This is a genomic window from Pseudomonas sp. LBUM1649, from assembly GCF_059716155.1.
In genome coordinates this window covers 1,817,725-2,048,410 of the sequence record NZ_CP166807.1, presented here as the reverse complement: position 1 = coordinate 2,048,410, position 230,686 = coordinate 1,817,725, and the positions used below count along the sequence as shown (strand labels likewise).

Genomic DNA, 230,686 nt, shown 5'->3' with positions numbered 1-230,686 from the left:
CGCCGGATGCGATTGTGCTGGGTTTTCTCACCGCTTCGCGTCTGGCTGCTGTGCAGGGTCAGGCCCATCGTAGCCACGATCTGCTGGAGGCGCTGTTCGCCCTTGGCGAGGAGCGAGGCATCGCGCGTTTCTGTCTGGTGGCCCTGGGAGAACAGATCCGCCTCAACGCGCTGCATGGCCGGGGGGAGACCTGCCAGGCACTCTGGCGTCGACTGGATCAGCTATTGCCGGATGTCGCCCGCCAGCAACACGGCTTACTGGGACCCGAGTTGAGCCTGGTAGCCGGGCTGGCGAACGCCTACGTCGCCCTCGTACAGCGCGACTGGCAGACTGTGCTGGACGTATTGGTTGTCGTCAACGAAACGGCCGAGCGCCTGCGACGCGGTCGCGAGATTGTCCAGGTCATGTTGCTCAAGGCCCTGGCGCTCAAGGTGTCGGGGGGCGATGGCTTGCCTTGCCTGCTCGAGGCGATCAGCCTGGCTGAGGAATTCGGTCTGCAGCGCATCCTTCAGGATACTCATCCCGATCTCGTCAAGTGGGCGCAGACTGCCCGGCATGAACCTGCGCGGTCATTGACGCCGGCCACCCCCCTTCCCGACTCGAAGCCACGGCCGCAATCGCCGGCAAGTGCTTCACCCAGCCGGCTGTTGACCCCCAAAGAACGTGAGGTGCTGCAGTTGCTGGCACGCAACCTGTCAAACAAGCAGATTGCCCTGACAATGAATGTCGGTGAGCAAGCCGTAAAATGGCACCTGAAAAATCTGTTCGGCAAATTCCAGGCCGGCACGCGCAAGCACGTGGTGGACCGTGCCTACATGCTGGGTATCCTCGAATCAGGGGGTTAGCGATACAGCCCCCCATTGCCTATGTTCGCTACCGAACAGACTTTCCCTGCCTAAATAACCCACACTCGTCGGTGGAATGCTGCGCCCGGCGGCGCAATGCCCGCACACCTAGCCTGGCGTAGAACCGCCTTCATTCCACATGCGACCTGCACTGCGCGGGTCGTACGAAGGATTTCATGCAAAATATCCTGACTCGCACACTGTCCAGCATTTGGCGCTCACCGGCCATCTGGCTCAGGTGGAGTGCAGCGCGGCACAAGTTCGAGTACGAGCCCATCCTGCGTTCCGACCTGTTCAATGCGCAGCAGATGGCAGACCACGGTATCGTACTGGCCCGCCAACATGTGCTCGGGCGCCTTTCAAGAAAGGACGCCTTGCTGGGCCGCCTGACTGACAATCAACTGTTGCTGGAGCGTAGCTGCGCAGCGCTCAAGACCGTGCAACTGTCCAGCCGACGCGCCACCCCTGCGGCGGAATGGCTGCTGGATAACTTCTACCTCATCGAAGAAAACATCCGTACCGCCAGGACCCACCTGCCCGACGGCTATAGTCGCGAGCTGCCACGCCTGGCCGAAGGTCCTTCGGCAGGCCTGCCGCGGGTCTACGACATCGCCCTGGAAACCATCGCTCACGGCGATGGCCGGGTCGACGCGCCAAGCCTGGATTGTTTCATCGCCTCTTATCAGACCATCACCCCGCTGACCTTGGGCGAGCTTTGGGCAATCCCGATCATGCTGCGCCTGGCGCTGATCGAGAACTTGCGGCGCGTGGCATCCCGGGTAATGGCCAACCGGGATGACCGTAACCTTGCCGATGACTGGGCCGATCGATTGATCGAAATGGCCGAGCGCGACGCCAAGAGCGTGGTATTGACCGTAGCCGACATGGCGCGATCGGCACCGCCGATGACGCCATCATTCGTTGCAGAACTGGCGCGCCGCCTGCACGGGCAAAGCGCCGCGCTGATATTGCCCATGGCGTGGATAGAACAAACGCTCGGTGAGTCCGGGCTGACCGTCGAACGCCTGGTGCAGATGGATGCCCAGCAGCAATCCGGTGACCAGGTGTCCATCAGCAACAGCATCGCCAGCCTGCGCTTGCTGGCGGCGACCGACTGGCGCGAGTTCGTCGAGCTGCTCAGTCATGTCGAACAGGTCTTGTGCACGGACCCTGCAGGCGTCTACACGAACATGGACTTTGCCACCCGCGATCGTTACCGCCATGTGGTCGAACGCCTCGCCCGGCATTGCGTGCAGTCTGAAACCAAGGTGGCACAGGCTGCCATCGAACTGGCCGGGACCGCACAGCCCACGGCCCGTGTGACCGGGCATGTGGGCTATTACCTGGTGGCTGACGGGTTGCTCAACCTGGAGCAGGCACTGCAAGCCAGCGTACCGCTGCTGCAACGCTGGAAGCGGCTGCTGCAGAGCGCCCCGTTGAAGTTCTACCTGTGCCCTGCACTGCTGCTGACACTGCTGTTGGCCTGGCCATTTCTCAGCAGCGCTTATCACAGCGGCACGCCAATCTGGTGCCTGGTGCTGCTCGCCGTGCCCGCGCTCTTGATGACCAGCCGCCTGGCGATCGGGCTGGTCAACTGGCTGGTGACCCTCACGGTAGCCCCGTCGCTACTGCCGCGCCTGGACTACAGCAAGGGCATACCGGCCGAGGCGCGTACGCTGGTGGCGGTGCCTACGCTGTTTGCCAACACCGGCGACATCGAGGCACTGGCGGAAGGCCTGGAAGTGCGATTCCTGGCCAATCGCGATGCCAACCTGCATTTTGCGCTGCTCAGCGACTTCATGGACGCCCCTGCCGAAGTGATGCCCGAGGACGCCGAACTGCTCGCCCTGGCGCGCCAACTGATCGAGGCGCTCAACCACAAATATGCCGATGGCCAGGTCGACCGGTTCTTCCTGCTGCACCGGCCCAGGCACTGGAGCTCGACCGAGCGGGTATGGATGGGGCATGAGCGCAAGCGTGGCAAACTTGCCGAGCTCAACGCGTTGCTGCGTGGCAAAGGGCAGGAGCGCTTTGCATTGATCGTCGGGGATATCGCGCCGCTGAGTGCGGTGCGCTTCGTCATCACCCTGGACACCGATACCTTGCTGCCACGGGATGTCGCGCGTCAGTGCATCGGTACCATGATGCACCCGCTGAACCATCCGGTATTCGATGAACAGACGGGCAAGATCGTCAGCGGCTACGCCATCCTCCAGCCACGCGTGGGGATCAGCCTGCCCAGCACGGCACGCTCGACCTACGCCCGCCTGTTTGGCAGCGATGCGGGTATCGACCCCTATACCCGCGCCGTCTCCGATGTTTACCAAGACCTGTTCCGAAATGGTTCCTTCATCGGCAAGGGCATCTATGCCGTCGACGCCTTCGAACAGGCACTCGAAGGCTGCCTGCCCGACAACCGCATCCTCAGCCATGACTTGATCGAAGGCTGCTACGCCCGCTGCGGGCTGCTCAGCGATGTACAACTGTATGAGGAATACCCGTCGCGCTACAGCGCCGACGCCAAACGCCGTCACCGCTGGATTCGCGGAGACTGGCAAGTGCTGTACTGGGCCTTACCGTGGGCACCGAAACCCCAGGGAGGATTCGCCCCCAACCTTCTGAGCAACCTGGCCCGCTGGAAGATTTTTGACAATCTGCGTCGCAGCCTGGAGCCAGGTGCCTTCCTGGTCATGCTGGCCTGGGGCTGGTTGGGTACGAACGAGGCCGCCTCCTGGACATTGGCGGTGGTCATCCTGGTATTTCTCCAACCCTTACTGCAGTCGGTACTGGCGCTGGTACAGAAAGCTGCCGATATTCCCCTGGGGCAACACCTGAGCGCGGCATTACGGACCTCGGGCCAGCATTTCATGCGAGCGCTGTTGTCGATTGTCTGGTTGCCGTCCGATGCGTTGTTGAGCTTCGATGCGATTGGCCGCTCACTGTGGCGCATGCTGATCAGCAAACGCCGCCTGCTGCAATGGCAACCTTCCCGTGAGGTGGAGCGGTCCAGTGGCAACGATCTGGCCGGCATGTATAAAAGCATGTGGATTGCCCCTGCGCTGGCGCTGCTTCTATTCGCGGCCCTGCTCCCCTCCCTCGCCGTACTCGCACTGGCGGCTCCCTTGCTGCTGGTGTGGCTGGCGAGCCCGGCGATTGCCTGGTGGATCAGCCTGCCGACAACACCGGCGGCGTTTAACCCGTCAGTGCAAGACCTGCGCTTCCTGCGCATGTTGGCACGCCAGACCTGGGCGTTCTTCGATCGCTATATCGGCCCTGAGGACAACTGGTTGCCGCCGGACAACGTCCAGGAAATACCCACGCCAGCCATTGCCCATCGGACCTCACCGACCAACATGGGCATGGCCTTGCTTTCTCACCTGGCGGCCCACGATTTCGGTTATCTGAGCAGCGGGCGCTTGCTCGAACGCATCACTGCCACGCTTGAATGCATGGCCGGCCTCAAGCGTTACAATGGGCACTTCTACAACTGGTACGACACCGGGACACTGCAGCCGCTGGCGCCTCGGTATGTGTCCACCGTGGACAGCGGCAACCTGGCGGGCATGCTGCTCACCCTGCGGCCGGGGCTGCTGGGATTGATCGACACGCCCCTGTTCGACCGACGCACCCTTGGCGGCCTGGGCGACACCCTTGATGTGCTGCAGCAGGCGCTACAGGGCGCAAACCTCGATGACCGTGGCGTGCTTGAACTGCGCGCGCAGGTGGAATCGGCGCTTGTCCAGGACACCCCGGACAGCTTCCTGCAATTACTCGATCTGGCGCAGGCCTTGGCGATCGACAGTCCGGCCAACTCCGCTGAAGAAGCACATTACTGGCTGCAGGCATTACAGGCGCAGTGTGCGGATCTGCGGGCAGAACGACTGCGCTTCGCGCTGCCGCTGGCACCTGCCCAGGCCAAGGCGCAGGCACCGACACCAAAATTCAGCCTGCGACAAATGGCCGAGCTCGATTGCACGCTATGGCTGCCCGCCGATCAGGCGCAAGTACAGGCAGTACAACGCCTGGCTCGCGCACGAATCAGCCACCTTGAGCGCCTGGCCGAATTGTCCGCGTCACTGGCCAGCATGGACTTCACCTTCCTCTACGATGCTCAGCGTGACCTGTTCTCGATAGGCTACAACGCCGACGAACGCAGGCTGGACAACGGCTACTACGACCTGCTCGCTTCAGAGGTGCGCCTGACCAATTTCGTGGTCATCGCCCAGGGCCAGCTGCCGCAACAGGCCTGGTTCACCCTTGGACGCCTGCTCAGCAACAATCGAGGGGTGCCGGTACTGCTTTCCTGGTCCGGATCCATGTTCGAGTACCTGATGCCCAACCTGGTCATGCCCAACTATGAAGGTACCCTGCTGGAGCAGACATGCCGCGCGGCCGTCGCCTTGCAGATCGAGCATGGCAACCAGTTGGGCATCCCCTGGGGCGTGTCCGAGTCGGGATACAACACCCTCGATGCTCACTTCAATTATCAGTATCGGGCATTCGGTGTTCCAGGCCTTGGCCTCAAGCGCGGGCTGGCCGAGGATACCGTGATTGCGCCGTACGCCAGCGCCCTGGCGCTGATGGTCGAGCCGCAAGCGGCCTGTCGCAACCTGCAACGCCTGGCGGCCCAGGGGTCGGCGGGTCGCTATGGCCTGTACGAAGCGGTCGACTACACCGAGGCACGCCTGCCACGCGGCCAGCGCTATGCAGTCGTGCGCTCGTTCATGGCGCACCATCAGGGCATGAGCCTGCTGGCCTTGACCAGCCTGCTGCTGGACCGGCCCATGCAGCGACGTTTCGAGTCGATCCCGGCATTCCAGGCGACCGTCTTGCTACTGCAGGAACGCGTACCGAAAACCGCCGCGCCTTATCTGCATGCAGCCCAGGCGCTTGCCACTGCGCAAGACGGACAAACGCAGGAAACCAGGCTTCGCGTGTTCGCCGATCCCGGGCGCAAACGCCCTGCCGTCCAACTGCTCTCCAACGGCCATTACCACGTCATGGTCAGCAGTGCCGGCGGCGGCTACAGCCGCTGCAACGACATCGCCGTGACCCGCTGGCATGAAGACGCAACCCGCGACAACTGGGGCATGTTCTGCTACCTGCGCGATGTCAGCAGCGGCGTATTCTGGTCCTCGGCCCACCAGCCGACCCTGCACCGGCCAGAAAGCCATGAGGCGATTTTCAGCGATGCCCGGGCCGAGTTTCGTGTTCGCGAGCTCGACTTCGATACGCACACCGAGATCGTCGTGTCTCCCGAAGACGATATGGAACTGCGCAGGCTGCACATCACCAACCGCGGCCGCGTACGCCGTAGCGTGGAGATCACCACCTACGCCGAGGTGGTGCTGGCGCCGGCAATCAGTGATGCCCTTCACCCGGCCTTCAGCAACCTGTTCGTGCAGACCGAACTGCTGCCGGCGCTGCAGGCCATCGTCTGCACCCGCAGGCGGCGCTCCAGTGAGGAAGCCGTCCCCTGGATGTGCCATCTGTTGGCCGCCCATGGCGCGGACATCGACGCCATTTCCTACGAGACCGATCGAGCGCGATTCATCGGCCGAGGACGCAACGTTGCAGCACCGGCGGCGCTCGATGGCCATGTCGAGCAGTTGTCCGGCACCGCAGGTTCGGTGCTTGACCCGATCGTGGCCATCCGCTGCCGTATTGCCCTGGAACCCGGGCAAACGGCGACCATCGACCTGGTGACCGGCATCGCGGACAGCCGTGAGGGCTGTCTGTACCTGATCAATAAATACCGCGACCGGCACCTCGCCGATCGCGTCTTCGACCTGGCATGGACCCACAGCCAGGTGTTGCTGCGCCAACTCAATGCATCGCAGGAAGATGCCCGCCTGTTTGAACAGATGGCCGCTTCGATCCTCTACGCCAATGCCTCGTTGCGCGCGGAAAACAGCGTATTGATGGCCAATCGACGTAATCAATCGAGCCTCTGGGGCCAGGCGATCTCCGGCGACCTGCCCATCGTCCTGCTGCAGATCGCCACCGTCGACAACATCGAGCTCGTGCACCAGATGGTCAAGGCCCATGCCTATTGGCGGCAAAAGGGGCTGATGGTGGACCTGGTCATCTGGAACGAAGACCAGGCCGGCTATCGCCAGCAACTCCAGGACTTGATCATGGGTGTGGTGACATCCGGCAGCGAAGCCTTGCTGATCGACCATCCCGGGGGCATTTTCGTGCGTCCGGCACAGCAGTTGTCGAACGAGGATCGGACGCTGATCCTGTCGGTGGCACGCCTGGTACTGAGCGAAGGCAACGGCGGCATTGCCGAGCAGGTTCATCGGCGTCACGCCAGCCCGGTATACCCGGCGTTGGTCCCCACCCTCAAGCGGCAGGCAAAGGCAACGGCGGCCGCTACCCTGCCCGCCGTCGAAGGTATGCTGCTGGGCAACGCCTATGGCGGCTTCAGTGCCGATGGCAGCGAGTATGTCATGACCTTGCAGCCTGGCAGGCCGACGCCGGCGCCATGGGCCAACATATTGGCCAACCCGCACTTCGGCACGGTGATTTCCGAAAGTGGCGGCGCTTACACCTGGATGGAAAACGCTCACGAATTTCGCCTGAGCCCCTGGCATAACGACCCGATCACCGACGCCAGCGGCGAGGCGATCTATGTGCGTGATGAAGAAACCGGGCATTTCTGGTCGGTGACGCCACAGCCTTGTCCCGGTACTGGCGCGTACCGCACCCGGCACGGCTTCGGCTACAGCGTCTTCGAGCACGACGAAGACGGTATCCACACCGAGTTGTGGGTGTATGTGGCGCTGGATGCTTCGATCAAATTCTCGCACTTGCAGATTCGCAATCGCTCGGGCCGTGCCCGACGCCTGTCGACGACCTGCTATGTCGAGTGGGTGTTGGGCGACTTGCGCAGCAAATCAGCGATGCATGTGGTGACGGAAGCCGACCCCAGCAGCGGCGCATTGTTCGCCAGGAACGCCTATTCGATCGAGTTTTGCGAACGGGTGGCGTTCCTCGATACCGACTCGACCGACACCAGCATCAGCGGCGATCGCTCTGAGTTCGTCGGCCGCAACGGCAGTCTCAAGACACCTGCAGGATTACAGCAGGCACGCCTGTCGGGCCGTACCGGTGGCGGCTTCGATCCTTGTGCGGCCATTCAGGTTGCCCTCGATCTCGATAACGGTGAAGACCAGGACGTGGTCTTCCGGCTCGGTGCAGCCAGGGATACGGCGTCAGCCCTGCGCCTGGTCCAACAGTACCGCGGCCTGGGAGCGGCCACCGCGCAACTGGAGGCGGTACGCGAGCATTGGCGTTCGCAGCTGGACGTGATTCAGGTCCAGACCCCCGACCCGAGCATCGATGTCATGGTCAATGGCTGGCTGATGTACCAGGTGATCGCCTGTCGCTTCCAGGCCCGCAGTGGCTACTACCAGTCCGGCGGGGCCATCGGCTTTCGCGATCAACTGCAAGACAGCATGGCGATGATCCATGCCGATCCCGCCAGCGTGCGTGGCCATTTGTTGCTGTGTGCAGCCCATCAATATGCCGAAGGCGACGTGCAACACTGGTGGCACCCGCCGCTGGATCGGGGTGTGCGCAGTGGCTGTTCGGACGACTATCTGTGGCTGGCGCTGGCGACCAGCCATTATGTCAACGTCACCGCCGACCTCAGCGTATTGGCCGAACCCGCGGGTTACCTTGAAGGCCGCCCACTCAATGTCGGGGAAGAGTCCTATTACGACCTGCCGGGCAAATCGCACCTCGAAGAAAGCCTCTATCAGCATTGTGTACGCGCCATCGAACACAGCCTGCAGCGCGGCAGCCACGGCCTGCCGTTGATAGGCACGGGCGACTGGAACGACGGGATGAACCGGGTCGGCCGCCTGGGCCGTGGGGAAAGCGTGTGGCTGGGCTTCTTCGGCTTTGAAGTTCTGCAGCAGTTTGCCATCACGGCCCAATTGCATGGCGACCCTGTTTTCGCACAACGTTGTTCCCAGCAGGCCGCCTTGCTGCAGGCCAGTCTGGAGGAGCATGCCTGGGACGGCTCATGGTACCGGCGCGCCTGGTTTGACGACGGCCAGGTCCTGGGCTCGGCCAACAATGACGAATGCCGCATCGACTCGATCTCGCAAAGCTGGTCGGTACTGTCGGGTGCCGCCTCGCAAACCCGGCGCCGCACGGCCATGGCCTCAGTCGAGAAACACTTGGTACGACCCGACACAGGCGCAGTATTGCTGCTCGATCCGCCCTTCGACGCAGGCGTGCTCGAGCCCGGCTATATCAAGGGCTATGTGCCGGGCGTACGGGAAAATGGTGGTCAGTACACCCATGCCGCAGTCTGGGCCGGCATGGCGTTCGCCGAGCTTGGCGACAACGTCAGGGCCTGGCGGTTGCTCAACATGATCAACCCCGCGGGCCATGAAGTCGCCAAGCGGATCGAAACCTATAAGGTCGAGCCCTATGTCATGGCTGCCGACGTCTATGGCACGCCGCCCCATGCGGGCCGTGGAGGTTGGACCTGGTACACCGGGTCGGCCGGCTGGACGTATCGGTTCATCGTCGAGTCATTGCTCGGCTTGCAACGTGTCGGCACTTCACTGCACATCGAACCGCTGCTGGCGCAGGGCTGGCCTGGTTACACGCTGCACTACCGCTATGGGGCGACGACTTACCATATCGATGTGCGCCCAGGCACGACCACGACGCTTTCGATCATGCTGGACGGCGAGCTGCTAAGCCAGGACGCGCTGCAATTGTCGGATGACGGCAGGGAACATCAGGTGCTGGTGACATGCCCGGTAAAAGCGCATCAGCCAGAAACCCCAGGGCACGATAGAACCGTCGAAGCCGATCTTGAGCGCTGAGATACAGCGCTCTTGATGGGTCAGGGTTCAGGCATGCAGACCCGGGCCCTGAGGGTGTGGCTTCACGGGCTCACCCAGCTTGGTGTGTACAGGTTGGTTGGCCGCCTGCCCTGGCTTGGCATGCAGGGGTAGCGGCGTGCTTTGTGGCTGTTTCGCAGTGGGCTTGCCAGGGCCCTGGCGAAGATTCGGGTCAATGTGCTTGCTCATGACAATCTCCAACGTTCGGCGCTGCAGATACAGCGACGGTCCCTTGAGCATCGCAGATCGCGGCGGCGGGTTCGGTGCGTTGTCCCGCATAGTGCGCTTTGGAGTAATCTGTCCCCCTCAAGGAATTCCCTCGAAGGGTGGCTGATATGTTTGTTATACCCAAGCCACAACAGAACTACCTCCTGGCCGCGCTACCGGCGCCAGCGCTGGAGCGCCTGCTCCCCCACCTCGAACCGGTCGAACTGCCACTGGGCAAAGTCCTCTATGAATCCGGTGGCGCCCTGCGGCATGTGTACTTCCCCACCGACGCCATCGTGTCGCTGTTGTACGTGATGGAGAACGGCGCCTCGGCCGAGATTTCGGTGGTCGGCAACGAAGGCCTGATCGGTGTTGCAGTCTTCATGGGCGGCGAAAGCACACCCAGTCGTGCCGTTGTGCAAAGTGCCGGGCATGCTTACCGGTTACCCGGCCAGCAACTCAAGGACGAGTTCAACCGCCATGAAGAGATGCTGCTGCTGATGCTTCGCTACACCCAGGCACTGATCACGCAAATGGCCCAGACGGCAGTGTGCAACCGCCACCACTCCATCGATCAGCAGCTGTGCCGCTGGTTGCTGTTGTCGCTCGATCGCCTGTCAGGCAATGAACTGACCATGACCCAGGAATTGATCGCCAACATGCTGGGTGTACGCCGCGAAGGCGTGACCGACGCCGCCGGCAAGCTACAGCGCCTGGGGGTCATCGAATATACTCGGGGACACATCAAGGTCCTGGACAGGGCTCGTCTCGAGGAGCTGAGTTGCGAATGCTACGCCGTGGTCAAAAGAGAAACCGAACGCTTGCTGCCCTACTTTCCAACGCGGCGCGACAATCGAATGGAGTGATACCTGTGACGGACCCAATCAATCTCGGCAGATTGAAGATTTTAGCCGTTGGTGCAGCGATGCTGGCGGCAGGCCAGGCTATCGCGCAGGATCACCTCGAATCGATCGTCAGCGACGCCGTGCGCCCCGTCATGCACGCGCAAGGCATTGCCGGCATGGCCGTGGCCGTCACCTTCAACGGCAAACAGCAATATTTCAACTATGGCGTGGCGTCAAAAGAGACCGGCAACCCGGTTACGCAAGACACCCTGTTCGAGATTGGCTCGGTCAGCAAAACCTACACCGCCACCCTCGTCGCCTACACCCAGGCCACCGGCAAACTGGCATTGACCGACAAGGCCAGCAAGGTGCTGCCGGCCTTGCGTGGCAGCGCGTTCGACAATATCAGTGTGTTGCAGCTGGCTACCTACAGCGCCGGCGGCTTGCCCCTGCAATTTCCGGCCGAGGCGGATTCGGCGGATAAAATGCTCGGCTACTTCCAGCAGTGGAAACCGATATATCCCGCTGGCAGCCACCGACTGTATTCGAATCCCAGTATTGGGTTGTCCGGCTACCTCGCTGCCCAAAGCATGGGCCAGCCGTTTGATGACGTAATGGAAAACACCCTGCTGCCAAAACTCGGCTTGAAACACACCTGGCTCAAGGTACCGCAGGAGCAGATGGCGCTGTATGCCCAGGGCTACGACAAGGCGGACAAACCCGTGCGGGTCGGGCCGGGGGCGCTGGACGCCGAAGCCTATGGTGTGAAAACCAGCGCTGCGGATTTGATTGGTTTTGTTCAAGCCAACATCAAACCGGTAAGCCTGGACACTCCGCTGCAACAGGCGATCGCCTTGACCCATACCGGTTACTACAGCGTCGGTGATATGACTCAGGGGCTGGGTTGGGAGATGTATCGCTATCCGGTCACTCTTGATCGTCTGCTGGCGGGGAACTCGACGGAGATGGCTATGGAGGCGCACAAAGTCCAGTGGCTGAATCCGCCACAACCACAGACTGAGAATGTGCTGCTCAACAAGACTGGTTCAACCGGGGGGTTCGGGGCTTACGTTGCGTATGTGCCGTCGAAGGATATGGGGGTCGTGATTCTGGCCAATAAAAACTATCCGAATGCGGAGCGGATAAAAATCGCCCACCAGATTCTGAGCGCGTTAAGCGACTGAGAAGCAGACGTCAAAATCAAAAGATCGCAGCCTGCGATCTTTTGAACTCATCCATACAGCATGGAGTAGGCGAACCTACTATCCCCCGTTTCGCGCCACCGCCGCAACACCTTCCCCCAGGTAAATCTGCGTCGGCAACTTGAAGTCGCGCAGCTTGAGCAGCGCCAACGGCCCCGCCCCCAGTTCGGTGCGCAGGTACCAGGTCAGGCCGATGCCGTCGGGCGTCTTGAGCACCAGGCGAAATCAGGTTGCGCGGCACCGGAAGGCTGGGAATTCGGGGTGGTGCGCACCAGCACTGCGCCGTTCTCGCCATACAGCGCATCAGGCGCGGGAGTTGTCGACCTGATCGTCGAACAGTGCGCGCAACAACCCTTCGGGATGCGTGGTGTTGCGGCTTTCGTCGACATTGCCGCGCCGGGTTTCACTTTGATGATTGATTTCGCGCAACGGCGGCGGAAAAAGCTGGCTGACCCTGCTCCGCCCCGCCGCCTTCATACGTACGCGTTCGGCCCCAGGCTCCAGCGGCATGTTCGGTTCAGGCTCAAAGACTCGCGAGCCCGCTGTTGCTTTCGGCGTTTCACGGCCTCTGCCTGCAAACGGCCCTCGACCGGAAACGCTGGCGGGTACCAAAGAGGAGCGTGTTTCACTTCGGACATGACTGGGGCTCCGGCAATTGCAGTGGGGTCTTGATCGGGTATTCGGAGCTGCCGTAGGCGTAGCAGGAAGTGGTGACTTGCAGTTCTTCGCAGGGCAGAAAGTGCACTGTGAGGCCGCAGACTTTTTGACCGGTGTAGTCAGGGACTGATACGACTTTGCTGTGTTGCCGTTTTTGCGCATCGATTTTGTCGAGCCAGGCGTAGTACTTGTCCCTTTCAGCAAAGCCGGGAAAGCCTGCGGAACTTCCTTCTCCAGTCTCCCAATCAACACGTACAGTCATCCCCGCTTGCCAACGTGCCGGCGCGAAATAGCAACAACCGCCCCCACCGCCCTGGTAAGGCCCGATGATGTCGATGCCCGAACGGCCGTCGACACTGAAATGATTGATCGCCCAGTGGGTATGGTTGATTGCGTCGAGAGTGCTGGCCTGAGCCTGTTGTGTGAGCAGACTGCCGATCAGAACGCCCCAGATAACAACCCGTTCGCGCCATTGGCTAGGCTTGATCCCGGGCTCGCAGCCCTGTACCGCACCCGGAAAAGCCGATTCAGGCCGACGCATTTTTCACCTCGTCAGCTTGGGCATAAAACGCTTTCCACAACGCTTCGATGTCTTGCATGGCCTGGGCCAGACGCTCGGCATTCGGCATCGCAGGTTGTGCGGCACCGGCAGGCTCGGCATTCGGGGTGGTGCGCGCCAGCACTGCGCCGTTCTCGCCATACAGCGCCAGGTCGCGACGGCCGGCCTCGCCGAAAAACACCATGCGTTCGCCGAAGTAACTGCCGAACCACTCACGTCTCAGTGTGTACATAAACCAGGCGCGGGAGTCGTGGACCTGATCGTCGAACAGTGCGCGCAACAGTCCTTCGGGTTGCGTGGCGTTACGGCTTTCGTCGACATTGCCGCGTCGGTTTTCACTTTGATGATTGATTTCGCGCAACGGCGGCGGAAAGAGCTGGCTGACCTTGCTCCGCCCCGCCGCCTTCATGCGTACGCGTTCGATCCCAGGCTCCGGCGCCATACTCGGATCTCGGCTCAGAGACTCGCGAGCCCCTGTTGCTTGCGGCGTTTCACGGCCTCTGTCTGCAAACGGCCGTCGACCGGAAACGCTGGCGGGTACCAAAGTGGAGCGTGTTTCTCTTCGGACATGACTGGGGCTCCGGCAATTGCAACGGGGTCTTGATCGGGTATTCGGGGCTGCCGTAGGCGTAGCAGGAGGTGGTGACTTGCAGTTCTTCGCAGGGCATGAAGTGCACGGTGAGGCCGCAGACTTTTTGACCGGTGTAGTCAGGGACTGGTACGACTTTGCTGTGTTGGCGTTTTTGAGCTCGAATATTATTTCTCCAAGCCAAATACTTCGTCTCATCTGCAAACCCAGGAAATCCCTCTGAACTACCGATCCCAGTTTCCCATTCGACAAGTACTGTCATCCCCGGCTGCCAACGTGCCGGCGCGATATAGCAACAGCCGCCTCCGCCCCCCTGAAAAGGCCCGATAATGTCGATCCCCGAACGGCCGTCGACACTGAAATGATTGATCGCCCAGTGGGTATGATTGATTGCGTCGAGGGTGCTGGCTTGAGCAGGTTGTGCGAGCAGGCTACCGAGCAAAGCGCTGAAGACGACCCGTTCGCGCCATAAGCTGGGCTTGCTCCCGGGTTCGCAGCCCTGTGTCGTGCCCCGACAAACAGGTTCAGACCGACGCATTCTTCACCTCGTCAGCCTGGGCATAAAACGCTTCCCACAACGCGTCGATGTCTTGCATGGCCTGGGCCAGGCGCTCGGCATCCGACACCACAGGTTGCGCGGCACCGGCAGGCTCAGCATTTGGAGTGGTGCGCGCCAGCACTTCACCGCTCTCGCCATACAGCGCCAGGTCGCGACGGCCGGCCTCGCCGAAAAACACCATGCGTTCGCCGAAGTAGCTGCCAAACCACTCACGTCCCCGGCTGTACATAAACCAGGCGCGGGAGTCGTGGACCTGATCGTCGAACAGTGCGCGCAATACTGCTCCGCCCCGCCGCCTTCATGCGTACGCGTTCGATCCCAGGCTCCGGCGGCATATTCGGTTCTCGGCTCAGAGACTCGCGAGCCCGCTGTTGCTTGCGACGTTCCACGGTCTCTGTCTGCAAATGGCCCTCTACCGGAAACGCTAGCGGGTACCAAAACGAAGCGTGTTTTACTTCGGACATGATTGGGGCTCCGGCAATTGCAACGGCATCTTGATCGGGTATTCAGGGCTGCCGTAGGCGTAGCAGGAGGTGGTGACTTGCAGTTCTTCGCAGGGCATGAAGTGCACGGTGAGGCCGCAGACTTTTTGACCGGTGTAGTCAGGGACTGGTACGACTTTGCTGTGTTGGCGTTTTTGAGCTCGAATATTATTTCTCCAAGCCAAATACTTCGTCTCATCTGCAAACCCAGGAAATCCCTCTGAACTACCGATCCCAGTTTCCCATTCGACAAGTACTGTCATCCCCGGCTGCCAACGTGCCGGCGCGATATAGCAACAGCCGCCTCCGCCCCCCTGAAAAGGCCCGATAATGTCGATCCCCGAACGGCCGTCGACACTGAAATGATTGATCGCCCAGTGGGTATGATTGATTGCGTCGAGGGTGCTGGCTTGAGCAGGTTGTGCGAGCAGGCTACTGACCAAAGCGCCAATGACGACCCATTCGCGCCATGGGCTGGGCTTGATCCCGGGTTCGCAGCCCTGTACCTCGCCGCGAAAAACAGGTTCAGACCGATGCATTTTTCACCTCGTCAGCCTGGGCATAAAACGCTTCCCACAACGCATCGATGTCTCGCATGGCCTGGGCTAGGCGCTCGGCATCCAACACCACAGGTTGCACGGCCCCGGCAGGCTCAGCATTCGGGGTGGTGCGCGCCAGCACTGCGCCGTTCTCGCCATACAGCGCCAGGTCGCGCCGGCCGGCCTCGCCGAAAAACACCATGCGTTCGCCGAAGTAACTGCCGAACCACTCACGTCTCAGTGTGTACATAAACCAGGCGCGGGAGTCGTGGACCTGATCGTCGAACAGTGCGCGCAATAGCCCTTCGGGCTGCGAGGCGTTGCGGCTTTCGTCGACATTGCCGCGCCGGGTTTCATTTTGATGATTGATTTCGCGCAACGGCGGTGGGAATAGTCGACCGACCCTAGCCTGTCCATCCACTTTCATTCGCTGTCGCTCGCGCTGCACCTCGGCGGTCAATTTCTGATAAAGAATCGACGATGCGCTGCCCATCGGTCCCGCGAGCTTCAAGGCCTGTGGAAAGCGATCGGGGCCGCGATAGGCCTCGCCGAACTCCTCGGCCGCTTCGCGCAACTGGGTTTGCGCCATGTCGGCGTCGAAATCCTTGACCCCGGGCTCCAACGGCATGCTCGGCTGGCGGCTCAGTGACTCGCGAGCCCGCTGCTGCTTGCGACGTTTTACGACCTCTGCCTGTTTCTGGTCGCGCTTGGCTTCGGCGCGCGCTCGGTCACCTTTGTCTGCTTCGATGTCGCTCGCATGAAGGTAGAACGGGGTGTGCTTGAGGCTGGCGAAGGCGTAGCGGTCGATGCGCCAGGCGGTGATCCAGCTCATCTGCTCGCGTAGGACCTGTTCCAGGTAAGTGGTGGCGGGAATTGGCTGGTAATGGTCAACCTGTTCAGCGGGCAGCGGTTGTTGGGTTGGAGGCAAGTCCAGGGTTAGCTGACGCCAGGCATTGAAGCGGGTTACCAGGGTCGATGCGACACCAAACTCTTCCAGCGTCTCTGGTTCCAACGCTCGCCAGAGCTCAACACGTAACTCGACTGGCAAGGTATCCCTTGGCACTTTCAAGGGGGCGCCATGAGCATACGCATCTGAGTACAGATCGTTCAGGGCGATCTGCGATAACAGTAAACGGTCATCATCGCCGATAGCCTTACCCTGATCTCCAGGCGGATACCCCCCACCCTGATCCGAGTGCACACCGGGATAAATCACCTCCACACTATTCGCCGGGTAACCACCCTTCTCACGGCGAATGGACTCCAACGGAAAACTCAACCGTTGCTCGTGACTGGCAACGATGTGCAGGCAACGCTTGACCAGACCGCTGGCGGGCAGTTCTTGATTGCCATCAGCCCAACTCATATGGCCGTTGGCTACTGGCACAATATCAGCGAGACCGACCGAGGCCACGGTGTCCAGCAGCCCCAGGTACTCGACGCTGATGGGCAGCCGCAAATCGGACAGTCGCAACGCCAGCACCGGCTCAGACCGGGTCAACAGCTGGTTCAACCAGCTGACAAAGGCCCGCGCCGCCGCCGCGCCACGGGAAAACCCATACACGTACAACTTGATTCCCAGCAGTTTGACCTGGCCGGGTTGCGGTTGGGTCAAGGCGATGCGCAGCGGCTTCTCTAGGGCCCAAAGCTGTCTGTTGAGTTCGCGGCTGCGGGCGGCATAACCGTCCATCGACTCCAGACCCGGCCAGGTTCCCATGGCCTTGACTGCCGCGAGCTGGGCCGTGTTGTCCAGCCTTGGCAGTCCCAGTGTGCGGCGCAGGGCATCGAGGATCATCAACAGCCCCCAGTTGATCCGCTCCTCGCCATACCAGGCACCCCCCAGCCCCAGAAGGCTGTAGTCCAGATCGCCAACTTCGGTGAACGGCGTGCCCACACCGGGCATGTAGTACTTGAAGTACTGGCCGTTGCCGGTGCCCGCCGCATCAGTCAAACCCTTGGCCTTGGGGCTGTGGGCGGTGCCGCCGGCATGACCGTCGCCAATGCTGGCGCGGAACATCCGGGCGATATTGGTCGGGTGCCGGGGATTCGACAGGTAGAGGTCGTTGTTGAGGTTATTGCCGGTGCCGTCGAAAAACAGACTGATGTGCAACGTCTTGCAGCAAGGCGGCATAAGCCGGCGCCCGGCCGCCACGCACAAGGCATCGTGGTACTCCGACTCCAGCTGACACTGGCGCTGATTATTTTGATAGACCTGCGCAGCGCTACGAGGCAAACGGCCCTCGACCGGAAACGCTGGCGGGTACCACATAGAAGCGTGTTTCACTTCGGACATGACTGGGGCTCCGGCAATTGCAGTGGGGTCTTGATCGGGTAAGAGAGCTTGGGCGGCGGGGGTACAGGCTGAAACGGGCGTCCTTGTTGAGCATCTGCTCGGCGCTGAGGTCCTGCTCGCTGCAGGTGAATTCGATGCGGTAGCTGAAGGGTTGGCTGAGGTGTTCTTCGCCTTCGAAGGCCAGGACGTCGAACTTGGCGTTGAATCGGTGGATCGTGAATTTATGGCGGTGGTGATCGAAAAAAATATGTGATTGGGTACTCATGGTCAGTCCATCCTGGTCTGCGGGGGGAACGTGCAGGAAGGGTTTGGCGTTCACCCGGGTCCTGATGGGTGAAAGCTTTGGTGAATTTGAAGGAGGCTGAAAATAGGACGTTTCTGAGAATGGCGTAGGGTTTTTCCGTATTGGAATACCGGGTTAACCGTGTCAGATAACCCTGTAGGAGCGAGCATGCTCGCGATGGTCGTGAACGATAACGCGTAAAATCAGATGCCCCGCGGCGCCCTCGAGTTTTTCGCGAGCATGCTCGCTCCTACAGAGGGTTAGCACTATTGCGGTGGATCGATGTTGTCCAGCGCCCGATTCACCAATAACTCCCCCACCACTGCCAATTGCTGCATCGACAGCGCCACATTGCGCTTGGAGCTTTCCAGCTCACAGGCCAGATCGGTGATAAGGACGTTCAGGGAGGCGAGGGTTTCGCAGGCGTGGCAAAGCAAGGTTGCGGTGTCGACGCCGGGGACGATGGTGAAGATATGGCTGACCGGATCGGTTTGACTGGGGTTACGCAGACGAGCGCTGATGGCGGGTTCGGTGATGTCGGAGAGTGGAGCGGGATCGAGGGGATCTGAATCGTTAGAGGATTCAGAGGGATTCGGACTAACTTTTTTTTTCATATGTGAAGTTCCTTTTTTAAGTTCAGGGAACTACCCATCTCACTTCCACATGAGGGTGGCAGCTGTACGCAGGTGTGGAAGACCGGGGAAAAAGAAGAAAACCCGATGCACTCGGAAGTGCCCCGCGCACAGCCGCCATAACGGGGCAGTGTTGGCATAAAACAAACCGACATGCGCCCTATGGACACTGCTTCCTTCTTTTAAGAACCCGGACTTCCACATCCGCCCGCTGACTTTGCAGCGGCCGGAGAAGGTTATCGGCGCACTCCCCTGCGCACCAGTTCACCAATGCCGCTACGTTTCGCAGGAAATTTCCGAAGCAGATGAAGGTCCTTGCCTACGCAGCCCTGGGCGGTGACGGTGGGTTATCGCTACCAGTGGTAAGCTGTTTCAGTAGCAGGCTGACTCAATCATCCGGCATTTCCGGTGGCTTGGCCGGTTTTGCCGGTTTGCCGTTTTTTGCTGCTTTGGCGGCCCCTTTGGGCGGTGGTGTTTCGGCAACCGGAGGTAGCGTTGGCGCTGCGGCTTCCTTCTCAGTCGCCGGCAAGGCATCGACGGTGGCGAAGATTTTCTTCAGGTCGACCGACTTGGATTCCTCTCCCGAGCTTTCGAGTTTCTTCTCGCCGTCCTTGCCCACCAGGATCACTTTGGGTAACGCGCCGGCACCCAGTTTCAGCGCGCGGATCAAGGCCATGGTGTCCTGTTGGCCCAGATCCTTGCCGTCCAGTTGGCCAGACATGTTCAGCACGCTGTACACCCTGATGTTGCGCTCGGCGACACCCTGCTTGTTGGCGGGATCTTCCAGGGACTTTTTCAGGTTGACCCAGACGGGGTCAACGGTGCTCGGTGCAATCACGATCAGTGGCCGGGCCCTGCCCTTGTCGATATCCAGAGGTGAATCGCCATCGGCGGCGAACAAGGGTCCGGCGATCGCCAGCAAGGTAGCCAGGGTCAGTGACCTGATGAGCATGCGCATCTCCTTTTGATATCCACGCTCTAATGATTGCGCATCGCGGCGTTCGTTCCGGTGACGCTTGGCAAATGTGTTTCGCCTTGCTCCAAGCTTAGGTCAGGGCGGTCATTGCGCAACAGGCTGGGCTAATCTGAAAACATAATCCGACTCGTCGTGAGGGGCCCTGCATGAGTGCTCAGTTGAACCACACCATTGTCTGGTGCCGCGACAAACACAGGTCGGCACATTTTCTGGTCGAACTCCTCGGCCTGCCGCCTGCGGAACCCTTCGGGCCGATGCTGATCGTCAGGCTCGACAACCAGGTGTCGCTGGACTTCTACGACAACGACCCGCCGATTGCCTCGCAGCATTACGCGTTCCTGCTCGGCGACGACGATTTCGACCGGGCCTTCACCCGCCTGCAGGCAAACGGGCAGCCGTGGTGGGCCGATCCGGGCAAGCTGCGACCCAGGGAAATCAATAAGCATGGCGGAGGACGGCGAGTGTATTTCGACGACCCGGACGGGCATCTGCTGGAGATATTCACCCGCGAATGACGCCATTTCTCCATCAGCAACTCACCCCTGCATCAGGAGGGCGCCTGCCGGAACCCGTTTTCGCATCTTCTTGCAGCTGCCGGAGGGGGGCTGATGCCCGGCCGGGCGATCAGGAAACCAGATGCGGCATTGACCCGGCGGCGGCCAGTGGCCGCGGGGAATCGTTACCTCATCGTTCACGGGCTCTGGCTCGACCGAAGCCACCTTAAATTGTCCTTCGGGCTGAGGCCTGGCAGTCGCCGCAGAATCCGCTACGCGAGCGAAGTTGCCAGCGTCCGGAGTGGCTTGTTCAGCAGCCGCCATTTCTGCTTCGCGGCGACTTCGGGCTTCCTCTTCGCGAGCCTTCTGTACTGCAATCAGATTCTCTTGGGCATTGGGTGGGGTACCCGAAGCCTGGGCCTGCTGCGCCGCCTGGATCAATTGGAAGTTGCGGTTGCGCAACTCGACGTTGCGCCCAACCCGCATGTTCGAGCGCGCCGCTAACATTTCAGCCTGCTGATACTGCCCCTGCTGAAGACGCAGCACACCGAGGTAATGCAGGGTCGCGGGATTGTTCGGCTGGATATGCAGGGCACGCTCCAGCGTGGCAGCGGCCTGGTCCAACTGGCCATTTTCATACTGGCGCGAGGCGGTCTCGATCAGGGTGGTGGATGCGCTGTTGCTTTGCGCGGGCGCGCTTCGCTCGGCAGCCACCGAGTACAGCGACGCGACGGCGCAGCACGCCAGGATGAGGTTCGGCAGAAAACGCTTGGTTGGCATCAGGGGCAGACTCGGCTGATCTCGGACGGCAACTGCCATGAAAGCAGGCCACCAGCGCTGCTCGGAATCTCCGATGCAGGGCTCCTACTGACCCGGCCAGGACCCTGAAGTTCCCGTTCCATAGGTCACTTCAGACAGCGGTCGACCTGTGCCCGTCGATCAGCCAGGTCCAGGGTTCAGAACGCCAGTTTGTAGCCGATCAATACCAGCATCGTCGCCAGGCAAGGGCGCAACCATTCATCGGAGATGCGCCCGGTCAGGTGGCTGCCAAGGTAAATCCCCGGCAACGAACCAACCAGCAAATAGCCGAGCACCTGCCAGTCCATATTGCCCATGCTCGCATGGCCAAGGCCGGCGACCAGGGTCAGGGGCACTGCGTGGGCGATTTCCGTGCCTACCAGACGGCGGGTCGGCAGCAACGGATAGAGGATAAACAACGCCACGGTGCCCAAGGCACCCGCGCCGATGGAGGTCAACGCGACCATGGTGCCCAGGACCAGGCCGGTGATCACGGTCAGGACATTCAGACGCGCACCGCTGGGATTGTAGTTGCCGCCCGCGCGCTTGTGGGCGAAATCGAGCAGGCGTTTCTTGAACAGGATCGCCAGCGCCGTGGCGAACAGGACAAAGCCCAATGCCTGTTTAATGATCGCGTTCATCGCGTCGGGTGCTTCGGTCAGACTGCTCAGGAACCACAACGTCAACGCCACCGCCGGCACGCTGCCGAGGGTCAACCAACCGGTAATCGACCAGTCGATATTGTTGTTCTTCCTGTGGACCAGGACCCCACTGGATTTGGTAATGGCCGCGTACAGCAAATCGGTGCCGACCGCGGTTGCCGGGTTGATACCGAACCACAGCAGGATGGGCGTCATCAACGACCCGCCACCGACGCCAGTCATGCCGACGATAAAGCCGACCACCAGCCCGGCCACGACCAACCCGATATTCACTAAATCCATTGATACGTCCACTAAACCGCAGGGAAAAACTGGCCCGCAGCATAGCGACATTTCTTATAACCAGTTATATCGATACGATCTATCTTTATATCCTGATCGCATCCCGCCCCTATCGGAACAATGTCACTGCACTGGCAGGAAATTCAGGAACAGCAGGCTCTGGGCATAATTCAAGCCGATCCGCCGGTAGCGTTCGTCGAGCATCTGGGTCAGCAGGTCCAGCCGCGCGACGATCTTGCCGAACTCCACGGCAAAACTCAGGTTGCTGCCCTCCTCCGAGATTTCATTGGAGAACAACATGGGCTGGCCGTCCTTGTTCTGCCGCTGGCTCAGGATCCAGGTGGCGATTTCGATGTTGCGCGCGGCATTGCTGACGAACGTCGGGTTGATCGCGTCCGTCATGTAGAACTCCAGGCGATTGCCGTGGGCGGTGACCAGCATGCTGCCGATGGCATAGATGAACGCACCGACCCGATCACCGAGAAACTCCGGGCTCATGGCAAACCGCAGCGCCGCCAGATCTTTCTTGCCCCCCAGTGTGGGCAACGGCTGCTGCTGTTCAATGGCCATGCGCACCTGTTTACCCGCGGCACGGGCATCCAGGAAGCCGGATTTTTTCAACTCGTCGGGGTTGCGCAGGTACAGCTTGCTCATCAGCAGGTAAAGGCTGTCGAGGTTGTCACGCATGGCCAGCGTCGCCATGCGGTCGACGCTGGTTTGCAGGAACTCCTGGGGTTTGCCTTCGCGTATCTGGGTGAACAGGTCGTTGCCTTGCTGATGGCTGCAACCGCTGACCAGCAACAGCGACAGGCCGGCCAGCAGCAGGCGATGGCGACGGATTGAGCGATTGATGTGGGGTGAAACTCGAGCCATGGATGTTGAACTTGGGCATGGGCCGACGGTGGGGATCGCCGTCGGCTGGCAATGGATAGAGCCGCAAGTTGCGCAAAAGTGCGGTGGCGAGCGTCGCCAATCGATCACCGGCACCTGTAGGAGCGAGCCTGCTCGCGATGAACCTGAGAGCGCCGCGGGGTGTCAGGTTTCCCACGTCATCGTTGACGTCCATCGCGAGCAGGCTCGCTCCTACAGTGGATCGGCGACATCCGGATGGAACCCGAGGGACTATCCTGATGCCAACCGCAATAATGACCACAAGGAACCAAGCATGCGCACCCAGCAACTGGCCGGCACCCAGGTACCCGTCATCGGCCAAGGCACCTGGCAAATGGGCGAGGACCCCACCCGCCATCAAGAGGAAGTTGCCGCGCTGCGCCTGGGCATCGAACTGGGCATGACCCTGATCGACACCGCTGAAATGTACGGCGAAGGCGGCGCCGAGCTCGTGGTGGGTGACGCCATCGCCGGCCAGCGCGACCGGGTCTTCCTCGTCAGCAAGGTCTACCCGCACAACGCCAGCCGCCAGGGCATCCCCCAGGCGTGCGAGCGCAGCCTGCGACGGTTGAAGACCGATGCGATCGATCTGTACCTGTTGCATTGGCGTGGCCAGTATCCCCTGGAAGAAACGGTGGAGGCCTTCGAACGCCTGCGTGAAGCCGGCAAGATAGGCCGTTGGGGCGTGTCCAATCTTGATCTCGACGACCTGCAGGAACTGAACGCAACGGCCTGCGCCACCAATCAAGTGCTCTACAACCTGGAGGAACGCGGCATAGAATTTGACCTCTTGCCCTGGTGCAAGGAGCAGAGGATGCCGGTCATGGCCTACTGCCCGATCGGCCAGGCAGGGAACATGTTGGCCAATGCTACGCTCAAACAAGTAGCTGCCCGCCACGACGCCACGCCTGCCCAGGTCTCGCTGGCATGGCTGCTGCGCCAGGACGGCGTGATTGCCATCCCCAAGGCCGTCCGTCCCGAACACGTGCAACTCAATGCGCAAGCGGCGCAATTGAAGCTGGAGGCTGGGGATCTGGAGGCGCTGGACCAAGCGTTTCAGGCGCCCACACGCAAGCAGCGGTTGGCCATGGTCTAAGCCATCGCGGTGACAGAGGGCTTCGACATGAGAAGCACCGATCAACCGGACGTCTTTAACCTGCAACGATTTGTCCAGGCGCAAAGCCCGGTGTTCGACCGGGTTCAGGCCGAACTGGACGCCGGCCACAAGCGCAGTCATTGGATGTGGTTCATTTTTCCGCAATTTGCCGGGCTGGGTGACAGCGACATGTCGCGCCGCTTCGCGATACGCTCCCGGCAAGAAGCACAGGCCTACCTCGAACACCCGCTGCTGGGTGCCCGGCTAAGGAGCTGTACACAGCAAGTGCTGAACATCCAGAAGAGCTCGGTGGCAGCGATTTTTGGCCACCCCGATGACCTGAAATTTCGCTCCTCGATGACCTTGTTCGCCCAGGTCGCGGCCGCCGACAGCCTCTTTCATCAAGCCTTGAACCAGTACTTTCACGGCATTGTGGATGACTGGACCTTGTCGCTGATGGACTCAAAACAAGCCCAGTTGCCCCCCCACCAGGGTTGAGAAATCGTCATCGACAAACGGCAGGATGGCGTCCGCCACCGGTTGCAGTTGCCGGGTGATGTAGTGGTCGTAGTCGATGGGCGCACTGCGGATTTCCAGCGGCTCGGGGCCGGCATTGGTAATCACGTAGCTGATCCAGCCGCCATTCTGGTACTGCCGCGGGCGGCCCTGGCGATCGTTGTAATCGTCGGCAATGCGCGCCGCCCGTACATGGGGCGGGACGTTGCGCTGGTAGTCGTCAAGTGTGCGGCGCAGGCGCTTGCGGTAAATCAGGCGGTCGTCGAACTCACCGGCCAGGGTCTTGCGCACGTACTCACGCACATAGTCCTGATAGGGTTTGCGGTGGAAGATCAGCGAATACAGCTCCTGCTGGAACTGCCGGGCCAGCAGCGACCAGTCGGTGCGCACGGTTTCCAGGCCCTTGTAGACCATTTCGTCGCTGCCGTCGGCGCGCGTGACCAATCCCGCGTAACGCTTCTTGCTGCCCTCCTCAGCGCCGCGAATGGTCGGCATCAGGAAGCGTTTGTAGTGGGTTTCGAATTGCAGCTCCAGCACGCTCTCCAGGCCGTACTCCTGGCGTACATGCTCGCGCCACCACTGGTTGACGTGATCGACCAGCGCGCGGCCGATCTGCGCGGCTTCCTGCTGGCCGTGGGCACGCCGCAGCCAGACGAAGGTCGAGTCGGTGTCGCCGTAGATCACCGTGTGGCCCTGGGCTTCGATCAGCTGACGGGTGCGCAGCATGATCTCGTGGCCACGCAAGGTAATCGATGACGCCAGGCGCGTATCGAAGAAGCGACAACCACTGGAACCGAGCACGCCGTAGAACGCGTTCATGATGATCTTCAGCGCCTGGGACAGCGGCGCGTTGTGCTCGCGCTTGGCGGTTTCCCGGCCTTCGGCGACTCGGGCGACGATGGCGGGCAGGCAGTGCCGGGTGCGGGAAAACCGCGCTCCGCGAAAACCCGGCACCGAATCCTGATCATCGGGGTGCTTGAGCCCTTCGATCAGGCCCACCGGGTCAATGAGGAAGGTGCGGATGATCGACGGGTAGAGGCTTTTGTAGTCGAACACCAGCACCGACTCGTACAGCCCCGGTTGCGAGTCCATGACAAAACCGCCGGGGCTGGCTTGCGCCGGTTTGCTGCCAAGGTTGGGCGCGACGAAGCCCTGGCGGTGCATCAGCGGCATGTAGAGGTGGGTGAACGCCGCCACCGAGCCGCCCATGCGATCGGCCGGCAAGCCGGTGACACTGGCCCGCTCCAGCAGGAACTTGAGCAGCTCGGTCTTGGCGAAGATCCGCGTGACCAGCTCGCAGTCCTTCAGGTTGTACTTGGCCAGCGCCGGTTTGTCCTCGGCGAACATGCGGTTGATTTCATCCATGCGCTGGTACGGGTTATCAATCGACTTGCCTTCGCCCAGCAGGGTTTGCGCGACGCTTTCCAGGCTGAACGAGGGGAAGCTCCAGGTCGCCGAGCGCAAGGATTCGATGCCGTCGATGATCAGCCGGCCGGCGGCGGATGCAAAGTAATGGTTGCCGCTGCCGTGTTCGCGCCATTGCATTTCCTCGCCGCCACGCCCCAGCTTCAGCGGCACGGCCAGACGCCGGGCGTGTTCATGCAGGACCCGCAGGTCGAACTGCACGACGTTCCAGCCGATAATCGCGTCGGGGTCGTGGCGGGCGAACCATTCATTGAGTTTTTTCAGCAGCAGGGTGCGCGACTCGCAGTATTCGAGCTGGAAATCCACCACGCTGTGGTCGCCATTGGGCGGGCCGAGCATATAGACCTGACGCTCGCCGCAGCCTTCCAGGGCAATGGAATACAACTCGGCCTGAGCGGTGGTTTCGATGTCCAGGGACACCAGTTTCAGGCTGGGTCGGTAGTCGGGGTCGGGTTTCATCTGCGCATCCAGCAGCAGGCCGTCGGCCCCCGGTGTGCCGCCAAAGCGTACTGGCGCGGTGATGAACCGTTCCATCATGTAGCGCTCCGGCGGGCGCACATCGGCCTCGTACACCTCGATGCCCGCCCTGCGCAGCACAGTTTCCAGGCGCATCAGTTGTCCATGCTGCCGGCAATACAGGCCGAGCACCGGACGATGTTCGAAGTCCTGCAGGGCCAGGGGCTTGAGCTCGACGTTTTTTTCGTCACGCAACAGCGCCTCGGCCTGCTCGCGCTGATCAGCCGGGATGAACGCCACCGACGGCTGATGAGGCAGGCGGATGCGCCGGGGACCGCTATCGGTCGCCAGCCAGAACTCGACTTCGGTGCCCGCCGGTGTGTCGCGCCAATGCCGGGTCAGGACGAAGCCCTGCGGTAAATCCACCACTGCAAACCTCGACGCTGATTCAGAGGGTGATTCTACCCGTCATCTACGGTGATAGCGCGTAGGTTTCTGGCGAACATCAACCCTGTGGGAGCGAGCCTGCTCGCGATAGCGGACTGACATTCACCCTTTATGTCGACTGACACGCGCCTTCGCGAGCAGGCTCGCTCCCACAGGTTTTTTTGCCGACCTGGAATATGGGGTTTACCGAAGAAAAACCGCCCAATGACGTTTTTTGTGTGCTATCTGCCGCTTTTGTCCTTGCCCTGAACGCTTGGGTCTAGGATTCTTCAAGGACAACGACAACACCCGGAAAACCGTCATGAAAACCGTCGCGCAACTGCTCAAGATGAAAGATCAGAAGAACCAGGAAGTGCACCAGATCAAACCTGATCACATGGTGCTCGAAGCGCTGATGAAGATGGCCGAAAAAAACGTCGGTGCCTTGCTGGTGGTGGACAATGACGAGGTGCTGGGCATCATCAGTGAACGCGACTACGCGCGCAAACTGGTGCTGCATGGCCGCTCCTCCGTTGGCACGCCGGTACGCGACATCATGGTATCGCCCGTCATCACCGTGGACACCCATCAAACCGTCGACACCTGCCTGGGCATCATGTCCGACAGACGCTTGCGCCACCTGCCGGTGGTGGAAAACGGCAAGTTGATCGGCTTGCTGTCGATCGGCGACCTGGTCAAGGAAGCCATCGCCGAGCAAGCCGAACTGATTCGCCAGCTGGAACAGTACATCCGCGGCGAATGATGCGAACCCTTTTGTAGGAGCGAGCTTGCTCCTACGAAGGCCAATGCCTGGCAAACACCGGCGCCAATATCGGATGCCGGTCAATCCGTTCCAGCCAGGCGAAAAAACCCGGCCGGGTTCGGCGCAAATGTTCGCGGCTGCCCGCCCACCGCGTGATCACCGCCGCCAGCACATCCAGCGCTCCGGGTGTTTCGTCACCTAGATACAACTCAGCGGAAAACTGGTCGGCAAACACCTCCCAACTCCAGTGAAGACGCTGCCGGGCACCGGCCATGAGGTTTTGCCGCGACGCTTCATCCGCACCGGCCAGCCAGCGCTCCGGGTAATCGATGATGCCAATGGCCGCATAACAATTGCTGACAACGAACACCAGGCCCCGAATGGCCTGATCACGGTCGGCAGGGTCAGCCGGCAACAGGTTCGACTTGGGAAACGTCAACCCGAGATGAATCAGGATCGCCGCGCTCTCGGTGAGGATGCCGCCGTCGGGCAGTTGCAGCGTCGGAATCTGCTTGAGCGGATTGAGCTTCTCCAGTGCCTGGGCGGCCTCCGGGGAGGTCTCGACATCGATGAAGCGATAGGCAATCTCACACAGCTCCAGTGCGGCCTCGATCGCTGCCGCGCCCGAGTTCTGATGTCCGTAGAGTTGATACATACACACCCCCTGGTTGGCCGCGATCAGCACCAGCTATCCAGTGTAGAAGGCGCCATCGACCACGGCTCGACCGTCCGACGACTGTAACATCACGCCCACGAACGCGAGCCACCCGTTTGTGGCGAGGGGATTTATCCCCGTTCGGCTGCGCAGCAGTCGCAATCCTTTTGCATGCGGTGTACCTGAGGAATGAGGTAGCAAGTTTTAGGGGCGCTGCGCACCCCAACGGGGATAAATCCCCTCACCACAGGGGGCCTTTTTCCAGGGCAGCTCAACGCGCCATGCAGCGCTGGTAACGCTCGTCGACCCGTTTGGCAAACCAGGCGGTGGTGAGTTTGCGGGTGATTTTCGGGCTTTGCAGCACGATCCCCGGCAGTACCGCACGCGGCAGGGCACGACCTTCGGCCTGTTCGGCCAAGGCGAAGACCCGCTGATAGAGCTCGCTGTCCTCGAACGCCAGGGTGTTGCCCTCCTCCAGTTGATCCCTGATCGTCGGATTGCGCAGGCCCAACTGTTTGCCCAGGGTGCGCACCGCCAGTTCGGTGCTGCCAGGCATGATCGAACCGTAGCGGACCAGGTCGCCATCCAGCGCCAGCGGGATGCCCGAGGCCCGGCTCACGGCATTCTGGAACGCGGCATTGCGACTGGCATACCAACCGGCATTGAAATCGGCGAAGCGATACAACGGCTGCTTGTAGCTCACCGGATAACCGAGCAGATGCGCGATGCCGAAGTACATACCGCCGCGACGGGTAAAGACTTCACGCCGTATCGAACCGTCCACCGGATACGGATAGTCTTTGGCCTGCTGTTCGGCAAAGTCGATGCTGACCTGCATCGGCCCGCCGGTGTGCACCGGGTTGAAGCCTGCGAACAGGGTCTTGCCCATGGGCACCATGCCGATGAAGTCATCGAAAATCGCGCTCAGTTCCTTTTCGCTGCGCGCCGCATTCAGCCGATCGCTGTAGGTTTTGCCGTTGGGCGAACTCACCCGCAGAGCACCGCTGACCAACAGTTCGGGGATGTGCACCTTGTCCGCACGGCGATCGATCTCGTCCCGGGCGATCTTGCCCAGCCCCGGCACGCCGGGATCCACCTGGAAGGTCGATTCCTGCTCGGTGACCGCCAGCACCGAACAGAGGTTTTGCGTGGTCGGTGCAATGTTTTGCGCGGCAAACGCGGCATAGATGTCCGTGGCCCAACCCTGGCGGTCGACGGTCTTGGCCGGCAGCAGGCGCACGATTTGCGCCTTGACCTCGGCGGGCTTGCGCGCCACGGGTTCCTGGGTTCGCTGACTGCTGCAACCGGCCAGTACCAGTAACGCGGTGATGCTCATGATCAATCGATGGGCTTGCATGTTTTTCCAGGGCGTCCGTTGAGCCGGGTTAACCATACGACCAATGGTATGGCGCAGGCTATGACCGTGACGCGAACCCGGCTGTTCCATTCAGCGGTCAGCCGGGCCGCTACGCAAGGCTGGACCATACTTGCTGCACACTGCAACAAGGACTGGCTTATGCACCGCAGCGATGTGTTGATCATCGGCGCCGGCCCGACCGGGCTGGTCCTGGCGCTATGGCTGAGCAAACTGGGGGTCCGCGTGCGGATCATCGACAAGGCCTCTGCACCGGGTACCACTTCACGGGCACTGGCGGTGCAGGCGCGCACGCTGGAGCTGTATCGCCAGCTGGACCTGGCCGACGCCATCGTGCGCGACGGTCATCGGGTCGCGGCCGCCAATTTCTGGGTAAAAGGCCAGCCCGTGGCCCGCCTGCCGTTGAGCCGCGTCGGCGAGGGCCTGACGCCCTACGCCTTCCTCGAAATCTTCCCGCAGGACGAACACGAACGGCTGCTGATCGACCGCCTGCACACCTTCGGCATCACGGTGGAGCGCAACACCGAACTGGAAGGTTTCGAGCAAACCGATGACGGCATCACCGCCACGCTGCGCCTGCCCGACGGCCAACAGGAAACCTGCCAGGCCTGCTACCTGGCCGGTTGCGACGGCGCCCGTTCGATCGTGCGCAAGACCCTGGACACCGGTTTTCCAGGCGGTACGTACCAGCAGATTTTCTACGTCGCCGACGTGCAAGCCAGCGGCCCGGCGTTCAATGGCGAACTGCATGTGGATCTTGATGAGGCGGATTTCCTCGCGGTATTCCCGCTGGCCGGCAGCGGTCGAGCGCGTTTGATCGGCACCGTGCGCGACGAGCGCGCCGAACAGGCGCAAACCCTGCGATTCGAAGACGTGAGCAGTCGTGCCATCGAGCATATGCAGGTCAAGGTCGAACAACTGAACTGGTTCTCGACCTACCGCGTGCATCATCGGGTGGCGGATCACTTTCGCAACGCACGGGCATTCCTGTTGGGCGACGCCGCCCATGTGCACAGCCCCGCAGGAGGCCAGGGCATGAATACCGGGATTGGCGACGCCATCAACCTGGCCTGGAAACTCGCGGCGGTACTGAGCGGCGGCGCCGAGGCGAAACTGCTCGACACCTATGAAACCGAACGCATCGCCTTCGCCCGCAAACTGGTGGCCACCACCGACCGGGTGTTCACGTTCGTCACCGCCGAAGGGCCCATGGCGGATTTGTTGCGCACGCGGCTGGCGCCCTTCCTGATTCCGAAAATGGCCTCGTTTGAAACCACCCGCGAGTTCCTGTTCCGCACGGTGTCGCAAATCACCCTGAACTATCGCGCCATGTCCTTGAGCACGGGCGTTGCCGGGCACGTGCATGGCGGCGACCGCCTGCCTTGGGCGCACGACGGTGAAGGGGACAATTTTGAATCGCTCAGATGCCCGACCTGGCAGGTGCATGTGTATGGCGACACCAGCGACGAGATGATCGCCTGGTGCCACGAGCACCATCTGCCGCTGCATGTGTTCGGCTGGCGCCCGGCATTCGAAGCGGCCGGCCTTGGGCGTAACGGTTTTTACCTGCTACGGCCGGATACGTATGTGGCGATTGCCGAAACCTGTTCGGACCCGAAGGTCATCGAACGGTATTTTCGCGACCACGGGATCCGGCCGTATTTTGGCGCTCCATGACTCGATACCCCCCTGTAGGAGCGAATCAAAGGGCCAGCGTACCGTCGATACAGGTCACCACCGCCCCGCCGATCCAGATTTCATCCCCCAGCTGTTCCACCTGGATGCGCCCGGCGCGGCCCATGGTCAGGCCCTGGCTGACCACGTAGCGGGCCGGCGCCAGCCCTTCGCCGAGCAGCCATTGGGCAATCCCGGCGTTGAGGCTGCCCGTGGCCGGATCTTCAGGCATACCGTCACCGGAAATGAATGCCCGGACTTCGAACTGCGCGTCATCGCCATCGCGTTCCGGATGCCACGGCGCGATGACACCCACGGCGAGGCCGAGCATGTGCGAATGATCCGGTTGCAAGTCCAGCACTTGCTGGCGATCCCCGATCATCACCGCCAACCAGCCCGCACCGTTATCGACCCACTGTGCGCGGACAATCGCCTGCGGTTCCAGCCCCAGGCCCAAGCGCACACGCGTCATCAGACTGTCATCCACCGGCCCGGTCTTGAGCAGTGGCGGAGCGAGAAACGCCAGTTCCGCGCCCTGCCGACGGACCCGCACCAGGCCGACACCGCACTCCTGAATGATCTCTTCCCCCTTGGGCACACCACCGGCTTCAAGCCAGGCATGGCAAGTGCCCAACGTCGGATGCCCGGCGAACGGCAACTCCTTGAGGGTCGTGAAGATTCGCACCCGATAATCAGCACGGGGATCCTGTGGCTCCAGAATGAACGTGGTTTCGCTGAGATTGGTCCAGGTCGCGAACGCCGCCATGCGCTCATCGCTCAGCTTGTCAGCGCTAAACACCACCGCCAGCGGATTGCCTTTGAGCGGCACGTGACTGAAGACATCGACTTGCTTGAAATTGAATGAATGCATGGCCGTCCCTGGTCCTGATCAGATCGAATCGTTTGGCTTGGGAATTTCCAGCCCGCGCTTGACCGCCGGCCGCGCCAGAAAACGCTCCAGCACGCGTGTGACGTTCGGGAAATTGTCGATGCCGACCAGATCGCCGGCTTCATAGAAACCGATCAGGTTGCGCACCCACGGGAAGGTCGCGATATCGGCGATGGTATAGCGCTCGCCCATGATCCAGTCGCGCCCTTGCAGGCGTGCATCGAGGACGCTGAGCAGGCGTCGGCTCTCCTCGACGTAGCGGTCACGCGGACGCTTGTCTTCGTAGTCCTTGCCGGCGAATTTATTGAAGAAACCCAACTGACCGAACATCGGGCCGACGCCACCCATCTGAAACATCAGCCACTGAATGGTCTCGTAACGCGCTGCCGTTTCCTGGGCCAGCAATTGCCCGCTCTTGTCGGCGAGGTAGATCAGGATCGCCCCGGACTCGAACAGCGGCAACGGCTGGTCGTCCGGACCGTGGGGGTCGAGAATGGCCGGGATCTTGTTGTTGGGGTTCAGCGACAGGAACTCGGGCGACATCTGATCAAAGGTGTCGAAGCCGACGCGATGGGGCTCATAGGGTAGGCCGATCTCTTCAAGCATGATCGAAACCTTGACGCCGTTGGGGGTCGGCAAGGAGTACAGCTGAATCCACTCCGGGTACCGGGCCGGCCATTTGCGGGTGATGGGGAACGCAGACAAATCGGTCATGGAGCCTCCACGAGAAATTGAGAATGCCGATCATAATGGAGATGACCCGGGCTGCGGTGCGTGGCGCCATGAATAATGCTGATGGTCGAGATCAAGCAAGATCACTGCGCCTGCCTGCCGGCTCGTGTAGGGTGTCCATAATTTCGCAACATCCTGTCGATAACCTTTGCTCCAACCCGTTCAAGGTTATCGGTAAAGTGCTGCGCGCTCGGCCGAAATCGAACCAAATGGGCTTCAGAGGACTCTGAGTTGCGTCCCTTTGATACGGAACGGCTCCACGACATGGAAAACACCCGACGCAGGAAAGTCGCGGTGCAAAGGTTTGTCAGCCTTAACCCAATGCGCTGAAGAACCTTTTATTCAATGATCAATCCCTTGAAATTCACCCGACACTTTAAACATCGTGCGTATTTGCTCCTGCCCGCCTTGCTGGCGGCCAGTGCGTTGTTTTTGGCGCTGGAGTCCAGCGAAAGCCGCGCCCAGCCGGTGGATGGTACCCAGACCCTGGTGTTCCTGCGCCATGCGGAAAAGCCCGAGGGCGGCCTGGGCCAGCTCAATTGCCAGGGCTTGAACCGCGCCATCGACCTGGCCACCCTGCTGCCGGAAAAATTCGGCAAGGCCGACTACGTGTTTGCCGCCAACCCGACGCGCAACGTCGAGGAAGGCGAACTGGACAACTCCTACAGCTACATCCGCCCCTTGATGACCATCAGCCCCAGCGCGATCAAGCTCGGTTTGCCGGTGAACATCAACTTCTCGGCCAACGACACCAGCGACCTGGCCGATGAACTGCTCCACGACAAGTACCACAACTCGGTCATCTACACCGCCTGGTCCCACGGCTATTTGCCGGAACTGATCAACAAGGTCGCCGGTGAAGCCGTCGGCAAGAAACAGAAGATCACTGAGGACTGGGAATCCAGCGACTATGACTCGCTGTACGTGCTGACCCTGACCTGGCACAACGGCAAGGCCAGCCTGCAGAGCCACACCTACAAACAGGGGCTGGATAATGGGCAGGAGACTTGCCCGACCTGATTGTGCAGTGCCTGATATGGCGCCTTCGACTGTAGGAGCGAGCATGCTCGCGAAAAACCTGAGAGCACCGCGGGGTGCCAGGCTCCCCGCGTCATCGTTGACCTCAATCGCGAGCATGCTCGCTCCTACAGACCGCCCCGCTCCCGCAAATACGCCAACACCGCCCCCCGCTCCCCGGAGAACTCGATCCGCGGCCCTTTCTTCTCCCGCTGAAAGGCATACATCGGATCGTAATATTCCGTCAGCAACCCTTCGATCCAGCTGCGGTGCAAATCCACCGCACCACTGCGCCCCTGCTCGGCCAACGCCTCTTCCATCAGGATCAGCATCCGCCGATGCCGCTCGCCGCCCAGGCGTTTGTGCACATTGTTCAGACTTTCCAGCATGCGCTCTGAAAACAGCACAAAACCATCCTCGCCATGCACGGCGATGAACTCGGCACACAAGTCCACCACATAATCGCGCAGGATCCTCTCGACCCGCCCTTCCAAGCTGTCTTCAAGCCAGACCATCGGAAACTGCTGCATGCCCTGATACAGCGGCAACGGCAAGGCGCAACTGCCAACCGCGCGGCTCTCGTCTTCCAGCACGAACTGTTCGATACCGCAGGCGCGCTTTTTCAGCACGTCCACCGCCAGGCGGTTTTCAAAGTCGATGTTGGACGGCTGGCCCGTAACGCGTTTGCCGAAACTGGAACCGCGATGGTTGGCATGTCCCTCAAGGTCCAGCCCGTTGTCCAGTTGCGTGAGCACCTCGGTTTTACCGGTGCCGGTCATGCCGCCCAACAAAACGAAATCGCACTGGGCCACGGCCTGGTCCATGGTGTCCAGCAAGAAGGTCCGCATGGCCTTGTAGCCACCGCCAACCCGCGCATAGTCGATGCCCGCCTCGTCCTTGAGCCATTGCTGGACGATCTGCGAGCGCAGGCCGCCACGAAAGCAATACAAAAGGCCATCAGGATGGGCCCGGGCAAAATCCGCCCAGGCCTGGATGCGCTCGGTCTTGATGGCGCCGGACACCAATTGATGGCCCAGTTCAAGCGCCGCCCGCTGCCCGTGTTGCTTGTAACAGGTGCCAACCCGTTGCCGTTCGTGATCATTCATCAGCGGCAGGTTGACCACGCCGGGAAACGAGCCCTTGAGAAATTCGACCGGCGCACGGGCGTCCATCATTGGCCGGTCGTTGAAAAAAATGTCGCGGTAATCGCTGCAGTCGACAGGCATCAGGACACCTCGACCGCGTGGCTCTGTCGCTCGACCAGTTCGCCGATTGGCGCCAGGTTCAGCCCCAGTTCGGCAGCGACCGCGAGAAACCCGGCGTTACCCTCGGGCGTCACGGCGACCAGCAGGCCACCGCTGGTTTGCGGGTCGCACAGCACCCGCTTGTGCAGCTCCTGAAGACGCCCGAGCTTGCTCGCGTAGCTGTCGTAATTGCGCAATGTGCCGCCCGGCACACAGCCCTGATCGAGGTAATACTCGACGCCCGGCAAGCGCGGCACCCGGTCATAGTTGATGCGTGCGGTGAGGCCGCTGCCATCGGCCATTTCCACCAGGTGCCCGAGCAGGCCGAAACCGGTGACATCGGTCATCGCCGCCACGCCCTCGAGCTTGCCGAAACGGCTGCCGGGTTTGTTCAGGGTGCACATCCAGTCGCGGGCCAGGCCCACATCGGCGCTGCGCAACTTGCCCTGCTTTTCGGCCGTGGTGAGGATGCCGATGCCCAAGGGTTTGGTCAGGTACAATAAGCAGCCGGCCGTGGCCGTGTCGTTGCGCTTCATGTGGCGCTTTTCCACCAGCCCGGTAACGGCCAGGCCGAAGATCGGCTCCGGTGCGTCGATGGAATGCCCACCGGCCAGGGGAATCCCGGCCTCATCGCACACCGAGCGCCCGCCGCGAATCACTTCCCGGGCAATCTCCGGCGCCAGCACATTGACCGGCCAGCCGAGAATCGCGATCGCCATCAACGGGTCGCCTCCCATGGCGTAGATGTCGCTGATGGCATTGGTGGCGGCAATACGGCCGAAATCGAAAGGATCGTCGACGATCGGCATGAAAAAGTCCGTGGTCGACACCACGCCACGCTCGTCATCGATGGAGTACACCGCCGCGTCATCGCGCGAGGCATTGCCGACCCACAGTTTCGGATCAAGATTCTGCGCCCCGCTGCCGGCCAGAATCACCTCCAGCACCTGGGGGGAAATCTTGCAGCCACAACCAGCGCCATGGCTGTATTGGGTCAGGCGGATCGGCTCGCTCATCGGGGGCTCCTCATTGGGTCATGGGCCGATTCTAGCAGAGCGTCCACTGACTCTGTGGGAGCGCGCCTGCTCGCGAAGGGGCCATGACATTCACCGTCCGCCAATCCGAATGAATTTTCCGCACGCCCAGCGATCCCTCTATGTACACAGGGAGGAACAAAGGCTCTATGAACAACGCAAAACTGTTCGTCATTGAATACACTCTTCATGGCGCCCCCAAGTCGTTCATCATCCGTTTGGACAAAATGGACAACGCGGAGGCTTGGCATTGGGCAAGCTGCGACGCGGGGGTCGGACGCATTCCTCGCTTTGGCCGCGAAAAAGTGCAGAAGACCAGCAAACCGATGGCGGAAAAATTCGGCGTGGAAAACGTCAAGTGGCGCCCGGCCGGTTAGCCTGGCAGCGATCAGGATTGGGGGGAAGGAAATGACTTCGACACTCGTCAGCAGCCCTGCACATCTGGACTACGGTCTGGATACGTTGTTAGGCCGTATCACCAAGAGCACCGAATGCCGGGTCGGCCTGGAGCAGGTCGAAGATGATCCGACGCGCTTCGCGGTGCGCGTTCCAGCGCCATTGCCCGAAGACCTGGAACAGGCCAAGACCGTGGTGTTACGGGTCGATGGACGACGCCTGGCGGGCACCGTGCGCCACAGCGAGCGACTCGACGACGACAGCCTGAAACTGGAAGTGGAGCCCGACTAGGCCCCACGTTCCGGTGCGTGGCAAGTGTCAGTGGGCACACTTGCAGCCTTGATGGGCGCACTCTTCGCCGTGCTCGTGGTGCTTGGCGCAGGCTTCACAGCAGAAATGCTTGCCGTGACGCACGATCGGATGTTCACCGAGCTTGCAGTTGCATTTCGGACAGTCACAGATACTTTTTTTATCGGTCATGGAAGCTGACTCCTTTTGCAGTGGTCGTCGGCGGGCTGGATGAGCAACCCGTTGTACCAGTGTAGGAGTTGATGAGGGGGCACAAGCGGGCAATTAACCGTTCGCCCCGTCCGTCGAGACATGTGCATAGCCGATTAGCATGGCTAGTCTTTTGTTGGATTTTTGTCCTCGGCGTCCTGGAGAACGCTGGGGAGCTGCGTCAACAACTCCGGCAACGCCGTTTTAACCGTCTCCCACACGAGATCCAAGTTGATATCGAAGTAACCGTGAGCAATTCGGTTGCGCATCCCACGCATGCTGCGCCATGGCACTTGGGTGTGTACCTGGATGAACTCGGCGTAACCGTCCATTACCTTTGTCGCGGCCTCTCCTATGATGATGAGGCTCATAATGACGGCTTGCTGCGTACGCTTGTCTTCATGAAACTCGACTTTATCCAAACCCTCTATGAAACCACAGGCATCCACTGCGGCCTGTTGCATGTGTCCGAGGTAATCAGCCAGGCATTCTCATTCATACCGGCTTGGCCTCTGCGAGGACTTGGCCTCGGAACTTCGACGGCAAATCGGTCGGGGTCAACAGGTCAACATGGATGCCAAGAAGTGACTCCAATTCGACTTGCAAACCGCCCAGATCAAACAGTGTTGTGCCGGGTAGCGCATCGACCAGTAGATCGAGGTCACTGCCATCCAGGTCGGTACCGCGGAGCACCGAACCGAAGATACGTGGATTAGTCACGCGAAAGCGGCTTACCGTTTCACGAACGGCACTTCGCTTGAGATCCAGAGCGAGTGAAGGGCGCATAGGGCTTTTCCTTATGGAAACTCATTGAAAGGCTAGGAGATCGAGAACAGCGTTTCAAGAGCTATTTTCGAGAACCAGTAAGCCTCGATTGTCCGTGTGCCATTTGCGTCGAGTTTCTGAGATTGAATCGCCAGCCAATGCGAAATCAGAGCACCATCGCCGCCATCCAGCCAAACACCAGCAACGGCAGGTTGTAGTGCAGGAAGGTCGGGACCACGGTGTCCCAGATGTGGTGATGCTGGCCGTCGATGTTCAGGCCGGAGGTCGGCCCCAGGGTCGAATCCGAAGCCGGCGACCCGGCGTCGCCCAATGCACCCGCGGTCCCGACGATACAAACTATGGCGATCGGGCTGAAGCCCAACTGGACGCACAAAGGTACGAAAATCACCGCCAGGATCGGCACGGTGGAAAACGACGAACCGATGCCCATGGTCACCAACAGGCCGACCAGCAACATCAGCAAAGCGCCGACGGCTTTGCTGTGGCCAATCCACGAGGCCGAGGTTTCGACCAGCGTCTGCACCTGCCCAGTGGCCTTGATCACTTCGCCAAAGCCGGACGCGGCGATCATGATGAAGCCGATCATCGCCATCATCTTCATGCCTTCGGTGAACAGGTCATCGGTGTCACGCCACTTGACGATGCCCGACACCGAAAAAATCAGGAAGCCTATCAACGCGCCGATGATCATTGAATCCAGCAGCAGCTGAATGATGAACGCCGCGGCAATGGCCACGCCGGCGACCATCAGGCTCAGGGGGTTGTACTGCACCGCGACCTGCTCGACCTGTTCGATCTTTTCCAGGTCGTAGACGCGCTTCTTGCGGTAACTGACAAACGCGATCAGCAGGCCCACCACCATGCCCAGTGCCGGGATACCCATGGCGTGAGTCACGTTGATGCCGCTGATATCGACGCCGCTGCGGGCGACGTTGGCCAGCAGGATTTCATTCAGGAAGATGTTGCCGAAGCCCACCGGCAAGAACATGTACGGGGTGATCAGGCCGAAGGTCATGACGCAGGCGATCAATCGGCGATCCAGTTGCAGCCGGGTCAACACATACAACAGCGGCGGCACCAGCAACGGAATGAACGCGATATGAATCGGCAGGATGTTCTGGGACGCGATGGCCACGATCCACAACAGGCCGATCAGCAGCCATTTGACCTGGCCACCGCCACTGGCATGCTGCCTGTCGACCATCGCCAGGGCCTTGTCGGCCAAGGCATGGGCCAGGCCGGACTTGGCAATCGCCACCGCAAACGCGCCGAGCAACGCATAGGACAACGCCACCGTCGCCCCACCGCCCAGGCCGCTGTTGAACGCCTTGAGGGTCGCGTCGATGCCAAGGCCACCGGTCAGGCCACCCACCAGCGCCCCCACGATCAGCGCGATCACCACATGCACGCGGGACAGGCTGAGTATCAGCATGATGCCGACCGCGGCAATTACTGCATTCATTGTCGTTACCTCTGGGCAAGCGAAAAGAGTCCGGCCGGCAGTCTGCGAGAGCCGCCAACGGATAAAGGAATGGGTTTTATTAGAGGGCGCGCACTGTGAAGCAAGCCGCTTCAAGCTGCAAGCCTCAAGCGACAAGATTTGCCTCAAGAAAGCCGCTTGATGGCCGCTACAGAGCAAAGTCGCAGATATTTATCGAATAAGGACGCGTCCATGTCGCTCAGACAACTTTCCATTCAATGGAAAATCACCCTGTTGGCCGGCCTGTGCCTGGCGGGCATCGTGACCCTGCTGGTGGGTCTTTCGCTGTATCGCATGGAGCACAGCTCCGCGCTGGTGAAAGCCTCGAGCATGGAGATGCTGACCGAAGCCGCCCAGGCCCGGATCGAGTCGCAGGGTGAAAACCAGGCGCTGATGATCCGCCAGCAGTTCATGGACGCTTATCAATATGGCCACGGTTTTTCGCGCCAGGTGCTGTTTCTGCGCGACCAGGCCGAAAAACGCTTCCTCGATGCCTTCGACCTGCGCGAAGACCTGACCCGCCAGGTCAAGTCGGCCCTGCAAGCCAACCCCGAGCTGCTCGGCCTGTCCCTGGTATTCGAACCCAACGCACTGGACGGCAAGGACGAACTGTTCAGCGGCCAGGCCGAACTGGGGAGCAACGACAAGGGACGTTTCGCCCTTTATTGGTCGCAGCCGACACCGGGCAAGTTGACCGCCATGGCGCTGCCCGAAAGCGACTTGGCCGACACCCGCACCGGCCCCAGCGGGGAACCGGCCAATGCCTGGTTCACCTGCCCGCGCACCCGCCTCACGCCCTGCGTGATCGAACCGTACTTCTATGTGATCGACGGCCAGAACGTGCTGATGACCAGCATCGTTTTCCCGTTGATGGTCAACGGCAAGGTCATCGCGTCGCTATCGGTGGACATCAACCTCAACAGCCTGCAAGCGATCAGCCAGAGCGCGAGCAAGAAACTCTATGACGGCCAGACCAGCGTCAGCATCGTCAGTCCGGCCGGTCTCCTTGCCGGTTATAGCTTGGACGCCAGCAAACTCAGCCAGCGCCTGGAAGCCGTGGACACCACCACCGGCGCCGAGCTGATGCGCATGCTCGGCGGCAGCAGCAAGACGTCCAGCCTGCACAGCCATCAGCAATTGAAAGTGCTGTCGCCGTTCCAGCCGATTCCCGGCAGCAAAGCCTGGGGCGTGTTACTCGACGTGCCGGAAAAAGTCCTCGTCGGCCCGGCCGAGGCCCTGAAAAAACAACTGGATGACAGCAACACCGCCGGCACGCTGACCGAACTCGGCTTGGGCATCCTTGCGGCGCTGATTGGCTTGCTGCTGGTGTGGCTGATGGCGCGCAGCGTGACCCGACCGATCCTCGGCGTGGCGCACATGCTTGAGGACATCGCCAGTGGCGAAGGTGACCTGACCCGCCGCCTGGCCTATGACAAGCAGGATGAGCTGGGCCAATTGGCGGGCTGGTTCAACCGTTTCCTCGACAAGCTGCAACCGGTCATTGCCGAGGTCAAGCGCTCGGTACAGGACGCCCGCGGGACGGCGGACCAGTCGTCCGCCATCGCCACCCAGACCAGCGCCGGCATGGAGCAGCAATACCGTCAGGTGGACCAGGTCGCAACCGCCTCCCACGAAATGAGTGCCACTGCCCAGGACGTCGCCCGCAGCGCCGCCCAAGCGGCACAAGCGGCCCGGGATGCCGACCAGGCCACCCGCCAGGGCCTGACCGTGATCGACCGCACCACCACGAGCATCGACAACCTCGCCGCCGACATGAGCGCGGCGATGGTTCAGGTCGAAGGCCTGGCGGCCAACAGCGAGAAAATCGGTTCGGTGCTGGAAGTGATCCGTGCCATTGCCGAACAGACCAACCTGCTGGCCCTCAATGCCGCCATCGAAGCCGCCCGTGCCGGTGAAGCCGGGCGCGGCTTTGCCGTGGTGGCCGATGAAGTGCGCAACCTGGCGCGCCGCACCCAGGAGTCGGTCGAAGAAACCCGCCTGGTGATCGAACAACTGCAAAGCGGCACCCAGGACGTGGTCGGCTCAATGGGCAACAGCCACCGCCAGGCCCAGGACAGCGTCGAGCAGGTTGGCCAGGCCGTGACGGCGCTGCAGCAGATCGGCGACGCGGTCACCGTGATCAGCGACATGAACCTGCAAATCGCCAGCGCCGCCGAAGAGCAAAGCGCCGTGGCCGAGGAAATCAACCACAACGTGGCGACCATCCGCGATGTCACCGAATCGCTGTCGGGGCAAGCCAACGAATCGGCGCGGGTGAGCCAGTCGCTCAATCGCCTGGCGAATCAACAGCAGAGCTTGATGGATCAGTTTCGCGTTTAAACAGTACACCTATCCCATGTGGGAGCGAGCCTGCTCGCGAAGGCGTCGTGTCAGTCGACATCAATATTGACTGACACGACGCCTTCGCGAGCAGGCTCGCTCCCACAGTTTTATCTGTCGTATATAGGATGGCAGCACAACGGTCAGTTGCTTTGAACCTGCGCGGCGTTTCGGCATCCTATTTACCGATACCGCGCCCCGCCATTCAAACAGCCGTTTTGCGGTTGTTGCCACTGGGGCCATCGATACACGTACATGCCCTTGAGTGGCTGTCAGCGCTCGGGTAATGTCATCAGACCCATAGGACAGAGCACGCCCATGACTTCCAAGCTGGAACAACTCAAACAGATGACCACCGTGGTTGCCGACACCGGCGACTTCGAAGCTATCGCTCGCGTCAAACCCGTGGACGCCACCACCAACCCTTCGCTGCTGCTCAAGGCGGCGGCCATTCCCGCTTATGCCGAGCTGCTGAACGCATGCGTCAGCGACTGCAAGGGCGATGTGGGCCTGGCCAGCGACCGTTTTGGCGTCGCGGTCGGGCAGGAAATCCTCAAGGTGATTCCTGGCCGTATTTCCACCGAAGTGGATGCGCGCCTGTCGTTCGACACTGACGCCGTATTGAAGCGCGCGCACCGTCTGATCGAGCTGTACGAAAAGGCCGGCATCGGCCGCGACCGGGTGCTGATCAAGATCGCCTCCACCTGGGAAGGCATCCGCGCTGCCGAGATCCTGGAAAAGGAAGGCATCCAGACCAACCTGACCCTGCTGTTCTCGTTTGCCCAGGCGGCTGCCTGCGCCGACGCCGGGGTGTTCCTGATTTCGCCGTTCGTGGGCCGCATCTACGACTGGCACAAGAAAGCCACCGGTAACGACTACGTCGGCGCGGACGATCCGGGCGTGCAGTCGGTGACGCGCATCTACAACTATTACAAGGCCAATGACTACAAGACCGTGGTCATGGGCGCAAGCTTCCGCAACCTCGGCCAGATCGAGCAACTGGCCGGTTGCGACCGCCTGACCATCAGCCCGGACCTGATCGACAAGCTGGCGGCGGATACCGGCAAGCTGGAGCGCAAACTGGCACCGGGCAGTGCCGGTGAAGCGCGCCTTAACCTCAATGAAGCGCAATTCCGCTGGCTGTCCAACGAAGACGCCATGGCGACCGAGAAACTGGCCGAGGGCATTCGCCAGTTCGCCCGGGACCAGGAGAAGCTGGAGGCGTTGTTGCAGGCCAAGCTGTGATCTGAACCTGCTAATGCAAAAAGGGCGAACCTTGATGGGTTCGCCCTTTTTTGTGCGTCCTGATTGAATGTGGCGATCTTGCGGACGCCTTCGCGAGCAGGCTCGCTCCCACAGGGGACCGAGTTGCGCTCGGGATAAAGTTATACGAAGGACATTGTGGGAGCGAGCCTGCTCGCGAAGGGGCCAGCCCGGCCAACCATCAATGCCGCTCCAGCGCATTCACCAGATCATGAAACGCTTCACGATTGGAGTCGTTCAACCCCATGAGGATCTTGTGCGCTTCAAGCACCTTGATCCGCACCACCTCTTCCGACTGATCCTGATCGGGCAGGTCGTCCAGGCATTCCGGGCATGGCACCGGCTGGTCGACGATGTTGAACACCTGCTCGAACCCCATCGACTGCAACAGACGGGTGATGTCTTCGTGGGTGGTGACAACAGTTGGCAGCAGCCCGACCTTCTGCCGCGACAGGATCGACAGTTTGGCCAGCAGGCCCAGGGTCGTGCTGTCGATGCTGCGGGTTTCGGTCAGGTCGATCACGATCGCGTTGAAGTTCAACGCGGTGAAGATCCGCTCAATAGTCGCATCCAACGCCGAACACAGGGTCAGGCGAACTTCACCGACGAATTTCAGGACAAAGGTGCCGTCCTGCTCGGCGAACTGGATTCTACCGGTACTCATCAAAGATTCCTGCTCAACACCAACAGGGCGATATCATCCGGCATCTCCCCTAGCGTGGCCAATCCAAAAACCTGCCGCAGACCATCCAGGCTGCCGCCCGCCGCCTTGACCCGTTCGGGCAACGCAGCTTCTTTCTCTTTGAGTGTGGGTTCTGGCAAAAGGTCCAGAATGCCATCAGACATCAGCGTCAGGCTGAATGTCGGCGGCAACTCCAGTACGTGATCTTCGTAGGTGGCTTCATTGAAGAGGCCTACCGGCAGACCACGCCCTTGCAGATAACTGACACTGTCGGGTGTGTACAACACAGGCAACGGCAAATGACCACCGATGCTATAGGTCAACAAACCTGTCTCCTCGTCGATGACTCCACCGACCATTGTGACGTGTTTGCCCAGCTTACAACTGATCAGGCCCCGGTTGATATGCCCAAGGACCTCAGACGGCTTGAATTCCGGCAAGGTGCCGCTGCGTTTGGACTCGAACAGCAGGCGCGTGGTCATGAATTTCAACAGCACGGTAACAAAGGCTGAAGAGGCGCCATGCCCGGAAACATCCGCCAGATAGAACGCCACCCGGCGCTCGTCAACCCGGAAATAGTCGACAAAATCTCCCGACAGGTACAGCGACGGGATGATCTGGTGGGCAAACTTGAAGTCGTCGATGGCCCAGGGGCTGACCGGCAGCATGTTCATCTGCACCTGGCGACCGGCGGTCTGGTCTTCCTGGAGCAGGTTCAGGCTGGCGGCGAGCTCGCGGTTGGCCTTTTCCAGCTTCTCGCGGTAGCGCTGGTTTTCCAGCAGCAGGCGCGCGCGATCCAGGGCCCGACGCACCGAGTGCTCGAGCACGGCCAGATCTTCGAGAGGCTTGATCAGGTAATCCGCCGCGCCCAGGCGCAAGGCCTCAACCGCGTCGTTCATTACGCCGGCACCCGACACCACGATCACCGGCGTTTGCGGCGACAGCTCGGTGACCTGGCGGATGAGTTCAAGTCCCCCCATCTGTGGCATGCGCAGATCGCAGATGACCAAGTCGGGGTTGTCTTGCTCGAATACCTGAAGGCCCTGCTGACCATTGCTGGCCTGCAAGACGCTGAAACCACTGTCTTCCAAATAGGCCGCGAGGCTCGCGCGCACTACCTCGTCATCATCGATTATCAGCAGCGTGGCACTGGTTTTTGGCATGTGGGCAAACGGCGCCAGAATTAGGTTGGCGTAGCGGCTCGGATTTTGGCCCGGCTCTGACTACTGGATTCGCTTTCTAGCCACTCTGCTGCACTGTTTTCGAGCATTTGCCCGATCCACACGTACACCAGAGGTGCCCTTCTAAGGCGCAGACGGTACTCCCATCCGCGAGGCGTTTCAAGCTCACACCGATGGTCGCTTGGCGCCGACACTTTTGAAATCACCGGGAGTTATAAGAACCGCCAAAACCGAAACCCAATGAAAGGTCGTGGACGGCGCCGGAAATGAAGAAGGCGGCTCGATGGCCGCCTTCTTTTTACCGGTCGAGATCAGAAATCGTCTTCGACCTGGCCATCTTTGACCTTGAATTCACGGTTCTGCAGATAGGCGTTGCGGATGAAAGTGTACTTGTCGCCCGTGATCAACTTCTCGGTGGACAGCAGGCTTGCCCGGGTATCGACGATGTTCAGGCCGAAGATCGAGTTACGCACCGGTACATCGTGGATGTACGGATAAGGGCCGGTGTAGCCATCGACGTACTTGGCCGGCGCATCACGCAGGGTGCTTGGCCCCAGAAGCGGCAGCATCACGTAAGGCCCACTGCCAACGCCCCAATAACCGAGGGTCTGGCCGAAGTCTTCGTCGTTGCGCTGCAGGCCCATGTGGGTACCCACGTCAAAGAAACCCAGCACGCCGAAGGTGGTGTTGAAGATCATGCGCGCAGTGTCGACACCCGCCGCGGCGGGTTTGGCCTGCAGAATATTGTTGGCGAGGTTGGTTACATCGCCGACGTTGCGGAACATGTTATGGATGCCATCTTCAAGAAACTGCGGCGTGACGAACTGGTAGCCTTGGGCCAGAGGCTTGAGGGCATAGGTGTCGACGACATCGTTGAACTTGAAGATCGGACGGTTGATGCCTTCCCAAGGATCATCTTCCGAGGCTGCCTGGGCAGCAAACGGAACCAGCAGCGCACTGGCGCACACACAAAGCTGAGCGAGATGATTGCTCCAGCGCATAGATAACTCCTTGGACTGTACCGTCGCAGGGCGCCTGGCCCCACGCAAAGACCGCTAGTATAAGACGGATCGGCCACTTTAGGCAGCATTAGCCCCGCATGCCTGTGCATGATCGCCGGTGAATGCCAGCGATTCACAGCAGTGTCACTCAACTGTCACAGTCGCCCTTTAGCCTCGAGCCTATTTCAGGGACGTTGACATGCCGCACGCCGAAATCACCCCGCAAACCGCGCCGAACCTGACTGCCGTGCTGTTCGGCCTGAGTGGTTGCCTGGTGGATTTCGGCGCCTGTACGCGCCTTCAGGGTAGCCAAGGCGCCGAACACGCCGCGGCCACGCCGGGCGCCCTGGACAGTCTGCACAGCTTGCAGCGCCAGCAGATCCCCTGCGCCTGGCTTGATGAGCTCTCTCCCGCCATCAGCCACACCCTGGCCATCGGCCTGCCGCAATGGATCAAACCTTCGCAGCCTTTGCAGCCGTCGCAACAAATTGCAACAATCAAACCCTGGCCAGCGCCCGACGCGTGTTGGCAAGCCTTGATGGCGCTGGACATCGAACGGTTGGATGGCTGCGTGCTGGTCAGCGGCGAACCGCGACTGCTGCAATCGGGACTGAATGCCGGGTTGTGGACCATCGGCCTGGCGTCCTGCGGCTCGCTCTGCGGACTCTCGCCGGCGCAATGGCAGGCATTGTCGGCGCAGGAGCGCGACATCAAGCGCAGCAAGGCAACGGTGCAGCTGTTCGGCCTTGGCGTGCATTCGGTGATCGATCACCTCGGTGAACTCGAGACCTGCCTGGCAGACATCAACTTGCGTCGGCTCAAGGGCGAAAAGCCCTGATCGCAGCCATACACCTATGAAGGCATGCAGGTTACGCGCGAGTGGATTAATCTAAAGGTAAGCCATAGATCTTTGGCGCGCCGCCACGGTCTATGCCAGTGCCTATCGATAAAAGGAAGAACGCCATGCCTGCCCGCGAACTGCAAGCCCAGCTCAATGCCCTGCGCGAGCAATTGGAACAGAATCCTCCGCTGTCCGAAGCCGAGCGCAATGACCTGCACGCGCTGATGCAACAGATCGAGCTTGAGCTTGAGCTCGAAACCAAGACCAAGGACGTCAACCTCGCCGACAACGTCAATCTGGCCGTCGAACGCTTCGAACTCGAACACCCGACCCTCGCCGGCACCCTGCGCCAAATAGGCCAAGCCCTGCACAGTATGGGGATCTGACCCACCAAACGCAGAAATCCCCTGTAGGAGCGAGCATGCTCGCGAAAAACCAGAGAGCACCGCGGGGCGTCAGGCGCCCCGCGTTATCGTTTACGACCATCGTCGGAACGCCGCCCGGAGCATACTCGCTCCTACTGGCGGACCAGGCGGTGGTTCGGCAATTGCACCTCTTCGGTACTGCGATACGGATTGATATCCAACCCGCCCCGCCGCACATAACGCGCATACACCGTCAATTTCTCCGGCTTCAGCAACCGCTGCAGATCAAGGAAAATCCGCTCCACGCACTGCTCATGGAAGTCCGAGTGCTGGCGGAAACTGACGATGTACGCAAGCAAGCTCGCGTGATCCAGCGCCGCGCCACGGTACTCCACCGCCACGCTGCCCCAGTCCGGCTGACTGGTCACCGGGCAATTGGACTTGAGCAAATGGCTGTGCACGCTCTCTTCGACAATGCGTGACTCATCACAACGCAGCAGTTCCGGGCGCGGGTGCTCGTAGTTGCTGACGCTGATGTCCAGATCGTCAATGCACACGCCGGGCAATGCCACCACGCCTTCCGCCTCAACTTCTTTCAGGCTGCGGATGCGCACGCCCACGGGTTTGCCGGCCGCGTTCGACAGGTCCTTGGCCAGGGTCGCTTCAAGGCTCGCGGTGTCGGCAAACGGCGTCTGGTTCAAGGAGTTGAGGTAGAGCTTGAACGATTTGGATTCGATGATGTTCGGCGAATCCGCCGGGATGCTGAATTCGCCGATCGCCACCACCGGCTTGCCCGACGGCAGCAACCACGACAGTTCGAAGCAATTCCAGAAGTCCACGCCCTTGTACGGCAGTGTCTGGGCCGTCAGGCCCAGCTCGGCCCACTTCGCGGTACGCGGGATCGGGAACAGCAGGGACGGCGTGTAAGTGGCGATGTATTCGCTGGATTTGCCCAGCGGCGAGTGTTCGGCTGCGGGATGCATGGCGGAAACCTGACTGAAGAATCAGCGGATTCTACCAGCCTTTGCGTCCGCCTTTGAGTGCTTACTGACTGACAGTCAACTTGCCCACCATGCCGGCCTGGTAATGACCGGGGATGTTGCAGGCAAATTCGAGGCTGGTGGGCTTGCTGAAGGTCCAGGTCAGCTCGGCGGTTTTGCCAGGTTCCACCAGCACGCTATTGGGGTCGTCGTGCTGCATGGCGTGCCCCATTCCGGCCATGGCACCGTGGTCGATTTCCTTCATGTCTGTTGGCGTGAGCATGCCGCTCTGCTGCATCTGCAACATTTCCTGCTGGTGCCTGGCATGCATCGCCGCGTCACCGAGGTTGAATTCGTGCAGCAACTGGCCTTTATTCACCAGCACGAAACGCACCGTCTCCCCCGCCTTGATCTCGATAGACTTGGGGGTGAACGTCATGTCAGCCATGACCACCTCGACACTGCGAGTCGCCTTGGCTGACGGGGCCGGTTGACCAAAATCATAGGTAGGTGCCGGTGACGCCCACACCGGCGAACTCAGCGCCAACAGACAGGTGGCCAGCAGCACGGATTTGCGCAAAAACATCGAAGTACTCCAACAAGATTAAGGTTCAGCCTGTGGAAAACTCTAAACTGCCACCGCTGCCCGCTACCTGACAGCCAGATTACAACTTTGTCAGCTTGGCCTGCAGCGTCGTAGCCCACGGTATAACGCTGTCGTTCCATTTAGCCCGAGTCGCCCATGAAACTGCTGATCGTCGAAGACCAACCGAAAACCGGCCATTACCTGCGCCAGGGCCTGACCGAGGCCGGGTTCACCACGGAACTGGTGGCCGACGGCAGCACTGGCCAGCAACTGGCGTTGAGTGGCGACTATGCCCTGCTGATTCTCGATGTGATGCTGCCCGGGCGCGATGGCTGGCAGATCCTGCAAGCGGTGCGCAGTGCCGGCCTCGACACGCCGGTGCTGTTTCTGACCGCCCGAGACGCCGTGGAAGACCGGGTCTACGGTCTCGAACTGGGCGCCGACGATTACCTGGTCAAACCGTTCGCCTTCTCCGAATTGCTCGCCCGGGTTCGCAGCCTGTTGCGCCGTGGCAACACCGCACCCCAGGAAACCAGCCTGCAACTGGCCGACCTGCGCCTGGACCTGATCCGCCGCCGGGTCGAGCGCAGTGGCCAGCGCATCGACCTGACCGCCAAGGAATTCGCCCTGCTGGAAATGCTCCTGCGCCGCCAGGGCGAAGTCCTGCCCAAATCGCTGATCGCGTCCCAGGTCTGGGACATGAATTTCGACAGCGACACCAACGTCATCGAAGTCGCGATCCGCCGCCTGCGCCTGAAGATCGACGACGAGTTCCCAAACAAACTGATCCACACCGTGCGCGGCATGGGCTACGTGCTGGAAGAGCGTCAGTGCTGATGCATCGGCTGTCCTTGAGCGCTCGCCTGGCACTGCTGTTCGCCGCGTGCACCGCCGTGGTCTCGCTGTTCGCCGGTGTGCTGTTCAGCCGCGCCAGCGAGGCGCATTTCATCGAGCTCGATCAGCAGTTGCTGGACGGCAAGCTGACTGGATTGCGACGGGCATTGCTGGATGTTCAGTCAAGCGAAGGTGAAGCCCGGCTGGCCGACGAATTGAACCGCCAGGCCGATCTGTCACTGCGCATCAGTGGCAGCGATGGCCGCCGCTGGTATGACAGCTCCACGCGTCTGCCGCAGACATTGCCGCGCCAGCCCGGCTTGTCCACGGTGAGCCACGACGGCACCGACTATCGCGTGCTGAACGCGCCGCTGTACCTCAACAACCCCGAATCGCCGCAACTGACCCTGTTGCTGGACATCACCCATCACCAGCATTTTCTGCAGCGCATGCAACACCTGATCTGGCTGACAGTCGGCCTGTCCGCCCTGGCCACTGCCCTGCTCGGTGCCTGGGCCGCGCGCAGCGGGCTGCGGCCGTTACACCGCATGAGCGCGGTCGCCAGTGGAGTCTCGGCGCAATCGCTCAACGCACGCCTGCCGGAAGACGACATGCCGCCGGAGCTGGCGGAAATGGCCCAGCACTTCAACGCCATGCTCGGGCGTCTCGACGATTCCTTCCAACGGCTCTCGGCCTTCTCCGCCGACATTGCCCATGAGCTGCGCACGCCGCTGTCGAACCTGCTGACCCACACCCAAGTCACCCTCACCCGTGCGCGCCCCCTCGAGGATTACCGCGAAGCGCTGCACAGCAATCTCGAGGAGCTGCAATGGATGGCGCAACTGGTCAACGACATGCTTTACCTGGCCAAAGCCGACCATGGCCTGTTGATGCCCAAGCGCGAACCGCTTGAGCTGGCAGAGGAAGTGGACCTGTTGCTGGAGTTTTTTGCGCCCCTGGCCGAGGACGCGCAGGTGACGTTGAACCGCGACGGATATGCCCGTATGGAAGGCGACCGCAGTATGTTGCGTCGGGCGCTGTCCAACTTGCTGGACAATGCGTTGCGTTTCACCCCGGCCAGGGGCGAGGTTCGGGTGTGGATCGTCGATCAGCCCAAGGGCTTGAGGCTGACGGTCGAAAACAGCGGTGAAGGGATTTCAGAAGACTTGCTGCCTCGCCTGTTCGATCGCTTCTACCGCGCAGACCCGGCGCGCCATGAAGGCAGCAGTGAACATGCGGGGTTGGGATTGGCGATCACCCAGTCGATTGTCCGTGCCCATGGTGGGCAGATTCGTTGTGAATCGGCTGATGGGTGGACGCGGTTTGTGATTGAGTTACCAAGAAGGGAGATTGAGGCCCGAAGGGCCGGGTCCTTGTAGGAGCCGGCTTGCCAGCAAAGAATGGACGTGATCGGGCGCGTGGTATTGAGCGGTAATTCGGTTACGTGGCTCGACTTCCGAACACAACATACAATGGATCAATCCCGGTTTCGCGGGGGAAAACCACGATGTAGTCGTCAATCGGTGCTTGCTCGATGTTACCGGTTACGGGGTCAAGCGTCGGAACCGGCGAAGAGGATACAAATCCAACACGTTGTGTTGGTGGCGGTGCTGCCGGAACATGCGTTTCGATAGCGGCCGTTGCAGACCAGAGAACGGTAATCGGTGCAGCGCCATCCGCAGTAAAACTGAATGAGTTGGGTTGCTCACCCCGTTGTGCCTCGCGGACCCGCACCCGCGATGCAGAAATATTGCGCCGCGACGCTGCAATGTGGACCTGCTCCAGAAACCTGACTTCGCGTAGCCCCCTGAACATCGACCCGGGTTTAGCGGGCACTACAGCCGAGCCCATCCTGAAAGGCATGTCGACCTCGGATCGGTTCGCCGCCAATGCCCACCAATTATGCCCCTCGATGGGCAGTAGCTCGGACAAAGGGACACTGAGACCGAAGACCTTGACATCGGCACGACTGTTGAATTCGAACTGCAATATGGCTGACCAATGTCCTTCATCGACAGGCTCGACTGACGTGTTGCGCCAGGTAAATTCTGCAACCGCCGAACGAATGGATTTTTGCAGATCAACCTGTTGGGAAAATTGCAAGGCAGGTGACTCGTCCTCCAACAGCAGATCGGGACGTTTTCCAGCGATGACCAGCGACGCCTGGATCTGACGAGCAGTCCGCGCCGGACTAATGCCCGCAAAAGTACGCGAGCCGATCAACTTCTGCTGCGCGGTTGTCAACAACACCTCGGCCTCATCGTGCAGGGCGCGATGGTGCTGATTAATCGCCGCCAACCGGGCGATGTAGCGATCGTAGGTTGCATTGATTTGTTGTTCGATGCCCTGCCACTGCACCTGCTCCGAGCGTGCAAATTTCAGATTGCTCTGCGCACTGTTTTTGGCGAATTCGATGCGCATTTTAAAGAATTCGAACTTTCTGGTGCTCAGGTACGAGTCATGCTGGGCGAGTTCAAGCGCACGAATGTTCCTTTCCTGTTCGTAAACATCAGACGAAACGCTCTGCAGTGACCGAAACTGCTGGATACGCTGTCCGAAAACACCGAACGCCTGATCGACGGATTGTTCTGAAACGGCCACGTCTGCTGCAATCTTCTGTACCTCAGCCAAACTGCGCTGCACAGGCGTTATTTGCACATAGGGGGGAGGAACGAAAATACCCTCGTCCTTGAATGCGGCAAGGCCTTGCGCGCGATGCCATTGCCTGACGAGATGCACAACGGTGTCCGGGCCGTCAGCCAGGCCTGTCTCGTCAGAGGTAAACAACAGATCCGCCCCATCAGGGTGAGCGACGATCCGGTCGAAATGATTGATCAATCGGTTATGGTCCTGCCTGGGTAGATCGACAGCCCATATCCGTTCAACCAGCGTCTGGAATTCCGAAGCGGTGTAATCCTTGAGTGTTGGCTTAAGTTCCATACTTGACTCTTCCTTGAGCTTTTTGTGGCAAATAATTGAAGACCACGACACCCGTCTCTTATGAGCAGGTGTCGTTGAGTCGTAATAGGGTCTAGTTATTCTGGTTTGAAACCGGGCTTGTTATTGGCTGCGCGCCATTCTTTGATAACCCTTAGTACATCTTCCGGCGTACTCTCGCACCCTTCCTTGGGAAAAAAAATCACGTCAGAACGATCAGGATGCTCGGTTACCAACTCGAAATGAATAACCCCTTTATCTATGAAGTCTTCAAATTCATCAGGAGATAAGTCATCCCTCTTTTCGTAGAGACCACGTAAAAATTGTAAAAATTCAGCCTCTGTATAATCTTCAAGCTTCTCTTTAATCATCATAATTAATTTCCTTTTCTATGAAAATCAATATGTCGCCTTGCAGTCATCACTACCAAATTATCCATGTCGTACACTGCGCCCCCTTGAGCAACTTCCTCGAGATGATGAATTTCATATTTTTTCCGACCTCCATTCCTCTCATCTGCAGATGCGTAAGGAGCCTTGCCCATTTCCATCAAATGCAAATCAATAGGGGTAAATGATGACCTAAGTTCCGGATCTGCCTCAACGGCTTTCCAGAACGCACGCCTGAACGCATGAAAATTCTTAAACTCCCGAGCTCTTAATTGATCAGCAATTTGCGCAGGAATTGGAACCCCCTCCCCTCGCGCAGCCTCACCCAACCATACCCCTGAAACCGCCCGCCCTACCCCGTTTGCAACTCCCGGATCGTCCCGTCGATCACGAAACAAGGCATCCGACGAAGGCAGCTCCATATCCCCCGGAAACCCAGGAATAGTCGCACCAATCTCCCCTTCATCAACAGCCGGAAACGTCTCGTTTGGCGGTAGGACGGGGATGGTTGGGTTGCCGGGATAGACCAATGGATCGGTTGGCGTGGTTGGCGTGGTTGGCGAAATGGTCGAGCCGAGGTGCTCAGTGCCGGGTGGCACCAGTGGTTTCCAGCTACTGGCCGGCGGGATCGGCCAGGGCGTAACCGCCGGCACGACCCCCAGCCAACCTCCGGTACTGTTCGGTGTCTTGATGCTGATTTTGTCGAGATTGAATGCATCGGCCCAGAACTCCGACCGCTCCAGATATCGCAGTTCGAACTCACGGTTTTCACCGACCCAAGTGCTTTTGGGCGCGATAGGCGCGAAGCCTTGCTCGATACGATTTTTGTTCAATTCATTGAACGAAGACGCCAACGCTCGATGCTCTCCGAGCGTTTGCCACAGGGCTTCATTGAAGGACTCGAACGACGTGAACTCCCGGCCTCGAAAATGATCGCCGATCTGAGCAGGGATCGCGGCCCCCGCCGGTTGAGTAGCCGGCTTCCACCAATCCGCCGTTGCAGGTTGACCCGTCCCGGTGACCATTCCCGCGCCCATCGGGGCGACCTGGAAGGAAAGGTAGACCGGCTCCAGGCCAGGCACGCAAACGATGCAATCCTGAATACGCCAATCGCCACCGACCGGCATGTCTTGAAACTGAGGTTCAGATACGCTCAGGCGTTTCTGGTCTGAGGCCGTCGCGGTAGATGCGGCGTCTGGCGTGAACTGCACATACCTTTTCGGTGATCCGGGTATCTCGGCCGTGTATTGACCGGTCAAGGGATCCAGTGCTGCCTTCACCACCGGGACGCCGGGATCAACCTCGCCCCCTGTATCAGTGACGATGACGGCCGTATTGCCCTCCGGTCCGGCCAATACTTTGAGTCGACGCCCAGACTCTACCGACCCGCCTGCGTCAGCGATTGTTCGCAGTTCCTGGCTGTCATAAAGATCCAGTGCCTGTGCGGGGATGGCGACAGCATGGTACAAGCGAGCGCGCTGTTCGGGAGTCAATTCGCCGTTACCCAATTCGGATGGGTAGGTCATGCCCCCGATGAATATCGCAAGCTGCGGAGCAGTGAGCGTTCCTGAAGCGTTTGCGACAGCTCCCAAGCCGGCGGCTGCCCGTGCCATTGCCAGCGCGAGTTCATCAGCGGCTCCAGCAACCCATAACCCGCGGGAATTGAAGAGCATTGAAGCAGCGGATAACGAAGATGGAACAGGCAAGCTCAAGGTATTGGCCTGCTTGACCATTTCTAGTCGTGCACTTTCATCGGCTTGTTGCTTGAAGCGAATGCGCGCATCACGTTGCTCTTCGAACTGACGGTGCCTTTCCCAGATGGCCAGTCTCTCTACCCAAGCGGCATGGTCCCTGACCAACGCATTGGATTTCTCGTTGAGCGTGTTGATCTGTGCCGATAGCATTCGGGCTTCGTGAGCGGCGTTGTAAGCGCTTTCCCAGCTGTGGTGGCCGTCATTGAGCGCATCGCCAAACTGCCCGAGGCGAGCCAGGTAATCTATGGACGTGCGCGTGAGCGGATCAAACCCGTCGAAGGATCGCGCGATCCGGTTTTTTTCATTGAATTCGGCGGTTTTGCCGGCGATCAGCCCATCGATCAGGCTTTTTTGCTTCTCGATGGCGTGTAGCTGCCAACGCTCGCTGATGGGCACGCCAACACCTGGTTCACGCATCGCTGAAATTTCGCGTTCAAGCGATGCGGCAAGTTGTCCAGTCCTTGCCGCGTAGCTTTGGTCAAGCTGGGCACGGACAGAATCATGGCGCGCCTGCATCGCTGCAAGTGCTTGCTGTCGTGTCTGTAAGCGGGCCTGTTCCTGGGCCTGCAGCGCGGCGGCTGCTGCCTGCATTCGCAGTTGTTCCTGGGCTTGCAAGTACTCTTGCTTGACCCGTCTGCGGGCGTCTCTGGTTTTTTGGCTCGGGCCACTGAATGCCCCGGATGCGCCGACGCGGTTACCGCCAAAACCGCCTCCGCCCCCTGATCCGCCACCGCCCCCTGCAGCCGGCGGACCGGATCTGATGACGACGTCTCCTGACGATCCATCGTTCAATGTGTTCTGTGCCATACAGTCTCTACTTGTCTGTAGGGCACAGCATGTCGATGGGGTGAGGGTCAGGTGCGGTACATATGTATGGGGTGGGGTTTTTGTCGAATGCCAGCGCTACCGCGGTGCGCCGGCAAGTCGAGCTCCTGCAGGGATCAAGCGGTGTAACGGCTTACGAATACCGCAAAGCGTGAGCCGGCTCGATCTTCGCCGCACGCCACGCCGGGTAAACCGTGGCCAGGAAGCTCAAGACAAACCCCGCCGTGCAGATCAGCGCCACATCCGCGCCCTGCAACTCAGACGGCAAGTTGCTGACGAAATACACATCGGAACTGAAGATGTGCTGCCCGCTGACCCGCTCTACCCAACCCACCATTGCGCTGACGTTCAACGCCGCAATCACGCCCAACACACCACCGATCAAGGTGCCGACGATCCCGATCACGGTGCCCTGCACCATGAAGATCGCCATGATCTGCCGTGGCGTGGCACCGATGGTGCGCAGGATCGCGATGTCCGCGCCCTTGTCGTTCACCACCATGATCAGCGTGGCGATGATGTTGAACGCCGCCACCGCGACGATCATCAGCAACAACAGGCCAATCATGGTTTTTTCCATCTTCATGGCGCTGAACAGGCTGCCCTGGGTGTGGGTCCAGTCGTCAGCTTTATAGGCGCTGCCCAAGCCGCTGGCGATGTCGCTCGACACTTGCGGCGCGCCGTACAGGTCCTTCACCGCCAGGCGCACGCTTTGCACCTGGTTCGGTGCCCAATGCTGCATCTGCGCGGCATCGGCAACGTGGATCAGCGCCATCGAACCATCCAGTTCGGCACCGACCTTGAACACCCCGACCACGTTCAGCCGCTGCATGCGCGGGGTGATGCCGCCCGGGGCATTGCTGACTTCCGGTACGATCAGGGTGATCTTGTCACCGACATTCAAGCGAAAGCGCCGCGCCGTGATCTCGCCGATCACCACGCCAAATTCGCCCGGTTTCAAGGCATCCAGTCGCCCCTGGACGATATGCTTGGCGACAATCGACACCTGGCCTTCCAGCGCCGGATCGACGCCGCTGACCTGGATCGGCTGCATGGTGCCCTTGTAGGACAGCATGCCTTCCATCTCGGTGAATGGCACGGCGGCAGTGACTTGCGGGTTTTTCATCGCGGCCGCTGCAACGGGCTGCCAATCGTCGATCGGATTGACCCCGACGATGGTCGCGTGCGGCACCATGCCGAGGATGCGTGAGCTCATTTCGCGCTGGAAGCCGTTCATCACCGACAGCACCACGATCATTGCCAGCACGCCCAGGGCGAGGCCGATCATCGAGGTCATCGAGATGAAGGAAACGAAGCGATTGCGGCGCTTGGCGCGGGTATAGCGCGTGCCGATAAAGATCGATAACGGTCTGAACATTCGCTGGGGCACCGTATAAAAATAAAAGACCCGACGGACTTTTCAGCGCCGTCGGGTTTCAACCTGTCAGATAGGCGTCAGGCAACCTTCCTGCAAATGCAGGACGCGGTCCATCTGGCGGGCCAGGTTCATGTCGTGGGTCACCACCAGGAACGCCGTGCGCATCGAAGTGCTGAGTTCCAGCATCAAGTCCTGAATACCCTGGGCGGTGTGGGCGTCGAGGTTGCCGGTCGGCTCGTCGAGCATCACCAGGCCGGGATTGTTCACCAGGGCGCGGGCGATGGCCACACGCTGGCGTTCGCCACCGGACAGCTCGGCCGGCTTGTGCTCCAGGCGATGACCCAGCCCGACCCGCGTCAGCAACGCCGTGGCACGCTGGCGCGCCTCGGGGATCGCGGTCTTGCCGATCAGCAGCGGCATGCAGACGTTCTCCAGGGCGGTGAATTCCGGGAGCAGGTGGTGAAACTGGTAGACGAAGCCGAGGGCGCGGTTACGCAGCAGGCCGCGCTTCTTTTCGCTCAGCGCCGAGAGTTCTTCGCCGTCGAGCCAGACACTGCCCTTGGTCGGCGTATCGAGGCCGCCCAGCAGGTTGAGCAAGGTACTCTTGCCCGAGCCCGACTTGCCGACGATCGCCACACGCTCTCCCGGGTGCAACTCCAGTTGCAGGCCAGCCAACACTTCCACCGACTCCGGGCCTTCCTCGTAGGATTTGCCCAGGCTGCGGCAGCTCAAGATTGCTTTATCACTCATGCGCGACTCACTCATAACGTAGCGCCTGGGCCGGCTGGGTGCGCGCGGCACGCCAGGCGGGATACAGGGTGGCGAGGAAACTCAGGATCAACGCCGCACAGCAGACCATCACGACGTCCTGGCTCTGCACCTGCGACGGCAGGTAATCGATGAAGTACACGTCGGCGTTGAGGAATTTGTGCCCGATCAGGCCTTCGAGTGCCGAGATCGCGGCGCTGACGTTGAGCGCGGCGAAAATCCCGACCACCGCGCCGATGGCCGTGCCGACCACGCCGATGACCGTGCCCTGGACCATGAAGGTGCGCATGATCGTGCCCGGCGTGGCGCCGAGGGTGCGCAGGATCGCGATATCGCCCTTCTTGTCGTTCACCACCATCACCAGCGTGGAAATGATGTTGAACGCGGCGACCGCGACGATCAGCAGCAACAACAGGCCGATCATGGCTTTTTCCATGCGGATCGCCTGGTACAGGTTGCCGTGGGTGCGGGTCCAGTCGCGGGCGTAGTAACGGTCTTCGCCCAGCTCGCGGGCGATGCTCCACGCCGTGCGCGGCGCCTGGAACAAGTCGTCGAACTTCAGCCGCAGGCCCTGGACCTGTTCCGGTTTCCAGCGATGCAAGCGCGCCAGGTCCTGCAGATTGGTGATGCCCAGGTAACCATCGAGCTCACCGGCGCCGACATGGAAGATGCCGACCACGGTGAAGCGCTTCATGCGCGGGAACATCCCGGCGGGGGTCACGGTGACTTCCGGCGCCACGAACGTCAGCTTGTCGCCGATGGCCGCACCGAGCTTGGCCGCGGCCTTGTCGCCGATGACGATGCCGAACTCGCCCGGTGCCAGGTCGTCGAGTTTGCCCTGCTGCATGAAGTTGTCGATGATCGACACCTGACGCTCTTGTGCCGGGTCGATGGCATTGAGCAGGATCTTGTTGACCTTGCCGTTGTTGGTCAGCAAACCCTGCATTTGCGTGAACGGCGCAACGGCCGTCACCTGCGGGTTCTGCTTGACCTTGGTGGCCAGGCCTTGCCAATCACTGATCGGCTCGCCGGATTCGATGGTCGCGTGGGGCACCATGCCCAGCACGCGGGTGCGCATCTCATGATCGAAGCCGTTCATGACCGACAGCACCACGATCATCACGACCACGCCAAGGGCGAGCCCGATCATCGAGGTCAGGGAAATGAATGACACAAAATGATTGCGACGCTTTGCACGGGTATAACGCGTGCCGATAAATACGAAGAGAGGTCTGAACATGTCGGGGCTTGTTCGGAGGGAAAAGGAACGTCCTTGTGGCGGGGGTCGATAACCAGCTTTACACTCAGACCACCGCCGCTACCATGGGTTCGCCATGTCGACATTAGATGAAGAAGATCGCCGCGAATACTACCGTATCGAGGACACGATCGCACTGGAAATTCAGCCCCTGTCCGCCCTCGAAGCCGCAGGGCAGGAAGTGTTGCAGGATGCTTCCCCGCTCTTCAATCTGCTCAGCGAACTGCACCTGAGCGAATTCGAGTCGCAGCACCTGCTGCGCCAGATCAGCGAGCGCGACCGCACCCTCGCGGCCTTCCTCAAATCCCAGAACAAGCGCATCGATCTGCTCAGCCAGGTGATCGCCATCACCGTGCTCGGGCAGATCGGCGAACCACAGCCGGTGATCATCTCCGAAGGCGGCATCGAATTCCAGCACCCGTCCCCCATCGCCGCCGGGGCGCGCCTGTCGGTCAAGCTGGTGCTGATGCCCCAGGCCCTGGGCCTGTTGGTGCGCGCGCGCGTCACCCATTGCGACCGCAAGGGCGAGGGCTACGACGTTGGCACCGAGTTCGAACATCTGACCGATGCCCAGCGGCAACTGTTGGCGCGCTACATCTTGCAAAGGCAGGCCCAGGAACGACGCCTGGCCCGCGAACTGAACGAATCAGGCATTTAAATTAAGGAACGATCGTGACCCTCATCTACGGCCACCGCGGCGCCAAGGGCGAAGCACCGGAAAACACCCTGACCAGCTTTCAGCAATGTCTCAAGCACGGCGTGCGCCGTTGTGAACTGGACCTGCACCTGTCCATGGACGGCGAACTGATGGTCATCCACGATCCAACGCTCAAGCGCACCACGGACCGGCGCGGCAAGGTCGTGGAACATCGGGCGGCGGACCTGGTGACCTACGACGCGCGCAAAGGTGGACCGGGCTGGATCAAGCCGTGCCCGATTCCGACGCTGGAAGAAGTGTTCGAGCAATGCGATTTCGAGCACTGGCAGCTGGAAGTCAAGAGCGCTTCACGCACCCGCGCCGCAACCACGGTGCTGGCGATTCGCGAACTGGCGCAACGTCATGGCCTGCTGGACAAGATCACCATCACCTCGAGTTCGCGGGAAGTATTGAGAGCGGCGCTGGACCTGGTGCCGGACGTGTCCCGCGGCCTGGTGGCCGAATACGCCTGGCTCGACCCGTTGAAGGTCGCGCAAGGCTACGGCTGCGAGATCCTGGCGCTGAACTGGACCCTGTGCACGCCGGAACGCCTGCAGAAGGCGCAGCGCCAGGGGCTGCATGTGTCGGTGTGGACGGTCAACGAACCCGCGCTGATGCGCAGGCTCGCTGATTTCGGCGTTGACAGCCTGATTACAGACTTTCCCGGTTTGGCCACTGCCACGCTCGAGAATTGCTGAAATCGGTCTCCCCGGCCGGCTCAGGCCACCGGCCGGAGCCGCTCAAAAAAGCCGGTTGAGGCCGTCGTACGCCGCGACCCGATAGGCTTCGGCCATGGTCGGGTAGTTGAACGTGGTGTTGACGAAGTACTTCAAAGTGTTCAGCTCGCCCGGCTGGTTCATGATCGCCTGGCCGATGTGCACGATCTCCGACGCCTGGTAACCGAAGCAGTGAACGCCCAGCACTTCCAGGGTTTCACGGTGGAACAGGATCTTCAGCATGCCTTGCGGCTCGCCGGCGATCTGCGCACGGGCCATGCTCTTGAAGAACGCCTTGCCCACTTCGTACGGCACCTTGGCCTGGGTCAGCTCCTGCTCGTTCTTGCCGATCGAGCTGATCTCCGGAATGGTGTAGATCCCGGTCGGCACGTCATTGACGAAGCGCCAGCTGCCGTTATCGACAATGCTGCCAGCGGCCGAACGGCCCTGGTCGTGGGCGGCACTGGCCAGGCTCGGCCAGCCGATCACGTCGCCGGCGCCGTAGATATTCTGGATGCTGGTGCGGTACGCATCGTCGACTTCGATCTGGCCACGGCTGTTGACCTTCACGCCGATGTTTTCCAGGCCCAGCTGATCGGTGTTGCCGGTCCGGCCGTTGCACCAGAGCAAGGCGTCGGCCTTGATCTTCTTGCCGGACTTGAGGTGCAGGATCACGCCGTTGTCCACGCCTTCGACGCGGTCGTACTCTTCGTTGTGGCGAACGGTGATGTGGTTGTTGCTGAAGTGGTAGCTCAGGGCCTGGGAAATTTCCGAGTCGAGGAAGCTCAGCAACTGACCACGGTTATCCACCAGCTCGACCAATACACCCAGGCCACTGAAGATCGATGCGTATTCGCAACCGATCACGCCGGCGCCGTAAACGATGAGTTTGCGCGGGGTGTGGCCCAGGCTGAGGATGGTGTCGCTATCGTAGATACGCGGGTGATGGAAGTCGATGTCGGCCGGACGATAAGGGCGCGAACCGGTGGCGATGATGATGTGCTTGGCCACCAGTTTTTCCACCACGCCGTTGGCGCAGACCACTTCGATGGTTTGCTCGTCGGCGAAACTGCCAGTGCCGACGAACACATCGACGCGGTTACGGGCGTAGTAGCCGGTGCGCGAGGCGACTTGCTTGGAGATCACTTTTTCAGCGCTTTTCAACACATCCGGGAAGGAGAACCAGCGCGGCTCACCAATGGCCCGGAACATCGGGTTGGTGTTGAACTGCATGATCTGCCGGACCGAGTGACGCAGTGCCTTGGACGGGATGGTGCCCAAGTGAGTGCAGTTGCCGCCGACCTGGCGACGGCTATCGACCATCGCCACCTTGCGCCCTGCCTTGGCGGCGTTCATTGCCGCGCCTTCCCCGGCCGGGCCGGAACCCAACACCACCACGTCGTAGTTGTAGACAGCCATGCGTACTCCTCAGAACAGGCCGTGGCGCCATCGGCACCTGCGGCTAAATCACGCCAATCTGTGGCATGAAGGAACAATTTGGGGCCCATGCAGAACCCGGACACAGTCTATAGAAGCGTCAACGCCGCGCACATTAACCCTTGGTCGCGTCGTAGGCTAGTTTTGCCTGCACTACAACGCCAGATTTCAATACCTGAATCGCCGCAATTACTCGGTTTTTTCGCCACTCAGGCGTGCAAAAGCGTGACTGCTGCGTGTGACGAAACCTGTATCGGCACGCATCACAAAAAATGCGCCGATGTCGTGTTTTTCCGCGTAGTCCCAACCCCGCTCCGGGCCGAGAATCAGCAACAGCGTCGACAAGCCATCGGCCATCAACGCTGAAGGATGAATCACCGTGACTGACGCCAGGCTGTGTGAGACCGGTAAACCTGTGTGGGCATCGAGGGTGTGGGAAAAACGCTGGCCGCCCTGCACGAAATAGTTACGGTAGTCACCCGAGGTCGACAGGCCATAGCCGTCGATAGCGATGATGCGCTCGGCCACCTGTTGATCGTCGCGGGGTGCTTCCACGGCGATGCGCCATGCTGTGCCGTCCAGCTTCTTGCCGGCCGCCTTGAGTTCGCCGGTGACTTCGGCGAGGTAGTCGTGGATGCCCATGGCCGTAAGCTTCGCGGCAATCGTGTCCACCGCATAACCGGCGGCGATACTGTTGAAGTCGACTTCGACGGCGGCGTCCTTGCACAGCAGATCGCCGTCGATGCGCAGATGGTCGTGACCGACACGTTGCCGCACCTCGGCCAGCGCTTGGGCAGTGGGGATTTTTTCTTCACGGGCCTGTGGGCCGAAACCCCAGAGATTGAGCAGCGGTTCGACCGTCAAATCGAAGGCACCTGCGCTTTGCACTGACAGCTGCTCACCCACGCGGACCAATTCGAGGATCGGCGCGGGCATTGCCTGACAGTGATTGGCGGGTAAAGCGTTGAAGCGTTCGATGTCCGAGTCGCTACGGTAGGTCGACATTTGCCGGTCGACTTCAGCCAGGATTTTTTCGACCTCGACCTGGACGTCTGCCGGGGCGGGAAGACCGGCGTGCCGCACGTACTTGATCGAATAGGTGCTGCCCATGGTTGGACCACCGAAGCTTTCCATGGAATCGCCGTTGCCGCAGGCGGACACGGTGCCGATCAGCACAAAAAAAACGGCCTTCAACAAGTCCCACACTCCCCAAAGCATGTCCTGACACAACGCCAAGGTGAGCCATTATGCGATAGAAATGTAGGAGCGAGCCTTTGTGGCGAGGGGATTTATCGAAACGTCGCACCGCCCCGTTGGGCTGCGAAGCGGCCCCCAAACCAGCACTCACATTGGATCAGTTAAACCGCATGCAACGTTTTTACGACAGCTGCGCTGCCGAACGGGGATAAATCCCCTCGCCACAAAGGCTCGCCCACAGGGGATTTGTGATGTGAGTGGTATTGCGTGATTCAACGATCCGCCATCTTCAACGACTGACTCCACCCTCCCCCCAACGCCTTGTACAACGTCACCTGATTGATCTCCCGCGCCAACTCCAGCTGCGCCCATTCTTGCTGCGCATCAAACAATGACCGCTGCGCATCCATGGTGGAAAAATAGCTGTCCAGCCCCGACTCGAAACGCAGGCGGGACTGGCGGTAGGCTTCCTGATAATCCCCTACCAGCTTTTTCTGGTACTCGACCTGCGTGAGCATTTCCTGCCGGGCATTCAGGGCATCGGCCGCTTCTCGAAAAGCATTCTGCACCGTGGCTTCATAGGCCGCGGCCTGGCCGGCGAAGCGGGCATGACTGGCATCGACCTGCGCCCGCCGCGCGCCACCGTCGATCAAGGGCAACGAGCCGGCCAGCGCCACCGACCAGAATTCCGCCGGGCCACTGAGCAACTGGGAAAATTCCCCGGTCAGGCTGCCCAGTGCCGACGTCAGGGAAAAGGTCGGGAAATAGGCAGTGCGTGCCGCGCCGATATCCGCGTTGGCTGCACGCAACTGCGCCTCGGCCGACATGATGTCGGGCCGCCGCTCAACCAGTGCCGAAGGCAAACCCGCCGGCACGTCCAGCGTCGCCAACTGCTCACCCAGCGCGCCGGTAGGGAGCAATCCCACCGGTACCGGCTGCCCCACCAGCACCCGCAACGCATTCATGTTCTGCGCCACTTGCATGCGATACGTATTGACCTGCACCGCCGCCGTGTTGGTTTGCGCATCCGCCTGGTGGACATCGATCCGTGCACTGGAACCGAGGTTATAACTCTTGCGCAACAGCTGCCCGTAGCGGTCCTGGGATTGCCAGGTGTTCTGCGCGAGGTCGAGCAAATGCTGGTTGGCCTTGAGGCTCAACCAGGTGCTGGCGACTTCGCCGATCAGCGCCAGCCGCGCCGTTTGGTAATCCGCTTCGGACGCCTCGAATCGCGCCCCGGCGGCATTGCGCTGACTGCGGATACGCCCAAACAGGTCCAGCTCGTAGGAGGTAAAGCCAGCCGTTGCCTGATACGTGTTGGCGATGCTGCCAGCCGTATCGCCGCCTCCAGGTGTGCGCACCAACGGCGGCAACTTGCTGCGACCGGCGTAAGTATCGATGCCGATCGTAGGAAAAAGCCCCGAACGCGCACTGTCATACCCCGCCCGCGCCTCTTCGACACTCGCCGCGAACTGTCGCAGGCTGCGATTGTTGGCCAGGGCCATGTCGATCAATTGGCGCAGTCGCTCGTCGACCACAAAACCGCGCCAATCCTTATCGAATGCCTGTTTGCCGTTGCAACATTCACCGGCCGTGTTCGCCGGCCATTGCTGGTCGATCGGTGCCTCAGGTTTCTCGTAGGTCGGTTCCAGCGAACAACCGCCGAGCAAAAACAATGTCATGAAACATGAAGTGGGCAAGCAACTGTTCATGGCGCGCACCTAAAAACGTTGGCCGAGCAAAGCTCGCAAGGGAGAAAGAAGCAAAGACCACAGGCCCGACCGGCCGACACTGATGTGCGGCACAGCCTGCTTGCGCGAACGAACACTGATCGGCCGCCACCGGGGTGGCGAGACGTAGGTCGGCGTCTTGACCGGCTTGGGGGAACGCGGCGCCAGACGTTTTTCGCCCAGTAACGAGCGCTGCAGCAAGGTGCCGAAGGCCTGAGCCGGCTCGGCCTTGCTGACAACGTTGATCGTGGCGTCACTGAACAGTCGAGCAATCAGTAGCCGCCGCAGTCCTTCGTCAAGGTCGGCAAACCTCAAGCCCAATTGATCCTCGCCGTGATTGCGCATGACTTCAACATCGAGCCAACCCAGTTTGTCGATCCATATCTGGCCGCACAGACCGGGCTTGATCGAGGAGGCGAAAGCGCAATTGAGTGACGCGCCGCTGAGGGAAATATCCACCAGGCGCCCCGCCAGGACCTTGCCGCCGAAGCGAAATCCGGTGGGTTTGTCGAACGGAAACCGCTCTTCGCCATGCAAGCGTGGGCGGTCGACACAGGCCACCAGGGTCGCCAGGTTGTAGACCAGCGCGACCACCGTCCAACAGAGATTGAACAGCATGTTGCCGTCGAACGAGGCGGCAGTGCTGATGGCGATGTAGGCGCCAAACTGCGAAAGCAGGGTCAAGGCCAGGAAGAACCCGAACAGCTTCCAGTGCACCATGGTTTTCGTCCGGTCGAGGCCCTTGGCGGTGACTTTGAACGGCCGCCCGAATGGGCGGACCATGGCGCTGGCGATGGTGGCCGTGACCGCCAGGGAGGCAACAATCTGCGTGACTTCGGTAAAAATCGGCAAGGTGCGCCGGTCCGTCACCCACGTCCCGTAGCCCCAGAACGCAATCAGTGCCGGCATGCCGAACGCCAGGAAATCCACCGGATTGGCGTAGAACCCGGCGATGCCGAAGTACCAGTACAACACCGGCGACACCAGCATCATCAAAATGAATGGCTTGGAAAACCAGTGCATCAGCCCATGGATGTAGTGCAGCCGGTCATTGAGCGTGTAGCCGCTGCCGCGCAACGGCCCCTCCTTGAGCAACGCCACCTGGATCGTGCCCAGGCACCAGCGCCCACGCTGATTGATGTACTCGGTCAAACCTTCGGCAGATAAACCAATCGACAGGCGCTCATTCAACCAGCGGGTGACATAACCTTTTTGCAACAAACGGTAGGTCGTGTAGATGTCTTCGCAAACCGAGCCTGTAGGAAAACCGCCGACTTCGGTAATCAAATCGCGCCGCACCACGAAGGACGTGCCGACACAAAACGCCGCATCCCAGCCATCCTTCGCCGGCTGGAACACATCGAAGAACACCCGCTGCTCATCCACCCAGCAGGCCGACGTGCCGAGGTTGTGCTGGATCGGATCGGGGTTGTAGTAAAACTGCGGCGTCTGCACCAGGCCGACCCTGGGGTCGTCGAACAGTCCCAGGGTGCGCAAGAGGATCGGCTGCTGCGGCGCAAAGTCGGCATCGAGCACCAGAATGTACGGCGCGTTGCTGAGGGCCGCCGACTGGTGCAGACCGTTGTTGAGGTTGCCGGCCTTGGCGTGGGAGTTGTCGGGGCGCCGCGCATACTGCACGCCCATTTCGGCGCAGTAGTCGCGCAACCAGTCGCGGCGTGTGTCGTCGAGCACCCAGATGGTGAAATTCGGATAATCGATCGCCTGGGCGGCAATAATGGTTTTTTCGAGGATTTCGAGGCCTTCGTTGTAGGTGGCGATGAATATATCCACCGCAGGCACCGCGTTACCTTGCGCTCGCAGTCGTCGTTCGCCGGCATCGGCCTCTTTGCGGTGATCCGTGCGACAGAGCATCACGATGATGGAAAACAGCGTGTAACCGATCGCCAGCATCTCGAAAAACAGGAAGGTGTAGGCCCAGACCGTGGCAAATCCGGAATGGCCGTCGGGCAAGGTGTCGCGAATCCGCCAGGCCGCATAGTTGACCAGCAGCAACGCGGTGACCGCACCGAATCCGACCCGCGCGGCCCATTGATCACGGTGGGTCAGGCAGGTGAACAGAATCACCGCTGCCAGCGTCCAGAAATTGATTTGCAGCAGTTGCAGCGAGTCCAGTGCCTGCATGTCAATCAGCCTCTTGCGAACCGGTAAAGGGATTGACGCCGGTGGCGGCAATCGCCGCCCACGCTGTGGCGCCCAAGTGAGGCAGGTGGTAATAGAAAAAATCGTTGGTGACCGAGTCCGGGCCAATGGCCAGCCCGGTACTGATACGCTCTGCCGGTGTTGCGAACAGCCAACCGTTGCCGGCCTGCTGAGCCAGCAGCACGCTCCACAGCGGTTGCGCCTTGTCACTCAGGCCACTCAATCGCGCCACGGCCGCAGCCTGGGCGGTGCCTTCGGTCCACAGACCATCGGGGTCGCGGTTGAAACCGTAACCCTCGCCAGAACGGTGAGCGCGGTCGATGAAGGCGAAGACCCGCCGCCAGTCCTTGGGTGGCTCATGCAGGGCGATCAAGGGCCAGATCTGCGCATCCAGCCCCGAGCGCACGCGATCCGAGGTCTGGCCATCCGCGCCAGTGCCGATCAGGAAGCGCCCTTCCCCGGCATCCCATTGGCTCGAGACAAACTGCCGGGCAATCTGCGCCTGCTTTGCCGAATCCTGGTTCGGCGCCACCGCGTCGAGGGCCGACCACGCAGCGGCGAGGTCGACGTTATGCTCGGTGGATTTCCAGTTCTGCTGGACCTGTTTGGAAAAGTACCCGTAGTAGCCACCACTGAAACCGGCGGGCGCTTGCCCGTCGTAGGTGTTTTGCTGCGACCAGTGCAGGACCTTTCGCGCGGCTTCCAGGTATGACGCCTCACCGCTCTGTCGAAACGCTTCCAGCAGCGCCAATGCCGCCCAGGCCTGATTGCCGGTGGCGCTGCTGACTTGATAGGCGTCCTGATTCCAGGCGTTACGCTCGACACTCCAATAGCCCGGCAACTTCATCGACGGCGCTGCCACCGGGCCTGCGGCATAGGCGTTGCGCAGGCGCCCGTCCTGATACTCCGGATCGTGTAGTGTGGCGAACGCCAATGCATCGGCGATCCTGCGCGCCGACTCAGCCTTGCCGCAGGCAAACAAGGCAATACTGGCCAGCGCGTTGTCGTAGGTGAACGCCACGCCGCGCAACGCCAGGATCGGTGCAGGATGGCCATCCAGCGGTGGATAACTGGCCACCAGTACCGGCCCCGCCGGCTGCGATGTCACGGCCTGATCCAGCGCCGCACAGGTCATTGCCGCCAGTTGCGGTCGCGCTTGCGCCGCTATAGCGGGCACTCCACTGGCGATCAGCATCACGCCCATTACTCCGCGAAAAAAGATGTTCATGGCCGTGATACCTCGGCACTGGCCCACAATCCCGGGTTGCAGGTCATGGCGCGCTGGGTGTCCGTCAAGTCGGCTGCAAAGGTGCCGACCACGTACACTGAATTTTGCTCGGCATAGGGAAACGGCACGCTGTAGGTATTGGCGCGCATGTCCGAAGCACTGGACAACAACTGCACCACACTGGCCTTGAGTGGCTCGTCGAGGCCGCGGATTTTCACGGTCAGCACGCTGTCGCGGTCGATCTTGCTGGCCATGCGCTCGGGGAACACCGCGATCACATAGCTCTGCGCGCAATCGGTGGCCCGCAACAGAGTCGAACCGGCCTGCACCAGCGTGCCCTGGGGCGCCAGCAGTTCCTGGACGGTACCGGGCGAGTAAGCCACGACGTCGTAGCCGGCCATCAACTTGATCCGGTTCTGTTCGGTATCGATCAGTCGGTCGAGGTTGTCGAGTTCCTGTTGATAGGTCGCCCGGTTGCGCACCTGATTCTCCAGGCTGAGTTTCAGCGTGGTCATTTGCGTGCTGAGATCGAACATGCGCAGTTGATCGGGATCGAGGTAGACCCGCTTGTTGGCAGCACTGACGTCGCCATCAGTGATCCGCAACTGCGAACGCACTGACTCGGCCGCGCCTTGCAACGAAGCCAGCTGGGCTTTCGACGAAGCCACCACCGCACCACTGACCGCCCCCTGGACGAACAACTCGAGATTGCGTTCGACAGTTTCCTGGGCATCGATCAATCGCGCACTGGCGGCATTGTTCTCGGCTTTCAGGGCTTTTTGCGTGTAAAGCTGGCGGGTATGAAATGCAGCCTGGTATTGCTGACTGGTTTTCTCCAGCTCCTCGTAATAACGCTGATCGTGCTCGGCCTGGCTGGCCGAAGACGACAGCTGTTGCTCCAACGTCAGGCGCCGGGTTTGCAGGGTCAGCAAGGTTTCCTGGTTCGCCCGCGGGTTTTCCACCACGGCAATTTTCTGGCCCTGGGTAAGCGTCACACCGGGCTTGACCGCCAGGGAACTCACCACACCATCGATCGGTGTAGTCAGCAGAATCACTGGCGCATTCAGAATCGCCCGGGTGGCAGAGGCCGACACCAGTGGCATGAGCAAGGTCGACAGCAACAGCCAGACGATAAACCCCAGCACACCCAAACCCACCAGGCGCGGCAACAGCGACAATAACTTCGAGCGTTCTTCCGCCATGTTCGACTCTCCCGATAGACCAACCGCATATCAGCCAGGCAATAGCGAGCCATGACCGCGAAAATACTTTTGGCAGGGTGAGCAAAACGCAATTGATCTCTGGACGGCAATTAAGCCGACGCTGATTCATATGACTTTTATTGTGATGTGAGCGGGAATGGGATTCCCGTCTTTTTGGAGAGTTGCTGTGCAGCATGACTTTCGTGTTGCCCGAGGCAGAGCGGGCGGTGTCATGGGCGACACTAGATTCAGTGCTTTGGGGTGTCAAGTAAATGAATGGAGCAATTAAATGACGTCAAATATGTACCGGCGCGCCAATTGGATCCACATAAGGCGTTTCAGTCGAATCGATCGCCAACCTGTTATTTTTACTGGTGGTTTTTATTTTTTATGCCGAAATGAACTTTGTATCGAATTTTAGATAATTCTTAAATTTCCAGCGGAAAGATTAAAATGATATAAGTCGACAATGATGAGCGTTGGGAATGGCCTTTGTAGGCCACCCCCAAAACGATGATATAAATCTAAAATTAACTGCTAACCTTCGCGCATGTTATGGCTTCGCCAAATCCCACCGACACTCTTTCAACCGATCCATATCTATACCACCCCCCTTCCCCATATCAATGTTGCCGTCGGCGTCGAGGAAAATATGCATATTGGGCCACTTCGGCTTGATGCTGATGCAGTGCCAACGCTCGTTCTCCTTGGCCCAAGAAAACTCCATGAAAAATTCGGCATCCGGAAACAGATATCCGTGGTCGCTAGTGGAACCTCCAGAGGGCATCCGTCCCCTGTATATCCGGTCTTGGACGTTCCATGTGTACCGCAATCCCAGCTCGGCATCTTTGGAATAATTGACGGTTGCACTGGGCAGAACATAAATATTCCAGAGGGCCATCAACAGCAGTACCAGCACCGGCAGCAGCAGTGGTAACAATGGAATCCATAGCCATCGTAAGTAACGAGACCAACGCTTTTTAACAGATGTGGACACGTACTCCATCCCCCCAGTTCTCTGGAGCAACTGCCAACACTTTATTCATGATCATCCGCGCTGTTATCCCGCCATTAGGGTGCTGGTTGGCGAGCTTTACACCGATGCATATTGAAACTCTATCAGCTACATCATCCCATGATCTCAATTCAGTCCAAGGGCCGTACTCCGGGGAATAGCTCCCGAAGCTTCGGCTTGTGGTCCCACTCCATATTTTGACCCACTTGTTTAGTCCAAATCGCCATCGCCTCAAGCTTCTTCGTCAATGCAATGCCGTTGAAATTCGGTGGTCCGGCCAGCCTGGCGTACCAAGGTAACGCCTGGAATCTCCTGGCATCCGCGCTACTGTCGTAGCTCATCAGCTCTTTCATTTTCAACACGGCTGGATGTTTGATGTTCCGATTCATCTCACCAGCGATGTAGCTGGCAAGCTCTTCCATTTGGTCTGGATGGTTACAGGCTTCGCTTCCACCCAGGTCGCCGAGTGGGGCAGCGACCTTATCTGCCAGGTTCAAATCAATCACCTGGGGCTTGGTTGTAACTATCCAGCGTGCCAGCCATGGGCCTTCCATGGCTGGTCATGTACGAGATGCCACCGACAATCCGATACGTCTTCCCGTCCTTTCCGCACGTGACCCGATCACCATCGCAGGTGTGGGCCACGCCATACATCATGATCCGGGTGTCACCATCGAGAACTGTGCCACCACAGGTGGTCCGGTCATTCAGACCGATGAAATGTCCTTCTTTCATAGAGTGTCTTCTCCATGACTTGCGGCCGAACACTCTGGAGAAACATGATTGCCATACAAGAACTGAAAAGCTGCATTCATTTCAAACTCCTTATCCTTGGAAGGTGTTCAGAAATAATGCAGCGAACGCTTACAGCGTCGCGATCCCCCGGGCAGGGTCAAAAAGACGATTCGGAAGTTTCGCCGAAAGAAACAATCCTTTTCCTACAAGAGTGTTTCTAAAGAGCATTTATTCCGTAAGAAAAAGTCAGCGGGACGCACAAAAAAAAACGCCCCGACCTAAGTCGGGGCGTTTTCATGTGCAGCTAAAGGAGCTTAGCGCGGGAATGCTGGCGGGTTTACACCGGCCATGTCTTCCATCACGCGAACCACCTGGCAGCTGTAACCGAATTCGTTGTCGTACCAAACGTACAGTACAACGCGGTTATCCTGGGTGATGGTCGCTTCAGCGTCCACGACGCCTGCGTGGCGCGAGCCAACGAAGTCGGTGGAAACCACTTCCTGCGAATTGACGTAGTCGATCTGCTTATGCAGGTCCGAGTGCATGGCCATCTGGCGCAGGTACTCGTTGATCTCTTCGCGGGTGGTGGCCTTTTCCAGGTTCAGGTTCAGGATGGCCATCGACACGTTTGGCGTAGGAACGCGAATCGCGTTGCCGGTCAGCTTGCCCTTGAGCACTGGCAGTGCCTTGGCGGCTGCGGTGGCGGCACCGGTCTCGGTGATTACCATGTTCAGCGGCGCGGCGCGGCCACGACGGCTGCCCTTGTGGAAGTTGTCGATCAGGTTCTGGTCGTTGGTGAACGAGTGAACGGTTTCGACGTGGCCGTTGATGATGCCGTACTTGTCATTCACAGCCTTGAGCACCGGCACGATGGCGTTGGTGGTGCAGGAAGCCGCCGAGATGATCTTGTCGTCCGGGCTGATGTCGCCATGGTTAATGCCGTGCACGATGTTCTTCAGCGCGCCCTTGCCAGGTGCGGTGAGGATCACGCGGGCAGCGCCCGGGCAGGCCAGGTGCTGGCCCAAGCCGTCAGCGTCACGCCATACACCGGTGTTGTCGACGATCAGCGCGTTTTCGATGCCGTACTGGGTGTAGTCGACTTCGGCCGGGCTCTTGGCGTAGATAACCTGGATCAGGTTGCCGTTGGCGGTGATGGTGTTGTTGGCTTCATCAATGGTGATGGTGCCATCGAACGGACCATGAACCGAGTCGCGACGCAGCAGGCTGGCACGCTTGACCAGGTCGTTCTCGGCGCCCTTGCGGACCACGATGGCGCGCAGGCGCAGGCCGTCGCCGCCACCGGTTTTCTCGATGAGGATGCGCGCCAGCAAACGGCCGATACGACCGAAGCCGTACAGGACAACGTCGGTGCCTTTACGGGCGCTAGCGTTCTGCTGGCCAACCACGTCGGCCAGTTCTTCACGGACGAACTGCTCGGCAGTACGGCCATTGCCTTCAGCCTTGAATTTGGCTGCCAGCTTGCCCAGGTCTACCGAAGCGGCGCCGAGCTTGAGCTCGCTCATCGCCTTGAGCAGCGGGAATGTTTCGTGGACGGACAGCTCGGTATCGTCGGTCTGACGGTGACGAGCAAAGCGGTGAGCTTTGAGAATCGCAATGACTGAACGATTGATCAGGCTGCGGCCATAGATCGAGCTCACCACATTGTTATTGCGGTAGAGCTGACCGATAAGCGGAATCATCGCTTCTGCGAGTGCTTCACGGTCGATCCATTCACCAAGACACTGGTCGGGCTTCTGAGTCACGGGAACCTTCCACATGTAGGGGCAGAAAAAAGGGGCTACATTATGCCGCCGTGCGGCTCGTGTAGCAATGCGCGCTTGTCGCACTGCCCGTAACAAATTCTCCTTCAAAAAAATCACGCCTCGCTGAAGCCCAATAAAACCGGGGCCTTCAGCATCGTCAATGTTTTGGGGACAGCGCAACCTTGTCCGTAACCATCCGTAACACTAATTGGTTTTGCCACTACATAATCGCTAATTTTCAGTAAAAAACAGCGCGATTTTGTCTTTACCACTACATTTCGCCTTACCCGCGTAATAGACACATCTGCGACTGACAGCCGGCACCCGAGGCCGCTACAATTACCGACTTTGTCGCAACGCTTGGAGCTCAACCTTCCGTGCCCGTTCTGCGTCTACCGCTTCTCCCTGCCGCGGCAGGTAAACAGCACTGGGGCAACCTGCCCGGTGCCGCCCTGAGCCTGGCCATCGCCGAGGCCGCCAGCGCTGCCAAGCGCTTTACCCTGCTGCTCACAGCCGACAGCCAAAGTGCCGAACGACTGGAACAGGAGCTGAGTTTCTTCGCCCCGGATTTGCCCGTGCTGCATTTCCCCGACTGGGAAACCCTGCCCTACGACCTGTTCTCGCCGCACCAGGACATCATTTCCCAGCGCATCGCCAGCCTGTACCGGCTGCCGGAGCTGTCGCACGGCGTTCTGGTGGTGCCGATCACCACCGCCCTGCACCGCCTGGCGCCGACCAAATTCCTGCTCGGCAGCAGCCTGGTGCTGGATGTCGGCCAGAAGCTCGACGTCGAGCAAATGCGCACCCGCCTGGAAGCCACCGGCTATCGCTACGTCGATACCGTGTACGAGCACGGCGAATTCACCGTGCGCGGATCCTTGATCGATCTGTTCCCGATGGGCAGCAAGTTGCCTTACCGGATCGACCTGTTCGACGACGAAATCGAAACCCTGCGCACCTTCGACCCGGAAAACCAGCGCTCCATCGACAAGGTCGATTCAGTCAAGTTGCTGCCGGCCAAGGAATTCCCGCTGGAGAAGGAAGCGGTCACCCGTTTCAAGGCGCGCTTTCGCGAACGCTTCGATGTCGACTTCCGTCGCTGCCCGATCTTCCAGGACTTGAACAGCGGAATTACCCCCGCCGGTATCGAGTACTACCTGCCGCTGTTCTTCGAAGAAACCTCGACACTGTTCGATTACCTGCCCCAGGACACGCAAGTGTTCTCCCTGCCAGGCATCGAACAGGCCGCGGAAAACTTCTGGAACGATGTACGCAATCGCTATGAAGAGCGGCGTGTCGATCCTTCGCGTCCTTTATTGCCGCCCGCCGAACTGTTCCTGCCGGTGGAAGACTGCTTCGCGCGCCTGAAAAACTGGCCGCGGGTGGTGGCGAGTCAACAGGACGTGGAAACCGGTGCCGGCCGCGAACGCTTCCCTGCCCGGGAACTGCCGGACCTGGCCATCGAAGCCAAGGCTACCCAGCCATTGGCGGCACTGGCGGGCTTCCTCGACCAGTTCCCCGGCCGCGTGCTGTTTACCGCCGAGTCCGCGGGCCGGCGCGAAGTGCTGCTCGAACTGCTCGAACGCCTGAAGCTGCGACCGAAGACCGTCGACAGCTGGCCGGACTTTGTCGCCGGCAAGGAACGCCTGGCGATCACCATCGCGCCGCTGGACGAAGGCCTGCTGCTGGACGATCCAGCCCTGGCGCTGGTCGCCGAAAGCCCGTTGTTCGGCCAACGCGTGATGCAGCGCCGTCGCCGCGAGAAACGCGCCGACGCCAATAACGACGCGGTCATCAAGAACCTCACCGAGTTGCGCGAAGGCGCGCCGGTGGTGCACATCGACCACGGTGTCGGCCGTTACCTGGGCCTCGCCACCCTGGAAATCGACAGCCAGACCGCCGAATTCCTTGCCCTGGAATACGCCGAGGGCGCCAAGCTGTACGTGCCGGTGGCTAACCTGCACCTGATCGCCCGCTACACCGGCAGCGACGACGCCCTCGCCCCGCTGCATCGCCTGGGCTCCGAGACCTGGCAAAAAGCCAAGCGCAAGGCCGCCGAACAGGTGCGCGACGTCGCGGCTGAATTGCTCGACATCTATGCGCGCCGCGCCGCCCGTGAAGGTTATGCCTTCGCCGACCCGAAAGCCGATTACGCCACCTTCAGCGCCGGTTTCCCGTTCGAAGAAACGCCAGACCAGCAAACCACCATCGAAGCGGTGCGCGAAGACATGCTCGCGCCAAAACCAATGGATCGCCTGGTGTGCGGCGACGTCGGCTTCGGCAAGACTGAAGTGGCCATGCGTGCGGCGTTCATCGCGGTGCACGGCGGTCGCCAGGTGGCGATCCTGGTACCGACCACCCTGCTCGCCCAGCAGCACTACAACAGCTTCCGCGACCGCTTCGCCGACTGGCCGGTGAGCGTGGAAGTGATGAGCCGCTTCAAGTCGACCAAGGAAGTCAACGCAGCGGTCGCGGACCTGGCCGAAGGCAAGATCGACATCGTCATCGGCACGCACAAGTTGCTGTCCGACGATGTAAAAATCAAAAACCTGGGACTGGTGATCATCGATGAAGAACACCGCTTCGGTGTCCGCCAGAAAGAACAGCTCAAGGCCCTGCGCAGCGAAGTCGACATCCTCACCCTGACCGCCACGCCGATTCCGCGCACGCTGAACATGGCCGTGTCGGGCATGCGCGACCTGTCGATCATTGCCACGCCGCCGGCCCGTCGCCTGTCGGTACGCACCTTCGTCATGGAGCAGAACAAGAGCACGGTCAAAGAGGCCCTGCTGCGTGAGCTGCTGCGTGGCGGCCAGGTCTATTACCTGCACAACGACGTCAAGACCATCGAGAAATGCGCCGCCGACCTCGCCGAACTGGTGCCGGAAGCGCGGATCGCCATCGGCCACGGGCAGATGCGCGAGCGCGAGCTCGAACAGGTGATGAGCGACTTCTACCACAAGCGCTTCAACGTGCTGATCGCCTCGACCATCATCGAGACCGGCATCGACGTGCCGAGCGCCAACACCATCATCATCGAACGCGCCGACAAGTTCGGCCTGGCACAATTGCATCAGCTGCGCGGCCGGGTCGGTCGCAGTCACCACCAGGCCTACGCATACCTGCTGACGCCGCCGCGCCAGCAAATCACCGCGGACGCGGAAAAGCGCCTGGAAGCGATCGCCAACACCCAGGACCTTGGCGCGGGCTTCGTGCTCGCCACGAACGACCTGGAAATCCGCGGCGCCGGAGAATTGCTCGGCGACGGTCAGAGCGGGCAGATCCAGGCGGTCGGCTTCACGCTGTACATGGAAATGCTCGAGCGCGCGGTGAAGTCGATCCGCAAGGGCGAACAACCCAACCTCGACCAGCCTTTGGGCGGTGGTCCGGAAGTCAACTTGCGCGTACCGGCGTTGATTCCCGAGGACTACCTGCCGGATGTCCATGCCCGCCTGATTCTCTACAAGCGCATCGCCTCGGCCACCGACGAGGACGGCCTCAAGGATCTGCAGGTAGAGATGATCGACCGTTTCGGCCTGTTGCCCGAGCCGACCAAGAACCTGATACGCATCACTGCACTGAAGTTGCAGGCCGAGTTGCTGGGCATCAAGAAAGTCGACGGCGGCCCGCAGGGTGGTCGAATCGAGTTTGCGACACAAACCCCGGTCGATCCGCTGACCCTGATCAAGTTGATCCAGAGCCAGCCAAAACGCTACAAATTCGAAGGGGCCACGATGTTTAAATTCCAGGTCCCGATGGAAAGCCCGCAAGAGCGCTTTAATACTGTAGAGGCGCTGTTTGAGCGCCTCATCCCGAAAACTGCTTGAAGGACGCCGCATGCGCCTGTTTCGCTCACTGACCTTGTTGATAACCCTGGTCGCCCCTTCGGTCTTTGCCGATGATCTGTATCAGATTGAAATGATTCTGGTGCGGCAAAATGCCGTGCCGGCGATTGTCAGCCGTGCCGCGCCGGAAGACTGGGCCGCTGGCGCGCAAGCCATCAGCCCTGACAGCCTGCGCACGCCGAGCCTCAATGGCGAAGTGGCAAAACTGACCGCCAGCAATGAATACAGCGTGCTGCTGCACAAGGCATGGCAGCAGACGCTCGGCGAAACACCGGTCAAGGTGGCGGTCAGCGACGGCAAGGAACAGTTCGGCCAGTTTCCGATTGAAGGCACCCTGAACCTGACGCTTGGACGCTTCACCGATGTCGACGCCGATTTCTGGGTCAACCAGTTCAACGACGAAGGCCTGGTCACCGCCAGCGAACGCCTGAAACAGGAAAGCCACACCAAGAACGGCCAGCTGAACTTCCTCGACAACGGCCATCTGGGCCTGCTGATCAAGATCACCTCATTGACGGCGCCCGCTCCCCGGGAAGCCCCTGAAGCCGTCCCGGACTGATTGAAGCCCCCATGTCCGCGACCCTGAGCAAACCCCTGGCACCTTCCTGGGTCAGCCGATTCAAGGAACAGAGCCTGGAGCGTGGTCGCCGGTATGCACTGGAGAATCGCGTCAGGATAGTCGAGGTCGGCGACGCGACGATCAGCGCGGCGTGCGAAGGCTCTGGCGGTAACGTTTACCGTCAGACCATTCGCCTGCGCGAGTCGGCCAAAGGCACCTTGCTGATGGTCGATGCCATCTGCTCCTGCCCGGTCCACAGCAACTGCAAACATTGCGCGGCGGTGCTCCTGCAAATCCAGGAAACCCTCGACTATCCCGCCGCCGCCAAAGACGCCGAGCTTCTGGAAAAACTCCAGGCGGTGCTGGAAAACCGTAGCCCCAAGGCGCCACCGCAGGTACTGGTGGACAACGTACAACCGGTACCGCGCCTGTGGCTGGCGAGCATCGAGTTCAGCGCCTTCGAACCGCGCAACGGGCGGATGCAGCGTTACATCCAGCATCGCGCGGCGCTGTCTTTCAGTTATCTGGATGAGTACGTTTCAGGCCAGAAGAATTCCGACATCCTGATTCGCCAGGAGACCCAGACACTACGGATAAAACGCCACCCGGACGTCGAACAGTCCTACCGGGAACAGCTGCGAATCCTCGGCTTCAAGATCGCCACCCGTCAAAGCAAGGCCCTGCCGGAAAGCGCCGGGGAACTGTTTGAGATGGTCAATGACAGCGCCTGGCTGACCTTCACCCTCAATGAACTGCCGAAGTTGCGCACCCAGGGCTGGGAGCTGCAGATCAACGAGGACTTCGGATTCGACCTGACCGCCGTGGACGACTGGTACGCCACGGTCGAACAGGTGCCGGAGCGCGACTGGTTCGATCTGGAGCTGGGGATCATCGTCAATGGCGAGCGGCTGAGCCTGTTGCCGATCCTGTTGAACCTGATGCGCTCCCACACCGAACTGCTCAACCCGGAACGCCTCGCCCGCCGGCGCGACGACGAGCTGATTCTGGTCAACATTCCCAACCGGCCGAACGCCGAGCACGGCCCCTTGCAAGTCGCCCTGCCCTTCGGCCGCCTGAAACCGGTACTGGCGACGCTTGGCGAGTTCTATCTTCAAGAACCTGGCGAAACCACATTACGCCTGAGCAAGGCCGACGCCACGCGCCTCAACTCGCTGGAAGACCTGCCGCTGCTCTGGGAAGGTGGCGAGCAGATCCGCAGCTTTGCCCAACGCCTGCGCGACATCAAGGACTACGCCGCCACGGCACCGGACGGCTTGAACGCGACACTGCGCCCGTATCAGCTCGAAGGCCTGAGTTGGATGCAGTCGTTGCGCCAACTGGAAGTCGGCGGCATCCTCGCGGACGACATGGGCCTGGGCAAAACCCTGCAGACACTGGCGCACGTTCTTACCGAAAAAAACGCCGGTCGCCTCGATCGCCCCTGCATGGTGGTGATGCCCACCAGCCTGATTCCCAACTGGCTCGACGAAGCAGCGCATTTCACCCCACAACTCAAAGTGCTGGCGCTGTACGGCGCCAGTCGCAAAAAGCATTTCGACAACCTGGCCGATTACGACCTGATCCTGACCACCTATGCGTTGCTGCCCAAGGATGTCGAACGCCTGGCGGCGCAGCCGTTACATGTGCTGGTGCTGGACGAAGCGCAATACATCAAGAACCCCAACAGCAAGGCCGCCCAGGCAGCCCGCGAACTGAATGCTCGTCAGCGCCTGTGCCTGAGTGGCACGCCGCTGGAAAACCACCTGGGCGAACTGTGGTCGCTGTTTCACTTCCTGCTGCCGGGTTGGCTCGGCGACGTCAAAAGCTTCAACAGTGATTACCGGGTGCCCATCGAAAAGCGCGCGAGCGAAGTCAGGCTTCAACACCTCAACAGTCGGATCAAACCCTTCCTGCTGCGTCGCACCAAGGAACAGGTGGCTACCGAGTTGCCGCCGAAAACCGAAATCATCCATTGGGTCGAGCTCAACGAAACCCAGCGCGACCTGTACGAAACCATGCGCCTGGCCATGGACAAGAAAGTCCGCGACGAAATCACCCGCAAGGGCGTGGCCCGCAGCCAGATCATCATCCTCGAGGCGCTGCTCAAGCTGCGTCAGGTGTGTTGCGATCTGCGCCTGGTCAATGACGCAACCCTTCCGGCGCGGGGCAGCACCTCGGGCAAGCTCGACAGCCTGATGGAAATGCTCGAAGAGCTGTTTGACGAAGGCCGCAAGATTCTGCTGTTCTCGCAGTTCACGTCAATGCTGGCATTGATCGAAGACGAGCTGAAAAAGCGCGGCGTGGCCTACGCGCTGTTGACCGGACAGACCCGCGACCGTCGTACACCGGTGAAGGAATTCCAGAGCGGCCAGCGCCAGATCTTTCTCATCAGCCTGAAAGCTGGCGGCGTTGGCCTGAACCTGACGGAAGCGGACACCGTGATTCACTACGACCCATGGTGGAACCCGGCAACGGAAAACCAGGCGACCGACCGCGCCTATCGCATCGGCCAGGAGAAGCCGGTGTTCGTCTACAAGCTGATTGCGCGCGGCACGGTGGAAGAGAAGATCCAGCACCTGCAGAAGGAAAAATCCGACCTGGCAGCCGGGGTACTGGATGGGCGGCAGGCTGGAGACTGGAAGTTGCAGAGCGATGATATCGAGGCGTTGTTTGCGCCGTTGCCGGATAAGCTGGAGAAGCGTTGATATCTGCGGCGCCTGGTAGATCGCTATCGCTTTTGTAGGAGCGAGCATGCTCGCGATGAACCCGAGAGCGCCGTGGGGTGCCAGGCTTCCCGCGTAATCGTTGACGACCATCGCGACGGTGCGACGATTCGACATGCTCGCTCCTACACCGCGATGGGGTCAACCAGGTTTACAGCCTGGTCAGGACCTGGCAGCAGGCAAAGGCGCAAATAGCGCTTCGATATCACTCTGTTCAAGCTTCCACCCGCCGGTTGTCCCACCCTCAAGTACCGCCCCGGCCAGCGCCGCCTTCTCTTGCTGCAGCGCCTGTATTTTTTCTTCCACCGTACCGCGGGCGATCAGCTTGTAGACGAACACCGGCTTATCCTGACCAATCCTGTAGGCACGGTCCGTGGCCTGGTTTTCAACCGCCGGATTCCACCATGGATCGAAATGAATCACGGTATCTGCTGCGGTCAGATTGAGCCCCGTGCCACCGGCCTTCAGGCTTATCAGGAACAACGGGACCTTGCCGCCCTGGAAGTCCTGGACTGGCGTACGCCGATCCGTGGTTTCGCCGGTCAACAGCGAATAGCCGATACCCCGCTGCTGCAATTCTTCCTCGATCAACGCCAGCATCGAAGTGAACTGCGAGAACATCAAGATCTTGCGACCTTCACTGAGCAGCTCTTCGAGCATTTCCATCAAGCTGATCAGCTTGCCACTACCGGCACGAAGTGCTTTTGCAGTGAGAGGCATTTTGATCAAGCGCAAATCGCAGCACACCTGACGCAACTTCAGCAACGCGTCGAGGATGATGATCTGGCTACGCGCCACACCGCTGCGGGCAATCTCGTCACGCACCTTCTTGTCCATCGCCACACGCACGGTCTCATACACATCCCGCTGCCCATCACTGAGTTCAACCCAATGCACAATCTCCGATTTTGGCGGCAATTCGGTCGCGACCTGCTCTTTCTTGCGACGTAGCAGAAAGGGCTTTATCCGGGCTGTCAGGTGCTGCATCCGTTGGCTATCGCCATGTTTCTCGATCGGGGTACGGTAGTCGCGATTGAAGGTTTTGCTGTCACCCAGCCATCCGGGCAACAGGAAGTGAAACAGTGACCACAACTCGCCGAGATGATTTTCCAGGGGCGTGCCGGACAGGCACAAACGCTGCCTGGCCTGCAGATCCCGGGCAGCTTGAGCGGCCTTGCTGAGCGGATTCTTGATGTTCTGCGCCTCATCGAGAATCAGCACGCTCCAGACCTGTGGTTGCAAAACCTCAAGATCACGAGGCAGCAATGCGTACGTCGTCAGCACCAGATCGTATTCGGCAAGGCTGATGAAGTCTTTTTGCCGAGTGGCGCCATGCAGCGCGAGGACTTTCAACTGCGGCGTGAAGCTCGCCGCCTCATCGAGCCAATTGGGAATCAGGCTGGTTGGCATCACCGCGAGAGCAGGCAGATCCAGTCGTCCCGCCTGCTTTTCCAGTAACAGATGGGCCAGGGTTTGCAGGGTCTTGCCCAAGCCCATGTCGTCGCCGAGGATACCGCCGACCTCCAGCTCACGAAGGGTTTGCATCCAGTTCAGACCTTCAAGCTGATAAGGACGCAAAGTAGCGTTGAGGCCCTGGGGAGCAGCAACATTCTGATGTGTCGATTCACGCAATCGCCTGGCGAAACCACGCAAACGCTCGCCGCCCTGCCAGACCAACGGCAGTCCGTCCAACTCACTCAATCGTGCCGCGTCCGGGCCGTTCAAACGCAGGGAGGCGCCGGTGCCCTGGCCCAAATACAACTCACCAAGGGTCGCCATCAACGGTTTGATCCGCCCAAGGGACAGCGCAACTTTCAGGCCTGATTTGGCATTCCACTGGCCTTCATTGAGATTGACCATCACCTGCTCATCATCGTCGCGCAAGGCCAGCTCTGCCGGACTTAACAATTGCGGCTGTTTGCGCAACAACTGCAGCAGAATCGGCAGCAAACTATGGCGTTCGCCATTGACCACGATGCCTAATTGCAGGTCAAACCACTCACGCCCGGGAGACTCTTCGACGTCGGCGAACCATTGCTCAACAGGCTGCAGATTGAAATGAAAGCTGTCATCGATATGGATTCGCCAATTGGCCTCTCTGAGGGCGGGTACACCGGATTGCATAAAAGCCAGCCATGTCGAGTCATCGGCTAAATCGAACATTTCACCTGCGCTATCGGGTAGCGCTTCACTCTTGCGTGTGGCTTTTTTGAAGCCTTGTTTTTGCAAGACCTGACGCAGGCGCTTTTCGGCGGTGGGTTTGCGTTGAATGCGCTGGGTTTCAGTACCTGACAGAAACAGTATTTCCGAAGATTTCCTGTCCGCCGCCATGTGACCGTTGTAGGTAAACGCCAGTGCTGCGCGGTGCTCCGGCTCGTACTTCCAGCGCCTGAAACTGTTGGTACTGGCAAGCGTCAGGAGCGCTTGGGGTTCGACGTCATCGACTATTCGTTCGGTCAAGGCATGCGGTGCAGGCACGACACGAGTCACTGCACTCATGCGATGGCTGAACTGCGTCGCCTGGCGTGCCGGAACGGCAGGCGCCAATGACAGGTGGCAGGCCAGTTTATCATCGAGCTCACTTTGCAGCAGCCCAACCTCCAGCCGTTCGCGGTCCAGGTAGTACAAGGGCTCCAGTGCCAGAATCGTTTCTTCTGGCGCTTGGTCGGTACGCCATTGAGGCCGAAAACTGCCGTTGGCTTGCTCGGCCCAGGCAAACCGCCCTGACCTGTTCGCTCCGGGCACAAGGGCTTGCAATTGCTCGAAGTCGAGAAACAGCCTCGAGGTTTTCAATGCTAATTGCAGGACTTCGGCGCCACTGCTGCCTTGCAGCGGGTAACTGCTGTAAAACGAGTGACGGGAGTGAATGGCGACCAGCAATCTGGCGATGCGCAAGTCGAGCTCGGACAAATACCCTGGCTCTCGCATCAATGCTTCGGACAGTGAGTACACTGGCTTGATGTCCTGCAAACGGCCATCCTTGAGCTGACGAGCCTTGCAAATGTCCAGCATCCACTTGCCAGCAGTCGAGGTTGCTTCAAGTTTATAGACCCAGCATGTACCGGTGCCTTGAACAGCTCCATCGACACGCGGGAGCCCCTGAGGAACATCATTGAGCCAGCGCTCCAGATCACGATTGAGCTGTGTCAGGGCCTCACTTTTAAACGAGTCCGCTGGAAGCTCTTCCAAGCTATAAAGGACGGTTGCGCAGTGCTTGCAATCGCTTGAAACGGGGCATGAACAAATGCAATCCAGCTCGAAATCGCCGTCTGGGTCTTCGATGAGTACGATGCACTGCTCATAGACATTTCCTTCGGAGCCTTTGCAACTCGCAGTAATAGTGTTGTCGCTCAGCTCGTGAATCTGCACTCGATTCTGATTGGCGTATTTACGCGCCTTTTCCAGAGCGCGATGACTGAAAGCCTCCGACCAAGGCAGCTCCTGAAGTTGCTCAATGATTGTCAGCATGAAATCAACGCTTCTCGAAATAATTGATGTTTACTGGTGTCAAGGCTCAGACCCTGTGAGCACCCGCGCCAACGTCGACCTCACCTTACCCATCCCCTCGCGCAACGCCCGTTCGATCTCAGTCATGCTGATCACCGATGCCGACTTGCCCGCCGCCGGATTCACCACCAACGCCAGACAGGCGTAATCCAGTTCCAGCTCGCGGGCCAGGGCCGCTTCCGGCATCCCGGTCATGCCGACGATGTCGCACCCGTCGCGCTCCAGACGCAGGATCTCGGCAGCGGTTTCCAGCCGCGGGCCCTGGGTGCAGGCATACACACCCTGACCACTGAAACCCACGCCTTCGGCCACCAGCGCTGCAATCAAGCGCTGTCGCAGCGATTCGCTGTAGGGGTAGCTGAAATCAATATGGATGACCTGCTCCAGGTCATCGGCAAAGTAGCTGTGCTCGCGACCGCTGGTGTAGTCGATCAACTGATGCGGCACACAGAAATGCCCGGTGCCCATCGCCCCGCTGATCGCGCCCACCGCGTTGACCGCAAGAATCGCCTCGGCACCGGCCTGCTTGAGTGCCCACAGATTGGCGCGATAATTCACCCGGTGCGGGGCAAAACGGTGCGGGTGACCATGCCGCGCGAGAAACAACACTTCCCTGCCGGCGTACTCGCCGATCTGCACCTCGGCAGACGGCCCGCCGTAGGGGGTGTCCAGCGCCAATGACTGACGAATCTCAAGGCCTTCCAGCCGAGTCAGGCCGGTACCACCGATAATCGCGTAAACCGTCATGGCGCTGCCCTCAATCGAAGCCGTCAATCGATCAATTGTGCATCCCTGAGCGCGCCCACGGCTGCCAGCCAGCGCGGATCCTGGCGGTATTCGGTGCTCGCATATGCCTGGCCGCGCATCCGCGCAATGCGCGCCGACGGCTTGACCTTCAGGCGCTGGGCGGCGCTCAGGGCCAATTCGGCGGCCGCACGGTCGTTGCACACCAGGCCCATGTCGCAACCGGCGGTCAACGCCGCTTCAATACGGCTGGCGGCATCGCCCACCACGTGGGCACCGGCCATGGACAGGTCGTCGCTGAAAATCACGCCGTCGAATTGCAGCTCGCCACGCAGGATGTCCTGCAGCCAGCGCCGGGAGAAGCCCGCTGGCTGCGCATCGACCTGTGGATAAATAACGTGGGCGGGCATGACGGCGGCCAGTTGCTTGCTCAACGTGGCGAATGGCACCAGGTCATGGGCGCGGATCTGGTCAAGGCTGCGTTCGTCATTGGGGATCGCGACGTGGGAATCCGCCTCGGCCCAGCCGTGGCCGGGAAAATGCTTGCCGGTGGCGGCCATGCCCGCGCTGTTCATGCCGCGAATGAAAGCACCGGCCAGCAACGCGGCACGCTGCGGATCAGCTTCGAACGAACGGGTTCCGACCACGGCGCTACGCTGGTGATCGAGATCCAGCACCGGGGCGAAGCTCAGGTCCAGGCCAACGGCCAGCACCTCGGTGGCCATGATCCAGCCGCACTGCTCGGCCAGGTATTCGGCGTTCGGGTTGTCGGCGATGGCACGCATCGCCGGCAGTCGCACGAACCCTTGGCGCAGGCGCTGGACCCGCCCGCCCTCCTGGTCCACCGCCAGCAGCAGGTCGGGACGAATGGCGCGGATCGCCGCGCTCAACTCGCGGACCTGGCGCGGATGTTCGATGTTGCGGGCGAAAATGATCAGGCCACCCACTTCGGGCTGGCGCAACAATTGGCGATCTTCAGCCGTCAGCCAGGTACCGGCGACGTCCACCATCAACGAGCCTTGCAGGCCAGCAGTCATAGGAATTCCTTGATAACGATAAACCCGGTTCGCAGCGATGCGCCGCCCTGGGCTGTACCCGGGAGGTCGACGATCATGAGCGGGAGCGGGTTCAAAACGAGAGTCGGCATGGGCGGCTAGCTTATCGGATGTCAGCTGCCGCGCCCACCCATGAGCGGCTAAACCTTGGCGGCAACCGGTGTCGATTTGCTACGAGGACGCAACTGCGCGGTGGCCATGGCCGAGTCGGTGACACCCGATTCGGCACGCATGCCGGCCGCCAGGAACGGCACCATCAGGCGCATGACCGTCTCGATGGAGGTGTTGACCCCGAAGTCGGTCTCGGCGATGGCGCGCAAGGCCTTGATACCGGACATGCTGAACGCCGCCGCACCCAGCATGAAGTGCACGCGCCAGAACAGTTCAATCGGCGGGATGCGCGGGGCAGCCTCGTTGACCAGCATCATGTAGCGGCGAAACACCTTGCCGTACATGTCTTCCAGATAACGACGCAAATGCCCCTGGCTCTGGCTGAAGGCCAGCCCCAGCAAACGCATGAAGATCGACAGGTCGTTGCCGCTGCGCGGTTGCACCACCAGGGCTTGCTCGACGAGGATTTCCAGCAGTTCCTCAAGGGAAGGCTTGTTTTCAGGCTTGGCCTGGCGTCGCTCCAGCTCTTTGTCGAGGCTGATGCAGAACGGCCCCAAAAAGCGCGAGAAGACGGCCTGGATCAGCGCTTTCTTCGAACCGAAGTGATAGTTCACCGCTGCCAGATTGACACCGGCCTTGCTGGTAATCAGGCGCAACGAGGTTTCGGCGAAACCTTTTTCCGCGAACAACTGCTCGGCAGCATCGAGAATGCGTTCAACGGTTTCCGACTGGGCCATGGCTACTCCGCCTGACATACACTTGTTTGAAACATACGTTTCAGCCCGTGGGTTGTCAAGTCTGGCGGTAGGTTTCGGAAATGGTCGGTCAGCCATTTAACCACACATCCGCAAAGCTTCCATCAGCAGGCTGAGCGACCGTCTGGCGGCCTGCAAAAAAAGGGGCATTGCCAAGACCGTTCCACTGTATATAATCCCAGTCACTGTATAAAAAGACAGAGCGATCAATATGCTAAAGCTGACGCCACGCCAAGCCGAGATTCTGGCCTTCATCAAACGCTGCCTGGAAGACAACGGCTACCCGCCGACCCGCGCGGAAATCGCTCAGGAACTGGGTTTCAAATCGCCCAACGCGGCGGAAGAACACCTAAAGGCGCTGGCCCGCAAGGGCGCGATCGAGATGACGCCGGGAGCTTCACGCGGCATTCGCATTCCCGGCTTTGAGGCCAAGGCCGACGACTCCAGCCTGCCGATTATTGGCCGGGTCGCAGCCGGCGCGCCGATTCTCGCCCAGCAACACGTTGAAGAATCCTGCAACATCAATCCTGCGTTCTTCCACCCTCGCGCCGATTATCTGCTGCGCGTGCACGGCATGAGCATGAAGGATGTGGGTATTTTCGATGGCGACCTGCTGGCCGTCCACACCACCCGCGAAGCCCGCAACGGCCAGATTGTGGTTGCGCGGATCGGCGACGAAGTCACCGTCAAGCGCTTCAAGCGCGACGGCAGCAAAGTCTGGCTGCTGGCCGAAAACCCCGAGTTTGCCCCTATCGAAGTGAACCTTAAAGATCAGGAACTGGTGATCGAAGGCTTGAGCGTCGGCGTCATTCGCCGCTAAAAGGAGGCTTTATGCAGTTCCCACATTCACCACGGCAAGCCCAACTGCCGCTACTGTTCGAGGCGTTCCTGGCACAGCCATTGACGCCAATCCTGAAGGAAGTGGTCGAGTCGCCCTGGAGCGCCGAGCCCGAGGTCTTCAGTGAACTGTCTCTGCGTGGTGCAGCCGGGAACTGTCTGAACCTTCTGGCGCCGATCCTGCGGGAACTCAGCCAGGACCAGGATGCCCGCTGGCTGACCCTGATCGCCCCGCCCGCCAGCCTGACCCAGGCCTGGCTGCGGGACGCCGGCCTCAATCGCGAACGCATCCTGCTGCTGCAACCACGCGGCGCCCAAAGCGCCCAGCAACTGACTTGCGAGGCCCTTCGCCTCGGCCGCAGCCACACGGTGGTCAGCTGGCTCAACCCGCTGAGCACAAACTCACGGCAACAGCTGATCAGCGCCGCCCGCATCGGGGACGCTCAAAGCCTGAATATTCGACTGGGTTAACGGCGCACGCTGAGCGCGCGGGGCTTCTACAAGGACAGAGAAGCCTATTGGAGGCAGCGCCGGTAAAATTTGAAGGCAGTGCCGACAAAACCGACGAGCGGGGTCAATGCAGGACCCGCGGCCCCTCTTCCTTTTCGAATTCGCCTTCAACCATGCGCCCTGCCATCTGCACGCCGACGCTCAACATCGCCTTGGCGACTTCTACGTGCTGGCCTTGCAGGAACGCTTTGGCGTCCTCGGAGAAATCCAAAGTAACCAGGGAACCCTCGTCCTCAGCCCTGCGCAGCTCGATTCGACCGTCTGGTAACTCGACAATTTCTAGAAAGGACGTTGGCATAAAGGTCTGTTCTCCACGAAAGGCGGGCATTATATAGGCATCGGCCAGGCTTCGCTCGGGATCTTGACCAGATGCCATCGCGAAAAACGGTCAGCAGTCGAGCAAACAACCCCAAGGGTCGTTCGCTGTACTGTTCAATCCCTCAGCACTCGTTCAAGCCTTCGCGAAAACGGATGGCCAGGCTTTTCAGGTTTTGCCGCCAGCTCTCCAACTCCTCGCGACCCAGCTCCCGGGGCGCCTCTTCATCGAGGTTTACCGCCAGGATCAACGGCTGCGTCACATCACCTTTAGGCTTGTGCGGCGCTCGTGGCGGCTGAAACAACGCAGCGTGGGCAGCCAGCAACTTCGCCAGCCAGGTTTCCGGGTTGTTGGCCAGTTCGACCATCTCGGCCATTTCCGGAATAGCGATGCTTTCCAGCACTTCGCGAGTCAGCAACGATTCGGCCCGGGAGGCATTGGCTTGAGGCAAACGATAGAAGCCGGCAATCTCGTGACACAGGCCCAGCAAGGCTCCGTACAGGTGAAACAACGCCGACTCTCGCTCCGCCTGAATCAGCGCCAGGGAATTCATCGCCCGCCCCTCTTCGGCTTTGGCGAGAGCTTCCAGCGACAGGCCGGCGAAATAAATCTTCTGGTTGGTACGGGTATAGAGTTCGTGGGCCATGACGGCAGCCTCCACAACGAAATAATTGCTTCACGCAGGTCAGACAGTGTCGTGGATCAACTCCTTCTCCCGCAAGCATTGTCTGATCCTGAAGTAGATACCGCCTCATACGGGAGATCACTACACCCGAAATCAGGCCGGCCGGTCGGCCGCCTCGCTTTTGCTTTGGCTTTGATCTTCTTGCCCCTCGAGAGGCCGAGCGCAGGTTCTGCGCATGCGGCCTGAAGAACCTTTTTTTTGCTGGATTTTTTTGGCGTACATATCCATTGCTGCGGTAACGGCCACTTATGGTTTCGCCCTTACGGCGAGTCCCTTTTTCAAACACAAACGCCAAAAAGGAACCAAAAGGCTTTTGCCCCACCACTCGGTGCCTCGCTGTGGCTCGGCATGCCCTCACTCCGGCATTGCTCCGTGGGTCGCCGCGATGGGCCATCCTTGGCCCAGCGCGGCTAAACCGGCGTCCTGCCGGTTTACCCACTGCGCAATGCCTGCGTTCGGCCATCGTGGTTTAACGGGGCGCCCAGATCAAAAACACAAGCGAGGCGGCCTGACAGCCGACCTGACTTCAAGTGAACACGTTTCCCTGTAGATACTCTGTTCACGGTCAAGCTTTCGCGAGATGTTTTTTGCTAAAAAGCTTGGCCGTATTAAATTCTTCTCCAGAGCGCATGCATGCCCATAACCCGGTTAGGTATTTGCGCATGACCGCGCCGATGGCCTGCATTTTCTTCTTGCCGCGCGCTACCAGTGCCTCGTAGAAGGCCTTCACATTCTCATCACAACGGATTGCCGTCATCGCCGGCATGAACATCGCTGCACGCAAGTAAGCATTACCGCACTTGGACATTCGTCCTGGCCGGTTCACGCTGGTGCCTGACTGGGTCAGTCTGACATCCAGGCCTGCATAGCGGCTTACCTGTGCCGATTTAAGCGTCACTGGAAGGGTCGTCAGCTCAGCCAGTGCGGCGATGGCCGAGGCCTCTCCAACGCCGGGCGCCGCCATCATGCAGCGAAATTGCAGGCTCAGATCAGGGCATTTGGCGATGGCGTCGCGCGCAGCCTGTTTTAATCGATCGATTCGAGCGTCCAACGCGCTTATCGCGTCTTTCTCATCCTCGATCAGCAGTGCGATGCTCGTTTCTGTCGCTTGTAGCGCATGCAGCTCGTTCTTGGCTCGCGTCCGATGGCCAATCAGTCGGTTGATGTGGCGACCAATCGCACGCAGCATCATCTGTTCCGCAGTGGGCGGGACCCACAGCCTAGGCCCCATACGCTCGCCGTATTCGGCCAGCAGTTGGGCATCGATCTGGTCAGTCTTGCTGTTTTGCAACATCAGCTTGGCAAAGTTGTGGAAGCTTTTGGGGTTGATCACCGAGACCGGCAAGCCGGCGGCGTGCAATTCCATCGCAAGATCCAGGTAGTAAATACCGGTAGCCTCCATGACAACGCTCAGCGGCTTGAGACGTAGCAGCTTTTCCACAGCGGCCTTGCGACCTTTGGGCGTGTGCAGAATGTCTCCATTGCCTGCTGCTTTGCCGTTCTGCCGCCATCCCATGGCTGAACTGCGAGCACTGATATCTATGCCGACATGCGCATTCATTGCTTTTCACTTCCTTGGCTTTAGGTAAGATTGCACCTGGTTCCCCCGACCTCGAACTTCATGCCACTGCAACCTTGTAATGCGAAGTCCGACTTGTCGGCTTCTCGATACTCTTCGTGGTGGGCAATGAGGCGGGGGGGCCTCTCTACAGACAAGGTCAGGAGCAAATCCTGCCTTCAGGAGCGATCGGCCTCCCCCAGAAACGTACTTGCTGTTGAATGAATCCTTGAGCGTAACCTCTCTCATGGAATCAAGGTCAACATACAAGGAGCGATGCTTGCTCGCGATGGACGTCAACGATAACGCGCCCTGCCTGGATGATCGCGTTGTCTGGAAGTTCATCGCGAGCAGGCTCGCTCCCACAGGGAAATGCGGACAGACCTGCAATCAGGTCGGCTTTAAGGCCGCCTCGCTTTGGCTGTTGCTTTTGCTTTTGCTCTGGCTTTGATTTTCTTGCCACCTCGAGAGGCTTCGTTCCGGTTCTGCGCAGTGGGTAAACCGGCATGGATGCCGGTTTACCCGCGCTGGGCCAAGGATGGCCCATCGCGGCGGGCCCTGTAGGAGCGAGCATGCTCGCGATGGTCGTCAACGATGACGCTGGGCAACGGTGCTCTCAGGTTCATCGCGAGCAAGCTCGCTCCTACAGGCTTTTCCAAGTGACTCGCTAATGAAATGGCTACCCCCGCCGCCCCCTGCGATCGCCCACTAAGCTTTCGCAGGGGGCTCACCGGAGACTGTTGCCATGAACGAAATATCTATCGCCGCCATCGATTTGGGAAAACACACTTTTCACCTGCATGCGCAGGATGATCGTGGTCATGAAGTTTGCCGCAAAAAATTCACCCGGTCGGCACTCATGCAGTACCTGATGAATCTCCAACCCTGCACCGTCGTGATGGAAGCCTGTGGTGGCGCCCATTTCATGGCACAGGAGGTGGCCAAGCTTGGGCATATACCCAAGCTCATTGCCCCTCATCTCGTGCGCCCTTACGTGAAAAGCAACAAAAACGACTTCGCTGATGCCGAAGCGATTTGCGAGGCCGCTACTCGCCCAACGATGCGCTTTGTGCCGGTCAAAAACCAAGCCCAGCAAGCGCTGGCCATGCTCAACTCGACACGTGATGCGTTCATCAAGGACCGCACTGCGGCCGTCAATCGTATTCACGCCGCTCTTCTGGAGGTCGGCGTCAGCCTGGCCCCGAGCCTCAAATCGATTCGATCTCTTTCGGCGCTGCTTGAAGCGAGCTCAATGGCTCAGCCCTTCAAAAACACTCTGACGAGGCTGTATCAACACTTCAAGCATTTGGACGAGGAGATCAAATCGCTGGACAAGGATGTGGAGTGCCAGGCCGCTGAAGATGATCTGGCGACTCGTTTGATGACCATGCCGTGTGTCGGTCCGATCACCTCCACCGTCCTGGCTGCCGAATTGGGCGATGGCAAACAGTTCAAATGCGGCCGAGACTATTCAGCCTCGATCGGGCTGGTGCCCAAGCAGCATTCCACGGGCGGCAAAACCGTACTGCTGGGCATCAGCAAGCGCGGCGATCGCAACCAGCGACGCCTGCTTGTCCAGTGTGCCCGCGTTTACGTGAGGTATCTGGACCGCCAGAAAGGCTGGCTGGCGGACTGGGTCCGGCAGCTATTGGCCCACCATCACTCCAACCATGTGGTTTGCGCGCTGGCCAACAAGCTGGCGAGGATCGCCTGGGCGATTGCGGCACACCACACTGAATTCGATGCAGGGCCAAGCGCGATGAACGCCTGACCCTGCTGTCACCCGAGCATCACCCACCTGGTTTTGCGATGCTGGATAACTGATGACGTGAACGGCCAACCGGCCTGACGACAACCCTGGGCTTTTACACGGCTGAAAGGCCGTCTCGCTAATAAGGATCGTCGGGCATCGATTCTCATCGAGGCGCGGGGCTACACCCCCACTCAGACGCCGGATAGATGAAAGCAAGCCAACCACTCATCAAAAACAGTATTGCAGAAAAGGGGGTAACCATAGATGTAAAAGCGAAACCCTAAGTGGCCTTTACCGCAGCAATGGATATGTACTCCGCCAACAAATAATAGGTCGGCTGCCAAGCCGCCATCGCGAGCAGGCTCGCTCCCACAGTTGATCGGGAACAGCCGCAAGAGATTGGTCGGCTGTCAGGCCGCCTGCGCCGGCAAGCCGGAATCCTACAGACAGCGCAAACAAAAAAGCCGCATGAAACCCCGAGGGGCGTCATGCGGCTTTTTATGTTTGGCAGCTTTTACGCCTTCGCAGCCGGTCGCTTGTCCTCGACCTTCCACTTGCCACCATCGTAGAACGCTTTCCAGCCAGTCGGCTTACCGTCGACTTCGGTCTGCACGTACTGCTCCTTGGTCTTGCGGCTGTAACGGATCACTGCAGGCAGGCCATCCGGATCTTTCTTTGGCGCTTCGCAAAGGAAGTGGTACTTCGGATCGATCTCATCCTTGTGCGGCACGATCTCGATCACCAGCGGCGCACGGGTCTCGCGGTTTTTCGGGAACTGGCTCGCGGCCAGGAACAGGCCCGACGCACCGTCACGCAGGATGTAGGTGTCGTTGACCTTTTCGCATTTCAGCTCAGGCATCTTCACCGGGTCCATCTTCGGCGGCGCCGCATCACCGCTTTTCAGCAGTTTGCGGGTGTTCTTGCAGGTCGCGTTGGTGCAACCGAAGAACTTACCGAACCGGCCGGTCTTGAGCTGCATCTCGCTGCCGCACTTGTCGCATTCCAGGCTCGGACCTTCATAGCCCTTGATGCGATAGGTGCCCTCTTCGATTTCATAGCCGTCGCAATCCGGGTTGTTACCGCAGATGTGCAGCTTGCGCTTCTCGTCCAGCAGGTAGGCGTCCATCGCGGTGCTGCAGATCGGGCAGCGGTGCTTGCCGCGCAGCACCAGCGATTCCGATTCACCCTCGTCGTCCGCGGCAATTTCATCGCCCGGCACCAGGTTGACGGTCGCCTTGCAGCGCTCTTTCGGCGGCAGGCTGTAACCGGAACAACCGAGGAATACACCGGTCGACGCGGTACGGATCTGCATCGGACGCCCGCACGTGGTGCATGGGATGTTCGTCATCACCGGCTGATTGGCACGCATGCCGCTGTCCGGGCTTTCAGCCACTTCGAGCTTCTTCTTGAAGTCGCCGTAGAACTCGTCGAGCACGTTTTTCCAGTCGCGTTCGCCCTGGGCCACGTCATCGAGGTGCTCTTCCATGCCGGCGGTGAAGCCGTAGTCCATCAGGTTGGAGAAGCTTTCCGCCAAGCGCTCGGTAACGATGTCGCCCATCTTTTCCGAATAGAAGCGACGGTTGTGCAGCGCCACGTAGCCGCGGTCCTGAATGGTCGAAATGATCGCCGCGTAGGTCGAAGGACGACCGATGCCGCGTTTTTCCATTTCCTTGACCAGGCTGGCTTCCGAGTAACGTGCCGGCGGCTTGGTGAAGTGCTGGGTCGGATCAAGCTTGATCAGCTTCATCGCATCGCCCTGGGCCATGTCCGGCAGCACGTCGTCATCGCCCGGCTTGGCGATTTGCGGCATGACCCGGGTGTAACCGTCGAACTTGAGGATACGGCCCTTGGCGCGCAGCTCGAAGTCGCTGGCACCTACGGTGACCGTGGTCGACAGGTATTGCGCCGGCAGCATCTGGCAGGCGAGGAACTGGCGCCAGATCAGCTCGTACAGCCGCTCTGCATCACGCTCCATGCCCGACAGCTTGCTCGGCTCGGTGTTGGCGTCGGAGGGACGAATCGCTTCGTGAGCCTCTTGTGCGCCTTCCTTGCTGCTGTAGACGTTCGGGGTTTCCGGCAGGTATTTCTTGCCGAACTCGCCTTCAATATAGGTACGCGCCATCGCCACGGCATCGGCCGAGAGGTTGGTGGAGTCGGTACGCATGTAAGTGATGTAGCCGGCTTCGTACAGACGCTGGGCCATCATCATGGTTTTCTTCACGCCGAAGCCCAGGCGGTTGCTCGCGGCCTGCTGCAGGGTGGAAGTGATGAACGGTGCCGATGGCTTGCTGCTGGTCGGCTTGTCTTCACGCTTGACGATGCTGTAGCTGGATGCCTTGAGCTTCTCCAGCGCAGCCATGGCCTGGGCTTCGTTGAGCGGCTTGAAGGCTTCGCCTTTCTCGCGAGCGACGTCGAAACGCACGGTCGCGCCCTTGGCGGTGCCGAGGTCGGCGTGGACTTCCCAATATTCTTCCGGGATGAACGCGCGAATTTCGCGTTCACGCTCCACCACCAGCTTCACGGCAACCGACTGTACCCGACCGGCGGACAGGCCACGGGCGATCTTGGCCCACAGCAGCGGCGAAACCATGTAACCCACTACGCGGTCGAGGAAACGACGCGCCTGCTGGGCGTTGACACGATCGATGTCCAGCTCGCCTGGCCGGGAGAAGGCTTCCTGAATCGCCTTCTTGGTGATTTCGTTGAACACCACGCGCTTGTAGCGGCTGTCGTCACCACCAATGGCTTCGCGCAGGTGCCAGGCAATGGCTTCCCCCTCGCGATCCAAGTCGGTTGCGAGATAGATGGTGTCAGCATCCTTGGCGAGCCGGCGCAGCTCCTCGATGACCTTTTCCTTGCCCGGGAGGATCTCGTACTTGGCTTTCCAGCCATGGTCGGGATCGACGCCCATGCGAGCGACCAGCTGCTTGCGCGCCTTTTCTTTCGGCGACAAGGCCGGCGCTTCACCCGCAGCAGCCTTGCCGCGCTTGGCGGCTGGCTCTTTGCTGGCGCTAGCCGAACCGCTGGTGGGCAGGTCTCGGATATGGCCGATACTCGACTTCACCACGTATTCGTTGCCCAAATACTTGTTGATGGTCTTGGCCTTAGCCGGGGATTCCACAATGACCAGCGATTTGCCCATGGATCAGAAAATTCCTGAATTCTAAAAGTGAAAGGCGGTTGGCGCCTGACGCGGCACCGCTATATATAGTGGCTACAAGGTGAGGTCAAGCGCAGAGTCTTGCGCGCACTCAGCTTATGGCTGGTTGAAAAGGCTCGGTTCGGCTTGCACCAAAGCAAAGCGTGGCACCTGTTCGCCGTCAACTTCGACCGACTCCAGGAACATGCTCAAGGGGCGCACCCAAAAGCCGTAATCGCCATACAGGGCTTGGTAGAAGACCACTTCTTCCTCGGTTTCCGAATGCCGCGCAACACTGAACACACGGTACTGCGGACCTTTGTAATGTTGATAGAGCCCAGGTTGTATCGGCATGCTTCGGCCCTCACTCAAATCAGTTCGAAATAAAAAATAAAAAAACCCGCAAAAACAAAAACCGGGGCACTTGGCCCCGGCTTCCGTCAGCGCAACGCTTAAACGCGTTCGAAGACGGTGGAGATGCCTTGGCCGAGACCAATGCACATGGTGGCTACCCCAAGGTTGCCGCCATTTTGCTTCATCACATTAAGCAAAGTGCCGGAGATACGCGCACCGGAGCAACCGAACGGGTGGCCCAGGGCGATCGCGCCGCCGTGCAGGTTAACCTTCTCATTCATCTTGTCGAGCACTTTCAGATCTTTCAGCACTGGCAGGGCCTGTGCGGCAAAAGCTTCGTTAAGCTCGAAGTAGTCGATGTCGGAGATGCTCAGACCCGCACGCTTCAGTGCTTTATGTGTGGCCGGTACTGGACCATAGCCCATGATTGCCGGGTCCACACCTGCCACTGCCATCGAGCGGATCACCGCCATAGGCTGGATGCCCAGGTCCTGTGCGCGCTGCGCCGACATCACGATCATGCACGAGGCACCATCGGTGATCTGCGACGAAGTACCGGCGGTCACGGTGCCGCCCTTCGGGTTAAACGCTGGCTTCAACGCCGCCAGGCTTTCCAGGGTGGTTTCCGGACGAATGGTTTCGTCGTAGTCGAAGGTTTTCAGGAAACCGTTCTCGTCATACCCCTGCATCGGGATGATTTCGTCCTTGAACTTGCCTTCCAAAGTCGCCTTGTGGGCGAGTTGGTGGGAGCGCACGCCGAAAGCGTCCTGCTGTTCGCGAGTGATGCCGTGCATCTTGCCCAGCATTTCCGCGGTCAGGCCCATCATGCCCGAAGCTTTTGCCGCGTACAGCGACATGTGCGGGTTCGGATCGACACCGTGCATCATGCTCACGTGGCCCATATGCTCGACGCCACCAACCACGAAAACGTCACCGTTGCCGGTCATGATCGCTTGCGCAGCAGTGTGCAGGGCACTCATCGACGAGCCACACAGGCGGCTGACGGTCTGGCCGGCCGAGGTATGCGGGATCTGGGTCATCAGCGACGCCATGCGCGCGATGTTCCAGCCCTGCTCCAGGGTCTGGTTCACACAGCCCCAGATCACGTCTTCGACTTCGCTCGGGTCGACCTTGACGTTGCGTTCCAGCAATTTGCTGATCAGGAACGCCGACATGTCTTCGGCGCGGGTGTTGCGGTGCATGCCGCCCTTGGAGCGGCCCATCGGAGTACGACCGAAGTCGACAATCACGACGTCTCTTGGATTCAAGCTCATAAAATTTCACTCTCGCTCAAAAGTTGGGACGCTTAACCGAAGAACCGTTGGCCGGTTTTGGCCATTTCACGCAGTTTTGCGGTCGGGTGGTACAGCGCGCCCAAATCAGCGTACTGGTCAGCCAGGGCAACGAACTCTGCCACACCGATCGAATCGATGTAGCGCAGCGCACCGCCACGGAATGGAGGGAAACCGATACCGTAGACCAGACCCATGTCGGCTTCGGCGGCGGTTTCGACAATGCCGTCTTCCAGGCAACGCACGGTTTCCAGGCACAGCGGGATCATCATCCAGTTGATGATGTCTTCGTCGGTGACTTCGCGCTGTTCAAAGACGATTGGCTTGAGCACTTCCAGTACCGACGGATCGGCGACCTTCTTCTGCTTGCCGCGCTTGTCGGTCTCGTAGGCGTAGAAGCCCTTGCCGTTCTTCTGGCCCAGGCGCTTGGCTTCGTAGAGCACGTCGATCGCCGAACGACGGTCGTCTTTCATGCGGTCCGGGAAGCCTTCTGCCATCACGTCACGACCGTGGTGGCCGGTGTCGATGCCGACCACGTCCATCAGGTACGCCGGGCCCATTGGCCAGCCGAACTTTTCCATGACCTTGTCGATACGCACGAAGTCCACACCGGCGCTGACCAGCTTGGCGAAACCGCCGAAGTACGGGAACAGGACGCGGTTGACCAGGAAGCCCGGGCAATCGTTGACGACGATCGGGTTCTTGCCCATTTTCTTGGCGTAGGCAACGGTGGTGGCCACGGCCAGTTCGCTGGACTTCTCGCCACGGATCACTTCCACCAGCGGCATCATGTGCACCGGGTTGAAGAAGTGCATGCCGACGAAGTTTTCCGGACGCTTGAGGGCCTTGGCCAGCAGGCTGATAGAAATGGTCGAGGTGTTCGAGGCGAGGATGGTGTCCTCTTTGACCTTGTCTTCGACTTCGGCCAGAACGGCTTGCTTGACCTTAGGGTTCTCGACGACCGCTTCAACCACCAGGTCCACGTGACCGAAATCACCGTAGGACAGGGTCGGACGAATACCGTTGAGCACTTCAGCCATTTTCGCCGCAGTCATGCGGCCCTTGTCAACGCGGCCCACCAGCAGCTTGGCGGCTTCGGCCAGACCTTGCTCGATACCGTGCTCGTTGATGTCCTTCATCAGGATCGGCGTGCCTTTGGAAGCCGACTGATAAGCGATACCGCCACCCATGATGCCGGCGCCCAGAACGGCGGCCTGCTTCACATCCTTGGCGATTTCGTCATAGGCCTTGGCCTTTTTCTTCAGTTCCTGATCGTTCAGGAACAGGCCGATCAGGCTCTGTGCAGCCGAAGTCTTGGCCAGTTTGACGAAACCGGCAGCTTCGATTTCCAGGGCCTTGTCACGACCGAAGTTCGCGGCTTTCTGGATGGTCTTGATCGCTTCGACCGGGGCCGGGTAGTTCGGGCCAGCCTGGCCTGCCACGAAACCCTTGGCGGTTTCGAAAGCCATCATTTGTTCGATAGCGTTCAGCTTGAGTTTTTCAAGCTTCGGCTGGCGCTTGGCCTTGTAATCGAACTCGCCGGAAATGGCGCGTTTGATCAGTTCCAGGGCGGCATCCTGCAGTTTTTCAGGGGCAACCACGGCATCGACGGCACCGACTTTCAGTGCGTCTTCCGGACGGTTTTCCTTGCCGGCGGCAATCCACTCGATGGCGTTGTCGGTACCGATCAGGCGCGGCAGACGAACGGTACCGCCGAAGCCCGGGTAGATGCCCAGCTTGACTTCCGGCAGACCGATCTTGGCCTTGGTCGACATGACGCGGTAGTCCGCTGCCAGGCACATTTCCAGACCGCCACCCAACGCGATGCCATTGATCGCGGCGACAGTCGGGACGTTGAGGTCTTCGAAATCGCTGAAAATCTTGTTGGCTTCGAGGTTGCCAGCCACAAGCTCTGCATCCGGCAGCTTGAAGTTGTCGACGAATTCGGTGATGTCGGCGCCGACGATGAATACGTCCTTGCCACTGCTGACGATCACACCCTTGATCGAAGCATCTGCCTTGATGGCGTCCACGGCCTGACGCAGTTCGTTCAGGGTTAGACGGTTGAACTTGTTGACGGACTCACCCTTGAGGTCGAACTTCAGTTCGACGATGCCACTTTCAAGAGCCTTAACCGTGATGGCTTTACCTTCGTAAATCATCAACTGGATCTCCACGATATGGAAGCTGAACAGTACACGTCGGACGCAGGCGGATGGCTGGCAGGGACGTCTATCGTCAATGCTACGCCTATCCACCCGGCACACCCGCCAACGCGATAGTCGGGATTCTGTAGGAGCGGTTTGTAAGACAAACGCTCAATTCATACGCCCGTTTGATTTGGGGTACGCCACCTTCACGGAATTTCCGACAATTGTCAATCGCCCAAAATGCGGGTTGAAATATGACTTTTCGGTCATTTCTGTAAGACGAAGGCCTGCAACAGCTGTTGCATGAGCAGCCATTCATAGGATCAATCATTAGAAAATTCGCCCTAATTCGCGGCAATCTGTGCCTGACCGGCTACGCTGGCGGAACCTGGGGAATAAATTGAACGCTTTTGGCGAATGCCCAGCGTAATATCAGCCCAAACCGAATTACCGGCCTGCCTGGCCAACCCCGCCCGATGACGTTGTCGGGCTTTTTATTACCTGCGAAAAAGTGCGGTCGACGCTTGATCGCTCGCGATGAACCCTTGTAGGAGCGAGCATGCTCGCGAAGAACCTGAGAGCGCCGCGGGGTGTCAGGTGTCCAACGTCATCGTTGACGACCATCGCGAGCGGGCTCGCTCCTACAGGGAATCGGTTTCAGGCCAGCGCTTTGAGGGTGGCATCGATATTTTGCAAAACGGTCACCTCACCCTTCTCACCCCAATACAGGGTGATCATCTGCTTGTCGGCCTCGACCTTGTAGACGTTGTCTGGCAACTTTTCGAAATGATTGAGCAGCGCGGGATCTTCGCAGGGTTCCTGCCACTGATTGACCCACAGACCCGGTGATTTTTGCCAGTAACTCCAGCACGCCGGTTGATTGCCCCGGCGTGGTCGATGGTACTGCGCGCAAGGGTTTGGTGGCTCCTGACTGAGCCAGTGCGGCCACTCCTGAGGCGCCAGCTGCATGGCCAGGCCAATGCGTCGCGCCTCCATGCGCAGGGCCATGCGCCCGCTCTGATGGCGCGAGGGTCGCAGCCATGCCAAGGGGCTCAGCACCACCAGCAGGATTGACACCACTATCCAGACCGTCATATCTGTACTCCCGATTCTTGATGAGCACATTGAGCCACTTTGGAACCAATGCGCTTGAAACCAGCCATACTTACCAAGATTGCATTCCTCAGGAGGAGCACCTCATGCCCTACAACCACATTCTGGTCGCTGTAGATCTAACCGAAGAGTGCGACCCTGTAATCCACCGTGCCCGCGAGCTGTCGGTGAGCAATGGGGCGAAATTGTCCCTGGTGCATATCGTCGAGCCAATGGCCATGGCCTTTGGTGGCGATGTGCCAATGGACCTGTCACAACTGCAACAACAGCAGTTCGACCAGGCCAAGGAGCGTCTCGATCGTTTGATCCTGAAATACCCTGAGCTCTCCAGGGAATACAGCCACTTGACCTACGGCCAGCCACGCCAGGAAATTCATCACCTGGCCAAGGAGCAAGGGTGCGACATGATCGTGGTCGGCAGTCACGGCCGCCATGGCCTGGCACTGCTGCTGGGCTCCACCGCCAACGACGTCCTGCACGGCGCGCCTTGCGATGTGCTTGCAGTACGCCTGCAAAGCAAAAGCTGATAACACAGCCCCCCTGTAGGAGCGAGCCTGCTCGCGAAGAACCTGAGAGCGCCACGGGGTGTCAGGCTCCCCGTGTCATCGTTGACGACCATCGCGAGCAGGCTCGCTCCTACAGGGGTATTGCATTGCATATGAAAAGCCCGGCGTTCACATATGTGAAGCCGGGCTTTTTTATTGCAGGATCAATCAGGCATCCAGCTCGGCCCAGCGCTCGACCATGATGTCGAGTTCAGCCTGCAACTGCGCCAGCTGCGCGATCACCGCAGCGGTTTCCGCAGCCGGACGCAGGTAGAAGCCGGCATCAGCCATCTGCCCCTCAAGCGCAACGATCTGCTGTTCCATGGCTTCGATCTGCCCCGGCAACGCTTCCAGCTCTCGCTGCACCTTGTAGCTGAGCTTCTTCTTCGCCACCGGCGCTTCGACCGCCGCCGCAACAGGCGCAGACTCGGCCTTGACCACAGCGGAGTTCAGGTCGGCTTTGCCGGATTTGCTCTCGGTCACGCCCAACAGGCGCGGTGAACCGCCCTGACGCAGCCAGTCCTGATAACCACCGACGTACTCGCGAACCTTGCCTTCACCCTCGAAGACCAGGGTGCTGGTGACCACGTTGTCGAGGAATGCCCGGTCGTGGCTGACCATCAGCACGGTGCCGTTGAAGGTCAGCAAGACCTCTTCGAGCAGTTCGAGGGTTTCCACGTCGAGGTCATTGGTCGGTTCGTCGAGCACCAGCAGGTTCGCCGGCTTGCTGAACAGCTTGGCCAGCAACAGGCGGGCACGCTCACCACCGGACAGCGCCTTGACCGGCGTGCGGGCACGCTGCGGGCTGAACAGGAAGTCGCCGAGGTAGCTCAGCACGTGGCGGCTCTGGCCGTCGATATCGATGAAGTCGCGACCTTCGGCGACGTTGTCGATCACGGTCTTTTCCAGATCCAGCTGGTGGCGCAACTGGTCGAAGTAGGCGACGTCGATCTTCGTCCCCTCTTCCACCTTGCCACTGGTCGGCTGCAAGCCGCTGAGCATCAACTTCAGCAGCGTGGTCTTGCCGGTGCCGTTGGCGCCGAGCAGGCCGATGCGGTCGCCGCGCGTCAACACCATCGAGAAATCCTTGATCAGGAACGGGCCGCCCGGGTGCGCGAAGCTCACGTTCTCGAGGACCATCACCTGCTTGCCCGACTTGTCAGCGGTGTCCAGCTGAATGTTGGCCTTGCCGGTGCGCTCACGACGCTCGCTACGCTCAACGCGCAGGGCTTTCAGGGCACGCACGCGACCTTCGTTACGGGTACGACGGGCCTTGATGCCCTGGCGAATCCACACTTCTTCCTGGGCCAGCTTCTTGTCGAACAGCGCGTTGGCGGTGGCTTCGGCGGCCAGCTCGGCTTCTTTATGCACCAGGAAACTGGCGTAGTCGCCGTTCCAGTCGATCAGGCCACCGCGATCCAGTTCCAGGATGCGGGTCGCCAGGTTCTGCAGGAAGGAACGGTCGTGCGTGATGAACAGCACGGCGCCCTGGAAATCCTTCAGCGCTTCTTCCAGCCAGGCGATTGCACCGATGTCCAGGTGGTTGGTCGGTTCGTCGAGCAGCAGCAGGTCCGGCTCGGACACCAGGGCCTGGGCCAGCAGGACACGACGACGCCAGCCACCGGACAACTCGGCGAGAGTCTTGTCGGCCGGCAACTGCAGGCGACTCAGGGTGCTGTCGACCAGGGTCTGCAAACGCCAGCCGTCGCGGGCTTCGAGGTCGTGCTGGACGTGCATCAGCTTGTCCAGGTCGGCATCGGTGACGATGTTCTGGCTCAGGTGGTGATATTCGGCGAGCAACGCGCCAACACCGTCCAGGCCTTCGGCAACCACGTCGAACACTGTCCGCTCGTCGGCTACCGGCAATTCTTGCGGCAATTCGCCAATCTTGAGCCCGGGTGCGCGCCAAACCGAGCCGTCATCGGGCTTCTGGTCGCCCTTGACGAGCTTCATCATGCTGGACTTGCCAGTGCCGTTGCGGCCGATGATGCACACCCGCTCTCCACGGGCGATCTGCCAGGACACCTTGTCCAACAACGGCATAGCGCCGAAAGCAAGGGACACATCGCTGAATTTGAGCAGGGTCATGAGCTTCTCCAAAAACCGGGCGCGCATTCTACCTGAAACGGGGCCTCAGCAGGCCGGCAATTTCACCCTGGCAACACTCTGCACGACAAATGTTGCGAACTGATGCAGACAGGTCGGCAAAGCTTTCGCCCGTTGCTGGCAAAAGGCTAAGCTACGGATAATTCAGTGTGGGCATCGCCAGCACTTATCGTGTTTTTTCTGTCCGGACGTCTCATGCGCAGTCGCCTTCTCAATCTTTTGTCGTGTTTTTTACTTTCTGCCGCTGCCGTTCAGTCCGTCCAGGCGGTGGACCTGTCCACCCAACGCCAGTACTACGATGAAGCCAAGCGCGCCCTGGCCAAGGGCGACACTGGCCCATATTTCCGTTACAGCCAGGCCCTGGCCGACTATCCGCTGGAGCCGTACCTGGCCTACGACGAACTGACCGCGCGGCTGAAAACCGCGAGCAATGCCGAGATCGAGAAGTTCCTCGCCGAACACGGCGACCTGCCCCAGGCCAACTGGATGAAGCTGCGCTGGTTGCGCTGGCTGGCCGAACGCGGCGACTGGGCAACGTTCGTCAAGTATTACGACCCCAAGATGAACTTCACCGAACTGGACTGCCTGAACGCGCAGTACCAGATCAGCCACAACCTCAAGACCGAAGGTTATGCCAACGCCAACAAGCTTTGGCTGACCGGCAAAACGCAACCGGCGGCGTGTGACGCCCTGTTCGGCATGTGGGCCGCCGAAGGCCAGTTGACCGAGCAGAAGCGCTGGGAACGCACCAAGCTTGCCGCCCAGGCGCGCAACTACCCACTGGCCAACAGCCTGGTCAATGGCTTGACCACCCTCGCCCCGCGTGGCCGCCTGCTGATCGATGTGGCCCAGAAGCCGGAGCTGCTCAATTCGCCGTCGCGCTTCACCCCGGCCGACGAACCAATGTCGGACATTGTCAGCCTCGGCCTGCGCCGTCTCGCCCGCCAGGACCCGGACAGGGCCATGAGCCTGCTCGACGGTTATGCCAGCAGCATGCACTTCTCCCGCGATGAAAAAGTGGCCATCGCCCGGGAAATCGGGCTGACCCTGGCGCGACGTTTTGACAGCCGCGCGCTGGACATGATGACCAAATACGACCCGGAACTGCGCGACAACACGGTGTCTGAATGGCGCATGCGTTTGTTGCTGCGCCTGGCGCGCTGGGACGATGCCTACCAATTGACTCGTCGCCTGCCCCAGGACCTGGCCACTACCAACCGCTGGCGCTACTGGCAGGCCCGCAGCCTGGAACTGGCGCAACCGCAGAACCCCGAAGCGCAAACCCTCTATAAAGGCCTGGCTCGCGAGCGGGATTTCTATGGTTTCCTCGCCGCCGACCGTTCGCAGTCGCCGTATTCGCTGAACAACAAACCGCTGGTGCTCAGCCAGGCGCTGATCAACAAGGTGCGCAATACCCCCGGCATACGTCGCGCCCTGGAGTTTCATGCCCGCGGGCAGATCGTCGACGGTCGCCGCGAGTGGTATCACGTCAGCCGCCACTTCAGTCGCGACGAAATGGTCGCCCAGGCAAAACTGGCCTACGACCTGAAATGGTATTTCCCGGCGATTCGTACCATCAGCCAGGCACAGTACTGGGACGACCTGGACATTCGCTTCCCGATGGCCCACCGCGAAACCCTGGTCCGTGAAGCCAAGGTCCGCGGCCTGCATTCCAGCTGGGTATTTGCTATCACCCGCCAGGAAAGCGCCTTCATGGAAGATGCCCGCTCCAGCGTCGGCGCCAGCGGCTTGATGCAATTGATGCCGGGAACCGCCAAGGAAACCGCACGCAAGTTCAGCATTCCGCTGGCCTCGCCGCAGCAAGTGTTCAACCCGGACAAGAACATCCAGCTCGGCGCGGCCTACCTGAGCCAGGTCCACAGCCAGTTCAACGGCAACCGCGTCCTCGCTTCCGCCGCCTACAACGCAGGCCCGGGCCGCGTGCGCCAGTGGCTGCGCGGTGCCGATCACCTGAGCTTCGACGTCTGGGTGGAAAGCATCCCGTTCGACGAAACCCGCCAGTACGTGCAGAACGTGCTGTCGTATTCGGTAATTTACGGCCAGAAACTCAACTCGCCACAACCACTGGTGGATTGGCATGAGCGGTATTTCGACGACCAATAACAGGCGGCCTGGCCAGCTTCTTTCAGCCGCTCTCACCTGTAGGAGCGAGCATGCTCGCGATGGAGCCGAGAGCACCGCGGGGTGTCAGGCTTCCAGCGTTATCGTTGACGACCATCGCGAGCATGCTCGCTCCTACAGTGGCTGTGCATTACAGCCAGATGGCATCCCATAGCGGGTAGTCACCCACGTGAGATACCAGTCCGGCCCGCAGAGGGTTGGCGATAATGTACCGGGCCGCGGCTTTTAGATCCTCCTCGTGCCGCAGGGCCCGGTCGAAGTAACCTTTTTGCCATACGGGGGCACACTGGCCTCGCCTCAAATTGATGAGGCGTGCACAGCGAGCTTTGGTGGCTTGCATCAGTTTTGGCAGATCACCGTTATGCAATTCAACCAGCCAATGAAAGTGATCCGGCATGACTACCCAGGCTATAGACGTTGCGTTGCCCGTTTCCTGAGCTCTTCTGAACTCGTTCACTACCAAGCGACCAACATACAAATCCTGGAAGAGCGGTTGTCGGTCATGGGTGACTGCTGTCAGCAGATAGATGCGTCCGGATTCCGAGTGGCGGCCGGTGCGTAAGCGGTGGGCTTTCGGGGTGTTTGACATTCCGTTGTCCTCTTCGGTGGCTGGAAGAGAAACGGTAGGCGTGGGGCGGGAGGTTGTCGCTTCGGCTGTGGATCAGAATATGTCTTGCACCCTGGAGCGAGCATGCTTGCAATGAACCCAAGAACGCCGCGGGGTGCCAGGCTTCCAGCGTTATCGTTGACGACCATCGCGAGCATGCTCGCTCCTACCGGTGGTCCGGTGGTTGATCGCAGGAACGGCTTGAAGCTCTTGTAGGAGCGAGCATGCTCGCGATGAACCCGAGAACGCCGCGGGGTGTGAGGCTTCCAGCGTTATCGTTGACGACCAACGCGAGCATGCTCGCTCCTACGGTGGTCCGGTGGTTGATCGCAGGAACGGCTTGAAGCTCTTGTAGGAGCGAGCATGCTCGCGATGAACCCGAGTACGCCGCGGGGTGCCAGGCTTCCAGCGTTATCGTTGACGACCATCGCGAGCATGCTCGCTCCTACGGTGGTCCGGTGGTTGATCGCAGGAACGGCTTGAAGCTCTTGTAGGAGCGAGCATGCTCGCGATGAACCCGAGAACGCCGCGGGGTGTGAGGCTCCCAGCGTTATCGTTGACGACCAACGCGAGCATGCTCGCTCCTACGGTGGTCCGGTGGTTGATCGCAGGAACGGCTTGAAGCTCTTGTAGGAGCGAGCATGCTCGCGATGAACCCGAGTACGCCGCGGGGTGTCAGGCTTCCAGCGTTATCGTTGACGACCATCGCGAGCATGCTCGCTCCTACAGGAATCGTGCCACAGCCTGCTTGCCAAGCTGGGTCAATCGGTATTTTTGAACCGGACTGTTTGGCGTCTCAGGGTCGGTCATTTCAATCAGAGAGCCGGCCAACGCAGGCCTGAGATAGTTGGCCCGAAAAGTGGCCTTGTGCGCCAAACCCACCTCAGCCATCAAGTCGCTTATTTTAAGCTGGCCTTTTACATGCAACACGGAAAGCAGTCTTCCTACTGGGTCGGTTACTGGGTCGGTTACTGGGTCGGTTACTGGGTCGTTTACTAGGTCGGTTACTGGCTCACCGAGTGCCGCTTCCGCAAGTGCAACGCTCAATGCCTGCAACATGAACTCAACGAAAGGCGTGGATTCGGCTAACTGATCAGCTGTCGACAACGCTGCGTAATAAGCGTCCTGCTGCTCTCGAACCACCGCTTCGACTGGCAGGTAAGACAACACCGGCCGCCATTGGCTGAGTATCAGTGTTTGCCAAAGACGCCCCATGCGCCCATTACCATCGGCGAAGGGATGAATGAACTCGAACTCGTAATGAAACACACAGCTAGTGATCAGTGGGTGCCAATCAGAAGCCCCGAGCCACGCCAGCAAGTCATCCATCAAATGCGCAATGGGGCTCGGCGGGGGCGCCATGTGGACCAGTCTGTCGCCGCGGTAGATCCCCACGCCGGCTCGACGAAACTGTCCGCAGTCGTCGATCAAACCGCCCATCAGCAGCTCATGGGCACGAAGCAAATCGGCGCGGCTGGCCGGTTGCCAACCAGGCATGGCTTCATAGGCCGCAAAGGCATTGCGCACCTCCTGGATTTCCCGAGGCAATCCCAATACCCGTTGCCCGGCCAGAACAGCAGTGACCTGCTCAATGCTAAGGGTGTTGTTCTCGATGGCCAGGGAAGCCTGAATTGTTCGAATCCGGTTGCTACGACGTAACTGAGGCGTTTGCAGGCGCTCGTCCATCGCCGTTAGCTGTCCGATCTGTTCGCTGATTCCGGCGATCAGCGACAGGATTTTCGGCGTCAGAGTCAACGGTGGTTGATAGCGGCCCATATCCTCATCCAGTCTCATTCTCAGGCCGACATAATGCCCCAATCCGTCAGCATTCAGCAGCCCCGATTCATGCCGCTTCATGCCCATCACTGAACTGCAACGCCGCCAACCGCGCATACAACGCATTGTTCGCAATCAGCGACTGGTGCGTCCCCACCGCCACCAGTTTCCCCTGATCCATCACCGCAATGCGATCGGCATTTTTCACCGTGGCCAGGCGGTGGGCGATGACCAGGGTGGTGCGGTTTTTCATCAGGCTCGGCAATGCCTGCTGGATCAGGTGTTCGCTTTGGGCGTCGAGGGCGCTGGTGGCTTCGTCCAGTAGCAGGATGGGCGCATCCACCAGCAGCGCGCGGGCGATGGCCAGGCGCTGGCGCTGGCCGCCGGACAAGCCGAGGCCGCCGTCCCCCAGGTGCGTCTGGTAACCGTGGGGCATGGCTTCGATGAAGTCGTGGGCGTAGGCGATTTTTGCCGCCTCCCGGACTTCGGCCAGGGTCGCCGTCGGGTTGCCGTAGCGCAGGTTGTCTTCGATGCTGCCGAAAAACAACGCCGGAGTTTGCGAGACCAGGGCGAAGCAGCGCCGCAGGTCCAGTGGATCGAGTTGGGTCAGGGGCACGCCATCGAGCAGGATGCGCCCAACGGCTGGGTCGTAAAAGCGCAGCAACAGGTCATACACCGTCGATTTGCCGGCCCCGGACGGCCCGACCAGCGCCAAAGTTTCCCCGGCCTGGATGGTCAGGCTCAGGCCGTCGACGGCGTAAGTTTCGGGGCGCGAGGGGTAGCAAAAGCGCACGTCCTGCAACACCAGGTCCCCCCTCACCCGCTCGGGCAAGGTCACCAGGCCAGTGGTCGGTGGCTGGATGATGTTCTGCGCACGCAGCAACTCGGCGATCCGCTCTGCCGCGCCCGCCGCGCGTTGCAACTCGCCGATCACCTCACTCAGGGTGCCGAACGCACTGCCGACGATCAGGCTGTAGAAGACAAACGCCGCCAGCTCACCCGCGGAAATCCGCCCGGCAATCACGTCCATGCCGCCGACCCAGAGCATCACGCCGACGGCGCCCAACACCAGCAAGATCACCAGGGTAATCAGCCAGGCCCGCTGGAAAATACGCTTGCGCGCGGTGTCGAACGCCTCTTCCACGGTGACCGCGAACCGTTGTTCATCCTGGGCCTGGTGGTTGTAGGCCTGCACGGTCTTGATCTGGCCCAGGGTCTCGGACACATAGCTGCCGATATCGGCAATCCGGTCCTGGCTCAGGCGCGACAGGCTGCGTACCCGTCGGCCGAAAATCAGGATCGGCGCGATCACCAGCGGCAAGGCAATCACCACGATGCTGGTGAGCTTGGGATTGGTGACAAACAGCAGGACGATCCCGCCGATCACCATCAGCAAGTTGCGCAAGAAGAGTGACAAGGAGGAGCCGATCACCGATTGCAGCAGCGTGGTATCGGCGGTTAGTCGCGACTGGATCTCGGAGCTGCGGTTGTCCTCGTAGAACCCCGGGTGCAGGTAGATCAGATGATTGAACACCCGGCGGCGGATGTCGGCGACGCAACGCTCGCCGATCCACGACACCAGGTAAAACCTTGCAAAGGTGCCGAGCGCCAGGCCGATCACCAGCAGCATGAACAAACCGATGGACTGGTTAAGCAAATGCGGCGACTGGGTCATGAACCCCTGGTCCACCAGCAGGCGAATGCCCTGCCCCATGGACAAGGTAATGCCCGCCGTGACGACCAGGGCGAACAGGGCACCCAGCGCTTGCCAGCGATAAGGGGCGATGAAACGACTGGCCAGGCGAATCGCACGACGGTGACGAACAGTGAGCATTTGCATCATCCACAACGGAGCCATTGATAGGACCAGCGTACACCGACCAATAAGGTGCAACGGCTGAATCAGAATGAGTCAGGTTAATTATGACCGTGCAGTCTAGTACCTAGACATTATTGGTCTAAAGTTGCGGTAGCCAGGTCGGGCTATTTCTGGTCGACTGGCGGTGCCGTTCAGGAGCGATCGCAGGGAGTTGTCACAGCCTGGTCACCTGACGGTTCTAAACTAGGCACACAACCTGATGAGGAGACAGGCAATGTCCTTGCAAAACCGCAGCGATGACAAGATTGAAGTGATTCGCACGCAGCCAGACCAGTCTCTGGGGTGCTCGATAATCGATGAACAGGGCCGCGAAGTACCGATCACTGAAAACATGATCCAGAAAGCGTGCAGCGAACTGGAGAAGCGATTGGTCAAGCCTGCCGAACAAAAGTGATGTAACCACCGTCTTCATTGACCCGGCCCTTGAGGGCCGGGTTTTTTAATGCCTGATCTTCAGATAGCCGTCGCGCCAAGCGCCGCAACGATCTGCTGCAACACCGGCGCATCCCTATCGATCCTCACCTGCAACCCGTCGATCTCCCGTCGCGACGCATACTGCTTGCGCAACACATCGAACGCCGCACGCTGCTCCTTCACACTGCCCACAAGGCTACGGCGAAAATCAGCATCGTCACGGCGCGGGTCGTACACGCCACGGCACAACATCGCCAGGGCCCAGGCCGGATCGGTGTCAGCACTCAAGGTCACCTGCGACAGCCAGGGCGCCGGCAGCAAGTCGTTCAGGCTGATCTGGGGCGCTTGCCCGAGGAACTCGCAGTACGCCTGATAGATCTGCGCAGTTCCGCGCTGCCTGCCATCGAGGCTGTACCCGGCAATGTGCGGCGTGGCCAGCACGCAGAGTTCGGCCAGGGCCACATCGACTTCGGGCTCGCCCTCCCAGACATCGAGTACCGCCTGCAGGTCTTCGCGCTGCAGCAGCACCTCACGCAGGGCGCTGTTGTCCACCACCGGGCCACGGCTGGCGTTGATCAGCCAGGTGCCGGGCTTGAGCCGGTTCAGGCGGCGCTGATCGAACAGGTGCCAGGTCGGCTGGGCACCCTGCCGGGTCAGCGGGGTGTGCAGGCTGATGACGTCGCACTGCTCGATGATCTGCTCAAGGCTGACGTAATCGCCCCCTTCAGCGGCCTGGCGTGGCGGATCGCAGACCAGGACCTTCCAGCCCAGGCCCTGCAGGACCTTGACCAGTCGACCACCCACCTCACCGGCACCGACCACGCCGTAGGTGCGCTGGGTCAGGTCGGCGCCTTCGATTTCAGCCAGGGTCAGCAGGCTGCCAAGCACGTAGTCGACCACGCCCCGGGCGTTGCAGCCCGGCGCGCTGGACCAGGTGATGCCGGCCTGCTGAAAGTATTCCAGGTCCAGGTGATCGGTGCCGATGGTGCAGGTGCCGACAAAGCGCACCTTGCTGCCTTCGAGCAACGCACGGTCGACGCGGGTGACCGAACGCACCAGCAGCACATCGGCCTGTTCGACGGTGGCGCGGTCGATGGAACGCCCTGGCACCCGGCGGATTTCACCGAACGTTTGGAAGAAGGCGTCGAGCAGGGGGATATTTTCGTCGGCAACAATCAGCATGTCAGGCTCCTTTGGCGGATCGGCAGTGTAGGCGTAGACGTGGCCCGACGCCTAGCACGCATCTTGTGGGTTGTAGGCTGTAGGAGCGAGCATGCTCGCGATGAACCCGAGAACGCCGCGGGGGTGTCAGGCTTCCAGCGTCATCGTTGACGTCCATCGCGAGCAGGCTCGCTCCCACAAAGGGAAAAGGGGGGCGGGATTACAAATCCCCAACACAGTCTTTTCCTGACCGCTGCGTCAACGCGTAGAATGCGCACCCGCGCATCAAAAAACTTTGGACGTTTTGCCCTTGAACTCCGTGATTGACCACACTGCCAGCCCTTCCCTCTCCCGCCCCGCCCGGGTTCGCCTCGAGCTGAAAAACCTGCTCGGCCTGGCCTTGCCGATCATGATCGCGCAGCTGGCCACCACAGCAATGGGCTTCGTCGATGCGGTGATGGCCGGTCGGGTCGGGCCGCGCGACCTGGCGGCGGTGGCGCTGGGCAACTCGATCTGGGTGCCAGTGTTCCTGCTGATGACCGGCACCCTGCTGGCCACCACGCCGAAAGTCGCCCAGCGCTTCGGTGCCGGCACCCACAGCGAGATCGGTCCGATCGTGCGTCAGGCGCTGTGGCTGGCCTTGGTGGTGGGCCTGATGGCGACCGGCATGCTGCTGTGCGCCGAACCGATCTTGCGCGTGATGAAGGTCGATCCCGAACTGATCGGCCCCTGCATGCAGTACCTGCACGGCATCGCCAGCGGCCTGCCCGCGGTCGCGCTCTACCATGTGCTGCGCTGCTTCAGTGATGGCCTGGGTCGCACCCGACCGGCGATGGTCCTGGGCCTGTGCGGCCTGGCGCTGAACATTCCCCTGAACTACGTGTTCATCTATGGGCACTTCGGCGTGCCGGCCATGGGTGGCGTCGGTTGCGGCTGGGCCACGGCGATCGTGATGTGGGTGATGGCCCTGGGCATGGCCGGTTGGGAGCGCTGGGCGCCGGCATATCAATCGAGCCAGCTGTTCAGCCGTTTCGACTGGCCGCAATGGTCGGTGATCAAGCGCCTGCTGGGCATCGGCCTGCCCATCGGCATTGCCGTGTTCGCCGAGTCGAGCATCTTCGCGGTGATCGCCCTGTTGATCGGCAGCCTCGGCGCCACCGTGGTCGCCGGGCACCAGATCGCCCTGAACTTCAGCTCGCTGGTGTTCATGATCCCCTACTCCCTGGGCATGGCCGTGACCGTGCGGGTCGGCCAGGCGCTGGGGCGCGAGCAACCCCGTGAAGCGCGCTTCGCCGCGGGCGTCGGCATGGGCACGGCGCTGGCGTACGCCTGTCTCTCGGCGAGCATGATGCTGTTGCTGCGCGAGCACATCGCAACGATCTACACGGCGGACCCGACGGTGATCAAAGTGGCGGCGATGTTGATTGTGTATTCGGCGCTGTTCCAGTTTTCCGATGCGATCCAAGTCACCGCGGCCGGTGCGTTGCGCGGCTATCAGGACACCCGGGTGACGATGATCCTGACGCTGTTCGCGTACTGGGGCATCGGCCTGCCGGTGGGCTACGCCCTCGGCCTGACCGACTGGTTTGGCACGCCAAGCGGCCCGAGCGGCCTGTGGCAGGGCCTGATCGTCGGCCTGAGCTGCGCGGCGCTGATGCTGTCGATCCGCCTGACGCGCAGCGCACGCAAGCGGATTCGCATCAGTCACTCAACCGCGTAAAAAAAATGCCTGCAAATGCATAATGCTGTTCACTTAAGACAATTTTCAGGCAAGCAAGAAATTTGTGGCGAGGGGATTTATCCCCGTTGGGTCGCGAAGCGGCCCTCAGCGTCCATTCAAACTGACCGAGTTGTTCTGAACTACGACTGCTTCGCAGCCGAACGGGGATAAATCCCCTCGCCACAATGTGGGGCACCACGCTTAAGTGAACAGCATTACTGCAATGCAGGCCTTTGTTTCGACATCGATCAAACGGACTTCTTGCGAATCCAGTACAGATAAGTGCCAGCATCTTCATGCTGCCCCACCAGCTCATGGTCGAGAAATACGCAGAACTTGGGGATGTCACGGCGGGTCGACGGATCGGTGGCGATCACCTTGAGCAGGCCGCCAGGCACCAGGTCACGGATGTGCTGGTGCAGCATCATCACCGGCTCCGGGCAATTGAGGCCGGTGGCGTCGAGGGTGCCGTCTACCGGCGTATCAAGCATTTCACTCATGATTCACTCCTGAAACTTGCCGGCATTGTCGCGCATTGCCGGGTGTTCGGTCATCTGTGGCATTACGCCGCCCCCCCTGTAGGAGCGAGCATGCTCGCGAAAAACCCGAGGGCGCCGCGGGGCATCAGGCACCCCGCGTAATCGTTGACGACCATCGCGAGCATGCTCGCTCCTACAGGGAGCCGGGTTGCTAGCGGGACTTGGGTTTCTTCACGTCCAGCCGGCGCAAATGGCAGGTCACTTCTTCACGGTCGTGATACAGCTGCTTGCAGCCTATCTCCACCCGAATCCCCCGCGCCTTGAAACCATCGGCGATGCGCTCGAGCAAGCGCTTCACTTCGGCGTAGCGCTGTTTCATCGGCAGCTTGAGGTTGACCACCGCCTCGCGGCAATGCCCCTCGCCGATCCACTCCTCCAGCATCGCCGCGTTGCGTGCCGGTTTCTCGACGATGTCGCAAACCATCCAGTCCACCGGCTGCTTGGGCTTGAAGGTGAAACCGTCGGCCATCAAATGCTGCACCAGGCCGGTGTCCATCAGACTTTCAGCCATCGGGCCATTATCGATGGCGGTCACCAGCATGCCGCGGTTGACCAACTGCCAGGTCCAGCCGCCGGGCGCAGCACCCAGGTCGACACCGGTCATGTCACTGTGCAGGCGCTCGTCCCACAGGTCCCGCGGGATGAAATGGTGCCAGGCCTCTTCGAGCTTCAAGGTCGAACGGCTCGGCGCCTCGCGCGGGAATTTCAGACGCGGAATGCCCATCGGCCACATCGCCGAGTTGTTCGACTCCGCCAGGCCGACGAACACTTCACGGCCACTCTTGAACGTCAGCAACAAACGCGGCTTGCTCGCATCGTCCACCAGCTTGCCGGCGCCGGTCAGCGCCTTGCGCAGCGGGCCTTCGAATTTCTTGCAGAAGTTCGATAGCTCCTTGCCATCATTGGTGTCGACCACTTCCAGCCACAGGCTGCCGCAGGTCGGAAAACCCGCCAGGTGCGCGAGGATCACGCTGATGCGATCGCTTTCCGGCAGGTCGATGAAGATCCCCCGGGCCCACTGCCGCGGGAAGATCAGATTGGCAAAACGCTGCCCCCGCATCAGGCGCTCGGCGCCGTCTTCTTCGGTGCAGACAAACTCGGCGCAGGCGCTGGCCGCCTTGGCCTTGGCATAACCGGCCACGTTCAGTTGTGCGGCGAGGTCGGAAATCTCGGAGCAGACTTCACCTTCGAAGCCCGGCCGGCAATGCATAAAAAGGGTGTTCATTCTTACTCCTGGGCAGATGGCGAGACATTCAACCACTGCGCGATGCCCAGACTTGCGCTGGCGCAAAGCCTGTCACGAAAACCGGCGCATGATAGCCGACTTCGCAACCTCGGACTTGCCCATAGAGTCCGGTTATTAGCCAGCTACTTGAAACAGGGCTAGGTTTAGTGCTCTGCCCGTTCCCTCAGTCCGTATCCGTGCGGACTCAAAGGAGTGATCGTAATGCCGTCCCTCGATAGCCTGAAGACCCTCAAAACCCTGCAAGTCGACGACAAGCTTTACCACTACTACAGCCTGCCGGAGGCCGCCAGAAGCCTCGGCGACCTGGACGCGCTGCCCATGTCGCTCAAAGTGCTGCTGGAAAACCTGCTGCGCTGGGAAGACGCCAAAACCGTCACCGGCGCCGACCTCAAGGCCATTGCCGCCTGGCTCAAGGAGCGCCGCTCCGACCGCGAAATCCAGTACCGCCCGGCGCGGGTCCTGATGCAGGACTTCACCGGCGTGCCCGCCGTGGTTGACCTGGCCGCCATGCGTGCCGCGATGGCCAAGGCCGGCGGCGACCCGCAGCGAATCAACCCGCTGTCCCCGGTGGACCTGGTGATCGACCACTCGGTGATGGTCGACAAGTTCGCCACCAGCAGCGCCTTCGAACAGAACGTCGACATCGAAATGCAGCGCAACGGCGAGCGATACGCCTTCCTGCGCTGGGGCCAGAGCGCCTTCGACAACTTCAGCGTGGTGCCGCCGGGCACCGGCATCTGCCACCAGGTCAACCTGGAATACCTCGGCCGCACCGTCTGGACCAAGGACGAAGACGGCCGCACCTACGCCTTCCCCGACACCCTGGTCGGCACCGACTCCCACACCACCATGATCAACGGCCTCGGCGTACTCGGCTGGGGCGTCGGCGGGATCGAAGCCGAAGCGGCGATGCTCGGCCAACCGGTGTCGATGCTGATTCCCGAAGTGATCGGTTTTAAACTCACCGGCAAACTCAAGGAAGGCATCACCGCCACCGATCTGGTGCTGACCGTCACCCAGATGCTGCGCAAGAAAGGCGTGGTCGGCAAATTCGTCGAGTTCTATGGCGACGGCCTCGCCGACCTGTCCTTGGCCGACCGCGCGACCATCGCCAACATGGCGCCGGAGTACGGCGCCACCTGCGGCTTCTTCCCGGTGGACGACGTGACCCTGGACTATCTGCGCCTGTCCGGTCGCCCCGACGCCACGGTCAAACTGGTCGAGGCCTACAGCAAGGCGCAAGGCCTGTGGCGCCTGCCGGGCAAGGAACCGCAATTCACCGACAGCCTGGCCCTGGACCTGGCCAGCGTCGAAGCCAGCCTCGCCGGCCCTAAGCGCCCGCAAGACCGCGTCTCGCTGCCAGATGTCGCGCAAGCCTTCAGCGACTTCGTCGGCCTGCAACTCAAACCCACCAGCAAGGAAGAAGGCCGCCTGGAAAGCGAAGGCGGCGGTGGTGTGGCGGTGGGCAATGCGGACATGGCCGGTGAAGTGGACTACGAATTCGAAGGCCAGACGATTCGCCTGAAAAACGGCGCGGTGGTGATCGCCGCCATCACCTCCTGCACCAACACCTCCAACCCGAGCGTGATGATGGCGGCCGGGCTGGTGGCGAAAAAAGCCGTGGAAAAAGGCCTGCGCCGCAAACCCTGGGTAAAAAGCTCGCTGGCCCCAGGCTCGAAAGTGGTCACCGACTACTACAAGGCGGCCGACTTGACGCAGTACCTCGACGCCTTGGGTTTTGCCCTGGTCGGTTATGGCTGCACCACCTGCATCGGCAACTCCGGGCCACTGCCGGAGCCCATCGAAAAAGCCATCCAGAAGGCCGACCTGACCGTGGCCTCGGTGCTGTCGGGCAACCGCAACTTCGAGGGCCGGGTCCATCCGCTGGTGAAAACCAACTGGCTGGCCTCGCCGCCGCTGGTAGTCGCCTATGCCCTGGCCGGCACCGTACGCATCGACCTCAGCCGCGAACCCCTGGGCGAAGACCAGAACGGCAAGCTGGTCTACCTGCGGGACATCTGGCCCAGCAGCCAGGAAATCGCCGAGGCGGTCGAACGGGTCAACACCGCCATGTTCCACAAGGAATACGCCGAAGTGTTTGCCGGCGACGAACAATGGCAAGCCATCAAAGTACCGCAAGCCGCCACCTACATCTGGCAGGACGATTCGACCTACATCCAGCATCCACCGTTCTTCGACGACATCGGCGGCCCGCCACCGGTGGTCAAGGACATCAGCGGCGCGCGCATCCTCGCCCTGCTCGGCGACTCGGTGACCACCGACCACATCTCCCCCGCCGGCAATATCAAGGCCGACAGCCCGGCAGGGCACTACCTGCGCGAGAAAGGCGTGGAGCCGCGAGACTTCAACTCCTACGGCTCACGCCGCGGCAACCACCAAGTGATGATGCGCGGCACCTTCGCCAACATCCGCATTCGCAACGAAATGCTCAGCGGCGAAGAAGGCGGCAACACCTACTACATCCCCACCGGCGAGAAACTGGCGATCTACGATGCCGCCATGCGCTATCAAGCCTCCGGCACCCCGCTGGTGGTGATCGCCGGCCAGGAATACGGCACCGGCTCAAGCCGCGACTGGGCAGCCAAGGGCACCAACCTGCTGGGGATCAAGGCCGTCATTGCCGAAAGCTTCGAGCGCATCCACCGCTCCAACCTGGTGGGCATGGGCGTGCTGCCGCTGCAGTTCAAGCTCGACCAGAACCGCAAGAGCCTGAACCTGACCGGCCGGGAAACCCTGGACATCCTCGGCCTGACCGGCGCCGAACTGACACCGCGGATGAACCTGACGCTGGTCATCACTCGGGAAAACGGCAGCCGGGAAAAAATCGAAGTGTTGTGCCGGATTGATACGCTCAATGAGGTGGAATACTTCAAGTCGGGGGGGATCTTGCATTACGTGCTGCGGCAATTGATTGCGTCGTAAGCGCGGGACTGTAAGTGTTGGTGCATCAGGCGCCGTTGCTTCGGTAACGGCGCCTGACGCCCCCTCACACCCTGCCCCCCACCCTTGTAGGAGGCCAGGCTTGCCGGCGAAGGCGCCCTTACACCCAACCACTAACTCCCGGATGCACCCGGTCCACACTGTGGGGGCTGGCTTGTCGGGTCTCCGCATCGCAGCGATGGCGGCCTGACAGCCAACCAGTCACTCCCGAATGTACCCGATCCACTGTGGGAGCTTCTCGCAGATGCACTCGATCTACTGTAGGAGCGAGGCTTGCCCGCGAAGGCGGCAGCCAACCAGTCACTCGCGAATGTACCCGATCACACTGTGGGAGCTGGCCTGCCAGCGAAGGCGGCCTGACAGCCAACCAATCCCTCCCGGATGTACCCGACCCACTGTAGGAGCAAGGCTTGCCCGCGATGGCGGCATGAAAGCCAACCAATCCCTCCCGGATGTACCCGACCCACTGTGGGAGCTGGCCTGCCAGCGAAGGCGGCCTGACAGCCAACCAATCCCTCCCGGATGTACCCGACCCACTGTAGGAGCAAGGCTTGCCCGCGATGGCGGCCTGAAAGCCAACCAATCCCTCCTGGATGTACCCGACCCACTGTGGGAGCTGGCCTGCCAGCGAAGGCGGCCTGACATCCAACCAATCCCTCCCGGATGTACCCGACCCACTGTAGGAGCAAGGCTTGCCCGCGATGGCGGCCTGAAAGCCAACCAATCCCTCCCGGATGTACCCGACCCACTGTGGGAGCTGGCCTGCCAGCGATGACGGCCTGACAGCCAACCAAACACTCCCGTATGTACCCGACCCACTGTAGGAGCAAGGCTTGCCAGCGATGGCGGCCTGACAACCAACCAATCCCTCCCGGATGTACCCGATCCACTGTAGGAGCAAGGCTTGCCCGCGATGGCGGCCTGACAGCCAACCAATCGCTCGCGTATGTACCCGATCCACTGTGGGAGCTGGCCTGCCAGCGATGACGGCCTGACAGCCAACCAATCGCTCGCGGATGCACCCGATCCACTGTGGGAGCTGGCCTGCCAGCGATGGCGGCCTCACAGCCGACCTGGATCTTGTTGACCGAGTACATATCCATTCCTGCGGTAACGGCCACCTATGGTTTCGCTTTTACAGCGAGTCACTTGGAAGAGCCCCAAGTAACCAAGGGCTCTTGCCCCTGGCGTTCGGTGCCTCGCTAATGCTCGGCATGCCCTCGCTCCGGTCCTGCTCCGTGGGCCCGCCGCGATGGGCCATCCTTGGCCCAGCGCGGCTAACCCGGCATCCATGCCGGGTTGCCCACTGCGCAGAACCTCCACTCGGCCTCTCGACGGGGCAAGGAAGATCAAAAGCCAAAGCAAAAGCGAGGCGGCCGACCGGCCGGCCTGATCTCAGGTGAACGCGTTCCCCTGTAGGAGCCGGCTTGCTGCGGGCGGCGTTCCGACGATGGGGCCCGGAAGACCAACGCAATGTTCAAGGACGCCTTCGCTGGCAAGTCGGAACGATGCACCGCTGGCGTCTACAAGGTGTATGTCGCCCACGCTTAATGAGCTGGCTTGCATACTTTCTGAGGGCAACAGACTTACGCACAAAATGCAGTATTTGAACGAGCCCCATGAAAGACAGGACACCGTTTCCCCCTTACGATAAGGGATAGGCAAACGGTTATGTTTATGACTAACAGCAACGATAAGAGTGGGGAGCTTTTGGGCCAGGAACGGCGGCGCCGCTGGAGCCCAGAGCAAAAACTGGCCATGGTTCGCGAGAGCCTTGAGCCAGGGCAAAGCGTTTCGGTGGTGGCTCGGCGCAACGGCATCAATGCCAACCAGCTGTTCCAGTGGCGCAAGCTTTACCAGGACGGCAGCCTGTCGGCGGTCAGTGCTGGCGAAGCCGTGGTGCCTGCCTCCGAGCTGAGCGATGCGCTCAAGCAGATCCGTGAACTGCAACGGATGCTGGGCAAGAAAACGATGGAAGCAGAAATCCTCAAAGAGGCCGTGGAGATCGCCCGGTCGCGAAAATGGATTGCGCACTCACCCTTGTTGCCGGGGGACGACCAGTGAAGCTGGTCAGCGAATGTCTCGGTGTGGCGCGCTCGCAATTAACGGTTCGAATCAAACAATCGGTATCGCCCAAGGCACGGCGAAGCAGACCTGTGGACGACGCTGAGTTGGTGGTTGAAATCCAACAGCAGGTCAGCGAGTTGCCCAGCTATGGCTACCGTCGTGTCTGGGGATTACTGCGCCGGGAGCGTGAAACCCAGTCGCTGCCGGCGATCAACGTGAAGCGGGTGTACCGAGTCATGCGTGATCACAATCTGTTGCTTGAGCGCCGACTCAAACAGCCCGGCGTGCCACGTCGGCACGAAGGCCGTATTGCGGTGAAAACCAGTGATACGCGGTGGTGCTCGGATGGTTTTGAGTTCCGCTGCGAGGACGGCGCCAAGCTAAGCGTGACCTTCGCCTTGGACTGCTGTGATCGCGAGGCCATCGGCTGGGTCGCGAGCCCGACCGGGTACAGCGGCGATGACATCCGCGATTTGATGCTGGAAAGCGTGGAGAAGCGCTTCGGTGATCAACTGCCCGCCACGCCGGTGCAATGGCTAAGCGACAACGGCTCGGCCTACACCGCCGAACAGACGCGCCTGTTTGCACGGCAGATCGGCTTGCAACCGGTGACCACGCCAGTGCGCAGCCCGCAGAGCAACGGTATGGCCGAGAGCTTCGTGAAGACGATCAAGCGTGACTACGTGGCGCACATGCCCAAGCCGGATCGAGAAACGGCGCTGCGTAACCTGGCCATTGCCTTCGAACACTACAACGAGCAGCATCCGCACAGCGCCTTGAACTATCGCTCACCGAGGGAGTTCAGGCGATTGGCGGCAGCATCAATTTAACAGGGAGTTGGTGTCCGGTTTTGTAGGGGCAAGTCCAGTATTTGCGGGGGGACCACATCCCTGTGCTCAGTGTTCGCGCTATGGAAAGGACCGGTACTTCGTCAATCCACGACTAGTACTCGGTGTCGCCTTCGATTTTGAAATGTTGAACCCAACCTTGTATCGATGTAGCAAGAACCATCAGCGGTACCAGCATCAACAATGTCACGGTAATCATGGGCCAAGTAGTCATGTGCGTTCCCTGATTCAGGATAATCCGCCAGCTCGCCTTCCAAATGAATATCAGGCACCTATAAACATAGTCACAGCCACAGTTCTACACATGCCATGTTAAGGAAAAAAGTCAGGACCTTTCTTGCTGGCTCGCGGGTAAATCTGCCTAAATGCACCACTTAAGGTAGTTCCACCAGTCAATCAGGATGACCCCATGCTCGTACTGCCCTGGCCGTACCTGACATTACTCTCTGCCGGTTATGTTCTTGCTCTCACCTACGGTTATCTGACTGCCCCGGCGATCATTGCGATCATCCTGCTGCTACTCGCCGGATTCGCCGTCCGGCAAAACCGCTTTCGCTATGGCCCCTACCTCGGCCATGCCCTGTTCATCCTTCTCGCCCTCGCCTTGGCCCTCCATTGGTGGCCGGGATTTCACAACGCCAGGATGATCGACCAGGAACGCTTCACCGAGAACGCCGTGCCCTTCTCGATGTACCTCAATCTGGATAAACCGCTGATAGGCTTCTGGCTGTTACTCGTATGCCCATGGATCATCGGCCGCCACTCGTTGACTCAAGCGTTAAAGGCAGGTGCCCTGACCCTGAGCCTGACGGCAATCGTCACATTGGGGGGAGCATGGCTGCTGGGGATCGTCGAGTGGTCGCCGAAATGGCCGCCACAGGCATGGCTGTGGATAAACAACAACCTGCTGCTCGTAACACTGGTAGAAGAAGCGCTGTTTCGCGGCTACCTGCAAGGCGGCCTGAGCCGGCGCTTCCAACACCTGCCCTACGGCGATCACCTTGCCCTGCTGATCGCATCTTTATTATTCGGCTTGGTCCATTGGGGTGCCGGTTGGGAGTGGGTATTGCTGGCAACCTTGGCCGGCGCAAGCTATGGGTTGGCCTATCGATTCGGCGGATTGGCTGCCGCCATCGCTACCCACTTCGGTTTGAATCTGCTCCATTTCGGATTTTTTACTTACCCGATGCTGGCCAGCTGAGCCATTAGTCGTCGCTCAGTCAAAACGCCGTGAACGTTGGCATAAACAGCCGATTATCGGTAGGGAACTACTCAGCTTGACTCCTGTCAGGCACAGCGTTTAACCTCCCGCCCCACGAATGGAAGCGATCTGTCCTACATCGACAGAAAGTCCTCTGAAAATGAATTCAAGCAACGCGTTTACCGCGTCGTTGTGCTGTGCGGTAAACCATCTTGAAGCCTCGTTCCTCTCTGCAAATCAAAAAATCGGTCATCTTTGCCTTGGTGTTGCGCGAAGCGCGCGCACGTATAGGTGAAAGTCGCATGGGTGCTGTGTGGACTTTGCTAGAACCGATTGCTCACCTTTTGATCTTGAGTGTCCTTTTTGCGCTGATTCGGGGCAGAACAGTAGCCGGCCTTGATTTCCCGGTCTTCGTCCTGGTCGGGCTCGCTCCTTTCCTGCTGTTTCGCAATACCGCATTGCGCTTGATGGACAGCCCCAAGGAAAACCGCTCGCTGTTCGCCTACAAGCAAATCAAACCCCTGGACACCTTCATCGCTCGGGTCCTTGTGGAGTTCAGCATCTCCGCCATGGTGTACGCCATCCTGGTGTTCGGTTTCGCCTGGTCTGGCTTCGACATGTCGGTCAAGGCACCTATCCAGTGGGTACTGACCATTCTGCTGGGTCTGCTGTTTGCCTTCGGCCTGGGCATGCTGCTGGCGTTGATCGCTCATGCGATTCCCGGCAGCAAAGTATTTATCCGCATGATGTTCTTCCCGCTGTATTTCATTTCAGGCGTGTTGATCCCGGCTTCCTACCTGCCACACGCCATGCTTCCGCTGCTATTGCTCAATCCGTTCCTGCACTTGCTGGAACTGATCCGCGCCGAGATCTTCCCTTACTACGTGCCCGTCGATGGCGTCTCTCTTGAGTACGTGATCGCTGTCACCCTGGTTTTGTTGTTCGTATCGCTCGGTACATACCGGGTTCGTCGACTGCATTTGATCTCCACCAAGAACGGCTAACCGCAGGCTTACCGTGTTCGAGCTCAGAAATATAACCAAGTCGTACCTGACCCCCAAAGGGCGTCGCCATGTGTTTCGTGACCTGTCGCTGAAGATCCCCGCCGAAAAAAACATCGGCCTGATCGGCCGTAATGGCGCGGGCAAATCGACCCTGGTTCGCCTGTTGGGCGGCGCCGATGTGCCGGACTCCGGCACCATTGCCACCAACAAGAGCATTTCCTGGCCCGTCGGTTTGTCCGGTGGCTTCCAGGGCAGCATGACCGGCCGCGAAAACATCAAGTTCGTCAGCCGCGTCTACGGTGCGGTCGGCGACGCCATGCGTGCAAAGATCGCCTACGTCGAAGACTTCGCCGAGATCGGCAGCTGGATCGACGAACCCGTCAAGACCTACTCCTCCGGCATGCGCTCGCGCCTGGCGTTCGGCCTGAGCATGGCCTTCGACTTCGACTACTACCTAATCGACGAAGTGATGTCGGTGGGTGACGCGCACTTCAAACGCAAGTGCGCCAATGTCTTCGAAGAGCGCCTGCAGAAATCCAAGGTCGTGCTGGTTTCACACAACATGAATGAAATTCAGAAGCTCTGCGACGTCGTACTGCTGGTGCGCGATGGCGGGGTGCAGATCTATGACGATGTCGCCGAAGGCATCAAGGCCTACAACACCTGATCGCCCTGACCGTGGCGTGATTGTTTTATTTCAAGGATGCGTGTGCATATGAGCAGTACGGGTAAATTCAAGGGCTGGCGCCTGACACTGGGGCTGATCGTGGTACCAATGGTACTGGCCATCGTCTACTACAGTTTTTTTGCCGTGGACCGCTATGTCAGCTCCGCGCAAGTGGTGGTACGCCAGGACAGCAACAACCCTGCCGCCCAAATGCCGGGCCTGAGCATGCTGATCAGCGGCGCCAATCCGGCCTCCCGCGAAGAGACCCTTTACCTGCGCGAATACATCGTGTCGATGGACATGATGCAGCTGCTGGAAGACCGCCTGCACTGGGTCGAGCAATACAGCAAGCAACGCAACGACCCGTTCTTCTGGCTGAGCGCCGACACTGAGCGTGAAGACCTGCTCAAGTACTACCAGCGCATGGTCACCGCGCACTATGACGAAACCACCGGCCTGCTCAAGGTTGAAGTTCAAGCCTTCAGCCCGGAACTGGCCGAGCAAATGGTCCAGGTCATTCTCGAAGCCAGCGAGCACTTCGTAAACGAAGTCTCCCATAGCATCGCCCGCGAGCAGATGCGCTTCTCCCAAGGCGAACTGGAAGGCGCGAAAGCGAACTACACCCTGCGCAAGGAAGAGCTGCTGAGCTTCCAGAACCGCAACAAGGTACTGGACGGAAAAAGCTCGGCCCAAGGCCGCGCCAGCATCATCGACACCCTGGAAGGCGAACACTCCAAAGAGCGCGCCGTGCTCACCCAGATGCTCTACAAACTTCGCGCCGACTCACCGCAGGTCAAGCAGCAGCAACAACGCGTGAGCGCCATTCGCGAACAACTGAATGCTGAAAAACGCCTGCTGGTGTCCGCACCCGATGGCGACCAACTCAACGTCGTTGCCTCGAGCTTCCAGCAATTGACGCTGGACGCCGGCATCGCTGAAGAAACCTACAAGACTGCCGTCGCCGCACTCGACAACGCCCGTATCGAAGCCAGCAAGAAGATTCGCACCCTGGTCACCGTGGTCAGCCCGAACACACCACAGATGGCCATCTACCCAGAGCGCCTCTACAACCTGGCAACCATCTTCCTGGCACTGTTGTTGCTTTACGGCGTCACCCGCTTCCTAATTGCATCGATCGAGGATCATCGTGATTAAATCCATTACTGGCCTGCCCCTTCGCCCCCTGAACATGAGCATGCGAAACAGCGCTGTAGCGGGTTTGATCCTGGCGGCCCTGACCTTGGCAGGCTGCGGCGGCACTTTGTCCGGCGCCGGTCCCTACAAGGGCGATATCGAAAGCAAGAACGAGTCGTACAACCTGGTCGAGATCAACGCCAACACCATCGCCCCGTACATGCGTGGCGCAGTACGCCCGGTGCAATCGAGCATCGCCAAGCCAGTCGCTCCCTCGGCGCGACTGATGGCCGGTGACATCCTCAACGTGCTGATCACCGACAACGCACCGGAAGGCTCGGCGCTGTTCGCCCCGTTGTCCGCTGGTGGCACGCAGCTCAAGACCCGCATCGACGACCAGGGCATGATCTCCCTGCCTTACGTCGGTCGTCAGTTCGTCGCCGGCATGACGCTCAACGAAGTTGAGAACATGATCCGCAGACAGCTGAAAGGTGTGACCACCGACGTGCAAACCCATGTTGAACTGGTCGGCGATCTGTCGGGCTCGGTACTGGTAGCCGGTGCGGTCAAATCTCCTGGCCGCTTTAGCACTCTACAAGGCCCGCTGACACTGCTGGACGCCGTCAACCAGGCCGGCGGCCCGGTGATGGAGCCGCACTTGGTCAACGTCACCGTGCGCACCGGCAGTCAGGTTCAGCAGTTCAACTACGAGGATGTACTGGCTGGCAACAACATGGTGCTGCGCCCCAATTCGGAAGTGGTGCTAGACCGAGCGCGTCAGCGGTTTGTTGCGATGGGTGCTGTGAACGAACCTGGCCTCAGAGACCTACCTGCGCAAAATACCAGCCTGTTAGACGCCTTGGGCTCTGTAGGTGGGCTGCGTGAAGGCAACGCGAACGCCGAAGGCGTCTTCGTATTTAGGATGGAACCAAATAAGCCGAAGCCCACAGTGTTGCGTTTGAACATGCGTGATCCCGCTGCGATTTTCTATGCACAGCAGATTGCCATGAAGCCAGACGACACTATCTATGTGACCAACGCTGCGGTCTATGAATGGCAGAAAGTTATATCTCCTATTGTGCAGACAATGATCTTTGGTGCAGCCACCGGCATATCTAAATAAATCTCAAATCAATTCATAATAGCGGGTGGTATAACCGCTCGCCTGCATCCACAACTTAAGTTATATAGACATGACCAGAAAAAAACGGAAAAACAGCTCTAGGACCCGAGCACGCAACGTTATCAAAGATAACATGCAAACATGTCCTAACCTTATTGTTGAAAAAGCACAGCAACCACTCCCGTTCTCAATTCCAAGTGAGTTATTGCGAAAAGAATCAACGTCAACATACTCCATAATCGCAGCAGTTTATAATGTAGAGCTATATCTGCACGCATTTTTTGAATCAATTGTAAATCAAACGATTGACTTCGAAAAATACATTGAAATCATTTTAGTGGATGACGGCTCTACAGATGGCTCCGCTGAGATTATCAAAGAATGGGTCGCCAAATACCCATTTAACATCAAGTATTTTAAGCAAAGCAATGCGGGCCAGGCTCAAGCAAGAAATAATGGACTGCGGTATGCTAAACATGATTGGTTGACATTTGTTGACCCCGATGACTTTTTGTCGCTGAATTACTTTGAGGAGCTAGATGCCTGCTTCCGAAAGGCGCACTCAGCAGGCAAAGAGCTGAAAATGATCAGCGCGAATATGATTTTCTTCATGGAGAATCGGAATGAATTCAGTGATGGCCATGCCCTTCGCTTTCGATTTGCTAGCGGTGATGTGCTATTGCCAGCTAACGACCTCGGAAAATTCATTCAACTAAGCGCTAGCACAGCTGTGTTTAAGCGAACTCGAGTTCTTAGCGAAAACCTATTCTTCAATCCGCTTATCAGACCTGCATTTGAAGACGGTCATTTCGTCAACAGATATTTGCTGGGATTAACTGACGGTCATATCGCGTTCATTTCGGAACCAAAGTATTACTACCGAAAGCGCGAAAATGGCACCTCCACCATCGATACCGCTTGGGAAAAGCCCGGTCGCTTTGATGCGCAACTGCGTCTCGGCTACTTGAGTCTAATTAATGAAAGCCTCAAGAAACATGGTGCAGTAAAAACGTTTATTCAGCGAACTATCCTTTACGATTTGGCTTGGCACTTCAAACGATTCATCAATAACGATGGAAAGCTCAGCCACCTCACTCCTGTCGAACTGGAAAAATATAAAAATCTAGTTCGCGAGATAATGCAGCACATTTCTTATGAAACGATCCTAAACTTTGAACTTGCTGGATTATGGTTCTTCCAGAAATTCGGATTAATCTCGTATTATAAAAATACCGAACCCAAATTTAATATCACTTATATCGATGAAGCCGACGAACTTCGCGATCTTATAAAGATCCGTTACTTTACTAGACATGCGCACACGAAAGAAATTCTGACCCTAGATTCGAAACCGACCATTCCGGTGTTCGACAAAACCCGTAAGCATATTCTTTTTGGCGAAGCTTTCCTTTACGAAAGGATAATTTGGGTCAAAGCAGGCGATACCAAGAGTTTATTCATCCAAGTAGAAGGTAAACAAGACACTCGGATTACTCTCAAAGGCAAGCAGCATAAAGCGGGTGTCGGCATAGCTGAAATTTTCAAATCATTCCGACCAACACCAGTAGACGCGAACTCTATTCCAGAAGACATAAGAGTCTTGCGCCTTCAGGCATTAGACAGCGCCAATCGCTTGAAATATGCCAACTGTTGGGTATTCATGGATCGAAACTCATTCGCCGATGATAATGCGGAACACTTATATAGATATGTTAAAGAAAATCAATCACACCAAAATATCTATTTTGTTCTGGATCAAACTTCACCGGACTGGATCAGACTCGAAGAGGAGGGTTTCAACCTTATCCCCTACGGTTCAGACGAGCATAAATTTGCGCTGCTTAATGCCGCGCATCTCATCTCATCTCATGCAGACCACTATGTATTCGGCGGCCTAACAAACTCCCATACTGCTGACCTAAGAAAATACAAGTTTACGTTCCTTCAGCACGGCATTATTAAGGATGATTTGTCTGGCTGGCTAAACAACAAAAATATTCATTGCTTTGTGACATCATCCAAGCGTGAATATGAGTCTATTTGCCATGGGGACAGTTACAAATTTAGCGAGCGGGAAATGGTATTGACAGGCTTACCGCGTCATGACCGACTACGTTCTATGCCAAGAAATGCAAGACCAAGCATACTAATTATGCCAACATGGCGCCATGATTTAGTCGGCCAAGCATCTGACAATGGTTTCGAGCGCGAGAAACAACCTGGGTTCGCTGAAAGCGAATACACAGTCGCGTGGAAAGCGTTTTTGCATTCACCTAAATTAAAAGCAATCGCTGAAGAAAAAAATCTCGAAATCGTATTTTTCCCGCATGCTAACGTGCAACCATACCTAGAGGACTTCGAGGTACCGTCGTACGTAAAATTAGGCACACACAACCCCGGTACTTCCATGCAGCAGTACTTCGCTGATTGCGAAGTACTAGTAACAGACTATTCTTCAGTAGCATTTGACGTAGCGGCACTGGATAGAAAGGTTATCTATTTCCAATTTGACCATGACGTTTTCTTTAATGGTAGTCACACTTATACTAAGGGTTACTATTCGTACGAATCTGACGGCTTCGGACCTGTATGCAAAACTTTAGATAGCTCGCTCGATGCACTGGCACAAGCTGCGAGCAATACACTTGACCATGATTTATACCAACAACGTCGCAATGATACATTCGCATTCCACGACACCCTCAATTGTGAGAGGGTTTACAAATCGATCGTGAGACTCGAGAGAAATACAGTCTCTGCCATTGACTTGTCTAGAGCGGTACGTCGTACGGCCACCAAAGCCATGCAGCACTCCAATTGGGAGCTGGCGGCTCATGCATGGGAGCGACTTATCGATAACTCACCACGTATGTTAAGCGACTCCGACGCTGCAGAATATTCACGCACTCTTCGCGAGCTGCGTGAATATGAAAAATGCAACAAATGGCATGAGAAGTTAAAAGCTTTGGGAATGTGGTCGGATCGAATGAAGGAAGAAGAGATTGCAGTGGGCTTCGAATTAAACCCCACTGGAATCGCCATAGATACGTATGAGTTGTATACAAACAAATTCAAAGGTAAGAAATTCTCTCCACAGGTGGTAGCTGCTGCTGCCAAACACTACCGAAAAGCTGGAAACATTGCGCAAGCACTAGCGCAGTTTGATCTTGCGACCGATATGCATCACCCGTCTATTCTTTCCGAGCGAGCAGAAATCGCTGAGAAATTGGACATATGGAGTGAAGCAGAGAAACTATGGAAGGAACTAAGAGAAATATCCTATTCAGAAGATCTGTCTTTCCGAATAGTTCGCACACAATACAAACAAAATCTCTATGAAAAAGCCCTCAAAGAGCTGAATACAATAAAAACCCCTGTACTGGATGAAAATTCAAATATTATTGCTGGTGAAGTATTTTTTGTAAATTCCAAATGGAAAGAAGCTGATAAGTGTTGGACAGCAGCAGCTAACGCAGATGACTTCACTTCTGACTATTGGCTAAAACTCGCCAGGGCTCGGCGAAGAAACAATAAAATTGACTCAGCCATTGAAGCATTCAAAAATGCTCATAACGCAGTGGATGAGCGTACTCGCATTCAGGAAAAAGCCCTACTTAGTCTAGCTTCTTCTGAGTGGCAGGCCGCTATTCAACATCTGAATGAATTTATCTCTCGCAAAGATCTGAACCCTAATCGAGATGCCACGGTTGACCTAGCATTAGCACTGCATCAGTCAGGTAATACAAAAGCCGCGAAAAAAACTTTAACGCAATATTGTCAGCAATTTGGGAATAGTCCACGTACTGAAAAAGCCTGGGCGAGAATAAAACAACCAGTATAACTATTAGTAAGCTCAGGGGCCTCCCCTGAGCTTTTTGGATTTTCGGAATGAACGAACTAGAGTTCAAATACAACGACACAATATTAAATTACAAATTTAAAGCCAGAAAATATGATGCGCGACATTTGATTGTAATATTTTCCGGATTCGGCGCCAATTCTGAATTCACTTATGATTTCGAAAACTCGCTTCAGTCTTGCCCTGCAAATATATTATGGATAAAAGACGATTTCGGCGGGCACTGTTCGTACTACATTCTTCAAGACAATGATTTCGGTCCCGAAGAAGCCGTTCAAGAACTTATTAATAGCACACTTGATTCCCTAGGACTTCAAAAGGACGAATGCACGCTTGCAGGTTTCTCCAAAGGTGGCAGCGCCGCTCTATATCACGGCCTTAAGTACAACTTTAAAAACATAGTATCCACTGTCCCCCAAATGAACATAGCAACTTATGTTTTAAACAACTGGAAGCAGTCGGCCAAAAACATGCTGGGGCACAGCAATACAGAACAAAATAATAGAATAGACGATCTACTACCATCGCTTTTAAGATCAGATAATAACCTGGACAGAAACATCTACTTACTAACGTCAGAGGCAGACGTACAATACGAAACAGAAATCAAACCATTCAAAGGTGATTTCTTAAAGTACAGTAATTTCAATTTTTTTTTAAGCCAGTCCGTACTAGTTCGCGCCCACAACCAAGTAACAAGCCACCACACGTCACTCTTATTATCAATTTTTTATGCGCTAAGCAATAATCTAGCACCTCGATACGGTTATTCCGTACTGCGTGGCGACGACACTGATGAAAATAAAAAAACTGAAATCGGCAAGCCAATAGTCCAAGTTAATAAAATAGAAGTTATCAACGATAGAATTTTTATAGATGGCATCGGTATCTTAAAACACATTTCCTGCAACAATTGGGGCGACGTAAAATTTCAACTTAAGTTAACAGACGTAAAATCATCCGATACCGTTTTTATAGATCTGGCGAAAGACAATAGACCTTTTTTGACGAGAGAGTTTTATTCTGAATCCTTCACCAGTTATGACAAAGCTTGGTTCTGCACACTGAAACATGCGGGCATTGATAGCAACACCATCCCCGATGGTGAATACCAGTGCTCACTCCGAATAGTAATGAGTGGACATGACTGCATCGCTCCAATGACCTCTCCGACATCTAAATCATCAAAAAACCATAATCATACCATTCGAACGCTGACCTCTATTGATAGTACATTCATATATATCGACCGCAAAGAATTAGCGCTTAACGCCTGCCATGCTAACGAATTATTTGCAAGTTGATAAAATATGCTAGCGAATTACTATAGAAATTCATCACACCTCCCTAGAATCAAGTGCCTTTCAGCCTCTCGAATGCTTTGTATTATTAAAAAATCAGGCCACATAGACCGATACAATACACCTATACGCCGCCTGAGGTAATTTAATGAAAAAGCCTGAAAAATTTAAGAAAATAAAAAAATTCTTCCGCGATCCTGACTTGTTTTTTTATGACATGTTCCGCAAACGCGTAAATAACAAACTGTCCGCTCGAGTTAAATATGAGGGCGAGGCAGCGACCACCCGCAACGTTAGTTACGATGAATGTCAAATCGATGTGGAGGCACTAGATCGTCTAGGTCTTCGGAAATACGCAATCAACAACCTCGGTTCTGGTATCGGCGCTCGGGATGGCCAGGACCCCAATGGCTTGGTATTGTGGAGCGAAAAACTCTATAATTTTTTTGATGCACTTTCTCACTATTGCAACAAGAGTTCCGTACGGGTTGACATTTTCAGCATTAACGGAGAAAGCTTTAATGCAGCTTCAGGTAAAAAAATTGAAGCAGCGCACTTGTTAGCACTTTTCTACAAGTGCGCGAGTTTCGTACTGGAGTTGTCCACACCTAACAATGTTACTGAGGTGTTTAACATTCATCTATATGACGTAGATGACGCCAACGTAGCCATCGTCAGATCTAATAAAGCTTGGATTAAAAGATTTCCTGCGTCTAAGATTGGTAGTTTGTATAACGGATCGCGCCCGTCGAATTTAAAAATTGACGCAGTATATACTTGGGTTAATCAAGCAGACCCTGACTGGCAAAAACTTTGGCTGCAGACCTTTCCTCAAACTCCCTACGACAAAGACCGTTACACTGACAACAATGAATTGAAGTATTCACTGCGATCACTTTCGAAGTATGCACCATGGATCAACCGCATATTTATAGTTTCCAACTGCACCAAACCTGACTGGTTAAACTTTAGTGATCGTATTCGCTGGATTGATCACCAGGAAGTATTTCCAGACAATGATGTACTACCGACGTTTAACTCTCACGCAATTGAGTGTTGCCTTCATAGAATTCCTGACTTGCAGGAAAACTTTATTTACTTGAATGATGACTTTTTTCTATCTCACCCGTGTTTGCAATCAGATTTTTTTGACGACAGCGGCCGCTCCATAGCTTACTTCGAACCCTATGGCATGATTTCACATTTTATAAATGATCAAGATCCCGATTATTTAATTGCCGCAAAGAACTCTCAGCTTCTTTTGAGTGATCTATTTCCAGGATATGAAGCAAGACAGCTCCATAGACATGTTCCGTATGCACTAAAAAAATCTGTTTTGGCGGAAATAGAAAATAAACTCCTCGACGTTTTTACAGCTACGCGTCAAGCTCAAATACGGAGCTCTACTGACATAAACCTAACTTCCTTTTTTTATCATCATTATGCGGTCGCTCAGGGAACAGCTGTTTGTGCAGATTCCAGCAGTCACATTGTAAGACCAACAAACATTATTAAAATCCTCAATCAAGACACATACAAATACAAAGTACTGTGTTTCAACGACGGAAAAGGCAGCGCCTTAGATGCACAATACAAAGAGCTAAGCACAAAATACTTCGAACTTCGCTACCATCAAAGATCAATTTGGGAAACCGGACACATGAATACAAAAACTGGTAATGCACATATTCTTTCAGAGACTTAACCACAGGTAAATCATTGAAGAAATATATAAATTTAACCAGTTTCGTTCAGCCCGCACGGACTGTCCGAGTACAATCGATTACGTACAAAAACACTTAAAACTCCTACAAGCTGGAAGCACTGAGTCGACATGATTGAGAAAAAGGCAGTTATTGGTGGTGTAGAAATCTCATACATGAGAAAACCCGCAAGGTACGATACCAAACATCTGGTTGTTGTTTTTTCGGGCTTCAGTGGAAATGGAAAACCGGCATACAACTACCACAACACCCTCTCAGATTGCCCTGCCGAGGTAGTATGGATACAGGATTATTTTTTTGGCGGCGAGAGCTATTATCTTTGCGCCAAAGGACAATTCAATATTGAGCCAATCGTTTATGGATTTATTTCAAGCATCCTACAAGAGCTTAAATTAGAGGCAGCTGACTGTACCGTGCTTGGAAGCTCGAAAGGCGGCAGCGCCGCAATGTACTATGGATTCAAGTATAACTTTGGAACCATCATCGCCTCTGTACCTCAATTCCACATAGGCTCGTACGTGGAACAAGATTGGCCTTACGCACTCAAACACATGACAAGCGGTTTGTCAGAAAGCGGAGTTCGCGACATACAGGGCAAACTCGACTACATGATAGCGGAGGCAATTAAAGACTCCCACCCCAAAAAAAACGTATTTCTAATTTCATCTTTGGCTGACGTGCAGTATGAAACAGAAATCGCCAACAACGTCAAGCAGCTTAGGAAGTTCGAAAATTTTAATTTGATCATGGCAAATTCGCAAATGATCAAGCAGCACAATCAAGTCAGTAGACACACTATCGCAATCACAATGTCCATTGTTAACCTTTCAGCAATGGGTATGAGCCCGCGATTCTCCGATGAAGAAATCAAATACCGTGAGCTTTCGCCACCGGAAAAACCCAGCTATAGACCACACGTAAAACTAAAAAAATTCAAAACTAGCGAGGGGAGATACTATCCGGAAGGAATTTCAATAATTCGCGGAGTATCATGCGAAAACTATTCCGACATAAATATGAAGCTAATTCTTAAAAACGATGAAAATACATTGTCTATAGGAATCGCAAAGGACAACAAGCCAGACTTATCGAGAGAACTATTTGATGGCGACTTAGTTAATTATGACAAAGGTTGGTTTTGCACCATTAAGCACGCAGGACTTCCAATAGATGAACTTCCAATTGGGGAATGGTCAGCCCATATAGAAATTTTCTCACAAGGTTTTGTGCGACAGGCACCGCTTACTTCTGATAAAGAAATTTTGTCTACAGGCGAAGGAAATACCAAGCGAATGCTGTTCCGTGCTAACGCTAAAGAATCCAACTTCACTGTAGTCGCTGTTTAGCATACTTATCAACTAAAACAAGCGTAAGCAGGCGCTTTTTTACTACTTACGCTGCTTTTACCGCAACAAACCATTACAGGTGCTCTTTATTTCGATTAGATATCGGACAACGCGACTAGTATAGAGATTATAAAGAGCGCATTGGTGCGCCCAATAAAATTACGAACTTCTTACCTTCTATTCTTACTCATTTAGGAGGAATTTTAAACGCCGCCGAAACGTGTCGAATCTATCGACATGACCTGGCTTGTTATCAAACAAAATACCGTAATCACTTACGTCAATATTTTTTTCTGCACACAACCGGGTGAAAATTGCTATCAAGGTCGGATCACCAATTGCCTTCCCGGACACTTTCTTTTCATGGAGTGAGACAAATAGCTCATAATTCTTTTTTCGCGCTGCCTGATAGCCCTCGACATCCGGCCTCTCATGAAAAATATGAAATGCCATATCCTTTTCCAAAAGTGCGCCAAAGCAACTTTCGCCAAGATAGCGTCGAAACCCGCGAGCAAAGAGTGGAGATCTTGCAGTTTTGTCGAGCAACATGTCAGGGGCTTTATCCAAGTCGCCGTGAAGCTCTGCCAGACGCATCATGAAGTCGAAGTCTTCATATCCATGCCCGGAGAAAGCCTCATTGAACCCCTCAAGTATCGAGTAATCTTTGCTACGCATTACGATTACCGAAGAGGGGCTTGCCAGATGTAAAAACTCTTTTCTGGAAAAATTGAAGAAGCGTTGAGTAAGCTGATTGATATCAATTTTTGAGCGAATCAGGTCACTGGACCCTTTCTTTGTAAGATAAAGGCACGGCAGCATGTAAAACGGCCGTTCGTGCGCCTCAACTTTAAGCCTGTATTTTTCTATGAGCGCGAAGTCGGGCCAGATATCTACGTCCAACAAGGTCAAATAATCATCTTCAACATGCTTGAATGCTTCGTTACGAAGCAGTGCCGCATTCACATTTCCCGTGTAGAAACGCTTTGAGATGGTGACTGCAGCGTCGCATTTACCGATGACGAGCCTGAACAGCCTGTCTACCCACATTCCACGATCATTGTGAGCAAAGATGATTTTGACGTTGGAGCGCTTAGCAACTGTGGCCATCTGCCATGCCTTGGAGATGATATCCAAGGGGCGATGCACCAAATCAAGCGGCACGATGGCTGTGATATTAGACTTGGTTGTCTCTAACAATGTTCGACACTCTTTGGTCTTGCTTGACCGATTAAAATCCAACACCCATGCCCTCTAATCCCAGTGAGCAGGGCCAATGTCCGCTTCAGTCAAAAATCTCGACAACCCCAACCACTTCACCGCTGTCATCATCCGTAACCGGCAAAGCTCGGATCTTGTGATCCAGCATGTAGGCCTCGGCTTCGGACAATTGTGCAGACGCTTTCACGGTGTGCGGGTTTGAAGTCAGGAACGTCTCGACGTTTTCGTTGACAACCCCTGGATTGCCCAGCAAAGCACGACGTAGATCGCCATCAGTGACGATGCCGACGAGTTTTTCATCTTCCATCACCAGGGCGAGCCCCAGGCGGCTCGATGTCATAACCAGCAGGCAGTTGTGGAATGAGGTGTTGCGGGTCACCTTAGGGATACTGGTGTGCATCACGTCACTGACGCGCGTCAGAAGTTTGCGGCCAAGGCTGCCACCGGGGTGGTAGCGAGCGAAGTCCATCGGCTTGAAGTCGAGCGCAGCGATCAATGCAACAGCAAGCGCATCTCCCATGGCCATGGTGGCAAGTGTCGAGGTGGTCGGAGCGAGGTTGTTGGGGCAAACCTCACGTTCGACGGAGATATCGAGCCAGATGTCGGCATGCCTGGCCAGGGTGGATTGGCCGTTACCGGTCATGGCGATGATTTTATTGCCGAACGACTTCAGGCTCGGGATCAGCTTGACGACTTCTTCGGTTTCGCCACTGTAGGAGATAAGGATCAGCACATCACTCGGCTTAAGCATTCCGAGATCACCATGAAAGGCTTCAGCCGGATGCAGGAAAAGACTCGGCGTACCCGTAGAGGCAAAAGTGGCGACCATTTTCTGGCCGATCAGTCCGGACTTACCCATGCCGCAGACTGCCGCGCGGCCCTTGCAACCCAGTATGAGCTCCACTGCACGCTGAAATTCATCATCGAGGCGTGCTGCAAGTTGGCTGATGGCTTGCGACTGAGCGTTGAGTGCATCTTTAGCAATTGGAAGGTGATTCATGGGAAAGCCAATGGTCCTTGGTTAGGTGGTACGCCTAGATAGATGTGTACGAAGCGTGCAACACCCGATTAAGTAAAGTGCCCAGCCGAAGTCCGGCATCGGTCAGTCTTGTTTTGACCACCGGGGAGATGTCCTTCAAATAGCGCTTAGGCAAAACTATCTTCATCGTCGAGTCGGCCCGCTGCATGTCGTCGCCATAGATATAGGTTCTGGCAATATCATGACTCTCCATTGCCCATTCCTCGGGCGTACGCTGGAGAACAGTCGGATTGCCAGCCAAAAGGTAAGACGCCAGTTCAGCCGGCGGCATTTTCAGTGATCGGACAGAAATGGTGTCCCAGACTTTATGAAGCGTGTACTCACGCTTTCCAAGCTGGACCTTCACACCACCGGTCTCTTTAATGGCGTGCAAGGGTTGATGGATATCACCCACATAGTGCACCACGAATTTCAGCGCCCTCAATCGGTCTGCCGCTGGCGCGTCTTTCTGACCAAGGATGGCTACATATCGCTCTATTCCAAAAACAACGCACTTACCATTACGACCGCAGTCACGTTTCGGGTCATAGTCAGTTGCGTCAAATGGAATACGCACAGCGTGGCTGATCAACCCCGGCTCAGTGCCCTTTATTTGATCTGCCCAGGAGGCGACGTCTGCCAGACTGCTCGCCCCTTCCAGAGCCAGTAACTGTCGCACCTCGATTTGCGCAACCGCGTCCAGTCTGGATTCGGCGATCAGGGCTACTGTTTTATGCCCTTCAATGCCCCAGGCCAGTACGCTTGACGCATGAATAGAGAGGAAGGTGAAAGCGATGAGCTTGATTTTCAACGTTGACCTCCCTGTACCACTACGCTGGATCGACGAGGCAATTGGCTTGCCAGCGGACCGATTCATAAAGGCAGCGATCGTTCCTTGATTTAAGTGGCGCGTATGTTAACGGTTGAGCCGCCGACAGGGAACTTCACGTACGACGAACAGAGCACCTTTGTAGGAAAAAACGGCACTTACCTTTCGAGCGCGACCGCAAACGTGGCAATGAGCGGCTGGAATCCGTACTATCGCGCCTCCTCCGATCGACTGCTCCAACAAATGGGCAAGGAACGCTTGACCTTCACGTTTGCGTGCCAGGCCAGAAAACGGATTGTTGTTTACAGTTGGAATGCATGAGTAGCGAATCGAACACCGAAACACTCGTCAGCTATAGAAATACCTTCTGGTTAACCAGTGCCACACTGGAAAAACGCTTGAGCTTTCTCCTGCCAGGGTATCGAGCTGATGGGTTCAGCATCGTCACGAACGACCTGGCGTCCAATGCTTCTTTTGTCAATTACGTGCGTCATCACCGACTGACCGATCTCGCCACCGGTGCCACGCAGGATGTGATCGAAAAGTCGATTCGAAAAACTCTTTTTATCACCAGCCTTGAGTCACGTTTCTATCGGGAACGCGACGTGCTCAGCGAAAGTGCTCACTTCAAGCACCCTCCTTGCCTGGGCGTGATCGAGACGCCTTGGGAAAGCCTGATTTTTACCGGCTACGTACAAGGCCGCCCACCACGTATGTCGTCTATCGCAAAGACCGTGGCGCCGGGCATTGCCGAGATCGAGGCATTGTCCAACCGTCATCTGGGCCTCGCTCCCTGTTGGCAGGCTCCCAAGTTCTGGACCATGGATTTTTTCCGGCCTTGGTATCTGCTGCGCTCGCGCTTCAATTACGAGCGCTATTTGCACTCTCTTGAAGAGCTGGTCCGAGACGATGACCGTTTTGCCGACCTGCCGCGTCGACTTCGCGCGTTGCGGCCGATGTTGCGTCGTGAGGCCAATGGGGCAAAAAAGAGTCAGCGCTGTTTTTGCCATATGGATTATTTGCGCAAGAATTTTTTCCTGTCGCCCCAGGGTCTGCAAATGATCGACTGGAGCGAGTTCAAGGTTGGTCGTGTCGGATTTGACGGTGGTTCCTACCTGAGCGCGGTGTTCAGGCGCAGTGACATGGAGCGCTTTGTAACAGTGCGCGACGAGTTCCTCGTGACCTATCTGGAGATGCTGGACCCTCGGTTCGATCGGCAGCAGGCGTTGCGTAACCTGGATTATTTTTTTCTGCAGAATTCCCTTTGGCATTTCCTGCGACCCAAGACGATTGCTGACTATCAGCGACGGGGCAAGCTGGATCTGTTGCATGAGAAGTATGAGTACTTGTTGGCGCTGCCTTTGATTTCTGGCCGTTAGGCGAGTTGATACGGACGCTTATTGTTTAAGGTGAGGACGCCTTCGCTGGCAAGCCAGCTCCTATGTATGGACTCGCCCCCACTGTCTACCCGCTTTTGAAAAACTGTCGCCCCGTTGCATCTATGTATCAGGCCTATTCATGGAAGCCGTCTTCGGCATCTGGCCAAAATTGGAAGAGCTCGTGGTATGCCGATTACAGTCAGGCCTCGAAGGCCAGTAGGAGCTTAGGCATCAATCCACGCCGGTCTTACCTGGGGTCAATTTTTTTCAACAAAGGGTCGGACAGTCAGTACCTCGGTGGCAGAACTCTGTCGCTCAGTGGCTCATCGTCGCTTGCTGGCCATCACCAGCGTGGCGACGATAAGTCTGATCATTCTGTAAAAGCACCCAGACGATTCGCAGGTTGCGGTTGGCTAGCCTGATCGCAGCCTCCTTACGGCCCAGCCGGCTCATCCAGCGCAACAAGCGGCGGTCATCGGGTTGCTGGGAATCAGGTCGTAGTTGTTGCAGCACCGCATGGGCTCCCTGGATCATCAGGCTGCGTAAATAGACATCACCTCGCTTGGTCATGCCCCCCAGCCGGACCGTCTGCCCGCTACTGTGCTGGTCAGGCACCATGCCAAAGTACGCGGCAAACTTGCGGGCATTGGGAAATCGCTCAGGCTTGCTTTCCTTGGCCACCAGTGCCGTGGCAGTGACTGGGCCGATGCCGCGCACAGTCATCAGTCGCTTCGCCGTCATGTCGGCGTTGGCGGCCACTTCCAGGCGTCCCGTCAGCACGCTGATGCGCTCGCCCAAATGGCGCCACTCGGCCAACAGTTCGTCGATCAGTTCACGCAGCAGGCCCGGCACCGGCTGGGTAGCATCCTCCAGTACCCGCGGTATTTTCTGGCTGATCGCAACATCGCCCTGCGCCAAAGCCACGCCGTGCTCGAGCAGCAGGCCGCGCATCTGATTACTGACGGCCGTGCGTCGACGCACATAGCCCTGACGAGCGCGATGCAACGCCTGCATTGCCAGTGCCGCAACGCTTTTGACCGGTACTGCGCAGATTTTTTCATCGCGACCCGCCCGCAAAATCGCCAGTGCATCGTTGCGATCATTTTTAGGCCCGCTGCGATGGGTGGCCACCAAACCGGCTGGAAGAATCCGCGCCAGGTTGCCTTGGTCTTGCAGCTGCCGGGCCCAGGCTTGAGCACCCGGACCGGTCTCCATCAAAATCACGACATGAGGCGGCAGCTGCCGGAGAAACTCATAAAACGCCTCACGCGACTTGATCCGCTGCTCGTAGCGCACTTGGCCAAGGACATCTTCACCGGCGACCTGAAAGACCTGCTTGGCCAGATCCACCGCTAAGGTTGTGCAGGCCGACAAATCGGAAGAAGACAGGGATTGATCAATCGAACTATGATTTTTCATGGACTCGCCCTCGCTGTCGTTGGCTGTTTAGACTGCCAGCGTGGCGCATTGACGCCTCGGCTGGGGCGAGTCCATCCAATTACAAGGGTTGTCAATCGCGCTGCGAGCTCTGCGGATGCCGCTCATCGGGCCGCTGGGTGAACGGGCCTGCAGGTGTTTTGGGAAATCACGATTTATGTGAAAAATTTGTCAGATTTTTCCTACTTTTGTGAATGGCACCCATACGTTTGTATTATCATTCGCGGCAAATTTCATTGAGCATTTCCTCCAGGCACACGCACTGATGCGTGCCTGACTGATGATTGCGCCCGTTATGGATATCCGCTGTTTTTTATGGACAATGCTGCTCCGCCGCGTCGCTCTTTGCTGATTCTGTCTAAAGGTGCGCAACAGATCCCTACCCTCCCCGCCCTGCTGCCTGAGTATCGGCTGCTGTGTGGAACGGTGGGCGACATTGCCCAGGCCGATGACGTATTGGCGTGGGGCCGCAAACCCAGTGCGCTACGTGCCAAGGCGGCTGCCGACAGTGCCGGGTTGCCGCTGATCACTGTCGAAGACGGATTTTTGCGCTCGGTGGGCCTGGGTGCTGAAGACCCGCCGCTGTCGCTGATCGTCGACCCGCTGGGCATCTACTACGACGCCAGCGGCCCTTCTCGCCTCGAACAACTGATTCCCTTGCCGCTGACCCAAGCAGAGGTGTTGCGTGCCCGTGGCTTGCAGGCGAGCTGGTGCGAAGAGCGTGTGTCCAAGTACAACGGCGCGCGGATCGAACGCTGTGCGTTGCCGCAGCCTTGCGTGCTGGTCGCCGATCAGACGCGCGGCGATGCCTCGTTGCAAGGCGCCACCGCCGCCGATTTCCAGCGCATGCTCGACGCCGCGCTGGACCGTCACCCGCAGAGTACGGTGGTGGTCAAGGTTCACCCGGACGTGGTGGCCGGGCGCAAGCAGGGGCACTTCGACCTCGCGGCGTTGCGCAAGCATCCGCGGGTGCAGGTGATCAGCGATAACGTGCACCCCGCCGAACTGCTATCGGCTGTTCAGGCGGTGTACGTGATGACTTCGCAACTGGGCTTCGATGCACTGTTGTGGGCCGTGCCGGTGCACACTTTTGGCATGCCGTTCTATGCCGGCTGGGGTTTGACCACGGATGCCTTGCCTGCGCCTGAGCGTCGCCACCCGGTCAGTCTTGAGCAGTTGCTGCATGCCGCGTTGGTGGAATACCCGCGCTACGTCGACCCGGAGACGGGTGCGCCGTGCCAGGTCGAGACCGTGCTGGTGTGGTTGGGTTTGCAGCGAAGAATGCGCAGTCGGTTGCCCCATGACTTGCAAATGGTCGGCTTCAGCAAGTGGAAACAACCCTTGGTGCTCGACTTTTTCAACGGCTCATCCGTTCGGTTTCTCGGGCGTTTCTCTCGTCGTCGCGTGGCCGCTCCGGTCATCACATGGGGTTGCCAGCACGACACGCCTCTGTCCGGAAAATCGGGTCGCCACCTAGGCCGCGTCGAAGACGGCTTCCTACGCTCAGTCGGCCTGGGCGCGAAGAAAACCCGCCCACTGTCCTGGGTGTTCGACGACCTGGGCATTTACTACGACGCCACCCGCCCTTCCCGTCTGGAACACATCTTGCAAAACGAGCCTTGTGCACCGGGCTTGTTGCAGCGGGCAGCGGCATTGCGCGAAGCGATCTGTGTGGCCGGCGTGACCAAGTACAACCTGCCGGGCACCCCGTGGAAACGCCCCGCCGGGGTCGAGCGGGTGATTCTGGTACCGGGCCAGGTGGAGTCCGATGCGTCGATTCGTTATGGCGCGCACCGGATCCGCCGCAATCTGGATTTGCTCAAGGCGGTGCGCGAGCGTCATCCGATGGCGTGGCTGTTGTACAAGCCGCACCCCGAAGTACTGGCCGGCACACGCGAGGCCGGCCAAGACGAAGAACGCACCAGCGACTGGTGCAACCAGGTGGTGGGCGATGTGCCTTTCCACGCACTGTTGTCCGAGGTCGACGAGGTGCATGTGCTGACCTCGCAATCGGGCTTCGAAGCTTTGTTGCGCGGCGTGCCGGTGACCACTTACGGCCAGCCGTTCTATGCCGGTTGGGGGTTGACCCAGGATCGCGACCTGAGCCCGGACGTCCAGGCGCGCCGCACCCGGCGCCTGAGCCTGGACGAGCTGGTGGCCGCGACCCTGATCCGCTACCCGACTTATGTCAGCCGCATCACCCGAAAATTCACCACGCCTGAACGCACGCTTGTCGAGATCCAGAACTGGGATGAAGTACCAATGCAAGGAAGAACTTCAACATGGCGAGAGATGATTCAGCGTTTGCTCCTTACGGTTTTGAAACCACGCCTCAGGAAATCCTAGTTCCGCTGCAGCGCTCCCTGCGTCCGGTGCCGGTGAAGCCGCGCAACTCGTTCCTGCTCTTGCAAGGCGTCAGTTCGCCGTTTTTTGCGCGCCTGGCGCAAGCCCTGCGGGCCGAGGGACAGCGGGTCAAGTCCGTCAGCTTCAACATGGGCGATACCCTGTACGGCAGCGGTGCGCGGGTGTTTTATTCGGCGCGCCCCGAGCAGTTGTCGGATTTCTACAGCCACAGCTTCAAGGCGGAGCACATCACCGACGTGGTGCTGTTCGGCGATTGCCGTCCCGTGCATCAACCGGCGGTGGAGCTGGCCAAGTCGCTGGGCATTCGTGTGCATGTGTTCGAGGAAGGTTACTTCCGCCCCTACTGGATCACCCTTGAGCGCAACGGCGTGAACAATCACTCGCTGCTGCCCCGTGATCCGGAGTGGTATCGGGAAGTGGGCAAGTACATCCCGCGGTATCACAACGGCAATGCGTTTCGCCTGTCCTTTGCCTCCCGGGCCCTGCACGACGTGATGTATCACGTCGGCGGTGCGCTGAACAAAGTGGTGTTCCCCCATTACAAGACCCACGCGCCGTTCAACGCGGCGGTGGAGTATGCGGGCTACATTCGCCAGGGCATTCGCCTGCTGAATGCCAAGGGCCGCGATTCCGAGGTGATCAGTGAGGTGGCGCGCAACCGTCACCGCACCTTCCTGTTGCCCTTGCAGCTGGACAGCGATGCGCAGATCCGCGACCACTCGCCGTTCCGGCACATGAAGGATGTGCTCAAGCACGTGATGGGCTCGTTTGCCCGCCATGCAGGCAGCGATGCGCGGCTGGTGGTGAAGAACCATCCGCTGACGCCCGGCATCGTCAACTATCAGCGCATCACCCGGCGCATTGCCCACAAGCTGGGCATCGAAGGCCGCGTGGACTTCCTCGAAAGCGGGCACATGCCGACCTTGCTGTCCCACGTCGCCGGCGTGGTCACGGTCAACAGCACCGTGGGCGGCTCGTCGCTGATGCACAACGTGCCGACCATCGCCCTCAGCGACCCGATCTACAACCTCAAGGGGCTGACCCACCAAGGCGGCCTCGACGAGTTCTGGGACCACCCGGAACCACCCGACGCCACACTCTTTCAACGCTTTCGCAGCACGGTCATTCACACCACGCAGGTCAACGGCGGCTTCTATACCCGCTGTGGCATCGACATGGCGGTGAACAATTCCCTGGAAGTGTTGATGGCGAAAACCTCGAAGATCGAACAGTACCTATGACGCTACACAAGTCTCCACGCTGCATTCTCATCACCGGTGCCACAGGCGGCATCGGTGGTGCCCTGGCGCCTGCCTATGCGGCACCGGGGGTAACCCTGATCCTGCAAGGCCGGCGCCTGGATCGCCTGGAAGAAATGGCCGCGCAATGCCGCGCCCTCGGTGCCCGGGTGTTGCTGCAGCCGCTCGACGTCCAGGATCTTACGGCCTTGCGGCGCTGGATCGGCGAGATCAGCGAGAGCGAGGCACCGGACCTGATCATCGTCGGCGCCGGGGTCAACACGTCCACCGGTGAGAATGGCGAGGGCGAAGTCTGGGAACTGTCCCAGGCGCTGATCGAAATCAATGTGCTGGCGGCCCTGGCCACGGTGCAAGCCGCGTTGCCGTTCATGCGTGCGCGCAAGTCCGGGCAGATCGCCCTGTTCAGTTCGCTGGCCGGCTGGCGCGGGCTGCCCGCCACCCCGAGCTACAGCGCCAGCAAGGCGGCGATCAAGGCCTACGGCGAGGCCATGCGCGATCTGGTGGCGGCGGACGGGGTGAAGATCAACGTGATCATGCCCGGCTACGTCGAATCGAAAATGTGCTTTGAAATGCCTGGCCCCAAACCTTTGCTCCTGGTCCCGGACAAAGCCGCTCGAAGGATCCGAAGTGGCCTGGCGGCGAACCAGGCGCGGATCAGTTTTCCGTTCCCGCTGAACCTTGGATGCTGGGCCCTGGGGGTTATTCCGCCACGGCTGTCGTCGATCATTTTGCGGTGGCTGGATTACGGTGCCTGATTTCTTGAGTAGTGCGTTTGGCTTGGTGGTTGTGTTCGGTTTTCTCCTGTCGTGCGCCTTCGAAAAACTGTTGGTGCCCTGCCCCGGCTGGCGTCGCCCGCTGCGCGCCTGGCTGCTGCACGCCGGTGCCTGGGCGTTCGCCGTCGGCTTGCTGTACCTGATCACCGGTCGTGCCTGGTTCAGCGCGGTGAACGTGCTGGCCTTGTGGCTGTTGATCGTGCTGGTGAGCAATGCCAAATACCATTCGCTGCGCGAGCCCTTCGTCTGCGCCGACTTCGAATACTTCAGCGATGCCGTGCGCTACCCGCGCTTGTACTTGCCGTTCTTCGGCATTGGCAAGGCCATTGGCCTGGCGTTGCTGTTTGTCGTCTACCTGGCTTGCGGCCTGTACTTCGAACCGGTCGGTGCCAACGCCCACGCCGTGGCGACGGGCACCTTGATCGGTGGCTTGGTGCTGCTCTGGCTTGGCGGGCGGAAACCCCTGCAACCGACCTTCGACGCAGGCCTTGATCTGGGTCGCTGGGGCCTGGCGGCCAGTTTGTGGACGTACTTTTTTGCTGCCCGGCGTCCCGTGGCACTGGCGTCATTGAATTCGCCGTTCCTTGGCGAGGAAGCACGCCCCATGGCCGATGCCACCCTGGCGGACCTGGTGTCGGTACAGAGCGAATCGTTTTTCGATGCGCGCCGACTGTGGCCCGGTGTTCGTGCGCAGGTCCTAAATCAGTTCGATACTTTGCGTGGTGAAGCGCTGGCCCAAGGTCGTTTGCAGGTGGCGGCCTGGGGTGCCAACACGGTGCGTACCGAGTTCGCCTTCCTGACCGGCATCAAGGTCGACCAGCTCGGCGTGCACCGCTTCAACCCCTATCGCCACCTGGCGCGCCAGGGTGTTGCCAGTATCGCCCTGGAACTCAAGCGCCGTGGCTACCGCACGGTGTGCGTGCATCCATATGTGGGCAGTTTCTACGGTCGCGACAAGGTGTTGCCGGCGCTGGGTTTCGACGAGTTCATCGACGTGCGCAGCTTCACCGAGCAGCAGAAGGCCGGTCCATTTATCGGTGACTGCGCCGTGGCCTACAAGATCAGCGAATTGCTCGATGCCCCGGGTCGCACGCAGCCGTTGTACATCCATGCCATCACCATGGAAAACCACGGGCCGTTGCACCTGGAAAGCGTCGAAGCGGCCGATCTCGCGCAATGGTTCGATCGCCCCCTGCCTGAAGACCTGCGCGACCTCGCCCCGTATGTGCGCCACCTGGGCAATGCCGACCGCATGCTCGGCCTACTGCGCGAGCACTTGCTGGCGCGCGGTACGCCGACCGGGTTGTGTTTCTTCGGTGACCATGTGCCGATCCTGCCCGACGTCTATGGCGCGCTGGGTGAGCCGGATGGCGATACCGAGTATTTCATCTGGTCCAATACCGCGCGTAGCGCCAGCGCCCCTGCGGACATGGGTGTCGAGCACTTGGCCAAGGCGTTTATCGATCATCTGGCGTCGGTACGCGATGCAGCGTGAACCCGTGCGGATCGTCCTGGCCTCCAGCACTTCGGAGCGCGAGCCGGCGATTGCCCGCTGGATCACCTCGGGGCGCGGTTCGCTGGCGTTCATCCTCGGCGACGAAGAGTGCCGTCATCGTCTGTTGGCGGACGGGATCAATTGGGACCGGGTGTTGATTGCCTATCGCAGTGATGGCGCCATTGGTTACGCGGCGTTCAAACACCATCGACGCGGACCGTTTTCACCGGGCCTGCGGCCCTTCGTGCGTGAGTTCGGCCGGTTGGGTGGCACGTTGCGTTACGGGCTGTTCATGATCAGCGAGTGCCGCGAGTGGTACTACGGGTTCTACCTGTACGGCTTGCGTGTGCGCAAAACCGCCCGCCGCCAGGGCGTCGCCAGCGCCTTGCTGCAGGCGGTGTTCGAGCAGGCTTTGGCCTGCGGCCATGAAAAAATCGAGCTGGAAGTGCAGGCGAAAAACCTCGCCGCCCGGGCGTTCTATGCCCACCACGGCTTTGTGTCGATACGCACCATGAGCTGGCTCAGCCGCCTGATGCCAATTCCCACCGTCATCAACCTGCGCCGCACGTTGTCGCCCCTTTCACGAGTGCCCACGAAATGAATCGACCCGTCGCCCTTGAGTCCCTGGTGGAAGGCCCCGGCTGGGTGGGCATCATGTCGCAATGGGTGATGTGGAAAGTCTTTCACCTGGGCGAGTTTCTCGACCCTGAAGGGACGCCGCAGTGGCTGTGGCGACGCGGTCAACAGCGGCCGGCGGGGTTGAAGGCGATTTCCGGGATCGGCTACAAGAGCTCGTCCGACCATGCCCGAGTGCTGTGCAAGCGCTGGGGTATTCCCTATGTGGCGCTGGAGGACGGCTTCTTGCGTTCTTCGTCGCTGGGGGTGGAAGGCGATACGCCGATGTCGATGGTGGTCGATCCGATCGGCATTCACTACCTGGCCGATCGGCCGTCGTTGCTGGAGAACATCCTGCAGGTGCCGCACAGCCTGAGCGATGCAGATCTGGCCACCGCGCAGGCATTGATTGCCCTGATGCGCAGCAGCGGCATCGGCAAGTACAACAATGCGCCGGACTTGAGCGATGACGATCCGCTGGGGCGTGAACGGCCGTTGGTGCTGGTGGTGGATCAGACCTACGGCGACTTTTCGATTCCCGGTGGCGGGCTGTGTGAAGCGGACTTTATCCGCATGCTCGATGCGGCACTGGCGGAAAATCCCGAGGCGGATGTGCGGGTGCGGATTCACCCGGACTGCGTCAACGGCCACAAGAAAAGCTGCCTGCTCGATGCCGCGCTCGAGCGCGGCCTGACGCTGGAGAGTCGTCATGTGTCCTGGGCCTCCTTGGCGCGCCGGGCCCGACGGGTGTATGTCGGCACCAGCCAGGCCGGTCTTGAAGCCTTGATCCAGGGCATCCCGGTGACCTGTTTCGGCCTGCCGTTCTATGCCGGCTGGGGTTTGACCGATGATCGCCTGGCCATCCCCCGTCGCCAGGCGCGCCCGACCCTGGAGCAATTGGTGGCAGCGGCGTATATCCGCTATTGCCGTTACGTCGACCCGTTGACCGACCAGCGTTGCGATGTGATGACCGTGGCCCGGCAACTGGCCCGGCAAAAACAGCAGGACAGCCAGTTTGCTGGCAGTGTGACCGTGATTGGCGTACCGCGGCGCGAGCGGTCGGCGATGCGCAGGTTACTCAACAGCCGCTGGGGTCAGTTGACGTTCGCCCGCGACAACCCCGAGCTGATCCCGACCGTGGCCCGCGAAACGGGCAAGCTGTTGGTGTGGCATGCCAGCGAATCGGGCGACCTGCAAGCCCGTGCCGAAGCGCATGGCGTGTCACTGTGGCGTATCCGCCCGGATGCGCTGCAGTGGCCGTGCGGTAATGAACAACCCCTGGCACAGATCCGCGGCCTGCCTTGCAGCCCGCAGCAAGCTCAGGCACACAGCGCCCTTCCCAAGGCCGGCCTGCTCGAGGGCTGCGCGCGTTATCGACAGATTCGCAGATACCTCAAGGGTATGTTCTGAGCCTTGCCGTTGAGACGGCCTCGAATATTGCATCAATCTCACGTGTGACCGCCCCCTGTAGGAGCCGGCTTGCCGGCGAAGGCGGCCTTGAATCTTGTATCAGGCTTGCGGACGCCTTCGCTGGCAAGCCAGCTCCTACAAAATCATGACATTCACAGAAACTGTAGGAGCCAGCTTGCCGGCGAAGGCGGCCTTGAATCTTATATCAGGCTTGCGGACGCCTTCGCTGGCAAGCCAGCTCCTACAAAAAACTATGCGCACGCGATAAACATGCGCACGTGATTGATCTGCGGCGCCTTGACGCACACCAAACATATGGCCTCTGGCTTGGTCACATCCGGACCCAAACCTTTTCAACGTCAAATCTTCTGCGCGCTAGCATTACCCTTTTCGACCGACAAGGGAGGGCAAAGGATTGCCCATTCGTTCACACGCCAACCGTCTACGCTCCGGGCGTTACTCGCAGTCAGGACAGATATACCTGCTCACCGCCGTTACCCGTCTGCGCGAACCGCTCTTCAGTGACTGGCGCATCGGACGTTTGATGGTGGAGCAGTTTCGTCAGGCCCAGACAGAGGAGCAAGCAAATTCCCTGGCCTGGGTGGTGATGCCCGACCACTTTCACTGGCTGGTCGAGCTGCAGAACAACACGTTGCCAGGCTTGATGAGGGCCACCAAATCCCGCTGCGCAAGAGCCGTGAATGCCCGTTTGGGTCGCACGGGGCAGATGTGGCAGATGTGGCAGAAAGGTTTCCATGACCGGGCGATTCGTCGCGAAGAGGATTTGCGCGCCGTGGCGCGTTACTTCATTGCCAATCCATTGCGGGCAGGGCTGGTCAGGCGAGTACACGATTATCCATTGTGGGACGCCATTTGGTTGTAGGAGCCGGCTTGCCGGCGAAGGCGGTTTTGGATCTTGTGTCGGGCTTGCGGGCCCCTTCGCTGGCAAGCCAGCTCCGATATCTAAGGAAAAAACACCGTCATGTAGGGCATTACCTTATAGACAGCCGTTTCTCCAAGTGGCTTAAATTCGCTTACCAGCAAGGACGCATCTCAACCATACACTCGCACCACTAAAGGCAGCCGAGTACGATGCGTTATCTAATTTTCATCCTCATAGCTATGATCGTACTCACCCTTGTGGCATCGCTGTATGGGTGGTACTGCCACCTGCGTGATAACGCAGACGACATATGTTATTCGCCCGAAAATCCTATCGATTCAAATCACGCACGTACGCCTTGCATACAGCCAGCAGCAAGGCTTCGACAACGAGATCACGCCAGCACCGCCGAAGCCTTCGCCCACAGCTGCAACCGATCTGTCCGCCCATTGAGCCCGCTATTGATGCACCGAGTGATTGCCTCGAACTGGCCAGCGTCCGCCAACTCATTCAGGCCATTACACGACCAGAACCAGGAGGCAGACAGCGCGGCGTATGCCGGCTGCTCCAGCAATTCAGGTTTCGTCAGCAGGTCCAGGCTCAGCGCCGAGCCGTATGCCTGATAGTTGACCCAACCGGTGACCTGAATCAGTCCGCTGCCTCGATAGCGCCAGCCTCGCCCGTCACGGCCGTGTTTTGGCTTTTGATCTTCTTGCCCTCGAGAGGCTTCGTTCCGGTTCTGCGCAGCGGGCAAACCGGCATGGATGCCGGTTTAGCCGCGCTGGGGCCAAGGATGGCCCATCGCGGCGGGCCCTGTAGGAGCGAGCATGCTCCGGGCGGCGTTCCGACGAAAAACCTGAGAGCACCGCGGGGTGTCAGGCTCCCCGCGTCATCGTTGACCTCCATCGCGAGCAGGCTCGCTCCTACAGTTTGCTTGGAGTACACCTGCAGGAGATAGGTCGGCTATCAGGCCGCCTTCGCGAGCAAGCCCGCTCCCACAGTTTAATCGGAGTACATCTGCGGGAGACAGGTCGGCTGTCAGGCCGCCTTCGCGAGCAGGCTCGCTCCCACAGTAGATCGAGTACATCCAGCCGCCATCGCCGTCAAGCCAGCGCCTACAGAGGCATCACCGTCACAGCTTTTGCAGTTCCTGCGCAACGATGGCAACGGTCTCGGCGATTTGTTCGGGGGTGTGCAGGCACGAGACAAAGAAGCGCACGCGCGCAGCTTTTTCCGGTACAGCCGGGTGCAGGATTGGCTGGGCGTTGATCCCGCGTTTGGCCAGGGCGCCGGACAATTGGGTGGCCTTGAGCGAACTGCCGGTGATCACCGGAATGACCGCAAGCCCGGTACTGGTGCCAGTGTCCAGCCCCGCCTCGCGGGCCAGGGCGAGGAACTGTTGGCCCCGCGCCTGCAAGGTCGCCACGCGCTCGGCGTCATGGGCCATGCAGCGCACCGCAGCGAGTGCCGCCGCCGCCACCGAGGCCGGCATGCCGACGCTGTAGAGAAACCCCGGCGCCATGAACTTCAGGTGCTCGACCAGGGCCGACTCGCCGGCAATGTAGCCACCGCAACTGGCCAGGGTCTTGCTCAGGGTGCCCATCCAGATGTCGACGTCAGAACCCGCCAGGCCGAAGTGTTCGCGAATGCCTTTGCCGTTGGCCCCCATGACCCCCAGCGAGTGGGCCTCGTCGACCATCAGGAACACCTTGTGCTTGTTCTTCAGCTCGACGAAGCGCGGCAGGTCCGGGTAGTCGCCGTCCATGCTGTAGATGCCTTCGAGCACCACCAGCACCCGCTCGAAATGCTGACGCTGATCGCCCAGCAGACGGTCGAGGGCTTCGTAGTCGTTGTGGGCAAAACTCAAGCGGCGCGCGCCGGACAACTGGATGCCTTGCAGCACGCTGTTGTGGATAAGTTCGTCGTGGATCACCAGGTCCCGCGGGCCGAACAGGTAGCCGATGGTGGTGACGTTGGTGGCATGTCCACTGACAAAAGTCACCGCATCATCCACTTCGTACAGCCGGGCCAGTTCGGCCTCCAGCTCGCGATGGATCGGCCGGTCACCGGACACCAGGCGACTGGCCGATACCGACGTGCCGTAGTGATCAATGGCGGCCTTGGCCGCCTCGGCAACCAGCGGATGACCGGAGTAACCCAGGTAGTTGTAGCTGGCGAAGTTGACGAAGCGCTGGCCCTGGATCGTCGTTTCGGCGCCGGCCAGGCTTTCATGCAGCTTGAAGAACGGATTGGCCAGGCCAAAGCGCGCCGCGCCGTCATGCATGATCCGCAGTTGCTGGTAACCGGGATGCTGATCGAAGCGGTAGAACTGCTCCGGCACCGACCGCGCATTGCGGCTCACGTCCGCCAGCGAGGCCGGCGGTGCGCCGTCGCCGGTCTGCCGCAGGCGCCGTTCCAGGGCTTGCTGGATCAGCTTGTCTTTCATCGAAGCGCCAAGCCCTGGTGAACTTTTAGTGGTCATAGTCAATTGATCGAACGGGAGAGTTGGGAATCAGCGTCGCGCGCGCCCTGGCGGACCTGGGCCGGTTCAGCCTCGGACAGTTCGAGGCCATGACGTGCCAGTGTCAGCGCCTGCAGGTTGTCTTCGGCAACGGGCGCGGCCTCGGCATCCTGGCTGCCGCGCAGCAGTTCAAGAATGCGCACGGTCAATTTGGCAATGCTGGAGGTTTCGCTCAACTCCATCACCGGCAGGCGAATGCCGAAGCGCTCCTCGACCGCCACCACCAGTTCCACACTCATCAACGAGTCCAGCCCCAGTTCCTGCAGCGGTCGACTGCTGTCGAGCTTGCTGGTCGGCATGCGCAGGATCTCGCTGATTTCCTGCTTGAGCATCTCGGCAAACAGTTCGGTGAGTTCCTGGTCGTTCATCTCCAGCAACAGGCGCTGGATGTCATCGACGTTGCTCTCTTCCTCCTGATCGCCACTGTGCAGCCGCGCCAGTTCACTGAACTTGGGCGAACCGGCGGCCGGCAGGAAGCGCGACAGGGCTTTCCAGTCGAGTTCCAGCACACCCAGCCCGGAGCGCTGTTGCAGCAGCAGGCGTTCCAGGGTGTCGAGTGCCGCTTGCGACTGCAAGGCGGCGCCGCCCATGCGACTTTGCAGGGCGTCCTTGACGTCTTGGTTGCGCGCGAGGAAACCGGCATCGTCAATCGCCCCCCACAGCACGGCCGTGGCCGGCAACCCTTGCAGCAGGCGATGACGGGCCAGGGCTTCGAGCCAATGGTTGGCCGCCACGTAGTTGGCCTGCCCCGGGTTGCCGAACAGGGTGGTCGCCGAGGAGAACAGCACGAAGAAGTCCAGCGCCAGATGCGCGGTCAGTTCGTGCAGGTACTGCGCGCCCTTGGCCTTGGGTTCGAGCACCCGTTGCAATTGCGCCTGGGTCAGGTTGCGGATCAGCCCGTCTTCGAACACGGTGGCCGCATGCACCACGCCACGCAGCGGCGCCTTGGAGGCTTCGATGCTGGCCAGCACGCTACGCAACTGGGCGATGTCGGTGATGTCGCAGGCCAGCGCCTGGACCTCGATGCCCTGTTCGCGCCAGGCCGCCAGCGCCGGTTGCGCTTCTTCGGTAGCCGCGCCGCGACGGCCCAGCAATGCCAGGTGACGAGCGCCCTTGTCCACCAGCCATTGCGCGGTACGCAGGCCGAAACCGCTGAGCCCACCGGTCACCAGGTAGGTGCCGTCGGCCGCCAGCTGCACAGCATGCGCCTGTGCCAGAGGCGCGCGGAACACCTGCTGGATCGGCGTGCGGTAGGTGACGACGATCTTGCCGATCTGCCGCGCTTGCTGCATGTAGCGGAACGACTCGACCACATCGTTGGCGTCGAACTCACGGTACGGCAACGGGCTGAGGATGCCGTCGCGGAACAGCTGCATCATGTCGCCGAACAGACGGCGGGTCAGGTCCGGACGCTCGCTCATCAGCTGGTCGGCGTCGATGCCGAAGTAGCTGATGTTATTGCGGAACGGTCGCAGGCCGATCTTGGTGTTCTGGTAGAAGTCACGCTTGCCCAGTTCGAGGAAACGCCCGAATGGCTTGAGCACTTGCAGGTTGCGGTTGATCGCCTCGCCCGCCAGGGAATTGAGCACCACGTCGACGCCACGGCCAGCGGTGATCGCCAGGATCTCATCGGCAAACGCCAGCGAGCGTGAATCGAACACATGCTCGACCCCGAGCAAGCGCAGGAAGTCGCGTTTTTCGTCGCTGCCCGCGGTGGCGTAGATCTCGGCGCCGCACCATTTGGCGATCTGGATCGCGGCGATGCCGACACCGCCTGCGGCGCCGTGGATGAGGATTTTTTCGCCCGGTTCCAGGCGCGCCAGGTGGTGCAGCGCGTAGTACACGGTAAAGAATGTGCTCGGGATGGTCGCCGCCGCCTCGAAGGACATGCCCTCGGGGATCCGCGCCACCGCATTGGCATTGGTGATCAGGCGATTAGCGAAGCTCGACGGGCCAAAGCCGACGACCCGGTCACCCGGCTGGAAGTCACCTTGCACCTGCGCACCCTTGCCGCGCACCACACCGGCGAATTCAAAACCCAGGGTCGGGCCGGAGAAGCCGTTCTCGATGGCTTCGTCCGACAACAGGCCGAGGGCATACATGACGTCGCGGAAGTTGAGGCCGGTGGCCTGGACCTCGATGTCCAGCTCGTCGCTCGCCGGCACCAACGGCTCGTGGGCTTCCCAGCGCAAGTTGCGCAACTGGCCCGGCAGTTCGAAGCCAAGGCTGACCTGGGTCGCGGTTTGTTGATCGGTGCTGACATCCAGCTGATCGGGGCGCACGCGCAAGCGGGCCACGTAACGATCACCCTCGGCACTGATGGCCAATTCGGTTTCGTCATCGGCATGGAGCAAGGCTGGCAGCAACGCTTCGACCCCGGCCCCCTCGGCCAGGTCCAGCAGGCGCACGCGGCAACCCACGGCTTCGTTGGCCAGGGTGCGACCAAAGCCCCACAACGCCGCATCGGCGAGGGATGCCAGGTCACCTGCGACCTGTGCAGCGGCCGGCAGCAAATGCACCGCCGCACCACGGGTCAGCACCCAGCAATCGGGGCTGATGCCCGCCTGCTCGCACGCCTGGGTCAGTGCCGCGGCCAGCATGCAGCGCCGCGCCTGGTCGTCCAGGCCGTGGCTCCCGAACAGGCCGCTGAGCAACAGCAGGTGCTGCGGCGCCGACGTGGCGCGCAGTTGCTCGGCCATGTCCTCGGCCGATGCCGGCGCCAGCCAGTCAACGCTTTGCCCCTGCTCGCGCAGGGCGGCGGCCAATTGTTGGGCGAAGGCTTGTTCCGCGCCCTGCTCATCGGCCACCAGCAACCAGCGCTGGGCCGGCAGTGGCTGCCGCTCGAAGGCCGCCGCCGCTTCGGCCGCGCCCACCAGCACGTAGCTGCCGCTGGACATGGCCGGGCTCAATTCCAGTGCATCGCCAACGCTCAGGCCGTGACGGCGCAGTTCTTGTTGCCAGAAGCCCGGGCGCTGCTGCACCGACAGGCTGTCCTGGCCCTGCCCGGCCAGCCACCACGAAGGTTGCGCGCCGAACACGAAATCCGCCCAACGGGCCGGGTGCTGCGCCAACAGCATCAGCTGGCCACCGGCCAACAACCGCGCCGCGCCATGGCGCAGGCCTGCGCTGATGGCTTGCAACGGCGCCAGGTCGCTGGCGACCAGCACCAGGTCAAAACCCTGGGCGGGCACGGCCGGCAGTTGGGCGGCGTCGCCCAGGCTGAGCAGGCGCAGGTCCGGGAAGTCGGCTTGCAGCAAGCTGGCCGGGTCCAGGTCGTCGGCGCTGTACTGGTAGTCGACACGGTCGAAGTCCAGCTGCGCACAGAGTTGCGCGGCGAAAGGCGCGCCACCGAAGCCGAGCTCGAGGATGCGCAGGCGCTGGCCTGCCGGCAGCACGGCCAGGCGTTGTTCGATGTGGCCTTTGATCGCGTCCAGCAAGGCGTGATAGCCGCTGGCCCCCAGCACTTGGCGGGCCAACTGCGCCGGCGAAGTTTCACGGGGCAGCAGCGTTTCGATCTGTACCGCACCGCTGAGCAGGTCCAGCAGGTGGATGCCGATACGGCCCACCGAGTGAATGATCTGGAAGTGTTCGGGATAACTGCGGAACAGTTCCTGCCAGATGTCCTGGGCACTTGGCCGCTCGCCCTGATCGGCCAGCTGCCAGGCGTCGCCGCTGGCAATCAGGCTGCCGTCGTCCAGCGCCTGCTGCAGCAGATGCTCCAGGTAGCCCGAGAAGCCTTGCGCCTCGGCCTGCCACGTCGCCCGTTGCGCGGCGCTGAGGCGGCCGCCGAGGGACTCGATGGCCTCCAGCACGAAGCTGGCGCACAGGCTGTCCAGCAGTGGATCGACTTCCTGGCTGTAACGCACCAGGGTCGGTTCATCGCTCACCGACGCCAGGCTTTGCGCCAGCGCGCTGTGCAATAGCGCGCCCGGTAGTGGCAACGCACGGGCGGCCAGGGGATAGGGTTTGGCGATACCGGCGAAATCCACCAGTTTCAGATCGCCGCTGCGATCCTTGTGCAACTTGACGGCACGGAAACGCGCGTCCTTGATGCACACCACGGCGCGCCCCTGGGCGTCGTACAGGGTGAAGTCGGCCAGCAGCGAGTGTTCCGAACGACGCACCAGGCGCACCTTGGCCAGGCACGGTGGCAGGCTGCCCGCGGCGAAGTTGATGCGCCCCAGTTTCACCGGGATGAACGCCAGCCCGTTGCGCGCCTTCGGATCGCTGCTGAGCAACTGGGTGATCAGCTGGAACGCACTGTCCAGGAGCGCCGGATGCAGGTGCAAGGCCGTAAGTTCCGAAGCAATCACGCTCGGGGCGGTGAGCTGCGCCAGCACCTGGTCACCGTCGATCCAGCCGGCTTCGATGGCCTGATAGGCCGGGCCGTAATTCAGGCCAACCGCAGATGTCAATTGCAAATGTTCTGCACGGGTGAAATCCGCGGCGCGGGTTGGCAGCGCTGGCGCCGGTTCGTTGAGCAGCACGCCACGGGCCTCGCCCGGCAGGCGGGCGACCACGTGGCGGGCCCAGGGTTCTTCCTGGGAGGTGCTGCGCGAAACGATCGACACCGTGCCATCGCTGCTGTCGATCTGCACGCGCACGCGCTTGCTCGATTCGGCGTGCAGCACCAGCGGGCTGTGAATCTCAAGCTCTTCGATGTCGACGAACTCACCCGGCTGGTAGCACTGCGCTGCCGCCAGCACCAGCTCAGTGAAACCGGCGCCGGGGAACAGCACGGCGTCGCCGACCTTGTGGTCTTCCAGGGACGGGAACAGTTGCGTGTCCAGGCGATTGTCCCAAGTCAGCTCGTGGCCGGGTACCGCATGGCCCAGCAGCGGATGCACCCGATCGTGGTACAGCGTGCGCGCCGACTCCGGCGTGTCGCCGTGCCAGTGCCGCTCGCGCTGCCACGCATAGTTGGGCAAGCGCACGAAGCGGCCGGTGCTCGGAAACAGGCACGCCAGGTCGGTATCGACGCCACTGATCAGCACCTTGGCCACCGCTCGGGTGACCATTTGCGCTGCGTCGTCATGGCGCTTGAGCGTGGCGATCACCACGCCCTGTTGCTCGCGTGCCGCCAGGGCATCGGTGACGTAGCTGCGCAGGATCGGGTGCGGACCGACTTCGACAAAGACGTTGTAGCCCTGCTCGCACAGGGTCTCGCTGGCGGATTGGAACAGCACCGGGAAACGGATGTTCTGCCACCAGTACTCGGCGTCCAGGCGTTCGCCATCGAGCAAGCGACCGGTGACCGTGGAATACATCGGGATGCGGCTGGCGCGCGGCGCGATGTCGCGCAATGCCTCGACCACCTGTTCGGCGATGACGTTCATGGCCGGCGAATGGAAGGCGTAGTCCAGGCCTAGGCGGCGGACGAACACCTGGCGCTCGGTCAGCGCCTGTTCCAGACGCTCAAGACCGGCCACGGAACCGGCCACGGTGGCACCCTTGAAGCTGTTTTCGCCGGCCACGACCACATCATTCAGGCCCAGCTCCAGCAACAGGTTTTCGGTGTCACTGCCCGACAGGCCCACGGCGGACATCTGCCCGGAACCGGCGGTCAGGCCCTGCAGCCGACTGCGGTGGTAGATCACGCGCGTCGCATCGACCAGGCGCAGGGCGCCACACGCCCAGGCGGCCGCCACTTCACCAACGCTGTGGCCCATCACCACCTGCGGCACCACGCCCTGGCTGGCCAGCATGCGGGTCACGCCCACTTGCAGCGCGAATAGCGCCGGCTGGGCCAGCTCGGTCAGGTGATAACGCTCCTGGCCGTACTCGCCCGCCAGTTCTTTGATCAGCGAATAGCCGGCCAGTGGCTGGAACAGGCTATCGACTTCAGTCACCGCGGCATGGAACACGGCATCGGCGAGCAGCGCCTTGCCCATGCCCTGCCACTGCGAGCCATTGCCGGAGTACACGAACACCGGGCCCTTGGCGTGATCCAGCGCGCGACCGCTTTCGACCACCGAGCTCAGGGCCGAGACGGCCGGGTCCAGCGCGAAATCCAGCAGCGCCTGGGCGCTTTGCTGTTGATCGGCCTCGAACACCACCACGCGCTGCGGATGCAGGTCGCGACGCATCATTGCCTGGTACGCCACGTCATACAGGCCGGTTGCCGGGTGGTCGCCCAGGTGCTGCGCGATGCTTTCGGCCATTGCCGCCAACCCGGCGCTGTCCTTGGCGGTGACCATCAACGGCACCGGGCCTGCCTGGACAACCGGCGGTACAGCCTGCGGCGTGTGGCTTTGCAGGATGACGTGGGCGTTGGCGCCGCCGAAACCGAACGAGTTGACCCCCACCACCAGCGTGCCGCTCGGCTTGAGGGCGTGGTTGCGGGTGGCGACGTTGAGGTTGAGGTCGGCGAACGGAATACGCGGGTTGAGGTTCTTGATGCCGATGGTGGCCGGCACCTGGCGCTCGGTGACGCAGTACAGCGCCTTCATCAACCCGGCCACGCCGGACGCGGCCTCCAGGTGACCGATGTTGCTCTTGACCGAGCCGATCAACAACGGCTTGTCCGCCCCGCGTACCTGGCCCAGTGCCAGGCCGATGGCCCGGCTTTCGATGGGATCGCCCACCGGTGTACCCGTGCCGTGGGCTTCCAGGTAATCGATGTCGGCCGGCGAGATCCCGGCGCTGGCGTAGGCCTGGGTCATCAACGCCGCCTGCGCATCGGCGCTGGGCACTGTCAGCCCGGACTTGCGCCCGTCGGTATTGACCGCACTGCCGGCGACGACGGCGAGGATCTGGTTGCCATCGGCCACCGCCTTGTCGTAATCCTTGAGGTAAAACAGCCCTGCCCCTTCGGAGCGCACATAACCGTCGCCGGCTTCGTCGAAGACGTTGCAGCGCCCTTTGCGCGACAGCATCGAGGCCTTGGAGAAGATCAGGAAGCCGAACGGGTGCAGGTGCAGGCTGATACCGCCGGCCAGTGCCTGGTCGATATCGCCGCTTTGAATGGCCTGGCAGGCCTGGTGGAACGCCACCAGCGACGAGGAACAAGCGGTATCGACCGCCATGCTCGGGCCGTGCAGGTCATAAAAGTACGACAGGCGATTGGCCGCGATGCTGAAGGTGTTGCCCGTGGCCGTCGAGGCATCCACCAGCGACAGGTCATGGGACAGGCGATACGCATAGTCGGTGGTGGCAATGCCCAGGTACACCCCGCAATTGCTGCCGCGCACGCTCGACGGTTTTACCCCGGCGTTCTCGAACACTTCCCATCCCAATTCCAGCAACAGGCGCTGCTGGGGGTCCATGATCGCCGCTTCGCGGGGAGAAATGCTGAAGAAGCCCGCATCGAAGGTGGAAATGTCACCCAGCGTGCCAGCCGCCATGGTGTAGGCCGTGCCAGGGTTAGCCTTGTCGGGGTGGAAAAACGCATCGCGGGACCAGCGGGACGGGTCGACCTGCGTGATGAAGTCGTGCCCTTCCAGCAGGTTCTGCCAAAAAGTTGCGGAAGTGGAGCCGGGAAAACGGAACGAAGCCCCAATAATTGCAACTTTTTTACGCATGACTTTCTCCACCTTTTTATATTCTCAACGGTAACGCCATCACTTCGTGCGATGGGTGCGCTGAACGCCATCATGGGTTCAACATAACGTTGAGAAACTTGCTGAATTCCGTTGGGTAGTGACTCTGTATTTATTATTAGGAGTACTTTTCTGCCCGGCATCGACTCCAGTGCCCTTCAAGGGTTGACCACTGATAGCGCCCGGCGCCGGGGGCGCAAAATCATACGCTGAGCGCCCCCCGAGGGAAACCCTTACAAACCGTTACAGTACAACCCATCGTCGCATTTACCGCCTTGATCCACGGCTGGCGCCCGGCAAAAAAATAAATTCAATAAAGCCGCTGCACGGCCGACACCCTGTCAAAGCCTTGCGGATTAAATAAGCCATGCGTAATAACCAGCCCAATACACAACGCGAACGGACCTTCCCGGCTCAGCAACGGTTGATTTCCACCACGGATGCCAAGGGCATGATCACCTACTGCAACGACGCTTTCGTCGAAATCAGCGGGTTTTCGCGTGAGGAACTGATCCGGGCGCCACATAACCTGGTGCGCCACCCCGACGTACCTGCAGCGGTCTTCGCGCACCTGTGGGGCACACTCAAACAAGGCTTGCCATGGATGGGTATTGTCAAGAATCGCTGCAAGAGCGGTGACCACTACTGGGTTAACGCCTATGTCACGCCGATCTTCGAAGGCAATCAGGTCATCGGTTACGAGTCGGTGCGAGTCAAACCCACCGCCGAACAGATTCGCCGTGCCGAAGCGCTCTATCAACGCATCAACCAGGGCAAGTCGGCCATTCCTTCGACCGATAAATGGTTGCCGGTCCTGCAGGACTGGCTGCCGTTCATTCTGGTCAGCCAACTAAGCTTCATGATCGGCGCTACGCTCAACTCCCAGTGGGGCTTTGCCCTGGCGGCCGCTCTTTCGGTGCCGCTGGGCCTGCTGGGCCTGAGCTGGCAGCAACGCGGCATCAAGCGCTTGCTGCGCCTGGCCGAGCAGACCACGTCCGACCCGCTGATCGCGCAGATGTACACCGACAGCCGCGGCGCCCAGGCACGCCTGGAAATGTCGATCCTCAGCCAGGAAGCACGCCTGAGAACCTGCCTGACCCGCCTGCAGGACACCGCCGAGCACCTGACCGACCAGGCGAAGCAATCCGACGCCCTGGCGCACAACAGCTCCAGCGGCCTGGAACGCCAACGCGTCGAAACCGAACAGGTGGCCACCGCCGTCAACCAGATGGCCGCCACCACCCAGGAAGTCGCCAGCCACGTGCAGCGCACCGCCGACGCCACCCAGCAAGCCAACCGCCTGACCGGCCGCGGCCGCGACATCGCCGGGGAAACCCGCGAAGCCATTCAGCGCCTGTCGGTGGTAGTGGGCGAGACCGGCCTGACCGTGACTCAACTGGCCAAGGACAGCAACGAAATCGGCGGCGTAGTCGACGTGATCAAAGGCATCGCCGACCAGACCAACCTGCTGGCGCTGAACGCCGCCATCGAAGCGGCGCGTGCCGGCGAGATGGGTCGTGGTTTTGCGGTAGTGGCCGACGAAGTTCGCCAACTGGCCCAACGCACCAGCGAATCCACCGGGCAGATCCACGCCCTGATCGCCAAGCTCCAGCAAACCGCCGGCACCGCGGTGCAGACCATGGAAGCCGGGCATCGCCAGGCCGAAGAAGGTGTGGCACGGGTGCTGGAAGCGGATCAGGCCCTGGTGGGGATCAGTGAGGCGGTGGCCAACATCACCGACATGACCACCCAGATCGCTGCCGCAACCGAAGAGCAAAGCGCCGTGGCCGAAGAAATCAGCCGCAATATCAGCAACATCTCGGCACTGGCGGACCAGACCTCGGAACAGGCGCAGAACTCGGCGTTGCTGAGTGAAGAGTTGACCAAGACCGCGAATACCCAGTATTCGTTGGTGGAGCGGTTTAACCGCTGATTGTTGCTGGAATAACAAGACCCGGATAGCGAAAGCTTCCGGGTTTTTTATTTCCACCGGGAGAATGACGGCACTCGGTAGGAATGCATTCCAAATGTGGGAGCGAGCCTGCTCGCGATGAGGCCATGATTGCTGGCGACGATATCCAGACTACACGTCTATAAGCCCCTGCCTACAATTGCGCCAGAAGCCGCCGACTTGTCCGCCTCGAAGCCAGGTTCTATTGTTTGCCGGTAAAAACTTAATCACATAAGCTGGTCAGTATGAATACACACCCTTCGGAGGCTCCGATGGCCACCACCAAAAAGGACAAACCCAACAAAAAGGCTGTCCGTGATGAACTGACATTCCTTGATGTTCGGCAAGCCGCGCGTGATGGGCAGAAAGCGTTCGATAAATTTGTGATCACTGGCAGGCTACCTATTACAAAGTAGGCCTGGATGCCAGCCGTCAAAATCTCTGCGCTTTTCGAACAAATACGAAACTGGCAGAACTTCGCCGCACACTTTTACAACTACAAAGTGTGCGGCGAACTGCCTGCAATTTTCGGGCGGGACGAACGGCTCGATCTGAGCGACATGCATCACATCCACCTGGCGAGCACTCAAGCGATTCAAACGCGATGGGCGAAAATCGACCGCCAGTATTACCGCACAGCATTGGTCAACGACCCTGACAATGATTTCTGGCTGATCTATGCCTATGACGCCTTCCGGGACGAGTACCTTTTGCTTACAGTCACCGGCCCGGACGCCCACAACCGAAATGAATGGGGTTCATTTCTGCGTTCGGTGCATTATGAGATTGTTGAGCCTTGGGTGATGGGGAAAATCAATTTTCCTGATCTGGACGACCTTTTGATTTGAAGAGGTCGTCACTACCGCACGTTGGTGGAGCGGTTTAATCGCTGACCTGTGTCTCGCCTTCTCCTGATCGTTCCCATGCGCAGCAAAGGAATGCAGCCCGGGATGCTCTGCGTCCCAGTCGCGCCTCAGTTTGTAGCGGTGCACGTCAATACCAGCGCTGAATCTCGATCAACCCTTCCATCCCCGCGTAGTTCCTGGCGCTCGAATAGCGCCAGTGCTCCGGCAAATCCACATATCCACGTTTCACCGGGTTGTTGTGGATGTAATCGAGTTTCTGGCGCATCACCGATTCGCTGTAAACCATTTCCGCATGCGAACCTTCCTGCCACAGCTGATAAACCCGATCCTGCTTGTGCGCCCGTTTGCTGAAGCGCAGCCGCTGTAAGGCTCTATCCGCACCTTTGCTTTGCAGGTCATTGATGATCTGTCTTGCGGTGAAGGATTTGAACTGGTTCAGGCACTTGCTCAGGTCAGGTGCTTGGGCAACGAAGTGCAAATGGTTTTCGAGGATCACGTAACCGAACAGCTGCAGACTGTGGTGGGTTTGCTGATAGCGCCAACAGTCCAGCAGGTGGTCGACGATGTAGGGGCGGATGAACAGCGGGAGCCATTCCATGAGAGTACAGGTGAGGAAGTGGGGTTTGTCAGGCTCGGTGATGGAGTAACGGCTTCGGCCCATGGGATTCGTCCTTGAATCTTGCAGCGCGATGGAAATGGAACGCGGAGCGTCCCTGGCGGCATTCCCACGCAGAGCGTGGGAACGATCAGGCTGCGGGGTGGCGAGGCGGTGGAGCAAGTGGCTGAGAGCGATAGAGCAGGTAGGAAATGTCTGCAGATGGGTCTGGTAGTCACTGATCGTTCCCACGCTCTGCGTGGGAATGCAGCCCGTGACGCTCTGCGTCACAGCGGGGTCTGGCATTGCGCGGGCGGTGATGCCGGAACGCGGAACGTCCCTTGAGGCGTTCCCACGCAGCGCGAGAGTGTCAGATTTTTTGTGTGCGGGCCGGTAACAGCCTGCCGTAAGGCAGGCCTTCATTTCACCAAGTTGGCCTGATGAATCGATCTCCGTACAAAACCGCGAACTGATTCATTGCGTTCTTCCAGTCATGGGCCGGACTGCCCCAATTGGCGGTGATATTTTGCAGTGCCAGCCAGATCAGCTTTGTCGCCGCATCATCGGTTGGAAAATGTCCTCTTGTCTTGATGATCTTGCGCAACTGAGCATTGATGCTCTCGATGGCGTTGGTGGTGTAGATCACTTTTCGTATGGCTGGCAGGAAGATGAAAAACGGGATGACTCGGTCCCAGGCACGCCTCCAGGCAGCAGCCACCGTTGGATATTGTTTACCCCAAGGTCCAGATTCGAAGGCATCTAAAGCCTGCTCGGCAACTTCAGCGTTGAGTGCTTGATAAATCGGCTTCAGGGCTTTGGCCAGTTCGCGACGTTTATCCCAGGCCGCGTAATCAAGGCTGTTACGGATCAAGTGGACGATGCAGGTCTGCAGCGTCGTCTGAGGGAACACCGCACTCAAGGCTTCTGGCATGCCTTTGAGTCCGTCAGTGACAGCGATCAAAACGTCTTCGACGCCTCGAGTCTTGAGGTCATTGAAAACCTTCATCCAGAACTTGGCACCCTCGGTCGTTTCAATCCAGATGCCCAGAATATCTCGTGTACCGTCCGGCAATACGCCCAGGGCTAAGTAAATGGCCTTGTTGCGAACCACCCCCTCGTCACGGATTTTGACCCGCAGAGCATCGAAGAAAATGACTGGGTACATGGGTTCAAGTGGTCGCTGCTGCCAAGCACTGACCTCTTCCAGAACTGCATCGGTGACTGAGCTGATGAAGTCATGGGAGACATCTGTGCCGTATTGCTCCGATAGAAATGCACGAATCTCGCGCACGCTCATGCCGCGTGCATACATGGCAATAATCTTGTCATCGAAGCCGGTAAAGCGGCGCTCGTGCTTGGGGATCAGAATCGGAGCAAAGCTGCCATCGCGGTCTCTGGGGATGTCCAGGCGAAGCGGGCCGTCATCGGTCAGCACGGTCTTGCCGCTCTTACCATTACGCTGGTTGCTCGACTCCTCAGGGCGCTGCGCGCCCTGAGGGTAGCCAAGGTGGTGGCCGAGTTCGGCTCCCAAGGCTCGTTCAATCAGCGCCTTTTTGAACGCCATCGAAGCGTCCTGAATGGCTTCGGCACTCATCGGACCGTTCACGAACTGGTCGATCAGCTCTTTTGGAATGGATGGAAGGTCACGCTGGGCCTCGCGGGCCGGTTTCTTTTTGGTCGGCATACATGCACCTCTTCAACATGTTATGCCCGAACACAAAATTTATGACAGTCCCCGCAGCGCGGGAACGATCAATGAATTTGCAAGACGTTAACAGGCTTCGCAACTGTCACATATGACAGTTACCCATCACTCCCATTGAGCTTAGATTGGCCTCGGAAGGCAATGCCTTCATCAATCAACCTCAAGGAATGGGATATTCACAATGAGCAACGAACGCAGACTACAAACCATACAAAAAGTGCGCACTCTCAAAACCAATGACATCCTCAAGTGGCGCTTCAACTCTGAAGGTGAATTCATCGAGGCAAGTGATCCAGGTGCCTACCTATGGCAGGCAGGCCCCCAAGGCAAGTTTTACTGGGTATGGGAGGGTTGGACCGGCTCTCATGACACCAACGACATCTTTTTTTATGACTTCACCATCCCCTATGAAAACGATGAAGTAATAGACCGCAGTTTCACCCTCGGCGAAGATCAACTGACCTTTGATCATGCTTATTCAATTGGGGATGGACAGCTGCGCGCCGCTAGGGCGCAGTCAGCAACGGCTCATATCAAGCTCGACCCGAAAACCCGACAAAGCGAGGGTTCTTTCGAGGCAGTCTTCCTGGGCATCCATCAATCGCCCCAAGGCAGGTTCTATTTCGAAAGAAAAATCCCTTAACCACCCAGCCATATAGTTTTTAAGGCGTGGTACCCCCTGTACCCGCCTTTTTAAACATCTTATTTCAAACTCACCATCTTGAGCTTACTGCGCAAACAAAATCAGCAACGCGCTTTGAAGCTAACGCCAGATGCTGCTCATGGGTGAAGCCCGAAGCCTTCAAAGGCTTCAAATCATGATCAGCTGACGCCAACCAGAACACTTCAATGCTCGGTGACAGGTCGTATCCCTCGACCGCCTCGCGATCACCCAGCGCATCCCGCTCCCCCTGCACGATCAACGTACGTGTCTTCAGCGCCGCCAGATGCTCCACCCGCGGCTTCTCCGGTTTGCCCACCGCATAAAACGGATAGCCCAGGCACACCAACGCATCGGCACCCAATTCATCGGCGAGCATACTGGCCACCCGACCACCCATGGACTTGCCGCCAATGGCCAGGAGCCCAGTGACATGGCGTCGCACCTCGGCATATACCTCGCGCCAGCCTTCCATCAGCCTTGGCATCGGATTGGGCGGGCGTTTGCCGCCATCTACACGCCGCTGCGCCATGTACGCAAATTCAAAGCGCAACACGTTGACGCCTTGTGCCGCGAGGCGTGCAGCCATGTCGTTCATCCAGCCGCTGTCCATCGGCGCACCGGCGCCATGGGCGAGGATCAGCGTGGCCGACGCCGGCGCCACGGCGGCATTCCACAACCATCCATGATCCTGCACGCACTGCGCCCATTGATCCCCGTCAATACCGGCCTTGTGCTGTTTGTCCATGCTTGCCTCGCTTTTAGTCTGCCTATAACTCCAGGCGAAGGGAGCGTCTGCCTTGCGCGAACGCCTCACTTCGGCTGAACCGTGGATGGGGAACCATGAACACTTCTATCAGTACCGCCTACAACTATAAGGTGGTCCGCCAATTCGCCATTATGACGGTGGTGTGGGGTATCGTCGGCATGGGGCTCGGGGTTTTTCTCGCGGCCCAATTGGTCTGGCCCGAACTCAATTTCGATTTACCGTGGACCAGTTTCGGGCGCCTGCGTCCGTTGCACACCAATGCGGTGATCTTCGCTTTCGGCGGTTGCGCCCTGTTCGCCAGTTCGTTATACGCGGTGCAACGCACCTGCCAGACCCAGCTGTTTGCACCGAAAATTGCCGCGTTCTGTTTCTGGGGCTGGCAGCTGGTGATTGTCCTGGCGGCCATCAGCCTGCCATTGGGCTACACCAGCTCCAAGGAATACGCCGAGCTGGAATGGCCGATCGATATTCTGATCACCATCGTCTGGGTCGCCTACGCCGTGGTGTTCTTCGGCACGATCATGCAGCGCAAGACCAAACACATCTACGTCGGCAACTGGTTCTTCGGTGCGTTCATCATCACCGTGGCGATCCTGCACATCGTAAACAACCTTGAGCTGCCGGTGAGTTTCACCAAGTCCTACTCGGTGTACGCCGGTGCTACCGATGCGATGGTGCAGTGGTGGTACGGGCACAACGCCGTGGGCTTTTTCCTCACCGCCGGTTTCCTCGGGATGATGTATTACTTCGTGCCGAAACAGGCCGAGCGTCCGGTTTACTCCTATCGCCTGTCGATCGTGCACTTCTGGGCGCTTATCACCCTGTACATCTGGGCCGGCCCCCACCACCTGCACTACACCGCCTTGCCGGACTGGGCGCAGTCGCTGGGCATGGTGATGTCGCTGATCCTCCTGGCGCCAAGCTGGGGCGGGATGATCAACGGCATGATGACGCTGTCCGGCGCCTGGCATAAGTTGCGCAGCGATCCGATCCTGCGCTTCCTCGTGGTGTCGCTGGCGTTCTACGGCATGTCGACCTTCGAAGGGCCGATGATGGCGATCAAGACCGTCAACGCCCTCTCCCACTACACCGACTGGACTATCGGCCACGTGCACGCCGGCGCGCTCGGCTGGGTGGCGATGATTTCCATCGGCGCGCTGTACCACATGATCCCGAAAGTCTTCGGTCGCGCGCAGATGCACAGCATCGGCCTGATCAACGCGCACTTCTGGCTCGCCACCATCGGCACCGTGCTGTACATCGCCTCGATGTGGGTCAACGGCATCGCCCAGGGCCTGATGTGGCGCGCGGTGAACGAAGACGGCACGCTGACCTACTCCTTCGTCGAAACCCTGGTGGCCAGCCATCCGGGCTTCGTCGTGCGGCTGGTGGGTGGGGCGATCTTCCTCAGCGGCATGTTGCTGATGGCCTACAACACCTGGCGCACCGTGCGGGCCTCGCAGCCTGCAGAAGTCGCCGCTGCCGCGCAGATGGCCTGAGGAGTCCGCCATGAAACACGAAACTATCGAGAAAAACGTCGGCCTGTTGCTGCTGCTGATGATCCTGGCCGTGAGCATCGGCGGCCTGACCCAGATCGTCCCGCTGTTCTTCCAGGACGTGACCAACAAACCGGTGGAAGGCATGAAGCCCTACACCGCGCTGCAGCTCGAAGGCCGTGACATCTATATCCGCGAAGGCTGCGTTGGTTGCCACTCGCAGATGATCCGCCCGTTCCGCGCCGAGACCGAACGCTACGGGCACTACTCGGTGGCTGGCGAAAGCGTCTGGGATCACCCGTTCCTCTGGGGTTCGAAACGCACCGGCCCGGACCTGGCCCGGGTTGGCGCGCGCTACTCGGATGACTGGCACCGCGCGCACTTGTACAACCCGCGCAACGTGGTGCCGGAATCGAAGATGCCGGCCTACCCGTGGCTGGTGGCCAACCCGGTCGACAGCGGTCACTCCGAAACCAAACTCAAGACGATGCGCACCCTGGGCGTGCCGTACACCGATGAGGACATCACCGGCGCCGTCGCTTCGCTCAAAGGCAAGTCCGAAATGGACGCGCTGGTCGCCTACCTGCAAGTGCTCGGCACTGCGATCAAGAGCAAGAGGTGAGCCATGGTCGTTGAAATGAGTACTGGAATGATCCGCGGCCTGGGCACTGTCGTGGTGTTCGTGGCCTTCGTCGGCCTGACGCTTTGGGTGTTCAACGCCAAGCGCAGCCCGGAATTCGCCGAAGCGCGCCTGCTGCCGTTCGCCGACGAGCCACAACCCGAGATCCCCGAAGAATCCGCCACAAGGAGCACCCGGCCATGACCACTTTCTGGAGTACATGGATCTGCGTACTGACCATCGGCAGCCTGATCGGCCTGACCTGGCTGCTGATCGGCACCCGCAAGGGTGAAACCAAGGGCAGCGTCGACCAGACCATGGGCCACAGCTTCGACGGCATCGAGGAGTACGACAACCCGTTGCCGCAATGGTGGTTCATGCTGTTCGCCGGCACCCTGGTGTTTGCCGTCGGTTACTTGATCCTCTATCCCGGCCTGGGCAACTGGAAAGGCATCCTGCCTGGCTATGAAAATGGCTGGACCGGCGTGCACGAGTGGGAAAAGGAGATGGACAAGGCCGACGCCCGGTTCGGACCGATCTTCGCCAAATTCGCCGCCATGCCGGTGGAAGAAGTGGCCAAGGACCCGCAAGCGCTGAAAATGGGTGGGCGCCTGTTCGCCTCCAACTGCTCGGTGTGCCACGGCTCGGATGCCAAGGGCGCGTTCGGCTTCCCCAACCTGGCGGACAGTGACTGGCGCTGGGGCGGCGACGCCGACACCATCAAGGCCACCATCCTGGGTGGACGCATGGCGGCGATGCCGGCCTGGGGTGAAATCCTCGGCGAAGCGGGCGTGAAGAACGTCGCTGCTTATGTACGCCATGAACTGGCCGGCCTGCCATTGCCCGCCGACAACAGCGCCGACCTGCAAGCCGGACAGCAAGCGTTCAGCACCACCTGCACCGCCTGTCACGGGGCAAACGGCCAAGGTACTCCGGCCATGGGTGCGCCGAACCTGACACACCCGGCCGGTTTCATTTACGGCACGGGCCTGACCCAGCTTGAACAAACGATTCGGCATGGCCGCCAGGGCCACATGCCGGCGCAGAACGAACTGCTCGGCAACGATAAGGTGCAACTGCTCGCGGCTTATGTGTTCAGTCTTTCGAAAGGTGATGAGCAGTTGAGCGGCAAGCTTCAAGCAACAAGCGGCAAGTAAAAGCAAAAAGCAAAAAGCAAAAAGCAAAAGCTGCAAGCGACGAGATCTCTCTTGAAGCTTGCAGCTTGAAGCTCATAGCTGCTTCTTTTTGTCACACCCTCCTCGAGTCTTCCTTTCGATTCCCCAGATTTGGGTCTAAGCTTCTCCGATGCGGACTGGCCAGAGCCGGTTCCAGGTTGACCCAGAACGAAGTGTTTGACGAATCTGCCCAATGACAAGCCGCAAAGGCTGGTAGATACCGGCTGTCGCGCCAATTGCCTTTGGTCACCCAATCGTTGTGCTTGAACACACCTCGTTACATCCGACCTGACCCCTCGCCTCTCGAGTCCGCCTAGACATTTTGCCCACGAGCAAATTTGTCCTTACGCGGCGCATGGAAAGGCCGCAGAATCAGCATTTGAAAGCGTTGACCCAGGTCATGGCGCGTTGCAATGACCCCCTGCTTTCTCCATACTTGCGGCCGATTTTAATCCTAATAAAACACCCAAACCGTGGAACCTTAGAAATGAGCACAGCAATCAGTCCGACTGCTTATAACTATAAGGTAGTCCGCCAGTTCGCCATCATGACGGTGGTCTGGGGGATCCTTGGCATGGGGCTCGGTGTCTTCATCGCCTCGCAACTGGTCTGGCCGGAATTGAACTTCGGTCTGGCATGGACGAGCTTTGGACGCCTGCGCCCCTTGCACACCAACCTGGTGATTTTTGCCTTCGGTGGTTGTGCACTGTTTGCCACTTCCTATTACGTCGTGCAGCGTACCTGCCAAACGCGACTGATTTCCGACAGCCTCGCGGCCTTCACCTTTTGGGGTTGGCAAGCGGTGATCGTCGGCGCCATCGTTACCTTGCCGCTGGGTTACACCACCACCAAGGAATACGCTGAGCTGGAATGGCCGATCGCTATTCTGCTGGCCATTGTCTGGGTCACCTACGGCCTGGTGTTCTTCGGCACCATCACCAAGCGCAAGACCAAGCACATCTATGTGGGTAACTGGTTCTACGGTGCCTTCATCGTCGTGACCGCGATGCTGCACATCGTCAACCACATGTCGCTGCCGGTCAGCCTGTTCAAGTCCTACTCGGCCTACTCCGGCGCGACCGACGCGATGATCCAGTGGTGGTACGGCCACAACGCCGTAGGTTTCTTCCTGACCACCGGCTTCCTGGGGATGATGTACTACTTCGTGCCGAAACAGGCCGAGCGTCCGATCTACTCCTATCGCCTGTCCATCGTGCACTTCTGGGCGCTGATCACCCTGTACATCTGGGCCGGCCCTCACCACCTGCACTACACCGCTCTGCCGGACTGGGCCCAATCGCTGGGCATGGCCATGTCGATCATCCTGCTGGCACCCAGCTGGGGTGGCATGATCAACGGCATGATGACCCTGTCGGGCGCCTGGCATAAGCTGCGTACCGACCCGATCCTGCGCTTTTTGGTGGTGTCCCTGGCGTTCTACGGCATGTCGACCTTCGAAGGTCCGATGATGGCGATCAAGACCGTCAACTCGCTGTCGCACTACACCGACTGGACCATCGGCCACGTACACGCCGGCGCGCTCGGCTGGGTAGCGATGATCTCGATCGGCGCGATCTACCACATGATCCCGAAACTGTTCGGTCGTGCGCAGATGCACAGCATCGGTTTGATCAACGCGCACTTCTGGCTCGCGACCATCGGTACCGTTCTGTACATCGCTTCGATGTGGGTCAACGGCATCACCCAGGGTCTGATGTGGCGTGCAATCAACGACGACGGCACCCTCACCTACTCGTTCGTCGAAGCGCTGCAAGCCAGTCACCCTGGTTTCATCGTTCGCGCCCTGGGCGGTGCGTTCTTTGCTGCTGGCATGCTGTTCATGGCCTACAACGTATGGCGTACCGTACGCGCCTCGAACCCGGTTGAAGCTAAAGCCGCCGAACAGATTGCTGTAGTTGGAGCTCACTGATGAAGCATGAAGCAGTCGAGAAGAATATTGGCCTGCTGGCCTTCTTCATGGTTATCGCCGTCAGCATCGGCGGCCTGACCCAGATCGTTCCGCTGTTTTTCCAGGACGTCACCAACAAGCCAGTCGAAGGCATGAAGCCCCGCCCCGCCCTTGAACTAGAAGGCCGCGACGTCTACATCGCCAACGGTTGCGTCAGCTGCCACTCGCAGATGATCCGTCCGTTCCGTGCTGAAACCGAACGTTACGGCCACTATTCGGTTGCCGGTGAAAGCGTGTGGGACCACCCGTTCCTGTGGGGTTCCAAGCGCACCGGTCCGGACCTGGCCCGTGTCGGCGGCCGTTACTCCGATGACTGGCAGCGTGCGCACTTGTACAACCCGCGCAACGTGGTGCCTGAGTCGAAAATGCCGGCCTACCCGTTCCTCGTGGAAAACAAGCTCGACGGCAAAGAGACCGCCAAGAAAATGGAAGTCTTGCGCACGCTCGGCGTCCCTTACACCGACGAAGACATCGCCGGTGCACAGGATGCCGTGAAGGGCAAAACCGAAATGGACGCGCTGGTGGCCTATCTGCAAGGCCTGGGCACCATCATCAAAAGCAAACGGTGATCTAAATGGATATCGGGATGATTCGTGGCCTGGGCACCGTTGTCGTGATGGTGGCCTTCATCGGTCTGGCGTTGTGGGTATTCAGCCCCAAGCGCAAGTCGGAGTTCGAAGACGCGACCTTGCTGCCTTTTGCGGATGATCCCGAAGCCATCAAGCACGTCGAGCAAGCTTCTAGGAGTAACAAAGAATGACTACATTCTGGAGTCTGTATGTCACAGTCCTCAGTCTCGGTACGATCTTTTCCCTGACCTGGCTGCTGCTGTCTACCCGTAGGGGCCAGCGCACCGAGGCGACCGAAGAGACGGTTGGCCACTCCTTCGACGGGATCGAGGAGTACGACAACCCCCTGCCGAAATGGTGGTTCATGCTGTTCGTGGGCACCATCATCTTCGCCCTGGGCTACCTGGTGCTATACCCGGGCCTGGGCAACTGGAAAGGCCTGCTGCCGGGCTACAACTACCTCGACAACGAGAAGCAGACCGCGTTCGCCAACGGCCAGACCGGCTGGACCGGTGTTCACGAATGGGAAAAGGAAATGGCCCGGTCGGACGCCAAGTTCGGTCCGATCTTCGCCAAGTTCGCCTCCATGCCGATCGAAGAGGTGGCCAAGGATCCACAGGCCCTGAAAATGGGCGGCCGTTTGTTCGCCTCCAACTGCTCGGTCTGCCACGGTTCCGACGCCAAGGGTGCCTACGGCTTCCCTAACCTCACCGACGCCGACTGGCGCTGGGGCGGCGAAGCGGAAACCATCAAGACCACCATCATGGGCGGCCGTCACGCGGTGATGCCGGCGTGGGCTGAAGTGATCGGCGAGCAGGGCGTTGCGGATGTTGCCGCTTTCGTCCTGACCAACCTCGACGGCCGCAAGCTGCCGGAAGGCACCAAGGCTGACCCGGCTGCCGGGGGCAAACTGTTCGCGGCCAACTGCGTGGCTTGCCACGGTCCGGCAGGCAAAGGTACCCCGGCAATGGGTGCACCTGACCTGACACACCCGGCGGGGTTCATCTACGGTTCGAGCTTCGCGCAACTGCAGCAGACTATCCGTTACGGCCGCCAGGGCCAGATGCCTGCGCAAGAGCAGATGCAGGGCAACGACAAGGTTCACCTGCTGGCCGCTTACGTCTACAGCCTGTCTCATGGCGAGAAGGCTCCGGTGGCGGATGCCCAGTAAGATATAGCTGCATCGAAGAACGGCCCCGCCAATGTGAATTGGCGGGGCCGTTTTGTTATGGGCGCCTGTTTCATAATCTGAAACCTATATTCGATGGGATTGCGCGCCGGTCAGGGGTAACGTCGACTGACCTGGCAACCGGCATGAGGCGGGTCTGCCAGGACAAGGAAGTTAATCGTCATTACACAAGGAATGCATACCATGTCTGATCAAGAACACATCGTTGACGACTGTATGGGCCCGGTACCGTCTGAGCCTGTGAAAAGCGTTCCGGATGTTGTGCTCGTCACCACCGAGGGCGAAACACCCGGGGAAACTGAAGCCAAGGAAGCTACGCATCGTCGTGCCAACTTTGCCGCACCCACCGAAGGCGAGGGCAGCGAGCTCGACAGCTCGTGGAGATAACCTGCCTTAAGCCGTGACCCGTGAGCGCGGCGGACATCCGCCGCGCTCCGAAGCCAGGCCCCGACAGCTCGGCGGGCAATACCATTGAGCTATAGTCAATTGACCTGCATCATGTTTTGTTACATTCGCTACACCATTCGGGTTTTTTCCCCAACGCGACCAAAGGTCGCACCCTTGAGCTAGAGCGACAGGCGTATCATTGCGCTACTGCAACACCTCTTTTTGACCGCGGTCGGCACGTACTGACCGAGGCATTTTTCCACTGCCGTGGGATGCAATGATGAGTAACCAGATTCCGGTACACGACGTCACCCCGCCCGCCAAGAACGCGAACAACAGCGTCGACCTTTACGCCTCCAGGGAAAAAATCTACACCCGCGCCTTCTCCGGCCTGTTTCGCAATTTGCGCATGGCAGGCGGGGCTTTCCTGTTCCTGTTGTACTTCGGTACGGTGTGGCTCAACTGGGGCGGGCACCAGGCCGTCTGGTGGAATTTGCCGGAGCGCAAGTTCTTCATCTTCGGTGCCACCTTCTGGCCACAGGATTTCATCCTGCTGTCCGGCATGCTGATCATCGCCGCCTTCGGCCTGTTCTTCATCACCGTGTACGCCGGCCGGGTCTGGTGCGGCTACACCTGCCCGCAGAGTGTCTGGACCTGGATCTTCATGTGGTGCGAAAAGGTCACCGAAGGCGACCGTAACCAGCGCATCAAACTCGACAAGGCGCCGATGAGCGCCAACAAGTTCCTGCGCAAACTCAGCAAGCACAGCCTGTGGCTGTTGATCGGTTTCGTCACCGGCATGACCTTCGTCGGCTACTTCTCGCCGATTCGCGAACTGGTGATCGAGTTCTTCACAGGCGAAGCCGATGGCTGGTCGTATTTCTGGGTCGGTTTCTTCACGCTCGCCACCTACGGCAACGCCGGCTGGCTGCGTGAGCAGGTGTGCATCTACATGTGCCCGTACGCACGCTTCCAGAGCGTGATGTTCGACAAGGACACGCTGATCGTCTCCTACGACCCGCGCCGCGGCGAAAGCCGTGGCCCGCGCAAGAAAGGCATCGACTACAAGGCCCAGGGCCTGGGTGACTGCATTGACTGCACCATGTGTGTCCAGGTCTGTCCGACCGGCATCGACATCCGCGACGGCCTGCAGATCGAGTGCATCGGTTGCGCGGCATGCATCGATGCCTGCGACGCCATCATGGACAAGATGGAATACCCGCGCGGCCTGATCAGCTACACCACCGAGCACAACCTGTCCGGGCAGAAAACCCATAAACTGCGCCCGCGCCTGATCGGCTATGCCGTGGTGCTGATGGCGATGATCGGGGTGCTGGTAACCGCGTTCTTCATGCGTTCGCTGGTCGGTTTCGACGTCAGCAAGGACCGCGTGCTGTACCGTGAAAACGCCGAAGGCCGGATCGAGAACGTCTACAGCCTGAAGGTCATGAACAAGGACCAGCGCGACCACACCTATGTGCTCGAGGCTACCGGCCTGCCGGACCTCAAGCTGCAAGGCCGGCGCGAGATCAAGGTCGCGGCCGGCGACATCGTCAGCCAGCCGGTCGAACTGTCCGTGGCCCCGGAACAATTGCCATCGAGCACCAACGAGGTGAAATTCATCCTCAAGGACGCCGATGACGCCAGCATCCACGTTGAAGCCAAGAGCCGATTCATCGGCCCACAAAATCGTTGAGAGAAGTGATCATGCCCGCAGCAACTGCCGCAAGTCCCTGGTACAAGCACCTTTGGCCGTGGATCATCATCGGGATCCTGGCCTGCTCGGTGACCCTGACCTTGTCCATGGTGACCATCGCGGTGAAGAACCCGGACAACCTGGTCAACGACAACTACTACGAGGCTGGCAAAGGCATCAATCGCTCCCTGGACCGTGAACTGCTGGCGCAGACCCTGCTGATGCGCGCCAGCATTCATCTGGATGACGTGACCGGTGAAGTCGACCTGCGCCTGAGCGGCAATAGCCAGCCTGCGACGCTTGAGCTGAACCTGATCTCGCCGACGCAACCGGAAAAGGATCGCAAGATCACCCTCACCCGCAGCGACACCGAACAGGGCCGCTACATCGGCCAGTTGAGCGACAAGATCGAAGGCCGGCGCTTTATCGAATTGCTCGGCAGCCAGGACGACCACATCTGGCGCATGTTCGAGGAAGAACTGGTCAACCACGACAAGGCTCTGCTGCTCGGTGATGAGCCGTTGCAAGGCGCGGAAGACCTGAAAAAATAAACGCTGTTATGTGGTGAGGGGATTCATCCCCGCTCGGCTGCGAAGCAGTCGTAAAGCCTGTTAACGCGCAATGATCTGGAAAATGCAGGGGGCCGCTTCGCGGCCCAACGGGGATGAATCCCCTCGCCACAGCAGCCGTGCCAAATCTGCCAAAATTGTTCTCATGGCCACTTTCATGACCACCCCAACCTCCTGCTACCACTGCGCCCTGCCCGTCCCCACCGGCAGCCGCTTCACCGCCGTCGTGCTCGGGGAGTCACGGGAATTCTGCTGCCCGGGATGCCAGGCCGTGGCCGAGGCCATCGTCGCCGGCGGACTGCAAAGCTATTACCAGCATCGCAGCGAAGCCTCGGCCAACCCCGAAGCGCTGCCGGTGCAATTGGTCGATGAACTGGCGCTGTACGACCGGGCCGACGTGCAGCAACCCTTCGTTCGCCACGAAGGCGAACTGGCCGAAACCACGCTGCTGATGGAAGGCATCAGTTGCGCCGCCTGCGGCTGGCTGATCGAGAAACACCTGCGCACCTTGCCCGCCGTTGCCGAGGCGCGCCTGAACCTGTCCAACCATCGCCTGCACGTGCGCTGGGCCGACGCGCAGTTGCCGCTGAGCCGGGTGCTCGCTGAGCTGCGCCACATCGGCTATGCCGCCCACCCCTACCAGGCTGACCGCGCCAGCGAACAACTGGCCAGCGAAAACCGCCTGGCCCTGCGCCAGCTCGGCGTGGCCGGGTTACTGTGGTTCCAGGCGATGATGGCGACCATGGCCACCTGGCCGGAATTCAACATCGACCTCAGCCCCGAGCTGCACGCCATCCTGCGCTGGGTCGCGCTGTTCCTGACCACTCCGATCGTGTTCTACAGCTGTGCGCCGTTCTTCAAGGGCGCCATGCGCGATCTGCGCACACGGCACCTGACCATGGACGTTTCGGTGTCGCTGGCCATTGGCAGTGCCTACATCGCCGGGATCTGGACCTCGATCACCGGGGTCGGCGAGTTGTATTTCGATGCCGTCGGCATGTTCGCCCTGTTTCTGCTGGCCGGGCGCTACCTGGAACGGCGAGCCCGGGAACGCACCGCCGCCGCGACCGCGCAGCTCGTCAACCTGCTCCCCGCTTCCTGCCTGCGCCTGAGTGGCGACGGCCAGAGCGAGCGCATCCTGCTGAGCGAGCTGCGGGTCGGTGATCAAGTGCTGGTGCATCCGGGGGCGATCCTCCCGGCCGACGGCAAAATCCTCGACGGTCAGTCGAGCATCGACGAATCGCTACTGACCGGCGAATACCTGCCGCACCCACGCACCCCGGGCGACGCCGTCACCGCCGGCACCCTGAATGTGGAAGGCCCGTTGACCGTCGAAGTCCTGGCCCTCGGAAAGGACACCCGCCTCTCGGCCATCGTGCGCTTGCTCGACCGCGCCCAGGCCGAGAAACCCCGACTGGCGGAAATCGCCGATCGCGCGGCGCAATGGTTCCTGTTGTTGTCGTTGATCGCCGCCGCCGCCATCGGCCTGCTGTGGTGGCAGCTGGACTCCTCGCGGGCGTTCTGGATCGTGTTGGCGATGCTGGTCGCGACTTGCCCGTGCGCCTTGTCCCTGGCCACGCCGACCGCCCTTACCGCCGCCACCGGCACTCTGCACAAGCTGGGGTTATTGTTGACCCGCGGTCATGTGCTGGAAGGCCTGAACCAGATCGACACGGTGATTTTCGACAAGACCGGCACCCTCACCGAAGGTCGCCTGGCGCTGCGTTCGATCCGCCCCCTCGGCGACCTCGACAGCGATCAATGCCTGAGTCTCGCCGCCGCGCTGGAGAACCGTTCCGAACACCCGATTGCCCGCGCTTTTGGCCGCGCGCCGCTGGCCGCCGAAGAGGTTCACAGCACGCCGGGGCTTGGCCTCGAAGGGTTGGTCGGCGCTCAACGCCTGCGCATCGGCCAGCCCGGTTTTGTCTGCGCACTCAGCGGCGCTACCGTGCCATCAATGCCGGACGAAGCCGGCCAATGGCTGCTGCTCGGTGATAGCCAGGGGCCGCTGGCGTGGTTGGTTCTCGACGACCGCTTGCGCGCCGATGCCCCTGCCCTGCTGGCGGCCTGCAAGGCACGCGGCTGGCGCACCTTGTTGCTGTCCGGCGACAGCTCGCCGATGGTCGCCAGTGTCGCGGCCGAACTGGGCATCGATGAAGCCCGTGGCGGCTTGCGTCCGGACGATAAACTGCAAGTCCTGCAACAACTGCACAAGGAAGGTCGCAAGGTGTTGATGCTCGGTGACGGGGTCAACGATGTGCCGGTACTGGCCGCCGCCGACATCAGCGTGGCCATGGGCTCGGCCACTGACCTGGCGAAAACCAGCGCCGACGCCGTCCTCCTGTCCAACCGCCTTGATGCCCTGGTGCAAGCCTTCAACCTGGCGCGGCGCACCCGTCGGGTAATCATCGAGAACTTGCTGTGGGCCGCGCTGTACAATGGCCTCATGCTGCCGTTCGCCGCCCTCGGCTGGATCACCCCGGTGTGGGCCGCGGTCGGCATGTCGATCAGTTCGTTGACCGTGGTGCTCAACGCCCTGCGCCTGACTCGCCTGCCGAGCGCGCCGACTGCCAGCCCCACGCCAGAAACCCGCCCGCTGCAGGCCTGAGCCGCGGGCATGGAGTCCAGATGCCAGCTCTCTACGTGATGATTCCGGCCGCGCTGTTGATCGTGGCCATCGCTGTCTACATCTTCTTCTGGGCAGTCGACAGCGGTCAGTACGACGACCTCGACGGCCCGGCCCACAGCATCCTGTTCGACGACCAGGACCCGAACCACACCGCGGCGGTCGACGAGGCCAGCGGCCATCCGCCCAAACCCGACGACAAGGCGCCGCCCCATGCTTGAATTGGCGCCGCTGCTGGTGTCGGCGGTCATCCTCGGTCTGCTCGGCGGCGGTCATTGCCTGGGCATGTGCGGCGGCTTGATGGGCGCATTGACGCTGGCCATCCCCAAGGAACAACGCAGCCGGCGCTTTCGCCTGCTGCTGGCCTACAACCTTGGGCGCATCCTCAGCTACGCCGCCGCCGGCCTGCTGATAGGCCTGGCCGGCTGGGCGGTGGCCAATAGTCCGGCGGCGATGTTCATGCGCGTGCTCGCCGGCTTGCTGCTGATCGCCATGGGCCTGTACCTGGCCGGCTGGTGGAGCGGGCTGACGCGCATCGAAAGCCTTGGTCGCGGTCTGTGGCGGCATATCCAGCCGGTCGCCAACAGGCTGCTACCAGTGTCGAGCCTGCCCCGCGCGCTGTTGTTGGGCGGGCTTTGGGGTTGGCTGCCGTGTGGCCTGGTCTACAGCACCTTGCTGTGGTCGGCCAGCCAGGGCAATGCGCTGGACAGCGCGCTGCTGATGCTGGCGTTCGGGTTAGGCACCTGGCCGGTCTTGCTCGCCACCGGGCTGGCCGCTGAAAGAGTCACGGCGTTGTTGCGTAAACGCAGCGTTCGCATGGCTGGAGGGTTGTTGGTGATGTTGTTTGGGATCTGGACGCTGCCGGGGCCGCATCAGCATTGGCTCATGGGGCATTAGATCGGCGGCGCGGCCTTCGCGAGCAAGCTCGCTCCCACATTGTGAACTGACCCCTAAATGTTGGACGGTCTTTGTCGCTAGCCAGCGGATCGTGTTCTGTATTCCACAGGGCTCAGTCCGCCGAGCTTCGATTTGATTCGGTCATGGTTGTAGTAACGGATGTACTTGTCCAGGCCCGTTTGCAGTTCTTCTATGCTTTCAAAACGGTTGAGGTAGAAAAACTCCGACTTCAGTGTTCCGAAAAAGCTCTCTATCACCGCATTGTCCAAGCAGTTCCCCTTTCTCGACATGCTTTGCTTTATGCCTCGATCCTTCAGGGCATGCTGGTATCGGGGCTGTTGGTATTGCCAACCCTGGTCGGAGTGGAGCACCAAATTAACCGGGCCTTGGAGCTGTTCAATAGCCTTATCCAGCATTTCGGTTACCAATGCAAAACTCGGTCGGGTATCGATCTGGTAGGCCAGGATCTCGCCGTTGTACAGGTCCATGACGGGCGACAAGTAGAGTTTCTTCAGCCCGACCTTGAACTCCGTAACATCGGTCACCCACTTCTGGTTAGGCCGCTGCGCGAGGAAGTTACGCTCCAACAGATTCGGCGCTATTTTGCCGACCAGGCCTTTATAAGACCGATATCTTTTTGGACGCACCAGCGACTTGAGGTTCATGTCTTCCATCAAACGCTGAACCCTTTTTTCGTTGACTGGCTCATTTTTGCGAATCGCCAGGGTAATACGTCGATAACCGAAGCGCCCCTCATGCTCGTGATAGAGGCTCTGGATAGTGGCTTTAAGGTCCGCATGCTTGTCAGGTTTCTGGAGTGCGCCGACCTGGTAGTAAAAGGTACTGCGCGCGAGATTGGCCAGTCTGAGCAGAGCATCCAAGGGAAACCTCGAGCGCAGCGCTATCACGGTGAGCGTTTTTTCTTGGGGGGATGGCTCCTGTTCGGAGCCTCCCTTATTTCCTCGAGCTTTTTTAGGTAGGCATTCTCCATGCGCAGATATTCAAGCTCGGCCTTGAGTTGCTCCCGGCTTTTCGAATCATCATCTACGGGCTGGGACTGGTTCTGGACAGGCGATTTTTTTGGCATGGAGACAGTCTTTTTTCTCTTGGGTACAGACAGGTCATCAAGACCGCCACTGTAATACTGGCGCTCCCAAATGCCCACCTGCGAAGACTGCCCGAGCCCAAACCGGGTTGCGACCTCGCGACAGGAAAGTCGTTCTTTGCGCATACATTCAACGACCGAACGCTTGAACGCCGCACTGTAGTGGTGACCATTCGCTCGCAGACCCGCACTGCCATGGACTTGAAAAGCGGCAACCCAGCGTCGCAGGAGACTGCAATCAATCGAGTAGCGATTGGCGATTCTGCGAAACCCATCGTCGCCGTTGATGTAGGCCTTAATGGCTGTGATTTTGAACTGCACGGAATACTTGCCCATGGAAACACCCCCAAAAGTCAGGATCGGTGTCCAACTTTTGGGGGGCAGTTCATTGAAATGCATTCCCCCTGTGGGAGCGAGCTTGCTCGCGATGAGGCCCGCACCAACAACACAACTCCTGACCCTTGATGCAAATCAAGATCCCCAAATGTCACACCCCCTAGACTCGCCAACACTGCCAGCCTATCCGGGGGAATGCCCGCATGATGCTCGACGCCATTCGTTGGGACACCGATCTGATCCGCCGTTATGACCTGGCGGGACCGCGCTACACCTCCTACCCGACCGCCGTGCAATTCCACAGCCAGATCAGCCCGTTCGACCTGCTGCATGCCCTGCGCGACAGCCGCAAGGCCGTGCGCCCGTTGTCGCTGTACGTGCACGTGCCGTTCTGCGCGAACATTTGCTACTACTGCGCCTGCAACAAGGTGATCACCAAGGATCGCGGCCGGGCGCTGCCCTACTTGCAGCGCCTGGAGCAGGAAATCCAGCTGATCGCCTGTCACCTCGACCCCGCGCAGAAAGTCGAACAACTGCACTTCGGCGGCGGCACGCCGACCTTTCTCAGCCACGACGAACTGCGCCAGTTGATGGCGCACCTGCGCAAGCACTTCAATTTGCTCGATGACGATAGCGGTGACTACGGCATCGAAATCGACCCTCGCGAAGCCGACTGGTCGACCATGGGGCTGCTGCGTGAACTGGGTTTCAATCGGGTCAGCATCGGCCTGCAAGACCTTGACCCGGCCGTGCAGCGCGCGGTCAATCGCCTGCAGAGCCTGGAGGAAACCCGCGCGGTGATCGACGCCGCCCGGACCCTGCAATTTCGCTCGATCAACATCGACCTGATCTACGGACTGCCCAAACAGACCCCGGAGAACTTTGCCCGCACCGTCGACGAAGTCATCAACCTGCAACCGGACCGCCTCTCGGTGTTCAACTACGCGCACCTGCCGGAACGCTTCATGCCGCAACGGCGGATCAACAGCAACGAGCTACCGACCCCGGCGCAAAAACTGGAGATGCTGCAGCGCACCATCGAGCAACTGACCGCAGCAGGTTACCGCTACATCGGCATGGACCACTTCGCGCTGCCCGACGATGAACTGGCGATTGCCCAGGAGGAATCGACCCTGCAACGCAACTTCCAGGGCTACACCACCCACGGACATTGCGATTTGATCGGCCTGGGCGTGTCGGCGATCAGCCAGATCGGTGATCTGTACTGCCAGAACAGCAGCGACCTGAACCAATACCAAAACGCCTTGGCCTCTGCGCAATTGGACACTAGCCGTGGCCTGCTGTGCAATGCCGATGACCGTTTGCGCCGCGCCGTGATCCAGCAGCTGATCTGCAATTTCAGCCTGGAATTCGCCCAGATCGAACAGGCCTTCAACGTCGATTTTCAAGGCTATTTCGGCGAACTTTGGCCACAATTGCAGGATATCGCCCAGGATGGTCTGATTGAGCTGGATAGTAAACGAATCAATGTGTTGCCGGCAGGTCGCTTGCTGGTACGCTCGGTGTGCATGATTTTCGATGCATACCTTGCGCAACACAGTCGCCAACGGTTTTCCCGAGTGATCTAGACCCGGCGGCAAATCCGCCGTGCGCTGGCCTCAACGTCCTGCTGTGGGTTACCCTTACGTATTATGTGTGTTTTCCCACAAGGATTGAAAAAATGTCCGAGCCAGTAAAATCGCGCGCTCACAATCAGGCCCATTGCAAGGATTGCAGCCTGGCCCCGCTGTGTCTGCCACTTTCTCTGAATCTGGAGGATATGGATGCGCTGGATGAGATCGTCAAACGTGGCCGCCCGCTGAAAAAGGGTGAATTTCTGTTCCGCCAGGGCGACAGGTTCGACTCGGTCTACGCCGTGCGCTCCGGCGCCCTGAAAACCTTCAACCTGAGCGATGCCGGCGAAGAACAGCTCACCGGTTTCCATTTGCCGAGCGAGCTGGTCGGGCTGTCGGGCATGGACACCGAAAAACACCCGGTGTCGGCGCAAGCGCTGGAAACCACCTCGGTGTGTGAAATCCCCTTCGAACGTCTCGACGAACTGGCCCTGCAACTGCCACAGTTGCGCCGTCAGCTGATGCGCGTGATGAGCCGCGAGATCCGTGACGATCAGCAGATGATGTTGCTGCTGTCGAAAAAGACCGCCGACGAGCGCATCGCCACCTTCCTGGTCAACCTGTCGGCGCGCTTCCGTGCCCGGGGCTTCTCGGCCAATCAGTTCCGCCTGAGCATGTCGCGCAACGAAATCGGCAATTACCTGGGCCTGGCGGTGGAAACCGTGTCGCGGGTGTTCACCCGCTTCCAGCAGAACGAACTGATCGCCGCCGAGGGCAAGGAAATCCGCATCCTCGACCCGATCCAGCTTTGCGCCCTGGCCGGTGGCTCCCTCGAAGGCTGATTCGGTCGATCGCGGCTGAGCGAAACGGTTCAGCCGCCGTTATACTGTGTCGTTTGCAGCCTGCCAGGACACCTTCGATGGTCTTCGACTCCTTCGACATCAAATCCCTCATCCGCCCCGTGATCGACTTTCCGAAGCCCGGCGTGATCTTTCGCGACATCACCCCGCTCTTCCAGTCGCCCACGGCCCTGCGCCTGGTGATGGACAGTTTCGCCCACCGCTATGTCGAGGCGGATTTCACCCACATCGGCGCCATGGATGCCCGGGGCTTCCTGATCGGCTCAGTGCTGGCTTATCAATTGAACAAGCCGCTGGTGCTGTTTCGCAAGCAAGGCAAGTTGCCGGCGGACGTTCTGGCTGAAGGCTATGCGACCGAGTACGGCGAAGCGTTTCTTGAAGTGCACGCCGACAGCCTGTGCGAAGGCGATTCGGTGGTGATGTTCGATGACCTGATCGCCACCGGCGGCACCCTGATTGCGGCAGCGAACCTGATTCGACGCATGGGCGCGCGGGTGCATGAAGCGGCGGCGATCATCGATTTGCCGGAGCTGGGTGGGTCGCAGCGTCTGGAAGACATGGGGATTCCGACTTTTTGCCTGACGCAGTTTGCGTTGAGCGATAAGTAGGCGGCGCCTGTACTGATGCCATCGCGAGCAGGCTCGCTCCCACAGTGTTCTTTGTCGTGCACAGGATTTGTGTACACTTCAGATCCCTGTGGGAGCTGGCCTGCCAGCGATGGCGTCAGTCGCCACACAGCAAAACTCAAAGCCCCATCTGCTTGCTGATAATCTCGTTCATCACTTCCCGCGTCCCCCCGCCAATCGACAGAATCCGGTTATCCCGGTACAGCCGCTCGACCAGACTCTCGCGCATGTAACCCAGGCCACCGAGTATCTGCACGGCATCGTGGGTGATCCGGTCCGCCGTGTCCGTGGCAAAATTCTTGGCCATGGAAATCTCCTTGATCACGCTCTTGCCCGCCGCCATTTTCGCCGCCTGCCGGTAGGTGAATTCCCGTGAGACTTCGAGTGCCGTGGCCATGTCCGCCAGGCGATGCTTGATCACCTGGAACTTGTCGATCGGTTTACCAAAGGCTTCACGCTCGCGCGCCCATTTGAGGCTTTCCTCCAGCGCCAGCTGCGAGGTCATGTTGGCCATCAATGCCAGGGCCAGGCGTTCGTTCTGGAAGTTGCCCATGATGCAGGCGAAGCCCATGTTTTCGCTGCCGATCAGATTTCCTACAGGCACTCGGCAATCATCGAAGAACAATTCGGCAGTATCCGACGCCCACCAGCCCATTTTCTTCAACTGCCGCCCCACGGTGAAACCGGGTGTGCCCTTCTCGATCAACAACAGGCTGATGCCGGCGAAACCCGGCTCGCCCGTGCGCACCGCGACGGTGTAGTAGTCCGCGCGCACGCCGCTGGTGATGAAGGTTTTGCTGCCGCTAACCCGGTAGAAATCACCGTCACGCACGGCGCGGGTTTGCAGGTTGGCGACGTCGGAACCGCCGCCGGGCTCGGTGACGGCCAGGGCGCTGATCTTTTCCCCGGCCAACACGGACGGCACGACCCGATCCCGGACGCAAGGGCTGGCCCACTTGAGAATCGGCGGCAGGCCGATGTCCAGCGACCCCAGCCCCGCCACCAAGCCACCCGAGCCACAGCGCATCAACTCTTCGCTGGCGGCGATCTTGGCGAATAGATCCCCTTCGTGGCTACCGCCCAGGCTTTGCGGATACCCAATGCCAAGAATCCCCGCCGCACCGGCCTTGAGGTAGAGCTCGCGGGGAAAGCTTTCGGCTTCTTCCCACTGGTCGATACCCGGCAGAATCTCGCGCTCGACGAAACGTCTGACGCTGTCGCGGACCATTTGGTGGCTGGGGTCGAAGTATTCCTCAAAGGCAGGCATCGGCGAACTCCACTGAAGGGTTCAGCGAAGTTAACCGAGCGCTTGGTTGGTTTTCAATCCCATTGTGTTAATCAGAAACACCGAGGCGCCTGCATCGCGAGCAAGCTTTGCTCCTACAGTACCGGGTTGTGCCGGATATAGGCGTCAAACCCAAAACCTGTAGGAGCAAAGCTTGCTCGCGATGGCGTCCGTAAAGACGCTACAGGACTAGAGAGAAATCGGCTTACGCCCCGCAAACGAATGCGCCAGCGTCCCGCCATCCACCAACTCCAGCTCGCCACCCAACGGAACGCCATGGGCTATGCGCGAGGCGATCAGGCCCTTGTTGCTGAGCAACTGGGCAATGTAGTGCGCGGTAGCTTCACCTTCCACCGTCGGGTTGGTGGCGAGGATGACTTCAGTGAACGTGCCCGCCTCCTCGATCCGCGTCATCAATTGCGGAATGCCGATAGCCTCCGGCCCCAGCCCGTCGAGCGGCGAAAGATGCCCCTTGAGCACGAAGTAGCGGCCACGAAAACCGGTCTGCTCCACGGCGTAGACATCCATCGGCCCCTCTACCACGCACAACAAGGTGTCGTCGCGGCGGGTATCGGCGCATTGCGGGCAGAGGTCGTCTTCGGTCAGCGTGCGGCACTGACGACAGTGACCGACCCCATCCATGGCCTGGCTCAGGGCCAGTGCCAGGCGCGAGCCGCCACTGCGATCACGCTCGAGCAACTGCAACGCCATGCGCTGGGCGGTTTTCTGACCCACGCCTGGCAAAACTCGCAGGGCGTCGATCAGTTGGCGAATCAAAGGGCTGAAGCTCATGGGGAAAAGTCCGACGAAAACAACGAGACGCGGTTTATACCCGCGCCTCTATCAAGCGTCAAATGACAGCGTCAATTAGTCGTTGCGCGCGACCCGTACCACCAGTTTGCCAAAGTTGCGGCCTTCCAGCAGACCGATGAACGCCTCGGGCGCTTGCTCCAGGCCTTCGACCACGTCTTCGCGAAACTTCACCTTGCCATCACGCACCCACGGCGCCATCGCGCTGATGAATTCCGGCTGACGGTCACCGTAATCGTCGAACACGATAAAGCCCTGAATCCGAACCCGCTTGGTCAGCAGCGTGCGCTGCAACAGCGGCAGGCGATCCGGGCCACTCGGCGCTTCGCTGGCGTTGTAGGAAGCAATCAGGCCACAGAGCGGAATCCGTGCCTTGGGGTTGAGCAGCGGCACCACGGCGTCGAACACCTTGCCGCCGACGTTTTCGTAGTAGATATCGATGCCCTTGGGGCACGCCTTCGCCAGCTCGTCGACGAAGTCCGGGCTCTTGTGGTCGATGCAGGCATCAAAGCCGAGCTCTTCAACCACGTAACGGCACTTGTCCGCGCCGCCAGCCACGCCCACTACTCGCAAGCCCTTGATCTTCGCCACCTGGCCCACCACCGAACCCACAGCACCGGATGCCGCCGCGACCACCAGGGTCTCGCCTTCTTTTGGCTGGCCGATGTCCATCAACCCCATGTAGGCGGTCATGCCCGGCATGCCCAGCACACCCAGAGCCATGGAGGGGCTGGGCAGCCCCGACGGTACCGGAATGATGCTGCGACCGTCGTTGATGCTGTGGCTCTGCCACCCCGTGGCGCCGACCACCAGATCACCTTCATGGAACTTGGGATGGAGCGAGCGCTCGACTCGGCTGACAGCACCACCGGTCATCACATCGCCGATTTCAACCGGCGCGGCGTAGGACGGCGCGTCACTCATGCGCCCGCGCATGTAGGGGTCCAGCGACAGATAAAGGGTCTTGAGCAGCACCTGACCCTCGGCCAGATCGGGTAGCGCGACCCTTTCCAGACGGAAATTCTCCGGCGTCGGTGCGCCGACGGGGCGCGAGGCAAGGACGATACGTTGGTTGAGGGTCATGGGGTCAGACATGTCAGCGTCTCCTTTGATCGATGAATTCGGCGGTATAGGGAGCAGACCGTTGAGGCGATTGCGCGTTCGATGTTTCTACCATACGACCGAGTGGCCTTCTTCGCGAGCAGGCTCGCTCCCACATTGGAATCCGGTCACTGTGGGAGCGAGCCTGCTCGCGAAGACGGAATCACAAACACCCCATTGCCAACAGGCAGAAACAAAAATGCCAGGCGCGATGCCTGGCATTTTTTGTTGCTCATCCAACGCCTGAAGGCGAATCAGAATGGCAGTTTCATGCCCGGTGGCAGTTGCATGCCAGCGGTCATGCTGCCCATTTTATCCTGGCTGTTGGCTTCGATCTTGCGCACGGCGTCGTTGACGGCCGCGGCGAACACCGCTTCGAGCATTTCCTTGTCATCTTCGCTCAGGCCTTCGACCAGGCTTGGGTCGATGGTCACGCGCTTGACGTCGTGACGACCGGTCATGACCACGGTGACCATGTCGCCACCGGCTTTACCGGTGACTTCGGCGTTGGCCAGCTCTTCCTGCATCTTGGCCATTTTTTCCTGCATCTGCTGCGCCTGCTTCATCAGGCCGGCCATGCCACCTTTCATCATGGGAATCACCTCAAAAGTACTTGGATTAAACGGCGCCCGGCCCGTGCGGGCGAGCGCCTTCAGTTATTAGCCCTGACTGACCAGGGCCTCGACAGGTTCAATAGTATCGTTACGGACCACCGCACCGAACTGCTGCATCATTTGCTGGATGAACGGATCACCGTGGATCGACTCCTCGGCCTCGCGCTGACGGTCGGCACGCCGACGTGACGCCGCCTGGGCCGGGGTTTCCTGCTCGGGCTTGATCAGCTCCATGGTCAGGGTCAGGGTACGCCCGTGATACTGGTTCAACGCTTCGTTGAGGCGACGCTGTTGAGTTGCGTTGAACAAGGCGCTGTGGGCCGGGTCCAGGTGCAACAACCAGTTGTCGCCATCGACCGCGATCAGCGTGCAGTTGGCGGCGATGCTACCGGTCATGCCGGAGATCGGCAAATTCGGGAACAGCTCCAGCCATTGCAGGGCCAGGCCCGTGGCGGGCGCTGCGGCGGGCTCAGGCTCGGGTTCTGCGGCAGGCTCGGCGGCGTGCTCGCTGGCCAACTCGTCGAGGTAGCTGTAGGCCGAGTCCATGTCTGGCTCGATGTAATCCTCGTCCAGCGGCGGCTCGTCATCCAGGTCCACGCCCGGGGTGGCGGCATCGACTTCGGCCACCGTCGGTTCCGGAATGGGCGCGGCGGCCCACTCCGGTGCGTCCGGCACCACGCTGTCCGGGGTCGGCAACGGCATGGGCGGCAACTCGGGCTGCTCGCTGGCGGTTTCCAGCATCGGCTCGACGGCTGGCTGTTGAACGGCTTCTGCCTCGACCGGATCATTCCACGGCAGGTCGACCACTTCTTCGACCACGACCGCCCGAGCCACCGGCTCTGGCACAGGCTCAGGTACAGGTACAGGTACAGGTACAGGTACAACGATAGGGGCAACCGGCGCAGGTGCCGGAGCCACTGCCGCAACAGGTGCAACGGCCGCAGCGACGACCGGCGCAACGACCGGCGTGGCAGCCACTGATTTGGCGGAATCAACCGTGGCCTGGCTGATCCCCACTGGCTTTAGCGGTTGCCTTGGCGCGTCCGCGGTGTCGGCGGGCCGGAACGCAAGCATGCGCAACAGCACCATTTCAAAGCCGCCACGGGGATCCGGCGCCAGCGGTAGGTCGCGGCGGCCGATCAGGCCCATCTGGTAATAGAACTGCACGTCTTCGGCCGGCAAGGCCTGGGCCAGGGCCAGCACCCGGTCACGGTCGCCATGACCGTTGTCGACGCCCTCAGGCAAGGCCTGGGCAATGGCGACCCGGTGCAGCACATTGAGGATTTCCGAGAGCACGCCGCTCCAGTCCGGGCCCTGTTCGGCCAGGTGGCGGACCGCTTCGAGCAAGGCCTTGGCGTCGCCTTCGATCAGCGCATGCAGGACGTCATAGACCTGGCCGTGATCAAGGGTGCCGAGCATCGCCCGCACGTCAGCGGCCATGACCTTGCCCTCACCGAAGGCGATCGCCTGGTCGGTGAGACTCATGGCATCGCGCATCGAACCGTCGGCGGCGCGACCGAGCAACCACAGCGCGTCGTCTTCGAACGGCACGTTCTCGACGCCCAGCACATGGGTCAAATGCTCGACGACCCGTTCCGGGGTCATGTTCTTCAGGGAGAACTGCAGGCAACGCGAAAGAATCGTTGCAGGAAGTTTCTGCGGATCAGTGGTGGCCAGGATGAACTTGACGTAGGGTGGCGGCTCTTCGAGGGTTTTCAACAGCGCATTGAAAGAATGGGTGGAGAGCATGTGCACTTCGTCGATCAGGTAGACCTTGAAGCGCCCGCGGCTGGGGGCGTACTGCACGTTGTCGAGCAGCTCGCGGGTGTCTTCGACCTTGGTGCGGCTGGCGGCGTCGATCTCGATCAGGTCGACGAAGCGGCCTTCATCGATCTCGCGGCACACCGAACACTCGCCACAGGGCGTTGACGTGATACCTGTTTCACAGTTCAGGCATTTGGCGATGATCCGCGCGATGGTGGTCTTGCCGACCCCGCGCGTACCGGTAAACAGGTACGCATGGTGCAGCCGCTGGCTGTCCAAGGCATTGATCAGAGCCTTGAGCACATGGGTCTGGCCGACCATTTCGCGGAACGAGCGCGGACGCCATTTACGTGCAAGAACCTGATAACTCATCGAAAACCGTCGCAGCGAAGGAAGCAGAAGCGGCTAATGCTAGCGGAGCAAGGCACAAATTGCATCCGGTGCGCTCGTCTAATCTGGCTAAGCTGCATTTTGCGGGCTTTTTGCGTCAAAGATAGCGGAGCGTTTATGCGGCTCGCCTTGGGGGCACTGCTGTTGATCAGACGGCGCGGCGGCTGACGCGCCGTTTGCATGAAGATGTCAGGGGAGATCGATGACATCATTCACCTTTACGTTGGCGGCAAGGCTGAAGCCAGGCCATGACCGAGGACGGTGCTATCCGCCACCCGCCATTGCGCTGGCGCGACAAAACCCGTAACCCAGCCCGGCACGTCGGCGGCGGGCATCGGCTGCGCAATGAAATCCCCCTGGGCCACCTCGCAACCCAGGTGCAACAGCAACTCGCCGTGCTCGATACTTTCCAGCCCCTCGGCGATCACCTGGCGGCCAAATGCCCGGGCCAGGCCGATCACGGCCGTGGTCAATGCCAGGTCATCGCCGTCGTGAAGAATGTCGCGCACAAAGGACTTGTCGATCTTGATGGTCTGGGTGCGCAGGCGCTTGAGGTAACTCAGGGATGAGTAGCCGGTGCCGAAATCCCCCAGCGAAAACTGCACCCCCAGCGCCTGGCAAGCCTGCAGACAGGCACTGACATGCTGGATGTTCTCGATCGCGACCGACTCGACGATTTCCAGGTCAAGCCGCTGCGGGGCGACTAGCACGTGCCGCGCCAACAGGCTTTTGAGGCGCTCGACGAAGTCCGCCCGCTGAAAATGCCGCGCCGCAATATTAATGCTCACCGGCCAGTCATGCCCGGCTTGCCGCCATTGATCCAGCTGTGCCAACACCCGGTCCAGTACCCATTCACCGATATCGATGATCAGGTCCGTCTCTTCCACCTGGGGCAAGAAATCCCGGGCGGGCACCAGGCCGTTTTGCGGGTGCTCCCAGCGCAGCACTGCCTCGAAGCCGACGACCCGGCCACGACGCATGTTGACCTTGGGCTGGAACTGCAGGCGCAATTCGCCGGCAACCAGCGCCTGGCGGACGCGCTCGACCGTCTCGTGAGTGGCCTTGACCTCGCGGTCGCGGGTCACGTCGAACAAATGGTAGCGCTTGCGACCACTCTGCTTGGCCACGTACATGGCCTGATCGGCATGTCGCAGCAGGGTCCCGGCATCTTCGTTATCGTAAGGGAAGAGCGTGACGCCAATGCTGGCAAACACATTGATGTCCTTGCCATGCAGCGAGTACGGTGCCGATATTGCCCCCAGCACCCGGTTCAGCGCGGCCCGCAGTTGCGGCAGGTCATGTACGTAGCGCAATACCAGGACGAACTCGTCGCCGGCCAGCCGCGCGACCACATCCTCGCCACGCACAGTGTTGCGCAGGCGCCTGGCCACCTCCACCAGCAACAGATCGCCAGTGGCATGCCCGTAGCCATCATTGACCGCCTTGAAGCCGTCGAGATCGAGCATGCACACCGCCAACGGAATGCTCTCCTGCCGGGAGAACTCCAGCGCCTGATCGAGCAGATCCGAAAGAAATGCACGATTGGGCAGCCCGGTGAGCACGTCATGGCCAACCCGCCATTGCAGTGAATGCAGGAGTTGACGTTTTTCGCTGATGTCGAAGCGAATCGACAGATACCGCTCAACCCGCCCGGTAGCGGTATCGATCACCGGCACCATGGTGCTTTCGACCCAATACAGGCTGCCATCTTTGGCACGATTGCAGATCTCGCCCTTCCAGATATGACCCAGGGCGATGGTGCGCCACATGTCGACGAAGAAGTCAGTGGCGTGCATGCCGGAATTGAGCATGCGATGGTTTTGCCCAAGCAATTCTTCACGGCTGTAGCCGGACACTGCGCAAAACTGGTCATTGACGTGGGTAATCCGGCCGCTCAGGTCGGTCTCGGAAAAAATCGCGGCGGCATCCACCGCCCTGCGGTACTTCTCATCCATGAGTCAGGCTCGCTATCGCTGTCGCTGGCGGTGGAACCCGTTCAAGGCAGCAACACCGATGCTGGTAATATTCTGCAAGACTTCAAGTGGCTCTCGCCGCCTTGCGTGAACGAGCGTTAGTGGCTTTTTCACATCGTTCCATAATCTGAAACAAGCTCACTCAATGTCGCATTTGGGCGGCGATTCTACGAAATGCAACACATTTTGCAAAGCAAGATGATGGATCATGCAGTCGCCCAATGCAAAATCCATCGTTAAGCTCTTGATTCTAAATGTGAATTGAAGCGACGCACATTTCAAGTTTGGGTCCAGCCATCCGGCGGTACCGCAAGGTCGCGGGGCTTACTCAGGCTGAACTTGGCGAAAGAACCGGTTTTGACCCCAAAACCATCAGCGCTTCGAGCCGGCACCTATCCCCCCAGCGTGGACGCACTGTTCATGTTTGCCAATGTGCTGGGGGTGAAGCTGAAAGCCTTCTTCGCCGACCCTGGCGATGAGGATGAACAGCGGGCGTATCTGTTCGATGTCATACATAAAGCCCCCCAAAGAATCTGGGAAAGCTGATTGCAGCGGTTGACCAGGCCTTGTCCAAGCCTTTCCTTTTTCAGGTCGCGCGGACGACAAAAAACCGCGATGGACAGACGCCAAGGCAGCATAGGAAAAATGGTTTGATACAGATAACGCGAGAGAGAGTCTCGCGGTTCGTTAAGGTGGTAACCCCACCAGCCACACCCCGGCACACAATGTCACCGCTGCGGCTGCTCCCTTCCAGGCCTGACCGGGTGGCATGCCAGCATGCTCGGCAATCGTTGCGGGCCTTATGGGGCAAGGGTTTCAGGCTCTTAGGGTTGCAATATTTCTACCGTGCGAACTCGATGCACGGGCAGTCAGAAAACGGGGTGTAGTCAGCACTGTACAACTTTGCTGTACAACACAGGTGTACAACATGGCCTATATAACCCGCCGTGGACCCGTCTATTACTTGAATCTCAGGCTGCCTCAGCATCTATTCCCGAAGTGTCACACTTTGCGTTTGAGCCTGAACATCCGGCAGCGGCAGAGCGCTCTGTTCCTGGCGACCTTACTGGCTCAGCAGGTGCACAAACACCTGAACGAACACCCCCTGACAGACCTCCAGACGCTCCGTGCGTTGTGCTCGCAGTGGCGAGACGCTACCCCAACCCAGACCATCCGGACTACCCCTAAGAAGACACCAGCGGCCACCGTGACGCGGAGCAGTGACGGCCCTACCCTTGCCACCTTGTCGAAGCTCTATATAGAAGAAGGAAAACGCGGTGGTACATGGCGTGAGGTCAGCACGCACGAAGTCGAACGCTCATTACGAGATTTGTTCGAGCTGATGGGTGATATGCCCGTCGAAGCATTCGACGTCCAGCACGCCCGACTGCTGAAGGATCGTCTGAGTCGCTGCCCGCAGTACTTCGGCCTACGCCCCGAATATGAAGGCAAGACCCTGAAGCAGGTCGTTGAATCAGGCGCCACCTACAAAACCATCACTGCTGTGACCGTGAACAACCGCCTTCGCAAACTTTCCGCCTTCATGAACTGGTGCAAGTCGAACGGATACGTGGCGGACAATCCGCTCGTGGGCATGAAAGTCATGACGGGATCAGCCAAGGAAGCACGGCTGTCGTTCGACAGGCACGAGCTGACGATTCTGCTCGATCACGAGTCGCTGCATAAAGAAGCACGCAGACACCCGTGGCGATATTGGTTGCCAATTCTGGGTCGAGCCACTGGAGCACGGCTGGAAGAACTGTGCCAGCTGCGTGTGGATGACTTCATCGAGCAACAGGGTATCCAGTGCATCCGCATCGACGACAGTCGCGAAGGTCAAAACCTCAAGAACACCAGCAGTCGCCGTGTGCTTCCGTTGCACCCAGCCCTCATCGACCTGGGCATGTTGCGACACGTTGAGTCAGTCAGGGGCACCGGTGTAGACCGCGTGTTCCCAGACCTTGAAGCCGTACGTGGGAAGCTAGGCCATGCACCCTCGAAGTGGTTCGGTCGGTATAAGACGAAGCAGGGCATCACCGACCCTAGGAAAACGTTTCATAGCTTCCGCCACACGCTCATCGACGATTTACGGGACGCCGGGGTGCAGGATTCGCTGATCAAACGAATCGCCGGGCATGAAGACGGTGCGGTGACGTTCAGCATTTACGGCAGCCGCAGTCCATTGAAGGCAATGGCGGAAGCCATGTCGCAGATCACGCTGTAAGTCTGCCTGCCAACCAGCCCAAATATGGGTTGGTTGCGGTAGTGAAAATGGAGGAAGACGCGAGCAACGAAGATGCCCTCAGATTTGGAGGGTCGCCACGGCGGGACCTAAAAATCTCCAGCAGTCGATACATTTTTTTCCTGCACTTTGCCCTGATCGACTTGGGGCTGTTGCAACATGCCAAGACAGTCAGGAGTACCGGAGAAGATCGACTGTTCGCCGGACTGGAATCCGTGCTGGGGAAGCTGGGTTACTCACTATTGAAGAGGATCGATCACCACAAGACGAAACAAGGCATTTCAGACTTAAAACAAATGCTCCACAGTTCCACAGCCCCACAGCTCCACAGCTCCACAGCTCCACAGCTCCGCAGCTCCACAAATTAGCATCGACGATCTGCGGGATTCTGGTGTCAGGCACTTAGTGCTATCACACCCATTAACCATGTACAAAGAATACTGATATACGGATTAGACACATAAAACTAATACTTTAAAAAGACACTCATCAACGAAAACCAATACACTTACCCCAATCACACTAACGAAAAACTAAAGCCCTTACCCAAATCGCACTATCAAAAAACTAAAGCACTTACCAAAATCGCACTATCAAAAAACTGAAACACTTGCCCCAATCGCACTATCAAAAAACTAAAACACTTGCCCAAAAAATGACTCACGAAAAACCAACACACCAACAAAACCAACGAAAAAAAAATTTGACAGACCGATAAATCCCGGTTTCACTACACCGACTTCGAAGACATCCACACGGCAAAAATCAAACTATGATCGAGAATTTTTATTCGACTATCAGGAGCACAGGCACCTTCTTATCACGAACTAAAAATAACGCCAATTCTAACAACCCAAAGATCTATGCCAACAATGGTAAAATCACCCAAGGCCAAGCAGTGCCTATACGCCCACACATTTAGCAAGCCGTCTAATATACGTCTTTAAAACCCATTAACCCTCTCATTCCAAGCACAAGCTTTGTGAGAGCCTGACAGGTATTACCGTATGAAAGATAAAACACCATTCCCCACAGCAAACCTCAAAGACCACTTCTTCTATGACAACCTACCATTCATCAACCCTGAACATGGAGAGCTCAACCCAATTGAGTGGGCTTTCGTAATTGACATCAACCTAATGCCTCCTACCAATAAGGATTGTGACGACTTTATTACCCCTCCAGAATATTATCTTCAGGTCACGGCCAGCGGAGAAGTACGAGGCGTAACACATGACTACGATGAACATGCTGAGTATTTTTCGGTAACTGCGGGTCATTCCGACATTGAGTTTCTAAAAGCATTTTCCACTCACTACCCTCAGGTTAAACCCACGCTGCCAGCCCTACTAGACTATCGTAAATACCGGATGACCAAATGGAAGGAACTGGTAGACCAAGAAAAAGAAAACATCTCAGATGATGATTAAAATCATCCAACACCAACAATCTTAGAAACCTCGTTAACCACCCAACTAGCTCATAATGATTGTCAAGCTCAGACAACCAATTTCACGAACACCCTAAACGAAAAGCTTCATCAAAAGCTGCCAGAGCGTTTTTTAAGACCTCACACACTTCCAACCGGAGATCCAAAGCTCTGGCAGCGTATTGCGGCGCCCATAATAAGATAAGTTAGTTAACAATTAACCAGGCCGCTAGAACACATATATCTAACAAGCATATTGAGTTTATGTCGGCGTTTATTCTAACTACCAAAACGGCGTTCATAGCGGCGCCACAAGGAGCTGTATGTCGCAGGTTTCGATCCCGTGCGTTGCACATTTTCCTTTGGAAGGGCGGCCAGCTAAGGTTGACCCTTTCCTGCTGACTAGTGCAGTACGAATACCTCCAGACCTTTATTTGGACGATAAGCATCATCGATCAATTTACTGCCTCGGTTGTGGGGTCATGTGCAGCCGCACACCACGCAAGAAAGCCAAGCGGAAAGATAACGTACATGCATTCTATGCTCACATTCGTGGTTTTGACGATGTTGGTTGTCCGCACCGAAAACCTGGTTACAGTGCAGGCGTAGACGGTAACAGCGTAGAGAAAAAAGCCATAAACCTCGTCGCTTTTGCGGGATGGAAAACTTTGGACGACGACATAGCCGAGAATGAAGAAGACGAGCAAGTCTCAAAGTCTAAACGCGTCGTTCAAGGTCGGACTGCAAGAGATGGGCAAGAGGATGAACTCGTGTTTGACGCAGATGGAAGTCTGTTCCATGTGGGTAAGTTTCGCACTGTTCGAAGTTTAGTGATGCATGCTCAAACATCTCTGGATAAAAACGTACAATTTTCAGATCAGGAGACGACACGCCTAGGTGACTTGATAATATCAATCGAAAAGATTCTAAAGGATCTTCACCGCTATATAGGAAAGAGCTTTCTTTTTTTCGGTCAGCCGAAATCAGTTAACTCAGGACCGCATGATGTTTTTTTGAATTTCTCAGAGGGCAGGCATCATTTAGCCGGAATCTGTGACCCTCGTATATTTGAGCAGCGGGGCTGGAGAACATCAGAGCTTGGCCACTATTATGTTTTTTATGGGATGCTCGAAATCGATGAATCATACTTGTACGTTCGTATTATGGATTTGGGACAAATCGATCGGCCTCCGGTGTCTGCAAATAGCCTGTTCGATTCATTGCGTTGAAACTGAGCAGAGCGAATTTTTGTCGTCTGCGATATGGGTTTATGCGTTTCCGGCAATGATCTACCGGAAACCAATTGAGGGCTTATCCATGAAACGAACTTAAATAACGAAGAGAAACACCATGTCGCAACAACTTGCTTTGAAAATGAATCACGACACCGATAGTGGCATCGAATCTTACCCAGCCACCCCCCTCAGTTGCCGAACCGCTAACATTGGGAATTATCGGGTTAATAAGGTAAGTGGTGAGATATACGGTGAATACATTGGCTCACCATTCGCTCCCGACCCCATACCTATACAGCAGCAATGCGGCATTCCACGAGCGGCGTATAAACCTCGCCAGCATCTGCACCTTACGACCGTTAACGACAGTAGCGTGGTATACGCGGATTCTGGCGATCCAGTACCGGCACAGCCAATCACTACCGTCACGATTTCCCACGCCAAGCCGAGACGCGGGCCTAAGCCCAAGGTTCGCTTGAACCCGCATTCGGCGATAATCAAAGTTGCTATTGCAGAGAGTGCCCATTGGATCGAGCAAGCTATTATGGCAGGTATGTATATTGCCGTTGAAAGTAGCAATGGCAAGCTGAACATTAAACCTGGGTATCTACGTAAAGTCCTTACGATGAAAGTGATTTCCACCGATACGATTGCTCGCGACCCAGCCTTTCGCAACCACGATTTAGAGCCGGTCGGTGAACGCTACGTCCGATACCTTGCCGCCGCTGGACGGGTAGCACTAGGTTGCATTGAGCGCCATCTAGACCATAATCCAGATGAGCAGCGGCGACTGGAGGCCAAGGTGCTAGCCCCCAGTGAGTGGGGAGAAGAGTTCGATTTAGAGGAAGACGACTATCTCGACGCCCATCAAGCTGCGCCATTTTAATTACGGCAGGATATAATAAGAGAGTGAAACTCGACGTGCCTAGCACAGGTGAGTGAGCTCTCGCTCCAAAGCGTAAGCTTTGAGATTATCATCTATATATAGTTAAGTTTTAGTATCTACGCTACAGCATTATAAACTGTGCCTGAGGCACGAGTTATAAATCTATATAGCAAAGGGGAGAGAGGGGGCAAAAAGCCCCTCCCCGCTTTTGATCTTGATCTTGCCTTTAACTGTGCAGAATACTGTAGAGGCTCTTATTCTGTGGCGCATACGCCACAATTAATAAATCATTGAAGGATTACCAGTGACTATGGTCACAGGGAATTAGTCTGTGCCTATGGCACCATTTCCCCTTGCACAATTCAAAGCAAGATCAGGGGATGGGTTTACCCCCATCCTCCCCTTAGAGCATGTACAGTTGTTATTGGTGCCCAAGGCACAGAGGATAATCCTGGAGAGTCTAGACTTAAAGGGCTGATATCCGTGACTGTCAGTCACCAACTACCTGCACGGTTCAGATCAAAAGCATGTGGGGCTTGTCTGCCCCTGCCCCACCAATTACATGTACGCCGTGAGGCAAGATAACAATTCTATTCAGTACGGATAGGGGGCTCAGCCACCACCCTGCTCTTGATCTTGATCTTGATCTTGATCTTGATCTTGATGTTAACCATGCCGAGAGACATAAGAGAGATGACCTCGTGACGTTACCGTCACGGAATACAGATTTAGTGTCGAAGTCGAAGGTTTATGGGGCTTTGCTCTGCCCACTTCATTTACCAACTCGCCGGCAGGCAGTATTACTACTTATAGGCATGCAACATGCCGATAGGCATTGGATAACAACTCTATACAGAACAGAAGAGAGGGGGCAAGAAGCCCCCCAGCTCTTGATCTTGTTCTAACCTTGCTGATATGCCTTGTGGCGTGAGCCACGGTTAATCAATGCAGGAGGATTAGCGGTGACTATGGTCACAGAGAATTATTTTATGCCTATAGACACCTGTTCCCCTTGTACAAATCAAAGCAAGATCAGGGGATGGGTTAATCCCCATCTTCCCCCTTGTGCTATGTACAGTTGTTATTCGTGCCATGAGGGCACAGGTAAAGGTATTGGAGACCATAGACTTAGAGGCCAGATAATCCATGATTGTCAGTCACCACACACCTGCACAGTTGAGATCAAAAGCTTGTGTTTTTTTGTCCGTCCCCTAACTTGCCCTAAGGCGCTACAACAACTCTCTTAAGCGTAGGTGAGTAGTGCAGCACCATCCGGCGGCGTACCTGGTGCTCCTACCAATTGCGGCAGAGCCACTGTCGCAGACTGCATAGAACCGAGGGTGAGCCCCCGCTACTTGTCAATAAGGTCTAAGAATGAGAATGACGAAGAATAAGATGCGGGTGCTTGAAGCTCTCACTTACATCGACGAGTGCAACAACGTGTTCCCGCCCTATACAGCTGCAAATGTGCAGGTAACTAATAAGCGACCACCCCGATATCTAACTCGCCGAGGCGTCGGCTACAGGGGGCGATCCGCTTGTGGCACGTCAACTCCCCTGTTTGTAGTGCGTTGCCACTACAGGTGCTAAGCCAGTCTCTCTTTTCGTGCAACGAATCCACTGAACGCAGTTTTGCGTCGGGCTCTCACACAGTAAATGTGAGAAAAACCGCTCAGGAAAAGATGATTCACTTGAGAATCATGTCCCCAGCAGCCAACCAACCATCCGTCGATTCCGCTAGCAGAAGGTTTGATGTGCTGGCCATTTGCCGCTAAACCATATGGCGACGATCAGCATAAAGGTGATGAAATGGCATCGAGATTTGTTGTCGTTCCAGGGATACCAAAGGAAACGGGGTCAGTACGTATTGGTTCCCGTTTCTACTCCAGCATGGCGCCTTGCGGCTACAACATCTACGACAACAAGGAAAAGTGTCGACTACCCGCGTCATTCCCAACACGAATGGAAGCTGAGGCTGAGTGCGAAGCGAAAAACTCAGAGCAGTTATTCAGCTCAATGTACTGACTGCGACCCGCGAGATTCTTCTTGTAAGTCGTTCGTCGAGATAAGCAGCCTCAGTTCTGCGTCATCGTCGCAGCCGATCTCCTAGCTCTTCATGAATCCAGCCGTCGCACCTCCAGCCCTATCAAAGTAGTAGACAAGTCTGGTAGCCCAGCAACACCCTAAAAACCGCTATCAAATGACTATTGCGGATAGCCATATGATTCAATTATCATTGATCTATCGATACCGAGAGCAAAGGATAGTAGGCCATGAATACTCATCTTTACCTGCGTGCATCAACCAAGGATCAGGATGCCCACCGTGCGAAAGTCGCACTGGAATCGTTCGCTGCTGACAAGGGTTTACACATAACCGGTGTGTACGCCGAGAACATCAGCGGCACCAAACTCAACCGCCCTGAACTGATGCGGCTGCTAAGTACTGCCGAGAAGGGTGAAGTGCTACTGGTAGAGTCAGTAGACCGGCTGAGTCGCCTCTCTCAAACCGACTGGGACACTCTCAAGGCAACCATAAAGGCCAAGGGCCTTCGCCTGGTTGTAGCCGATCTGCCCACCAGTCATATGATGGTTGAGGACAAGGGTATCACCGGCCAAATCATGGAAGTAATCAACAGTATGTTGCTCGACCTAATGGCGACCATGGCCCGCCTTGATCAGGAGAAGCGAGTACAGCGGATTAGGCAAGGTTTGGAGAACAAGCGTGCGGCAGAGCCTGAGTGGAAGCCAGCGGGTAAGGGTCGTAATCAAGCGAAGTGGGACAAAGTAGCGGGCTTGCTTAAGCGAAACGGCAATACCGTGGAAGAAATTGCCAAGATTGCCGACGTGGGAATTGCAACCGTGTACCGCATCAAGCGGGAGCTGACTCTGTAAGCTCCTCCAGCGTGACATCAGCCGCCTACGGGCGGTTTTTTGTACCCGTGATATTTTGAATTTGTAGCCGCTCACAGCGAGATGGCACGGGAATGGCTCTTAACCTCGACCCACCCGTGCGAGAATCTGCCGTACTGCCATTACCTCGTTGATATTTCCGCCACAGATTCACGGGCAATACACGGCCAGGGGCCAGTGCCAATTATAAAAATTTGGCTATCAGCGGAACTCAAGGAGTGGCTTATGACCGACAGAGAACGGCCAAGAGCAGACCCTGCTTGTGTCTATAACCGAGACTCCATTCACCGATGTGGTCGCCCCCCCCTAAAAATGAATCGCGTGCATCCCCGCACGCTCAACCGGCACATGTACGCGGCTCGTGACGCCCTGTTTGGGAAGGCTCTATAGGTATTGGCACACCACATAACGTGACAAATTACCTGAATGCCTTACGCAAGCTCAGTTCACACCTTCCCAGGACGCTCGCCTAACCAGCCTTCTGATATAACGAATTAAATCACGGATATTTACCTATAGAGCAGACCCTTATACGATGAAATCTGCATCTACTGCTCTCCATCAGGTCTGAGTAAGCTATAGTTATTATCAATGACAAAGCGGCGTAACAAATTGTGTTCTATCGCCACGCAAGATTTTGAACGGAAAAACAAGAAAAGCGGTATACTCAATTATTTCTACAATTAAATACAATAACATTGAGCGCTGGAACGATGAACAACACTAGTTTTCTGGCCGAAAGCCCTAAAGCCTTCAGCATAGTTATAGTCAATTACAAAACACCAGAAATTACCAAGATATGCTTAGACTTATTGCACCAGCATGTGGGCAGCAACAGCGTCCCCATATGGGTGGTTGACAACTACTCCGCCGATGAAAGCACTGAATATTTACGAACTCTTGACTGGATCAATTTAATCGAGCGTTCTGTTTCTGAACCAGAACCGGGCCATATCGCGCATGGCAAAGCACTTGACCTGGTTTTGGAACGAATTGAAACTGATTATTTATTCCTAATGCACACTGACACATTTGTTTTCGATAAAAATGTTTTTCCTATGATGCTAAATAAATGCTTGAAAAATCAAAAAGTCGTAGCCGTCGGTTGTGTTGAACAAATAAACCGTGGTGCCACGAGAACTCTTTGGCGCTTTAGCTCACGACTATTCAAACATCATTTCAGACATCTGAAAATCTCCATGGGATTACGTTCCAGAGAACCAAAACCGTACAGAGAAGTCTACTTGAAGAGTTTCTGCACATTGTGGAACTGCAAACTTATCAAACAGCACAACATGCATTTTTCGATGGATGATCGCGTGCCAGGCTATACTCTCCAAGACCGCATGACCGAGCTTGGCTATGTCATTGAAATGTTATCGCCGCGTAAAATTTTCAGCTATTTGGATCACATTCAGGCCGGTACGGTCGCAGCGGCTGGCGGCTATGAAAAGACTCATAGACGAACCAAAATGTACAACAACATCCTTAAGCGCCTGAACAAGGACAGCAAAAGTTAAGCTACAAATACACGCAACGAGCAGTGCGTTCAACTCTGCCTGAAGTCACCCATAAGTCTTTATATTAAGTTAATGGAACGGTAATGGCACCCATTAGTCAAGCACTACCTATCACCCTCTCCCCGGAGCTTGATTTCGACCAAAACGCCGCCAGCGCATTTGGTGACTCATTGGCCAGTCGCTACATTCAGGCTACGCCATTTCCGCACATTGTCATCGATAACTTCTTACACGAAGACCTAATTGCGAGTATCTGCTCGCACTTCCCAATTGAGCCAACCAACAACGAAATGCTCTACGAGCGCGGCTATAAAGGTCAACGAAAACGTCAAATCAGCCCCAACGAATGCGCCCCCTATTTGAAAACTATTTTCAACGTCTTCAACTCGGCTCCCATGTTGCAGTTTCTTGAAAAGCTCACAGGCATCGAAGGCTTGATACCCGACCCCTACTTTACCGGTGGCGGTCTGCATGAAACGAAAAGTGGTGGTTTCCTGGGGGTACACTCGGACTTCAGGCTCAACAAAAAGCTTAATGTTGAGCGTAGACTGAATATCATAATTTATCTGAATGAAGACTGGCGAGAGGAATACGGCGGCAACCTGGAACTTTGGGATGTCAACATGAAGACCTGCCTTAAAAAAGTTCTGCCCATTTACAATCGCTGTGTCATTTTCAACACAGACAAAGACAGCAATCATGGACACCCAGAGCCTTTAACGACTCCAGAGCACATCACCCGTAGGTCTATAGCACTTTATTACTACACCGCAGGAACCATAGCGCTCGATCCCACACAAAGAAACAAAACCCACTACAAACCAAGGCCCAAAGATCGTTTAAGCCTAAAATATTACATGAGCAAACTAATCAAGAAGAAAAACTGAACTGCCAGAGGCAGCAATCGGCCATAAGCAGCCATCGGATGGAGTGATGGAAAATGGCAGCTAAGCTTTCCTCTAATGCCGGCCTTTCGCTTAGTCAGCCCTTCGTAACCGTCTCGGAGGGGTGCCAGTGAAACGATATGCAACGCTCGTCGAGGTCCAAACTTTTCGTGCCTGGTACCGAAATAAAATGAGTAATGGTTTTGCCGGATCACCGCCGAGAGTGTTAACGACAACGGGAGTTTTCCAATGCGAGCCAACAGATTGATTTTTGTAGCGTTTCTTTTGATCACAGGTCTGATTTCTCATTCGGCCATCGTCGTTGCCGAAGGGGATGTTGCCAATGATGTCAGGGATGGTGTTAGAGACGTCGACAAAGATGTTGATCGCGATGCAAAAGACGTCGATGAAGAAGCAAAAAAACTGGAAAAAGAACAACATAAAGAAGATCGTCATCTAGACAAGGAAGAGAAAAAACACCTTTGAGGGCTTGACGATGAGCCTAAGGTAAGCGACCGATTTTCTTCCTGCCAGCAGGAGAAATCTTGATTCAGTCCCGTTTTCTCACTGAGTACGGGATATCAGTGTAGGCATGGATCCAGGCCCTTGCGCCTGCTCGTGTCTGCTCTACACTGCAAAACGTTGCGCGCAAATCTACTCAAGGCCACGCAGGACGTGGTTTTTCACATTGCGCGGTGGGCTGCTCACCTTCGGCAACATGCGGGCGGATTGAATCACAACTGTCATTCCCTGCCATGCTACTGGAGGTCGCAAACATGCCAAGCGCTTTCGGCGTCCGTGCCTTTGCACTCTGCGCGAGCGTGGTCGCTCTTGCGCTCAGCGCATGCTCGACCCAAAGCTCCACCGAGCCTGCGTCCCAGCCTCTGCGGCAAAACCCCGAGTTTTCATACGATGGCAATGGTGTGACTCATGCCACGCTGACGGCGGCCGAGCAACAGGTCAATGTGGGCAATGAGCGATATGTTTCGTTGGTATTCAACGGCGATTACGATTCGCCGCTGATTCGCACGCGACCGGGCGGAACCATGGCGATCCGTCTGGATAATCGTATGGACGAAATCACCAACCTGCATTTTCACGGCATGCAGGTGTCGCCCCTGGACGAAGGCGATAATATTTTTCGCGTGACCCAGCCCCATCAGATTGGCATATACAACGTCAAACTACCGCTGGCTCACAGCCCGGGTGCCTACTGGTATCACAGCCATTTCCATGGCGGATCCCAGCGCCAGGTGTCGGCAGGGATCGCCGGACCGATCCTGGTCGATGGCATGCTTGACCCGTTCCCCGAACTCAAGGGCATCAAGGAACAAGTCCTGGTCCTGCGTAACTTTCAAAAAACACTGACCGGCAAAGTCGCCAGCGAGATCATCACCAGCGCGCCGTCGATTCGCACGATCAATGGCCAGGAAGTGCCGATCATCGACATAAAGCCGGGGGAAACCCAACTCTGGCACTTCATCAATATTGCCGCCAACCAGTACTTCCGAATTCGCATCAACGGCCAGTCGGTGCAGGTGCTGTCGCGCGACGGCAACACCGTTACGCGCAGGGTCGACACTGACCAAGTGCTGATCGGGCCGTCGGCGCGTTTCAGTGTGTTGGTGGTCGGGCCACCGGCGGGATCCTATGAAATCGAAACCGGCTCCGGCAACACTGGCCCGGCGGGCGATGACTATCCCGAAGCCAAACTTGCCGTGCTGCGCTCCAGCGGTGAGCGGGTCGCGACGCGGCAGATCACCAGCGCCTACCCAACGGCCGAGGACTTCAGCAAGATCGCAGTGAACAAGACGCGCCAGTTCGCCTTCCAGGATTCTGACACCGACCCCAATGCGTTCCTGATCAACGGCACACGTTTCGAGCTGGACCGGGTCAACACCACGGTCAAACTTGGTGACGTCGAAGAGTGGCGCCTGTTCAATCCGTCCCAGGAATTGCACCAGTTTCATATTCACCAAGTGGACTTCCAGGTTACCGAAATCAACGATAAACCGGTACAGTTCAGCGGCTATCGGGACAACGTGTTCATACCCGCCACAGGCTCGATCACCGTGCGAATCCCCTTTCGCGATCCGGTAATTCTCGGCAAGTTCGTCTACCACTGTCACATCCTCGAACATGAGGACGGCGGCATGATGCAGGCGATCCAGGTGGTCAAGCCCGAGGACTACGAACAGGCAGTCAAGCTTGAACCCCTCGGCGGGCTGTACGGTGAAAACAACCAGTTGTGCTCCTACCTGCGCAACACCGGACAGGACCCGAAAGCGTCCAGCCCACTGATCAAGTAAAAGGGGTACGCCATGTACAACTATCGCTTGGCTGTGTTGTTGATGGGATCGGTGTGGGCCGTTGAGTCGACGCTGGCCGATGACGGGCAGTACCCCAATGTCGGCATGGATTACGACGCGACGTTTCAATATGACCACGTTCATGGCGATTCGCCCCAGGGCGGCAACCGCAACACCGGGGACGCGTACCCGGACATCAACACCACGTTCTACTTTCGCTTAACCCATGATCAGCAGATACAGCTGTCCACCGAGATCAATCCCGTAGCCGGGCCTGAACCTGGGCAAAAGCGTTTCTTCGAAGACGTGGGGCTGGTGATCAATGACTTGAACTACTACCAGAACAACGCCAACTCGGCCTTTTCGGTCGGCAAATACCATGTGCCGTTCGGTCGGGCGCAGGACCAGGCGCCCGGCCTCTACACCAATGATTACGTCGCCACCTACGACCTCGACGGCATGCTCGGCGGCACAGTGGCGTACCGCTTTTTCGACCAGAAACTGGGGATGATTGAACCCAACCTCAGCGTGTATACCGCGGACAATTCGTTTCTCGGCCGGCCCTACCTGCGCCATGGCGAGAAGTTGCAGCGCAGCGATGGCGGGCCATCGAATACCGGCAAGCTCGACTCCTATGCGATGACGGTGAACTGGATAGCGATTCCGGCGGTGCCTTATCTGGAAATGCAGGCTGGCTATATGTTCAACAAACAGGCCGAGGATACGACGCAGCCCGATCCACCTGGCGAAGACGATGAAACCATCAAGATCGCCTCGGCCCGCTATATCTGGGCCTATGCGCCGAGTACCGATCTTGAGCCTACACTGGACGGGCGTTACTTCGATATCGTGCCCTTCATCGAATTCGCCGATGTCGACAGCGAAGATGGCATCAAGGGCAATGACACCCGCTACCTGACTACTTCCCTGACCTTCGATTTCGGCGACTGGGCGCTGGGCGCGACGCGCACCGACAAGCATCGCGAATCGACCGGGGGCGCGGATCGGCAGGACTACCTCAACGAGTTGAGCCTGACCTACAACATCACTGGTCAGATCAAACTTGGCTTGTCCGCCGGCACCCAGAAAGAGGACGGCCAGATGTCCGAACTGGTGGGCTTGGCGCTGACCTATTCGGGAGGGTACTGAGCAATGAAGTGGCTAACGACGCTGTTTTTGATCGGATTGGCAACCTGCACGACAGCGGCGCCCCGCACCGATATCGGCGGGCCATTCCAGCTGACCAATCAGAATGGCCAGCGCGTCACGGAGCGCAGTTTTGGCGAGCCCACGCTGCTGTATTTCGGCTTCATGACCTGCCCGGCCATTTGCCCCACTGACCTTGCGAAAATGGCCCGCATCAGTCGGCAATTACAACAACAGCAGGGTATTTCGGTACGACCGGTATTCGTCACCATCGACCCGGAACGGGACACACCAAAAAAGCTCAAGGAGTACGTGAAGTACTTCGCCGACAACTTCGTAGGTTTAACCGGCTCGGCGCAAGAGATCACCCGCATCACCGACGCCTATCACGTGTATTACAAAAAAGTGCCGACCGGCGATCAACCGGGGCAATACATGATGGATCATTCCACCCTCCTGTTTTTACTCGATGCCCAAGGCCGCTACCTCAAGCATTTCGGGCGTGGGCTGGATGAAAAGGAAATCGAGAAACAGGTAGTCGCTGCACTGACTGATGCCTCGGCCTGACGTGCCTGTATCGGTCAGACGGATGGGAGCGGCGTTTCTGTTATCAGGTTGTTAACCCATGCGCGGAAAAATGCCATGAACGAAACAAAGTCTCCTGTCAGCTTGAACGAAGACGTTTGTGTTCATATCTTTACCGCCTCTGCCGCCATGGTCGGCGTATGCATTACGGTGATCGGGATTTTTCAAGTAGTGACCACGTTGAGAAGTGAGGATTCGCTGGGGGATGACTTTCTTGCGATCAATGCCATTTTGTACTTGGTCACAACACTTCTATCGTACTGGGCGCTGCGTACCAGACAGTTGAACCGAAATCACTTGTTGGAAAAGTTAATCGACGGTCTTTTTCTGACTGCCCTGACCTGCACGACGGGCATTGCAGGCTTTATTACGTGGGCGATCACACTGAAGTAGTTGTTAAAAACACTCCTGTGTTGCGCTCGCCTGTCAGGCTTTAACTCACGATCCAAAACCTGCAAAATTGCCGGCTTTTTTCGTGACAGGAAGTCCCTGTGCCGCAGTATTCCGCCTCTCCCACCGGCAGCTTAGGGTCGTCTTCTGCCGGTGATCGAAAGGAAACGTGCTGGTCGAATCTGTCCAAAGAACTGGTCAGGTCGAACGCAAACAATTGGGCAGGTCTGTGCAATGACCCAGGGAGCAACCTAGATCATTTTTTGCAGGGGTAGGCAGTATGGAAGGCGAGCATCGTTATAAAGCTACTGTCGATGGCGCGTGTGCCCGGATACGACTTCAGTAAGTCAACCACGTTTCGTACTCGTTGGCCTATCTTGATATCCCACACTGGGAAGCAAAGTCACATGTGGTCCTGACGAGATACGCTTAAGCTTTTCATCTGCATGATGGGGGGGTCTTTAAGTGACAAACCGCGTGACTAAGCAACCAGCCGTTCTTCTGTCATCGAGATAATCGTGTCCAGCCCACGTCAAACGATAAAAAATATTTTCCGGAGTATCGTAGTGTTCTGAGTATTTCTTCACGAATCCAGCATCTTCGAGGATCTCCATCTGATACTCCAAGCTTCTTTGGAAATCTCCAAGATGCTCACTATCATCAGAGACGCCATAGTCGTGTTCAAGCTGATGCGTAATTTCCGAATATGACGACCCAACGGATATCAGGCTGGATTCAATGCACGACAAAACTGCAAAAATCAGCGTGTTGTCTCGTTTCACATTGCACCCCACAGAAATTGACTGCTTTGGTTCGATTCTATTCTTATCGAATTACTATAGAAACAAAAAGCCGGCTTGGCTCCCGAGTCTTAAGACCTGCGACGACCAACCCAATGTATTTGATTTCATGAGGTTCCCACAATCCAGCCAAGCGGATAGCCGTCAACACGTCTTCAAGCTCGCTCCATGAGTCTTGCCCCTGCTCAGCAAACCCGCCCCTTTCTATGTGCTGGAATGCAACTGCTTTGTCAGCTCGATGCTGTGAAGCGTTACTCGATTTGCAGACGACTATATCGCTGTGCAAAATTCCAGCGTGTATTCCAGCTCGTTAACGGGTCACTCGACATTGAGGTCATCCACTGAAAATTGGAGATGGACCTTCAGAAAGACAATGTACTACCCAGTGTCCTGCTAGCCCTGAACGAGAGCCAGATAGCTATCGCTGCTGCCATCGAAGAACTGGCAAAATGGGTCGAGGTGCGCAGTTCGGTTACTGTCCGAAGACACGTCAGGGATTTCCTTGACCACCTCGACTGAACCCAGCGGACGATTGACGAAGGCATAGGTGCCCTTTCGCAAGATGTCTGAAGTTGCGTAGGAGGCCAGAAAGGATCGCCGAGAGCATGCCGTTCATGGGGCACCGCTCAGGTGGGCTTAAACGCTGAAACAGGTGGTAAGCCTAATGCCACCTCACTCAAGGGGACTGTCATAAATTTTGTGTTCGGGCATAACATGTTGAAGAGGTGCATGTATGCCGACCAAAAAGAAACCGGCCCGCGAGGCCCAGCGTGACCTACCATCCATTCCAAAAGAGCTGATCGACCAGTTCGTGAACGGTCCGATGAGTGCCGAAGCCATTCAGGACGCTTCGATGGCGTTCAAAAAGGCGCTGATTGAACGAGCCTTGGGAGCCGAACTCGGCCACCACCTTGGCTACCCTCAGGGCGCGCAGCGCCCTGAGGAGTCGAGCAACCAGCGTAATGGTAAGAGCGGCAAGACCGTGCTGACCGATGACGGCCCGCTTCGCCTGGACATCCCCAGAGACCGCGATGGCAGCTTTGCTCCGATTCTGATCCCCAAGCACGAGCGCCGCTTTACCGGCTTCGATGACAAGATTATTGCCATGTATGCACGCGGCATGAGCGTGCGCGAGATTCGTGCATTTCTATCGGAGCAATACGGCACAGATGTCTCCCATGACTTCATCAGCTCAGTCACCGATGCAGTTCTGGAAGAGGTCAGTGCTTGGCAGCAGCGACCACTTGAACCCATGTACCCAGTCATTTTCTTCGATGCTCTGCGGGTCAAAATCCGTGACGAGGGGGTGGTTCGCAACAAGGCCATTTACTTAGCCCTGGGCGTATTGCCGGACGGTACACGAGATATTCTGGGCATCTGGATTGAAACGACCGAGGGTGCCAAGTTCTGGATGAAGGTTTTCAATGACCTCAAGACTCGAGGCGTCGAAGACGTTTTGATCGCTGTCACTGACGGACTCAAAGGCATGCCAGAAGCCTTGAGTGCGGTGTTCCCTCAGACGACGCTGCAGACCTGCATCGTCCACTTGATCCGTAACAGCCTTGATTACGCGGCCTGGGATAAACGTCGCGAACTGGCCAAAGCCCTGAAGCCGATTTATCAAGCACTCAACGCTGAAGTTGCCGAGCAGGCTTTAGATGCCTTCGAATCTGGACCTTGGGGTAAACAATATCCAACGGTGGCTGCTGCCTGGAGGCGTGCCTGGGACCGAGTCATCCCGTTTTTCATCTTCCCGCCAGCCATACGAAAAGTGATCTACACCACCAACGCCATCGAGAGCATCAATGCTCAGTTGCGCAAGATCATCAAGACAAGAGGACATTTTCCAACCGATGATGCGGCGACAAAGCTGATCTGGCTGGCACTGCAAAATATCACCGCCAATTGGGGCAGTCCGGCCCATGACTGGAAGAACGCAATGAATCAGTTCGCGGTTTTGTACGGAGATCGATTCATCAGGCCAACTTGGTGAAATGAAGGCCTGCCTTACGGCAGGCTGTTACCGGCCCGCACACAAAAAATCTGACACTCTCCACTCAAGACGACCTATCTTCATCTCCATCATGAGAGATATCCTCATCACTTGAGGACTCCCTGCACCACGAGTAGAAGCGTACAACTCCAGCCACAGCACCAGCAGTTGCTGCAAAACCGGCAACAATGGGCGCCGCTGCCACAATCAAGGGAGCACTTGTAAGCCCAAGCGCGACGGTCACGGCAGTTATACCGGTAGGGGCGGCAATCGAGGCTATAACACTCGTCGCAGCCGACGCAGCCGTAGTGATGCCAGCCACAGCAACTGTCGACTTGGCAAGTCGATCATGCCGAAGCCCTTTTTTTATTTTTTTTCGAAGTCCCACCATCAGCTCATCCCTGATGATCAATGCAGACACTTTAGCCAATGTCCGCGCCATGGAAAAGAAACCTCTCAAAGCAAACCACCCACCATCGCCACTCTAGAACCTTACGACGCAGCAAGGGCACACTTGATGAAAATCACTCGCCCCGCAATAGCCAGGTAAAAAAGTCGATCACTCGGCACAATCGAGCTTGGGAGGAAGCTTATGGAACGCTAGAATGCCCAGCACAGTGCACCACTTAGGTGTACCTAAACGCTGTCACACTTCGATTTTTTTTGACTGAGAAATCCTTGAGAATTCAAGGACTTAGAGATAGGTGGTAACCCCACCAGCCACACCCCGGCACACAATGTCACCGCTGCGGCTGCTCCCTTCCAGGCCTGACCGGGTTCACGGTTGATCGTTGCGGGGGGACCGATGGGGTCACCATAACGACGCTCACCTGACGGCGAGCCGCGCCATTGTACCTATCTGAGACGAAGTTACAACCGTTCGAGCGGATTAAAAAATATGAGCTGGTTCAAGGACATGCAATGGCCTAGAAAATCTCGTGGTGCATTGACTGTAGCGAAGACGGCCTGACAGCCGACCAATCTCTCGCGGCTGTACCCGATCTACTGTGGGAGCTGGCCTGCCAGCGATAGCGGTCTGACAGCCGACCTGGATATTGTTGACTGAGTACATATCCATTCCTGCGGTAACGGCCACCTAGGGTTTCGCTTTTACAGCGAGTCACTTGGAAAAGCCTGTAGGAGCGAGCATGCTCGCGAAAAACGCCGGGACAACGCGTTCATTCAGGCAGGGCGCGTTATCGTTGACCTCCATCGCGAGCAAGCTCGCTCCTACAGAGAACCTCCACTCGGCCTCTCGATATGGCAAGAAAATCAAAAGCCAAATCAAAAGCTCGCGCGAGGCGGCCTACCGGCCGGCCTGATCGAGAGCCGTATGCAATTCCCTGTACGAGCGAGCCTGCTCGCGATGGTCGTCAACGATAACGCGTGGTAGCTGATTCACCGGCAAGCCAGCGCCTACTCTTCCCAATCAGCCTTCGCAATGTGCAACCCATGCAACCCCTTGTACGCCGCACGCTCCGGCTGGCTCCAGCCCTCGAGCAACGAATCATCCAGTCGATAGACCTCCACCCCCAACGGGTGGCACACGCTCAGCGGATCCTGTGCATCCGGCCCCCACATGGCCAGCGACAGATCGCCTCCCGGGCAGGTCGATAATGCACACAGCAAATCGATCTCGGCGAAGAACTCCAGGTAATCGCCCTTCTGCGCCGGACAGGCCTTCATGAAGTACATGTCGTCGTGGTTCAGCCCCGCGCACTGGAAAATGTTCAGCACGTCATGCACGTCGAATTCGGTCAGGCCGTGGGGCAGTACCGCGCGAGTCAGGTTGGAGTGGCAATGATGATGGAAGTCCTCGCCGGTGAGCATTTTGTTCACGTACGGGTCGCAGCGGGTACCCAGCAAGTCGTGCAGGCGCCCGCCATGTTCATCGATACCGTACGCCGCGAGGCTGTCATCGGTGATGGTCACCAGCGGCCGCAAGAACGGCAGGTTCGACCAGAGCCTGTCGTGGGTGCTGACGTGCGCGCCCTGCAACTGCCGGGTCCGCGCCGCCCACAAGCGTTCGCGCGGATCGTTGGCGTTCCAGACATTGAAGTCCCCCACTTGCGGCCCCACCGGCGTGGTGACGCGAAACACGTGCCCGGCCGGGACCGTCCAGGCACGGCCGGTACGAATCGGCACTTCGAATGACTCGATCAGGGTGCGCCCGTCCCTGGCGTCGCGAACCCGCTCGTAGAAGACCTTGTCCACTTGCAAGGCCGAGCCTTTGCTGACTTGATAGGCCGCCGGATAGTCTTTGTACATGGCACAGATCCTCGATCAGTGATGGGAAGCAGGGGCAAGCAATTGCAACAGCAGGTGTTCGGAATCGTCGAGATACAGGCTCATGGCATCTTCAGCCCCGCGCTTGTCGCCCTCGGCGAGCAGCTGATGGATCTGCCGATCGCGAGCGTGCGGCGAACCTGGAACAGGTCCCGCACATCCTCGATCCCAACCGGCGCACCATTACACCCTTGTTGCGCACATAGCGGGTCAGACCCTCCTGCCCCAAGCGGTGCAAGGCCTCCCGAATGGTATTGCGCGAAGCGCTGTAAGCTGCCACCAGATCGCTTTCCACCAAGGCCATGCCGGGCAGCAACCGCCCACCAATGACGTCGCCGCGTAACTCCAGTGTGATGTGTGATCGGCCAATGACAGTCCGCTGTTCATACCCATTTCCTCGGATTGTTCAACAATCGCTGATGAATGAATAATCACTATTCGTGACATATTCCATTGGCGTTTCGATCAAGTTCGACGCATCTGCATGCTTTTTAGAAATAGAAGTACAGTCACCATCCAATTTTCATTGGTTAATATGGCGCATTGATGTGGAGATATCAGATGCGTTACTCGCAGGACCATAAAGCCCAGACCCACCAACGCATCATCAAGGAGGCTTCCGTGCGCTTTCGCCGTGACGGCATCGGCGCGACTGGCCTGCAACCCCTGATGAAAGCGCTGGGCTTGACCCACGGGGGCTTTTATTCACACTTCAAGTCCAAGGATGAGTTGGTGGAAAAAGCGTTACAGGCTGCCGGGGATCAAGTGGACGTCACCTGCGCAGAGCTGTTCGCCCACGACCGTCCGCTGGAGGCGTTCATCAACGCCTACTTGTCTGAATGGCACCAGACTTCGCCCCACGAAGGCTGCCCGCTGCCGACCATGTCCTCGGAACTCGGCATGCGCGGCCAGCCAAGTCCTACTTCAGACGCGGTACTCCATGCACGACTTCGCCAGATCCAAGGCACACTCGAGGCTGAAAACATTGAGCACCGCAGCATCGTCATCATGTCCGCACTGATCGGCGCGCTGCTGCTTTCGCGCAGCGTCGAGAACCCCGAGCTGGCGGCCGAGATCCTCGAGGTGACACGCACCTACCTCAATCAATCCGGGACTAGCCAACCCAGCGCTTGAACAGCACACTGGCATTGACCCCGCCAAACCCGAAACCGTTGGACAGCGCATACTCGATCACCATGGGCCGAGCCTGGCCATGGACAATGTCCACGCCCTCGCTGGCCGGGTCCGGGTTATCGAGATTGAGGGTCGCCGGCACGATCTGGTCCCGGATCGCCAGCAGCGTGAAAATGGCTTCGATCCCGCCGGCGGCACCGAGTAAATGACCGGTGGCCGATTTGGTCGAGGTCACTGCAATGCCGTTGTTCGAACCGAACAACGCCTTGATGGCTGCCAACTCCCCCAGGTCGCCCACTGGCGTCGAGGTGGCGTGCGCATTCAGATGCTGGACCTGCGCCGGCAAAATCCCCGCCTGCGCCAATGCCAATGACATCGCCCGTCGAGCGCCACTGCCATCCTCAGGCCCCGAGGTAAGGTGATAGGCGTCGGCGCTGGTGCCATAACCGACCACTTCTGCCAAGGGTTGAGCGCCCCGGGCCAAGGCATGCTCCAGGGATTCGACCACCAGCAGGCCTGCCCCCTCGCCCATGACAAAGCCATCGCGATCGCTGTCGAACGGTCGCGAGGCGCGCTCCGGGGTGTCGTTGAAAGCGCTGGACAAGGCACGTGCCGCCGCAAAGCCGGCGAGGCTGACCCGATCGATCGCCGCCTCCGCACCCCCACACACCGCAATATCCGCCTCGCCGGAACGAATCAACCGCACAGCATCGCCAATGGCCTGGACTCCGGCCGCACAGGCCGTGACTGGCGCCCCCAGCGGGCCCTTGAACCCATGCTGGATCGACACATGACCTGCCGCCAGGTTGACCAGGAACGAAGGAATGGTGAACGGCGACAAACGTCGCGGCCCACGGCTGTCCGTGGTGCGCACCGCATCGGCAATCGCCCCGAACCCCCCGACACCGGAACCGATGATGGTTGCCGTACGCTCCTGGGCATCGGCTGTTTGCGCCTGCCAACCCGCCTGCTCGATGGCCTGACGCGCCGCCTCCATGGCAAACAGGATGAACCGATCCATCTTCTTCTGTTCTTTGGGCGCTGTTGCCCGATCCGGGTCAAAACCCGCCTCCGGATCCTCTGCCAGGGTTGGCACAGCCCCGCCGACCTTGGCCGGCAGATCGGCCACCACCTCGTCCGGCAAGTTGCGCAACCCTGAACGCCCGGCCAACAACCGCGCCCAGACCGCTTCAACGCCGCTACCCAGCGGAGACACCAGCCCCATGCCTGTCACTACCACTCGACGATCACTCATACCGCAACCACCTCATTCCGGTTCGCGCGCGTCATTTGTAACGCGCTGCCGCTTTGCTTCTGGAAAGATTAGGCGCCATGACGAGACGCGCCGCCACAAATGCATCCCAGTCGCCTGCATCCGGCAATGAAGGAATGGTGACCAACTCACCCTGATCCAGACCAGCAAGGGCTGCATCGACCATATCCCCCGCCTCCATGACCATCTCCGCCGGAATCTGCGAAGCATCGATACCCGAGCGCTCCCAGATCTCAGTGCGTGTCACCCCTGGCAACACAGCCTGGACCTTGACGCCAGTGCCGTCGAGCTCGGCGTCCAACGACTGGGTCAGACTCAACACATAAGCCTTGCTCGCGCTGTACGTCGCATTGAAACGCTCGGGAAACAACGCCACCACCGACGCAATGTTGATGATCGTGCCCCGACCCGCCTTGGCAAAACTCGCCGCCGCAGCCGACGCCAAACGCGTGACCGCCGTGATATTCAACTGAATCATGCGCTCCATCTGGTCCAGATCGGCGTTGGCCAACAACCCATCCGCCGCCACCCCCGCATTGTTCAGCAACAGACTGATACTCGAATCACTGCGCAGACGCTGCTCAAGCTTCAGCACATCATCCTTCTGCGTCAAATCCGCCTTGAACACCTCGACCTTTACACCATGGGCATCGCGCAACGCGCTCGCCGCCGCCTCAAGACGCCCTTGATCACGGGCGACCAACAACAAATCAAAACCACGCGCCGCCAACCGCTGCGCGTAGATCGCACCGATACCGGAGGAGGCACCGGTGACTAGGGCGGTACCTTGGGACTGGATGGAAGTCATGACGTTGCTCCTGGGAGATGCCAGAGGAATGCATAAGCGCCTAGTTCACAGCGCGCTGAGACGGATAGCTGATTTATTATAGGCATAATTTAATTGGTTTATGATAGCCGTAATTTTTTCATTGGCGACGAAAGGCAAAACCATGCAGCATCCGCCAGAATGCAAAAAGGCCGGTCAATGACCGGCCTTCCAAGGCTGACTTACAAGCTTAGTTCACCTGAAGCTTCTCGCGATTCTTATCCAGAAGGGCCTTGCCGAACCCCTTCACCTCGAGCAACTCCTCGACGGATGCAAAAGGACCATTACTTTCACGATACGCAACAATCGCCCGAGCCTTGGCCTCCCCCACACCGGATAACTCACGCTGCAAGGTCGGCGCATCAGCCTTGTTGAGGTCCACTTTGACTAATTGCGCACTGGCCGAAGCCTCCATCGCCACCGGAGCCGTGGAAGCCTCCGGCTTGGCTGCGGGCGCTGCATTAGCGGTGATAGAGGCACTGGTGAGCAGGGCAAAAACCAGGGAATAGAAATAGCCTGTACGCATAAATGACGCTCCATGACATCGGTTGAGGAAGCAGCTTTTCCGCAGCTGCTTCCTCAAGTTAGGCGATGTAGGGAGGGTGTCAAAAATGTGTGTATTGCGAGATGTGAGACAATCAGGGTTCGAGGCGACGTTGCTGGTAGATCCAGTTAAAACCGGCTATCGCGTATGTCACTGAGTTCAAATATCCGATTGCCTGACCAAGGCATTGCTTTAATATGTGCGCTTTGGTCATAACGGACCGAAGCCTTTACCTTTCACTACCGCTGGAGAAAACCAATGAAAGTAGTCACCACCGACTTACCCGGTGTTCTGATCATCGAACCCAAGGTATTTGGTGACGAGCGCGGCTTCTTCTATGAAAGCTTCAACGCCAAGGCTTTCAAAGAAGCGACTGGTTTGAACACCAAATTTGTTCAGAACAATCATTCCCGCTCGAAAAAAGGTGTGCTGCGCGGCTTGCACTATCAACTTGAAAACCCTCAGGGGAAACTGGTGCGTGTTACTACTGGAGAGGTTCTCGACGTCGCAGTGGACATTCGGCGTAGCTCGCCGCATTTCGGAAAGTGGGTGGCCGTTCGACTATCGGCTGAAAATCACCGTCAGCTCTGGGTTCCAGAAGGCTTCGCACACGGCTTCGTGGTCCTGAGCGACTTCGCCGAGTTTCTCTACAAAACTACAAACTACTACACCCCTTCTGCCGAACGCTGCATTCGCTGGAATGATCCGACTTTGGACATCGACTGGCAGCTCACTGAAGAACCAAAACTCTCGGCCAAGGACCAGGCGGGTAAAACCCTGCAAGAAGCAGATCTGTTTCCGTGAGCAGTTCGACCCTTACGATTTGAGACGGTCGCTCAAGTGTAATGGAAAGCAGCTTCTCGGAAGCTGCTTCCAACGTCGAGCAGTGTTACTCGCGCTGCTAAATTGATCGAGCTATAGCGTTGGATCGATCCAACAACCCGGCGGAGCGTGCAATTAAACCGTTTGTGATCGGGCGCAATTGGCTGTTCAGCGACACACCCAAAGGCGCGACGGCCAGTGCTCAACTTTACAGTTTGGTCGAAACGGCTAAAGCCAACGGCCAAGAGCCCTATGCGTGGCTGCGCAACGTACTTGAGCGCCTGCCACAAGCCTCGAGCGTAGAAGCCTTCGAGGCGCTGCTGCCTTGGAACTGCTCGACCACATCGCCTCGCTAAGCGCGCCGCCTATTTTTTCGAATAGGAGGGGTTCATGGAGCGCTTACGATCAGTCAAAGTCAACGGAGCTCCAGCACGAATCTGCTCAATAAACAACGGAATGACCGAACCGAGTGAAGCCATAACGTTGCCGTAGCGCGTGTCGCAGATCACAGTCTTGTCATCATCAACGTTGCGTGACTTAGCCACCATGACCGTCTCCATCATCGCCTTGGAAATCCTCATGGCATTGATCGGATACACGGCCTTATCGGTGCTCAGACATACCACGCGCTTGACGCCATTCTGGATGCCCTGATAATCGCGCACATCACCGATATAGAATTTCAGCTTGGAATTGGCATAGCGCTTGCCAATGTCATCCTGCTTCTTTTCGTCACGGAAGATACGAATATTCAGCAATATCCGTATCGAGAAACCGTTTAAGCACGGCATTACCAAAGGAGCCAGTGCCACCTATATTCAATAGACGCTTATTTGCAAAGCTCATCTCAGTAAAAATTCCTATAATGCCTATACCCTTCCCGTCCAAATTCGTAAGTTACACGCGACGGTAGTTTTGATAGAGTTGCGCTCTCCTTATGTAGAACCTTCAAGTTCGGATCATAATAAAGCTTTCCGTCTGCGGAATGAACCTGCCGAGTCAAGTAGGCTTCCTCACCATAGAGGAAGTGGGGGAAATCCAAGCGCGAAAACCTACGCAGAAATGCAGGAAGCAAAATATAACAAGCGCCTATGCCCATATGAAGATAACCAGGAGGGGACGGCTCAACTCTTTTCTTGCCCCCACCCAAGCGATACAGGCATCGCTGGACCCACCTTAAAACGCACGCCAGATAATAATGCGTAAAATACAAATCTAATTTTAATCTCGCAATTCTTCCCCACGGCGTTAACACATGGGGATTCTGATGAACACCATCAACCGTTATCACATCCGGACACACCACAAAAACATCATCAGGGTAACGAGCACACAAGAATTTTTCGCAAAAATCGCGCGCAAACACCAGATCGTTATTGCACAATACAACTATATCTTCACGCTCAAAGAATTCACTCTCGAAAAAACAGTTGAACGCACCAAAATACCCAAGATTGCGGTCAGGCCGCAATATTTTTATAAATGGAAAATCAACCACCAGCGAGTCAATTCTTTCTCGGACCTCCAACCGATCCGAGTTATCAACAAGAACACAGACAAGGCGAGAACCACCAGACACGATATCTGCCAATGACTGACAAAAATCAAACGTATCTTGATAGTTATTATATACCACACCAACAAACGCGAACCTAGGAGTCACAAGCACCACCTCATAAGTTAATTACTTCTGAATCTCGAGATTTTCCCAATACAATAGAATACCGCATAGACATCCTAAAGAGCGAAATCAACGCGACACTAATAGCCGCTGAAACCGGAACCGAAATCCAAGTGAGAGAACTTACACCATAACTCTGATAGATCACACCAACCATATATATGAAAATCACAACAGCAGTAACAGCGAATCTCTTACGCAACAAAAGATAGAACGACAGGTTAGCCACAAACCCAGCCAAGACTGCAAACAAGAGGGAACCAAAAAGTCCAAAATCAACAATCAACCCACGAAAAGCCGTATATATATTAGTAGCCAGCACACCGTCAATTACAAAAAACTCATCATAAACACCCATTGGTACAGGACGCGCATCCCCAAGCGCACGAAAAAAACCCATAAACGTATAGAAGCCTACTTGCAACTCCGACTGATCATAACCTCGAAACAGCGCCCCCCCAAAGTACCTATCAGAAAACCAGTCCGAAAAAGCAAAGAAATGCCCCGACGAATACGAAACCAGATAATACCGCAATATATCCACATCAGATCCAAATCGAGCAACGAACGATGCGACAACCAACCCAAACAAGACCAACACTCCCAGCAATACAGGTACAAGCGGTACTTGAGGTAGCCGAAAATCATTTGCAAAAATTCTAGTAATTAGCCAAGCACCAATAAATAAGGCAGCGGACAAGAACAGAAGCCCTTTAGCGCTCTGCAACAACATAACAAGTACCGAGGGAATAAAAGCAAGAAGCAAAACAATAATTTTACCACTTCTCCGAGAGGTCCCACCAAACACAAGACCACCGAAAACCACAACCTGGAAACTTGCAAGCAACGCCAGCTTTTGAAAAATATTTTCTTTAAGCTCACCCGCATAACGCCGACTAGCATATTCTCCCGCACTTGAAAGAGCATCGAAGCTCACCGCAAACCCCTGCGCGCTAAGATCAAGAAGGTGAAACATCACAGCAAGAACTAACAACAACAGAAAAAAATAAATAAGCGATTTGTGCGAGAATATACCCCCCAAAAAACCCTTAAACTTATTCTGGTCAACCACCACACTCCACTGCATGCCAAAGGCACTCAAGGAAAAACAAAAAACAAAAAACACAATATATAATGTTGCAGCAGGATTAAAATCAATACCAAAGCCAACCAATAACGGCACAGCAACATATACGACCCACGCCATTGCAAACAACGATGCTGGATTAAACCAAATTCCTGTCTTACGCCACGCAGCAAAAAAAATAGCTCCTAGGCACAGTAACGAAAAAAGCCCAACAAGCCAGGGTATAATCAATTCCATTCTAAGCGACCCTCCTCAGCGTCAGCAAAATCAACATAAACAGAAATGCCTCACCAAAAATATACGCTACAGCAGCCCCTAGCTCGGAAAAAAACGATATTAAAATGGCAGAGAGCGCGACCGTCACGAACCCTGTAGCCGCGACAATTTTCGCGTAAACTCGCTCCTTCCCAAGCGTACTCAAGGCCATTGTACCATAAATATAATTAGCCACCCCAAACAAAACCGACCCAATCATGACTCCAATGAGAGCCATAACCTCAGTGGAGAGCGGAAGAACACCCCAGAATCGCAACATGCCTGCAAACAGAAAAAAGAGAAATATCACGATAGATGATACAAAAAGCTGAACCCTTACACTCTTCCAAAGCACAGCAAAAATACTCAACTCAGCACTCGGGCTAGACAAATCAACTACGGTGCGGACCGCATATAACTGACTTAATGGAAAAGTAAGAGCCTGAATCATACGAACGTATTTCTCAGCAATTGCATATGCAGAAATCGCCAACGGACCGACCGACATCATAGACAAGAGCAACGTGTTGCTAGCACGATACAACAGCACAGAAACACTTGCGGCAAATAGCGCCCGCCCCTTGAATAGCAACTCAACGGATCGCTTGAATAATTTTAGCGGCGAACAAAACCCGATATTCGACGCAATATAGAAAAACGAAAATAAACCCGATATTAAATAACTTACAGAAATAAACCCCGAAACAAAATTTTTGTCAGACGCACCATCAACAAAAATTACTCCCAATAAACATGAGAGCAACCGAGGAACAACCACAAACACCGCCAATGGTTTATTCTTCCCAAGTGCCTGATAATAGTAAGACGATTGCAACACGCCCCCCAAAGGAAATAAAAGCCAAATTAACGCAAGCTCAAGAAACGACGGAAACAAAAAAACCACAAACCCAATCAATATGATCGATACCCCACTCAACATAATTAAGCGCGCGTACAAAATTGAATAATACACCTCAGATTCTTCGACCTGTCCTTTATCTATCGATTCAATTACCTGCTTCAAACCACTGATATCAAAACTATACAAAGCGAAGGTCAAGACAATAAACGCGACAGCCTCCATAGTCACTACGCCGGCAAACTTTTCCGCCCCTATTACACTCAAAAAATAAGGGAACAAGAACAATGGCAGAAGTGCGTTCCCCCCTTGAATAGCTGCCAGTGAAGCTAAGTTAATCAAATTATCAATATTTTTTTGCAAGTGCACATATCCTTTCAGAACCATTCACTATCTTACCTTTGCGCGCGATGCATAAAAAACCAATAAAAAAACTACTACCAAACTTTGCAGCAACCCTGGAGAACCGAGCCTCGCCCCGAATTATCGAAACACTCAAAAATCCAAAAATAACCCACACTTTTACAGTATTGGTGTTGTGAATGATCTGGCGAATAACCGCAGAGCCAATAGAGCCGGTACCGCCGGTGACAAGAATTTTCATTTAGTCTACGAGTTCTGGATGCTTAAAATTTAATTCGTTTACCGAGCTACGCCTGCGGCTAACCTGCCCTTCCAACCCGACGCTTAACCTATAACGCGAAAATTGACTAACACTCTTGACCTCTGCCATAGAACACCCGCCCAACAAGTTCGATGTGTACGAGCAGGCCCGGATTACCCAACTGCCGGTAGAGCAACAGATCGAACTTGTACGGGAGCAGCAGGTTGTCAAGGTCACCATACAGGTTCAACAATTCTTGATCACTCAGCTCACCCTTTAAGGTCAGATCGATATCCGATCCGGGCCGAAAGGTGCCCTTGGCTCGCTAACCATAAAGGACCGCCTGCGCCAAGCCTGGGTAACGCTCAAACACCTGGCAGACGGCATGGACGCCAGCTACCGGTAAGTCGCTGTCCGGTAGGCTATTCATGCTTTTTGTGCGACTCTGGCAAGCAGTGCCTTTCCAGTGCCTTCAGCAACGCATGGTGCTGCAGGCGGATGTTCCCGAGAATAGCTTCTGCCGTTTCTTCGTTGTTGGCATGCGACGTTCTATTGCGATCGGCCAGAATGCTCCTCCAGCCTTGCCCCTCTTCAGTGAGCCCCTTGCTGAATGCTTCTCGGGTAGCATCCCGTGAGCCGGTAATGCCTTCGCATGCCCTGCCATATCAGGAAATTTTTCAAGGTATTCCAGGCCAACTCGTAAGTGCACTCGAAGGCCTGGACAACCCCCTGCTTCTCCAGCCTAGAGAGTTCTCGAACCTGCACCAGGGCAACAGCCTCGTCCAACTGCGCAAAGGCTTTGCAGAAGTTGTGCAAGCGTTGTTCCCAGCGGCTATCTTCAGTATTCAAGGTCATCTTAACCAGAGACAAGGGAGTCGATTAGCTTAGGCTTGGCTGACGACGCTTCACCCGCATACCACGGATCAGAGCAATAAACACGCCAAACATACCACCAAGAACAACACCCAGAGCTACTATCAGCGCTTTTTTAGATTTGACTGGGGCGTCGGGGACTTCGGCAATATTATCCAAGGTGAAAACCGCAACGTTATTTGGACTCACGCTAACCTTGGAGAGAAAGTCCAATTTATTTTCATAATCACGTAGATCGGCTATAAATGGGTCGTCATTCGTACGGCTTTGCAATACTGCCAGTTCGGCGCGAACGGCCTTGGCACCAAGCATATACGTCAAGTTGCCATCAACGAACTTCTCCAACTCACCACTCGACGATGTTCTGCTGGCTTTGACCTGTGGCGCTTGCACACCCACTTTATCCGCAACGATCAAAGCCTCATTCAAGCGAGCGATGCGGTCCTCGCGAAGCTGTTTGGCACTCTCACGTAATACCTCAATTCGACTCTTGATCGACTTAACTCGCATATTGATTTCAGTCGCGGCCGTATCAGCCATATCTTGCCGGGTTTTTTTCGCCGCCAGCTCAACATACAAATTCGCCCACTCTGCCGCCCTGCTCGGCACTGCGGACTGCGCTGTCACTTCGAATCGATTGGGGCTATTTTTAACATCTGGATTGCTGACGACTAGCTTCTTGTTGAAAGTCTCCCGAAGCTGATCTTTCGTTTGTGAGCCATCCTCAGCTGCCTCCGCAGGAAGATAGATCTGCTGGAAAAAACTATTGCGCTGATTTTCTGAGCGAAGGTTTTGGATGAAAATAGAGTATATTTTTTCCACAGTAAATTCTGGTAACCCGGCCTCAGCTCGACCCAGATTATAACCAGCGATATCTGCCAAGCGCGGCGGCAACAAACTGGTTTTTGCCTCGTAGACTGGCGCGGACAAAAAGGCATAACTAGCGGCTACGACTGTGATTATCAGTGTAACAAGAGCGATCAGGAGCCTTTGCTTCCAGAGATACTCAAGCCACTCAACTAAGTCAATCTCGTCCGAGGGTACGTTGCTGCTAGCAGGGGGAATCTGACTCACTGAAACTCCGAACTGATAAAAAAATTAATATCGGCAGCTCAGCAATGGAATGGGGATGTGGACTAAAAAATCCGCTCGCAACCCTTTGATTCTTTGGCCTAGGTAGCAGCCTCTCCTTGAGACGCTCCAAAGTAGAGAATCCTCACTGCCGAAACGAGCTACAAACTCAGCGCGACATTCTCACAGATAGGTGCACTATTACAAGGCCTGACAGGCTGCAGGATGCGTAAAACCGTCCTTACCGTCAGGCTCTACGCCCTACTATTCCTCCTCATTCACCCGATCGCGCAACTCCTTCCCGGCTTGAAATGCGGCACAAATTTACCATCCAAGCGCACGAAAATGCAGAGGGAAGCTGCCAAAGCCACGGATTTCGATACGATCACCGGTCGATAGTGCCTGCGACATTTGCTCGAACATGGTCTTGATGGCCAGCTCGAGATCCTTCGGCGATAGCAGCCCTTGGTGCGTAACGATCCGCTCGAGCAACAAGTTGGCGCCATGTGTTCACTGTGCTAGTTCGTCGTTTTACCGCTGGGGTCAGCGCTCGGGTTTGCAGCGCTATTGCTGTCGAAACTGCGGACACACCTTTTCCCCCCGTTGTCGGGTATTGAGCTGGCCCATCTACGCCACAAGTCATTGTGGCTGAGTTACATCGAGGTACTGAGCGATGGGCTGACGGTGCGTCGGACGGCAGCCCACTGCGGTATCGACAAGAATACGGCCTTTCATTGGCGCCACCGTTTTCTGCGCCAAGCCGCCCAAACCAAGGCCGAGCGCCTGGAAGGCATCGTCGAAGCCGACGAGACCTTCTTTCCTCATTCACTGAAAGGACGTATCCGATCCATGAAGTACACCTACCGCAAGGTGCGCTTCCCGTTTACCGTGGCGTATCTGGCGAGCAGTTCTACGGCAGCAGGGCTTGCCCTGGGCCTTCGCACCCCCCTCTTGCATCAACGATGCATTACCAGACTCAGGCTTGGCTGCTGGCGCAGCAATGGCAGCGACAGAGACGCTGGTGAGAAGGGCAAAAACGAGAGAATACAATTAGCCAGTTCGCATAAATGACGCTCCATGACATCGATTGAGGGCGCAGCTTTCCCGAAGCTGCCCCCTCCAGACTTAGGCGATGTAAGGAGCCTGTCAAAAATGTGTCCGTTACGGGATGTGAAACAATCAGGGTTCGAGGAGACGTTGTTGGTAGATCCAATCTACGATATCGCCATCAGGGGTGTAGCCGCTGACAGTTTCCCGCAACAGCTGGCGCACCCGGGAGTAATCATCCTGCTCGACGGCCACCAGCAGCTCAGCCAGCTTTACCTTGAGCACATCCCAATCCAGGTGGTCCTCCCTCGCGGTCATGATCATTGGATGCTGAGTCGCCTCCACGTTGTCCCCGATCAGCAATTCCTCATAAAGCTTCTCGCCAGGTCGTAGACCACTGAACGCGATTGCGATATCGCCATGGGGATTTTTGTCCGAACGCACACTCAACCCGGACAAATGAATCATCTTCTCCGCCAACTCGACTATCTTGACGGGTTCACCCATATCCAGCACGAACACATCTCCGCCCTGCCCCATGGACCCTGCCTGAATCACCAGTTGCGCCGCTTCGGGAATGGTCATGAAATAACGGGTGATTTTTGGGTGAGTAACAGTCAGCGGCCCGCCGGACTTGATCTGTTTGTGAAACAACGGAATTACCGATCCCGAAGACCCCAGAACATTACCAAATCGGACCATGGTAAATCGCGTTTTATTGACCCGTGACACATTATTCGTGTCACCAAAGAGTACTGGGGCCACTTCGCGACTGAGGGCTTGCAGTGTCAATTCCGCAAGACGCTTGGTGCTCCCCATCACATTGGTGGGCCGCACGGCTTTGTCCGTGGAGATTAATACGAAGTTAGCTACACCGGCCTGTAGAGCCGCTTGAGCGGTATTGAGCGTGCCGATCACATTGTTCAATACGCCTTCGGCGATGTTGTGCTCGACCATTGGCACGTGTTTATAGGCAGCGGCATGATAGACCGTATCAACGTGCCAGGTTTTCATCACGTCCAGCAACTTTTCTGAATTGCGTACAGAACCGAGGATTGGCAACAGACGAACCGGTAACGATTCCCGTGCGATGCGCTGCTCTAGTTCAGACAGAATGCAATAGAGATTAAATTCACTATGATCCAGCAGTAAAAGCGTCGTTGGCCGCAAAACCAGAATTTGCCTGCAAAGCTCTGATCCAATTGAACCGCCGGCTCCCGTAACCAGAACCGACTGACCCTTGATGCAATGCTCAAGCAACTCTTCCTGCGCTGGTACGGAATCACGACCGAGCAAATCAGCAATATCTACTTCCTGAATGTCATCAACCTTGACTCTGCCACTGGCCAGATCCATAAATCCTGGCACACTTCTAACGTGCAGCGGAAAGCCTTCAAGGAATGCCAGGATTTCACGGCGACGACCTCTGTTCGACGACGGAATCGCAAGAAGGACCTCCTGCGCACCTGTCGCGTCAATCATTCGCTGGATATGCTCGGGCTTGTACACATGCAGGCCTGAGATGATCCGATCGGCGATGCCGCTATCGTCATCAATGAATGCTACCGGACGCATCGCTCGCCCCATGCGCAAAGCCGCAACAAGCTGATTTCCCGCAGCGCCGGCGCCGTATACTGCCACTCTCGGGAGACCATCGTCCCTGCTGGCAAAGGGCACATGCTGCACCGCTGTAAACCAATCCCCCAAAAAATACTGGCGCATTGCCAGGCGCACACCACCAATCATGATCAGACTCAACCACCAATAATTGAAGATGATTGAACGAGGGACGATATTCTGATGATTGCTGTACCAGTAAACGATGACGCCAAGAATCAGCGATGACAGGCTCACAGCCTTGATGATAGCGATCAGCGCATCATTGCCGAAATAGCGCATCACCGCCCGATACATCCCGAAGCGGATGAACAAGGGTATTGCAACTACCGGAGCGCTCAGAAAAAGCCAGGGATGGTCGATAAACGGGTTTACCATCTCATCGATGCCAAGGCGGACCACAAACGCCAACCAGAGTGCCGCCCAAACCAAGACGACGTCAGCCGAAACCTGTATCAGTCGCTTTTGGTGGCGTGACAGCCCCAGCAAAAGAGCTCGTACCCTCTCCATAAACCCTTCAAACACCTTGTCCCGCTCCTAAACTGGATATGACTCGATCATTGTACCTATTCGCAAACCTACGACACCTGCTAAATCAATGTACGAGGCTCAACTGGAGGATGGAGAGGCTGAGCTTTCGAGCGCTCCTGCATGGAATTTGACGGCGATAATGATCAGTGGGATGTACGCCAGCACAAGGCCGAAGGCACCATCCATGCCCCAGTAAGTGACGCAGAAAGCGATTGGTAACAGCCAGAACAAATTTATTGCACCAACAGCCAAAGTAACTGGCAGATGCCTACCGAATCGCCGTGATGCGAACTGGTAAGCGTGACTGCGATGGGCTTCATAGACCTTGTCTCCTCGGATCAATCGCCGTAAAAGCGTGAACGTAGCGTCGACTATGAAGACACCTAGAAGAATCAACCATGACCAGAACAGACCAGACGACTCCCAAGCTGCCTGAATCGACAGCACTCCCAATGTAATGCCAAGGAACCCACTACCAGCATCCCCCATGAAAATGCGCGCCGGGGGAAAGTTCCAGTAGAGGAACCCCAGAACTGCCATGGCCAATACCAGCGGTCCCCATATGAGCGCCGGAGTGCCATTGATCCAGTAGAGCAAACATGCGCCAAGGCAGACGCACAAAGCTTCGATGCTGGCAATGCCGTCAATGCCGTCCATGAAGTTATAAAGATTCAAGACCCAGACCAGATAGATAGCGGCAAAAATATATCCGAACCAATGAAGCTCCATACTCATTCCAAAAATGACTATGGGAGGAAACCCTCCAATCCATAAGAGTGCCCATATCCCAGCACCTAAATGACCCAGCAAACGCCATCTGGCGGCTATATGGCCATGATCATCCATGAAGCCTATCACGGCAATCAAAATACCCGCACCACCTACGGCAATTAGTTGAGACCATTGAACCAACTCTGCAAAACCAAGAACAGGAAGCGCTACGAGAAAAGCTATTACGATCGCCACGCCCCCACCGCGGGGCGTCGGGACGGAATGTGAACTTCGCGCGTTGGGGATATCGATAATACTTCGACTGAGCGCGTATCGACGTAAAGCTGCAGTCAGCACCAAGGAAAGAATGGCGATAGTAGGTATTAGCCACAAGTTAATCATTATTATTGATGTTCCCGAAAATGTAATGCGGTTGCCGCCAACGCTTCATCGACACTCACTGGCGGCGTCCAGCCCAATAGATTGCGAGTCTTGGTAATATCGACCTGCAGAGATCCACACAGACGCTGGGAGAGCGCTTTCTTACCCAACAAAGCTGCACCACCCTGAAGCACCCAGCTGGGAACAGGAACAAGTCGCGCCGGTTTGTGAAGTGCATTCGCCATCTTGGTCAACAGTTCGGTAGTAGATAAATCCTCTCCGTCACTTACAAGAAAGGTTTGATTGGCAGCGGCGGGATGATCAATACAAGTCACCACGAGATCTACCAGGTTATCCAGCGCGACGAGACTTCGATTATTATGGATGGCACCAAAAGGTAAGGGAATTCCCTTATCCAGCCAGCGAATCATGCTCAGGAAGTTCGCTTTGACTCCTGGTCCATAGACCAGAACGGGACGAATAATAACTACCTCTATCCCGGTTTCCGTCGAAAGCTGGCGCAGGCCCAGCTCAGCCTCCATTTTTGAGATGCCGTACGGATCTGCAGGTGCGGGTTCATCATCGCCGGTGTAGAAACTACCTGGCGTCGTTCCTTCACCATTGACCTTAATTGAACTGATAAAAATAAACCGCCGAACACCGGCAGCCGCCGCCTGACGAGCGAAATTCAGGGTGCCAGCAACATTCACTTTCCGAAACGCGGCCAATGGATCTGACTCGGCATCATTCATGACGTGAACTCGAGCCGCGGAGTGAATAATCACATCAAATTTTGTCAGATCGCCTGCCCACTGAGTTTCGCCATCGAAAGAGCCAATGCGCAGCGTAGAAACGTCCTGCACCTTGAGTTGCGATTCTTTTCGGACGACAGCAGCAACCGCATGCGCTTTTTCGTTGTGCAAGCGTTCGAGAATGGCGCCGCCAACAAAACCAGTCGCTCCGGTCAATAAAATTGAATGCTGCATCATTGGCTGGCCTTTCTTAGGGTGGCACTTCTAAAAAGATCTTCCAGTCGAGTTAAAAGCCGACTCTTTGAATAATTATCCAAATAATACTGCCGACCGGATTCACCCATTGCTGTCAATCGGTCTGCGTCTGATTGCGCAAGTGCCAATGTTATATCTGCCAAGCCTTTCGAATCGCCGGAAGTGCATGTCAGACCGGCTCCGGATTCTCCGATCACTCTTGCTGCCTCTCCGTTGATCATTCCTAGCAACGGTCTGCCTGAGGCGAGATAAGCCTGTACTTTTCCAGGTATGGTCTTCTCGAAAACATCGTTGGTTTTCAGTGAGACAAGCAAAGCATCCGCACACGCGAACAGAGCAGGCATTTCCTCGAGTGGATGCCGGCCTAATAGCAAAACATTTCCTAGACCTCTGGACTGGACTTGTTGGCTTAACCAATCGCTCATACGCCCATCGCCGACGATTACCCAGCGCACAGGAACCTTGTCAACTAAAGCTTCAGCAGCGTCCAGCACCGCAGGAAGATCCTGTGCTTCACCAAGATTGCCCGCGAACAATACAGTGAACACCGTTTCGTCACGGGACAGTAAGGAGGAGCCTCGATTCTCGACCGCGCTGAAGTCGTCTTCGGCCCAACTCGGAAAGTAAACCAGTCGCTCAGAAGTAATATCTTTCGTGCAATATCTCTGCACGTTTTCAAAGAACCCATGGGATTGCAGCAGCAAATAGTCAGTACGATTGTAAATCCACGAAACCATTTTACCGACCATTGACAGCAGCGCAGGCTTCTTCAGCACGCCTACTGCTCTGAGCGTCTCAGGCCAGAGATCAAGAACCCAAACAAACACCGGCGCTTTCTTCAACCTGCCAATTACCAATGCGGGTATGGCGGCCATGATCGGTGATACGGCATATACAAAAATCGCATCGAACTTTTCGCCACGCAGCTTGTACGCACCAACAACGGAAGCGCTAGTGAAGAAACTGAGATAGTTCAGCGCCAAGTTAATGCTGCGTTTACCCCGCGACAGCATCGGCACCCTGACAATCCTGGCGCCAAAGTAGTCACCGAAACGTTCAGGCGCTGTCCGATACTCGGCGAATACGGCCCCTTCAGGATAATTGGGCAGACCCGTCAGCACGGTGACCGAGTGTCCCTTCTCGATAAAGTCACGAACCAGGTCGTTTATCCGCATATTTTCAGGCCAAAAATATTGCGTTACAACCAGGATCCTCAGTTTCTTGTCAGGCATGATCACAACTCGAATTAGTAGCGTTTCCAGACGATGCGATTCACATAGTCAGTATAACTATGCACGATCCGGGCTACTTTTTCAGACACATTGGGCATGCTGTAATCTTCGACCAAGCGCAGGGTGCGCTCTGACCCGGAAGCTTGCGTATCCAAAACCATCAATCCTTGCAGTACCCGTTCAACCTCAAGCCCCACCATCATCACCGCAGCCTCCTCCATGCCCTCAGGACGCTCGTGGGCCTCACGGATATTCAATGCAGGGAAATTAAGTATCGAAGACTCTTCGTTGATAGTACCGCTGTCGGAAAGCACCGCTTTCGATTCCAACTGCAGTTTATTGTAATCCTTGAAGCCCAAAGGCTTGAGCAACTTCACGTTTTCGTGAAATACAATTCCCATCGCGTCAACACGCTTCTGAGTGCGTGGATGAGTCGAGACAATGACCGGATAGCCGAATGTACTTGCGACGGTATTCAGGACATCGACCAACTTCAGAAAGCTTTTATCAGAATCGATATTTTCTTCGCGATGTGCACTGACTACAAAAAACTTACCGACTTCAAGCCCCAAACGTGTCAACACGTCAGAAGACTCGATTCCATCACGATAATGATTCAGTACTTCAAACATCGGACTACCAGTCTTGATCACCATATCAGGTGAAAGACCTTCTTTTAGCAAATAATCGCGGGCAATGGTGCTATAAGTAAGATTAATATCAGCCGTATGATCAACGATTCTCCGATTGATCTCTTCAGGCACCCGCATATCGAAGCAGCGATTGCCGGCTTCCATGTGGAAAGTTGGAATCTTACGGCGCTTTGCAGGGATGACAGCCATGCAGCTATTGGTATCGCCTAAAACCAGCAACGCCTCCGGCTGCACAGTGGCCAGCACCCGATCCACAGAAATGATCACATTTCCTATGGTTTCAGCACCGCTGCTGCCTGCGGCATTCAGAAAATGATCTGGTTTGCGGATCCCGAGATCCTGGAAGAATATCTCGTTCAACTCATAATCGTAATTCTGACCCGTGTGCACCAGTACATGATCGCAATACTTATCCAGCGCGGTGATAACGCGCGACAAGCGAATGATTTCTGGACGGGTGCCAACAACAGTAACAATTTTCAACTTTTTCATCGTGATACTTATTCCTAATTCGATCAGGCCTGGGTGCCCACAGGCATAGTGTAGGTGTCCGGAAGCTCACGATCAAAGATCTCGTTCGCCCACAGCATGACGATCATTTCAGTTTCGCCAACGTTGGTAATGTCGTGACTCCAACCCGGTACGGTCTCTACAATTTTCGGCGTTTCGCCATCGGTGAACAACTCATAAAACTCACCGGATGTTATGTGACGAAACCTGAAGCAGGCCTTGCCGGAGATAACCAGAAATTTTTCTGTCTTGGTATGGTGATAATGACCGCCACGGGTGATACCCGGATGCGCAGTGAAGTATGAGAACTGCCCCGAATCCTTGGTCTTGAGCATCTCCACGAATACGCCGCGAGCATCTCCGTACTTGGGAACTTCGTAGGTAAACTCTTCAGGCGGCAAGTAGCTGAGGTAAGTCGAGTACAGCGCACGTACCAGGCCGGCGCCAACGCGCTCGGTTATCATGGACTCCCTGCTATTTTTAAAAGCGTAGAGCTGTTCAGAAAGATCACCCACCGTAATGCTGTAATTGGGTTCAACTTGCACGAACGGGTTACCGAATTGCGCTCCATCCATCAGGGAAATGAATGTTTTTATGACATCATCAATATAAACAAGAGAAATTTTCGCGTCAGCATTATTGATACTGATAGGCAAATTATAGGCGATGTTATGACAGAATGTTGCTACAGCTGAGTTATAATTAGGTCGAGCCCACTTGCCAAATACGTTTGGCAATCTGAACAAATGCACTTCGTTACCAGATGTGACAGAGAGTTTCAGCAACGCCTCTTCAGCCTCACGCTTACTGTCACCATAAGCGTTACCCGACTCGGCTTGGATTGATGAGGTATACAGTACAGGGACCTTACGCCCACACGACTTGATTGCTGCGCATAGCGCTTGAGTCAAGTCGGCGTTACCGACCTTGAATTCTTCGACATGCTCAGGACGATTGACACCGGCCAAGTGAAAAATGAAATCCACCTCAGATACGAGCGAGTCCAAACTGACGATATCGTCTTCTCGGCAGAATCGCAGCACCTCGATGTCTTTTCGCTCCTGCAAATGAGCGATAAGATTCTTGCCTACAAATCCATTCGCACCGGTAATCAATACTCTCATTCTTTATTCCTCGGGCACTGCGTGTTCGCCGCGCTGGATGGCACGCATAAAATCAAGCTTCAAGAGTAATTTCTTCATACCCTCAACGTCCAGGCGCTCGGTGTTGTGGGAGTTATAATCTTCCATAGTGGAAATTTTTTCTTCACCTTGCTCTACAAACTTGCTGTAATTCAAGTCACGCAAATCTGGCGGCACTCTAAAGTATTCACCCATGTCTTCCGCACAGGCCATTTCTTCCCGACTTAATAGAGCTTCATATAGTTTTTCGCCGTGCCGTGTACCTATTATCTGAATAGGATGCTCGGGTTGCCCCAACATCGAAGTCAACGCAAGAGCAAGTGTCTCCACTGTCGCAGCTGGCGCCTTCTGAACGAAGAGATCTCCATTGTTACCATGCTCAAAAGCATACAAAACAAGATCCACTGCATCGGCCAGCGTCATCATAAAGCGCGTCATGTTTGGATCGGTAATTGACAGCGCTTGGCTTGCTCTAATCTGATCAATAAACAAAGGAATAACCGACCCACGCGAGGCCATCACATTGCCATA

189 protein-coding genes, 1 other RNA gene and 11 pseudogenes (2 of these 201 running past the window's edge) are annotated in these 230,686 nt (G+C 58.1%); 91 read left to right on the top strand and 110 right to left on the bottom strand.

The window, feature by feature from the left end:
• Nucleotides 1–845 carry the final stretch of a helix-turn-helix transcriptional regulator gene (locus tag ACA058_RS09405; protein ID WP_497638823.1) on the top strand. 1,822 nt of this gene lie to the left of the window's left edge, so the window shows 845 of its 2,667 coding nt (coding positions 1,823–2,667); the start codon falls outside the window, past its left edge; it ends in the stop codon at nt 843–845.
• Nucleotides 846–1,021: 176 nt separating this feature from the next.
• Nucleotides 1,022–9,694, top strand: a complete 8,673-nt coding sequence (locus tag ACA058_RS09400; protein WP_497638822.1) for a GH36-type glycosyl hydrolase domain-containing protein — start codon at nt 1,022–1,024, stop codon at nt 9,692–9,694.
• 27 nt (nt 9,695–9,721) lie between these two features.
• Here the strand turns inward: ACA058_RS09400 and ACA058_RS09395 are convergent, their stop codons facing one another.
• Nucleotides 9,722–9,901, bottom strand: a complete 180-nt coding sequence (locus ACA058_RS09395; protein WP_497638821.1) for a hypothetical protein — start codon at nt 9,899–9,901, stop codon at nt 9,722–9,724.
• Between the two features lie 146 nt (nt 9,902–10,047).
• On the opposite strand from ACA058_RS09395, the gene ACA058_RS09390 reads away from it, so the two are divergent.
• Nucleotides 10,048–10,785 (top strand): Crp/Fnr family transcriptional regulator, encoded by a 738-nt coding sequence (locus tag ACA058_RS09390; protein ID WP_497638820.1) that lies wholly within the window; start codon nt 10,048–10,050, stop codon nt 10,783–10,785.
• A 59-nt stretch (nt 10,786–10,844) separates the two neighbouring features.
• On the top strand, nt 10,845–11,948 hold the full coding sequence (gene ampC / locus ACA058_RS09385; RefSeq protein WP_497639895.1) for a class C beta-lactamase: 1,104 nt from the start codon (nt 10,845–10,847) through the stop codon (nt 11,946–11,948).
• A 78-nt stretch (nt 11,949–12,026) separates the two neighbouring features.
• Here the strand turns inward: ampC and ACA058_RS09380 are convergent, their stop codons facing one another.
• From ACA058_RS09380 to ACA058_RS09330, 11 genes and pseudogenes are all read right to left on the bottom strand, one after another.
• Complete coding sequence (locus ACA058_RS09380) at nt 12,027–12,182, bottom strand: hypothetical protein (protein ID WP_497638819.1); 156 nt, start codon at nt 12,180–12,182, stop codon at nt 12,027–12,029.
• A gap of 87 nt (nt 12,183–12,269) precedes the next feature.
• Nucleotides 12,270–12,476, bottom strand: coding sequence for a hypothetical protein (locus tag ACA058_RS09375; protein WP_497638818.1), 207 nt, complete (start codon nt 12,474–12,476; stop codon nt 12,270–12,272).
• Nucleotides 12,477–12,591: 115 nt separating this feature from the next.
• Nucleotides 12,592–13,164, bottom strand: a complete 573-nt coding sequence (gene tli1a / locus ACA058_RS09370) for a Tli1a family immunity protein (RefSeq protein ID WP_497638817.1) — start codon at nt 13,162–13,164, stop codon at nt 12,592–12,594.
• Nucleotides 13,151–13,624, bottom strand: coding sequence for a T6SS phospholipase effector Tle1-like catalytic domain-containing protein (locus ACA058_RS09365; protein WP_497638816.1), 474 nt, complete (start codon nt 13,622–13,624; stop codon nt 13,151–13,153). Before ACA058_RS09365 ends, tli1a (ACA058_RS09370) begins: the two co-directional genes overlap by 14 nt.
• Before the next feature lie 118 nt (nt 13,625–13,742).
• Nucleotides 13,743–14,309, bottom strand: a pseudogene (gene tli1a / locus ACA058_RS09360) (Tli1a family immunity protein); the annotation flags it as partial.
• The gene (locus ACA058_RS09355) at nt 14,296–14,607 is read right to left on the bottom strand and encodes a T6SS phospholipase effector Tle1-like catalytic domain-containing protein (RefSeq protein ID WP_497638815.1); all 312 of its coding nucleotides are present in this window, start codon (nt 14,605–14,607) and stop codon (nt 14,296–14,298) included. The gene ACA058_RS09355 and the pseudogene tli1a (ACA058_RS09360), both read right to left, overlap by 14 nt.
• A gap of 174 nt (nt 14,608–14,781) precedes the next feature.
• Complete coding sequence (tli1a, locus tag ACA058_RS09350) at nt 14,782–15,351, bottom strand: Tli1a family immunity protein (RefSeq protein WP_497638814.1); 570 nt, start codon at nt 15,349–15,351, stop codon at nt 14,782–14,784.
• Nucleotides 15,338–17,644, bottom strand: coding sequence for a T6SS phospholipase effector Tle1-like catalytic domain-containing protein (locus tag ACA058_RS09345; protein WP_497638813.1), 2,307 nt, complete (start codon nt 17,642–17,644; stop codon nt 15,338–15,340). Before ACA058_RS09345 ends, tli1a (ACA058_RS09350) begins: the two co-directional genes overlap by 14 nt.
• Nucleotides 17,574–17,909 carry a hypothetical protein gene (locus ACA058_RS09340; protein WP_497638812.1) on the bottom strand — a complete coding sequence of 112 codons (336 nt, stop codon included), beginning with the start codon at nt 17,907–17,909 and terminating at the stop codon, nt 17,574–17,576. The genes ACA058_RS09345 and ACA058_RS09340 overlap by 71 nt, the downstream gene beginning before the upstream one ends.
• Nucleotides 17,910–18,193: 284 nt before the next feature.
• Nucleotides 18,194–18,541, bottom strand: a complete 348-nt coding sequence (locus ACA058_RS09335) for a DUF6124 family protein (RefSeq protein ID WP_497638811.1) — start codon at nt 18,539–18,541, stop codon at nt 18,194–18,196.
• Nucleotides 18,542–18,947: 406 nt separating this feature from the next.
• A complete protein-coding gene (locus ACA058_RS09330; protein WP_497638810.1) occupies nt 18,948–19,511 on the bottom strand; it encodes a DUF4174 domain-containing protein in 564 nt (187 codons plus the stop codon).
• Nucleotides 19,512–19,681: 170 nt separating this feature from the next.
• Between ACA058_RS09330 and ACA058_RS09325 the strand changes: the two genes are divergently transcribed.
• Nucleotides 19,682–20,050 (top strand): VOC family protein, encoded by a 369-nt coding sequence (locus ACA058_RS09325; RefSeq protein ID WP_497638809.1) that lies wholly within the window; start codon nt 19,682–19,684, stop codon nt 20,048–20,050.
• Nucleotides 20,051–20,071: 21 nt separating this feature from the next.
• On the opposite strand, the gene ACA058_RS09320 is transcribed toward ACA058_RS09325, so the two are convergent.
• The 3 genes from ACA058_RS09320 to ACA058_RS09310 form a co-directional block, all read right to left on the bottom strand.
• Nucleotides 20,072–20,809 (bottom strand): tetratricopeptide repeat protein, encoded by a 738-nt coding sequence (locus ACA058_RS09320; protein ID WP_497639894.1) that lies wholly within the window; start codon nt 20,807–20,809, stop codon nt 20,072–20,074.
• A gap of 176 nt (nt 20,810–20,985) precedes the next feature.
• Nucleotides 20,986–21,771 (bottom strand): sulfite exporter TauE/SafE family protein, encoded by a 786-nt coding sequence (locus ACA058_RS09315; RefSeq protein ID WP_497638808.1) that lies wholly within the window; start codon nt 21,769–21,771, stop codon nt 20,986–20,988.
• Between the two features lie 123 nt (nt 21,772–21,894).
• Nucleotides 21,895–22,644 (bottom strand): hypothetical protein, encoded by a 750-nt coding sequence (locus ACA058_RS09310; protein ID WP_497638807.1) that lies wholly within the window; start codon nt 22,642–22,644, stop codon nt 21,895–21,897.
• 292 nt (nt 22,645–22,936) lie between these two features.
• On the opposite strand from ACA058_RS09310, the gene ACA058_RS09305 reads away from it, so the two are divergent.
• Entirely contained in the window at nt 22,937–23,758 is an 822-nt protein-coding gene (locus ACA058_RS09305; protein WP_497639893.1) for an aldo/keto reductase, read from the top strand.
• A 27-nt stretch (nt 23,759–23,785) separates the two neighbouring features.
• The gene (locus ACA058_RS09300) at nt 23,786–24,256 is read left to right on the top strand and encodes a DUF1810 domain-containing protein (RefSeq protein WP_497638806.1); all 471 of its coding nucleotides are present in this window, start codon (nt 23,786–23,788) and stop codon (nt 24,254–24,256) included.
• Here the strand turns inward: ACA058_RS09300 and ACA058_RS09295 are convergent.
• Nucleotides 24,221–26,581, bottom strand: coding sequence for a DNA polymerase II (locus ACA058_RS09295; protein WP_497638805.1), 2,361 nt, complete (start codon nt 26,579–26,581; stop codon nt 24,221–24,223). The genes ACA058_RS09300 and ACA058_RS09295 overlap by 36 nt on opposite strands.
• A gap of 322 nt (nt 26,582–26,903) precedes the next feature.
• Between ACA058_RS09295 and ACA058_RS09290 the strand changes: the two genes are divergently transcribed.
• Nucleotides 26,904–27,344, top strand: coding sequence for a CBS domain-containing protein (locus ACA058_RS09290; protein WP_401315370.1), 441 nt, complete (start codon nt 26,904–26,906; stop codon nt 27,342–27,344).
• 31 nt (nt 27,345–27,375) lie between these two features.
• Here the strand turns inward: ACA058_RS09290 and ACA058_RS09285 are convergent, their stop codons facing one another.
• Together ACA058_RS09285 and ACA058_RS09280 are read right to left on the bottom strand one after the other, a co-directional pair.
• On the bottom strand, nt 27,376–27,999 hold the full coding sequence (locus ACA058_RS09285) for a glutathione S-transferase N-terminal domain-containing protein (RefSeq protein ID WP_497638804.1): 624 nt from the start codon (nt 27,997–27,999) through the stop codon (nt 27,376–27,378).
• A gap of 271 nt (nt 28,000–28,270) precedes the next feature.
• Nucleotides 28,271–29,356: a DUF1615 domain-containing protein gene (locus tag ACA058_RS09280; RefSeq protein WP_497638803.1), complete on the bottom strand. Its 1,086-nt coding sequence runs from the start codon at nt 29,354–29,356 to the stop codon at nt 28,271–28,273.
• Nucleotides 29,357–29,515: 159 nt separating this feature from the next.
• On the opposite strand from ACA058_RS09280, the gene ACA058_RS09275 reads away from it, so the two are divergent.
• The gene (locus tag ACA058_RS09275) at nt 29,516–31,051 is read left to right on the top strand and encodes an FAD-dependent oxidoreductase (protein ID WP_497639892.1); all 1,536 of its coding nucleotides are present in this window, start codon (nt 29,516–29,518) and stop codon (nt 31,049–31,051) included.
• Nucleotides 31,052–31,076: 25 nt separating this feature from the next.
• Here ACA058_RS09275 and ACA058_RS09270 read toward each other — a convergent pair whose 3' ends face one another.
• Both ACA058_RS09270 and ACA058_RS09265 read right to left on the bottom strand, forming a co-directional pair.
• Complete coding sequence (locus ACA058_RS09270) at nt 31,077–31,919, bottom strand: PhzF family phenazine biosynthesis protein (RefSeq protein WP_497638802.1); 843 nt, start codon at nt 31,917–31,919, stop codon at nt 31,077–31,079.
• Nucleotides 31,920–31,937: 18 nt separating this feature from the next.
• Nucleotides 31,938–32,651, bottom strand: coding sequence for a glutathione S-transferase family protein (locus ACA058_RS09265; RefSeq protein WP_497638801.1), 714 nt, complete (start codon nt 32,649–32,651; stop codon nt 31,938–31,940).
• Nucleotides 32,652–33,014: 363 nt separating this feature from the next.
• On the opposite strand from ACA058_RS09265, the gene ACA058_RS09260 reads away from it, so the two are divergent.
• Nucleotides 33,015–33,689: a histidine phosphatase family protein gene (locus ACA058_RS09260; RefSeq protein WP_497638800.1), complete on the top strand. Its 675-nt coding sequence runs from the start codon at nt 33,015–33,017 to the stop codon at nt 33,687–33,689.
• A gap of 125 nt (nt 33,690–33,814) precedes the next feature.
• Here the strand turns inward: ACA058_RS09260 and mnmH are convergent, their stop codons facing one another.
• Together mnmH and selD are read right to left on the bottom strand one after the other, a co-directional pair.
• A complete protein-coding gene (gene mnmH / locus ACA058_RS09255) occupies nt 33,815–34,912 on the bottom strand; it encodes a tRNA 2-selenouridine(34) synthase MnmH (RefSeq protein WP_497638799.1) in 1,098 nt (365 codons plus the stop codon).
• Nucleotides 34,912–35,946 (bottom strand): selenide, water dikinase SelD, encoded by a 1,035-nt coding sequence (gene selD, locus ACA058_RS09250; RefSeq protein WP_497638798.1) that lies wholly within the window; start codon nt 35,944–35,946, stop codon nt 34,912–34,914. The genes mnmH and selD overlap by 1 nt, the downstream gene beginning before the upstream one ends.
• Before the next feature lie 167 nt (nt 35,947–36,113).
• On the opposite strand from selD, the gene ACA058_RS09245 reads away from it, so the two are divergent.
• Together ACA058_RS09245 and ACA058_RS09240 are read left to right on the top strand one after the other, a co-directional pair.
• Nucleotides 36,114–36,341: a DUF6555 family protein gene (locus tag ACA058_RS09245; protein ID WP_008064402.1), complete on the top strand. Its 228-nt coding sequence runs from the start codon at nt 36,114–36,116 to the stop codon at nt 36,339–36,341.
• 31 nt (nt 36,342–36,372) lie between these two features.
• Nucleotides 36,373–36,651, top strand: coding sequence for a hypothetical protein (locus tag ACA058_RS09240; RefSeq protein WP_497638797.1), 279 nt, complete (start codon nt 36,373–36,375; stop codon nt 36,649–36,651).
• A gap of 27 nt (nt 36,652–36,678) precedes the next feature.
• Here ACA058_RS09240 and ACA058_RS09235 read toward each other — a convergent pair whose 3' ends face one another.
• The 4 genes from ACA058_RS09235 to ACA058_RS09220 form a co-directional block, all read right to left on the bottom strand.
• Nucleotides 36,679–36,840, bottom strand: coding sequence for a metallothionein (locus ACA058_RS09235; protein ID WP_497638796.1), 162 nt, complete (start codon nt 36,838–36,840; stop codon nt 36,679–36,681).
• A gap of 143 nt (nt 36,841–36,983) precedes the next feature.
• Complete coding sequence (locus tag ACA058_RS09230; protein WP_497638795.1) at nt 36,984–37,322, bottom strand: HepT-like ribonuclease domain-containing protein; 339 nt, start codon at nt 37,320–37,322, stop codon at nt 36,984–36,986.
• 31 nt (nt 37,323–37,353) lie between these two features.
• The gene (locus ACA058_RS09225) at nt 37,354–37,644 is read right to left on the bottom strand and encodes a nucleotidyltransferase family protein (RefSeq protein ID WP_153438977.1); all 291 of its coding nucleotides are present in this window, start codon (nt 37,642–37,644) and stop codon (nt 37,354–37,356) included.
• A 145-nt stretch (nt 37,645–37,789) separates the two neighbouring features.
• Entirely contained in the window at nt 37,790–39,106 is a 1,317-nt protein-coding gene (locus tag ACA058_RS09220; RefSeq protein WP_497638794.1) for a Na+/H+ antiporter family protein, read from the bottom strand.
• A 159-nt stretch (nt 39,107–39,265) separates the two neighbouring features.
• Between ACA058_RS09220 and ACA058_RS09215 the strand changes: the two are divergent.
• From ACA058_RS09215 to tal, 3 genes and pseudogenes are all read left to right on the top strand, one after another.
• Nucleotides 39,266–40,606, top strand: a pseudogene (locus ACA058_RS09215) (methyl-accepting chemotaxis protein); the annotation flags it as partial.
• Between the two features lie 102 nt (nt 40,607–40,708).
• Nucleotides 40,709–41,464 carry a methyl-accepting chemotaxis protein gene (locus ACA058_RS09210; protein WP_404821803.1) on the top strand — a complete coding sequence of 252 codons (756 nt, stop codon included), beginning with the start codon at nt 40,709–40,711 and terminating at the stop codon, nt 41,462–41,464.
• A gap of 318 nt (nt 41,465–41,782) precedes the next feature.
• Nucleotides 41,783–42,709, top strand: a complete 927-nt coding sequence (gene tal / locus ACA058_RS09205; protein WP_497638793.1) for a transaldolase — start codon at nt 41,783–41,785, stop codon at nt 42,707–42,709.
• A gap of 199 nt (nt 42,710–42,908) precedes the next feature.
• Here the strand turns inward: tal and rssC are convergent, their stop codons facing one another.
• From rssC to ACA058_RS09190, 3 genes are all read right to left on the bottom strand, one after another.
• Nucleotides 42,909–43,391 carry an anti-sigma factor antagonist RssC gene (rssC, locus tag ACA058_RS09200; RefSeq protein WP_274077054.1) on the bottom strand — a complete coding sequence of 161 codons (483 nt, stop codon included), beginning with the start codon at nt 43,389–43,391 and terminating at the stop codon, nt 42,909–42,911.
• Nucleotides 43,391–44,572: a two-component system response regulator RssB gene (rssB, locus tag ACA058_RS09195; protein WP_497638792.1), complete on the bottom strand. Its 1,182-nt coding sequence runs from the start codon at nt 44,570–44,572 to the stop codon at nt 43,391–43,393. Before rssB ends, rssC begins: the two co-directional genes overlap by 1 nt.
• Nucleotides 44,573–44,901: 329 nt before the next feature.
• Complete coding sequence (locus tag ACA058_RS09190; RefSeq protein WP_497638791.1) at nt 44,902–45,591, bottom strand: MlaA family lipoprotein; 690 nt, start codon at nt 45,589–45,591, stop codon at nt 44,902–44,904.
• Nucleotides 45,592–45,790: 199 nt separating this feature from the next.
• Between ACA058_RS09190 and pcrP the strand changes: the two genes are divergently transcribed.
• On the top strand, nt 45,791–46,429 hold the full coding sequence (gene pcrP, locus ACA058_RS09185) for an HAD superfamily inactivated hydrolase PcrP (RefSeq protein ID WP_497638790.1): 639 nt from the start codon (nt 45,791–45,793) through the stop codon (nt 46,427–46,429).
• 125 nt (nt 46,430–46,554) lie between these two features.
• Nucleotides 46,555–46,818 (top strand): DUF4404 family protein, encoded by a 264-nt coding sequence (locus tag ACA058_RS09180; RefSeq protein ID WP_497638789.1) that lies wholly within the window; start codon nt 46,555–46,557, stop codon nt 46,816–46,818.
• A gap of 131 nt (nt 46,819–46,949) precedes the next feature.
• Here ACA058_RS09180 and queF read toward each other — a convergent pair whose 3' ends face one another.
• Nucleotides 46,950–47,780 (bottom strand): NADPH-dependent 7-cyano-7-deazaguanine reductase QueF, encoded by an 831-nt coding sequence (gene queF, locus ACA058_RS09175; protein WP_497638788.1) that lies wholly within the window; start codon nt 47,778–47,780, stop codon nt 46,950–46,952.
• Between the two features lie 61 nt (nt 47,781–47,841).
• Nucleotides 47,842–48,363 (bottom strand): copper-resistant cuproprotein CopI, encoded by a 522-nt coding sequence (gene copI, locus ACA058_RS09170; protein ID WP_497638787.1) that lies wholly within the window; start codon nt 48,361–48,363, stop codon nt 47,842–47,844.
• A gap of 156 nt (nt 48,364–48,519) precedes the next feature.
• Between copI and ACA058_RS09165 the strand changes: the two genes are divergently transcribed.
• On the top strand, nt 48,520–49,200 hold the full coding sequence (locus ACA058_RS09165; RefSeq protein ID WP_497638786.1) for a heavy metal response regulator transcription factor: 681 nt from the start codon (nt 48,520–48,522) through the stop codon (nt 49,198–49,200).
• Nucleotides 49,200–50,576 (top strand): heavy metal sensor histidine kinase, encoded by a 1,377-nt coding sequence (locus ACA058_RS09160; protein ID WP_497639891.1) that lies wholly within the window; start codon nt 49,200–49,202, stop codon nt 50,574–50,576. Before ACA058_RS09165 ends, ACA058_RS09160 begins: the two co-directional genes overlap by 1 nt.
• Before the next feature lie 61 nt (nt 50,577–50,637).
• Here ACA058_RS09160 and ACA058_RS09155 read toward each other — a convergent pair whose 3' ends face one another.
• The 6 genes from ACA058_RS09155 to ACA058_RS09130 form a co-directional block, all read right to left on the bottom strand.
• Entirely contained in the window at nt 50,638–52,137 is a 1,500-nt protein-coding gene (locus tag ACA058_RS09155; protein WP_497638785.1) for an S-type pyocin domain-containing protein, read from the bottom strand.
• A 95-nt stretch (nt 52,138–52,232) separates the two neighbouring features.
• Nucleotides 52,233–52,508 (bottom strand): bacteriocin immunity protein, encoded by a 276-nt coding sequence (locus ACA058_RS09150; protein WP_497638784.1) that lies wholly within the window; start codon nt 52,506–52,508, stop codon nt 52,233–52,235.
• Nucleotides 52,509–52,510: 2 nt separating this feature from the next.
• Nucleotides 52,511–54,868 (bottom strand): pyocin-S2/colicin E7-DNase domain-containing protein, encoded by a 2,358-nt coding sequence (locus tag ACA058_RS09145; RefSeq protein ID WP_497638783.1) that lies wholly within the window; start codon nt 54,866–54,868, stop codon nt 52,511–52,513.
• Between the two features lie 367 nt (nt 54,869–55,235).
• Complete coding sequence (locus ACA058_RS09140) at nt 55,236–56,480, bottom strand: lipoprotein-releasing ABC transporter permease subunit (protein WP_497638782.1); 1,245 nt, start codon at nt 56,478–56,480, stop codon at nt 55,236–55,238.
• A gap of 66 nt (nt 56,481–56,546) precedes the next feature.
• Entirely contained in the window at nt 56,547–57,230 is a 684-nt protein-coding gene (gene lolD, locus ACA058_RS09135; protein WP_497638781.1) for a lipoprotein-releasing ABC transporter ATP-binding protein LolD, read from the bottom strand.
• Between the two features lie 7 nt (nt 57,231–57,237).
• Complete coding sequence (locus ACA058_RS09130) at nt 57,238–58,488, bottom strand: lipoprotein-releasing ABC transporter permease subunit (protein ID WP_497638780.1); 1,251 nt, start codon at nt 58,486–58,488, stop codon at nt 57,238–57,240.
• Between the two features lie 94 nt (nt 58,489–58,582).
• On the opposite strand from ACA058_RS09130, the gene ACA058_RS09125 reads away from it, so the two are divergent.
• Together ACA058_RS09125 and ACA058_RS09120 are read left to right on the top strand one after the other, a co-directional pair.
• Nucleotides 58,583–59,164 carry a PilZ domain-containing protein gene (locus ACA058_RS09125; RefSeq protein WP_497638779.1) on the top strand — a complete coding sequence of 194 codons (582 nt, stop codon included), beginning with the start codon at nt 58,583–58,585 and terminating at the stop codon, nt 59,162–59,164.
• Nucleotides 59,165–59,178: 14 nt separating this feature from the next.
• On the top strand, nt 59,179–59,901 hold the full coding sequence (locus ACA058_RS09120) for a glycerophosphodiester phosphodiesterase (protein ID WP_497638778.1): 723 nt from the start codon (nt 59,179–59,181) through the stop codon (nt 59,899–59,901).
• Between the two features lie 42 nt (nt 59,902–59,943).
• Here the strand turns inward: ACA058_RS09120 and sthA are convergent, their stop codons facing one another.
• From sthA to ACA058_RS09070, 10 genes are all read right to left on the bottom strand, one after another.
• The gene (gene sthA, locus ACA058_RS09115; RefSeq protein ID WP_497638777.1) at nt 59,944–61,338 is read right to left on the bottom strand and encodes a Si-specific NAD(P)(+) transhydrogenase; all 1,395 of its coding nucleotides are present in this window, start codon (nt 61,336–61,338) and stop codon (nt 59,944–59,946) included.
• 207 nt (nt 61,339–61,545) lie between these two features.
• Nucleotides 61,546–62,490 (bottom strand): FAD:protein FMN transferase, encoded by a 945-nt coding sequence (locus ACA058_RS09110; protein WP_497639890.1) that lies wholly within the window; start codon nt 62,488–62,490, stop codon nt 61,546–61,548.
• A 335-nt stretch (nt 62,491–62,825) separates the two neighbouring features.
• Nucleotides 62,826–64,265: an efflux transporter outer membrane subunit gene (locus tag ACA058_RS09105; protein ID WP_497638776.1), complete on the bottom strand. Its 1,440-nt coding sequence runs from the start codon at nt 64,263–64,265 to the stop codon at nt 62,826–62,828.
• A 9-nt stretch (nt 64,266–64,274) separates the two neighbouring features.
• Entirely contained in the window at nt 64,275–66,425 is a 2,151-nt protein-coding gene (locus tag ACA058_RS09100; protein ID WP_497638775.1) for a glycosyltransferase family 2 protein, read from the bottom strand.
• Nucleotide 66,426: 1 nt separating this feature from the next.
• Complete coding sequence (locus ACA058_RS09095; RefSeq protein WP_497638774.1) at nt 66,427–67,671, bottom strand: hypothetical protein; 1,245 nt, start codon at nt 67,669–67,671, stop codon at nt 66,427–66,429.
• The gene (locus ACA058_RS09090) at nt 67,668–68,873 is read right to left on the bottom strand and encodes an HlyD family secretion protein (RefSeq protein ID WP_497638773.1); all 1,206 of its coding nucleotides are present in this window, start codon (nt 68,871–68,873) and stop codon (nt 67,668–67,670) included. The genes ACA058_RS09095 and ACA058_RS09090 overlap by 4 nt, the downstream gene beginning before the upstream one ends.
• A gap of 553 nt (nt 68,874–69,426) precedes the next feature.
• The gene (locus ACA058_RS09085; protein WP_497638772.1) at nt 69,427–69,870 is read right to left on the bottom strand and encodes a hypothetical protein; all 444 of its coding nucleotides are present in this window, start codon (nt 69,868–69,870) and stop codon (nt 69,427–69,429) included.
• 149 nt (nt 69,871–70,019) lie between these two features.
• Nucleotides 70,020–70,442, bottom strand: coding sequence for a hypothetical protein (locus ACA058_RS09080; RefSeq protein ID WP_497640038.1), 423 nt, complete (start codon nt 70,440–70,442; stop codon nt 70,020–70,022).
• Entirely contained in the window at nt 70,387–70,542 is a 156-nt protein-coding gene (locus ACA058_RS09075) for a PAAR domain-containing protein (protein WP_497639889.1), read from the bottom strand. Before ACA058_RS09075 ends, ACA058_RS09080 begins: the two co-directional genes overlap by 56 nt.
• A gap of 395 nt (nt 70,543–70,937) precedes the next feature.
• Nucleotides 70,938–72,401 (bottom strand): glyceraldehyde-3-phosphate dehydrogenase, encoded by a 1,464-nt coding sequence (locus ACA058_RS09070; RefSeq protein WP_497638771.1) that lies wholly within the window; start codon nt 72,399–72,401, stop codon nt 70,938–70,940.
• 362 nt (nt 72,402–72,763) lie between these two features.
• Here ACA058_RS09070 and mfd point away from each other — a divergent pair, with 362 nt between their 5' ends.
• Genes mfd through ACA058_RS09055 form a run of 3 tightly spaced genes read left to right on the top strand, consistent with a single transcriptional unit; the run spans nt 72,764 to nt 79,495 of the window.
• On the top strand, nt 72,764–76,213 hold the full coding sequence (gene mfd, locus ACA058_RS09065; protein ID WP_497638770.1) for a transcription-repair coupling factor: 3,450 nt from the start codon (nt 72,764–72,766) through the stop codon (nt 76,211–76,213).
• A 10-nt stretch (nt 76,214–76,223) separates the two neighbouring features.
• Entirely contained in the window at nt 76,224–76,790 is a 567-nt protein-coding gene (locus ACA058_RS09060) for a CsiV family protein (protein ID WP_497638769.1), read from the top strand.
• Between the two features lie 11 nt (nt 76,791–76,801).
• The gene (locus ACA058_RS09055; RefSeq protein WP_497638768.1) at nt 76,802–79,495 is read left to right on the top strand and encodes an SNF2-related protein; all 2,694 of its coding nucleotides are present in this window, start codon (nt 76,802–76,804) and stop codon (nt 79,493–79,495) included.
• 180 nt (nt 79,496–79,675) lie between these two features.
• On the opposite strand, the gene ACA058_RS09050 is transcribed toward ACA058_RS09055, so the two are convergent.
• The 4 genes from ACA058_RS09050 to ACA058_RS09035 form a co-directional block, all read right to left on the bottom strand.
• Entirely contained in the window at nt 79,676–82,981 is a 3,306-nt protein-coding gene (locus ACA058_RS09050; protein WP_497638767.1) for a DEAD/DEAH box helicase, read from the bottom strand.
• 39 nt (nt 82,982–83,020) lie between these two features.
• The gene (locus tag ACA058_RS09045; RefSeq protein ID WP_497638766.1) at nt 83,021–83,767 is read right to left on the bottom strand and encodes an S-methyl-5'-thioinosine phosphorylase; all 747 of its coding nucleotides are present in this window, start codon (nt 83,765–83,767) and stop codon (nt 83,021–83,023) included.
• Between the two features lie 23 nt (nt 83,768–83,790).
• Nucleotides 83,791–84,801 (bottom strand): beta-N-acetylhexosaminidase, encoded by a 1,011-nt coding sequence (gene nagZ, locus ACA058_RS09040; RefSeq protein ID WP_497638765.1) that lies wholly within the window; start codon nt 84,799–84,801, stop codon nt 83,791–83,793.
• 158 nt (nt 84,802–84,959) lie between these two features.
• The gene (locus ACA058_RS09035) at nt 84,960–85,667 is read right to left on the bottom strand and encodes a TetR/AcrR family transcriptional regulator (RefSeq protein WP_497638764.1); all 708 of its coding nucleotides are present in this window, start codon (nt 85,665–85,667) and stop codon (nt 84,960–84,962) included.
• Between the two features lie 229 nt (nt 85,668–85,896).
• Between ACA058_RS09035 and lexA the strand changes: the two genes are divergently transcribed.
• Together lexA and sulA are read left to right on the top strand one after the other, a co-directional pair.
• The gene (gene lexA / locus ACA058_RS09030) at nt 85,897–86,505 is read left to right on the top strand and encodes a transcriptional repressor LexA (protein ID WP_008064450.1); all 609 of its coding nucleotides are present in this window, start codon (nt 85,897–85,899) and stop codon (nt 86,503–86,505) included.
• A gap of 11 nt (nt 86,506–86,516) precedes the next feature.
• The gene (gene sulA, locus ACA058_RS09025; protein ID WP_497638763.1) at nt 86,517–86,993 is read left to right on the top strand and encodes an SOS-induced cell division inhibitor SulA; all 477 of its coding nucleotides are present in this window, start codon (nt 86,517–86,519) and stop codon (nt 86,991–86,993) included.
• A 103-nt stretch (nt 86,994–87,096) separates the two neighbouring features.
• On the opposite strand, the gene ACA058_RS09020 is transcribed toward sulA, so the two are convergent.
• The 3 genes from ACA058_RS09020 to ACA058_RS09010 form a co-directional block, all read right to left on the bottom strand.
• A complete protein-coding gene (locus ACA058_RS09020) occupies nt 87,097–87,330 on the bottom strand; it encodes a hypothetical protein (RefSeq protein WP_008064452.1) in 234 nt (77 codons plus the stop codon).
• 142 nt (nt 87,331–87,472) lie between these two features.
• The gene (locus ACA058_RS09015) at nt 87,473–87,994 is read right to left on the bottom strand and encodes a DUF6586 family protein (protein WP_497638762.1); all 522 of its coding nucleotides are present in this window, start codon (nt 87,992–87,994) and stop codon (nt 87,473–87,475) included.
• Between the two features lie 604 nt (nt 87,995–88,598).
• Nucleotides 88,599–89,594, bottom strand: coding sequence for an IS110 family RNA-guided transposase (locus ACA058_RS09010; RefSeq protein ID WP_497634894.1), 996 nt, complete (start codon nt 89,592–89,594; stop codon nt 88,599–88,601).
• A gap of 277 nt (nt 89,595–89,871) precedes the next feature.
• On the opposite strand from ACA058_RS09010, the gene ACA058_RS09005 reads away from it, so the two are divergent.
• Together ACA058_RS09005 and ACA058_RS09000 are read left to right on the top strand one after the other, a co-directional pair.
• Nucleotides 89,872–90,042 (top strand): hypothetical protein, encoded by a 171-nt coding sequence (locus ACA058_RS09005; RefSeq protein WP_497640037.1) that lies wholly within the window; start codon nt 89,872–89,874, stop codon nt 90,040–90,042.
• A 294-nt stretch (nt 90,043–90,336) separates the two neighbouring features.
• Nucleotides 90,337–91,362, top strand: coding sequence for an IS110 family RNA-guided transposase (locus ACA058_RS09000; RefSeq protein WP_497634895.1), 1,026 nt, complete (start codon nt 90,337–90,339; stop codon nt 91,360–91,362).
• A gap of 496 nt (nt 91,363–91,858) precedes the next feature.
• Here the strand turns inward: ACA058_RS09000 and topA are convergent, their stop codons facing one another.
• The 6 genes and pseudogenes from topA to ACA058_RS08970 form a co-directional block, all read right to left on the bottom strand.
• A complete protein-coding gene (gene topA / locus ACA058_RS08995; protein WP_497638761.1) occupies nt 91,859–94,486 on the bottom strand; it encodes a type I DNA topoisomerase in 2,628 nt (875 codons plus the stop codon).
• Nucleotides 94,487–94,600: 114 nt separating this feature from the next.
• Entirely contained in the window at nt 94,601–94,837 is a 237-nt protein-coding gene (locus tag ACA058_RS08990) for a DUF1653 domain-containing protein (RefSeq protein ID WP_497638760.1), read from the bottom strand.
• A gap of 98 nt (nt 94,838–94,935) precedes the next feature.
• Nucleotides 94,936–96,111, bottom strand: coding sequence for an acetyl-CoA C-acyltransferase FadA (gene fadA / locus ACA058_RS08985; RefSeq protein ID WP_497638759.1), 1,176 nt, complete (start codon nt 96,109–96,111; stop codon nt 94,936–94,938).
• A 32-nt stretch (nt 96,112–96,143) separates the two neighbouring features.
• The gene (gene fadB / locus ACA058_RS08980) at nt 96,144–98,291 is read right to left on the bottom strand and encodes a fatty acid oxidation complex subunit alpha FadB (RefSeq protein ID WP_497638758.1); all 2,148 of its coding nucleotides are present in this window, start codon (nt 98,289–98,291) and stop codon (nt 96,144–96,146) included.
• Between the two features lie 534 nt (nt 98,292–98,825).
• Nucleotides 98,826–98,903 (bottom strand): annotated as a pseudogene (locus ACA058_RS08975) (outer membrane lipoprotein carrier protein LolA); the annotation flags it as partial.
• Between the two features lie 33 nt (nt 98,904–98,936).
• Entirely contained in the window at nt 98,937–99,374 is a 438-nt protein-coding gene (locus ACA058_RS08970; RefSeq protein WP_497638757.1) for a hypothetical protein, read from the bottom strand.
• Nucleotides 99,375–99,478: 104 nt separating this feature from the next.
• On the opposite strand from ACA058_RS08970, the gene ACA058_RS08965 reads away from it, so the two are divergent.
• Nucleotides 99,479–99,919: a universal stress protein gene (locus ACA058_RS08965; protein WP_497638756.1), complete on the top strand. Its 441-nt coding sequence runs from the start codon at nt 99,479–99,481 to the stop codon at nt 99,917–99,919.
• 186 nt (nt 99,920–100,105) lie between these two features.
• On the opposite strand, the gene ACA058_RS08960 is transcribed toward ACA058_RS08965, so the two are convergent.
• Complete coding sequence (locus tag ACA058_RS08960) at nt 100,106–102,025, bottom strand: ATP-binding cassette domain-containing protein (protein ID WP_497638755.1); 1,920 nt, start codon at nt 102,023–102,025, stop codon at nt 100,106–100,108.
• A gap of 213 nt (nt 102,026–102,238) precedes the next feature.
• Here ACA058_RS08960 and ACA058_RS08955 point away from each other — a divergent pair, with 213 nt between their 5' ends.
• On the top strand, nt 102,239–104,167 hold the full coding sequence (locus ACA058_RS08955) for a transglycosylase SLT domain-containing protein (protein ID WP_497638754.1): 1,929 nt from the start codon (nt 102,239–102,241) through the stop codon (nt 104,165–104,167).
• A 148-nt stretch (nt 104,168–104,315) separates the two neighbouring features.
• Here ACA058_RS08955 and ACA058_RS08950 read toward each other — a convergent pair whose 3' ends face one another.
• From ACA058_RS08950 to ACA058_RS08940, 3 genes are all read right to left on the bottom strand, one after another.
• A complete protein-coding gene (locus ACA058_RS08950; protein ID WP_497638753.1) occupies nt 104,316–104,774 on the bottom strand; it encodes an REP-associated tyrosine transposase in 459 nt (152 codons plus the stop codon).
• 741 nt (nt 104,775–105,515) lie between these two features.
• On the bottom strand, nt 105,516–106,568 hold the full coding sequence (locus ACA058_RS08945; RefSeq protein ID WP_497639888.1) for a Fic family protein: 1,053 nt from the start codon (nt 106,566–106,568) through the stop codon (nt 105,516–105,518).
• Nucleotides 106,569–106,635: 67 nt separating this feature from the next.
• The gene (locus tag ACA058_RS08940) at nt 106,636–108,402 is read right to left on the bottom strand and encodes an ABC transporter transmembrane domain-containing protein (protein ID WP_497638752.1); all 1,767 of its coding nucleotides are present in this window, start codon (nt 108,400–108,402) and stop codon (nt 106,636–106,638) included.
• Between the two features lie 259 nt (nt 108,403–108,661).
• On the opposite strand from ACA058_RS08940, the gene ACA058_RS08935 reads away from it, so the two are divergent.
• On the top strand, nt 108,662–108,841 hold the full coding sequence (locus tag ACA058_RS08935; protein ID WP_497638751.1) for a PA1571 family protein: 180 nt from the start codon (nt 108,662–108,664) through the stop codon (nt 108,839–108,841).
• A 59-nt stretch (nt 108,842–108,900) separates the two neighbouring features.
• Here the strand turns inward: ACA058_RS08935 and pdxB are convergent, their stop codons facing one another.
• Nucleotides 108,901–110,043 carry a 4-phosphoerythronate dehydrogenase PdxB gene (gene pdxB / locus ACA058_RS08930; RefSeq protein WP_497638750.1) on the bottom strand — a complete coding sequence of 381 codons (1,143 nt, stop codon included), beginning with the start codon at nt 110,041–110,043 and terminating at the stop codon, nt 108,901–108,903.
• Nucleotides 110,044–110,332: 289 nt separating this feature from the next.
• Between pdxB and ACA058_RS08925 the strand changes: the two genes are divergently transcribed.
• Nucleotides 110,333–111,742: an MATE family efflux transporter gene (locus tag ACA058_RS08925; RefSeq protein WP_497638749.1), complete on the top strand. Its 1,410-nt coding sequence runs from the start codon at nt 110,333–110,335 to the stop codon at nt 111,740–111,742.
• A gap of 248 nt (nt 111,743–111,990) precedes the next feature.
• On the opposite strand, the gene tusA is transcribed toward ACA058_RS08925, so the two are convergent.
• Together tusA and rlmM are read right to left on the bottom strand one after the other, a co-directional pair.
• The gene (gene tusA / locus ACA058_RS08920; protein WP_056857100.1) at nt 111,991–112,242 is read right to left on the bottom strand and encodes a sulfurtransferase TusA; all 252 of its coding nucleotides are present in this window, start codon (nt 112,240–112,242) and stop codon (nt 111,991–111,993) included.
• Between the two features lie 190 nt (nt 112,243–112,432).
• On the bottom strand, nt 112,433–113,506 hold the full coding sequence (gene rlmM, locus ACA058_RS08915; RefSeq protein ID WP_497638748.1) for a 23S rRNA (cytidine(2498)-2'-O)-methyltransferase RlmM: 1,074 nt from the start codon (nt 113,504–113,506) through the stop codon (nt 112,433–112,435).
• Nucleotides 113,507–113,728: 222 nt separating this feature from the next.
• On the opposite strand from rlmM, the gene acnA reads away from it, so the two are divergent.
• The 11 genes from acnA to ACA058_RS08860 all read left to right on the top strand — a co-directional run bounded on the left by acnA (nt 113,729) and on the right by ACA058_RS08860 (nt 132,762).
• Nucleotides 113,729–116,470: an aconitate hydratase AcnA gene (acnA, locus tag ACA058_RS08910; protein ID WP_497638747.1), complete on the top strand. Its 2,742-nt coding sequence runs from the start codon at nt 113,729–113,731 to the stop codon at nt 116,468–116,470.
• Between the two features lie 1,695 nt (nt 116,471–118,165).
• A protein-coding gene (locus tag ACA058_RS08905) for an IS3 family transposase (RefSeq protein WP_497634978.1) occupies nt 118,166–119,385 on the top strand; the annotation gives its coding sequence in 2 pieces (ribosomal slippage) (nt 118,166–118,511 and nt 118,511–119,385; 1,221 coding nt in all).
• A 427-nt stretch (nt 119,386–119,812) separates the two neighbouring features.
• On the top strand, nt 119,813–120,604 hold the full coding sequence (locus ACA058_RS08900; RefSeq protein ID WP_497638746.1) for a CPBP family intramembrane glutamic endopeptidase: 792 nt from the start codon (nt 119,813–119,815) through the stop codon (nt 120,602–120,604).
• A 263-nt stretch (nt 120,605–120,867) separates the two neighbouring features.
• Entirely contained in the window at nt 120,868–121,608 is a 741-nt protein-coding gene (locus ACA058_RS08895; protein ID WP_497639887.1) for an ABC transporter permease, read from the top strand.
• Nucleotides 121,609–121,621: 13 nt separating this feature from the next.
• Nucleotides 121,622–122,275 (top strand): ABC transporter ATP-binding protein, encoded by a 654-nt coding sequence (locus ACA058_RS08890; RefSeq protein WP_497638745.1) that lies wholly within the window; start codon nt 121,622–121,624, stop codon nt 122,273–122,275.
• A gap of 48 nt (nt 122,276–122,323) precedes the next feature.
• Complete coding sequence (locus ACA058_RS08885) at nt 122,324–123,430, top strand: KpsE/RkpR family capsule polysaccharide export protein (RefSeq protein WP_497638744.1); 1,107 nt, start codon at nt 122,324–122,326, stop codon at nt 123,428–123,430.
• Between the two features lie 40 nt (nt 123,431–123,470).
• On the top strand, nt 123,471–124,532 hold the full coding sequence (locus ACA058_RS08880) for a polysaccharide biosynthesis/export family protein (RefSeq protein WP_497639886.1): 1,062 nt from the start codon (nt 123,471–123,473) through the stop codon (nt 124,530–124,532).
• A gap of 70 nt (nt 124,533–124,602) precedes the next feature.
• Nucleotides 124,603–128,373, top strand: a complete 3,771-nt coding sequence (locus tag ACA058_RS08875; RefSeq protein WP_497638743.1) for a CDP-glycerol glycerophosphotransferase family protein — start codon at nt 124,603–124,605, stop codon at nt 128,371–128,373.
• Between the two features lie 47 nt (nt 128,374–128,420).
• On the top strand, nt 128,421–129,695 hold the full coding sequence (locus ACA058_RS08870) for a hypothetical protein (protein ID WP_497638742.1): 1,275 nt from the start codon (nt 128,421–128,423) through the stop codon (nt 129,693–129,695).
• A gap of 145 nt (nt 129,696–129,840) precedes the next feature.
• Complete coding sequence (locus ACA058_RS08865; RefSeq protein ID WP_497638741.1) at nt 129,841–131,397, top strand: stealth conserved region 3 domain-containing protein; 1,557 nt, start codon at nt 129,841–129,843, stop codon at nt 131,395–131,397.
• A 129-nt stretch (nt 131,398–131,526) separates the two neighbouring features.
• Nucleotides 131,527–132,762 (top strand): hypothetical protein, encoded by a 1,236-nt coding sequence (locus ACA058_RS08860; protein WP_497638740.1) that lies wholly within the window; start codon nt 131,527–131,529, stop codon nt 132,760–132,762.
• Nucleotides 132,763–132,945: 183 nt separating this feature from the next.
• Here the strand turns inward: ACA058_RS08860 and ACA058_RS08855 are convergent, their stop codons facing one another.
• The 3 genes from ACA058_RS08855 to ACA058_RS08845 all read right to left on the bottom strand — a co-directional run bounded on the left by ACA058_RS08855 (nt 132,946) and on the right by ACA058_RS08845 (nt 135,809).
• A complete protein-coding gene (locus ACA058_RS08855) occupies nt 132,946–133,959 on the bottom strand; it encodes a galactosyltransferase-related protein (RefSeq protein ID WP_497638739.1) in 1,014 nt (337 codons plus the stop codon).
• A gap of 85 nt (nt 133,960–134,044) precedes the next feature.
• On the bottom strand, nt 134,045–134,980 hold the full coding sequence (locus ACA058_RS08850; protein ID WP_497638738.1) for a KpsF/GutQ family sugar-phosphate isomerase: 936 nt from the start codon (nt 134,978–134,980) through the stop codon (nt 134,045–134,047).
• A gap of 34 nt (nt 134,981–135,014) precedes the next feature.
• Nucleotides 135,015–135,809: a S1/P1 nuclease gene (locus ACA058_RS08845; RefSeq protein ID WP_497638737.1), complete on the bottom strand. Its 795-nt coding sequence runs from the start codon at nt 135,807–135,809 to the stop codon at nt 135,015–135,017.
• A 335-nt stretch (nt 135,810–136,144) separates the two neighbouring features.
• On the opposite strand from ACA058_RS08845, the gene ACA058_RS08840 reads away from it, so the two are divergent.
• Entirely contained in the window at nt 136,145–137,206 is a 1,062-nt protein-coding gene (locus ACA058_RS08840; protein ID WP_497638736.1) for a phosphotransferase family protein, read from the top strand.
• Nucleotides 137,207–137,521: 315 nt separating this feature from the next.
• Here the strand turns inward: ACA058_RS08840 and ACA058_RS08835 are convergent, their stop codons facing one another.
• Nucleotides 137,522–138,580 (bottom strand): IS110 family RNA-guided transposase, encoded by a 1,059-nt coding sequence (locus tag ACA058_RS08835; RefSeq protein WP_497639851.1) that lies wholly within the window; start codon nt 138,578–138,580, stop codon nt 137,522–137,524.
• A gap of 378 nt (nt 138,581–138,958) precedes the next feature.
• Here ACA058_RS08835 and ACA058_RS08830 point away from each other — a divergent pair, with 378 nt between their 5' ends.
• The 7 genes from ACA058_RS08830 to ACA058_RS08800 all read left to right on the top strand — a co-directional run bounded on the left by ACA058_RS08830 (nt 138,959) and on the right by ACA058_RS08800 (nt 147,442).
• Nucleotides 138,959–140,989, top strand: a complete 2,031-nt coding sequence (locus ACA058_RS08830) for a capsule polysaccharide biogenesis protein (protein ID WP_497638735.1) — start codon at nt 138,959–138,961, stop codon at nt 140,987–140,989.
• Nucleotides 140,926–142,248 carry a capsule polysaccharide biogenesis protein gene (locus ACA058_RS08825; RefSeq protein ID WP_497638734.1) on the top strand — a complete coding sequence of 441 codons (1,323 nt, stop codon included), beginning with the start codon at nt 140,926–140,928 and terminating at the stop codon, nt 142,246–142,248. Before ACA058_RS08830 ends, ACA058_RS08825 begins: the two co-directional genes overlap by 64 nt.
• Nucleotides 142,245–143,021: an SDR family NAD(P)-dependent oxidoreductase gene (locus tag ACA058_RS08820; protein WP_497638733.1), complete on the top strand. Its 777-nt coding sequence runs from the start codon at nt 142,245–142,247 to the stop codon at nt 143,019–143,021. Before ACA058_RS08825 ends, ACA058_RS08820 begins: the two co-directional genes overlap by 4 nt.
• A 4-nt stretch (nt 143,022–143,025) precedes the next feature.
• Nucleotides 143,026–144,534 carry an LTA synthase family protein gene (locus tag ACA058_RS08815; protein WP_497638732.1) on the top strand — a complete coding sequence of 503 codons (1,509 nt, stop codon included), beginning with the start codon at nt 143,026–143,028 and terminating at the stop codon, nt 144,532–144,534.
• Complete coding sequence (locus tag ACA058_RS08810; RefSeq protein ID WP_497638731.1) at nt 144,524–145,135, top strand: GNAT family N-acetyltransferase; 612 nt, start codon at nt 144,524–144,526, stop codon at nt 145,133–145,135. Before ACA058_RS08815 ends, ACA058_RS08810 begins: the two co-directional genes overlap by 11 nt.
• Nucleotides 145,132–146,559, top strand: coding sequence for a capsular polysaccharide export protein, LipB/KpsS family (locus ACA058_RS08805; RefSeq protein ID WP_497638730.1), 1,428 nt, complete (start codon nt 145,132–145,134; stop codon nt 146,557–146,559). The genes ACA058_RS08810 and ACA058_RS08805 overlap by 4 nt, the downstream gene beginning before the upstream one ends.
• Before the next feature lie 415 nt (nt 146,560–146,974).
• Nucleotides 146,975–147,442 carry an REP-associated tyrosine transposase gene (locus ACA058_RS08800; RefSeq protein WP_497638729.1) on the top strand — a complete coding sequence of 156 codons (468 nt, stop codon included), beginning with the start codon at nt 146,975–146,977 and terminating at the stop codon, nt 147,440–147,442.
• A 394-nt stretch (nt 147,443–147,836) separates the two neighbouring features.
• Here the strand turns inward: ACA058_RS08800 and ACA058_RS08795 are convergent, their stop codons facing one another.
• From ACA058_RS08795 to ACA058_RS08785, 3 genes are all read right to left on the bottom strand, one after another.
• Nucleotides 147,837–148,196 carry a glycoside hydrolase family 19 protein gene (locus ACA058_RS08795; RefSeq protein ID WP_497638728.1) on the bottom strand — a complete coding sequence of 120 codons (360 nt, stop codon included), beginning with the start codon at nt 148,194–148,196 and terminating at the stop codon, nt 147,837–147,839.
• A gap of 378 nt (nt 148,197–148,574) precedes the next feature.
• Nucleotides 148,575–149,924 carry an aminotransferase class I/II-fold pyridoxal phosphate-dependent enzyme gene (locus ACA058_RS08790; protein ID WP_497638727.1) on the bottom strand — a complete coding sequence of 450 codons (1,350 nt, stop codon included), beginning with the start codon at nt 149,922–149,924 and terminating at the stop codon, nt 148,575–148,577.
• A gap of 2 nt (nt 149,925–149,926) precedes the next feature.
• Nucleotides 149,927–157,483 (bottom strand): SDR family NAD(P)-dependent oxidoreductase, encoded by a 7,557-nt coding sequence (locus tag ACA058_RS08785; protein WP_497638726.1) that lies wholly within the window; start codon nt 157,481–157,483, stop codon nt 149,927–149,929.
• 385 nt (nt 157,484–157,868) lie between these two features.
• Between ACA058_RS08785 and ACA058_RS08780 the strand changes: the two genes are divergently transcribed.
• The 3 genes from ACA058_RS08780 to ACA058_RS08770 all read left to right on the top strand — a co-directional run bounded on the left by ACA058_RS08780 (nt 157,869) and on the right by ACA058_RS08770 (nt 160,300).
• On the top strand, nt 157,869–159,434 hold the full coding sequence (locus ACA058_RS08780; RefSeq protein WP_497638725.1) for a methyl-accepting chemotaxis protein: 1,566 nt from the start codon (nt 157,869–157,871) through the stop codon (nt 159,432–159,434).
• A gap of 290 nt (nt 159,435–159,724) precedes the next feature.
• Nucleotides 159,725–159,868 carry a hypothetical protein gene (locus tag ACA058_RS08775; protein ID WP_497638724.1) on the top strand — a complete coding sequence of 48 codons (144 nt, stop codon included), beginning with the start codon at nt 159,725–159,727 and terminating at the stop codon, nt 159,866–159,868.
• A gap of 6 nt (nt 159,869–159,874) precedes the next feature.
• On the top strand, nt 159,875–160,300 hold the full coding sequence (locus tag ACA058_RS08770; RefSeq protein ID WP_497638723.1) for a type II toxin-antitoxin system YafO family toxin: 426 nt from the start codon (nt 159,875–159,877) through the stop codon (nt 160,298–160,300).
• A gap of 145 nt (nt 160,301–160,445) precedes the next feature.
• On the opposite strand, the gene ACA058_RS08765 is transcribed toward ACA058_RS08770, so the two are convergent.
• Entirely contained in the window at nt 160,446–160,979 is a 534-nt protein-coding gene (locus ACA058_RS08765) for an REP-associated tyrosine transposase (RefSeq protein WP_497638722.1), read from the bottom strand.
• Between the two features lie 358 nt (nt 160,980–161,337).
• Nucleotides 161,338–162,597 (bottom strand): IS256 family transposase, encoded by a 1,260-nt coding sequence (locus tag ACA058_RS08760; RefSeq protein ID WP_497638721.1) that lies wholly within the window; start codon nt 162,595–162,597, stop codon nt 161,338–161,340.
• A gap of 202 nt (nt 162,598–162,799) precedes the next feature.
• Here ACA058_RS08760 and ACA058_RS08755 point away from each other — a divergent pair, with 202 nt between their 5' ends.
• Nucleotides 162,800–163,261 (top strand): hypothetical protein, encoded by a 462-nt coding sequence (locus tag ACA058_RS08755; RefSeq protein WP_497638720.1) that lies wholly within the window; start codon nt 162,800–162,802, stop codon nt 163,259–163,261.
• A 70-nt stretch (nt 163,262–163,331) separates the two neighbouring features.
• Here the strand turns inward: ACA058_RS08755 and ACA058_RS08750 are convergent, their stop codons facing one another.
• On the bottom strand, nt 163,332–164,027 hold the full coding sequence (locus ACA058_RS08750; protein WP_497638719.1) for an alpha/beta family hydrolase: 696 nt from the start codon (nt 164,025–164,027) through the stop codon (nt 163,332–163,334).
• A 95-nt stretch (nt 164,028–164,122) separates the two neighbouring features.
• Between ACA058_RS08750 and ccoN (ACA058_RS08745) the strand changes: the two genes are divergently transcribed.
• The 14 genes from ccoN (ACA058_RS08745) to ACA058_RS08680 all read left to right on the top strand — a co-directional run bounded on the left by ccoN (ACA058_RS08745) (nt 164,123) and on the right by ACA058_RS08680 (nt 177,240).
• A complete protein-coding gene (gene ccoN, locus ACA058_RS08745) occupies nt 164,123–165,547 on the top strand; it encodes a cytochrome-c oxidase, cbb3-type subunit I (protein ID WP_497638718.1) in 1,425 nt (474 codons plus the stop codon).
• A gap of 10 nt (nt 165,548–165,557) precedes the next feature.
• Nucleotides 165,558–166,166: a cytochrome-c oxidase, cbb3-type subunit II gene (ccoO, locus tag ACA058_RS08740; RefSeq protein ID WP_497638717.1), complete on the top strand. Its 609-nt coding sequence runs from the start codon at nt 165,558–165,560 to the stop codon at nt 166,164–166,166.
• A gap of 3 nt (nt 166,167–166,169) precedes the next feature.
• Nucleotides 166,170–166,367 (top strand): cbb3-type cytochrome oxidase subunit 3, encoded by a 198-nt coding sequence (locus ACA058_RS08735; RefSeq protein WP_497638716.1) that lies wholly within the window; start codon nt 166,170–166,172, stop codon nt 166,365–166,367.
• Nucleotides 166,364–167,320, top strand: a complete 957-nt coding sequence (gene ccoP / locus ACA058_RS08730; protein ID WP_497638715.1) for a cytochrome-c oxidase, cbb3-type subunit III — start codon at nt 166,364–166,366, stop codon at nt 167,318–167,320. The genes ACA058_RS08735 and ccoP (ACA058_RS08730) overlap by 4 nt, the downstream gene beginning before the upstream one ends.
• Before the next feature lie 505 nt (nt 167,321–167,825).
• Nucleotides 167,826–169,268 (top strand): cytochrome-c oxidase, cbb3-type subunit I, encoded by a 1,443-nt coding sequence (gene ccoN / locus ACA058_RS08725; RefSeq protein WP_497638714.1) that lies wholly within the window; start codon nt 167,826–167,828, stop codon nt 169,266–169,268.
• On the top strand, nt 169,268–169,876 hold the full coding sequence (ccoO, locus tag ACA058_RS08720; protein ID WP_497638713.1) for a cytochrome-c oxidase, cbb3-type subunit II: 609 nt from the start codon (nt 169,268–169,270) through the stop codon (nt 169,874–169,876). Before ccoN (ACA058_RS08725) ends, ccoO (ACA058_RS08720) begins: the two co-directional genes overlap by 1 nt.
• A 5-nt stretch (nt 169,877–169,881) precedes the next feature.
• Nucleotides 169,882–170,067, top strand: coding sequence for a CcoQ/FixQ family Cbb3-type cytochrome c oxidase assembly chaperone (locus ACA058_RS08715; RefSeq protein WP_003175465.1), 186 nt, complete (start codon nt 169,882–169,884; stop codon nt 170,065–170,067).
• On the top strand, nt 170,064–171,047 hold the full coding sequence (ccoP, locus tag ACA058_RS08710) for a cytochrome-c oxidase, cbb3-type subunit III (protein WP_497638712.1): 984 nt from the start codon (nt 170,064–170,066) through the stop codon (nt 171,045–171,047). Before ACA058_RS08715 ends, ccoP (ACA058_RS08710) begins: the two co-directional genes overlap by 4 nt.
• Before the next feature lie 201 nt (nt 171,048–171,248).
• A complete protein-coding gene (locus ACA058_RS08705; RefSeq protein ID WP_497638711.1) occupies nt 171,249–171,452 on the top strand; it encodes a hypothetical protein in 204 nt (67 codons plus the stop codon).
• A 280-nt stretch (nt 171,453–171,732) separates the two neighbouring features.
• Nucleotides 171,733–173,148: a cytochrome c oxidase accessory protein CcoG gene (ccoG, locus tag ACA058_RS08700; RefSeq protein ID WP_497638710.1), complete on the top strand. Its 1,416-nt coding sequence runs from the start codon at nt 171,733–171,735 to the stop codon at nt 173,146–173,148.
• Between the two features lie 11 nt (nt 173,149–173,159).
• A complete protein-coding gene (locus ACA058_RS08695; RefSeq protein ID WP_497638709.1) occupies nt 173,160–173,699 on the top strand; it encodes a FixH family protein in 540 nt (179 codons plus the stop codon).
• A gap of 175 nt (nt 173,700–173,874) precedes the next feature.
• Nucleotides 173,875–176,325: a heavy metal translocating P-type ATPase gene (locus ACA058_RS08690; protein ID WP_497638708.1), complete on the top strand. Its 2,451-nt coding sequence runs from the start codon at nt 173,875–173,877 to the stop codon at nt 176,323–176,325.
• 20 nt (nt 176,326–176,345) lie between these two features.
• Complete coding sequence (gene ccoS, locus ACA058_RS08685) at nt 176,346–176,564, top strand: cbb3-type cytochrome oxidase assembly protein CcoS (RefSeq protein ID WP_008057874.1); 219 nt, start codon at nt 176,346–176,348, stop codon at nt 176,562–176,564.
• Nucleotides 176,557–177,240, top strand: coding sequence for a sulfite exporter TauE/SafE family protein (locus tag ACA058_RS08680; RefSeq protein ID WP_497638707.1), 684 nt, complete (start codon nt 176,557–176,559; stop codon nt 177,238–177,240). The genes ccoS and ACA058_RS08680 overlap by 8 nt, the downstream gene beginning before the upstream one ends.
• 77 nt (nt 177,241–177,317) lie before the next feature.
• Here the strand turns inward: ACA058_RS08680 and ACA058_RS08675 are convergent.
• Nucleotides 177,318–178,681, bottom strand: a protein-coding gene (locus ACA058_RS08675; protein ID WP_497638270.1) for an IS3 family transposase whose coding sequence is annotated in 2 segments (ribosomal slippage) — nt 177,318–178,216 and nt 178,216–178,681 — 1,365 coding nt in all. Because the reading frame shifts where the segments join, the coding sequence is not laid out codon by codon here.
• Between the two features lie 206 nt (nt 178,682–178,887).
• Between ACA058_RS08675 and hemN the strand changes: the two genes are divergently transcribed.
• The 3 genes from hemN to ACA058_RS08660 all read left to right on the top strand — a co-directional run bounded on the left by hemN (nt 178,888) and on the right by ACA058_RS08660 (nt 181,723).
• A complete protein-coding gene (gene hemN, locus ACA058_RS08670; RefSeq protein ID WP_497639885.1) occupies nt 178,888–180,270 on the top strand; it encodes an oxygen-independent coproporphyrinogen III oxidase in 1,383 nt (460 codons plus the stop codon).
• Nucleotides 180,271–180,362: 92 nt separating this feature from the next.
• Nucleotides 180,363–181,097 carry a fumarate/nitrate reduction transcriptional regulator Fnr gene (gene fnr, locus ACA058_RS08665; RefSeq protein WP_497638706.1) on the top strand — a complete coding sequence of 245 codons (735 nt, stop codon included), beginning with the start codon at nt 180,363–180,365 and terminating at the stop codon, nt 181,095–181,097.
• A gap of 77 nt (nt 181,098–181,174) precedes the next feature.
• Nucleotides 181,175–181,723, top strand: coding sequence for an adenine phosphoribosyltransferase (locus ACA058_RS08660; protein WP_008057870.1), 549 nt, complete (start codon nt 181,175–181,177; stop codon nt 181,721–181,723).
• Between the two features lie 136 nt (nt 181,724–181,859).
• On the opposite strand, the gene ACA058_RS08655 is transcribed toward ACA058_RS08660, so the two are convergent.
• From ACA058_RS08655 to ACA058_RS08630, 6 genes are all read right to left on the bottom strand, one after another.
• Entirely contained in the window at nt 181,860–183,008 is a 1,149-nt protein-coding gene (locus ACA058_RS08655) for an acyl-CoA dehydrogenase family protein (protein WP_497638705.1), read from the bottom strand.
• Nucleotides 183,009–183,215: 207 nt separating this feature from the next.
• Nucleotides 183,216–183,818 (bottom strand): recombination mediator RecR, encoded by a 603-nt coding sequence (recR, locus tag ACA058_RS08650; RefSeq protein ID WP_497638704.1) that lies wholly within the window; start codon nt 183,816–183,818, stop codon nt 183,216–183,218.
• Nucleotides 183,819–183,893: 75 nt separating this feature from the next.
• Complete coding sequence (gene curA / locus ACA058_RS08645) at nt 183,894–184,931, bottom strand: NADPH-dependent curcumin/dihydrocurcumin reductase (RefSeq protein ID WP_497638703.1); 1,038 nt, start codon at nt 184,929–184,931, stop codon at nt 183,894–183,896.
• 260 nt (nt 184,932–185,191) lie between these two features.
• The gene (locus ACA058_RS08640) at nt 185,192–185,530 is read right to left on the bottom strand and encodes a YbaB/EbfC family nucleoid-associated protein (protein WP_007933349.1); all 339 of its coding nucleotides are present in this window, start codon (nt 185,528–185,530) and stop codon (nt 185,192–185,194) included.
• Nucleotides 185,531–185,596: 66 nt separating this feature from the next.
• Nucleotides 185,597–187,687 carry a DNA polymerase III subunit gamma/tau gene (dnaX, locus tag ACA058_RS08635; protein WP_497638702.1) on the bottom strand — a complete coding sequence of 697 codons (2,091 nt, stop codon included), beginning with the start codon at nt 187,685–187,687 and terminating at the stop codon, nt 185,597–185,599.
• A gap of 236 nt (nt 187,688–187,923) precedes the next feature.
• The gene (locus ACA058_RS08630; protein WP_497638701.1) at nt 187,924–189,660 is read right to left on the bottom strand and encodes a putative bifunctional diguanylate cyclase/phosphodiesterase; all 1,737 of its coding nucleotides are present in this window, start codon (nt 189,658–189,660) and stop codon (nt 187,924–187,926) included.
• A 302-nt stretch (nt 189,661–189,962) separates the two neighbouring features.
• On the opposite strand from ACA058_RS08630, the pseudogene ACA058_RS08625 reads away from it, so the two are divergent.
• The 13 genes and pseudogenes from ACA058_RS08625 to ACA058_RS08565 all read left to right on the top strand — a co-directional run.
• Nucleotides 189,963–190,256: pseudogene (locus ACA058_RS08625) on the top strand (helix-turn-helix domain-containing protein); the annotation flags it as partial.
• Nucleotides 190,257–190,606: 350 nt separating this feature from the next.
• Complete coding sequence (locus tag ACA058_RS08620; RefSeq protein WP_497638700.1) at nt 190,607–191,902, top strand: site-specific integrase; 1,296 nt, start codon at nt 190,607–190,609, stop codon at nt 191,900–191,902.
• A gap of 1,025 nt (nt 191,903–192,927) precedes the next feature.
• On the top strand, nt 192,928–193,350 hold the full coding sequence (locus ACA058_RS08615) for a hypothetical protein (RefSeq protein WP_497638699.1): 423 nt from the start codon (nt 192,928–192,930) through the stop codon (nt 193,348–193,350).
• A 322-nt stretch (nt 193,351–193,672) separates the two neighbouring features.
• Entirely contained in the window at nt 193,673–194,578 is a 906-nt protein-coding gene (locus ACA058_RS08610; RefSeq protein WP_497638698.1) for a hypothetical protein, read from the top strand.
• A 121-nt stretch (nt 194,579–194,699) separates the two neighbouring features.
• Complete coding sequence (locus ACA058_RS08605) at nt 194,700–195,470, top strand: hypothetical protein (RefSeq protein ID WP_497638697.1); 771 nt, start codon at nt 194,700–194,702, stop codon at nt 195,468–195,470.
• A 2,273-nt stretch (nt 195,471–197,743) separates the two neighbouring features.
• Entirely contained in the window at nt 197,744–198,364 is a 621-nt protein-coding gene (locus tag ACA058_RS08600) for a recombinase family protein (RefSeq protein WP_497638696.1), read from the top strand.
• 731 nt (nt 198,365–199,095) lie between these two features.
• Nucleotides 199,096–199,902 carry a glycosyltransferase gene (locus ACA058_RS08595; protein ID WP_497638695.1) on the top strand — a complete coding sequence of 269 codons (807 nt, stop codon included), beginning with the start codon at nt 199,096–199,098 and terminating at the stop codon, nt 199,900–199,902.
• A gap of 83 nt (nt 199,903–199,985) precedes the next feature.
• Entirely contained in the window at nt 199,986–200,789 is an 804-nt protein-coding gene (locus tag ACA058_RS08590; RefSeq protein WP_497638694.1) for a 2OG-Fe(II) oxygenase, read from the top strand.
• Nucleotides 200,790–201,035: 246 nt separating this feature from the next.
• Entirely contained in the window at nt 201,036–201,272 is a 237-nt protein-coding gene (locus ACA058_RS08585) for a hypothetical protein (RefSeq protein ID WP_497638693.1), read from the top strand.
• A 290-nt stretch (nt 201,273–201,562) separates the two neighbouring features.
• On the top strand, nt 201,563–203,095 hold the full coding sequence (locus ACA058_RS08580; protein WP_497638692.1) for a multicopper oxidase family protein: 1,533 nt from the start codon (nt 201,563–201,565) through the stop codon (nt 203,093–203,095).
• A gap of 12 nt (nt 203,096–203,107) precedes the next feature.
• Nucleotides 203,108–204,244, top strand: coding sequence for a hypothetical protein (locus ACA058_RS08575; RefSeq protein ID WP_497456220.1), 1,137 nt, complete (start codon nt 203,108–203,110; stop codon nt 204,242–204,244).
• Between the two features lie 3 nt (nt 204,245–204,247).
• On the top strand, nt 204,248–204,808 hold the full coding sequence (locus tag ACA058_RS08570; protein WP_497638691.1) for an SCO family protein: 561 nt from the start codon (nt 204,248–204,250) through the stop codon (nt 204,806–204,808).
• 75 nt (nt 204,809–204,883) lie between these two features.
• Complete coding sequence (locus ACA058_RS08565; RefSeq protein WP_497334141.1) at nt 204,884–205,219, top strand: hypothetical protein; 336 nt, start codon at nt 204,884–204,886, stop codon at nt 205,217–205,219.
• Nucleotides 205,220–205,677: 458 nt separating this feature from the next.
• Here ACA058_RS08565 and ACA058_RS08560 read toward each other — a convergent pair whose 3' ends face one another.
• Entirely contained in the window at nt 205,678–205,998 is a 321-nt protein-coding gene (locus tag ACA058_RS08560) for a DUF2513 domain-containing protein (RefSeq protein WP_497638690.1), read from the bottom strand.
• 751 nt (nt 205,999–206,749) lie between these two features.
• On the opposite strand from ACA058_RS08560, the gene ACA058_RS08555 reads away from it, so the two are divergent.
• Nucleotides 206,750–208,009, top strand: coding sequence for an IS256 family transposase (locus ACA058_RS08555; protein ID WP_497635083.1), 1,260 nt, complete (start codon nt 206,750–206,752; stop codon nt 208,007–208,009).
• Between the two features lie 64 nt (nt 208,010–208,073).
• Here ACA058_RS08555 and ACA058_RS08550 read toward each other — a convergent pair whose 3' ends face one another.
• Together ACA058_RS08550 and ffs are read right to left on the bottom strand one after the other, a co-directional pair.
• Complete coding sequence (locus ACA058_RS08550) at nt 208,074–208,451, bottom strand: hypothetical protein (protein WP_497638689.1); 378 nt, start codon at nt 208,449–208,451, stop codon at nt 208,074–208,076.
• Between the two features lie 269 nt (nt 208,452–208,720).
• An RNA gene (gene ffs, locus ACA058_RS08545) (signal recognition particle sRNA small type) lies at nt 208,721–208,817 on the bottom strand.
• Nucleotides 208,818–209,157: 340 nt separating this feature from the next.
• Between ffs and ACA058_RS08540 the strand changes: the two genes are divergently transcribed.
• Nucleotides 209,158–209,331 (top strand): hypothetical protein, encoded by a 174-nt coding sequence (locus ACA058_RS08540; protein ID WP_497638688.1) that lies wholly within the window; start codon nt 209,158–209,160, stop codon nt 209,329–209,331.
• A gap of 94 nt (nt 209,332–209,425) precedes the next feature.
• Here the strand turns inward: ACA058_RS08540 and ACA058_RS08535 are convergent, their stop codons facing one another.
• Nucleotides 209,426–210,277, bottom strand: coding sequence for an urea carboxylase-associated family protein (locus ACA058_RS08535; protein ID WP_497638687.1), 852 nt, complete (start codon nt 210,275–210,277; stop codon nt 209,426–209,428).
• Between the two features lie 15 nt (nt 210,278–210,292).
• Nucleotides 210,293–210,682 (bottom strand): annotated as a pseudogene (locus ACA058_RS08530) (GntR family transcriptional regulator).
• A 174-nt stretch (nt 210,683–210,856) separates the two neighbouring features.
• On the opposite strand from ACA058_RS08530, the gene ACA058_RS08525 reads away from it, so the two are divergent.
• Complete coding sequence (locus tag ACA058_RS08525; protein WP_497638686.1) at nt 210,857–211,429, top strand: TetR/AcrR family transcriptional regulator; 573 nt, start codon at nt 210,857–210,859, stop codon at nt 211,427–211,429.
• Here the strand turns inward: ACA058_RS08525 and fabF are convergent.
• The 3 genes from fabF to ACA058_RS08510 form a co-directional block, all read right to left on the bottom strand.
• Nucleotides 211,410–212,684 (bottom strand): beta-ketoacyl-ACP synthase II, encoded by a 1,275-nt coding sequence (fabF, locus tag ACA058_RS08520; RefSeq protein WP_497638685.1) that lies wholly within the window; start codon nt 212,682–212,684, stop codon nt 211,410–211,412. The two genes, ACA058_RS08525 and fabF, sit on opposite strands and share 20 nt — an antisense overlap.
• A 31-nt stretch (nt 212,685–212,715) precedes the next feature.
• The gene (locus ACA058_RS08515) at nt 212,716–213,510 is read right to left on the bottom strand and encodes an SDR family NAD(P)-dependent oxidoreductase (protein ID WP_497638684.1); all 795 of its coding nucleotides are present in this window, start codon (nt 213,508–213,510) and stop codon (nt 212,716–212,718) included.
• A 208-nt stretch (nt 213,511–213,718) separates the two neighbouring features.
• Nucleotides 213,719–214,054, bottom strand: coding sequence for a ComEA family DNA-binding protein (locus ACA058_RS08510; RefSeq protein WP_497638683.1), 336 nt, complete (start codon nt 214,052–214,054; stop codon nt 213,719–213,721).
• Nucleotides 214,055–214,330: 276 nt separating this feature from the next.
• Here ACA058_RS08510 and rfbC point away from each other — a divergent pair, with 276 nt between their 5' ends.
• Together rfbC and ACA058_RS08500 are read left to right on the top strand one after the other, a co-directional pair.
• Nucleotides 214,331–214,876, top strand: a complete 546-nt coding sequence (rfbC, locus tag ACA058_RS08505; protein ID WP_497638682.1) for a dTDP-4-dehydrorhamnose 3,5-epimerase — start codon at nt 214,331–214,333, stop codon at nt 214,874–214,876.
• A gap of 131 nt (nt 214,877–215,007) precedes the next feature.
• A pseudogene (locus tag ACA058_RS08500) lies at nt 215,008–215,250 on the top strand (transposase domain-containing protein); the annotation flags it as partial.
• Between the two features lie 48 nt (nt 215,251–215,298).
• On the opposite strand, the pseudogene ACA058_RS08495 reads toward ACA058_RS08500, so the two are convergent.
• The 10 genes and pseudogenes from ACA058_RS08495 to ACA058_RS08450 form a co-directional block, all read right to left on the bottom strand.
• Nucleotides 215,299–215,740, bottom strand: a pseudogene (locus ACA058_RS08495) (polysaccharide biosynthesis protein); the annotation flags it as partial.
• A 1-nt stretch (nt 215,741) separates the two neighbouring features.
• Nucleotides 215,742–216,557 carry a glycosyltransferase family 2 protein gene (locus ACA058_RS08490; RefSeq protein ID WP_497638681.1) on the bottom strand — a complete coding sequence of 272 codons (816 nt, stop codon included), beginning with the start codon at nt 216,555–216,557 and terminating at the stop codon, nt 215,742–215,744.
• A gap of 10 nt (nt 216,558–216,567) precedes the next feature.
• Nucleotides 216,568–217,899 (bottom strand): O-antigen polymerase, encoded by a 1,332-nt coding sequence (locus ACA058_RS08485; protein WP_497638680.1) that lies wholly within the window; start codon nt 217,897–217,899, stop codon nt 216,568–216,570.
• A gap of 1 nt (nt 217,900) precedes the next feature.
• Nucleotides 217,901–219,139 carry an oligosaccharide flippase family protein gene (locus ACA058_RS08480; protein ID WP_497638679.1) on the bottom strand — a complete coding sequence of 413 codons (1,239 nt, stop codon included), beginning with the start codon at nt 219,137–219,139 and terminating at the stop codon, nt 217,901–217,903.
• Nucleotides 219,123–219,380 carry a polysaccharide biosynthesis protein gene (locus ACA058_RS08475; RefSeq protein ID WP_497638678.1) on the bottom strand — a complete coding sequence of 86 codons (258 nt, stop codon included), beginning with the start codon at nt 219,378–219,380 and terminating at the stop codon, nt 219,123–219,125. The genes ACA058_RS08480 and ACA058_RS08475 overlap by 17 nt, the downstream gene beginning before the upstream one ends.
• A 106-nt stretch (nt 219,381–219,486) precedes the next feature.
• Nucleotides 219,487–219,693 (bottom strand): annotated as a pseudogene (locus tag ACA058_RS08470) (nucleotidyltransferase domain-containing protein); the annotation flags it as partial.
• Nucleotides 219,694–219,802: 109 nt separating this feature from the next.
• Nucleotides 219,803–220,024 carry a nucleotidyltransferase substrate binding protein gene (locus tag ACA058_RS08465; RefSeq protein ID WP_497639884.1) on the bottom strand — a complete coding sequence of 74 codons (222 nt, stop codon included), beginning with the start codon at nt 220,022–220,024 and terminating at the stop codon, nt 219,803–219,805.
• The gene (locus ACA058_RS08460) at nt 219,972–220,235 is read right to left on the bottom strand and encodes a nucleotidyltransferase substrate binding protein (protein WP_497638677.1); all 264 of its coding nucleotides are present in this window, start codon (nt 220,233–220,235) and stop codon (nt 219,972–219,974) included. The genes ACA058_RS08465 and ACA058_RS08460 overlap by 53 nt, the downstream gene beginning before the upstream one ends.
• Before the next feature lie 24 nt (nt 220,236–220,259).
• Nucleotides 220,260–221,327 carry an LPS O-antigen chain length determinant protein WzzB gene (locus ACA058_RS08455; RefSeq protein ID WP_497638676.1) on the bottom strand — a complete coding sequence of 356 codons (1,068 nt, stop codon included), beginning with the start codon at nt 221,325–221,327 and terminating at the stop codon, nt 220,260–220,262.
• A 261-nt stretch (nt 221,328–221,588) separates the two neighbouring features.
• Nucleotides 221,589–221,819 (bottom strand): annotated as a pseudogene (locus tag ACA058_RS08450) (HU family DNA-binding protein).
• A gap of 10 nt (nt 221,820–221,829) precedes the next feature.
• On the opposite strand from ACA058_RS08450, the pseudogene ACA058_RS08445 reads away from it, so the two are divergent.
• A pseudogene (locus ACA058_RS08445) lies at nt 221,830–222,164 on the top strand (transposase); the annotation flags it as partial.
• Nucleotides 222,165–222,254: 90 nt separating this feature from the next.
• On the opposite strand, the pseudogene ACA058_RS08440 reads toward ACA058_RS08445, so the two are convergent.
• The 8 genes and pseudogenes from ACA058_RS08440 to ACA058_RS08405 form a co-directional block, all read right to left on the bottom strand.
• Nucleotides 222,255–222,374 (bottom strand): annotated as a pseudogene (locus ACA058_RS08440) (ComEA family DNA-binding protein); the annotation flags it as partial.
• A 129-nt stretch (nt 222,375–222,503) separates the two neighbouring features.
• Entirely contained in the window at nt 222,504–224,498 is a 1,995-nt protein-coding gene (locus ACA058_RS08435; RefSeq protein ID WP_497639883.1) for a polysaccharide biosynthesis protein, read from the bottom strand.
• A gap of 99 nt (nt 224,499–224,597) precedes the next feature.
• The gene (locus tag ACA058_RS08430; RefSeq protein ID WP_497638675.1) at nt 224,598–225,632 is read right to left on the bottom strand and encodes an MraY family glycosyltransferase; all 1,035 of its coding nucleotides are present in this window, start codon (nt 225,630–225,632) and stop codon (nt 224,598–224,600) included.
• A 2-nt stretch (nt 225,633–225,634) separates the two neighbouring features.
• On the bottom strand, nt 225,635–226,597 hold the full coding sequence (locus ACA058_RS08425) for a UDP-glucose 4-epimerase family protein (RefSeq protein WP_497639882.1): 963 nt from the start codon (nt 226,595–226,597) through the stop codon (nt 225,635–225,637).
• A complete protein-coding gene (locus ACA058_RS08420; protein ID WP_497638674.1) occupies nt 226,597–227,850 on the bottom strand; it encodes a glycosyltransferase family 4 protein in 1,254 nt (417 codons plus the stop codon). Before ACA058_RS08420 ends, ACA058_RS08425 begins: the two co-directional genes overlap by 1 nt.
• Nucleotides 227,851–227,864: 14 nt before the next feature.
• Nucleotides 227,865–228,995, bottom strand: coding sequence for a non-hydrolyzing UDP-N-acetylglucosamine 2-epimerase (gene wecB / locus ACA058_RS08415; protein ID WP_497638673.1), 1,131 nt, complete (start codon nt 228,993–228,995; stop codon nt 227,865–227,867).
• A gap of 23 nt (nt 228,996–229,018) precedes the next feature.
• Nucleotides 229,019–230,137 (bottom strand): UDP-2-acetamido-2,6-beta-L-arabino-hexul-4-ose reductase, encoded by a 1,119-nt coding sequence (wbjC, locus tag ACA058_RS08410; RefSeq protein ID WP_497638672.1) that lies wholly within the window; start codon nt 230,135–230,137, stop codon nt 229,019–229,021.
• 3 nt (nt 230,138–230,140) lie between these two features.
• Nucleotides 230,141–230,686: the 3' portion of a polysaccharide biosynthesis protein gene (locus ACA058_RS08405; protein ID WP_497638671.1), read on the bottom strand. It continues 489 nt past the right edge of the window; the window shows 546 of its 1,035 coding nt (coding positions 490–1,035); its start codon lies beyond the right edge, outside the window — the gene reads right to left on this strand; the stop codon is at nt 230,141–230,143.

What these genes read in the sequence shown, in the direction of transcription:
- ACA058_RS09400 (WP_497638822.1), top strand. Translation starts at nt 1,022, where the DNA reads ATGCAAAATATCCTGACTCGCACACTGTCCAGCATTTGGCGCTCACCG.
- ACA058_RS09395 (WP_497638821.1), bottom strand. Translation starts at nt 9,901, where the DNA reads ATGAGCAAGCACATTGACCCGAATCTTCGCCAGGGCCCTGGCAAGCCC.
- ACA058_RS09390 (WP_497638820.1), top strand. Translation starts at nt 10,048, where the DNA reads ATGTTTGTTATACCCAAGCCACAACAGAACTACCTCCTGGCCGCGCTA.
- ampC (WP_497639895.1), top strand. Translation starts at nt 10,845, where the DNA reads ATGCTGGCGGCAGGCCAGGCTATCGCGCAGGATCACCTCGAATCGATC.
- ACA058_RS09375 (WP_497638818.1), bottom strand. Translation starts at nt 12,476, where the DNA reads ATGCCGCTGGAGCCTGGGGCCGAACGCGTACGTATGAAGGCGGCGGGG.
- tli1a (WP_497638817.1), bottom strand. Translation starts at nt 13,164, where the DNA reads ATGCGTCGGCCTGAATCGGCTTTTCCGGGTGCGGTACAGGGCTGCGAG.
- ACA058_RS09365 (WP_497638816.1), bottom strand. Translation starts at nt 13,624, where the DNA reads ATGGCGCCGGAGCCTGGGATCGAACGCGTACGCATGAAGGCGGCGGGG.
- tli1a (WP_497638814.1), bottom strand. Translation starts at nt 15,351, where the DNA reads ATGCATCGGTCTGAACCTGTTTTTCGCGGCGAGGTACAGGGCTGCGAA.
- ACA058_RS09345 (WP_497638813.1), bottom strand. Translation starts at nt 17,644, where the DNA reads ATGTCCGAAGTGAAACACGCTTCTATGTGGTACCCGCCAGCGTTTCCG.
- ACA058_RS09340 (WP_497638812.1), bottom strand. Translation starts at nt 17,909, where the DNA reads ATGAGTACCCAATCACATATTTTTTTCGATCACCACCGCCATAAATTC.
- ACA058_RS09335 (WP_497638811.1), bottom strand. Translation starts at nt 18,541, where the DNA reads ATGAAAAAAAAAGTTAGTCCGAATCCCTCTGAATCCTCTAACGATTCA.
- ACA058_RS09330 (WP_497638810.1), bottom strand. Translation starts at nt 19,511, where the DNA reads ATGCTCATCAGGTCACTGACCCTGGCTACCTTGCTGGCGATCGCCGGA.
- ACA058_RS09325 (WP_497638809.1), top strand. Translation starts at nt 19,682, where the DNA reads ATGAGTGCTCAGTTGAACCACACCATTGTCTGGTGCCGCGACAAACAC.
- ACA058_RS09320 (WP_497639894.1), bottom strand. Translation starts at nt 20,809, where the DNA reads ATGCCAACCAAGCGTTTTCTGCCGAACCTCATCCTGGCGTGCTGCGCC.
- ACA058_RS09315 (WP_497638808.1), bottom strand. Translation starts at nt 21,771, where the DNA reads ATGGATTTAGTGAATATCGGGTTGGTCGTGGCCGGGCTGGTGGTCGGC.
- ACA058_RS09310 (WP_497638807.1), bottom strand. Translation starts at nt 22,644, where the DNA reads ATGGCTCGAGTTTCACCCCACATCAATCGCTCAATCCGTCGCCATCGC.
- ACA058_RS09305 (WP_497639893.1), top strand. Translation starts at nt 22,937, where the DNA reads ATGCGCACCCAGCAACTGGCCGGCACCCAGGTACCCGTCATCGGCCAA.
- ACA058_RS09300 (WP_497638806.1), top strand. Translation starts at nt 23,786, where the DNA reads ATGAGAAGCACCGATCAACCGGACGTCTTTAACCTGCAACGATTTGTC.
- ACA058_RS09290 (WP_401315370.1), top strand. Translation starts at nt 26,904, where the DNA reads ATGAAAACCGTCGCGCAACTGCTCAAGATGAAAGATCAGAAGAACCAG.
- ACA058_RS09285 (WP_497638804.1), bottom strand. Translation starts at nt 27,999, where the DNA reads ATGTATCAACTCTACGGACATCAGAACTCGGGCGCGGCAGCGATCGAG.
- ACA058_RS09280 (WP_497638803.1), bottom strand. Translation starts at nt 29,356, where the DNA reads ATGCAAGCCCATCGATTGATCATGAGCATCACCGCGTTACTGGTACTG.
- ACA058_RS09275 (WP_497639892.1), top strand. Translation starts at nt 29,516, where the DNA reads ATGCACCGCAGCGATGTGTTGATCATCGGCGCCGGCCCGACCGGGCTG.
- ACA058_RS09270 (WP_497638802.1), bottom strand. Translation starts at nt 31,919, where the DNA reads ATGCATTCATTCAATTTCAAGCAAGTCGATGTCTTCAGTCACGTGCCG.
- ACA058_RS09265 (WP_497638801.1), bottom strand. Translation starts at nt 32,651, where the DNA reads ATGACCGATTTGTCTGCGTTCCCCATCACCCGCAAATGGCCGGCCCGG.
- ACA058_RS09260 (WP_497638800.1), top strand. Translation starts at nt 33,015, where the DNA reads ATGATCAATCCCTTGAAATTCACCCGACACTTTAAACATCGTGCGTAT.
- mnmH (WP_497638799.1), bottom strand. Translation starts at nt 34,912, where the DNA reads ATGCCTGTCGACTGCAGCGATTACCGCGACATTTTTTTCAACGACCGG.
- selD (WP_497638798.1), bottom strand. Translation starts at nt 35,946, where the DNA reads ATGAGCGAGCCGATCCGCCTGACCCAATACAGCCATGGCGCTGGTTGT.
- ACA058_RS09245 (WP_008064402.1), top strand. Translation starts at nt 36,114, where the DNA reads ATGAACAACGCAAAACTGTTCGTCATTGAATACACTCTTCATGGCGCC.
- ACA058_RS09240 (WP_497638797.1), top strand. Translation starts at nt 36,373, where the DNA reads ATGACTTCGACACTCGTCAGCAGCCCTGCACATCTGGACTACGGTCTG.
- ACA058_RS09235 (WP_497638796.1), bottom strand. Translation starts at nt 36,840, where the DNA reads ATGACCGATAAAAAAAGTATCTGTGACTGTCCGAAATGCAACTGCAAG.
- ACA058_RS09230 (WP_497638795.1), bottom strand. Translation starts at nt 37,322, where the DNA reads ATGCAACAGGCCGCAGTGGATGCCTGTGGTTTCATAGAGGGTTTGGAT.
- ACA058_RS09225 (WP_153438977.1), bottom strand. Translation starts at nt 37,644, where the DNA reads ATGCGCCCTTCACTCGCTCTGGATCTCAAGCGAAGTGCCGTTCGTGAA.
- ACA058_RS09220 (WP_497638794.1), bottom strand. Translation starts at nt 39,106, where the DNA reads ATGAATGCAGTAATTGCCGCGGTCGGCATCATGCTGATACTCAGCCTG.
- ACA058_RS09210 (WP_404821803.1), top strand. Translation starts at nt 40,709, where the DNA reads ATGGAGCAGCAATACCGTCAGGTGGACCAGGTCGCAACCGCCTCCCAC.
- tal (WP_497638793.1), top strand. Translation starts at nt 41,783, where the DNA reads ATGACTTCCAAGCTGGAACAACTCAAACAGATGACCACCGTGGTTGCC.
- rssC (WP_274077054.1), bottom strand. Translation starts at nt 43,391, where the DNA reads ATGAGTACCGGTAGAATCCAGTTCGCCGAGCAGGACGGCACCTTTGTC.
- rssB (WP_497638792.1), bottom strand. Translation starts at nt 44,572, where the DNA reads ATGCCAAAAACCAGTGCCACGCTGCTGATAATCGATGATGACGAGGTA.
- ACA058_RS09190 (WP_497638791.1), bottom strand. Translation starts at nt 45,591, where the DNA reads ATGCGCTGGAGCAATCATCTCGCTCAGCTTTGTGTGTGCGCCAGTGCG.
- pcrP (WP_497638790.1), top strand. Translation starts at nt 45,791, where the DNA reads ATGCCGCACGCCGAAATCACCCCGCAAACCGCGCCGAACCTGACTGCC.
- ACA058_RS09180 (WP_497638789.1), top strand. Translation starts at nt 46,555, where the DNA reads ATGCCTGCCCGCGAACTGCAAGCCCAGCTCAATGCCCTGCGCGAGCAA.
- queF (WP_497638788.1), bottom strand. Translation starts at nt 47,780, where the DNA reads ATGCATCCCGCAGCCGAACACTCGCCGCTGGGCAAATCCAGCGAATAC.
- copI (WP_497638787.1), bottom strand. Translation starts at nt 48,363, where the DNA reads ATGTTTTTGCGCAAATCCGTGCTGCTGGCCACCTGTCTGTTGGCGCTG.
- ACA058_RS09165 (WP_497638786.1), top strand. Translation starts at nt 48,520, where the DNA reads ATGAAACTGCTGATCGTCGAAGACCAACCGAAAACCGGCCATTACCTG.
- ACA058_RS09160 (WP_497639891.1), top strand. Translation starts at nt 49,200, where the DNA reads ATGCATCGGCTGTCCTTGAGCGCTCGCCTGGCACTGCTGTTCGCCGCG.
- ACA058_RS09155 (WP_497638785.1), bottom strand. Translation starts at nt 52,137, where the DNA reads ATGGAACTTAAGCCAACACTCAAGGATTACACCGCTTCGGAATTCCAG.
- ACA058_RS09150 (WP_497638784.1), bottom strand. Translation starts at nt 52,508, where the DNA reads ATGATGATTAAAGAGAAGCTTGAAGATTATACAGAGGCTGAATTTTTA.
- ACA058_RS09145 (WP_497638783.1), bottom strand. Translation starts at nt 54,868, where the DNA reads ATGCAGGCAGCAGCCGCCGCGCTGCAGGCCCAGGAACAGGCCCGCTTA.
- ACA058_RS09140 (WP_497638782.1), bottom strand. Translation starts at nt 56,480, where the DNA reads ATGTTCAGACCGTTATCGATCTTTATCGGCACGCGCTATACCCGCGCC.
- lolD (WP_497638781.1), bottom strand. Translation starts at nt 57,230, where the DNA reads ATGAGTGATAAAGCAATCTTGAGCTGCCGCAGCCTGGGCAAATCCTAC.
- ACA058_RS09130 (WP_497638780.1), bottom strand. Translation starts at nt 58,488, where the DNA reads ATGTTCAGACCTCTCTTCGTATTTATCGGCACGCGTTATACCCGTGCA.
- ACA058_RS09125 (WP_497638779.1), top strand. Translation starts at nt 58,583, where the DNA reads ATGTCGACATTAGATGAAGAAGATCGCCGCGAATACTACCGTATCGAG.
- sthA (WP_497638777.1), bottom strand. Translation starts at nt 61,338, where the DNA reads ATGGCTGTCTACAACTACGACGTGGTGGTGTTGGGTTCCGGCCCGGCC.
- ACA058_RS09110 (WP_497639890.1), bottom strand. Translation starts at nt 62,490, where the DNA reads ATGGAAAGCTTCGGTGGTCCAACCATGGGCAGCACCTATTCGATCAAG.
- ACA058_RS09105 (WP_497638776.1), bottom strand. Translation starts at nt 64,265, where the DNA reads ATGAACAGTTGCTTGCCCACTTCATGTTTCATGACATTGTTTTTGCTC.
- ACA058_RS09100 (WP_497638775.1), bottom strand. Translation starts at nt 66,425, where the DNA reads ATGCAGGCACTGGACTCGCTGCAACTGCTGCAAATCAATTTCTGGACG.
- ACA058_RS09095 (WP_497638774.1), bottom strand. Translation starts at nt 67,671, where the DNA reads ATGAACATCTTTTTTCGCGGAGTAATGGGCGTGATGCTGATCGCCAGT.
- ACA058_RS09090 (WP_497638773.1), bottom strand. Translation starts at nt 68,873, where the DNA reads ATGGCGGAAGAACGCTCGAAGTTATTGTCGCTGTTGCCGCGCCTGGTG.
- ACA058_RS09080 (WP_497640038.1), bottom strand. Translation starts at nt 70,442, where the DNA reads ATGGAAGGCCCATGGCTGGCACGCTGGATAGTTACAACCAAGCCCCAG.
- ACA058_RS09075 (WP_497639889.1), bottom strand. Translation starts at nt 70,542, where the DNA reads ATGTATGGCGTGGCCCACACCTGCGATGGTGATCGGGTCACGTGCGGA.
- ACA058_RS09070 (WP_497638771.1), bottom strand. Translation starts at nt 72,401, where the DNA reads ATGTGGAAGGTTCCCGTGACTCAGAAGCCCGACCAGTGTCTTGGTGAA.
- ACA058_RS09060 (WP_497638769.1), top strand. Translation starts at nt 76,224, where the DNA reads ATGCGCCTGTTTCGCTCACTGACCTTGTTGATAACCCTGGTCGCCCCT.
- ACA058_RS09055 (WP_497638768.1), top strand. Translation starts at nt 76,802, where the DNA reads ATGTCCGCGACCCTGAGCAAACCCCTGGCACCTTCCTGGGTCAGCCGA.
- ACA058_RS09050 (WP_497638767.1), bottom strand. Translation starts at nt 82,981, where the DNA reads ATGCTGACAATCATTGAGCAACTTCAGGAGCTGCCTTGGTCGGAGGCT.
- ACA058_RS09045 (WP_497638766.1), bottom strand. Translation starts at nt 83,767, where the DNA reads ATGACGGTTTACGCGATTATCGGTGGTACCGGCCTGACTCGGCTGGAA.
- nagZ (WP_497638765.1), bottom strand. Translation starts at nt 84,801, where the DNA reads ATGACTGCTGGCCTGCAAGGCTCGTTGATGGTGGACGTCGCCGGTACC.
- ACA058_RS09035 (WP_497638764.1), bottom strand. Translation starts at nt 85,667, where the DNA reads ATGGCCCAGTCGGAAACCGTTGAACGCATTCTCGATGCTGCCGAGCAG.
- lexA (WP_008064450.1), top strand. Translation starts at nt 85,897, where the DNA reads ATGCTAAAGCTGACGCCACGCCAAGCCGAGATTCTGGCCTTCATCAAA.
- sulA (WP_497638763.1), top strand. Translation starts at nt 86,517, where the DNA reads ATGCAGTTCCCACATTCACCACGGCAAGCCCAACTGCCGCTACTGTTC.
- ACA058_RS09020 (WP_008064452.1), bottom strand. Translation starts at nt 87,330, where the DNA reads ATGCCAACGTCCTTTCTAGAAATTGTCGAGTTACCAGACGGTCGAATC.
- ACA058_RS09015 (WP_497638762.1), bottom strand. Translation starts at nt 87,994, where the DNA reads ATGGCCCACGAACTCTATACCCGTACCAACCAGAAGATTTATTTCGCC.
- ACA058_RS09010 (WP_497634894.1), bottom strand. Translation starts at nt 89,594, where the DNA reads ATGAATGCGCATGTCGGCATAGATATCAGTGCTCGCAGTTCAGCCATG.
- ACA058_RS09000 (WP_497634895.1), top strand. Translation starts at nt 90,337, where the DNA reads ATGAACGAAATATCTATCGCCGCCATCGATTTGGGAAAACACACTTTT.
- topA (WP_497638761.1), bottom strand. Translation starts at nt 94,486, where the DNA reads ATGGGCAAATCGCTGGTCATTGTGGAATCCCCGGCTAAGGCCAAGACC.
- ACA058_RS08990 (WP_497638760.1), bottom strand. Translation starts at nt 94,837, where the DNA reads ATGCCGATACAACCTGGGCTCTATCAACATTACAAAGGTCCGCAGTAC.
- fadA (WP_497638759.1), bottom strand. Translation starts at nt 96,111, where the DNA reads ATGAGCTTGAATCCAAGAGACGTCGTGATTGTCGACTTCGGTCGTACT.
- fadB (WP_497638758.1), bottom strand. Translation starts at nt 98,291, where the DNA reads ATGATTTACGAAGGTAAAGCCATCACGGTTAAGGCTCTTGAAAGTGGC.
- ACA058_RS08970 (WP_497638757.1), bottom strand. Translation starts at nt 99,374, where the DNA reads ATGACGGTCTGGATAGTGGTGTCAATCCTGCTGGTGGTGCTGAGCCCC.
- ACA058_RS08965 (WP_497638756.1), top strand. Translation starts at nt 99,479, where the DNA reads ATGCCCTACAACCACATTCTGGTCGCTGTAGATCTAACCGAAGAGTGC.
- ACA058_RS08960 (WP_497638755.1), bottom strand. Translation starts at nt 102,025, where the DNA reads ATGACCCTGCTCAAATTCAGCGATGTGTCCCTTGCTTTCGGCGCTATG.
- ACA058_RS08955 (WP_497638754.1), top strand. Translation starts at nt 102,239, where the DNA reads ATGCGCAGTCGCCTTCTCAATCTTTTGTCGTGTTTTTTACTTTCTGCC.
- ACA058_RS08950 (WP_497638753.1), bottom strand. Translation starts at nt 104,774, where the DNA reads ATGTCAAACACCCCGAAAGCCCACCGCTTACGCACCGGCCGCCACTCG.
- ACA058_RS08945 (WP_497639888.1), bottom strand. Translation starts at nt 106,568, where the DNA reads ATGGGCCGCTATCAACCACCGTTGACTCTGACGCCGAAAATCCTGTCG.
- ACA058_RS08940 (WP_497638752.1), bottom strand. Translation starts at nt 108,402, where the DNA reads ATGCTCACTGTTCGTCACCGTCGTGCGATTCGCCTGGCCAGTCGTTTC.
- ACA058_RS08935 (WP_497638751.1), top strand. Translation starts at nt 108,662, where the DNA reads ATGTCCTTGCAAAACCGCAGCGATGACAAGATTGAAGTGATTCGCACG.
- pdxB (WP_497638750.1), bottom strand. Translation starts at nt 110,043, where the DNA reads ATGCTGATTGTTGCCGACGAAAATATCCCCCTGCTCGACGCCTTCTTC.
- tusA (WP_056857100.1), bottom strand. Translation starts at nt 112,242, where the DNA reads ATGAGTGAAATGCTTGATACGCCGGTAGACGGCACCCTCGACGCCACC.
- rlmM (WP_497638748.1), bottom strand. Translation starts at nt 113,506, where the DNA reads ATGAACACCCTTTTTATGCATTGCCGGCCGGGCTTCGAAGGTGAAGTC.
- acnA (WP_497638747.1), top strand. Translation starts at nt 113,729, where the DNA reads ATGCCGTCCCTCGATAGCCTGAAGACCCTCAAAACCCTGCAAGTCGAC.
- ACA058_RS08900 (WP_497638746.1), top strand. Translation starts at nt 119,813, where the DNA reads ATGCTCGTACTGCCCTGGCCGTACCTGACATTACTCTCTGCCGGTTAT.
- ACA058_RS08885 (WP_497638744.1), top strand. Translation starts at nt 122,324, where the DNA reads ATGAGCAGTACGGGTAAATTCAAGGGCTGGCGCCTGACACTGGGGCTG.
- ACA058_RS08880 (WP_497639886.1), top strand. Translation starts at nt 123,471, where the DNA reads ATGCGAAACAGCGCTGTAGCGGGTTTGATCCTGGCGGCCCTGACCTTG.
- ACA058_RS08875 (WP_497638743.1), top strand. Translation starts at nt 124,603, where the DNA reads ATGACCAGAAAAAAACGGAAAAACAGCTCTAGGACCCGAGCACGCAAC.
- ACA058_RS08870 (WP_497638742.1), top strand. Translation starts at nt 128,421, where the DNA reads ATGAACGAACTAGAGTTCAAATACAACGACACAATATTAAATTACAAA.
- ACA058_RS08865 (WP_497638741.1), top strand. Translation starts at nt 129,841, where the DNA reads ATGAAAAAGCCTGAAAAATTTAAGAAAATAAAAAAATTCTTCCGCGAT.
- ACA058_RS08860 (WP_497638740.1), top strand. Translation starts at nt 131,527, where the DNA reads ATGATTGAGAAAAAGGCAGTTATTGGTGGTGTAGAAATCTCATACATG.
- ACA058_RS08850 (WP_497638738.1), bottom strand. Translation starts at nt 134,980, where the DNA reads ATGAATCACCTTCCAATTGCTAAAGATGCACTCAACGCTCAGTCGCAA.
- ACA058_RS08840 (WP_497638736.1), top strand. Translation starts at nt 136,145, where the DNA reads ATGAGTAGCGAATCGAACACCGAAACACTCGTCAGCTATAGAAATACC.
- ACA058_RS08830 (WP_497638735.1), top strand. Translation starts at nt 138,959, where the DNA reads ATGGACAATGCTGCTCCGCCGCGTCGCTCTTTGCTGATTCTGTCTAAA.
- ACA058_RS08825 (WP_497638734.1), top strand. Translation starts at nt 140,926, where the DNA reads ATGGCGAGAGATGATTCAGCGTTTGCTCCTTACGGTTTTGAAACCACG.
- ACA058_RS08820 (WP_497638733.1), top strand. Translation starts at nt 142,245, where the DNA reads ATGACGCTACACAAGTCTCCACGCTGCATTCTCATCACCGGTGCCACA.
- ACA058_RS08810 (WP_497638731.1), top strand. Translation starts at nt 144,524, where the DNA reads ATGCAGCGTGAACCCGTGCGGATCGTCCTGGCCTCCAGCACTTCGGAG.
- ACA058_RS08805 (WP_497638730.1), top strand. Translation starts at nt 145,132, where the DNA reads ATGAATCGACCCGTCGCCCTTGAGTCCCTGGTGGAAGGCCCCGGCTGG.
- ACA058_RS08790 (WP_497638727.1), bottom strand. Translation starts at nt 149,924, where the DNA reads ATGACCACTAAAAGTTCACCAGGGCTTGGCGCTTCGATGAAAGACAAG.
- ACA058_RS08785 (WP_497638726.1), bottom strand. Translation starts at nt 157,483, where the DNA reads ATGCGTAAAAAAGTTGCAATTATTGGGGCTTCGTTCCGTTTTCCCGGC.
- ACA058_RS08780 (WP_497638725.1), top strand. Translation starts at nt 157,869, where the DNA reads ATGCGTAATAACCAGCCCAATACACAACGCGAACGGACCTTCCCGGCT.
- ACA058_RS08775 (WP_497638724.1), top strand. Translation starts at nt 159,725, where the DNA reads ATGGCCACCACCAAAAAGGACAAACCCAACAAAAAGGCTGTCCGTGAT.
- ACA058_RS08770 (WP_497638723.1), top strand. Translation starts at nt 159,875, where the DNA reads ATGCCAGCCGTCAAAATCTCTGCGCTTTTCGAACAAATACGAAACTGG.
- ACA058_RS08765 (WP_497638722.1), bottom strand. Translation starts at nt 160,979, where the DNA reads ATGGGCCGAAGCCGTTACTCCATCACCGAGCCTGACAAACCCCACTTC.
- ACA058_RS08760 (WP_497638721.1), bottom strand. Translation starts at nt 162,597, where the DNA reads ATGCCGACCAAAAAGAAACCGGCCCGCGAGGCCCAGCGTGACCTTCCA.
- ACA058_RS08755 (WP_497638720.1), top strand. Translation starts at nt 162,800, where the DNA reads ATGAGCAACGAACGCAGACTACAAACCATACAAAAAGTGCGCACTCTC.
- ACA058_RS08750 (WP_497638719.1), bottom strand. Translation starts at nt 164,027, where the DNA reads ATGGACAAACAGCACAAGGCCGGTATTGACGGGGATCAATGGGCGCAG.
- ccoN (WP_497638718.1), top strand. Translation starts at nt 164,123, where the DNA reads ATGAACACTTCTATCAGTACCGCCTACAACTATAAGGTGGTCCGCCAA.
- ccoO (WP_497638717.1), top strand. Translation starts at nt 165,558, where the DNA reads ATGAAACACGAAACTATCGAGAAAAACGTCGGCCTGTTGCTGCTGCTG.
- ACA058_RS08735 (WP_497638716.1), top strand. Translation starts at nt 166,170, where the DNA reads ATGGTCGTTGAAATGAGTACTGGAATGATCCGCGGCCTGGGCACTGTC.
- ccoP (WP_497638715.1), top strand. Translation starts at nt 166,364, where the DNA reads ATGACCACTTTCTGGAGTACATGGATCTGCGTACTGACCATCGGCAGC.
- ccoN (WP_497638714.1), top strand. Translation starts at nt 167,826, where the DNA reads ATGAGCACAGCAATCAGTCCGACTGCTTATAACTATAAGGTAGTCCGC.
- ccoO (WP_497638713.1), top strand. Translation starts at nt 169,268, where the DNA reads ATGAAGCATGAAGCAGTCGAGAAGAATATTGGCCTGCTGGCCTTCTTC.
- ACA058_RS08715 (WP_003175465.1), top strand. Translation starts at nt 169,882, where the DNA reads ATGGATATCGGGATGATTCGTGGCCTGGGCACCGTTGTCGTGATGGTG.
- ccoP (WP_497638712.1), top strand. Translation starts at nt 170,064, where the DNA reads ATGACTACATTCTGGAGTCTGTATGTCACAGTCCTCAGTCTCGGTACG.
- ACA058_RS08705 (WP_497638711.1), top strand. Translation starts at nt 171,249, where the DNA reads ATGTCTGATCAAGAACACATCGTTGACGACTGTATGGGCCCGGTACCG.
- ccoG (WP_497638710.1), top strand. Translation starts at nt 171,733, where the DNA reads ATGAGTAACCAGATTCCGGTACACGACGTCACCCCGCCCGCCAAGAAC.
- ACA058_RS08695 (WP_497638709.1), top strand. Translation starts at nt 173,160, where the DNA reads ATGCCCGCAGCAACTGCCGCAAGTCCCTGGTACAAGCACCTTTGGCCG.
- ACA058_RS08690 (WP_497638708.1), top strand. Translation starts at nt 173,875, where the DNA reads ATGACCACCCCAACCTCCTGCTACCACTGCGCCCTGCCCGTCCCCACC.
- ccoS (WP_008057874.1), top strand. Translation starts at nt 176,346, where the DNA reads ATGCCAGCTCTCTACGTGATGATTCCGGCCGCGCTGTTGATCGTGGCC.
- ACA058_RS08680 (WP_497638707.1), top strand. Translation starts at nt 176,557, where the DNA reads ATGCTTGAATTGGCGCCGCTGCTGGTGTCGGCGGTCATCCTCGGTCTG.
- hemN (WP_497639885.1), top strand. Translation starts at nt 178,888, where the DNA reads ATGCTCGACGCCATTCGTTGGGACACCGATCTGATCCGCCGTTATGAC.
- fnr (WP_497638706.1), top strand. Translation starts at nt 180,363, where the DNA reads ATGTCCGAGCCAGTAAAATCGCGCGCTCACAATCAGGCCCATTGCAAG.
- ACA058_RS08660 (WP_008057870.1), top strand. Translation starts at nt 181,175, where the DNA reads ATGGTCTTCGACTCCTTCGACATCAAATCCCTCATCCGCCCCGTGATC.
- ACA058_RS08655 (WP_497638705.1), bottom strand. Translation starts at nt 183,008, where the DNA reads ATGCCTGCCTTTGAGGAATACTTCGACCCCAGCCACCAAATGGTCCGC.
- recR (WP_497638704.1), bottom strand. Translation starts at nt 183,818, where the DNA reads ATGAGCTTCAGCCCTTTGATTCGCCAACTGATCGACGCCCTGCGAGTT.
- curA (WP_497638703.1), bottom strand. Translation starts at nt 184,931, where the DNA reads ATGTCTGACCCCATGACCCTCAACCAACGTATCGTCCTTGCCTCGCGC.
- ACA058_RS08640 (WP_007933349.1), bottom strand. Translation starts at nt 185,530, where the DNA reads ATGATGAAAGGTGGCATGGCCGGCCTGATGAAGCAGGCGCAGCAGATG.
- dnaX (WP_497638702.1), bottom strand. Translation starts at nt 187,687, where the DNA reads ATGAGTTATCAGGTTCTTGCACGTAAATGGCGTCCGCGCTCGTTCCGC.
- ACA058_RS08630 (WP_497638701.1), bottom strand. Translation starts at nt 189,660, where the DNA reads ATGGATGAGAAGTACCGCAGGGCGGTGGATGCCGCCGCGATTTTTTCC.
- ACA058_RS08620 (WP_497638700.1), top strand. Translation starts at nt 190,607, where the DNA reads ATGGCCTATATAACCCGCCGTGGACCCGTCTATTACTTGAATCTCAGG.
- ACA058_RS08615 (WP_497638699.1), top strand. Translation starts at nt 192,928, where the DNA reads ATGAAAGATAAAACACCATTCCCCACAGCAAACCTCAAAGACCACTTC.
- ACA058_RS08610 (WP_497638698.1), top strand. Translation starts at nt 193,673, where the DNA reads ATGTCGCAGGTTTCGATCCCGTGCGTTGCACATTTTCCTTTGGAAGGG.
- ACA058_RS08605 (WP_497638697.1), top strand. Translation starts at nt 194,700, where the DNA reads ATGTCGCAACAACTTGCTTTGAAAATGAATCACGACACCGATAGTGGC.
- ACA058_RS08600 (WP_497638696.1), top strand. Translation starts at nt 197,744, where the DNA reads ATGAATACTCATCTTTACCTGCGTGCATCAACCAAGGATCAGGATGCC.
- ACA058_RS08595 (WP_497638695.1), top strand. Translation starts at nt 199,096, where the DNA reads ATGAACAACACTAGTTTTCTGGCCGAAAGCCCTAAAGCCTTCAGCATA.
- ACA058_RS08590 (WP_497638694.1), top strand. Translation starts at nt 199,986, where the DNA reads ATGGCACCCATTAGTCAAGCACTACCTATCACCCTCTCCCCGGAGCTT.
- ACA058_RS08585 (WP_497638693.1), top strand. Translation starts at nt 201,036, where the DNA reads ATGCGAGCCAACAGATTGATTTTTGTAGCGTTTCTTTTGATCACAGGT.
- ACA058_RS08580 (WP_497638692.1), top strand. Translation starts at nt 201,563, where the DNA reads ATGCCAAGCGCTTTCGGCGTCCGTGCCTTTGCACTCTGCGCGAGCGTG.
- ACA058_RS08575 (WP_497456220.1), top strand. Translation starts at nt 203,108, where the DNA reads ATGTACAACTATCGCTTGGCTGTGTTGTTGATGGGATCGGTGTGGGCC.
- ACA058_RS08570 (WP_497638691.1), top strand. Translation starts at nt 204,248, where the DNA reads ATGAAGTGGCTAACGACGCTGTTTTTGATCGGATTGGCAACCTGCACG.
- ACA058_RS08565 (WP_497334141.1), top strand. Translation starts at nt 204,884, where the DNA reads ATGAACGAAACAAAGTCTCCTGTCAGCTTGAACGAAGACGTTTGTGTT.
- ACA058_RS08555 (WP_497635083.1), top strand. Translation starts at nt 206,750, where the DNA reads ATGCCGACCAAAAAGAAACCGGCCCGCGAGGCCCAGCGTGACCTACCA.
- ACA058_RS08550 (WP_497638689.1), bottom strand. Translation starts at nt 208,451, where the DNA reads ATGGCGCGGACATTGGCTAAAGTGTCTGCATTGATCATCAGGGATGAG.
- ACA058_RS08540 (WP_497638688.1), top strand. Translation starts at nt 209,158, where the DNA reads ATGCTCGCGAAAAACGCCGGGACAACGCGTTCATTCAGGCAGGGCGCG.
- ACA058_RS08535 (WP_497638687.1), bottom strand. Translation starts at nt 210,277, where the DNA reads ATGTACAAAGACTATCCGGCGGCCTATCAAGTCAGCAAAGGCTCGGCC.
- ACA058_RS08525 (WP_497638686.1), top strand. Translation starts at nt 210,857, where the DNA reads ATGCGTTACTCGCAGGACCATAAAGCCCAGACCCACCAACGCATCATC.
- fabF (WP_497638685.1), bottom strand. Translation starts at nt 212,684, where the DNA reads ATGAGTGATCGTCGAGTGGTAGTGACAGGCATGGGGCTGGTGTCTCCG.
- ACA058_RS08515 (WP_497638684.1), bottom strand. Translation starts at nt 213,510, where the DNA reads ATGACTTCCATCCAGTCCCAAGGTACCGCCCTAGTCACCGGTGCCTCC.
- ACA058_RS08510 (WP_497638683.1), bottom strand. Translation starts at nt 214,054, where the DNA reads ATGCGTACAGGCTATTTCTATTCCCTGGTTTTTGCCCTGCTCACCAGT.
- rfbC (WP_497638682.1), top strand. Translation starts at nt 214,331, where the DNA reads ATGAAAGTAGTCACCACCGACTTACCCGGTGTTCTGATCATCGAACCC.
- ACA058_RS08485 (WP_497638680.1), bottom strand. Translation starts at nt 217,899, where the DNA reads ATGGAATTGATTATACCCTGGCTTGTTGGGCTTTTTTCGTTACTGTGC.
- ACA058_RS08475 (WP_497638678.1), bottom strand. Translation starts at nt 219,380, where the DNA reads ATGAAAATTCTTGTCACCGGCGGTACCGGCTCTATTGGCTCTGCGGTT.
- ACA058_RS08460 (WP_497638677.1), bottom strand. Translation starts at nt 220,235, where the DNA reads ATGACCTTGAATACTGAAGATAGCCGCTGGGAACAACGCTTGCACAAC.
- ACA058_RS08435 (WP_497639883.1), bottom strand. Translation starts at nt 224,498, where the DNA reads ATGGAGAGGGTACGAGCTCTTTTGCTGGGGCTGTCACGCCACCAAAAG.
- ACA058_RS08430 (WP_497638675.1), bottom strand. Translation starts at nt 225,632, where the DNA reads ATGATTAACTTGTGGCTAATACCTACTATCGCCATTCTTTCCTTGGTG.
- ACA058_RS08425 (WP_497639882.1), bottom strand. Translation starts at nt 226,597, where the DNA reads ATGCAGCATTCAATTTTATTGACCGGAGCGACTGGTTTTGTTGGCGGC.
- ACA058_RS08420 (WP_497638674.1), bottom strand. Translation starts at nt 227,850, where the DNA reads ATGCCTGACAAGAAACTGAGGATCCTGGTTGTAACGCAATATTTTTGG.
- wecB (WP_497638673.1), bottom strand. Translation starts at nt 228,995, where the DNA reads ATGAAAAAGTTGAAAATTGTTACTGTTGTTGGCACCCGTCCAGAAATC.
- wbjC (WP_497638672.1), bottom strand. Translation starts at nt 230,137, where the DNA reads ATGAGAGTATTGATTACCGGTGCGAATGGATTTGTAGGCAAGAATCTT.